The sequence below is a fragment of the Sphingopyxis sp. J-6 genome, from assembly GCF_046603995.1.
Lineage (GTDB): Bacteria > Pseudomonadota > Alphaproteobacteria > Sphingomonadales > Sphingomonadaceae > Sphingopyxis.
The window spans coordinates 1,067,799-1,298,484 of sequence record NZ_CP145810.1; the positions used below are offsets into that span (position 1 = coordinate 1,067,799).

At 64.8% G+C, this 230,686-nt stretch carries 205 protein-coding genes, 1 tRNA gene, 1 pseudogene and 2 riboswitches (2 of these 209 only partly in view); of the genes and pseudogenes, 105 read left to right on the top strand and 102 right to left on the bottom strand.

Annotated elements, in window-relative coordinates:
• Both V6U71_RS05225 and V6U71_RS05230 read left to right on the top strand, forming a co-directional pair.
• Positions 1-484: the 3' portion of an SDR family NAD(P)-dependent oxidoreductase gene (locus V6U71_RS05225; RefSeq protein ID WP_411341251.1), read on the top strand. It extends 398 nt beyond the left edge of the window; the window shows 484 of its 882 coding nt (coding positions 399-882); its start codon lies beyond the left edge, outside the window; its stop codon occupies positions 482-484.
• Between the two features lie 632 nt (positions 485-1,116).
• Complete coding sequence (locus V6U71_RS05230) at positions 1,117-1,893, top strand: GntR family transcriptional regulator (RefSeq protein WP_411341252.1); 777 nt, start codon at positions 1,117-1,119, stop codon at positions 1,891-1,893.
• Here the strand turns inward: V6U71_RS05230 and V6U71_RS05235 are convergent, their stop codons facing one another.
• The 8 genes from V6U71_RS05235 to V6U71_RS05270 form a co-directional block, all read right to left on the bottom strand.
• The gene (locus tag V6U71_RS05235; protein WP_411341253.1) at positions 1,894-3,849 is read right to left on the bottom strand and encodes a cellulase family glycosylhydrolase; all 1,956 of its coding nucleotides are present in this window, start codon (positions 3,847-3,849) and stop codon (positions 1,894-1,896) included.
• The gene (locus V6U71_RS05240; RefSeq protein WP_411341254.1) at positions 3,846-4,718 is read right to left on the bottom strand and encodes a phytanoyl-CoA dioxygenase family protein; all 873 of its coding nucleotides are present in this window, start codon (positions 4,716-4,718) and stop codon (positions 3,846-3,848) included. Before V6U71_RS05240 ends, V6U71_RS05235 begins: the two co-directional genes overlap by 4 nt.
• Positions 4,715-5,533, bottom strand: coding sequence for a phytanoyl-CoA dioxygenase family protein (locus V6U71_RS05245; protein WP_411341255.1), 819 nt, complete (start codon positions 5,531-5,533; stop codon positions 4,715-4,717). The genes V6U71_RS05240 and V6U71_RS05245 overlap by 4 nt, the downstream gene beginning before the upstream one ends.
• A complete protein-coding gene (locus V6U71_RS05250; protein ID WP_411341256.1) occupies positions 5,530-6,333 on the bottom strand; it encodes a phytanoyl-CoA dioxygenase family protein in 804 nt (267 codons plus the stop codon). The genes V6U71_RS05245 and V6U71_RS05250 overlap by 4 nt, the downstream gene beginning before the upstream one ends.
• A 96-nt stretch (positions 6,334-6,429) precedes the next feature.
• The gene (locus tag V6U71_RS05255) at positions 6,430-7,797 is read right to left on the bottom strand and encodes an MFS transporter (protein ID WP_411341257.1); all 1,368 of its coding nucleotides are present in this window, start codon (positions 7,795-7,797) and stop codon (positions 6,430-6,432) included.
• Positions 7,794-9,341 (bottom strand): carboxylesterase/lipase family protein, encoded by a 1,548-nt coding sequence (locus V6U71_RS05260; protein ID WP_411341258.1) that lies wholly within the window; start codon positions 9,339-9,341, stop codon positions 7,794-7,796. Before V6U71_RS05260 ends, V6U71_RS05255 begins: the two co-directional genes overlap by 4 nt.
• Positions 9,341-10,231 carry a hypothetical protein gene (locus V6U71_RS05265; protein ID WP_411341259.1) on the bottom strand — a complete coding sequence of 297 codons (891 nt, stop codon included), beginning with the start codon at positions 10,229-10,231 and terminating at the stop codon, positions 9,341-9,343. Before V6U71_RS05265 ends, V6U71_RS05260 begins: the two co-directional genes overlap by 1 nt.
• Positions 10,218-12,443, bottom strand: coding sequence for a TonB-dependent receptor (locus tag V6U71_RS05270; RefSeq protein ID WP_411341260.1), 2,226 nt, complete (start codon positions 12,441-12,443; stop codon positions 10,218-10,220). The genes V6U71_RS05265 and V6U71_RS05270 overlap by 14 nt, the downstream gene beginning before the upstream one ends.
• 146 nt (positions 12,444-12,589) lie before the next feature.
• On the opposite strand from V6U71_RS05270, the gene V6U71_RS05275 reads away from it, so the two are divergent.
• Entirely contained in the window at positions 12,590-13,300 is a 711-nt protein-coding gene (locus V6U71_RS05275; protein WP_411341261.1) for a phytanoyl-CoA dioxygenase family protein, read from the top strand.
• The gene (locus V6U71_RS05280) at positions 13,297-14,514 is read left to right on the top strand and encodes a glycoside hydrolase family 1 protein (protein WP_411341262.1); all 1,218 of its coding nucleotides are present in this window, start codon (positions 13,297-13,299) and stop codon (positions 14,512-14,514) included. The genes V6U71_RS05275 and V6U71_RS05280 overlap by 4 nt, the downstream gene beginning before the upstream one ends.
• A gap of 214 nt (positions 14,515-14,728) precedes the next feature.
• On the opposite strand, the gene V6U71_RS05285 is transcribed toward V6U71_RS05280, so the two are convergent.
• The 7 genes from V6U71_RS05285 to V6U71_RS05315 all read right to left on the bottom strand — a co-directional run bounded on the left by V6U71_RS05285 (position 14,729) and on the right by V6U71_RS05315 (position 21,378).
• Positions 14,729-15,112: an RcnB family protein gene (locus tag V6U71_RS05285; protein ID WP_411341263.1), complete on the bottom strand. Its 384-nt coding sequence runs from the start codon at positions 15,110-15,112 to the stop codon at positions 14,729-14,731.
• A 60-nt stretch (positions 15,113-15,172) separates the two neighbouring features.
• Positions 15,173-15,826, bottom strand: a complete 654-nt coding sequence (locus tag V6U71_RS05290) for an outer membrane protein (RefSeq protein WP_411341264.1) — start codon at positions 15,824-15,826, stop codon at positions 15,173-15,175.
• 69 nt (positions 15,827-15,895) lie between these two features.
• Positions 15,896-16,195 (bottom strand): hypothetical protein, encoded by a 300-nt coding sequence (locus V6U71_RS05295; RefSeq protein ID WP_054728964.1) that lies wholly within the window; start codon positions 16,193-16,195, stop codon positions 15,896-15,898.
• A 158-nt stretch (positions 16,196-16,353) separates the two neighbouring features.
• The gene (locus V6U71_RS05300) at positions 16,354-18,678 is read right to left on the bottom strand and encodes a TonB-dependent receptor domain-containing protein (RefSeq protein ID WP_411341265.1); all 2,325 of its coding nucleotides are present in this window, start codon (positions 18,676-18,678) and stop codon (positions 16,354-16,356) included.
• Between the two features lie 22 nt (positions 18,679-18,700).
• Entirely contained in the window at positions 18,701-19,654 is a 954-nt protein-coding gene (locus V6U71_RS05305) for a FecR family protein (protein ID WP_411341266.1), read from the bottom strand.
• Complete coding sequence (locus tag V6U71_RS05310) at positions 19,651-20,211, bottom strand: RNA polymerase sigma factor (RefSeq protein ID WP_411341267.1); 561 nt, start codon at positions 20,209-20,211, stop codon at positions 19,651-19,653. Before V6U71_RS05310 ends, V6U71_RS05305 begins: the two co-directional genes overlap by 4 nt.
• Before the next feature lie 168 nt (positions 20,212-20,379).
• Positions 20,380-21,378 carry an NAD(P)H-binding protein gene (locus V6U71_RS05315; RefSeq protein WP_411341268.1) on the bottom strand — a complete coding sequence of 333 codons (999 nt, stop codon included), beginning with the start codon at positions 21,376-21,378 and terminating at the stop codon, positions 20,380-20,382.
• Between the two features lie 44 nt (positions 21,379-21,422).
• On the opposite strand from V6U71_RS05315, the gene V6U71_RS05320 reads away from it, so the two are divergent.
• On the top strand, positions 21,423-22,394 hold the full coding sequence (locus V6U71_RS05320; protein ID WP_411341269.1) for a LysR family transcriptional regulator: 972 nt from the start codon (positions 21,423-21,425) through the stop codon (positions 22,392-22,394).
• Here V6U71_RS05320 and V6U71_RS05325 read toward each other — a convergent pair.
• A complete protein-coding gene (locus V6U71_RS05325; protein ID WP_411341270.1) occupies positions 22,367-23,263 on the bottom strand; it encodes a LysR substrate-binding domain-containing protein in 897 nt (298 codons plus the stop codon). The genes V6U71_RS05320 and V6U71_RS05325 overlap by 28 nt on opposite strands.
• A gap of 144 nt (positions 23,264-23,407) precedes the next feature.
• Here V6U71_RS05325 and V6U71_RS05330 point away from each other — a divergent pair, with 144 nt between their 5' ends.
• Both V6U71_RS05330 and V6U71_RS05335 read left to right on the top strand, forming a co-directional pair.
• Complete coding sequence (locus V6U71_RS05330; RefSeq protein ID WP_411341271.1) at positions 23,408-24,715, top strand: NAD(P)/FAD-dependent oxidoreductase; 1,308 nt, start codon at positions 23,408-23,410, stop codon at positions 24,713-24,715.
• 1 nt (position 24,716) lies between these two features.
• Positions 24,717-26,237, top strand: coding sequence for an aldehyde dehydrogenase family protein (locus tag V6U71_RS05335; RefSeq protein ID WP_411341272.1), 1,521 nt, complete (start codon positions 24,717-24,719; stop codon positions 26,235-26,237).
• Positions 26,238-26,258: 21 nt separating this feature from the next.
• Here V6U71_RS05335 and V6U71_RS05340 read toward each other — a convergent pair whose 3' ends face one another.
• The 3 genes from V6U71_RS05340 to V6U71_RS05350 all read right to left on the bottom strand — a co-directional run bounded on the left by V6U71_RS05340 (position 26,259) and on the right by V6U71_RS05350 (position 31,296).
• Positions 26,259-26,876, bottom strand: coding sequence for a TetR/AcrR family transcriptional regulator (locus tag V6U71_RS05340; RefSeq protein ID WP_411341273.1), 618 nt, complete (start codon positions 26,874-26,876; stop codon positions 26,259-26,261).
• Between the two features lie 165 nt (positions 26,877-27,041).
• Complete coding sequence (locus tag V6U71_RS05345; RefSeq protein ID WP_411341274.1) at positions 27,042-29,294, bottom strand: TonB-dependent receptor; 2,253 nt, start codon at positions 29,292-29,294, stop codon at positions 27,042-27,044.
• 280 nt (positions 29,295-29,574) lie between these two features.
• Positions 29,575-31,296 (bottom strand): DUF885 domain-containing protein, encoded by a 1,722-nt coding sequence (locus tag V6U71_RS05350; protein ID WP_411341275.1) that lies wholly within the window; start codon positions 31,294-31,296, stop codon positions 29,575-29,577.
• 302 nt (positions 31,297-31,598) lie between these two features.
• On the opposite strand from V6U71_RS05350, the gene V6U71_RS05355 reads away from it, so the two are divergent.
• The 3 genes from V6U71_RS05355 (at position 31,599) to V6U71_RS05365 (ending at position 37,706) form a co-directional block, all read left to right on the top strand.
• Positions 31,599-32,903: a spinster family MFS transporter gene (locus V6U71_RS05355; RefSeq protein WP_411341276.1), complete on the top strand. Its 1,305-nt coding sequence runs from the start codon at positions 31,599-31,601 to the stop codon at positions 32,901-32,903.
• Between the two features lie 15 nt (positions 32,904-32,918).
• The gene (locus V6U71_RS05360; protein ID WP_411341277.1) at positions 32,919-34,877 is read left to right on the top strand and encodes an alpha/beta hydrolase family protein; all 1,959 of its coding nucleotides are present in this window, start codon (positions 32,919-32,921) and stop codon (positions 34,875-34,877) included.
• 234 nt (positions 34,878-35,111) lie between these two features.
• Positions 35,112-37,706 (top strand): TonB-dependent receptor, encoded by a 2,595-nt coding sequence (locus V6U71_RS05365; protein WP_411341278.1) that lies wholly within the window; start codon positions 35,112-35,114, stop codon positions 37,704-37,706.
• Between the two features lie 106 nt (positions 37,707-37,812).
• Here the strand turns inward: V6U71_RS05365 and V6U71_RS05370 are convergent, their stop codons facing one another.
• Positions 37,813-40,836 (bottom strand): TonB-dependent receptor, encoded by a 3,024-nt coding sequence (locus V6U71_RS05370; RefSeq protein ID WP_411341279.1) that lies wholly within the window; start codon positions 40,834-40,836, stop codon positions 37,813-37,815.
• A 434-nt stretch (positions 40,837-41,270) separates the two neighbouring features.
• On the opposite strand from V6U71_RS05370, the gene folE reads away from it, so the two are divergent.
• Positions 41,271-41,867 (top strand): GTP cyclohydrolase I FolE, encoded by a 597-nt coding sequence (folE, locus tag V6U71_RS05375; RefSeq protein WP_411341280.1) that lies wholly within the window; start codon positions 41,271-41,273, stop codon positions 41,865-41,867.
• Between the two features lie 255 nt (positions 41,868-42,122).
• On the opposite strand, the gene V6U71_RS05380 is transcribed toward folE, so the two are convergent.
• Positions 42,123-42,278, bottom strand: coding sequence for a hypothetical protein (locus tag V6U71_RS05380; protein ID WP_411341281.1), 156 nt, complete (start codon positions 42,276-42,278; stop codon positions 42,123-42,125).
• 135 nt (positions 42,279-42,413) lie between these two features.
• Here V6U71_RS05380 and V6U71_RS05385 point away from each other — a divergent pair, with 135 nt between their 5' ends.
• A complete protein-coding gene (locus V6U71_RS05385) occupies positions 42,414-42,899 on the top strand; it encodes an Lrp/AsnC family transcriptional regulator (RefSeq protein ID WP_054588626.1) in 486 nt (161 codons plus the stop codon).
• A 4-nt stretch (positions 42,900-42,903) separates the two neighbouring features.
• On the opposite strand, the gene V6U71_RS05390 is transcribed toward V6U71_RS05385, so the two are convergent.
• From V6U71_RS05390 to V6U71_RS05410, 5 genes are all read right to left on the bottom strand, one after another.
• Positions 42,904-44,304 carry a pyridoxal phosphate-dependent decarboxylase family protein gene (locus V6U71_RS05390; protein WP_411341282.1) on the bottom strand — a complete coding sequence of 467 codons (1,401 nt, stop codon included), beginning with the start codon at positions 44,302-44,304 and terminating at the stop codon, positions 42,904-42,906.
• Positions 44,305-44,447: 143 nt separating this feature from the next.
• Positions 44,448-44,906 (bottom strand): outer membrane protein, encoded by a 459-nt coding sequence (locus V6U71_RS05395; RefSeq protein WP_054588624.1) that lies wholly within the window; start codon positions 44,904-44,906, stop codon positions 44,448-44,450.
• A 163-nt stretch (positions 44,907-45,069) separates the two neighbouring features.
• Positions 45,070-46,320, bottom strand: a complete 1,251-nt coding sequence (gene rlmN / locus V6U71_RS05400; RefSeq protein WP_411341283.1) for a 23S rRNA (adenine(2503)-C(2))-methyltransferase RlmN — start codon at positions 46,318-46,320, stop codon at positions 45,070-45,072.
• Positions 46,321-46,406: 86 nt separating this feature from the next.
• Positions 46,407-46,751, bottom strand: coding sequence for a hypothetical protein (locus V6U71_RS05405; protein ID WP_411341284.1), 345 nt, complete (start codon positions 46,749-46,751; stop codon positions 46,407-46,409).
• A gap of 177 nt (positions 46,752-46,928) precedes the next feature.
• Complete coding sequence (locus tag V6U71_RS05410; RefSeq protein WP_411341285.1) at positions 46,929-47,672, bottom strand: SDR family oxidoreductase; 744 nt, start codon at positions 47,670-47,672, stop codon at positions 46,929-46,931.
• A 113-nt stretch (positions 47,673-47,785) separates the two neighbouring features.
• Between V6U71_RS05410 and V6U71_RS05415 the strand changes: the two genes are divergently transcribed.
• Complete coding sequence (locus V6U71_RS05415) at positions 47,786-48,178, top strand: winged helix-turn-helix transcriptional regulator (RefSeq protein ID WP_411341286.1); 393 nt, start codon at positions 47,786-47,788, stop codon at positions 48,176-48,178.
• A 225-nt stretch (positions 48,179-48,403) separates the two neighbouring features.
• Here the strand turns inward: V6U71_RS05415 and rplI are convergent, their stop codons facing one another.
• The 4 genes from rplI to V6U71_RS05435 all read right to left on the bottom strand — a co-directional run bounded on the left by rplI (position 48,404) and on the right by V6U71_RS05435 (position 51,195).
• Positions 48,404-49,033 (bottom strand): 50S ribosomal protein L9, encoded by a 630-nt coding sequence (rplI, locus tag V6U71_RS05420; RefSeq protein WP_054728920.1) that lies wholly within the window; start codon positions 49,031-49,033, stop codon positions 48,404-48,406.
• 13 nt (positions 49,034-49,046) lie between these two features.
• Positions 49,047-49,271 (bottom strand): 30S ribosomal protein S18, encoded by a 225-nt coding sequence (rpsR, locus tag V6U71_RS05425; protein ID WP_054588470.1) that lies wholly within the window; start codon positions 49,269-49,271, stop codon positions 49,047-49,049.
• Between the two features lie 11 nt (positions 49,272-49,282).
• Positions 49,283-49,648, bottom strand: coding sequence for a 30S ribosomal protein S6 (gene rpsF / locus V6U71_RS05430; protein ID WP_054728917.1), 366 nt, complete (start codon positions 49,646-49,648; stop codon positions 49,283-49,285).
• A 158-nt stretch (positions 49,649-49,806) separates the two neighbouring features.
• A complete protein-coding gene (locus V6U71_RS05435) occupies positions 49,807-51,195 on the bottom strand; it encodes a Mur ligase family protein (protein WP_411341287.1) in 1,389 nt (462 codons plus the stop codon).
• A gap of 55 nt (positions 51,196-51,250) precedes the next feature.
• Here V6U71_RS05435 and V6U71_RS05440 point away from each other — a divergent pair, with 55 nt between their 5' ends.
• The 3 genes from V6U71_RS05440 to fabG all read left to right on the top strand — a co-directional run bounded on the left by V6U71_RS05440 (position 51,251) and on the right by fabG (position 53,890).
• On the top strand, positions 51,251-52,078 hold the full coding sequence (locus V6U71_RS05440) for an LD-carboxypeptidase (protein ID WP_411341288.1): 828 nt from the start codon (positions 51,251-51,253) through the stop codon (positions 52,076-52,078).
• 109 nt (positions 52,079-52,187) lie between these two features.
• Positions 52,188-53,126, top strand: a complete 939-nt coding sequence (fabD, locus tag V6U71_RS05445; RefSeq protein WP_411341289.1) for an ACP S-malonyltransferase — start codon at positions 52,188-52,190, stop codon at positions 53,124-53,126.
• Positions 53,127-53,149: 23 nt separating this feature from the next.
• Positions 53,150-53,890 (top strand): 3-oxoacyl-[acyl-carrier-protein] reductase, encoded by a 741-nt coding sequence (fabG, locus tag V6U71_RS05450; RefSeq protein WP_411341290.1) that lies wholly within the window; start codon positions 53,150-53,152, stop codon positions 53,888-53,890.
• Positions 53,891-53,959: 69 nt separating this feature from the next.
• On the opposite strand, the gene V6U71_RS05455 is transcribed toward fabG, so the two are convergent.
• Positions 53,960-56,092, bottom strand: coding sequence for a TonB-dependent receptor (locus tag V6U71_RS05455; RefSeq protein WP_411341291.1), 2,133 nt, complete (start codon positions 56,090-56,092; stop codon positions 53,960-53,962).
• 196 nt (positions 56,093-56,288) lie between these two features.
• On the opposite strand from V6U71_RS05455, the gene V6U71_RS05460 reads away from it, so the two are divergent.
• The 33 genes from V6U71_RS05460 to V6U71_RS05620 all read left to right on the top strand — a co-directional run bounded on the left by V6U71_RS05460 (position 56,289) and on the right by V6U71_RS05620 (position 93,070).
• Positions 56,289-57,275, top strand: a complete 987-nt coding sequence (locus tag V6U71_RS05460; RefSeq protein ID WP_411341292.1) for a cysteine synthase A — start codon at positions 56,289-56,291, stop codon at positions 57,273-57,275.
• Positions 57,272-57,655 (top strand): hypothetical protein, encoded by a 384-nt coding sequence (locus V6U71_RS05465; protein WP_411341293.1) that lies wholly within the window; start codon positions 57,272-57,274, stop codon positions 57,653-57,655. The genes V6U71_RS05460 and V6U71_RS05465 overlap by 4 nt, the downstream gene beginning before the upstream one ends.
• On the top strand, positions 57,652-58,821 hold the full coding sequence (locus V6U71_RS05470; RefSeq protein ID WP_411341294.1) for a Gldg family protein: 1,170 nt from the start codon (positions 57,652-57,654) through the stop codon (positions 58,819-58,821). Before V6U71_RS05465 ends, V6U71_RS05470 begins: the two co-directional genes overlap by 4 nt.
• A gap of 271 nt (positions 58,822-59,092) precedes the next feature.
• Complete coding sequence (locus V6U71_RS05475) at positions 59,093-59,599, top strand: division/cell wall cluster transcriptional repressor MraZ (RefSeq protein ID WP_234715552.1); 507 nt, start codon at positions 59,093-59,095, stop codon at positions 59,597-59,599.
• Positions 59,596-60,600, top strand: a complete 1,005-nt coding sequence (rsmH, locus tag V6U71_RS05480) for a 16S rRNA (cytosine(1402)-N(4))-methyltransferase RsmH (protein ID WP_411341295.1) — start codon at positions 59,596-59,598, stop codon at positions 60,598-60,600. The genes V6U71_RS05475 and rsmH overlap by 4 nt, the downstream gene beginning before the upstream one ends.
• The gene (locus V6U71_RS05485) at positions 60,594-61,202 is read left to right on the top strand and encodes a hypothetical protein (protein ID WP_411341296.1); all 609 of its coding nucleotides are present in this window, start codon (positions 60,594-60,596) and stop codon (positions 61,200-61,202) included. Before rsmH ends, V6U71_RS05485 begins: the two co-directional genes overlap by 7 nt.
• Positions 61,203-61,208: 6 nt before the next feature.
• Entirely contained in the window at positions 61,209-62,903 is a 1,695-nt protein-coding gene (locus V6U71_RS05490; protein ID WP_411341297.1) for a peptidoglycan D,D-transpeptidase FtsI family protein, read from the top strand.
• On the top strand, positions 62,903-64,342 hold the full coding sequence (locus tag V6U71_RS05495) for a UDP-N-acetylmuramoyl-L-alanyl-D-glutamate--2,6-diaminopimelate ligase (RefSeq protein WP_411341298.1): 1,440 nt from the start codon (positions 62,903-62,905) through the stop codon (positions 64,340-64,342). The genes V6U71_RS05490 and V6U71_RS05495 overlap by 1 nt, the downstream gene beginning before the upstream one ends.
• Positions 64,339-65,715: a UDP-N-acetylmuramoyl-tripeptide--D-alanyl-D-alanine ligase gene (locus tag V6U71_RS05500; protein ID WP_411341299.1), complete on the top strand. Its 1,377-nt coding sequence runs from the start codon at positions 64,339-64,341 to the stop codon at positions 65,713-65,715. Before V6U71_RS05495 ends, V6U71_RS05500 begins: the two co-directional genes overlap by 4 nt.
• Entirely contained in the window at positions 65,715-66,785 is a 1,071-nt protein-coding gene (gene mraY / locus V6U71_RS05505) for a phospho-N-acetylmuramoyl-pentapeptide-transferase (protein ID WP_411341300.1), read from the top strand. The genes V6U71_RS05500 and mraY overlap by 1 nt, the downstream gene beginning before the upstream one ends.
• Positions 66,782-68,086 carry a UDP-N-acetylmuramoyl-L-alanine--D-glutamate ligase gene (murD, locus tag V6U71_RS05510; protein ID WP_411341301.1) on the top strand — a complete coding sequence of 435 codons (1,305 nt, stop codon included), beginning with the start codon at positions 66,782-66,784 and terminating at the stop codon, positions 68,084-68,086. The genes mraY and murD overlap by 4 nt, the downstream gene beginning before the upstream one ends.
• A complete protein-coding gene (locus V6U71_RS05515) occupies positions 68,083-69,321 on the top strand; it encodes an FtsW/RodA/SpoVE family cell cycle protein (RefSeq protein WP_411341302.1) in 1,239 nt (412 codons plus the stop codon). The genes murD and V6U71_RS05515 overlap by 4 nt, the downstream gene beginning before the upstream one ends.
• Positions 69,322-69,331: 10 nt before the next feature.
• Positions 69,332-70,516: an undecaprenyldiphospho-muramoylpentapeptide beta-N-acetylglucosaminyltransferase gene (murG, locus tag V6U71_RS05520; protein ID WP_411341303.1), complete on the top strand. Its 1,185-nt coding sequence runs from the start codon at positions 69,332-69,334 to the stop codon at positions 70,514-70,516.
• The gene (gene murC / locus V6U71_RS05525; RefSeq protein ID WP_411341304.1) at positions 70,516-71,946 is read left to right on the top strand and encodes a UDP-N-acetylmuramate--L-alanine ligase; all 1,431 of its coding nucleotides are present in this window, start codon (positions 70,516-70,518) and stop codon (positions 71,944-71,946) included. The genes murG and murC overlap by 1 nt, the downstream gene beginning before the upstream one ends.
• Positions 71,943-72,842, top strand: a complete 900-nt coding sequence (murB, locus tag V6U71_RS05530; protein ID WP_411341305.1) for a UDP-N-acetylmuramate dehydrogenase — start codon at positions 71,943-71,945, stop codon at positions 72,840-72,842. Before murC ends, murB begins: the two co-directional genes overlap by 4 nt.
• The gene (locus tag V6U71_RS05535) at positions 72,839-73,765 is read left to right on the top strand and encodes a D-alanine--D-alanine ligase (protein ID WP_411341306.1); all 927 of its coding nucleotides are present in this window, start codon (positions 72,839-72,841) and stop codon (positions 73,763-73,765) included. Before murB ends, V6U71_RS05535 begins: the two co-directional genes overlap by 4 nt.
• A complete protein-coding gene (locus V6U71_RS05540) occupies positions 73,762-74,703 on the top strand; it encodes a cell division protein FtsQ/DivIB (protein ID WP_411341307.1) in 942 nt (313 codons plus the stop codon). The genes V6U71_RS05535 and V6U71_RS05540 overlap by 4 nt, the downstream gene beginning before the upstream one ends.
• A 4-nt stretch (positions 74,704-74,707) precedes the next feature.
• Positions 74,708-75,964, top strand: coding sequence for a cell division protein FtsA (gene ftsA / locus V6U71_RS05545; RefSeq protein WP_411341308.1), 1,257 nt, complete (start codon positions 74,708-74,710; stop codon positions 75,962-75,964).
• A gap of 152 nt (positions 75,965-76,116) precedes the next feature.
• A complete protein-coding gene (ftsZ, locus tag V6U71_RS05550; RefSeq protein WP_411341309.1) occupies positions 76,117-77,571 on the top strand; it encodes a cell division protein FtsZ in 1,455 nt (484 codons plus the stop codon).
• Between the two features lie 99 nt (positions 77,572-77,670).
• Positions 77,671-79,500 carry a tetratricopeptide repeat protein gene (locus tag V6U71_RS05555; protein WP_411341310.1) on the top strand — a complete coding sequence of 610 codons (1,830 nt, stop codon included), beginning with the start codon at positions 77,671-77,673 and terminating at the stop codon, positions 79,498-79,500.
• On the top strand, positions 79,497-80,669 hold the full coding sequence (locus V6U71_RS05560) for a deoxyguanosinetriphosphate triphosphohydrolase (protein WP_411341311.1): 1,173 nt from the start codon (positions 79,497-79,499) through the stop codon (positions 80,667-80,669). Before V6U71_RS05555 ends, V6U71_RS05560 begins: the two co-directional genes overlap by 4 nt.
• The gene (locus tag V6U71_RS05565; protein WP_411341312.1) at positions 80,662-81,309 is read left to right on the top strand and encodes an NAD-dependent epimerase/dehydratase family protein; all 648 of its coding nucleotides are present in this window, start codon (positions 80,662-80,664) and stop codon (positions 81,307-81,309) included. Before V6U71_RS05560 ends, V6U71_RS05565 begins: the two co-directional genes overlap by 8 nt.
• A gap of 57 nt (positions 81,310-81,366) precedes the next feature.
• Positions 81,367-81,465: riboswitch (glycine riboswitch) on the top strand.
• Positions 81,466-81,581: riboswitch (glycine riboswitch) on the top strand. It begins immediately after the preceding riboswitch.
• Between the two features lie 54 nt (positions 81,582-81,635).
• Positions 81,636-82,772, top strand: a complete 1,137-nt coding sequence (gene gcvT, locus V6U71_RS05570) for a glycine cleavage system aminomethyltransferase GcvT (protein ID WP_411341313.1) — start codon at positions 81,636-81,638, stop codon at positions 82,770-82,772.
• A gap of 3 nt (positions 82,773-82,775) precedes the next feature.
• Positions 82,776-83,147, top strand: coding sequence for a glycine cleavage system protein GcvH (gene gcvH, locus V6U71_RS05575; RefSeq protein ID WP_054588443.1), 372 nt, complete (start codon positions 82,776-82,778; stop codon positions 83,145-83,147).
• A gap of 42 nt (positions 83,148-83,189) precedes the next feature.
• On the top strand, positions 83,190-84,011 hold the full coding sequence (locus tag V6U71_RS05580) for a glycosyltransferase family 2 protein (protein ID WP_411341314.1): 822 nt from the start codon (positions 83,190-83,192) through the stop codon (positions 84,009-84,011).
• Positions 84,012-84,014: 3 nt separating this feature from the next.
• The gene (gene gcvPA, locus V6U71_RS05585; RefSeq protein WP_411341315.1) at positions 84,015-85,373 is read left to right on the top strand and encodes an aminomethyl-transferring glycine dehydrogenase subunit GcvPA; all 1,359 of its coding nucleotides are present in this window, start codon (positions 84,015-84,017) and stop codon (positions 85,371-85,373) included.
• Between the two features lie 32 nt (positions 85,374-85,405).
• On the top strand, positions 85,406-86,965 hold the full coding sequence (gene gcvPB / locus V6U71_RS05590; protein ID WP_411342317.1) for an aminomethyl-transferring glycine dehydrogenase subunit GcvPB: 1,560 nt from the start codon (positions 85,406-85,408) through the stop codon (positions 86,963-86,965).
• Positions 86,966-87,004: 39 nt separating this feature from the next.
• The gene (locus V6U71_RS05595; RefSeq protein WP_411341316.1) at positions 87,005-87,922 is read left to right on the top strand and encodes a hypothetical protein; all 918 of its coding nucleotides are present in this window, start codon (positions 87,005-87,007) and stop codon (positions 87,920-87,922) included.
• Positions 87,923-87,958: 36 nt separating this feature from the next.
• Entirely contained in the window at positions 87,959-88,309 is a 351-nt protein-coding gene (locus tag V6U71_RS05600) for a hypothetical protein (protein ID WP_411341317.1), read from the top strand.
• A gap of 15 nt (positions 88,310-88,324) precedes the next feature.
• Positions 88,325-88,774 carry an ABA4-like family protein gene (locus V6U71_RS05605; RefSeq protein ID WP_411341318.1) on the top strand — a complete coding sequence of 150 codons (450 nt, stop codon included), beginning with the start codon at positions 88,325-88,327 and terminating at the stop codon, positions 88,772-88,774.
• Positions 88,771-89,406, top strand: a complete 636-nt coding sequence (locus tag V6U71_RS05610; RefSeq protein WP_411341319.1) for a DUF938 domain-containing protein — start codon at positions 88,771-88,773, stop codon at positions 89,404-89,406. The genes V6U71_RS05605 and V6U71_RS05610 overlap by 4 nt, the downstream gene beginning before the upstream one ends.
• Positions 89,407-89,519: 113 nt before the next feature.
• Positions 89,520-90,806 (top strand): DUF2130 domain-containing protein, encoded by a 1,287-nt coding sequence (locus V6U71_RS05615; RefSeq protein ID WP_411341320.1) that lies wholly within the window; start codon positions 89,520-89,522, stop codon positions 90,804-90,806.
• Positions 90,803-93,070, top strand: a complete 2,268-nt coding sequence (locus V6U71_RS05620) for an AAA family ATPase (protein ID WP_411341321.1) — start codon at positions 90,803-90,805, stop codon at positions 93,068-93,070. Before V6U71_RS05615 ends, V6U71_RS05620 begins: the two co-directional genes overlap by 4 nt.
• Positions 93,071-93,118: 48 nt before the next feature.
• Here the strand turns inward: V6U71_RS05620 and V6U71_RS05625 are convergent, their stop codons facing one another.
• Positions 93,119-94,084 (bottom strand): hypothetical protein, encoded by a 966-nt coding sequence (locus tag V6U71_RS05625; protein ID WP_411341322.1) that lies wholly within the window; start codon positions 94,082-94,084, stop codon positions 93,119-93,121.
• A gap of 132 nt (positions 94,085-94,216) precedes the next feature.
• A complete protein-coding gene (locus tag V6U71_RS05630) occupies positions 94,217-94,390 on the bottom strand; it encodes a helix-turn-helix domain-containing protein (RefSeq protein ID WP_411341323.1) in 174 nt (57 codons plus the stop codon).
• 175 nt (positions 94,391-94,565) lie between these two features.
• Between V6U71_RS05630 and V6U71_RS05635 the strand changes: the two genes are divergently transcribed.
• The 5 genes from V6U71_RS05635 to V6U71_RS05655 all read left to right on the top strand — a co-directional run bounded on the left by V6U71_RS05635 (position 94,566) and on the right by V6U71_RS05655 (position 97,052).
• Complete coding sequence (locus tag V6U71_RS05635) at positions 94,566-95,105, top strand: hypothetical protein (RefSeq protein WP_411341324.1); 540 nt, start codon at positions 94,566-94,568, stop codon at positions 95,103-95,105.
• The gene (locus tag V6U71_RS05640) at positions 95,102-95,731 is read left to right on the top strand and encodes a DUF4230 domain-containing protein (RefSeq protein ID WP_411341325.1); all 630 of its coding nucleotides are present in this window, start codon (positions 95,102-95,104) and stop codon (positions 95,729-95,731) included. The genes V6U71_RS05635 and V6U71_RS05640 overlap by 4 nt, the downstream gene beginning before the upstream one ends.
• Before the next feature lie 91 nt (positions 95,732-95,822).
• The gene (locus V6U71_RS05645) at positions 95,823-96,101 is read left to right on the top strand and encodes a hypothetical protein (RefSeq protein WP_411341326.1); all 279 of its coding nucleotides are present in this window, start codon (positions 95,823-95,825) and stop codon (positions 96,099-96,101) included.
• A 101-nt stretch (positions 96,102-96,202) separates the two neighbouring features.
• Entirely contained in the window at positions 96,203-96,571 is a 369-nt protein-coding gene (locus tag V6U71_RS05650) for a hypothetical protein (RefSeq protein WP_411341327.1), read from the top strand.
• 79 nt (positions 96,572-96,650) lie between these two features.
• Positions 96,651-97,052 carry a hypothetical protein gene (locus V6U71_RS05655; protein ID WP_411341328.1) on the top strand — a complete coding sequence of 134 codons (402 nt, stop codon included), beginning with the start codon at positions 96,651-96,653 and terminating at the stop codon, positions 97,050-97,052.
• 64 nt (positions 97,053-97,116) lie between these two features.
• On the opposite strand, the gene V6U71_RS05660 is transcribed toward V6U71_RS05655, so the two are convergent.
• Positions 97,117-97,359 (bottom strand): hypothetical protein, encoded by a 243-nt coding sequence (locus tag V6U71_RS05660; protein WP_411341329.1) that lies wholly within the window; start codon positions 97,357-97,359, stop codon positions 97,117-97,119.
• A gap of 502 nt (positions 97,360-97,861) precedes the next feature.
• On the opposite strand from V6U71_RS05660, the gene V6U71_RS05665 reads away from it, so the two are divergent.
• The 6 genes and pseudogenes from V6U71_RS05665 (at position 97,862) to V6U71_RS05690 (ending at position 104,443) form a co-directional block, all read left to right on the top strand.
• Complete coding sequence (locus V6U71_RS05665) at positions 97,862-98,944, top strand: AAA family ATPase (RefSeq protein ID WP_411341330.1); 1,083 nt, start codon at positions 97,862-97,864, stop codon at positions 98,942-98,944.
• A gap of 398 nt (positions 98,945-99,342) precedes the next feature.
• A complete protein-coding gene (locus tag V6U71_RS05670; RefSeq protein ID WP_411341331.1) occupies positions 99,343-100,500 on the top strand; it encodes a tyrosine-type recombinase/integrase in 1,158 nt (385 codons plus the stop codon).
• A gap of 51 nt (positions 100,501-100,551) precedes the next feature.
• Positions 100,552-101,853: a hypothetical protein gene (locus tag V6U71_RS05675; RefSeq protein ID WP_411341332.1), complete on the top strand. Its 1,302-nt coding sequence runs from the start codon at positions 100,552-100,554 to the stop codon at positions 101,851-101,853.
• 224 nt (positions 101,854-102,077) lie between these two features.
• Positions 102,078-102,368 (top strand): annotated as a pseudogene (locus V6U71_RS05680) (DUF938 domain-containing protein); the annotation flags it as partial.
• A 102-nt stretch (positions 102,369-102,470) separates the two neighbouring features.
• Positions 102,471-104,030 carry a fatty acid--CoA ligase gene (locus tag V6U71_RS05685; protein ID WP_411341333.1) on the top strand — a complete coding sequence of 520 codons (1,560 nt, stop codon included), beginning with the start codon at positions 102,471-102,473 and terminating at the stop codon, positions 104,028-104,030.
• Complete coding sequence (locus V6U71_RS05690) at positions 104,027-104,443, top strand: GFA family protein (protein ID WP_411341334.1); 417 nt, start codon at positions 104,027-104,029, stop codon at positions 104,441-104,443. The genes V6U71_RS05685 and V6U71_RS05690 overlap by 4 nt, the downstream gene beginning before the upstream one ends.
• 18 nt (positions 104,444-104,461) lie before the next feature.
• On the opposite strand, the gene V6U71_RS05695 is transcribed toward V6U71_RS05690, so the two are convergent.
• From V6U71_RS05695 to hutI, 6 genes are all read right to left on the bottom strand, one after another.
• Entirely contained in the window at positions 104,462-106,264 is a 1,803-nt protein-coding gene (locus tag V6U71_RS05695; RefSeq protein WP_411341335.1) for a diguanylate cyclase, read from the bottom strand.
• A gap of 107 nt (positions 106,265-106,371) precedes the next feature.
• Positions 106,372-106,935: a HutD family protein gene (locus tag V6U71_RS05700; RefSeq protein ID WP_411341336.1), complete on the bottom strand. Its 564-nt coding sequence runs from the start codon at positions 106,933-106,935 to the stop codon at positions 106,372-106,374.
• Positions 106,932-108,602, bottom strand: a complete 1,671-nt coding sequence (gene hutU, locus V6U71_RS05705) for a urocanate hydratase (RefSeq protein ID WP_411341337.1) — start codon at positions 108,600-108,602, stop codon at positions 106,932-106,934. The genes V6U71_RS05700 and hutU overlap by 4 nt, the downstream gene beginning before the upstream one ends.
• Positions 108,599-109,405 carry an N-formylglutamate deformylase gene (hutG, locus tag V6U71_RS05710; protein ID WP_411341338.1) on the bottom strand — a complete coding sequence of 269 codons (807 nt, stop codon included), beginning with the start codon at positions 109,403-109,405 and terminating at the stop codon, positions 108,599-108,601. The genes hutU and hutG overlap by 4 nt, the downstream gene beginning before the upstream one ends.
• The gene (hutH, locus tag V6U71_RS05715; RefSeq protein ID WP_411341339.1) at positions 109,402-110,931 is read right to left on the bottom strand and encodes a histidine ammonia-lyase; all 1,530 of its coding nucleotides are present in this window, start codon (positions 110,929-110,931) and stop codon (positions 109,402-109,404) included. Before hutH ends, hutG begins: the two co-directional genes overlap by 4 nt.
• Entirely contained in the window at positions 110,928-112,127 is a 1,200-nt protein-coding gene (gene hutI / locus V6U71_RS05720; protein WP_411341340.1) for an imidazolonepropionase, read from the bottom strand. Before hutI ends, hutH begins: the two co-directional genes overlap by 4 nt.
• An 85-nt stretch (positions 112,128-112,212) precedes the next feature.
• On the opposite strand from hutI, the gene V6U71_RS05725 reads away from it, so the two are divergent.
• Both V6U71_RS05725 and hutC read left to right on the top strand, forming a co-directional pair.
• On the top strand, positions 112,213-113,592 hold the full coding sequence (locus tag V6U71_RS05725; protein ID WP_411341341.1) for a formimidoylglutamate deiminase: 1,380 nt from the start codon (positions 112,213-112,215) through the stop codon (positions 113,590-113,592).
• A complete protein-coding gene (gene hutC, locus V6U71_RS05730; RefSeq protein ID WP_411341342.1) occupies positions 113,589-114,299 on the top strand; it encodes a histidine utilization repressor in 711 nt (236 codons plus the stop codon). The genes V6U71_RS05725 and hutC overlap by 4 nt, the downstream gene beginning before the upstream one ends.
• A gap of 180 nt (positions 114,300-114,479) precedes the next feature.
• On the opposite strand, the gene fdhD is transcribed toward hutC, so the two are convergent.
• The 8 genes from fdhD to V6U71_RS05770 form a co-directional block, all read right to left on the bottom strand.
• The gene (gene fdhD, locus V6U71_RS05735; RefSeq protein WP_411341343.1) at positions 114,480-115,265 is read right to left on the bottom strand and encodes a formate dehydrogenase accessory sulfurtransferase FdhD; all 786 of its coding nucleotides are present in this window, start codon (positions 115,263-115,265) and stop codon (positions 114,480-114,482) included.
• Entirely contained in the window at positions 115,262-115,504 is a 243-nt protein-coding gene (locus V6U71_RS05740; RefSeq protein ID WP_411341344.1) for a formate dehydrogenase subunit delta, read from the bottom strand. Before V6U71_RS05740 ends, fdhD begins: the two co-directional genes overlap by 4 nt.
• Complete coding sequence (gene fdhF / locus V6U71_RS05745; protein ID WP_411341345.1) at positions 115,501-118,347, bottom strand: formate dehydrogenase subunit alpha; 2,847 nt, start codon at positions 118,345-118,347, stop codon at positions 115,501-115,503. Before fdhF ends, V6U71_RS05740 begins: the two co-directional genes overlap by 4 nt.
• A gap of 4 nt (positions 118,348-118,351) precedes the next feature.
• Entirely contained in the window at positions 118,352-119,941 is a 1,590-nt protein-coding gene (locus V6U71_RS05750) for an NADH-ubiquinone oxidoreductase-F iron-sulfur binding region domain-containing protein (RefSeq protein WP_411341346.1), read from the bottom strand.
• Positions 119,938-120,405 carry a formate dehydrogenase subunit gamma gene (locus tag V6U71_RS05755; RefSeq protein WP_411341347.1) on the bottom strand — a complete coding sequence of 156 codons (468 nt, stop codon included), beginning with the start codon at positions 120,403-120,405 and terminating at the stop codon, positions 119,938-119,940. Before V6U71_RS05755 ends, V6U71_RS05750 begins: the two co-directional genes overlap by 4 nt.
• A 215-nt stretch (positions 120,406-120,620) precedes the next feature.
• Positions 120,621-121,523 (bottom strand): LysR family transcriptional regulator, encoded by a 903-nt coding sequence (locus V6U71_RS05760; protein ID WP_411341348.1) that lies wholly within the window; start codon positions 121,521-121,523, stop codon positions 120,621-120,623.
• 18 nt (positions 121,524-121,541) lie between these two features.
• Positions 121,542-121,793 carry a hypothetical protein gene (locus tag V6U71_RS05765; RefSeq protein ID WP_411341349.1) on the bottom strand — a complete coding sequence of 84 codons (252 nt, stop codon included), beginning with the start codon at positions 121,791-121,793 and terminating at the stop codon, positions 121,542-121,544.
• Positions 121,793-122,845 carry a Glu/Leu/Phe/Val dehydrogenase family protein gene (locus tag V6U71_RS05770; RefSeq protein WP_411341350.1) on the bottom strand — a complete coding sequence of 351 codons (1,053 nt, stop codon included), beginning with the start codon at positions 122,843-122,845 and terminating at the stop codon, positions 121,793-121,795. The genes V6U71_RS05765 and V6U71_RS05770 overlap by 1 nt, the downstream gene beginning before the upstream one ends.
• 125 nt (positions 122,846-122,970) lie before the next feature.
• Here V6U71_RS05770 and V6U71_RS05775 point away from each other — a divergent pair, with 125 nt between their 5' ends.
• From V6U71_RS05775 to V6U71_RS05815, 9 genes are all read left to right on the top strand, one after another.
• The gene (locus tag V6U71_RS05775; protein WP_411341351.1) at positions 122,971-123,435 is read left to right on the top strand and encodes an Lrp/AsnC family transcriptional regulator; all 465 of its coding nucleotides are present in this window, start codon (positions 122,971-122,973) and stop codon (positions 123,433-123,435) included.
• 84 nt (positions 123,436-123,519) lie between these two features.
• On the top strand, positions 123,520-125,010 hold the full coding sequence (locus V6U71_RS05780; RefSeq protein ID WP_411341352.1) for a carboxylesterase/lipase family protein: 1,491 nt from the start codon (positions 123,520-123,522) through the stop codon (positions 125,008-125,010).
• 4 nt (positions 125,011-125,014) lie between these two features.
• Positions 125,015-125,788, top strand: a complete 774-nt coding sequence (locus tag V6U71_RS05785; RefSeq protein WP_411341353.1) for an SDR family NAD(P)-dependent oxidoreductase — start codon at positions 125,015-125,017, stop codon at positions 125,786-125,788.
• A 240-nt stretch (positions 125,789-126,028) separates the two neighbouring features.
• Positions 126,029-128,209 carry a TonB-dependent receptor gene (locus tag V6U71_RS05790; RefSeq protein ID WP_411341354.1) on the top strand — a complete coding sequence of 727 codons (2,181 nt, stop codon included), beginning with the start codon at positions 126,029-126,031 and terminating at the stop codon, positions 128,207-128,209.
• A 2-nt stretch (positions 128,210-128,211) separates the two neighbouring features.
• Positions 128,212-129,615 (top strand): FAD-binding oxidoreductase, encoded by a 1,404-nt coding sequence (locus V6U71_RS05795; protein ID WP_411341355.1) that lies wholly within the window; start codon positions 128,212-128,214, stop codon positions 129,613-129,615.
• The gene (locus V6U71_RS05800) at positions 129,615-130,937 is read left to right on the top strand and encodes an MFS transporter (RefSeq protein ID WP_411341356.1); all 1,323 of its coding nucleotides are present in this window, start codon (positions 129,615-129,617) and stop codon (positions 130,935-130,937) included. Before V6U71_RS05795 ends, V6U71_RS05800 begins: the two co-directional genes overlap by 1 nt.
• A gap of 50 nt (positions 130,938-130,987) precedes the next feature.
• Positions 130,988-131,743, top strand: coding sequence for a helix-turn-helix domain-containing protein (locus tag V6U71_RS05805; RefSeq protein ID WP_411341357.1), 756 nt, complete (start codon positions 130,988-130,990; stop codon positions 131,741-131,743).
• Positions 131,740-132,468 carry a FadR/GntR family transcriptional regulator gene (locus V6U71_RS05810; RefSeq protein ID WP_411341358.1) on the top strand — a complete coding sequence of 243 codons (729 nt, stop codon included), beginning with the start codon at positions 131,740-131,742 and terminating at the stop codon, positions 132,466-132,468. The genes V6U71_RS05805 and V6U71_RS05810 overlap by 4 nt, the downstream gene beginning before the upstream one ends.
• 48 nt (positions 132,469-132,516) lie before the next feature.
• Positions 132,517-133,119 carry a hypothetical protein gene (locus V6U71_RS05815; protein WP_411341359.1) on the top strand — a complete coding sequence of 201 codons (603 nt, stop codon included), beginning with the start codon at positions 132,517-132,519 and terminating at the stop codon, positions 133,117-133,119.
• Between the two features lie 4 nt (positions 133,120-133,123).
• Here the strand turns inward: V6U71_RS05815 and V6U71_RS05820 are convergent, their stop codons facing one another.
• Positions 133,124-134,839, bottom strand: coding sequence for a sulfatase-like hydrolase/transferase (locus V6U71_RS05820; RefSeq protein ID WP_411341360.1), 1,716 nt, complete (start codon positions 134,837-134,839; stop codon positions 133,124-133,126).
• 70 nt (positions 134,840-134,909) lie between these two features.
• The gene (locus V6U71_RS05825; RefSeq protein ID WP_411341361.1) at positions 134,910-137,138 is read right to left on the bottom strand and encodes a TonB-dependent receptor; all 2,229 of its coding nucleotides are present in this window, start codon (positions 137,136-137,138) and stop codon (positions 134,910-134,912) included.
• Between the two features lie 513 nt (positions 137,139-137,651).
• Here V6U71_RS05825 and leuC point away from each other — a divergent pair.
• Complete coding sequence (leuC, locus tag V6U71_RS05830; RefSeq protein ID WP_411341362.1) at positions 137,652-139,070, top strand: 3-isopropylmalate dehydratase large subunit; 1,419 nt, start codon at positions 137,652-137,654, stop codon at positions 139,068-139,070.
• Here leuC and leuD read toward each other — a convergent pair.
• On the bottom strand, positions 139,067-139,651 hold the full coding sequence (gene leuD / locus V6U71_RS05835) for a 3-isopropylmalate dehydratase small subunit (protein WP_411341363.1): 585 nt from the start codon (positions 139,649-139,651) through the stop codon (positions 139,067-139,069). The two genes, leuC and leuD, sit on opposite strands and share 4 nt — an antisense overlap.
• Positions 139,652-139,850: 199 nt before the next feature.
• Between leuD and V6U71_RS05840 the strand changes: the two genes are divergently transcribed.
• Entirely contained in the window at positions 139,851-140,357 is a 507-nt protein-coding gene (locus V6U71_RS05840; RefSeq protein WP_054588410.1) for a MarR family winged helix-turn-helix transcriptional regulator, read from the top strand.
• 152 nt (positions 140,358-140,509) lie between these two features.
• Here V6U71_RS05840 and V6U71_RS05845 read toward each other — a convergent pair whose 3' ends face one another.
• On the bottom strand, positions 140,510-142,876 hold the full coding sequence (locus V6U71_RS05845; RefSeq protein ID WP_411341364.1) for a TonB-dependent receptor: 2,367 nt from the start codon (positions 142,874-142,876) through the stop codon (positions 140,510-140,512).
• Between the two features lie 199 nt (positions 142,877-143,075).
• Here V6U71_RS05845 and V6U71_RS05850 point away from each other — a divergent pair, with 199 nt between their 5' ends.
• The 5 genes from V6U71_RS05850 (at position 143,076) to V6U71_RS05870 (ending at position 154,236) form a co-directional block, all read left to right on the top strand.
• Positions 143,076-143,702 (top strand): TetR/AcrR family transcriptional regulator, encoded by a 627-nt coding sequence (locus V6U71_RS05850; protein WP_411341365.1) that lies wholly within the window; start codon positions 143,076-143,078, stop codon positions 143,700-143,702.
• A 56-nt stretch (positions 143,703-143,758) separates the two neighbouring features.
• Positions 143,759-144,427 carry a DUF4197 domain-containing protein gene (locus V6U71_RS05855; RefSeq protein WP_411341366.1) on the top strand — a complete coding sequence of 223 codons (669 nt, stop codon included), beginning with the start codon at positions 143,759-143,761 and terminating at the stop codon, positions 144,425-144,427.
• Positions 144,428-144,656: 229 nt separating this feature from the next.
• A complete protein-coding gene (gene rpoB / locus V6U71_RS05860) occupies positions 144,657-148,835 on the top strand; it encodes a DNA-directed RNA polymerase subunit beta (protein ID WP_411341367.1) in 4,179 nt (1,392 codons plus the stop codon).
• A 51-nt stretch (positions 148,836-148,886) separates the two neighbouring features.
• Complete coding sequence (rpoC, locus tag V6U71_RS05865) at positions 148,887-153,167, top strand: DNA-directed RNA polymerase subunit beta' (RefSeq protein WP_411341368.1); 4,281 nt, start codon at positions 148,887-148,889, stop codon at positions 153,165-153,167.
• 250 nt (positions 153,168-153,417) lie between these two features.
• Positions 153,418-154,236 (top strand): hypothetical protein, encoded by an 819-nt coding sequence (locus V6U71_RS05870; RefSeq protein WP_411341369.1) that lies wholly within the window; start codon positions 153,418-153,420, stop codon positions 154,234-154,236.
• A gap of 92 nt (positions 154,237-154,328) precedes the next feature.
• Here the strand turns inward: V6U71_RS05870 and V6U71_RS05875 are convergent, their stop codons facing one another.
• Together V6U71_RS05875 and V6U71_RS05880 are read right to left on the bottom strand one after the other, a co-directional pair.
• Positions 154,329-154,508 carry a PspC domain-containing protein gene (locus V6U71_RS05875; protein ID WP_054588401.1) on the bottom strand — a complete coding sequence of 60 codons (180 nt, stop codon included), beginning with the start codon at positions 154,506-154,508 and terminating at the stop codon, positions 154,329-154,331.
• A 58-nt stretch (positions 154,509-154,566) separates the two neighbouring features.
• A complete protein-coding gene (locus tag V6U71_RS05880) occupies positions 154,567-154,695 on the bottom strand; it encodes a hypothetical protein (protein ID WP_257719779.1) in 129 nt (42 codons plus the stop codon).
• A 313-nt stretch (positions 154,696-155,008) separates the two neighbouring features.
• Between V6U71_RS05880 and recF the strand changes: the two genes are divergently transcribed.
• Both recF and V6U71_RS05890 read left to right on the top strand, forming a co-directional pair.
• Complete coding sequence (gene recF, locus V6U71_RS05885; protein WP_411341370.1) at positions 155,009-156,118, top strand: DNA replication/repair protein RecF; 1,110 nt, start codon at positions 155,009-155,011, stop codon at positions 156,116-156,118.
• A gap of 77 nt (positions 156,119-156,195) precedes the next feature.
• On the top strand, positions 156,196-157,491 hold the full coding sequence (locus V6U71_RS05890; protein ID WP_411341371.1) for an Hsp70 family protein: 1,296 nt from the start codon (positions 156,196-156,198) through the stop codon (positions 157,489-157,491).
• On the opposite strand, the gene V6U71_RS05895 is transcribed toward V6U71_RS05890, so the two are convergent.
• The gene (locus tag V6U71_RS05895; protein ID WP_411341372.1) at positions 157,492-158,109 is read right to left on the bottom strand and encodes a glutathione S-transferase family protein; all 618 of its coding nucleotides are present in this window, start codon (positions 158,107-158,109) and stop codon (positions 157,492-157,494) included.
• Positions 158,106-159,038: a DMT family transporter gene (locus tag V6U71_RS05900; RefSeq protein ID WP_411341373.1), complete on the bottom strand. Its 933-nt coding sequence runs from the start codon at positions 159,036-159,038 to the stop codon at positions 158,106-158,108. The genes V6U71_RS05895 and V6U71_RS05900 overlap by 4 nt, the downstream gene beginning before the upstream one ends.
• Positions 159,039-159,146: 108 nt before the next feature.
• Between V6U71_RS05900 and V6U71_RS05905 the strand changes: the two genes are divergently transcribed.
• Positions 159,147-159,222 (top strand) — tRNA-Trp (locus V6U71_RS05905).
• A 210-nt stretch (positions 159,223-159,432) separates the two neighbouring features.
• Here the strand turns inward: V6U71_RS05905 and V6U71_RS05910 are convergent.
• From V6U71_RS05910 to V6U71_RS05930, 5 genes are all read right to left on the bottom strand, one after another.
• A complete protein-coding gene (locus V6U71_RS05910) occupies positions 159,433-159,900 on the bottom strand; it encodes a hypothetical protein (RefSeq protein ID WP_411341374.1) in 468 nt (155 codons plus the stop codon).
• A 16-nt stretch (positions 159,901-159,916) separates the two neighbouring features.
• Entirely contained in the window at positions 159,917-160,390 is a 474-nt protein-coding gene (locus V6U71_RS05915) for a hypothetical protein (protein WP_411341375.1), read from the bottom strand.
• 182 nt (positions 160,391-160,572) lie between these two features.
• Positions 160,573-160,803, bottom strand: coding sequence for a hypothetical protein (locus V6U71_RS05920; RefSeq protein WP_411341376.1), 231 nt, complete (start codon positions 160,801-160,803; stop codon positions 160,573-160,575).
• A 390-nt stretch (positions 160,804-161,193) separates the two neighbouring features.
• Complete coding sequence (locus tag V6U71_RS05925; protein WP_411341377.1) at positions 161,194-161,550, bottom strand: hypothetical protein; 357 nt, start codon at positions 161,548-161,550, stop codon at positions 161,194-161,196.
• A 5-nt stretch (positions 161,551-161,555) separates the two neighbouring features.
• Positions 161,556-161,774: a helix-turn-helix domain-containing protein gene (locus V6U71_RS05930; protein ID WP_411341378.1), complete on the bottom strand. Its 219-nt coding sequence runs from the start codon at positions 161,772-161,774 to the stop codon at positions 161,556-161,558.
• Between the two features lie 154 nt (positions 161,775-161,928).
• On the opposite strand from V6U71_RS05930, the gene V6U71_RS05935 reads away from it, so the two are divergent.
• The 4 genes from V6U71_RS05935 (at position 161,929) to V6U71_RS05950 (ending at position 163,838) form a co-directional block, all read left to right on the top strand.
• Positions 161,929-162,642, top strand: coding sequence for a hypothetical protein (locus tag V6U71_RS05935; protein WP_411341379.1), 714 nt, complete (start codon positions 161,929-161,931; stop codon positions 162,640-162,642).
• Positions 162,639-163,013 (top strand): hypothetical protein, encoded by a 375-nt coding sequence (locus V6U71_RS05940; protein ID WP_411341380.1) that lies wholly within the window; start codon positions 162,639-162,641, stop codon positions 163,011-163,013. Before V6U71_RS05935 ends, V6U71_RS05940 begins: the two co-directional genes overlap by 4 nt.
• Positions 163,014-163,125: 112 nt before the next feature.
• Positions 163,126-163,473, top strand: a complete 348-nt coding sequence (locus V6U71_RS05945) for a hypothetical protein (RefSeq protein ID WP_411341381.1) — start codon at positions 163,126-163,128, stop codon at positions 163,471-163,473.
• A gap of 119 nt (positions 163,474-163,592) precedes the next feature.
• Positions 163,593-163,838, top strand: a complete 246-nt coding sequence (locus V6U71_RS05950; RefSeq protein WP_411341382.1) for a hypothetical protein — start codon at positions 163,593-163,595, stop codon at positions 163,836-163,838.
• 349 nt (positions 163,839-164,187) lie between these two features.
• On the opposite strand, the gene V6U71_RS05955 is transcribed toward V6U71_RS05950, so the two are convergent.
• Positions 164,188-164,730 carry a hypothetical protein gene (locus V6U71_RS05955; RefSeq protein ID WP_411341383.1) on the bottom strand — a complete coding sequence of 181 codons (543 nt, stop codon included), beginning with the start codon at positions 164,728-164,730 and terminating at the stop codon, positions 164,188-164,190.
• 333 nt (positions 164,731-165,063) lie between these two features.
• On the opposite strand from V6U71_RS05955, the gene V6U71_RS05960 reads away from it, so the two are divergent.
• The 6 genes from V6U71_RS05960 to V6U71_RS05985 all read left to right on the top strand — a co-directional run bounded on the left by V6U71_RS05960 (position 165,064) and on the right by V6U71_RS05985 (position 172,168).
• Positions 165,064-165,765 (top strand): hypothetical protein, encoded by a 702-nt coding sequence (locus tag V6U71_RS05960; protein ID WP_411341384.1) that lies wholly within the window; start codon positions 165,064-165,066, stop codon positions 165,763-165,765.
• Positions 165,766-166,191: 426 nt separating this feature from the next.
• Positions 166,192-166,773: a TetR/AcrR family transcriptional regulator gene (locus V6U71_RS05965; RefSeq protein WP_054587132.1), complete on the top strand. Its 582-nt coding sequence runs from the start codon at positions 166,192-166,194 to the stop codon at positions 166,771-166,773.
• Between the two features lie 33 nt (positions 166,774-166,806).
• The gene (locus tag V6U71_RS05970; RefSeq protein ID WP_149037589.1) at positions 166,807-167,940 is read left to right on the top strand and encodes a hypothetical protein; all 1,134 of its coding nucleotides are present in this window, start codon (positions 166,807-166,809) and stop codon (positions 167,938-167,940) included.
• Positions 167,941-168,660: 720 nt separating this feature from the next.
• Positions 168,661-170,175, top strand: coding sequence for an IS21 family transposase (gene istA, locus V6U71_RS05975; RefSeq protein ID WP_068878314.1), 1,515 nt, complete (start codon positions 168,661-168,663; stop codon positions 170,173-170,175).
• Entirely contained in the window at positions 170,162-170,890 is a 729-nt protein-coding gene (gene istB / locus V6U71_RS05980) for an IS21-like element helper ATPase IstB (RefSeq protein ID WP_031304487.1), read from the top strand. The genes istA and istB overlap by 14 nt, the downstream gene beginning before the upstream one ends.
• 252 nt (positions 170,891-171,142) lie before the next feature.
• Entirely contained in the window at positions 171,143-172,168 is a 1,026-nt protein-coding gene (locus V6U71_RS05985) for an IS110 family transposase (protein WP_058537102.1), read from the top strand.
• A gap of 216 nt (positions 172,169-172,384) precedes the next feature.
• On the opposite strand, the gene V6U71_RS05990 is transcribed toward V6U71_RS05985, so the two are convergent.
• From V6U71_RS05990 to V6U71_RS06080, 19 genes are all read right to left on the bottom strand, one after another.
• Positions 172,385-172,711 (bottom strand): HipA N-terminal domain-containing protein, encoded by a 327-nt coding sequence (locus V6U71_RS05990; RefSeq protein WP_411341385.1) that lies wholly within the window; start codon positions 172,709-172,711, stop codon positions 172,385-172,387.
• 1 nt (position 172,712) lies between these two features.
• Complete coding sequence (locus tag V6U71_RS05995; protein WP_411341386.1) at positions 172,713-172,961, bottom strand: helix-turn-helix domain-containing protein; 249 nt, start codon at positions 172,959-172,961, stop codon at positions 172,713-172,715.
• A 455-nt stretch (positions 172,962-173,416) separates the two neighbouring features.
• Entirely contained in the window at positions 173,417-173,587 is a 171-nt protein-coding gene (locus V6U71_RS06000) for a hypothetical protein (RefSeq protein WP_411341387.1), read from the bottom strand.
• Positions 173,580-174,365 carry a uroporphyrinogen-III C-methyltransferase gene (gene cobA / locus V6U71_RS06005; RefSeq protein WP_411341388.1) on the bottom strand — a complete coding sequence of 262 codons (786 nt, stop codon included), beginning with the start codon at positions 174,363-174,365 and terminating at the stop codon, positions 173,580-173,582. The genes V6U71_RS06000 and cobA overlap by 8 nt, the downstream gene beginning before the upstream one ends.
• On the bottom strand, positions 174,355-176,952 hold the full coding sequence (locus tag V6U71_RS06010; protein WP_411341389.1) for a molybdopterin-dependent oxidoreductase: 2,598 nt from the start codon (positions 176,950-176,952) through the stop codon (positions 174,355-174,357). Before V6U71_RS06010 ends, cobA begins: the two co-directional genes overlap by 11 nt.
• Positions 176,952-177,296, bottom strand: coding sequence for a nitrite reductase small subunit NirD (gene nirD / locus V6U71_RS06015; protein WP_411341390.1), 345 nt, complete (start codon positions 177,294-177,296; stop codon positions 176,952-176,954). Before nirD ends, V6U71_RS06010 begins: the two co-directional genes overlap by 1 nt.
• Positions 177,293-179,770 (bottom strand): nitrite reductase large subunit NirB, encoded by a 2,478-nt coding sequence (gene nirB / locus V6U71_RS06020; RefSeq protein WP_411341391.1) that lies wholly within the window; start codon positions 179,768-179,770, stop codon positions 177,293-177,295. The genes nirD and nirB overlap by 4 nt, the downstream gene beginning before the upstream one ends.
• Positions 179,770-180,972 carry a hypothetical protein gene (locus V6U71_RS06025; protein WP_411341392.1) on the bottom strand — a complete coding sequence of 401 codons (1,203 nt, stop codon included), beginning with the start codon at positions 180,970-180,972 and terminating at the stop codon, positions 179,770-179,772. The genes nirB and V6U71_RS06025 overlap by 1 nt, the downstream gene beginning before the upstream one ends.
• A gap of 2 nt (positions 180,973-180,974) precedes the next feature.
• A complete protein-coding gene (locus V6U71_RS06030) occupies positions 180,975-182,210 on the bottom strand; it encodes a nitrate/nitrite transporter (RefSeq protein ID WP_411341393.1) in 1,236 nt (411 codons plus the stop codon).
• Positions 182,211-182,469: 259 nt separating this feature from the next.
• On the bottom strand, positions 182,470-183,681 hold the full coding sequence (locus tag V6U71_RS06035; protein WP_411341394.1) for a CmpA/NrtA family ABC transporter substrate-binding protein: 1,212 nt from the start codon (positions 183,679-183,681) through the stop codon (positions 182,470-182,472).
• Positions 183,678-184,259: an ANTAR domain-containing response regulator gene (locus V6U71_RS06040; protein WP_411341395.1), complete on the bottom strand. Its 582-nt coding sequence runs from the start codon at positions 184,257-184,259 to the stop codon at positions 183,678-183,680. The genes V6U71_RS06035 and V6U71_RS06040 overlap by 4 nt, the downstream gene beginning before the upstream one ends.
• A gap of 167 nt (positions 184,260-184,426) precedes the next feature.
• Positions 184,427-186,793, bottom strand: a complete 2,367-nt coding sequence (locus V6U71_RS06045) for a TonB-dependent receptor (RefSeq protein ID WP_411341396.1) — start codon at positions 186,791-186,793, stop codon at positions 184,427-184,429.
• Positions 186,794-186,889: 96 nt separating this feature from the next.
• Positions 186,890-187,885 (bottom strand): YeiH family protein, encoded by a 996-nt coding sequence (locus V6U71_RS06050; RefSeq protein ID WP_411341397.1) that lies wholly within the window; start codon positions 187,883-187,885, stop codon positions 186,890-186,892.
• An 11-nt stretch (positions 187,886-187,896) separates the two neighbouring features.
• Positions 187,897-189,195 carry an MFS transporter gene (locus V6U71_RS06055; protein WP_411341398.1) on the bottom strand — a complete coding sequence of 433 codons (1,299 nt, stop codon included), beginning with the start codon at positions 189,193-189,195 and terminating at the stop codon, positions 187,897-187,899.
• Positions 189,196-189,240: 45 nt separating this feature from the next.
• A complete protein-coding gene (locus tag V6U71_RS06060; protein ID WP_411341399.1) occupies positions 189,241-189,624 on the bottom strand; it encodes a carboxymuconolactone decarboxylase family protein in 384 nt (127 codons plus the stop codon).
• A complete protein-coding gene (locus V6U71_RS06065; protein WP_411341400.1) occupies positions 189,621-190,205 on the bottom strand; it encodes an RBBP9/YdeN family alpha/beta hydrolase in 585 nt (194 codons plus the stop codon). Before V6U71_RS06065 ends, V6U71_RS06060 begins: the two co-directional genes overlap by 4 nt.
• Before the next feature lie 15 nt (positions 190,206-190,220).
• Positions 190,221-191,285, bottom strand: a complete 1,065-nt coding sequence (locus V6U71_RS06070; RefSeq protein ID WP_411341401.1) for a 3-keto-5-aminohexanoate cleavage protein — start codon at positions 191,283-191,285, stop codon at positions 190,221-190,223.
• A 22-nt stretch (positions 191,286-191,307) separates the two neighbouring features.
• A complete protein-coding gene (locus V6U71_RS06075) occupies positions 191,308-192,156 on the bottom strand; it encodes a TauD/TfdA dioxygenase family protein (protein WP_411341402.1) in 849 nt (282 codons plus the stop codon).
• A gap of 7 nt (positions 192,157-192,163) precedes the next feature.
• A complete protein-coding gene (locus V6U71_RS06080) occupies positions 192,164-193,141 on the bottom strand; it encodes a quinone oxidoreductase family protein (protein ID WP_411341403.1) in 978 nt (325 codons plus the stop codon).
• Positions 193,142-193,251: 110 nt separating this feature from the next.
• Here V6U71_RS06080 and V6U71_RS06085 point away from each other — a divergent pair, with 110 nt between their 5' ends.
• On the top strand, positions 193,252-194,271 hold the full coding sequence (locus tag V6U71_RS06085; RefSeq protein ID WP_411341404.1) for an AraC family transcriptional regulator: 1,020 nt from the start codon (positions 193,252-193,254) through the stop codon (positions 194,269-194,271).
• A gap of 118 nt (positions 194,272-194,389) precedes the next feature.
• On the opposite strand, the gene V6U71_RS06090 is transcribed toward V6U71_RS06085, so the two are convergent.
• Positions 194,390-195,289 (bottom strand): LysR family transcriptional regulator, encoded by a 900-nt coding sequence (locus tag V6U71_RS06090; protein WP_411341405.1) that lies wholly within the window; start codon positions 195,287-195,289, stop codon positions 194,390-194,392.
• A gap of 92 nt (positions 195,290-195,381) precedes the next feature.
• On the opposite strand from V6U71_RS06090, the gene V6U71_RS06095 reads away from it, so the two are divergent.
• The gene (locus tag V6U71_RS06095; RefSeq protein ID WP_411341406.1) at positions 195,382-196,257 is read left to right on the top strand and encodes an aldo/keto reductase family oxidoreductase; all 876 of its coding nucleotides are present in this window, start codon (positions 195,382-195,384) and stop codon (positions 196,255-196,257) included.
• 306 nt (positions 196,258-196,563) lie between these two features.
• Here the strand turns inward: V6U71_RS06095 and V6U71_RS06100 are convergent, their stop codons facing one another.
• From V6U71_RS06100 to V6U71_RS06125, 6 genes are all read right to left on the bottom strand, one after another.
• A complete protein-coding gene (locus V6U71_RS06100; protein ID WP_411341407.1) occupies positions 196,564-197,154 on the bottom strand; it encodes a discoidin domain-containing protein in 591 nt (196 codons plus the stop codon).
• Between the two features lie 33 nt (positions 197,155-197,187).
• The gene (locus V6U71_RS06105) at positions 197,188-198,456 is read right to left on the bottom strand and encodes a M24 family metallopeptidase (protein ID WP_411341408.1); all 1,269 of its coding nucleotides are present in this window, start codon (positions 198,454-198,456) and stop codon (positions 197,188-197,190) included.
• Positions 198,457-198,483: 27 nt separating this feature from the next.
• Positions 198,484-200,742 (bottom strand): TonB-dependent receptor, encoded by a 2,259-nt coding sequence (locus V6U71_RS06110; RefSeq protein ID WP_411341409.1) that lies wholly within the window; start codon positions 200,740-200,742, stop codon positions 198,484-198,486.
• A gap of 62 nt (positions 200,743-200,804) precedes the next feature.
• Positions 200,805-201,590 (bottom strand): 2OG-Fe(II) oxygenase, encoded by a 786-nt coding sequence (locus V6U71_RS06115; protein WP_054728709.1) that lies wholly within the window; start codon positions 201,588-201,590, stop codon positions 200,805-200,807.
• A gap of 113 nt (positions 201,591-201,703) precedes the next feature.
• Complete coding sequence (locus tag V6U71_RS06120) at positions 201,704-202,828, bottom strand: MFS transporter (RefSeq protein ID WP_411341410.1); 1,125 nt, start codon at positions 202,826-202,828, stop codon at positions 201,704-201,706.
• A gap of 29 nt (positions 202,829-202,857) precedes the next feature.
• The gene (locus V6U71_RS06125) at positions 202,858-204,087 is read right to left on the bottom strand and encodes a metal-dependent hydrolase family protein (protein ID WP_411341411.1); all 1,230 of its coding nucleotides are present in this window, start codon (positions 204,085-204,087) and stop codon (positions 202,858-202,860) included.
• Positions 204,088-204,203: 116 nt separating this feature from the next.
• Between V6U71_RS06125 and V6U71_RS06130 the strand changes: the two genes are divergently transcribed.
• Entirely contained in the window at positions 204,204-205,130 is a 927-nt protein-coding gene (locus tag V6U71_RS06130; protein ID WP_411341412.1) for a LysR substrate-binding domain-containing protein, read from the top strand.
• Here V6U71_RS06130 and V6U71_RS06135 read toward each other — a convergent pair.
• From V6U71_RS06135 to V6U71_RS06145, 3 genes are all read right to left on the bottom strand, one after another.
• Positions 205,120-206,025 (bottom strand): alpha/beta fold hydrolase, encoded by a 906-nt coding sequence (locus V6U71_RS06135; RefSeq protein ID WP_411341413.1) that lies wholly within the window; start codon positions 206,023-206,025, stop codon positions 205,120-205,122. The two genes, V6U71_RS06130 and V6U71_RS06135, sit on opposite strands and share 11 nt — an antisense overlap.
• A 111-nt stretch (positions 206,026-206,136) precedes the next feature.
• On the bottom strand, positions 206,137-206,649 hold the full coding sequence (locus V6U71_RS06140) for an Lrp/AsnC family transcriptional regulator (protein ID WP_411341414.1): 513 nt from the start codon (positions 206,647-206,649) through the stop codon (positions 206,137-206,139).
• A complete protein-coding gene (locus V6U71_RS06145) occupies positions 206,646-207,107 on the bottom strand; it encodes an Lrp/AsnC family transcriptional regulator (RefSeq protein WP_411341415.1) in 462 nt (153 codons plus the stop codon). The genes V6U71_RS06140 and V6U71_RS06145 overlap by 4 nt, the downstream gene beginning before the upstream one ends.
• A gap of 307 nt (positions 207,108-207,414) precedes the next feature.
• Between V6U71_RS06145 and V6U71_RS06150 the strand changes: the two genes are divergently transcribed.
• The 6 genes from V6U71_RS06150 (at position 207,415) to V6U71_RS06175 (ending at position 216,350) form a co-directional block, all read left to right on the top strand.
• Entirely contained in the window at positions 207,415-209,781 is a 2,367-nt protein-coding gene (locus V6U71_RS06150; RefSeq protein WP_411341416.1) for a TonB-dependent receptor, read from the top strand.
• A gap of 63 nt (positions 209,782-209,844) precedes the next feature.
• Complete coding sequence (locus tag V6U71_RS06155; protein WP_411341417.1) at positions 209,845-211,464, top strand: flavin-containing monooxygenase; 1,620 nt, start codon at positions 209,845-209,847, stop codon at positions 211,462-211,464.
• A gap of 18 nt (positions 211,465-211,482) precedes the next feature.
• A complete protein-coding gene (locus V6U71_RS06160; RefSeq protein WP_411341418.1) occupies positions 211,483-212,367 on the top strand; it encodes an alpha/beta hydrolase in 885 nt (294 codons plus the stop codon).
• Positions 212,368-212,406: 39 nt separating this feature from the next.
• The gene (locus tag V6U71_RS06165; protein ID WP_411341419.1) at positions 212,407-214,209 is read left to right on the top strand and encodes a flavin-containing monooxygenase; all 1,803 of its coding nucleotides are present in this window, start codon (positions 212,407-212,409) and stop codon (positions 214,207-214,209) included.
• Positions 214,210-214,240: 31 nt separating this feature from the next.
• Positions 214,241-215,461 carry a serine hydrolase domain-containing protein gene (locus V6U71_RS06170; RefSeq protein ID WP_411341420.1) on the top strand — a complete coding sequence of 407 codons (1,221 nt, stop codon included), beginning with the start codon at positions 214,241-214,243 and terminating at the stop codon, positions 215,459-215,461.
• A 106-nt stretch (positions 215,462-215,567) separates the two neighbouring features.
• Complete coding sequence (locus V6U71_RS06175) at positions 215,568-216,350, top strand: SDR family NAD(P)-dependent oxidoreductase (RefSeq protein WP_411341421.1); 783 nt, start codon at positions 215,568-215,570, stop codon at positions 216,348-216,350.
• Positions 216,351-216,378: 28 nt separating this feature from the next.
• Here V6U71_RS06175 and V6U71_RS06180 read toward each other — a convergent pair whose 3' ends face one another.
• The 6 genes from V6U71_RS06180 to arsC form a co-directional block, all read right to left on the bottom strand.
• Positions 216,379-217,452 carry a serine hydrolase domain-containing protein gene (locus V6U71_RS06180; protein ID WP_411341422.1) on the bottom strand — a complete coding sequence of 358 codons (1,074 nt, stop codon included), beginning with the start codon at positions 217,450-217,452 and terminating at the stop codon, positions 216,379-216,381.
• Between the two features lie 170 nt (positions 217,453-217,622).
• Positions 217,623-218,831 (bottom strand): ABC transporter permease, encoded by a 1,209-nt coding sequence (locus V6U71_RS06185; protein ID WP_411341423.1) that lies wholly within the window; start codon positions 218,829-218,831, stop codon positions 217,623-217,625.
• On the bottom strand, positions 218,828-219,550 hold the full coding sequence (locus V6U71_RS06190; RefSeq protein ID WP_411341424.1) for an ABC transporter ATP-binding protein: 723 nt from the start codon (positions 219,548-219,550) through the stop codon (positions 218,828-218,830). Before V6U71_RS06190 ends, V6U71_RS06185 begins: the two co-directional genes overlap by 4 nt.
• Before the next feature lie 4 nt (positions 219,551-219,554).
• On the bottom strand, positions 219,555-220,964 hold the full coding sequence (locus tag V6U71_RS06195) for an efflux RND transporter periplasmic adaptor subunit (protein WP_411341425.1): 1,410 nt from the start codon (positions 220,962-220,964) through the stop codon (positions 219,555-219,557).
• A complete protein-coding gene (locus V6U71_RS06200) occupies positions 220,961-222,367 on the bottom strand; it encodes an efflux transporter outer membrane subunit (RefSeq protein ID WP_411341426.1) in 1,407 nt (468 codons plus the stop codon). Before V6U71_RS06200 ends, V6U71_RS06195 begins: the two co-directional genes overlap by 4 nt.
• A gap of 111 nt (positions 222,368-222,478) precedes the next feature.
• The gene (arsC, locus tag V6U71_RS06205) at positions 222,479-222,823 is read right to left on the bottom strand and encodes an arsenate reductase (glutaredoxin) (RefSeq protein ID WP_411341427.1); all 345 of its coding nucleotides are present in this window, start codon (positions 222,821-222,823) and stop codon (positions 222,479-222,481) included.
• Between the two features lie 269 nt (positions 222,824-223,092).
• Between arsC and V6U71_RS06210 the strand changes: the two genes are divergently transcribed.
• Positions 223,093-223,776, top strand: coding sequence for a murein L,D-transpeptidase catalytic domain family protein (locus V6U71_RS06210; protein ID WP_411341428.1), 684 nt, complete (start codon positions 223,093-223,095; stop codon positions 223,774-223,776).
• A 40-nt stretch (positions 223,777-223,816) separates the two neighbouring features.
• Here V6U71_RS06210 and V6U71_RS06215 read toward each other — a convergent pair whose 3' ends face one another.
• The 4 genes from V6U71_RS06215 to V6U71_RS06230 form a co-directional block, all read right to left on the bottom strand.
• Complete coding sequence (locus V6U71_RS06215) at positions 223,817-225,172, bottom strand: L,D-transpeptidase family protein (RefSeq protein WP_411341429.1); 1,356 nt, start codon at positions 225,170-225,172, stop codon at positions 223,817-223,819.
• 162 nt (positions 225,173-225,334) lie between these two features.
• Positions 225,335-226,696, bottom strand: a complete 1,362-nt coding sequence (gene accC, locus V6U71_RS06220; protein ID WP_411341430.1) for an acetyl-CoA carboxylase biotin carboxylase subunit — start codon at positions 226,694-226,696, stop codon at positions 225,335-225,337.
• A 7-nt stretch (positions 226,697-226,703) separates the two neighbouring features.
• Complete coding sequence (gene accB / locus V6U71_RS06225) at positions 226,704-227,192, bottom strand: acetyl-CoA carboxylase biotin carboxyl carrier protein (protein ID WP_411341431.1); 489 nt, start codon at positions 227,190-227,192, stop codon at positions 226,704-226,706.
• 71 nt (positions 227,193-227,263) lie between these two features.
• Positions 227,264-227,716 carry a type II 3-dehydroquinate dehydratase gene (locus V6U71_RS06230; RefSeq protein WP_411341432.1) on the bottom strand — a complete coding sequence of 151 codons (453 nt, stop codon included), beginning with the start codon at positions 227,714-227,716 and terminating at the stop codon, positions 227,264-227,266.
• Between the two features lie 82 nt (positions 227,717-227,798).
• Here V6U71_RS06230 and thiS point away from each other — a divergent pair, with 82 nt between their 5' ends.
• From thiS to V6U71_RS06245, 3 genes are all read left to right on the top strand, one after another.
• Entirely contained in the window at positions 227,799-227,999 is a 201-nt protein-coding gene (gene thiS, locus V6U71_RS06235) for a sulfur carrier protein ThiS (protein WP_058804940.1), read from the top strand.
• Between the two features lies 1 nt (position 228,000).
• Positions 228,001-228,774, top strand: coding sequence for a bifunctional sulfur carrier protein/thiazole synthase protein (locus tag V6U71_RS06240; RefSeq protein WP_054588380.1), 774 nt, complete (start codon positions 228,001-228,003; stop codon positions 228,772-228,774).
• A gap of 234 nt (positions 228,775-229,008) precedes the next feature.
• Positions 229,009-229,584 (top strand): NADPH-dependent FMN reductase, encoded by a 576-nt coding sequence (locus tag V6U71_RS06245; protein WP_411341433.1) that lies wholly within the window; start codon positions 229,009-229,011, stop codon positions 229,582-229,584.
• On the opposite strand, the gene V6U71_RS06250 is transcribed toward V6U71_RS06245, so the two are convergent.
• Positions 229,581-230,015: a MarR family winged helix-turn-helix transcriptional regulator gene (locus V6U71_RS06250; RefSeq protein ID WP_054588378.1), complete on the bottom strand. Its 435-nt coding sequence runs from the start codon at positions 230,013-230,015 to the stop codon at positions 229,581-229,583. The two genes, V6U71_RS06245 and V6U71_RS06250, sit on opposite strands and share 4 nt — an antisense overlap.
• A gap of 132 nt (positions 230,016-230,147) precedes the next feature.
• Here V6U71_RS06250 and V6U71_RS06255 point away from each other — a divergent pair, with 132 nt between their 5' ends.
• A protein-coding gene (locus V6U71_RS06255) for a long-chain-fatty-acid--CoA ligase (RefSeq protein ID WP_411341434.1) crosses the window boundary here: on the top strand, positions 230,148-230,686 show its 5' portion. 1,117 nt of this gene lie beyond the right edge of the window; the window shows 539 of its 1,656 coding nt (coding positions 1-539); the start codon lies at positions 230,148-230,150; its stop codon lies off the right edge, out of view.

Below are 230,686 nucleotides of genomic sequence, written 5' to 3' on the forward strand. Positions count from 1 at the left end.
CGGCGGTTCAATCGTCAACACTGTATCGGGCGCTCAATCTGGCATGGTCGGCATGGCAGCCTATGGCGCGACCAAGGGGGCGGTGGCGTCCTTTACTTACGCGTTGGCGGCTGAAGTGGAGGGAAGTTCAGTCAGGGTGAATGCCGTGTCGCCTCGTGCGGGCACCCAGATGCGAGACATATCCAGTTCCTTCCGGTCTGCGCATGGTATGTCCGCAGGCGCAAGCCGTCCAGAATCGCCGTTCCTGAATACCCCGGTCTATGAATATCTGCTTTCCGACGCATCGAGGGAAGTGAATGGGCAAGTGGTGAGGATCAACGGACTCGAACTCTCGCTCTGCACACATCCCCAAGTCATGGCGCCGGTTCTGAACCAGCCGGTCTGGACAGCCGAACTGGTGGATGAGGCATTCCGCTCCGCTCTTCTTGCTGAACAGGCTCCGCTCGGGATAGGAGCGCCTGTGGAGGTTTTGCCTAAGCTTTGATCTCAGGCCGACATAGCACGCGGTCTATCACTTCCCGTGGACGGCCTGCTGGAGAGGCCGTTATGGCCTGCTGCCGGTTTGATAAAAAACCCGATAAGTTCATTCTCGACGCGTCGTCGTCGATTAAATCACACGAGGCAGCAAGGATCCCTACGCTCCTTCACCGCATTGTACCTATGTCTTAGGCAAGTTGATTGATCATTCTGGCCGTTCTCCCAAGCGTGGTAGCCGGACCGGGTACAATCTCTGCTTTCGCATCATCCGTCCGAAACCCGCCTGTCTCTTAACGGCCACAGTCATTCGTTGGGCCATTTTCGATTGTCCGGGAATAAGAAGGAAAAACCACGTGTCGTCGAATAGGCGTTACGGCCGCTGCGGACCTCCGCTACCAACCAATCCAAATGATTGAAATCCTAAGGGTGGCCTTGCCACTCGCTCACGAATCGCTGCACAATTCCTTTGCTCTGGGGTATCGCGGGTAACATTCAATTGGCCGCTTTGCGCCTCATAGCTGACATTCTGCGGATTCGTCCCATTGACCGAAGCTAGCGGTCGACGCGGCGCATCTTTGTCCGCAACCGGCCAAAAGACATCGGCTAGACACGCGACGGATTTGCCGTATGGAAACCGGTGTGACGACCGATATTCCATCTATTTCGACCTTTTCGGGGCAAGGCGTATCGGGTCCGTTCGATCCGGCACAGAATCCTTCGAAAGCGGCCGCCTTCTGGCTGCGCCGCGATATCGTGCGCGGGGTTTTCGAACCGCATGAGCGATTGAAGGTCGAGCACCTCGTCCAATTCTACAGCGTCGGCCATAGTCCGATCCGCGAGGCGATCTTGCTGATGTCCGAAAGCGGCCTGGTCGTGCACGAGCATCAGAAGGGCTATCGCGTCGCGCCGGTATCGCTCGACGATTATGACGATGTGCTGTCGGTGTATCAGCGGCTTTACAAGCTCTCGATCGAGATGGCGATCGACCTTGCCGACGATGAATGGGAAGAACGCGTCGTCGTCCAGCTCCATCGTGCGTCGAAGGCGAAGGTCGTCGACCCCGACGGTGAGGCAGAAGCACGCGAGCAGTGGCAGCGCGCCTATTGGGAGTTCCACGGCGCGCTCGTCTCGGGCTGCCGCTCGCCGCTGTTGATGCAGTTGCTCGGCGACATCGGCTTTCGCCTCGAACGCTATGTGAACCTGTTTGCCGAACCCAGCGAGGGGCGCAGAAGCGCCGATGGCGAGGTATCCGGCATGCACCGCGCCATCGTCGAGGCGCTGGTCGCGCGCGACAAGGCCCGCACGCTCGCATTGATCGACGACTATTTCGCGACCAGTCAGCCGGTGCGCAACACGATCAAGGAACGGCTGCGCAGCGGCGCGAAAGCCAAGCGCGGACGCAAGCGTGCTGCCTGATCAGGCGGATGGAAGTATCTCCACCGACATCGCGCCGCTGACCGCCGCGCGGATGCGCGCGCGCTGACGCGCCGGTTCCAGATCGACCTCCGCGGGCACGCCTTCGCAGCGCAGGACGAAACCGTCCGGATAATGAGCCAGCGGGACATAGATATCGGTCGCCCCGGCAATATCCGCGTCGGCATCGATCGCCGCCGTGAAGCGGCGCATTTCACGCTCAAAACGCACGCTGCGGATACGGCCCTGCGCGCGGCGCACCCACGGCCGGCTGAATCCCGGCACTGCGCGCCCGCCATCGCCCGGATCGCGGCCGCCGGTCTGCTGGTCGATAGACCAGATCGACAGATCCTCCTGGTTCCAGCCGTCGCCGATGCGCAGGTCGTTGCGGTTCGACGCGGTGTAATTCCACTGCGTCGAATGCAGGCCGAGCGCATCCATCGCGTCGTACATCAAGGTCAGAGCGGCTTCGTGCTGCTCCCACACATCGCATTCGCCATTCGCCCAACGCTCATAGGCTTCGCCTTCGTCGAGGTCGTAGGGAATGCCGAATTCGCCGATCAGCGTCGGCGCGCCGCCGCCGGGGAAGCCCTCGCTTTCTTCGGCGAAGCTGCCGAGCTGACGGCGATAGCGCGCGGCGATGGCATCGAGCGAGGTTTCCGCCCGCCCGGTCGCCGCGTCGCGGTGGTTCGCGGGGTCGAAGCGCTTCAGATACAGCATCCCCATGTCGTACCAGTGGCTCGCATTGACCGTGCGCTCGGGCAGGCGGGTGGGGAATTGCCGCCCCGCGATATGCGCGAACACGTCCATTTCCGCGAAGATCGACCAGTCGGGCCGATGCTGGCGGATCGTGTCGGCGACCTTCCGGAAAAAGGGGCGATAGACATCCTCGCTCGGGTCGATCGCGGCGAGCACATCGTCGCCGGCGGCAACGGCCACGCCGTCTTCGATGCGGTAGCGGCCGGCCGCCTCGAAGGGGCAGGCCGCGGCATCGCGCCAGATCGACACGCGGTCGGGATTGAAGATGCGCGTCGTCGTGGGGACCGCCGCACCGGCCTCGTCGCGCGTCAGCACCGGCACCTCGACCGACAGGCCCCGCGCCATCGCAATCGCATCGAGCGGCGCAAGCGCCGGGCCGATACGCGGCCGTTCGGGATTGGCGTCGGATGGCGCGAGGTGCCGGTAAGCGATGGGCTGGCCGGCCCAGCCGAGACTGGGTTCGTTGAGCGTATCGAAGCCGATCACGTGCGGCATGTCGGCCAGGCGCCGCGCGATCTCGTTCATCGCGCCCAGATAATGGCGCTGCAGATAATCCTGCACATTGACGCCGTCGATCAGACAGTCGGGCGTTATCCGTTGCCCCGCCCAGAAGAGCGTCCACATGATCCCGTTGGCGGGAAGGCGGTAATTCGACCCCCAACTCATCTGCGGATATGCATCCTGCCTTCGTTCGGGCGATGCATAGTCGTAGCGCGCCTGCATGACATGCGCCGCGCCCGCGGCGTCGAATTTCGTGAAGTCGAGACCGACCGCCTCGAAGGTCCAACCGGGGGCGCCGTCGCCGCCTGACATCCGGCTCCACACATCCTGATGGAAATCGACGAAGAGGGTGAGGCCATGCTCGCCCGCCTTGCGCGCGATCGCGGCGAAATAGTCGAGATAGGCCTCGTCATATTGGCCCGGCCCGGCATGCTCGACCGCCTCCCACGTCGTCAGCAGCCGCAGCGTGTTGAAGCCCCAATGCGCGATGCGTCCCAGATGCGCGTCGGCCTCTTCGATCGGGAAGGGTCGGCCGACGAAGGATATGCTGCGATGATCGCCAAAATCGCTGTAGACATCGGTGCCTTGCCCCGGCGGTACCTTGCAATCGCCGCCGAGATTGACGCCGCGCAGCATCACCTGCCCGCCGTCGGCGTCGAGGAAAAGCGGGCCGTGCTGGCGGATCGGCAGCGTCGTCATGCGCGCTTGGGAATGATGCCCAGCCGCTCGGCGCGTTCGCGCCATTCGAGGCCGGCCGCCTCGGGCCAGGGTTCGGGATCGGGAATGCGCCCGGCTTCGAGCGGCCAGGTGACAGGCGTCGCGCCGCCGTCGATCACCGCGCCGTCGGCGATCGCGTCGCGGTCGACCGAGGGGTGCGGCCGCGTCCCGCCACGGTGCGATCCGTCGGCGAAATAGATGGCGGTGTAGACGCGGCGTGTCTGGTCGGAGCGGTTCGCCTTGGCCATATGCGTCGTGTAGCCGTTGTGGAAGATCACGTCACCCGGCGCGCATTCGATGAACACCGGCGGCGTATCGGCATATTTGTCGACCAGCCTTTTGCCGTCGCCCGGCGTGCCGAAGATGTCGACATATTCGGCCTCGCCGCGGTGCGAGCCGGGGACATAGCCCATGCAGCCCATCGCGGCGTCGACCTTCATCAGCGGGATCCAGGCGGTTGCGGTGTCGCGTTCGACGATCGGCCAATAAGGCTGGTCCTGATGCGCCTCGGTCTCGCGCCCGCCCGCTTCCTTGTAGAGCGCCTGATCGTGCCACAATCGTACCTTGTCGGCGCCGAGCAGCGCCGCGGTCACTTCGCCGACATTGGGGTGAAAGGTGAGCGGCCGGACGCCGGGAAAATCTTCCCAGATATACTGGCACTGGAGGAAGCTTTGTTCGTAGGGCGATTTCTCGTCGAGCGTGCGCGTGTCGCCGGCCTTGCGCGTGGCGACCGCTTCGTCGACCGCGGCAGCATAGGCGGCGAGTTCGTCCGCGGGGATCACGCCGGGGACGTGGACGAAGCCGTCGCGGCGGAAGGCTTCGGCATAGGCGGCGAGCTGGCCCGGCGTCACGGTCTTTTCCCGCCCTTCAGGATCGGGAACTGCCGGTCGGGATCGGTCTGGGGTACGCGCTCGCCCTCTTTCGTCCACGCCTCCGCGCCGTCGGGGGCGTATTGGAGGATATAGGCCTTGCGCACGGTCCCCGCCTTAAGGTTCGGACCCGTACGATGCGGCGCAAGCGACGAGAAGATGATGATGTCGCCGCGTTTGCCGGGCGCTGGGACGGCGTCCTCGGCCTCCTCGAGGCATTTGAGGCCGATCGGGGTGATCCAATGCTCGAGGGTGCCGAGCTTGTGCAGCCCCGGTGCGATCCACGGACAGCCGTTCTCGACATCGACGTCGACGAGCGGGATCCAGAAGGTGAGATATTGCTGCGGCTCGATGAAGGTATAGCCATTGTCCTGGTGCCACGGAAATTCCTGCGGCTTGCCCGATTTCTTGTACACCGACTGATCCCAATAGAGGCGCACATCGGGGCCGATCAGGTCGTGGCACACGTCGGCGATCACTTCGTGGGCGGCGAAGGATTTCAGGATCGGCGATTGCTTGACGATATGGCCGGTGAAGGTGATCGCATCGACCGACGAAATGCCCTCGCGGCCCTCTTCCTTGGCGCGGATCGCCAGTTCGTGCCGATGCTCGAGCGGATCGATCGCCGCCTCGACCGTGTCGAGTTCGGCGTCGGTGAAGGCGCCGCGCAGGATGAAATAGCCCTGTTCGTCGAACTGCTTTTTCTGCTCCGGCGTGACGCGGCGCAGCCCGGTGTCGGGCGCGTCGGTCCAGGTGAAATCCTTGTTCTGCGGATGGATGCGATAGGGGGCGTTCATGCGGCCTCGGCCTCTTGACGGCGGATGGGGATCCAGCGGTTGACGGGAGCGAGCGACGCTGCTGCTTCGGCGTTCACCGGCTGGGTGCCGGCGCGGCCGTAGTGATAGACCATCGCCGCGCGGCGCTCGTCGGCGACATTGTCGGTCGACATGTGCATCAGGAAGCTGTGGAAGAAGAGCACGTCGCCGGGTTCCATCAGCGCCGGTTCGCGCGCGCTGTCGTCCTCGCTGACGATTTCGGTATAGGCGCGGTTCGCGGCCGGACGGCGGTCGGGCACATGCTCGTGGATCGGGCCCTTGTGCGAGCCGGGCAGCACCCAGAGGCAACCATTCTCCAGTGTCGCACGGCTCAGCGCCAGCCACACCCCGACCTGCGGCTGGCGGTCGAAGCGGAAATAATAGCTGTCCTGATGCCAGGGCTGGCCGATGACGCCGGGGTTCTTGAAGATGAACTGGCTCTGGAAACAGTCGATATCGGGGCCCAGCAGCCCTTCGACGATGTCGGCGACCGCCGCGCTCTCGGCGATCCGCCGCGTCATCCCCTCGCTGTGGCAGTTGAAGACCTTGGCGATGCGGTCCTCGGGGTTCACCGCGCTGGGGCTCGGCTCCTTCTCGGGAAAAATCGCATAGTCGGGGCCTGCCTGATAGAGGGTCTCGCCCGGATGATCCTCGGGAGGGTTGGCGCGGATGCGCGCGATAACCTCGTCCTCGACTGCCTTGGCATCGGCAGGATCGACAAGGCCGCGGATCACGAAAAACCCTTGTTCGTTCCACGCTTTCAGGCGCGCTGCATCGTCCACGACTCTCTCCTCTCGAGTCACAATAATATATCTATTTTATCATTTAAAGCCAATTTTAGATCTATTTTTGAGTGATGGCGGGTTGGCGTGGCGTTGTCAGACGCCCGGCGGCGGGACGCTGGCGCTCCGCGCCGCCAGTTCCTCGACAATCGCTTCGTGGGTGCCCTTGCGAATGGGGTAAAAGATCATCGCGATCCCCGCGATGATGAAGCCCGCGCCGGGCAGCCAGATCATGATGTCCTTGATTCCCGCAATGGTTTCCGCCGACTGCTGGGCGTTGGCGACATAGCCGACGCGTTCGAGCAGCCAGCCGAACAATCCGGCGCCGACGCCAAGGGCGACCTTCAGGAAGAATTGAAACAGGCCGAAGATGAAGCTTTCGGTGCGCTCGCCGGTCTTCCATTCGCCATATTCGACCGTGTCGGGCAGCATCGACCAGAAGGTCATCGACAGCCCCAGCGTCCCGAGGCTCCACAGCAGCAACCAGACGGTCATCACCAGCGGCGTACCGAAGTCGCTCACCGCGAAGACGGCAAGCAGGACGATGCCGATGATCGTGCCAGCGAACCACGCGTTGCGCTTGCCGATATATTTGGTGATCCACACCCACATGGGGATCGAGACGAGGCCGATCGCCGACATGCCGACGAGCGCGGTCCGCGATGCCGGTTCGTCGTTCAGCACATATTTGAAATAATAGAGCACCGACTTGCCGAGCGCGACCGAGCAGACAAAGCCCGCGACGGTCGCGGCGATCAGGACCCAGAAGGCACGGTTGGGGGCGAGCGCGCGCCAATAGCCCGCAAGACTGAGCCGCGGTTCATCGCCGGCCGCCTCCGGAGGCTCGCGGGTGATCCGGACGACGAGCGGATAGATCGCCGTCGCGACGATCGCGAACACCGCCGCCGCCCAGGTGAAACCCGTCGTCGCGCTGCTGCCGCCGAAGCGGGTGACGAGCGGAAAGGTCAGGTAGATGATCGTCATCGCCGCGAGCACCCCGAAGATCATCCGCCATCCCGCGATCGTCGACCGCTCGTCGCTGTTGTCGGTCAGCCGCGCGTTGAGCGAGGTGTAGGGGATCGTCACGACCGTATAGGCGGTGCGGAAGACGATGTGGGTAAACAGCATCCACAGGACCAGTGCGGTGCCCTCGAAGAAGGGGGGACGCCAGTAAAGCAGCACGAACGACAGGCCGAGCGGAACGCAGCCGAAGAGGATATAGGGGCGGTAACGGCCCCAGCGGCTGCGCGTACGATCGGCGATCGATCCCATGATCGGGTCCTGCAGCGCATCGACGATCGAGGCGATCATATAGATCAGCCCCGCAGTCGCCGCCGGAATGCCGACCGCGTCGGTGTAGAAGAAGAGCAGGAAGATCGAGACGCTCTGCCAATAGATGTTGCTGGCATAATCGCCGAGCGTGAAGCCGATCTTCTTTGCGGTGCTCAGCCGGTGCTGGGTCATGGAATGCTCTTCTCCTTGGCACGGCGGGCATTGGCATTGCGTTCGACGGCGTCGAGGCGCGCGGCATCGCTGTCCTGCTCGACCGCCGCCGATCCGGCGCGGATGCGCAACAGATTGTCCTTGCGCCCGGCCTGCGGCCAGTCGGGCAGGCCGCGCCCGCCCGGATGGCCACTGCGCGCCAAATTGACCCAATAATCGCCCATCAGGCGCGCCGTTTCGCGATCTGACGGTCCCGCTGCGGCGGGAAGGTTTCCGAACAGATAGGCGAGCTCGCTGGCATGGCCCGCGCCCTTGCGTTTCGCGCGGTCGGCCTCGGCGACATGGTCGAAGACATAGCGCCATGCCGGCGCGTCATGGTCGCGCATGATCCGTGCGTAGCCGCGCGCGGCTTCCCTGAAGAAATAATCGTCGATCAGCGCCGGCGCCGGCGGGTCGCCATAGGCACGGGTGAGATCGGCGAGGCTGGCCGGATCGAGCTGGCTTTTCAGATAGTCCATCATCGCGGGCGCAAAGACCTCTTCGCTGAGTTCGGCGCTCGTCGTGCCGACGATGAAGGGGATCCTGGGGACGTCGCCCGCGGCGAAGCGCTCGATCGGGTCGGCGAGCACGCTTTTGCCGTCGATGATCGGGCCGTTGAAGCGGTCGGCCTGCATGTCCCACATGGCGAGTTGGCCCTGCACGACATCGGCGGGCAGTGCACGGAGCGCGGCGGCATCCGGGTCGGCAAGACCCGCCTTGGCGGCGAAGGCGGCGCCTGCCTTCTCACCCGAAATACGCGTCGGGCGGTCGGTCCGCAGCCGCGCATAGGGTTCGCGATTGGCGCCCGACTGAACGATGGCCTTGTGGAACAGGCCCTGCGCGAGCGGCGAGGCCATCAGAAAGTCGACCGCCGCGCCGCCCGCCGATTCGCCGAAGATGGTTATGTTGCCGGGATCGCCGCCGAACGCCGCGGCGTTCGCCTGCACCCATTTGAGTGCGGCGATCATGTCGAGGAACGCGAAATTGGCGTCGGGCTGTCCGCCGGCCTCGGCGGACAGCGCCGGGTGGGCGAAGAAGCCGAAGCGGCCGAGGCGGTAGTTGAAATTCACGACCATCACGCCGCGCCGCGCCAGATTGGCCCCGTCGAGCGTCGGCGACGCCGCTGACCCCGCGACGAAAGCGCCGCCGTGGATATAGACCATCACCGGCAGCTTGCGCGCGCCTTTGGCCGGGCGCCAGAGGTTGAGGTAGAGGCAGTCCTCGCTCAACGGCTGTGTCGACGGCGTCGCGTCGCCGTCGAAGCGCACCTGCGGGCAGTCGTTGCCGAAGTCGGCGGCGGGCCGGACGTCCTGCCATGCGGGCGCGGGAGCCGGCGGGCGCCAGCGCAGGTCGCCAACCGGCGGCGCGGCATAGGGGATGCCCGCGAAGCCTTCGGCGCCGTCCTTCGCACGGCCTTCGAGCGTGCCTGCCGGCGCCTTGACCGTCGCGGGTTCGCCGTCGAGCGAGCGCGCATGGGCAGGCTGCGATATCAGCGCGGCAAACATCAGGACCAGCGCCGCACGCATCAGGCGGCGACCGAGGCCGCGGCTTCGGCGAAGCATTGCCGCGCGACATCGATCAGAAATGCGGATTCGGTCCAGCGGTCGCTCTCCTCGCGCCATTCGCCATCGGGGCCCCGCACCATCTTCGGATAGAAGGCGCGCGCGGGCAACAGTTCGGGATGCACCGCAAAATAGTCGCCCGGCTTCGCGTCGCGCAGAAACCCGTCGAAGCTCGCGGTCCACATGCGGCGGTAATAGTCGAGATGCCGCGCCTCGGCAGGGTCGCTCGCGGTAATCTGGCCGAAGGCGTTCGACGAGACGCGCAGGTGCATGAAGCGCGTGCGCTCGAACACCGGACGCATCGCCTCGAACTTCATGTCCATGTCGCCATAGGTCAGTTCGTGGCCGATGTACCAATGGCCGAAATCGCCGTTGAAGCGGAGTTCGGGCAGTTTCTCGATCAGGTCGAGCGTGCGGCGGATATCCTGCGTCATCGTCGCGCGGTGCGTTTCGAGATAAATGGGATGATCGATCGTGGTCGAAATATCGAGCATCGCCTCGGCAAGCCGGAGCATTTCGCTTTCGCTCTCGAGCCCGGTGCCGAGCTGGACGGTCGAGCAATCGCAGCCGGCGTCTTGCCATTTCATCGCGGCATCGGCCATCTGGTCGACGTCGTCGAAGATGCGCATCAGCCCGGTTGGGATCAGCCCGGCGTCGATTGCCGCCTGCGGCTCGAGCGTCTGGATCGCTTCGTACCCTGCCGCCTTGACCGCCGCGTAGATCGTCGCGCGGTCGCCACGCGGCCCGGCGGACCAGTCGGGCAGCTCGGCCGGCGTCAGGAAGCTGATGCCGGCGAGTAGCCGCGGCGCCGCCGCGCTGCCGTCACTCGTATTCGCCGGTTCAGAACGTAACATCGAGCGCCGCGCCGACGATCCGCCGCGATTCATAGACGCGATACTGGTTGAGCGTGCCGTTGGTATTGTTGAAGGCGAAGGTGCGGAAATTCTCGTCGGTCAAATTCTTACCGAAGACCGAGACTTTCCACGCGTCGTTTTCGGCCCCGATACCGATCGTCGCGGCAAGCAGGCCATAACCTGGCTCGTTCACGTCGACATAGTTGGGAAAGCCGATCACCTGCTTCGAGCGATAGTTGTAATTGACGCTGGTGCTGATCTTCAGCCCGCCGCCGACCGGCTGCGCATAGTCGAGCCCGAGGTTATAGGCCCATTTGGGGGCGAAGGGCAGCGGCTGGCCGGTGAGGTCCTGCACCCCGCCGATGCAGCCCTGCGCCGCGGTCTGGCCGCCGGCGCAGGGCGCCCCCGGAAAATCGCCCCATTCGGCGTTGGTGTAGGCGACGCCCGCGGTCAGGAACAGATCGGCTGTCCGCACCGGTCGCCAACTCAGTTCCGCCTCGAACCCGCGCGTTTTCGCATCGCCGTTGGTGAGCGGGAAGGTGAGCGCGATCGGATCGCGGCTGGCGGTCTGATAGCCCTTGATGTCGGCATAATAGCCGGTGATGTTGAAGGTCAGCCCGGCGTCGGGGAAGGCGGTGCGCAGTCCGGCCTCATAGCTCGTCGGCCGTTCGGGACCGACCGGCAGCAGCGCCTGCACCGCAATGTTGCTGTCGAAGCCGCCGCCCTTGTAGCCGCGCGTCACCGACGCAAAGGCCATGATGTCGGGGGTGAAATTATATTCGATCGCGGCGCGCCAGGTCAGCGCGTCGTCCTTGCCGCTGACGCTCGCGCTGTCGGTGGCGAGCGTGATCGTGTCGAGGCGCGACTTCGCAACGCGCTGCTTTTCGGTCAGCCAGCGCCCGCCGAGCGTCACGGTGAGCTGGTCCGTAATGTTGAAATTGGCCTGCCCGAACACCGCCATGTTCCGCGTCGCGACATCGACGTCGACCTCGCGATTAAAGAAGGGCAGGAAGAACAAGGTCGGGAAGAGCTGGTTCGTATAGCTGTCGACCGTCTGGCGGAAATAATAGAGGCCCGCGACATAGTCGACGAAACCGCCGGTCGGCGATGCGATGCGCAGTTCCTGCGACACCTGCCGCTGCTTGTGGTCGCCATAGTTGATGTCGAGGAAATTGTCGGTCGACGAGTCCGAATCGAGCCCGTCGACCGTCTCGAACCCGCGCCAGGCGCTGATCGAGGTCAGCGTGTGGCCGCCGCCGATATCCCAGTCGAGCTGGAGCGAGGCGCCATAGCTTTTGGCGTGGGTGAAGACGTCGCCGTTGATCGACTGTTTCTGGCTTTCGCGGCCCAGATCGTCGCCGATGATGCCGACCGTGGTGTTTTCCCAGGGATAGCGGAAGGCGGGATCGGGAAAGCGCTGAACCGTCCAGATGCAGCAGTTGGAATTGCTTTCCCAATAATCGCCGGTCAGCGTCGCGCGGAGCGCGCTCGACGGCTCGAATTCCAGCTTGCCGCGGAAACCATATTCGTCGCGGTCGTTGAGGCGGCGCCCGTCGGGCTCGTTACGGATATAGCCTTCGCGGTAGCTGCGCCGCGCCGAAACGGAAAAGCGGACCGTTTCCGCGAGCGGGCCCGACACATAGCCATAGGCATGAAGGTCGTTGTCCGGCGAGCCGAGGCTCACCCCGGCGCGGAAGGTCAGCGTGTCCGACGGCCGCCGCGTCGCGATGTTGATCACGCCCGCGCTCGCATTCTTGCCGAACAAGGTGCTCTGCGGGCCGCGCAAAACCTCGATGCGCTCGATGTCGGGAAGGTCGACGAGGGTCGCGCCGCTCTGACCCATGACGACGCCGTCGATGACATAGGCGGTGCTCGGTTCGATCGTTTCGGAGCTGAACGTGTTGGTGCCGACGCCGCGGATGAAGAAGCCGAAGTTGCGGGGCCCCGACTGGGCCGGCGACATCAGGCCCGGCACGACATATTGCAGGTCGGTCGATGCGTTGAGCTGGAGGTCGTTCAACCGGTCGCCGCCGACGACGGCGATCGACAGCGGCACGTCCTGCAGCCGTTCCTCGCGCTTCTGCGCCGTGACCACGATCGCCGTATCGTCGCGCGCCGCCGTTTCGGGCCGATCCTGCGCCATCGCAGGGGCGGCGGCAACGGCGATGGCGCACGCCGGAATCGCGGCTGCACAGGTAAAAAACGTCCGCATCTTCGGCATGTCTCCCACTCCCACAAATTTATCGTTATTTTTAATATGCCTCAAATTCGATCTAATATTGCATTTTGTCAATGGTTCAATTTAATCTGGCGATGCAGCCGTGGCATCGCGCCGCGGCATCGGATCGAGGATCAAAGATGCAGGCGATCGAGGTCGAGCGCTTCCGGCGCGACGGGTTCCTGGCTATCCCGCAGCTTGTCGGCGCGGACACGGTCGCGGAGCTGGCGGGGGTGTATGACGCGATGCTGCGCGGCGAAATCGACTGCAGCGCCACCGACAATCCGCTGGGCATGACGACGCGCCAGATCATGATCCCGTCCGCCTATCATCCGATCTTTCGCGACAATCCCGCGCTCGACGCCGCGCGCGATATCGCACGGGCATTGCTGGGTATCGACGATCCGAAGCCGGTGTTCGACATGCTGATCTACAAGGAGCCCGGCCAGCTTGCGACGACGCCCTGGCATCAGGATTACAGCTATGCCGAAATGCCTTTCACGCCGGCGGGGACGCCGGTGCCGTCGGACGAATATGTGCAATTCTGGGTCGCGCTCGACGATGTCGACGCGGAAAATGGCTGCATGCATTTCGTCCCCGGCGCGCATCGCGCGCCGTTGCTCGACCATTATATCGCCGGCGGAGATGCCGACTACAGCCAGCGCCTGCTGGCGATCCGCGATCCCGAGGCGGCGCTTGACCTCGACACCGCGGTCGCTTGCCCGCTGAAGGCCGGCGGCGCGACGGTCCACAACTACGGAACGCCGCATTTCACGTCGGGCAACCGAACGGCCGACCGGCCGCGCCGCGCCTATATCTTCAACTTTTCCAGCCGCGACCCGCGCGCATGACGGGCCGCCTGCCGCCCGGATTCCTGTGGGGCACCGCGACCGCCGCGCATCAGGTCGAGGGCAATAATGTCCATTCGGACTGCTGGGCGCTCGAACATGCGCAGCCGTCGCTCTTCCTCGAACCCTCGGGCGACGCCGCCGACCATTATCACCGCTATGCCGAAGATATCGGCATTGTTACCGCGCTGGGGTTCGATGCCTATCGCTTCTCGGTCGAATGGGCGCGGGTCGAGCCCGAGGCGGGCTTTGTGTCGCAAGCCGCTCTCGACCATTATCGCCGCGTCGCCGATGCCTGCCTTGCACGCGGGATCGCGCCTGTCGTCACGCTCCATCATTTCAGCCAGCCGCGCTGGATGGCGGCGCGCGGCGGGCTTGTTTCGCACGAGTTCCCGGAGCGCTTTGCCGAACAGGCGGCGCGGGTCGTTCGCGCGCTCGATGGCCTCGCGATCGTCTGCACGATCAACGAACTCAACCTGCCCGCGATCGCCGCGCCCTATTTCCGCGGCCGCGCCAGCGCCGCGCAGCGCGCGGCGGCCGAGCGCGCACTGGGGGCGCCGCTCGATGCCTTCTTCCTCCACAGCCCCGAAGAAGCGATCTTCGGCAACGGCCTCGCCGCGCATCGCGCGGCGCGCGCCGCGATCCGCGCCGAGCGGCCAAGCCTTGCGGTCGGCATGACGCTCGCGCTGTCCGAAGAACATGCCGAGCCCGGCGGCGAGGCCCATCGCGACGCGCGGCGCGAGACCTATTATGCCCCTTTCCTCGACGCGGCAGAGGAAGACGACTTTGTCGGCGTCCAGACCTATTCGCGCATGACGAGCCGCGCGGACGGCACCGTCGGCGTCGCCAAGGGCGGCGTACCGACGACGATGGGCTGGGAAGACCGGCCCGAGGCGATCGGCGCGGTGTGCGAATGGGTGGCGGGCCGCTGGAAGGTCCCGATCGTCGTTACCGAAAACGGCTATGTCGGCGACGACGACGATCGCCGCGCCGTCTTTATCGACGCCGCTATTGCCGGAGTGCGGCGGGCGATGGCGCGCGGGGCTGACGTGCGCGGCTATTTCTATTGGTCGCTGCTCGACAATTTCGAATGGATGCTGGGATATGGCCAGAAATTCGGGCTCGTCGCGGTAGAAGGCAGCGCCAAGGAGCGAAAAATCAAATCGTCCGCGAGAGTTATGGCGAGCCTTAAACCTCGGTTGCTGAAAGATCTCTAGTCTTCAGCGCTTCCTGATCAAGCGTCCGTGGTCACCACTTTTGCCCGCATTCAGTCATCGAGGCCGGTTGAAACACGGCAAGGTCGCCGGGAAAAAAGCCCGCGGAGCCGCGCACGGTATCGCGCGCGGCTCCGCAGGTCATCGGGTCAAGGCAGTATCGAAACAGGGCAGGGAGGGGGAGGGGGCGCCAGGTTCCGATACGCCTCTGCCCCGACTAACGGATGGCATCGGTAATGACCGCGGCCACGATCCCGGTCGCGATCGCGACCAGAATGGCGTCGTTGCCCGAGCGGGCATAATAATGACCGCGCGGGGGAGGCCGCAAACCGCGATAACGGCGATAGTCGATCACCCGATAGTCGCGGGCATATCGACGGTCGAAGCGTTCTCCGCGGTGCCATCTGCGCCATTCGACATATCTGGCGTGACGCCGACCGTCGAACCGCTCCCTATGGCGATGGCGATCGTCCCGATCGAAACGTTCGTCGCGTGAATCCCAGCGGCGATCGTCACGATCCCGGTGGTGGTCCCGCGCGCCGACGGCCGAAAGAGGCAGGATCGCCGCGAGGCACAGCGCAATGGTTGCTGCTTTTTTCATGGCAAGCTCCTCTGCGAGGGGGATGAGCGCGGCAGGGCGTGCCTGCCGCGCTGCTGGTGCCTAGAAGCGGAACCCCACGCCGGCGACGATCTGGTGCCGGTCGGTGTCGACCTCGAACCGGTCGGTGGTGTCCCCGTCGCGGAAGCGGAAATCCGCTTCGGTATAGTTGGAGTAACGATATTCGATCTTGGCGTAGCTGCGGCTTCCGATCGCATGTTCGACGCCGGCACCGATCCGCCAGCCGTCGAGCCGGAATCGTTCCTTGCGGTCGATGTCGCCGTTCGAGGCGACGACGTTCAGACGGGCGTTCGTATAGCCGCCTTTCGCATAGATCAGCGTATCGGGGCCGGCGGCAAAGCCGACGCGGGCGCCGACATACAGATCGCGGCCCGGCGCCACCTTGCCATAGCCGAAGAAATTGGGGTCGCTGCGATCGGTCTTGGTCTTGCCGGTCGAATCGCTCCACTCGCCCTCGATGCCCACGACCACCCGGCCAAGCGCGAGGTCGTAACCGGCGTCGACGCCATAGAGAAAGCCTTCGGTGCTCTGATCGTCGCCGGCGACGTCCGAATCCTCGGTGCTGCCGGGGCGGACGATATCGAGCCCGCCGATCACGCCGACCCGCAGGCCGCTCGGCGCGTCCTGAGCCATCGCCGGCGCCGCAAAAGCTGCTGCCGACACGGCGAAAAGCAGGGACGTCATTACGCTACGCATATCATACTCCATCATTTGTATCTTGCGGCCGCTGGGGGCCGCGCATCGTCATTCGGTTGTGAAAAAGGGTCAGCGCCGGTCCGACATGTGGCGGCGACGGCCACGGTCATCGACCCAGTAACGGCGCCCGTCGCGGTCGCGGTAGACTTTGCGCTGGCGGCCATCCTGCGTGATGACGCCGATCGCGGCGCCGCCGACCGCGCCGATCGCCGCGCCTTCCGCCAAATCGCCGCCGGTTGCGGCGCTGACCACGGCGCCGCCGGCCGCTCCGATCAGCGCCCCGCGAACCGCGGCCCGCTGGTCGGCGTTGCTGGCGCAGCCCGTGACCGCGATCGCGAGTACAGGCGCCAGAATCCAGGTATTTCTCATATGTCCTCCACTAGACATGAACGTCCGAACGAGGCGCGCCGACCGCTGCCGGTTCGCCGTCCTTCACGCTTAGGACACCGTGCCCCGGAGGAATCCCCACCATAAATCCGGCGGGAGCGCATTTTTGTGCAAAACAGGCCCTCCGCGCGCCCGGCGGTTCAGAAGGCGAAGTCGATCCCGAGCCGGAGCGAACGCGGGCGAAGCGGGGTCACCTGATCGCGGCGAACGACCGAGAACGGGTTGCCGAAGGCGAAGGTGTTGCCGCGCGCGTCGGCCACATTGTCGAGATTGAGCGACAGCGCGATCCGCCCGACGTCGATCCCGACGCCCATGTCGATGACCGCATAGCCGCCTTGCGGTATGTCGAGCACCGACCCGACGCCGAGGCGCGATTTTCCGACGTAGCGTATCGAGGCCCTCGCGGTCAGTGTCCTGTCCGCCGCGAGTTCGCGGCGCCAGTCCGCCGCCAGCCGGCCTCCGACGCCGGCGACGTTCGGCAGCGGCTGGCCCTTGCCGGCGGGGCCGACCGCTTCGGACGGCGTCAGGCGGCTATCGTTGACGAATGCCGACGCCGTGAGCAGCAGGTCGGGGGCCGGCCGCCAGCGCAGTTCGGCGTCGAGGCCGACAATCCGCCCGTTTCCGACATTGGCGGTATAGGGAAATCCCGTCACGTCGATGAGGTCGGCCTGCATATTGTGCCATTTGTTCAGGAAGAAGGCGGCGCGGAGCGAAAGCTCGTCGCGGTCGGATCGGCCGAGCCTGACCCCGAGCTCATACATATCCAGCGTGTCGGGGCGGAATGGCTGGGCAACGAGCCCGAGGGCCGTCGGGTAAGCGGTCAGGCCGCCGGCGCGAAATCCCTGATCGTGGCGGACGAACGCCGAGAAAAGGCCGCCGGGCTGCCAGTCGAGCGCCACCGTCCGCGAGAAGCGCGCGCCGTCGCGAAAACTTTCGGCGGTATTCGGCGGCTTGGGATCGCGGATGTAGCTTTCGGTCCTCGCGTAGGTCAGGCGCCCCCCGACCGTCACGGACAGCGACGGGCTCAGCGAACGCGTAACCCGGCCATAGAGCGCCGTGTCGAGGTTCCGGTCGACGACCTCGACCGCGATCCTCGGGAAGTCGGCGAGATCCAGAAACTGGGAAACGAGGCTGCGGCTATAGATCGCACTTGCCCCGATCACCCACGGTGTTCGGCGATCGCCCCCCGAGACCCGCGTCTCATGCGACAGGATAGAAATTTTGCTCGCTTCCCCGAACCGGGAGACGATTTCGAACAGCGGGCTGGCATCGAATTCGCTTTCGAGATCGTGCCGCACGACGGCGGTTGTCGATACCAGCGCGGCGTCGCCGAGCTGCTTTTCGGCCCGCAAATAGGCAAGGCGATAATCGCTGCGAAAAGGCTGTGCGATCGTCGGCTCACCGGGGCCATGCAGGACATATTGGCCCGAGGCGGTCTCGATATGTTGCCGGACATGGCCAAGGTCGAGGGTCCAGCCGCCGACATCTTCGCCGCGCAGCGCGATGCGATAGCCATAGCTTTGCGTCGGGTTGATATTCTTCGCACCCTGCGCGGGCGCATCGATATAGCCGGCGCGCTCGCCGGTCGAGGCGGTCACTCGCGCGGCCCAGCGCCCGTCCGAAATCGGGATGTTGAGCATGGCGTTGACTTCGCCGCCGAGACCTCCCCCCTTCGTATATTCGGTAAGGGCCGATGCGCTGCCCGATAGCCGGTGGAGGTCGGGCGTATTCGGCACGAACCTGATGATACCGCCGAGCGAGCCCGCGCCGTACAAGGGCGCCTGCGGGCCGACGAGCACCTCCACCCGCCGCATGTCGTAAAGGTTCAGCGATGGATCGGGCGCATTGAAGGTCAGGCGGACGTCGCCCAGATATTGCCCGGTCGCCGATTGCGTCGGGCCGTTGAAGCTGCTGTCGGCGACCCCGCGGATGAAGATTTTTTCCCGGCCCCTGCCGAGATTGGTGGTCGAAAGCGATGGCAGGAGCCGCGTGATCGCGGCGGTCCCGTCGGTGCCGTTGCGGGTGCTCCAACTGCCGGCGATATCGATGATGTTGGCCGTACCCGGATAGCTGTCGAGCGACGTTTGCGCCTTGCTGCCGGTGACGATGATCTCTTCCGGGGCTTCCGCCGCGGGTGGAGGGGCGACGGGCCGCACGGCGGGTTTCGGCCGCGACGGTTTCGGCGCTTTCGGTACCGTCGCGGTCCGGCGGACGATGCGAACCGTGCGTCCATCGAAGAAGCGCGCTTCGGCGCCGGTCCCGGCGAGGGCGCGGCGCAGCGCTTCGCGCAGGCCAAGGCGGCCGCGCACGCCCGGCGAGCGCCGCTTGGCGAGTTCGGGATCGGGAACCGTTACCGTCGTGCCCGACTGCGCGCCGATCCGCCCCGCGACATCGCCGAGGGGACCGGCCGGGACATCGAAGCTCTGGGCCCACACCGGGGCCGCGCTGCCAAGACTGATTGCCACGGCACCCGCGGCCGCGACCAGGTCAATCCGGCACACTTGTTGGCGGCCTCATGACCCAGATACGCCCTGCACGCTGGAGATGGACGTCGAGCGCGGCGGCGAGGCGGTGCAATTCGGCTTCGCTGGCGCCATCGATATGCAGGTTGCCGGAAAACGGCCGGTTGCCGAGCGCCGGATCGACGCGGATACCGACGCCGAGGCTACGCGACAGGTCGGCCGCGACGCGCGAGAGCGGGGCGCCCGCATACAGATATCGCTTGTGTTGCCACGACCCCACGGCCTCGATGGGCGTATCGGACACCGTGATTTTTCCGTCGCTTGCGGCAATCAGCGACTGCCCGGCGTCGAGCGGGACGGTCTTGCCCGCGGCGCGATATTCGACCTTGCCTTCCGACACCGCCACGCGAATCTCGCCGCCGTCGCGCACCACTTCGAATATCGTGCCGACATCGACGATCCGGACATCGCCAACCGCGACGACGAACGGCCGGTTGTCATCGTGCCGGACACGAAACAGGGCTTGGCCTTGGACCAACTCCGCCGAGCGTGTGTTCTCCCGGTCCAGAACCAGCTTCGTGTCGCCGTTGAGCGCGATATCGGTGCCCTGCTCGAGCTCGAGCTGGCGCCGCTCGCCGACGCTGGTTGCGATTTCGTACGATTGCGAGGACAGTTGCGGTATCAGAAGCAAGGTCGCCGCGACCGACGCCGCCAGCGCGCCGCCCGCCCAATAGAGGAAGCGGCGGCGGGGCTGAGGCTCGTCGTAAAGGTCATTGGCGGGTTGCCGGCGATCGATATCGTCCAGCAGCGGACCGATCCGGTCGTCGAGCGCCTCGATCCGCTCATAGGCGTCTGCGTGGCGCGGATCTTCTTCGAGCCAGGCGGCAAATGCTTCCCAGACGTCGTCGCCGCCGTCGCGCAGCCGGACGTGCCATTCGATGGCCCGCTCGATGATAGGATCCTGTTCCGCGATGCTCATGACACGCCCCCTGTGTTCCTGAGATGCCGCGGCAGGTCATCATCCCCATCCAGCAACAGCTTCGTGGCGGCGATTTCCCCATAAGCGCGCGTCAGATGCTTTTCCACGGCGCTGACGCTGATCTCCAGCGCATTGGCGATCTGTTTTTGCGGCAGGCCTTCGACCCGGAATTGCATGAATATCCACCGTGTCCGTTCGGGAAGCTTCGATAGCGCCGTCTGGAGAATGGCAAGCTCTTCGCGCTGGATCAGCCGGACCTCGGCCGAGGCGGCGGGGTCGATGTCCCGTTCGCCGGCGCTGTTCGCGTCCACCCAGTCTTCCTCGCGCCGCGCGCGGCGCTGCTCGGTACGGCGATGCAGTTGAAACTGGTTCGACGCCATTTTGTACAGATAGGCGCGGACCTCGGCCACCGGGCCGATATTGGCCGTCGAAAGCCGCAGCGAGATTTCCTGCAGCATATCTTCCGCTTCGGCGGGAGCCGCGCCGCGCACGACCAGAAACCGGTGCAGCACCGGCCTGATCTGCATGAACGTCTGTATCAACCCGCTGCTCGACATGTTCGAAAGAAATCTTCCCGGAAAAAATGCCGGCAATAATGAGAGGTGCTGTTCGCCTGTGCGCCGCGCCGTCGGCTGGCGATTTCGGCCGCGGGCCCCATAACGAGGCGCCAGGGGATTGTAAAAGCCTTTCCGGACGGGCTGCGCGATCCGTCGGATGGCGCGCCGTCACGCGGCTTGCGACAGGACGCTGCGTTGATCGAGGCAGCCAAGCGCTTCGAGCGTATGCCTGACAGCCGTGTCGAGCGGCGTGTGCGGCTCGTTACCGAGCAGGCGTTGAAGGCGCCCGTTGTCGAGCCGCATGGGGTGGCGCCAATAGGGCTCGACTTCGACCACTTCGCGCGGAAAACCGCCGAACGGGGCAAGGCACCGCATCAGCCACCAGGGAAAAGCCCGGACCGGAATATCCCGGCCGACGGCCGCGCGCACGGCCTCGATCATTTCCGTGCCGCTTGCATCGACATGACCCTCGAACTGGAGGCGCTCGAAAGCATCGAGCCGGTCGGGCATTTCGATCAAGCGGACGAAAGTCTCGGCGAGGTCGGGAAGATAAGCCCAACTGTGGCCCGCGCCGGTCGCCGGATTGAGGATCCGCCGAACCGGTGCGCCGGGCGTGACCATTGCTTGCGCGAACCAGCTTTGCCGGATTCCGGGGCCGAAAAAATCTCCGGCGCGCAGGATCAGGCTGGGCACGTCGGGCGCGGCATCTTCGAGCAGCCGCTCCATTTCTGCGCGAATGGCGCCTTTGCGCGATCGCGCCGATTGCGGCGTCGTGCTGTCCACGACGGCCGTGGTTCCGGCCTCGAAATTATAGACTGTGCCCGGGAGTATGATGCGGGCGCCGCCTGCCGCCCGCGCGGCGGCAAGGCTGTTTGTGATCATCGGCAGCACCAGACGGTCCCAGTTGCGATAGCCCGGCGGATTGACGGCATGGACGATCACCGACGTTCCGGCCGCAGCCGCTACGACGTCCTCCTCGTTCATCGCGTCGCCGGCGACCCACAGGGGCGACGGACCATTTTGCCATCCGGCTGCCGCCTTGGCCGGATCGCGCGCGAGCGCCTTGACGGTCCATCCCCGGCGCCGGAGCGCGGCGCCGATCGCGCCGCCAATGCCGCCCGTTGCGCCGAGTATCAATGCGGTGGCTGCCGTGCTCTCGTTTGTCATCTTCGATCTCCTGTAATCCGGAGCCAAGGATAGGGTTTGGGTAGATGAAAGAAATTGGCAAAACTTTGGAAACTGCTAATCAAAAAATGATGAGCGGTACCATTCCCTGGGAAAATCAGCAGGCATTCCTCGCGGCGTTCGAAGAAGGCAGCTTGTCGGGTGCGGCGCGGCGGCTCGGGCTGGCGCAGCCAACCGTCCGTTCGCGGATCGCGGCGCTTGAGCAGAGACTGGGTACGGTGCTGTTCACCCGGTCGGCGAACGGCCTTGCGGCGACCGAGCATGCGCGCTCGCTGGCCGACAGCGCCCGCGCGATGGACAGGGCATCCGAATTGTTCGCGCGCGCCGCATCTGCCCCGGCCGGCGAAATCGCCGGCACGGTCCGCTTGAGCGCGTCGGAGGTCGTGGGCATCGAAGTCCTGCCGCCCATATTGGCGAAGCTGCAGGCGGCGCATCCGGGAATCATGATCGAGCTTTCGTTGAGCAACGCGACGGCCGATCTGATCGAACAGGAGGTCGATATTGCCATCCGCATGCATCCGCCGCGCGAGGGCGCGCTTGTCGCCAAGAAGATCGGGGTGATCGAACTCGGTCTTTTCGCTCATGAAGATTATCTGGCGCGCAAGGGAATGCCGGACACTCCCGCCGATCTCGCCGCCCACGATATCATCGGATCCGACCGAGAGCCTGCGGATCTGAAGTTCACCGCGGCGCTATTGCCCGGCATCGCCCGCAACTGTTTCAAAATGCGGACCGACAGTCACCCGGCCCAGATCGCGCTCGCAAGGGCGGGAATGGGCATCGCAGTGATGCAGCGGAGAATAGGGCTTGCCGATCACCGATTGAAAGCGGTGCTTCCGGACCTGCTTCTGCCGGGCCTCGACACCTGGATCGTCACGCATGAAGATTTGCGGCGCCTGCCTCGCGTCAGCATCCTGTTCGATCATCTTGTGCGCGAGTTGGCGCGTTATTCGCGGCCGGAGCGATCGGGTCAGTTCGACAGCAAGCCTGCCTCGTAAATGATCCAGTCCGCGAACGCGTCGAGCGGGGTGTAGTTTTCATGCGTGTCGGGCCGGACGAGATAATAGCTCTCGGGACCCTGCCACGGCGCGTCGAACACTTTGACGAGTTCGCCGCGCGCGAGTTCCGAAGCGACGAGAAATTCGGGCAGCAACGCAACGCCGAGACCGGCGCGCGCCGCTTCGATACCCAACGCAAACTGGTCGACGAGCATCCCGTGGACTTCGCCGGGATCGACCTGCATCGCTGCGAACCAGCGTTCCCAGGCGTCGGGGCGCGAGACGAGGTGGAGCAGCGGTGCGTCGACGAGGTCGGCAGGCGCTGTGCAGCCAAGCTGATCAGCGACCGCGGGGCTGCAAAGCGGCACCACATTTTCGTTCATCAGGAAATCGAGGCGCGACCCCGGCCATTCGGGAAGGCCGAAATGGATCGCCGCATCGACCGGATCGAAACGAAAATCGAAGGGCGCGAGGCGCGTCGTCACATTGACCGACAGGTCCGGATGGGCGGCGAGGAAGCGCGGGAGGCGCGGCATCAGCCAGCGGGCGCCGAACAGCGGCAGCGCCGCGATATGCAGCGTCCCGCCACCCGGATTGGCCCGGAAGCCCAGCGTGGCGCCCGAAATCCGATTGAGCGCGTCGCGTATCTCGCGCGCGTAGGCGCTTCCCGCGAGCGTCAGGAAGACCTTCTGCTTCTCGCGGTGAAAGAGCGGCGCGCCCAATATATCCTCGAGCGCGCGGATCTGCCGGCTCACCGCGCTCTGGGTCAACGACAGTTCGCGCGCCGCCTGGGTGAAACTCTGGGTGCGCGCTGCTGCCTCGAACGCACAGAGCAGGGCGGTCGGCGGAAGGAAGCGGCGCGGCGTCATGTTCATTCCATTCGAGAACCGGTTACGTCCGAATAGTCGTTTGACGGGACAGTTTCAAAGCCGATAATTCCCATATCGCATGATACGCCTCTTTTTTGGCGGCAGGGGCAGGGGAGCGAGGGCCATGGTCGCCCCGGCAACGCTATGAACAACGACCCGCTGAGCCACGGCCTGTGGGAGGCAACGGCGCCGTCTCTGTCGCCGGGCAGGCCCCTTGCAAAAGAGATCGTCGCCGACGCCGTGATCGTCGGCGGCGGCTTCACCGGCTGTTCGGCCGCCTTTCATCTCGCTGCGGCGGGTCGGGCGCCGGTCGTCCTCGAGGCCGAAGACATCGGCTTCGGCGGCGCCGGCCGCAATGTCGGCCTCGTCAATGCCGGCATGTGGGTGATGCCGGACGACCTCGTCGCGTCGCTCGCGGCGCCCTATGGCCAACGGCTGGTGAGCCAGCTCGGCGAGGCGCCCCGGCTCGTCTTCGACCTCATCGAACGCCTCGGCATCGACTGCGAGGCCGTTCATCGCGGCACGCTCCACTGCGCGGTCGGACGAAAAGGCTATGGCGACATTGCCGAGCGCGCGCGGCAATGGCGGGCAAGGGGCGCCGATGTCCGGTTACTCGATGCCCGCCAGGCTGCGCATTTTACCGGAAGCCACGCCTATGCCGGCGCCCTCCTCGATCGCCGCGCCGGGACAATCCAGCCGCTTGCCTATGTCCGCGGGCTCGCGGACCATGCGGCGCGCAACGGCGCGCGCATCCATACGCGGTCGCCGGTCATCGCCTGCGAGGATCTGGGCTCGGGGTGGCGGATCTCGACCCCGGCGGGGCAGGTCGTTGCGCCGTGGGTGATTTTCGCCACCGACGCCTATTCGCGCGGCGCCTGCGTCGACATCCGGCGCGAGCAGGTGATGTTGCCTTATTTCCAGCTTGCGACGCGATCGCTGTCGCCCGAACTGGCCGCAACGATCCTGCCCGGGCGGCAGGGGGCGTGGGATACCAGGTCGATCCTCTCCTCCTTCCGGCTCGACGCGCAGGGCCGGCTCGTGTTCGGGAGCGTCGGCGCGCTGCGCGGGCTCGGCAAGTCGATCCACGCCGATTGGGGACAACGCGAGATCGCCCGCCTGTTCCCGCAACTTGCCAAGGTCGAGCTGGAACATCGCTGGTACGGCCGGATCGGCATGACCGGCGACGCGGTCCCCCGCCTCCACCTGCACGGGCGCAACATGGTGTCGGTCAGCGGCTATAACGGCCGGGGCATCGCGCCCGGCACGGCCTTTGGCCGCGACCTCGCCCGGCTCGCGCTCGGCGAAATCGGGCTCGAGGATTTTTCGCTGCCGCTGAGCGATTTGCGCGCTGCGCCCTTTGGCGGATGCCGTTCGGCCTTCTATGAAGCGGGTGCGCAGCTCGCCCATTTTACCGGTTCCCGTTTTCACCAGCCTGTTCATCGAGGATCATGACATGACCAATGCCGTTGCCGCCGAAACCCGCGACCTGATCGCCGCGCTGGGGGCCGATCCCGCCTTGCTGGCGGGCGGAACGCGCGTCGTCCGTTCGCCGATCACCGGCGATGTGATCGCCGAGGTGGCGGAGACGACGCCGGAGGAAGCGGCGGAGCGGATCGCTGCCGCCGAGGCGGCGTTCCGGGTCTGGCGCACGGTGCCCGCGCCGCGCCGCGGCGAATTCGTCCGCCAGCTCGGCGAGGAACTGCGCGGCGCGAAGGAGGCGCTCGGCCGCCTCGTCTCGCTCGAAGTCGGCAAGGCGCTGTCCGAGGGGCTTGGCGAGGTGCAGGAAATGATCGACATCTGCGACTTCGCGGTCGGGCTTTCGCGCCAGCTTTACGGCCTGTGCATGCCGTCCGAGCGCGGCGATCACCGGCTGACCGAGCAATGGCACCCGATCGGCCCGGTCGGGGTCATATCGGCATTCAACTTCCCGGTCGCGGTGTGGAGCTGGAACGCGGCGCTCGCCTTTGTCTGCGGCGACAGCGTCGTCTGGAAGCCGTCGGAAAAAGCACCGCTGACCGCGCTGGCCGTCCATGCGATCGTCGAGCGCGTGATCGGGAATTTCGGCCCCGACGCCCCCGCCGGGCTGGCCGGCCTGATCATCGGCGGCCGCGACCTCGGCGAGCTGCTCGTCGACGACAAGCGGCTTCCGGTCATCTCGGCGACCGGCTCGACGCGGATGGGCCGGACGGTCGGCGAGCGTGTGGCGCGCCGGTTCGGCAGGTCGATCCTCGAACTCGGCGGCAACAACGCATCGATCGTCACGCCGTCGGCCGACCTCGATCTGACGCTGCGCGCCGTCGCTTTCGGGGCAATGGGAACGGCGGGCCAGCGCTGCACGACGATGCGCCGCCTGTTCGTCCATGCCGATGTTTACGACCGGCTGGTTCCACGACTGATCGAGGTTTACCGCACGATCTCGATCGGCGACCCGCGCAATCCCGACACGCTGGTCGGGCCGCTGATCGACGGCGAGGCCTTTTCGGCGATGGAGCGCGCGCTGAACGCGGCCCGCGCGGCGGGCGGGCGGGTGCACGGCGGCGGCCGCGTCGACGTCAATGGCGAGGCGTCCTTCTATGCGCGCCCGGCGCTCGTCGAGATGGGTGCGCAAGCCGACTGCGTCCGCGAGGAAACTTTCGCCCCGATCCTCTATGTCCTCAAATACCGCACGCTCGACGAAGCGATCGCGTGGCAGAACGACGTGCCGCAGGGGCTTTCCTCGTCGATCTTTGCGACCGACATCCGCGAAGTGGAACAGTTCCTGTCGGCGGCGGGGTCGGATTGCGGCATCGCCAATGTGAATATGGGGACGTCCGGGGCCGAAATCGGCGGGGCTTTCGGCGGCGAAAAGGAAACCGGCGGCGGGCGCGAAAGCGGGTCCGATAGCTGGAAGGCCTATATGCGGCGGCAGACCAATGCGATCAACTATGGCCGCATATTGCCGCTAGCGCAGGGCGTGAAGTTCGACATCGAATAGGCGCGGATATCCCGCGCGGGCTCACACCGCGCGGGGCTTGCGCGCCTTTCGGGCGCTGGCGCGCGCCGCCGCTATCGCCTCCTCGCCGCACAGGATGTCGAGATAAAGCTGGGCGTTCTTCCGCCGCTCCGGAATGCTTTGCTGGACGCCGATCGCATAATAGCCGATCTGGTGATAATAAAAGACGCGCGCGCGGATCGCCGCATGCTCGCTGTCGTAATCGATCGCTTCGAAGAACTTCTGCAGCGTGTCGAGCCGTTCGCGGTCGGCGCGTTCGACCGCCCATTCGGCGCGCTTGTCCGAACGCGCCCATTCGCGGACGGCGAGGTCGAAATGATAATCATAGCCGTCGGCGTCGATCAGGCGCCGGATCACCCGGTCGAACCACGCGATCGCATCGGCGGGTCTGGCCGGCGGCGGGGCATCGGGCAGGAAGCGGCAGCTTTCTTCCCAGTGCTGGATGAGCTGGTCGAAGAAATCGTCGCGGTCCTTGAAATTATGGTAGAAACCGCCGCGGGTCACGCCAAGCCGGTTGGCCAGCCGGTCGATTTTCAGGCCCGAAATGCCCTCGTCGACCAAGGTCCGCTGCGCGGCCTCGATCCAGTCCTGAACCGTATTTTTCGGTGCCCGTCCAACCATGCCCGTTCAATATTCCTGTCCGTGAAGCGCGCCGGCCGCGCTGCCCGACGCGATCATGGCGTCATATCGCAGAACTGCAAGGATGGCATGCAATAGTGCATGATTAAGTCTGATACTCTCTGGCACGAAGACGGTCGCCCGGCACCGGGCGACCGTCGGACGCGATCAGAATTTCGTCGACAGGCCAAGCGACACCGTGCGCGGCCGGATCACGCTGGCGCCGTCGATCGTGACGTTGGTGAAGCCGAGCTTGTCGAAGAGATTGTCGACGCGCAGTTGCGCCGTGAAGCGCTCGTCGAACGTGACGCTGGCGCGCAGGTCGACGGTGGTGATGTCGGGCAGTTTCTGCTGCCGCGACGGATCGAGCGCCGGGTAGGTGGCGGGCATGTCCGACTGGAAGCGCAGCGTCGCGCCGACATTGCCCGTCATCGTGTCTCCGAGCGGCAAGGCATGATCGACGATCAGCGAGGTCGTCCAGCTCGGCGTCAGCGGCAATTTGTCGCCCGCTCGCGCGCCGGTGGCCGACGAGGCGAGCGGGTCGATCGCCTTGATCTTGCCGTCGGTGTGCCCGGCGCTGACGCTGACGGTCAGCAGGTCCGACGGGCGCGCCGTGAGCTGCATCTCGAAGCCGTCGACGGTGGCGCTCGCGGCGTTACCTTGCAGGATGATTCCGTTGACGAGCGAATTAAGCTGGATGTCCTTCCAGTCGATGTGGAAGGCCGAAACGTCGAAGGCGAGCGCGCCGTCGAGCACCGAGCCCTTGATGCCGGCTTCGTAATTCCACACCGTATCGGGCCGGACGAAGGTCTGCGCCCCCGGCGGCGGCGTGGGGTTGGTCTGCGGACCGCCCGGGCGATAGCCGCTGGCGGCGCGCAGATAGGCGCTGACATTCGGCGCGGGGCGCCAGCGCAGCGTCGCAAGGTAGCTCAGCGAATTGTCGCTGAAGTTGAACGTCCGCGGGGTGCGCGGCAGATAATAGGTGATGCCGCCCGGTCCGCCGGTGCCGGCAACCTGCTTGTTATGCGCGTAGCGCAGGCCGCCCGTGATATCGAGCGTATCGGTGAGGTAGAAGGTGAGGTTGCCGAAACCCGCGATCTCCTCGTAGCGCGAGGTCGTCGTTGCCTTGACGAGCTGGTCGAACGGCGCCGCGCGGAGCGTGCCGTCGGCGTTGTGGGCGAAGACCGTGGTGTAATAGATATTGTCTTCGTTGGTGTAGAAACCCCCGACCATGAATTCGACCGGCCCCAGACGGTCCGACGCGAAGCGGACTTCGCCGGTCCATTTCTTCATGTTCGGCGAGGCGAGGAAACGGGCGTTTGAGTTGGCGGGAAGCAGCGTGTCGATCGGCACGCCGAATACGGTATCCGCGATCGGGCCGAGAACGGCGCGGGCCACCGGAATATAGGTTGCCGTCGCGTCGGTTTCGGTGCGCGACTTGTAGCGTGCATAGCTGCCCGATGCGGTGAAGGTCCCGATGCCGACGCGATATTCGACATTGGCGTTGACGATGCGATATTTGATTTCCGATCCTAGGTCGGCGAAGCTGGTATAGGCATATTTGCCGAAGGCGGGATCGAAGGTGCCGGGGACAAGCTTCTGGGTCGCATAGCCCAGATTCTCGATATTCTGGTAGATGCCGCTAAGGTCGATCGTGAAGTCGCTGGTCGGCGCGTAGCGCAGCGCGAGGCGGCCGCCGTAGAGGTTCGACCGGTTCACATCTTCCGACCCTGTCACGACATTGTCGGTGAAACCGCCGGCGCGGCGATAGTAACCGGTCGCGGTCACCGCGAGCTGGTCCTTGACGACCGGGACATTGACCGAGCCGCGGACCATGAAGCCCATTTCGCCGTGCGCGACGGTCGAAATCTCGCCGCCTGCCGAGCCCGAAAATGTCGACGTGTCGGGCTTCTTCGTGATGATGCGAACCAGACCGCCGAGGTTGCTTGCGCCATAGAGCGTGCCCTGCGGACCCTTCAGCACCTCGATGCGCTCGACCTCGGCAAGCTCGGGCGACGGCGTCAGGAGCGCGCCTGCCGACAGGAAGCCGCTCGCGGTAAAGGGAACCTCGTCGATATAGACGGCGGTGGTGTTCGACACCTGCTGCGGGCCCGAGTTGAGGCCGCGAAGGATGATCGACCCCAGCCCGGGGGCGCCGTTGTCGCGCTGGCTGAGCCCGGGGACGAGCGTCGCATAGTCGCGGAAATCGCGGATACCGAGCGTCTCGATCTTCTCCGACGACACCGCGGTGATCGCCGCGGGAACGTCCTGGAGCTTTTCGGCGCGTTTGCTTGCGGTGACGATGATTTCGTTGCCGTCGGCATAGTCCGACGCCGGCGCCGCTTCTTGCGCGGCGGACAATTGCGGCCACGCAAGAGCAAGCGCCGCGCATGATGTGTGGATGACCCATTTCCGTTGCATCGTGAACCTCCCGTTGAAGTGCGCGTTCCTCTGCGACTTGAGTCGCTATTTTATGCAGAACTGTCATATATTGATGGGCGAAAATCAAGCCCGGTTCTTGGCGGGGCCTGCGCTCGTGCCGCCATTCTCCTTGGGTCTCTGTCAAAAATAATTATTAATTTACAGTATCTTGAATTGGCACAAACCCTCTCCCGAGGCTGCGCGCAATAAAATTCATAAATGCACAAAAAATCGGAAGAGGCGCCGGCCGGTCGCCCGGTCGCCCGGTCGGCGCGCCGGCTCAGCCCGCGGCGATCCGTTGGGTCTGTTCTTCGACATTCCGCTGGAGCAACGGCAGCGGCAATGCTCCGGGCCGCAGCACCGCGTCGTGGAAATCGCGGATGTCGAAACGGTTGCCGAGTGCGGCGCGCATTTTCTCGCGCGCTTCGTAGATGACGGTGTCGCCCAGCTTGTAGGCGAGCGCCTGCCCCGGAATGTCGCACGAATAGCGAACCGATTCCGAACGGATTTCCTGCTCGGGCATGAAGGCGTTCGCGCGCATATAGTCGCGCGCCTGCTCGAGCGACCAGCCGAGCGCGTTCATCCCGGTATCGACGACAAGGCGGCAGGTCAGGAAAGCGTCCATCATCAAGCGGCCGAAGCGTTCCTCGGGCTCGGGGTACATGCCCATTTCGCCCGCCAGCGTCGCGGCATATTCGGCCCAGCCCTCGTTGAACGCGTTGACGAATGCCTTGCGGCGCAGCGGGTGGAGCGTCTCGTTCTCGTCCTGCGTCGCAAGATGGAAATGGTGGCCGGGTACCAGCTCGTGATAGTTGAGCGCACCGATATTGTTGAGCGGCCCCTGCGACAGGTTCGGCGCGTTGAAGATATAGCGGCCCTTGTCGTCGGTCGGCGTCGGCGGCGTGTAATAGCCGAAGGTCATCGAACCGGTCAGCGCGTCGGGCAGCGGCGCGACGCCATGGCCGGCCTTGGGCTTGAAATTGAAGGTCGCGTCGATGTGCGGCGCGATGCGGTCGATATAGCGCTGGAACACCGCGCCGATCGCTTCGGCGCCCGAAGCGCGCCACGCCGGGTTGTTCCTGACCGCATCGAGATAGTCGATCGGGCTCCCCGTAAAGCCTGCTTCGTCGAGCAACGCCTGCATCTGCGATCCGATATCGGCCATCCGCGCGAGGCCGGTCGCGTGAACCTGTTCGGGCGTCAGGTCGAGCGTCGTGTGCAGGCGCACCAGCTCGGCATAAACTTCGCTGCCGCCCGGATATTGCGAAATGCCGACGCTTTCGGGAGCGTTTTCGGCATAGGCGGGGTTTTTCAGGAACGCCAGAAAGGCGTCGAAGGCCGGGATCACATCGTCGGCAATCGCCGAGCTTATCTGCGCGAGCACGGCCGCGGCATCGACCGCGGCGAGCCGCGACGCGTCGGGGGTCAGCATCGCCGTGATGCCGGCGCGGAAGCCTTCGATCAGCGGGATCGACTGTTCGAGTTGTAGGCGCGGCATAAAGATGCCCCGCTCGGCCTGGCCTGCGGTACGCTCGTGCATCTGCTGCACCAGCCGGCCATAATCGCGGATCAGTCCGACATAGCGATCGCCGTCGCCGCGCGTTGCAAAGCTGTACCCGCCGATCCGCGGGCCGAAGACGTTGAGGAGGAAGCCGCCGCAATAGGCGGTCGGGGCGAACATCGCATAGAAGCCGCCGCCGAGCGGGTCGAAGACGAGCCAGTACCAATCCGCTTCGCGCGACCACCGTTCGGCAATCTGCCGCGCCATCTCGAGCGTATAGGGCAGGTCGTGGGGCAGGGCGGCGCTGTCGATGGCGTCTATACGGTCGAGCAGCGCGCGGCCGCGCGCGGCGCGCTCGGTCGCTGCCGTAAATCCGATATCGGGAAATCGTATCGGTGCGTCCTTGTCGCCGCCGAGAAAGCCGTTGCCGTTCAGGGCCGACCAGACATCGTCGATCACGCGCAATGCCGAACCGAAATTTTCGAGGGGGCTCAAGGTCATCGATATTCCTTCCCGGTGTGCGCGGAACTCGCTGCGATAAGGCGCGGCAATTAAAATACGTTTCTGCATGTTTGATTGTCAACGGCCCCCGCGCCGGATTGTGCGCCTTGGGCCGGGCGTCATCGCCGGTTCGATCTCCTGTCCAGAGTTAATATGCTGAAATAAAAATGTAATTTCCGGAGAAATAAAAAATGCATTTATGCATTGAATGAACTTGGCCTTCGCGATAGTCCTTTGGCGATGGCCACTGCGTCCCAACGGCGGCGCAGCGGTTCCGGATTCACCTCCCGGGAAAGGCGATGATGAGCAACAAGGTCGAAGCGATCGATGTGGCGAAGGCCGCGAATCCCTGGGAGCTTTACGGGCCGGGGCAGCGGCGAACGCTGCTGTTCATTCTGTTCCTGACCGGCACGTCCAACTATGCCGACCGCAATGTGATCGGCGTCCTGCTCGAACCGATCAAGGCCGAATTCGGCGTTTCGGACACGATGCTCGGGCTGCTGACCGGTCTGGCCTTTGCGATCTTCTATGTCACGGTCGGGCTGCCCATCGCGTGGCTCGCCGATCGCGGTAACCGCAAGAAGATCATCGTCTGGTCGCTCACCGTGTGGAGCATCATGACCGCGCTGTGCGGCGTCGCGCAGAATTTCTGGCAACTGGCGCTGGCGCGGGTCGGCGTCGGGGCGGGGGAGGCGGGGGCGGTGCCCCCCGCGCAGAGCCTGATCGCCGATTATTACCCGCCCGAACAGCGCGCCGGCGCGCTCGGCGTCTATATGATGTCGTCGATGGCGGGTTATATCATCGGCATGACCGCCGGCGGCTGGGTCGCGCAGCATTATGGCTGGCGCGAGGCTTTCCTCGTCATCGGCCTGCCGGGTTTCCTGCTCGCGGTCGCGGCGCATTTCGTCCTGCGTGAGCCCCGGCTCCAGGCCGGCTTCGCCGTCGCTCCCGAAGCGACCGAGGATGCGCGGCAAAGCATCAAGCTGCTGCTCGCCAAGCCCGCCTATCGCAACATCGTCTATGCGCTCGTCGTCTATTTCCTGATGGCCTATGGCGCGCTGGTCTTCACCGCGTCGTTCATGATCCGCGTCCACGGGCTGACGGTCGCCGAGGCCGGGGGGCTGTTCGGCATCATGTCGGCGGTCGGCGCGGTCGTCGGCAATCTCGGCGGCGGCAAGCTCGGCGACTATCTGGCGAAACGCGATATCGCGTGGGTGGCGAAGTTTCCGGGGCTCGCGCTGATCGCGGCGCTGCCGCTTTATGTCGGTTCGTTCGCCATGGGTTCGGTGGCCCTGATGATCCCGCTGTCGCTGATTGGCGGCATATTGCTGACCGGCGCGGTCCCGACGATCTTCGCGGCGCTGCACGTCATTTGCGGCAGCAAGCGGCGGGCGATGGCGGTCGCGCTCGCCTTTTTCTTCGCCAATCTGATCGGGCTGGGACTGGGCCCGGTGCTGGCCGGCGCGATCAGCGATCATATGGCGGGCATTTACGGTCCCGCCGACGGGCTGCGCTATGCGCTGATGATCATGTCGCTGACCTTTCTGCCGGCCGGAATCTTCATGTTGCGTGCGGCGAAATATCTGAAATCCGACCTCGAAGAATGATCGCGGGAGCACGCCATGATTGAAAAAGACATGCGCGAAACCCGCGCCGCGCGTGAGGTGAATGCGTTTTACGGCGCGCTCTTTCGTCCCGGCACCGATCATCTGTGGACTGCCGCCGATCTCGACCTGACCCCCGACGGCGGCAGCGTGCATTTCGCGGGCCAATATTTCCCGGGGACGCTCGAGGATGGGCCCGCCAGCACAATATGCCGCCTCGACCTGCGCGACGGCATGGTCCATCGCATCGCCCCCGGCCGCCTCCACCGCAACGCGCCGGACGGACGCGCTGCCTATATCGCGACCGGCGACGGCGGGCGCGAGCGGCTCGTCATCCTGTCCGAGAGTGGCGAGCCGCTGGTTTCGATTCCGCTCGAAGCACGCGTCGAGGCCCTCGCCTGGTCGCCCGGCGGCAGCGGCCTGCTGGTCCTCGGCGCCGATCCCGGGGCGGATGTTTCGGGCGCCGAGGGCGGTTATGCCCTGCGCGGCGGGGCATCGGGGCCGAGCTGGCTGCCCGAGGTTGCGGCGTCCGACGCGCAGGATCTCTGGCGGCGGCTCTATCGCTGGTCGGACGGCAGGGCGGCGCTGCAGGCGGTGACCCGGCCGCCGGTCAATGTGTGGGAAGCAGCGTGGCTCGGCGAAGAGCGCTTCGCCGTGATCGCGAGCGATCATCACGGCGAGGGAAGCTGGTACGAAGCGACGCTGCGCGTCATCGATGCGAAGACCGGCGCCGAGGAGACGCGATACGCGCCCGTCGAGCAGATCGGCGTACCCGCCGGCTCGCCCGACGGGCGGTACTGGGCCGCGATCGAGGCTTTTTGCAGCGATCGCGGGATCGTCTGCGGTTCCGTCGTGCTGGGCGAAGGCGAAACGCGGCATGTCCTCGATACGGGCGGCGTCGAGGTCTCCGACATCCGCTGGCGGGACGAGCGCCGCCTGCTGTTCGCGGGCGTGCGCGAAGCCCAGACGGTGGTGGGCGAGATCGACGTCGCCACCGGTGAATGGCACGAGCATTGGGCATCGGACGAGCAGACGATCGGCGGCTGGTATCCCAAAGCGATTCCCGCGCCCGGCGGCGCCGCGCTGGCGGTGATCGAAGGCTATGCCCGCCCGCCGGTGATTGCGCGCCTTGCAAACGGAGCGGCGGACGGGCTCGCCGAGTTCGCGCCCTCGCCGGCGCCGGCGATCCCCGGGACGATGCGTTACCACCGCTGGACCGGGCGCGACGGGCTGGAGATCGGCGGCTGGCTGGTGCTGCCCGATGGCGATGCGTCGAACCTGCCGCTGTTCGTCGACATTCATGGCGGGCCGGTCTGGGCGCATCGCAACCGCTATGCGGCCGCGTTGCGGGCAGGCCCCGTGCTGGTCGGGAAGGGCTATGCGCTGCTGTTGCCGAACCCGCGCGGCTCGGGCGGGCGCGGGCAGGATTTCGCGCGCCGGGTTCACCGCGACATGGGCGGGGAGGATATGCACGACTATCTCGCCGGGATCGACAGCCTCGTCGCGGCGGGGATCGTCGACCCGGCGCGCGTCGCCGTGTCGGGCACCAGCTATGGCGGTTTCATGAGCGCCTGGCTCGTGACCCAGACCAAGCGTTTTGCCGCGGCAATCCCGATCTCGCCGGTCGCGAACTGGTACAGCCAGCATTATGCGTCGCAGATTCCGTGGTTCGACCAGGCGCTGCTCGAAGGCTCGCCGCGGCGGCCGGGCGCGCAATATTTCGACCGCAGCCCGGTCTTCTTTGCCGAAGGCGCGACGACGCCGACGCTCGTGCTCGCCGGAGGGCGCGACAAGAACACGCCGACCGGGCAGGCCGTCGAGTTCTTCGGCGCCCTTTCGGAGGCCGGCGCGAAGACGGCGCTCGCCATCTATCCCGAGGACGGCCACAGCTTGCGCGGCTATCCGGCCTATCCCGATTCAGCCGCGCGGATCGTCGACTGGTGCGAGCGCCATATCGCGACGGGAGGAAGCGACTGAGGCGGCGGCGCCAAACCTGCCGCTTTTGCGTGCGATAGCTCGCAATCGACATGGGTGTCGCCGCGCCGAGGGTAAACTGTTGCTTTTTAGCCACTAATCGCAGGTAAAATCGGCGCTCGCTGCGGGCCCGCGTTGACGCGCGGCGCTGCTCCATTACAGCGGCCGTTCACCGGCGGGCATCTCCCGTTCAGGCCTTGCGGCCGCGCTTCGCCGGTTTTGGAGAGAGGTATCGTCATGACTTTGCGCAACATCCTGTTGGGCGCCACCATGCTGTGCGCCGCGACCACCCCTGCCTTTGCCTATGCCCAGGACGTCGCGCCCGCCGATGATACGGCGACCGCGAACGACGCCGACTATGGCAATGAAATCATCGTGACCGCCAGCAAGCGCTCGCAGACGCTGCAGGATACGCCGATCGCCGTCTCGGTGACCTCGGCCGCCGACATCCAGAATGCGGCGATCCGCGATCTCATCGACCTGCAGTCGGCGGTGCCGAGCCTGCGCGTGTCGCAGCTCCAGTCGAGCGCGAACACCAACTTCATCATCCGCGGCTTCGGCAACGGTGCCAACAATGCCGGCATCGAACCGTCGGTCGGCGTGTTCATCGACGGCGTTTACCGTTCGCGTTCGGCCGCCCAGATCGGCGACCTTCCGAACCTCGAGCGCGTCGAAGTGCTGCGCGGTCCGCAGTCGACGCTGTTCGGCAAGAATGCCTCGGCGGGCGTCATCAGCATCATCACGCAAAAGCCGCAATATGAATTCGGCGGCGCGATCGAAGCGAGCTACGGCAATTACGATGCGATCACCGTCAAGGGCAACATCACCGGCCCGATCAGCGATACCGTCGCCTTCTCGCTTGCCGGCAATTACAACCGCCGCGACGGCTATGCCCGCGACCTGAACCTCGACACCGACGTCAATGACCGCAACCGCTGGGGCGTTCGCGGCCAGCTGTTGTTCGAACCGACCGACGCGCTGTCGATCCGCCTGATCGGCGATTATGACAAGATCGACGAAAATTGCTGCATCGCTGGCAATGTCATCGCCGGCCCGACCGTCGCGATCACCAACGCGCTCGCCGGCGGCCCCAGCGTCGATGCGAACAATCCCTTCTCGTACAACGTCTACAACAATTTCCTGTCGACGAACGAGATCGAGAATTACGGCGGCTCGGCGCAGATCGACTATGATCTCGGCAACCTCGCGCTGACCTCGATCACCGCCTATCGCGAAGTGCGCGCCAACACGAATCAGGATTCGGACTTCACCTCGGCCGACCTGATCGGGCAGAACAGCCAGCAGCTCGGCATCGACACCTGGACGCAGGAAGTCCGCCTGACCTCGGATTTCGACGGCCCGATCAACTTCCTGCTCGGCGGCTATTATTTCAACGAGAAGATCAAGCAGAAGAACGATATCCGCTTCGGCGAGGACTTCCGCCCCTATGGCAATGCGCTGATCCAGGCCGCAAGCGGCGGGGCGCTGAGCGTTCCCGCGCTCGAGGCCGCCCTCGGCGCCCCGTCGGGTAGCTTCTTCCGCGAAGGCGACGGGCTCGACGAAGCCTATCGCCTGAAGAACACCGCCTGGTCGATCTTCGGTACGGTCGATTTCGAGGTCACCGATCGCCTGACACTGTCGGCCGGTGCGAACTACACGCAGGATCGCAAGAAGTTTGCGACCAACGTCATCAGCACCGATACTTTCTCGGGTATCGACCTTAACGATCCCGACTTTGCCGGCTTCCGCAACCAGCTCCTGCTCGGTGGCGCGCTGCAGCAGGCGGGCGTCAATCCGAACGATCCGGCTGCGGTGTTCGCGTTCGCGACCAACCCCGCGACGGCGGCAACCTTCCAGGCGTTCCAGGCCTTCGCCAACGCCAACCAGAACAATCCGGCGGCGAACCCGCTCAACGGCTTGAAGCCGTTCCAGTTCCTGCCGCCGTTCCTCAACCTGCCGAACAGCGTCGAGCCCGGCAAGACGAGCGACAACGATCTCGCCTGGAGCGTCCGCGCATCGTATGAACTGACCGACACGGTCAATGTCTATGCGACCTATGCGACCGGCTTCAAGGCCAGCTCGGTCAACCTGTCGCGCGACAGCCGTCCGCTCGCGAGCGACCTGGCCGCGATCGGCGCGGCCGGCCTGACGACGCCGAACCTCGTTTCGGGTTCGCGCTTTGCGGCTCCGGAAGAATCCGAAGTCTATGAAGTCGGGCTGAAGGCGAACTGGTCGGTCGCGGCGCTGAACCTCGCGGCGTTCAAGCAGTCGATCAAGGGTTTCCAGTCGAACATCTTCACCGGCACGGGCTTCGCGCTCGCCAACGCCGGCAAGCAGTCGACCTGGGGCGTCGAGTTCGACGGCTCGGTGCGTCCGGTCGACGGGCTCAACCTGACGCTCGCGGTGACCTGGCTCGATCCGAAGTACGACAGCTTCGTCAATTCGGCGTTCGGCGACATCTCGGGCACCATGCCCGCGGGCATCCCCGAGCTGACGATGGCCGCCGGCGGGACCTACACGCATGAATTTGCGGGCGGGACCAAGGCGATCTTCCACGTCGACTATCATTATGAAAGCCCGGTCCAGATCGTCGAAGGCCTGACCGGCCTGCCGGCGAGCGTCGCGCAGAACCTGAAACGCGAAGTCAACCAGCTCAACGCATCGTTCACCGTCGCGCTGACCAACGGCTTCGAACTCGGCGTGTGGGGCCGTAACCTCACCAACGCGACCTACCTGACGACGATCTTCCCGGCCGTCGCCCAGGCGGGCAGCGTCTCGGGCTATCCGAACCAGCCGCGCACCTATGGCGTGACCGGCCGCTTTAAATTCTGATCGTGCTTGCCGGGGCGACCTGTCGTCCCGGCTTTTGACGGCGACAAAAAGAAGCCCCGGCCTCTCGATGGAGAGGCCGGGGCCTGTTTATACGTGTCTCTTCAGTTTAGAATTTCGCGCCGATCCCGATCCCGTAGCGACGGGGTTCGAGCGTGAAGATATTCGTGAACAGGCCCGATGACTGATCGGTCACATAAAGCCCCGTCGTCGAGTTGCTGTCGAACAGATTCTGGACGAAGCCGCGCACATACCAACGATCGTCCGCGCCGTTGAGCTGAATCTGCGCGTTGACCTGCGCATAGCCTTTGATCTTGTTGACGTTGCCGTTGAAGATCGTGCCGAAGCTTTCGCCGGTATAAGCAATGTCGACGCGCGGGACGAGGCTCATATCGTTCTCGAAGTTGATCTTGTACTGCGCACCGACCGAGAATTTCAGGTTCGGCGCCTGCGGCAATTCATTGCCCTTGATGTTGACGGGAATGCCGGCGGCGAAGATCTGGATCCCGTTGGGATCGAACGCCAGCGCCGTCGGCGTGGGATTGCCGTTGGCATCGACTGCCGCCGCCGCCAGAACACTACAAATGCTGTAGGCGCCGGTGGACGCGATGCCGCCGTCTGCCGGAAAGGCCGTCGGAGCCTGGAGGCCGAGCGATCCGTTCACCGCCGCGACAAAGGCATTGACCCCGGCGGCATTGCCCGCCGTTCCGGAAGCCACCGCGCAGTTCGCCGCATTGCTGATATCCTTGATGATGACCGCGTCGGAGCGGCCACCGCCAAAGTCGCGGGTGTCGGAGAAGAAGGAGTCACCGCTCACCTTGCTCTTCAAATAGCTGAAGCCGATATTGACGAGCATATTGGGATCGGGCCGGATGATCGCCTCAACTTCCGCGCCCCAGATATTGGCGTTGATATTATCGTTGACGGCTGTCCGCGACACGATGCGGCTGAGCTGCAGATCCTTATATTTATAGTAGAACGCCGTGAGGTTGAGCTGAAGCGCCCCGTCGCCGAAGGTGTTCTTCGATCCGATTTCGAACGCGTCGACCTGCTCGGGCCGGAAGCTTTCCTGAACGCCGGTGCTGGCCTGCAGCGGGGGATTGATGCCGCCCGATTTATAACCGCGCGAATAGGACGCGTAGAGGAGATTGTCCTCGCTGATCTTGAAATCGATGACGGCGCGGCCCGTCAGCTTGTTGAAGCTGACCGTCCGTTCCTGGAAGGCTTCGCAGCCCGGTGCCGAGCCGACGGCACCCACGGGCGATGCAGCCGTACAGGGCGTGAAGGGATCGGCATCGAAAAGGGCGCCGAACGGGCTGTCATAAATGCTCCCCGTCTGGCCGTAGGGCACCAGCAAATTCCCGTTCGAGCTCAACAGGATCGAGCGGGCCTGCACGAATTTCTTGTCGTTGTTGTACCGAAGGCCAAGGGTCAGCTTGAGCCGGTCGTTGAACTCGAAATAGGTTTCGCCGAACAGGCCATAGGATTTCAGCGAGAAATCCGAAGTGTTGTTGCGGAAGAAAGGCTGACCGAGCGACGAAGGCGGCAGGCCTGCCGCAAAGGTCGAGAATGAGCCCAGAATGCCCGACGCATAGTCGAGACCGAAGGCGTTGACGTAATAGCTGTTCTCCGTCGTGTTCGACCGCGCATAGATGCCGCCGACCAGGAAATTGAACATGCCGTCGAAGTCGCTGGTGAAAATCAGTTCGCCGGACCAGGCATCGCTGATCTGGTTCGAACGGTCATATTGCAGCGACTGGGCCGAACAAATGCTGTTGCCGCCGAACGAGCCAAGGCCCGTCGGATCGGTGTCCGAGGTGCAGAGCGGTCCATTGGGGCCATTCGGGATCAACGCGGCGGCAATCGGGGCGAAATAGGCGGATGAGCCCGGTACGAAGGCCGGGGCTGGGGCCGGCAGACCAGTGGGAATGCCGTTGGCCGCAAAGAAGGCCAGCGTGTTGAGCGCGCCAGCGTAGAGGGTACGGTCGCCGGTCGCGAGGAAATAGTCGTTCCGGGAATCGACCTTCACCTTTTGATACGAACCGGACAGCTGGGCGGAAATGGGCCCGAAATTATGCTGGATACGGCCTTCGAAGGTGAGCTCGCTGGTGAAATATTCGGGCGTGAAAGCTGTGCTGACGGTGCGTGAATCCTCGGGCACCACGGCGTCGTGGAAGAAGTCCGTCCCGTAAAGGCTGCCAAGCGCGAGCGCGGTGGGCAGCCCCTGGATCGCAAACAGTTCGCGCGACGAGAAGATCGACGCAAGCGTCGCATTGCCATTGGCGGCAGAGGCGTCGCGGCGGTTGTTGAGGCAGCCCAGCACACCGGTCGGATCCCGTTGGCAGCGCTGCTTCTGGATGCGCATACGGTCGTCTTTTTCGCGGAAGTAGGAACCCATCAGATCGACGACGGTGTCGTCGGTCGGCTCCCAGCGCAGCGATCCGCGCACCGAATAGAGGTCGCGCCCGTCGATGCGGCTATTGTCGAACAGATTCTTCGTATAGCCGTCGCGCTTGACATAGACGCCAGCTACGCGCGCAGCGAGCGTATCACCGATCGGAATGTTGACCATCCCTTTGACCTTGATCGCGTCATAATTGCCATATTCGGCGTCCGCCGCTGCCTCGAACACACCCGTCTTCGGCTTGGCGGTGATGACGTTGACCACGCCCGATGTGGCGCTGCGTCCGAACAGGGTGCCTTGCGGGCCGCGCAAGACTTCCACGCGCTCCAGATCGAAGAATTCGGTTTCGAACAACCGGGTCTGGAAAAGCGGCGATCCGTTGAGATGGATCGCCGTCGCCTGGTCGCAGGTGACGCCAACGCAAAGGTCTCCGATGCCGCGAATGGTAAAGCTCGATGAAGTGAAGTTCGTCTTCGTGAAGGTGATATTGGGCAAGGTCAGCTGCAGGTCGGAGCTGTTTTCAATCTGCTGCGCTTCCAGTGCCTCTGCCGAAAAGGCGCTGACCGCGATCGGCACGTCCTGCAGACGTTCCGACTGGCGCTGCGCGGTGACGACGATTTCGCCGCCGAACGCGTCCCGTTCGGTTTCGGCCGGTGCATCCTGCGCGAAGGCCGGCGTCGCCACCGTCATCGCAAGGATCGAGGTTCCGATCAGTGCCTTGAACTTCATCTATATCCTCCCTTTTTCGAACCCGCGGGTGCGGGGCCGCCCAAACTCAATTTGTGGTAAGGGGAGGGGGTGTGACCAGGCGTGGCGAAAGGCGCCCGGCCGAAACGGCCAGGTGCCCGCGTTTATCCCACCTGCCAGCTGCGCTGGTCATCGTCCTCTCCCACCGGCGTCGGGGAACACGCCGGCCTCTCCGGATTACGACCCGCTTGAGCGAGTTCTGTAATGCAATGAAGGTGCGCCGAGTTGACGAAAGCGTCAAGCCACTTGTTGGGGCAGAAAAACACCACGAAAAGACCCAAGTTCCGCGGGTTGAAAAGCTCCGATTCCGCAACGTAAACTTCGCCGCCGCGATGAAAATCTTCGCCTGCCGGGCTTGCGCGCGCGCGATTTCGCGTCGAAATGTGCGACATGATAGCAACAGTGAAAGCGGTGCGATGACGAAGGTGGAACTGGGACCGGACGGCAAGCCCGTCGTCCCCGAAGAGGTGCTGGGCGCGGTCCGCACGCTGATCGAATGGGCAGGCGACGATCCGTCGCGCGAGGGGCTGCTCGACACGCCGCGGCGCGTCGCGCGGGCGTGGCTCGAATATTGCCAGGGCTATGAGGACGACCCCGCGATCCACCTGTCGCGGACCTTCGAGGAGGTCGGCGGCTATGACGAGATCGTGATGCTTCGCGACATCCCGTTCCAGTCGCACTGCGAACATCATATGGCGCCGATCACCGGCAAGGCGTCGATCGCCTATCTGCCCAAGGATCGTGTCGTCGGCATTTCGAAGCTGGCGCGCGTGCTCAATGGCTATGCCCGCCGGCTGCAGGTGCAGGAACGCCTGACGGCCGAGGTTGCAAAATGCATCTGGGACAATCTCCAGCCGCATGGGGTTGCGGTGGTGATCGACGCGCAGCATGGGTGCATGACCGGGCGCGGCGTTCGCACGCCCGGCGTCGGCATGGTGACGAGCCGGCTGCTCGGCAGTTTCCTCGACGATGAACGCAGCCGCAAGGAAGTGCTCGCCTTGATGGGATATTGAGCGTCGGATTTCGGTCGATAGTTGCCATCAATGCTGTGTACCCCGGCGAAAGCCGGGGCCCAGAGCGCCATAGCGCAACCTTGGCTTTCCAACGCCCTGGGCCCCGGCTTTCGCCGGGGTACACTGTAAGTGGAATGGCGGCTCACCACCCAAAGCCGACAATCGCCGATGGCGATTTACTCCAAGATTACTGCCAACAAAAAAGGGCGGCAGCCATCGGCACCGCCCTTTTCCTTCGGGAAAGCCTCGCGGAACTCAGACGGCGCAGCCGCTCTGCTCGCGCGAGCGGCGCGGTGCGGCCGCGCTGCGCTTCCACGGTGCGGCGTACTGGATCGCCACCGCGGCGGCGGATGCTTCGGTAAAGGCGGTCCAGGCCCGGCCAAGCCAATTGCTTTCGTGATGATGGCTCATGTTTTTCTCCTGCCGTCCGGGCTGCAGGGGAGGGAGAGAGGCAGCCCGGACGCGGTCCTTTTACGCCGCCCGGAACGACGATTGGCGCCAAAATTCATCGTACGGGCGACCAAATTTAGTGCTAAACGCGAAATCATGCGAAAAATGATCGATCTCGACCGATTCGACCGGCGTTTGCTGGAAGAGGTGCGGCGCGACAATCTCCAACCTGCCCGCATTCTTGCCGACAAGGTTGGCCTGTCGGTTTCGGCGGTGCTTCGCCGGCTCCGGCGACTGCGCGAGGAAAAGGTGATCGTTGCCGACATCGCGGTGGTCAATCCGGCGCTGACCGGGTCGGCGCTGACCATGCACGTGCTCGTCCAGATGCAGCAGGCGGGGCCGCAGACGATGGACGGCTTCGCGCGCGAGATCGTCCATCATCCCGAAGTGACCGGCGCGTGGGACGTCACCGGCGACGATGATTTCCTGCTCCGGGTGCAGGTCGGGGCGATGGAGGAATATGACGCCTTCACCCGCCGCGCGCTCGGCGAGGACAAGGGCGTCCATTCGTTCACGACGCTCATCACGATCCGCAACATCATCGAAAACGACGTCGCACGCCGCCCGCTGCGCGACCGCTGAGGACTTAGGCCCGGATTGCTGCTGCGATCGCCTGCGCGCGCGTATCTAGTTCGGCGACCATCGCCCGGATGTCGCCGGCGGTCGCTTCCGGGCTGATCGTGCACGCGCGGAGGACGACGGCATCGTCGAGCCGCGTCGTCAGCGGCGCCGCGACATTGTCGTCGATCATGCGCCGCGCGATCGCCGTGTTGAGCGCGTCGAGTTCGCTGCCATCATGCCCCGGCGGCTCGTACCGGAAGGTGACGATGCCGAGCTGCGCAGGCGAAACGATCCGCCAGTGCGGGCGCTCCCCCAGCGCTTCCGCCAGCGTCTCCGCCAGCCTGAAACCATGGTCGATCGCCTCGCCGATGGCACGCTCGCCCATGACCTGCAGCGTGAACCACAGCTTCATCGCGCGTGCCGGACGAGTCAATTCGACGCCATAGTCCCAGAAGTTCGGCGTCTCGTCGCCCGCCGCCGCATCCTGCAGATATTCGGCGCTGGTGGCGAAGCTTTCGAGCAGATGGCGCCGGTCGCGGACGAGCACCATGCCGCAGCCATAGGTCTGGAACAGCCATTTGTGTGCGTCCCACGACAGGCTGTCGGCGCGGCCGAGCCCGTCGACCAGCGCCCGGTGGCGCCCCGACAATGCCACCGATGCGCCATAGGCGCCGTCGACATGCAGCCACAGCCGTTCGCGCGCCGCAAGGTCGGCGATGGCGTGCAGATCGTCGATGCTGCCGGTGTTCGTCGTGCCGCAGCTTGCAACGACCGCGAACGGCAGCCGGCCCGCTGAGCGATCCGCCGCGATCGCTGCGCCAAGCGCCGCGACGTCGAGCCGCCGGTCGGCATCAACCGCGACCTTGCGCACCTGTTCGGACAGGAAACCCAGCACGCCCAGCCCCTTGGCGACCGACGAGTGCGTCTGCGTCGAGACATAGGCGACGCCGCGATGGCGCTCTTCGGGCGGCAGCATGCGGTCACGCGCCAGCATCAGTCCGGTGAGGTTCGCCATCGATCCGCCCGAAACGAACAGTCCGCCCGCGCTTTCCGGCAACCCGGCGCGTTCGGCCAGCCACGCGATCAGGCCCTGTTCGATGGCGGCGGGCCCCGAGCTCTGCATCCAGCTTCCGGCATGGGCGTTGTAACCGCTGGCAAGGAGTTCGCCGACCAGCGACAGCGGCGAAGCGGGTGAGGGGATAAAGCCGTAGAAGCGCGGATGGTCCATGCGAACGCGGTGCGCAAAGATCCGTTCGGCGTCGCCCACCACTTCGGCAATTGCCCGTCCGGCCCCCGGCGCCGCCAGCGCGCGGAAGGCGGCAGCTTCTTCGGGCGAGGCGATCGACACGATCGTTTCGCGCCGCGTGCGATCGGCCGCGATCCGGTCCAGCGCTTCGCGCGCGGCGCCCCAAATATCGTCGTTCATCCTCGAAGACCTTACATCGTATCCATACACAAGTGTCTGTTACCTCGATATCGGGCTTTCGCGCCACCCCGAAATGAAGCAGGCGCAAAAAAAGGGGCGGCCCGCAGACCGCCCCTTCCGTTTCGTATCGCTGTTCCGAAAGATCAGAACGCGAAGCCGATGCCCGCGGCAAAGCTGTCGAAGTCGCTGAAGTTGCCGATGAACTGGTGGCGATATTCGACCTTGCCGTACAGGTTGGTGCCGAACTTGTGCTGGTAACCGGCGCCGATGTACGGATCGTCGATGTCGCTGAAGGTGTAACCGCCGGTGGCATAGAGCTTGCCGGCGTCGCCAAGCTTGGCGCCCAGACGGCCGCCAGCCGAGAACTGGACGTCGAAGCCGTCCTTCAGCACCTTGTCGCCAGCGACTTCCGCACCGGCGAAAGCGGTCGAACCGAGGTCGAAGTCATAACCGGCGGCAACGCCGAGCGTGGCGTCGTCGAGGCCGCTGCCGGTCACATAACCGCCGCGCACTTCGACGCGAGCTTCGCCGCCTTCGGCGGCCATGGCGGGAACGGAGACGGCGGCCGAGAGGAGAGCGGCTGCAACTGCGAATTTCTTCATTTTGTTTTCCTTTACTCTGGACTGGACCGCGCCTTTTGGCTCGCGGCCCGCGCCCTAAATGGCGCTGGCGGCTGTCTCGTCAATGAACAGCTCATTCAGAATATGACAATTTTCTTACCTGTGTTATTTTTACAACACGGTACAGAAAGATTGAGGCTGAGGCTTAGCCCAGCGCAGCCTGTTTTTCCTCGGCGATGCGGTCGAGTTCGGCGCGGGTCGGCTTGGTCGCGGCGCTCTTCAATTGTCCACACGCCGCCATGATGTCGCGTCCGCGCGGCGTGCGCACCGGCGCCGAAATCCCTGCCTTGAAGATGAGGTTGCTGAACGCCTTGACCCGTTCGGGCGTCGAGCATTCATAGGGCGCGCCGGGCCAGGGATTGAACGGGATCAGGTTCACCTTCGCGGGCAGCTTGTACTGCTTGATCAGCCGGACGAGTTCGCGCGCGTCGTCGTCGCTGTCGTTCTTGTCCTTCAGCATCACATATTCGAAGGTGATGCGCCGCGCATTGTTCGCGCCGGGATAGTCGGCGCACGCCTGCAGCAGTTCCTCGATGCCATATTTGCGGTTCAGCGGCACGATCTCGTCGCGCACTTCCTTGTTCACCGCGTGGAGCGAGACCGCGAGGTTGACGCCGATCTCGTCGCCGGCGCGCGCCATCATCGGGACGACGCCGCTCGTCGACAAAGTGATGCGGCGCTTCGACAGCGCCAGCCCGTCGCCGTCCATCACGATCTTGAGCGCGCCCTTGACCTCCTCGAAATTATAGAGCGGCTCGCCCATGCCCATCATCACGATATTGGTGAGCATGCGGCCGTCGGCGGTATAGTGGCCGGCGGCATCGTCGTCGGCATCGTCGTCCTCGGGGTCGGCGCCAAAGCCAGCCATCGTCCCCTTCGGCCATTCGCCGAGCGCGTCGCGCGCCAGCAGCACCTGCCCGACGATCTCGCCCGCGCCGAGATTGCGGACGAGGCGCATCGTCCCCGTGTGACAGAAACGGCAGTTGAGCGTGCAGCCGACCTGGCTCGACACGCACAGGGTTCCCCGGTCGGCGTCGGGGATGAACACCATTTCATATTCCTGGCCGTCGGCGGCGGCGAGCAGCCATTTGCGCGTGCCGTCGTTCGACACCTGCGCCTCGCGCACCGTCGGCCGGCCGATGATGAACCGGTCGGTCAGCCACGGGCGCATCGTCTTGGCGATGTCGGTCATCGCCTCGAAATCGGTGACGCCGCGGTGATAGATCCAGTGCCAGATCTGCTTGGCGCGCAGCTTCGCCGCCTTCGCATCGAGCCCGGCCTCGACCAGCACGCCGCCGATCGCGTCGCGGGTCAGCCCGACGAGGTCGATGCGGTTGCCGCCGCGCAGCGGGACGGTGCCCGTCGTGACGGGGTCGATATGGCCGGGAATCTGCATGATGGCGCGCGATATAGTCGCGATGGGCCGCGAGCGCAATCAGGCGCCGCTGCGGCCCGCCATGATGCGCCGGTCAGGCGCCCCGGTCAGGCGCCGTTATAGCCGACGAGCGAATCCTCGAACTGGTCGAGGGGCCCGACGGGCTCCTTGGGCGGCGCACCGTCGACCTGCGGAAAGATCGCGTCGAGCCGCCGCCGCAACGTGTCGTCGAACGTCGCCCGGTTGCCGACCCGGGCATTGCAGACGGTCAGTTCCGAACGGATCGCCCCCTTGATCCGTTCGAGCCCGTCGGGGGTCAAGATGCCGGCGTTCAGCAACTCCTCGCAGAGCTGGATCAGCCCGACGGTCGTCGCATGCGCGCGCAAGCCGATAAAATCGAGCGTCCGGTGCCGTTCGCGCGCCGCCGCATCGCACTGGGTCATGGCATTCATGCCGGCAAGTCTCCTCTCCCACCAAATATCGGACGAGGCGCCTCTGCGGGCACCCGATAGATCGTCCGAATCCGATCATGCGCCGACGGGCGCGCATGGGCAAGGGCCGATGTAATATTATGTCGGATTTGGTGGGCAGGAGGGATGCAACGTTGCCGAGTCCAGCGGCCGCGCGGCCTATAGCGTTTTCAGCATGGCGAGCACTTGCGGCACATTGCCGTTCGCTTCGGCATTGCGCAGCGGCAGGACATTCTGGACGAGGATTTCGGCCGGCGCCGGCTGCTGTGCGAACAGCGCCATCACCTCGTCGGCGAAGGCATCGAGCGGCATATAGGCCTCGCGTGTCGCCTGCCCGGGGGTCAGGTCGGTGCGCACCGCGGGTGGTGCCAGCTCGATCACTTCGACCTTGCCTTCGAGCTGGGCGCGCAGCGCGACCGAATAGCTGTGCATCGCCGCCTTGGTCGCCGAATAGGTCGGCGCCTTGGGCAGCGGCACAAAAGCAAGGCCCGAGGTGACGTTGACGATCGCCGCATCGTCCTGCGCTGCCAGATGGTCGACGAGCGCGTCGATCAGCCGGATCGGCCCGAGGATGTTGGTGACCACCGTCGTTTCGGCATCGGCGAGGTCGCGTTTCGCGGTCGCGGCTTCGTACATCATGACCCCCGCGTTGTTCACGACCACGTTGAGCGCCGGGAATTTCGCGGCGATTTCGGCGCCGAAAGCGGCAATCGCCGCCGGATCGGTCATGTCGAGCGCTATCGCGTGCATGCCGGGGCGTCCGGCGATCGCGGCTTCCAGCTTCGCGACATTGCGCCCGGTGACGATGACGCTGTTGCCGGCATCGTGCCAGCGCTGCGCCAGCGCCAGTCCGATGCCCGAACCGCCGCCGGTGACGAGGATGGTGTTGCCCGTGGTCTTCATCGCTTTTTCCTTTCGGGATGGTGATGCACCGGAGATAACGCTATACTCTCCAAAAGAAAGAAGGCACCTGAAAGTGCTATAGTTACCAGTAAGAGAGAAATGGGTTTTCAGCCATGTCAGCGCCGAAAAAAATCGCCTACGACCCCAATGCGCCGGTCGATCCGCGCGTCGAAACGCTCGTCAATGAACTGATCGGCCGGGTCGCCGACAAATGGACCCTCCTCGTCCTCGAGGAATTGGAGGATCACGGAACCTGCCGCTTCACCGAATTGTCGCGGCGCGTTCCCGGCATCAGCCAGAAGATGCTGACGCAGACGTTGCGCCAGATGGAACGCGACGGCCTGCTCGTGCGGACCGTCTATCCCGTCGTCCCGCCAAAAGTAGAATATTGCCTGACCGACCTCGGCCACAGCCTCGGCGAAGCCTTTTGCGGCGTCTGGGTCTGGGCGGAGGCGAATCTGGAACGGGTGGCAAGGGCGCGGATGGCGTTCGACGCGCGAGACTAGGGTGTGGAGCAAAATAACCGTCGCCCCCGCGCAGGCGGGGGCTGCTGTCGGTTTACGCAGCGGTGCAGGAACAGGCCTCCAGCGGCCCCCGCCTGCGCGGGGGCGACGGTTAAGGAACGTCCGCTCACCACCCCAATCCCGCCATCGGCCAGGCATCTGTCGCAAAGAAAAAGGCTCCGGAACAGGGTTCCGGAGCCTTTCCTGTCTGTTGCGGGGAGAATGGGCTTAGGCCTCTTCGTCCTCGTCCGCAGCGGGAGCTTCCTCGGCGGCGACTTCCGAAGGCGGCGTGGCCTCTTCGAATTCGTCTTCGCTGTCGGGTTCCAGCGCCGAAGCAACGGCTTCGGCCTGTTCTTCCTCGAACATCGCGGCGATGACGTCGATGCCCTGCTTCTGCATTTCGGCTTCGTCGGGCGAGCGTGCGACGTTGACGCCGACGGTCACTGCGACTTCCGGGTGCAGCTTCACCTTGACGTCGACGAGGCCGAGCGCCTTGATCGGACGTTCGAGTTCGACCATCGCCTTGGTGACGCCAGTGACGCCGTCTTCGATCAGCGCATCGACGATGTCGCGAACCGAAACCGAGCCGTAGAGCTGGCCGGTGTTCGATGCCTGACGGATCAGGACGACCTGCTTGCCGTCAATGTCCTTGGCGCGGCCTTCGGCGTCGGTGCGACGCTCGGCGTTGTCGGCCTCGATCTTCGAACGATTGGCTTCGAACAGCTTGCGGTTCGCGTCGTTCGCGCGCAACGCCTTGTTGTTCGGCAGCAGGAAGTTACGGGCAAAGCCGTTCTTGACGGTGACGACGTCGCCGATACCGCCCAGTTTCTCGATACGTTCGAGCAGGATGATTTCCATGACGCTGCTCTCCTTACTTCACAATGTAGGGAAGCAGGCCGATGTGGCGGGCGCGCTTGATCGCTTTCGCCAGCTCACGCTGCTTCTTGGTGGACACCGCGGTGATCCGCGACGGGACGATCTTGCCGCGCTCCGACAGGTAACCCTGGAGCAGGCGGACGTCCTTGTAATCGATGACCGGTGCGTCCTTCTGGCTGAAGGGGCAGGTCTTGCGGCGGCGGAAAAAGGGTCGTGCCATGATGCTGTTCCTTATTCTTCGCCGTCGCGGTCACGGCCACGGCCGCCGCGGCGTTCCTGCTTGCGCATCATCACCGACGGACCCTTTTCGAGTTCGTCGACCTTGATGGTCAGCCAGCGGATGATATCTTCGTTGATCGCGGCCTGGCGCTCAATTTCCGCGATGGCTTCGCCCGACACTTCGGCCGAGAGCATCACATAATGGCCCTTGCGGTTCTTCGCGATCTTGTAGGCGAGCTGCTTCAGGCCCCAGGTTTCGGTCTTGTGAACCTGGCCCTTATATTCGCCGATGACGTTGGTGACGGTTTCCGCCAGCGCATCGACCTGAGCCTGGCTCAGGTCCTGACGCGCGATAAAGACATGCTCGTAAAACGGCATGGTGCGCTTCCTTCGATTTGGCCGATCGCTGATTTCGCGCCGATCGCGAAACCCCTCCGGCTGTCGTCTAGCTTCACGAATTGGTGCAAAGCAAACGGGGCGAATGGCACAAGGCCTCGCCCCGAATGAGGGCGCCTATACAGATTCGCGGCGAGAAATCAAGCGCGCGCGACCAGCTTTTCCAGCAATTCCCGTCCGAATTCGGTCAGCGTGTCGTCGCGTGCGCCAAGGATGAGAATGCGGTCGCCCGCCTTTGCTTCGTCGAGCATCGCTGCGCCGCACGCCGCGCGGGTGGTCAGATGCGCCGCATCGCCGCCGCCCGCGACGATGTCGGCCACCAGCGCCTCGCTGCCGATGCTGCGGTCGACGGTGCCGCCGAAATAGACCGGATCGCAGACGAAAAGCCGATCGTCGGGGCGCATTCCCGCGGCGAAGCTGGCGGCGAGTTCCTTGCCCATCTGGCGGAGCGGGCCGTAACCGTGCGGCTGAAAGAAGAGCAGCGCGCGGCCGGGCAGTTCGGCGACGGCCGCCAGCGTCGCAGCGACCTTGTCGGGATTGTGCGCGAAATCGTCGATCACCGTGACGCAATTCGCCTGTCCCAGCACCTCGTATCGCCGCGCGAGGCCGGCGAAATCGGCGAGCGCAGCGACCGATTGGCCGACCGGGATATTGACCGCGCGCGCCGCCGCGATGGCAGCGAGGGCGTTGGCGGCATTGTGGCGGCCGGGCATGCGCAGGCGAACCTCGTGGCGATCACCGGCGAAGCTGACGGCAAAGCGGCAGCCGTCGGGCAGCGCCTCGAAATCGCTGCCCCGGATCGCGGCCGCGTCCGAAAAGCCGAAACGCATGACGTTGCCGCCCGCGAGCAAGGGGGCGGATTCGGGGTCATCGGCATTGATCACCGCGATCCGCGCCTTGACGGCGAAATCGCCGAACAGCCGGTGCAATTCGGCGAGGCTCTTGTGATCGAGGCTGATGTTGGTGACCACCGCGACATCGGGACGATAAAGCGCGATCGAGCCGTCGCTTTCGTCGACTTCGCTGACATAGGTCGCGGCATCGCCGACCAGCGCGCTGGCAAAGGGCATGGTGTCGTTCGCGAAATTGCGCATCACCGCGCCGTTCATCACGGTGGGCTTGCGGTTCGCGCGGTCGAGGATCCACCCGATCATGCCGGTAACGGTCGATTTGCCGCTGGTGCCGCCGACGCCGATCGCCTGTTCGGCCGCGTTGAACAGCGCGGCGTTGAGGTCGGCGCGCGTCATCCGCGGCAGGCCCAGCGCATTGGCGGCTGCGACATCGGGGACGCTGTCCTCGACCGCCGCCGAAGCGACGAGCGTCTGGCCTGCCTGCGGTCCGCTGCCGTCCTGCGTGAACAGCGCGATGCCGTGGCTTTCGATCCAGCCGAACTTGTCGGGGGAGCGGCCCTGATCGCGGCTGCGGTCCGACCCTGCGACGGCGCTGCCGCGCGCCGCGACGATCATCGCGAGCGGCAGCATGCCCGACCCGCCGATGCCGCAGAAGAAATAGGATTTGTTTTCGGCCATCGCGGCGCGATATGGGCTTGGCTCGGTTTTGGCAAGGCAGGGCAGGGGACAGGATTTGCGTATCGGGATCGTCGCCCCTTCGACACCTATTTTACCGGACGATGCGGAAGCGGTCCGGGCGATCGCGGCGCTTGGCTATCCCGATGTCGAGCTGGAATTCGATCCGCAATGCTTTGCCGTGCACGGCCATTTTGCGGGCGAAGACGGGCATCGTTTTGCGGCGCTCGTCGAGATGGCGAACCGTCCCGATATCGATGCGATCTGGTTCGCGCGGGGAGGTTATGGTGCGTGCCGGATCGCCGAGGATGCGGTGGCGGCGATGACCGATGTGGCAAGGCGGAAGGCGTTTCTCGGCTATTCGGATCAGGGCAATCTGCTCGGCGCGCTGTACCGCGACGGGTTCGACCATGTCGCGCACGGGCCGATGGTCGCCGATGTCCGGCGCGAAGGCGGCGACGGCGCGGTGATGCGCGCGCTCGACTGGCTCGTCGCGCGCGATCCGGCGGCGTGCGAGGCGGGACTGGCGCATGGCGCGCGGCACGCGGCGTTCAACCTGATGACGCTGTCGATGCTGCTCGGTACCCCGCTCGAACCCGATCTTTCAGGGCATGTGCTGCTGGTCGAGGAGGTCAGCGAATATCTCTACGCCTTCGATCGCGTCTTCTTTCATGTCGCCACTTATCTGGCGCCGCGCGGACTGGCCGGTATCCGGCTGGGGCGGGTGAGCGATGTTCCGGAAAACGACCGGCCCTTTGGCATGGAAGCCGAGGAAATCGCGCAGGGCTGGTGTCACCGTACGGGCATCTCCTGGCTCGGTCGCGCCGACATCGGCCACGATGCGGCGAACAAGGTCGTGCCCTTCGGCTTGCATCGCGCCGGGTGAAGGAATAGGCGCTGCCGATCCAATTCCGTCATCCCAGCGAAAGCTGGGATCGCTGGAGTGACAACGCAACCGATCCCAGCTTTCGCTGGGATGACGAGTAGGAAATTTCATGCGCGCATTCATCTTTTCGGGTCAGGGCAGCCAGGCGGTCGGCATGGGGAAGGCGCTTGCCGACGCATCGCCGGTCGCGCGCGAGGTCTTTCAGGAAGTCGATGACGCGCTCGGCCAGAAACTGTTCCAGCTGATGAGCGAAGGTCCCGAGGACCAGCTCACCCTCACTGAAAATGCCCAGCCCGCGATCATGGCGAACGCGATCGCGACCTTGCGCGTGCTCGAAAAGGAGGGCGGCGTCACGCTCGCTGCCAAGGCCGATTATGTCGCGGGCCACAGCCTCGGCGAATATAGCGCGCTCTGCGCTGCGGGTGCGTTCGACCTCGCGATCACCGCGCGGTTGCTCAAGACGCGCGGGCAGGCGATGCAGGCGGCGGTGCCGGTCGGCGTCGGCGCGATGGCGGCTTTGCTCGGCGCCGATATCGAGACGGCGCAGAAGCTCGCCGATGCGGCAGCCGAGGGTGAGGTCTGCACGGTCGCGAACGACAATGACCCGTCGCAGGTCGTGATCTCGGGCCACAAGGGCGCGGTCGAGCGCGCGGTGGCGCTGGTCAAGGATTTCGGGATCAAGCGCGGCGTGCTGCTGCCCGTGTCGGCGCCCTTCCACTGTCCGCTGATGCAGGCGGCGGCCGATGCGATGGCCGAGGCGCTGGGTACGAACCCGCCCGCCGCGCCGCTGGTGCCGGTGGTCGCGAATGTGACTGCCAGTCCGGTGAGCGACGCCGACACGATCCGCGATCTCCTCGTCCAACAGGTCACCGGCCGCGTCCGCTGGCGCGAGAGCGTTGGTGCGATGGAGGATATCGGCGTCGCGCAATTCGTCGAATTCGGCGGCAAGGTGCTGTCGCCGATGGTGAAGCGCAGTGCTGCCGGCGAGGTCGAGACGGTCAGCGTGATTTCGATGGACGACGTTGAGGCACTGCTCAAGTCGCTCTAATTCAAGAGATTCAGGAGACTAATATGTTCGATCTCACCGGCATGACCGCCCTTGTCACTGGCGCCTCGGGGGGCATTGGTTCGGCCATCGCGCAGGCGCTGGCGGCGCAGGGCGCGCGGCTCGCCGTCTCGGGCTCCAATGCCGAGAAGCTGGGCGCCTTCCGCGACAGCCTTGGCGGCGATCATGTCGCTCTGCCGTGCAACCTCGGCGATGCGGCGGCGGTCGATGCGCTCGTGCCCTCCGCAGTCGAGGCGTTGGGGCAGCTCGACATCCTCGTCAACAACGCCGGCGTCACGCGCGACAATCTGATCCTGCGGATGAAGGACGACGAATGGTCGGACGTCATCCGCATCAACCTCGAGGCCAATTTCCGCCTCGCGCGCGCGGCGGCCAAGCCGATGATGAAGGCGCGCTTCGGCCGCATCATCTCGATCACCAGCGTCGTTGGCGCGACCGGCAACCCGGGGCAGGCCAATTATGCGGCTTCGAAGGCCGGCGTCACCGGCATGACCAAGGCGCTGGCGCAGGAACTGGCGAGCCGCGGCGTCACGGTGAACTGCGTTGCACCGGGCTTCATCGCTACCGCGATGACCGACGACCTGCCCGACGCGCAGAAGGAAGCGCTCAACCAGCGCATCCCGGCCGGGCGGATGGGCGAGGGAAGCGATATCGCCGCCGCGGTTGTCTATCTCGCGTCGAAGGAGGCCGCCTATGTGACCGGCCAGACGCTGCATGTGAACGGCGGGATGGCGATGCTGTCCTGAACGCGATCGGGCCGGATCCGGTAGAAAACCGGACCCGGCCCTTCGGACGAACTCAGGGTCGGGGAGGGGTCAGAAGCTCGCCCGCGCGGTGAGGCGGAAATCGCGGCCGGACAGCGGCACATAATCCTTGGTGAAGCTCGCGTGGCGGCGCGCTTCGACGTCGAAGATATTGTTCGCCGACAGGCTCAATGTCAGGTTCTTCGTGTCGGGAAGCGGGCGCCAGCTCAGCGACGCGTTGACGAGCGTGAAGCCGTCGGTCGGCGTTTCGAACTGCGCGGTGCGCGTCTGGTCGTCGGTCCATTCGACCTCGACCCGCGCATCGACCCGTTCGCTCTGCGCTTCGATCCCGCCGAGGATGCGCAGCGGTGGAATGCGCGGCACGTTGCGGTCGAGGCCGGCATTCTTGATCTTCGCGCGGGTCATGTCGGCAGTCACGTCGCCGACGATGTTGAAGCCGCCGATCTGTGCCAGTCGCGCGCTCGCCTCGGCCTCGAAACCATAGACGCGGGCATCGCGCTGGAAATACTGGAACACGGGCAGTTCGTCCTCTTCGGCGCCCGTCGCGGCCGAATAGATGAAATTATCGAACCAGTTCGAATAGCCCGTCAGGCTGAGATTGAACGCGTCGGTCTTGATCTTGAACGAGGCTTCGGCGCCCCAGTTCGCTTCGCGCTTGAGGTTCGGATTGCCGACCTCATAGCTCTGCGTCGCGATGTGCGGACCGTTCGACAGCAGTTCCTCGGCCGACGGCGCGCGCACGGCACGCGACACCGAAATCCCGATCTTCGCGCCGTCGAACACATCGTAGGTTGCGCCGAGCGCGCCCGAGAAGCTGTCGAAATTGCGGTCGAAGCCGACCGTCTGCGCCCGCACGCTGGTCTTTTCGTACCGCGCCGCCGCTTCGAGCCCGAGCGGACCCGCCGTATATTCCTGCAGCGTGAACAGCGCGAACTGGTCGGTCAGGTTGCGCGGCACGAACGCCTCTTCGCCCACCGCGTCGAAATCGCGGTGGCTATACTGCACGCCGCTCGCCCCGCGCCAGCCGCCGCGGTCGCTCTGCGCCAGTTCGACCCGGCCTTCGACACCCTTGTTGGTAAAGATGGTGCCGACTTCTTCGCCCTCGAATTCCGTGTGCTTATAATCGGCAAAGCCGGCGCGGACGCGCAGCTTGTCGAAGAAGCCATCGCCCAGCTCGACCTCGCCGCGCAGGTCGGCGCGCCATTGCTTCATGCCGATCGTGACGGGCCCCTCGCCATGCTCGTGGCCGCCCTCTTCCTCTTCGCCGCCATGGTCATGCTCGGTGTTCGGGCGGTCGGGTACGCCGTAATTGGTGTCGAAATAGCCGATCGAAATGCCGAGCTGGCCGCCGTCGTTGATCAGCGAAATGCCGCCGCCGGCGGTCCAGGTCTCGCTTTGCGTATTGTCGATCTTGCCACGCTTGCCCGCCTGCGCGGTCAGTTCGGCTGCTTCGTCGAGATGGCCTTCCTCGACTTCATGTTCGGCAAGATGGAGCAGGTCGCCACGGATATCCGGAGCATAGACGAAGCCGCCAGTGCGGGCGTCGCCCGTCTTACGCCAGCTTCCGTCGAGATGCGCCACGATCTGCGAACTCAGCGCGACATCGATCGAACTGCCGATGTTACGGTCGTTCGCCGCGGTGGCATAGCCGCCGATCGCATCGACATGGACATGGTCGGCAGGAACTTTCCGGGGGATCCGGCGGTCGAACATATTCACCGCGCCGCCGATTGCCTGGCTGCCGAACAGCAACACCGCGGGGCCGCGGAGGATTTCGATGCGTTCGACGGTCAGCGGATCGATGGTGACCGCATGGTCGGCGGAGGTGTTCGAGGCGTCGATCGAGCCGATGCCGTCGGTCAGTACGCGGACGCGCTCGCCCGAAAAGCCGCGCAGCACGGGGCGCGAGGCGCCGGGGGAAAAGCTGGTCGCCGACACGCCCGGTTGCCGGGTGAGCGTGTCGCCGATCTGCCCGCGGATGTCGCGCGCCAGTTCGTCGCCTTCGAGCACCGAAACATTGCCGAGAATGTCGAGGCTGCGCACATAGGGAGCGGTGACCACGATCGGTTCGCCGGTGTGGACGTCGTCGTTGCTGGCGCCGCGCCGCTCTTGCGCGGTGGCTGGCGAAGCAAGGATCGCAAGGGCGACGGCGAGACTGGAACCGGCGGTGGAAAGCAAACGCATCGGTGAAAAATCCTGTTGCTTGGGAAGAGCTGTCGGGCGGTCCAGTAATGATATACTGTTACAATGACAACCCCTTCGATTGCTCACGACCGGGCGTTCGTCGGCGTCCGTGCTCCGTTGGTCGACAAAGGCGAAGATGAAGCGGGGCAAACGAAGCTGTCTTGCAGCCGCCTTGGCGGCGCCCTAGATCAGGCGCATGACCATTGCGCAAAACAGTCTGGACCTGATCGGCAATACCCCGCTCGTGCTGCTCAAAGGGCCGAGCGAAGCGACCGGCTGCGAAATCTGGGGCAAGTGCGAATATGCCAATCCGGGCGGATCGGTGAAGGATCGCGCGGCGCTCTATATCGTGCGCGATGCGGAAGCGAACGGCAGCCTGCGCCCCGGCGGCACGATTGTCGAGGGGACGGCGGGCAACACCGGCATCGGCCTTGCGCTCGTCGCCAATGCGCTCGGCTACAAGACGATCATCGTCATGCCCGACAACCAGAGCGCCGAGAAAATGGCGACGATCCGCGCGCTCGGTGCCGAACTCGTCCTCGTTCCGCCCGCACCGTTCGCCAACCCCGGCCATTTCGTCCACACCTCGCGCCGCATCGCCGAGGAAACCGACAATGCGATCTGGGCAAACCAGTTCGACAATATCGCCAACCGCAAATCGCATATTTTCGGCACCGCCGAGGAAATCTGGGCGCAGATGGACGGCCGCATCGACGGCTTCACCTGCGCGGCGGGGACCGGCGGCACGATCGCGGGAACAGGGCTGGGGCTGAAAGCAAAGGATGAGAAGATCACCATTGCGCTGACCGACCCGCACGGCGCCGGGCTGTATAATTATTACCAGTGCGGCGAATTGAAGCCCGAGGGAACGAGTGTCGCCGAAGGAATCGGCCAGAACCGCATCACGGCCAATCTCGAAGGCGCGCCGATCGACACCCAGTTCCGCATTTCCGACGCCGAAGGGCTCGCGGTCGTGCGCCAGTTGCTCGACGAGGAAGGGCTGTGCCTTGGCCTGTCGTCGGGGATCAATGTTGCGGGGGCGATGGCGCTCGCTCGGCAACTCGGCCCCGGCAAGCGCATTGCAACCATCCTTTGCGACAGTGGGTTTCGTTACCTGTCCACGCTCTACAACCCCGAATGGCTGGCGAGCAAAGGCTTGGCGGACGGGAAGGCGGCAGCATGAATCAGGGAAAAGTCGACACTGTCTCGGTCATTCCGGTCGCGCCCGTCAACGACTCGATGCGGCGGTTGCAGATCGGCATTGCCGGGGTGCTGACGGTGTTGCTGCTCGTCGGTATGGCGGGGCTGATCGGCGATCGCGCGCGTGAAAATGCGGCGCAGAGCGCGTCGAGCGACCCGACCGTGAAGATGCCGGGCGAGCAGACGAAAAGCGGCGGTAGCGCCCCGCTCGAGGAACTGGGCGTCCAGCCGGTTTCGAAGGATGAAAATGCGCTGACATCGGTCAAGGTGCCGCAGGCGGCACCCTCGGCGCCGGCAGCGACGACGGTTCCCGATCTCGAACCCGATCCCGCACTCGCCCGGGCGCGCCAATCGAAACAATGACGGCACGCACGCGCCGGCCGTTGCTGCGCGCGCTGGCCATCGCGCTGCTGGCACTCATGCTCGCGTGGATCGCGGGCGGCCAATATTGGCTTGGCCGCATCGACCCGGCGCTGGCTATTCCCTTGCTGGCACCGCCCATGCTCTTGCTCGCCTGGTGGCAACGTCGCGAGGCGGCGAGGGTGCGCTGGCGCACCATCCTGACGGCGCTGGCGATTCTATTGGCGGCGCAGGGGCTGCTGTCGCTGTCGCTCGCCGGTTCTGCGGGTTGGGCGCAATTGGCATCGGCACTGCTGGCGGGTGTCGCCGCAGCATGGGCGGCCGATGCCTTCGCGCAGTGGCGCGCGAGGGGAAGGGCGTTGGGGCTATTGGCGGCGCTGGCGTTGATGTTCGGCTGGTTTGCAGCGGGACATGCGCTGCTGTCATTTCTATATCGCCCGTTCGCCGCCGCCCCGGCAGCTCCTCCTGCGACAATGCTTACCGGACTGCCGCTGCGCTGGACCGGCGGCGGCGACATCGCCGCGATGATTGCGGAGGGAGCGCGCGACGATCCCGCGCTGGCACGGCTCGAGGCTTCCGGTCCGGTCAAGCTCGTCGATAGTCTCGTCGATAATGTTCCTCCGCGCGGCAGTACGCTGCTTGTCGCGCATCCGCGCGCGCTGGCGCCGCAGGAACTCGTCGCGATCGATGCCTTTGTCCGCGGAGGCGGCCGGGCGGTGGTGTTGGGGGATGCGCTGTCGGGATGGCCTATGGAGTATCCGCTGGGCGACCCGCGCAACCCGCCGGTGACCAGTCTGCTCACGCCGCTGCTCGATCATTGGGGCGTGACGCTCGGTGCTTCGCCGGTCGGCGAAAAGCAGGCCGTGGCGGTCGACGTCGATGGTGCCCGGCTCCGCCTCTTCAGTGCCGGGCGCTTCGACAGATTGCCACCGGGTTGCCGGGCCTATGGCGGCCGCCGTGTCGCCTTGTGCCGGATCGGCGCCGGCGAGGCGTGGCTCGTCGGCGACGCCGACCTGCTGTTCGCTCCGCTGTGGCAGCCGTTGGTCGCGGGTGCGCCGCACCTTCGCCGTGCGGACACGATGGACTGGCTGGCCGCCCGCCTGTGGGACGGAACGGCCGGTCAGGCCGTGGCGCTGCGTCCCCTGTGGATTCGCTCGAATGACGATTGATCCGGCATTCAGGGTGGCTTTTCCCCGACTGGCCCCGAACCGACCTGCCCGTTGCTCGACCACCGGGCCCCCATTTCGACGATCCGACCCCGATTTTGCGATGAATAGGGGGTAGATTCCCTATTTTGCCCTAAATTACCCCTTTCCACCCCGATCTATAGTTGATAGGCAGGGATCGGAGAGGGGCAATCTCCACCTGAGTCCTATTTTTCGGAATTTCGCGATTCCGGGGCCGGGGAAGTTTTGCCCGGTGGCGCGCAGGACAGGGGGCATGGCGATGGCGGTTGTGACGCCCGGTCAATATGCGGGCACCAACTTCGCCGCGATCGATGGCAAGGGACGCATCGCCGTCCCCTCTCAGTTCCGCAACAATGTGCCCCTCACCGCGGACGGCCAGCGCGTGCTCTGGGTCGGTTTTCACGAAAAGCTGCCCTGCCTCGTCGCTTATGGCCAGGATCAGTACGACCGCCTGAACGGCGAGATCGAACGCGACCGCGAAACCGCCCGCCTGCGCAACCTCGATTTCGACGAGGATGCCGAGTTCAAGAAGCGCTTCAGCTATACCGAGCCCTATACGCTCGACGACAGCGGCCGCTTCCTCCCTAGCTTCATCCACCGCGACCGCGTCGGCGATGCCGGCGCGACGGCTTTTGTGGGCTCGGGCCGCCGGCTCGAAATCTGGTGGCTGCCGACGCTGGCCGAATGTGCCGACGCCGATCCGGTGCTCCAGCGCCTCGCCGCCGCATGGGATGCGGCGAAAGGGAAGGGGCGGAAATGACCGGGCTTCCTTCCGAACTCCCGCGTGATCCGCGCCACGATCCGGTCCTCCGCGAAGAAGTCATCGCCGCGCTCGCCATCGCCCCGGGTGAGCGCCATGTCGATGCGACCTTCGGCGCCGGTGGCTACACGCGCGCGATGCTTGCGGCGGGGGCCGACGTTGTCGCCTGCGACCGCGACCCCGATGCGATTGCCGAAGGGCAGGCGCTCGTCGAAGAAGCGGGCGGCCGGCTGACGCTGGTCCACGGCCGCTTCGGCGAGATCGATCGGCTGCTTGCCGAGCGCGGTATCGATACGGTCGACGGCATCACCTTCGACATCGGCGTGTCGTCGATGCAGCTCGACCAGGGCGAGCGCGGCTTTTCGTTCCAGAAGGACGGTCCGCTCGACATGCGCATGGCGCAGGAGGGCGAAAGCGCCGCCGACTGGCTCAACCGCGCCGACGAAGCCGAGATCGCTGACGTGCTTTACCATTATGGCGACGAGCGCCAGTCGCGCCGCGTTGCGCGCGCAATCGTCGCGGCGCGGCCGCTGAGCCGCACCGGCGAACTCGCGACCGTGATCCGCAAGGCACTGCGCCACCCGCCGGGCGCGCCGAAAGACCCGTCGACGAAAAGCTTTCAGGCGATCCGCATCCATATCAACGGCGAACTCGACGAACTGACGGCGGGGTTGGCCGCCGCCGAGCGCGTGCTGCGGCCCGGCGGCCGGCTGGCCGTCGTCAGCTTTCACAGCACCGAGGACCGCATCGTGAAGAACTTCCTGCGCGAACGGAGCGGAGGCGATGCCGCCGGTTCGCGCCACCGGCCCGCGCCGACCACTGCGGCGCGGGCCGCAACTTTCGAGACCCCGGCGCGCAAGGTGCGGCCGGGCAAGGCCGAGGAAGCGCGCAACCCGCGCGCACGTTCGGCAACATTGCGTAGCGCGGTGCGGAGTGCGGCTCCGGCGTGGCCCGCTCGTTCCATGGGTGAATCGACGGACAAGGAGGCAATCTCATGCTGATGGCGGCTCGCAAGCTCCAGGGTATCGGTCTCGTGCTCCTCGTCCTCATCATCGCGATGATGCTGTATCCCGTGTCGCTGAAGGTCGCGGCGACGCGCAGCGAGCTGGCGAAGATCAACCGCCAGATCGAGCGGACGCGCGACAATATCCGTTACCTTGAATCCGAACTCGCGGTGCGCGCCTCGATGCGCCAGCTCGAACAGTGGAATGCCGACACCTTCGGCTATTCGGCGCCCTCCGCCGACCAGTATCTGTCGAACGAGCGCCAGCTTGCCTCGCTCGACCGTCTGCCGCGCGCGCGCGGCGCCAACGAGGTCGCACCGGTGCTGATGGCGATGGTCAGCCCCGTTGGCACGCCGGCAGTTGGCACACCGGCAAAGGTCGAAACGAAGCCTGAAGCGGTCAAGGCCCCGGCCGCGAAGCCGGTGCAGCTCGCGCAGGCCGATATTCGCGGTGACGACGTACGCAGCGACGCGGCGCCGCGCCTCGCACCGGCGCGCCGCCGCGAACAGCTCAAGATGATCGAGGACCAGCTCCTGGCCGAATCGACGCTTGCGGACCTCAAGCGCGCTGCGGCGCGCGAAGCGATGGGAGGGCAGTAAGCCGCAATGAACACGCTGGTCGTCCGTCCGGCCCGGGTACGTACCGCGGGGGTGCGGCAGCAGATATTGCTGACCGCGCAGCAGCGACTGATGATCCTGATGCTGCTGTTCATGGCGGCATTTTTTCTCGTGTCGATGCGGCTGCTCTATTTCGCGGTTTTCGATACTTCGACCGGCCGCGGATCCGGCTCGGCGGCGTTCGTGCCCGCGCGTGCCGATATCGTCGACCGCAACGGCGTGCCGCTCGCGCGCACCATCGATGGCTATTCGATCCGCGTCGTTCCGGAAAAGCTGCTCAACAACCGGCAATATCTGGCCGATGAACTGGTCAAGATCTTCCCCGACACGCCGCGCGAGGAGTTTCTCGCCAAGCTGAGCGGGCCGCGTCCGACCTATATCCGCCGCCGCGCGCTGCCCGACCAGGTCGCCGCGGTGAACGCGATCGGCGATGTCGGTTTCGACTTTCCGCGCGAAAAGGAACGCCTTTATCCGCAGCTCTCGCTGGCGGCGCATGTGCTCGGCTTCATCAACGCCGAGGGGCATGGTGTCACCGGGGTCGAAGGCGCGTTCGAAGACCGTCTCGTCAACAAGGCGACGCGCGCCGAGCCGATGGCGCTGTCGATCGACGCGCGCGTGCAGGGCGTGCTCGAAAGCGAACTCGGCAATGCGGTGACCAATCTCGAGGCGATCGGCGGCGCGGGTATCATTCTCGACGTGCATTCGGGCGAAGTGCTCGCCATGGCGTCGCTGCCGACGTTCAACCCGAACAAGCTGACCGGCAGCGATCCGACGACGCGGCGCAACGCCGTGACCTATAATCTCTACGAGCTCGGTTCGACCTTCAAGCCGCTGACCATCGGCGCCGCGATCGACAATGGCGTCGTGACCAGCATGGCGAAGCGCTATGACGCAACCAAGCCGCTCGCCATCGCCGGATTCAAGATCCGCGATTCGCACAGCATGGGCCGCTGGCTCAACGTGCCCGAAACGCTGATCCACAGCTCGAACATCGTCACCGCACAGATCGGCGACCAGCTTGGCCGCGAAAAGATGGAGCATCTGTTCCGCGATCTCGAATTCGACGGCCGCCCGCATATCGAACTCAATGAACGCGCCTTTCCGCTCTGGCCCAAGGACTGGGGCCGGGTGACGACGATGACGGCGAGCTATGGCCATGGCATCGCGGTCACGCCGCTGCACCTCGCCAGTGCCTATGCCGCACTCGTCAATGGCGGCATCTGGCGCCCGGCGACGCTGATGAAGCTCGGCGACAAGGCGCCGCCGCAGGGTCGCCGCGTCTTCAAGGCATCGACCAGCGCGCGGATGCGCCAGCTTCTTCGCCTGATCGTCTCCGACGGCACCGGACGCCAGGCCGACGCGCCGGGTTTCCGCGTCGGCGGCAAGACCGGCAGCGCCGAAAAGCCGGGCGTGGGCGGCTATAACCGCACCTCGGTCGTTGCGACCTTTGCGGCGGCCTTCCCGATGGACAATCCGCGTTACGTCGTGCTTGCGATGATCGACGAGCCCAAGGGCAATGCCTTCAGTTCGGGTCAGCGCACCGCAGGCTATACTGCGGCGCCGGTCGTCAAGAAGGTCGTCATGCGCGCAGGGCCGATGCTCGGGGTCTTCCCCGACGAGACGCGCGACGTCGACGTGTCCGAACTGACCCCCTTGCTGTGGAAAAACGGGGAAAAGGAGTAATGCGTCTGGCGGCGCTGCTCGACGATCAACGGCTGGCAGGCGCCGACCCGGTGGTGACCGGGCTTGCCATCGACCATCGCAAGGTCGCGCCGGGAACGGTCTTCGGCGCCTTCGTCGGCGAGAGGTTCAACGGCGAGGATTTCATAGCAGAGGCGATCGCGGCGGGGGCGATTGCGGTCGTCGCGCGGCCCGAGGCGAAGGTCGATGGCGCGGTGCATGTCGCCGATGCCAATCCGCGCCGGGCCTTTGCGCATATCGCCGCGCGCTTCTTCCATCGCTTTCCCGCGACCTGCGTCGCGGTGACGGGTACCAACGGCAAGACCTCGACCGTCGAGATGACGCGCCAGTTGTGGCGCATGGCCGGATTCAACGCCGCATCGATCGGCACGCTCGGTATCACGACGTCGCAGGACAGCGCCTCGACCGGGCTGACGACCCCCGACATCGTGACCTTCCTCGGCAATATGGCGGGCCTCGCGGCCGAGGGTGTGACGCACGCGGCGTTCGAGGCGTCGAGCCATGGCCTCGACCAGTATCGCACCGAGGGATTGAAGGTGAAGGCGGCGGCCTTCACCAACCTCAGTCACGACCATCTCGATTATCATGGCACGATGGACGCCTATCTCGCCGCCAAGCTGCGGCTGTTCGCCGAGGTCGTCGAGGCGGACGGAAGCGCGGTGGTGTGGGCCGACGACCAATATTCGCCGGCGGTAATCGATGCGGTGAAGGCGCGCGGCGTGCGGCTGGTGACCGTCGGAGCAGTGGGCACCGACCTGCGCCTCGTCTCGCGTGAGCCGACGCAACTGGGGCAATCGCTGGTGATTGCGGCGGGGGACGCGACCTGGAAGGTCGATCTACCGCTGATCGGCGCCTATCAGGTCGCCAATGCGCTCGTGTCGGCAGGGCTGGTGATCGCGACGGGCGGCGATGTCGGCCAGACGCTGGCCAACCTCGCGCGTCTCCAGCCGGTGCGCGGGCGTCTCGAACGCGCTGCGATCACGAAAGCCGGCGCGCCCGTGTATATCGACTATGCCCACACGCCGGATGCCATCGAGGCGGCGCTCGACGCGCTGCGCCCGCATGCGGCAGGGCGGCTGATCCTCGTTTTCGGCGCAGGCGGCGACCGCGATCAGGCCAAACGGCCGGAGATGGGGCGGGTTGCCGCCGCCAAGGCCGACCTTGCGATCGTCACCGACGACAATCCGCGCGGCGAGGACGCGGCGCTGATCCGCGCCGCGATTGCCGAGGGCGCCCCCGACGCGCGGAATATCGGCGACCGCCGCGCCGCGATTGCCGCGGCGATTGCCGAGGCGGGCGCCGACGATATCGTCTGCATCGCGGGCAAGGGGCACGAGCAGGGCCAGATTGTCGGTCGCGGCGACGCGATGCGCGTTATCCCGTTCGACGACGTTGCGGTCGCGCGCGAGGAGGCGGCATGAACCCGCTGTGGACCGCGCGCGCCATCGCTTCGGCCACCGGTGGGGGCGCCAGCGCCGATTTCACCGTGCAGGGCGTCGCCTTCGATTCGCGCGAAGTGACCAAGGGCGATCTGTTCATCGCGATGAAGGGCGAGTTCGCCGACGGGCACCAGTTCATCGACAAGGCAATCGCGGCGGGCGCGGCCGGCATCGTCTGCGAAACGGCGATCGACCATCCGCACGTCCGCGTCGCCGATAGCGCCGCCGCACTCGATGCGCTGGGCATTGCGTCGCGCGCGCGCAGCCACGGCCGGATCATCGGCGTTACCGGGTCGGCGGGCAAGACCGGGACGAAGGAAGCGTTGTTCGCCGCGCTCGACCGTTTCCGTCCGGGTAAGGCGCATCGCTCGGTCAAGAGCTACAACAACCATGTCGGCGTGCCGCTCAGCCTCGCGCGCATGCCTTCGACCGCCGATTATGGCGTGTTCGAAATGGGGATGAACCATGCCGGCGAGCTTGCTGCGCTGACGCGGATGGTGCGTCCGCACGTCGCCATCGTTACCACCATCGCCCCCGCGCACATGGAATTTTTCGGCAGCGAGGAAGCGATTGCCGACGCGAAGGGCGAGATTTTCGAGGGGCTCGAGCCCGGCGGCACGGCGATCGTGCCGTTCGACAGCCCGCATTATGCGCGGCTGCGCGCCAAGGCGGAGCGGCACGCGGCGCAAGTCGTGAGCTTCGGCCTCGGCGAAGGCGCCGACGTGCGCGCGGTCGACTGGCTGTCCGACGGGCAGGGCGGTTCGCTGGTGACGGCACAGGTGCAGGACGCATTGCTCTGTTTCACCATCGCGCAGGCGGGCGCGCACTGGGTATCGAACGCGCTTGCGGTGCTTGCCGCGGTGAAGTCGGTCGGCGGCGACCTGCCTGCTGCGGGACTGGCCTTCGCCGAGATGGCGGGGCTCGCCGGACGCGGGGCGCGGCATCGCGTCGCGGTGTCCGGCGGCGATATCCTCGTCATCGACGAAAGCTATAATGCCAACCCGGCTTCGATGGCGGCAACCATAGAACAGTTCGGCAGCGAATCCGCCGGGCGCCGCATCGCGATATTGGGTGCGATGCGCGAACTCGGCGCGGGCAGCGAAGCCTATCATGCGGCGCTCGCCGCTCCGCTCGTCGCGGCTGGTGTGCAGTTTGTCTTGCTCGTCGGCGAAGAGATGGCGCCGCTCGCCAAAGCGCTTGAGGGGCGCATCGATTTCGCGCATGTGGCCGACCACAAAGCCGCCAAGGAGCGGCTGGGCGAATTGATCCGTGCCGGCGACGCCGTGCTGGTCAAGGGGTCGAACAGCGTTGGCCTGTCGCATATCGTGACGGCGCTGACCAACGGGGATTATTGATGTTATACTGGCTGGCGGAATGGCTTGGCTTTCCGGGGGTGCTCAACCTCATTCGCTATCTGAGCTTCCGGTCGGGCGCTGCGGTTGCGACCGCGCTGATCATCGGCCTGTGGATCGGTCCGCGCTTCATCCTGATGCTGCGCATGCGGCAGGGGAAGGGACAGCCGATCCGCGACGACGGCCCGCAAAGCCATCTCGCGAAAAAGGGCACGCCGACGATGGGCGGGCTGATGATCCTGATTTCGCTGATGATCTCCGCGCTCTTGTGGATGGACCTGTCGAATCGCTTCGTCTGGGCGTGCCTGTTCGTGACCGGCGGTTTTGCGATCGTCGGTTTTCTCGACGATTATGACAAGGTGACCAAGTCGAGCCACCGCGGCATTCCGGGGCGCGTCCGCCTGCTGATCGAGTTCGTGATCGCCGGAGTAGCGGTTCTGCTGATCGTCTCGCGTACCGGTACCGACCTGTATCTGCCGTTTTTCAGCGACGCCTATATTCCGCTCGGGCCCTTCTATTACGTCTTTGCGATGGTGCTGATCGTCGGCTTTGGCAATGCGGTGAACCTGACCGACGGGCTCGACGGGCTCGCGACTTTCCCGGTGATCATCGCCAGCCTCGCTTTCCTCGTCATCGTCTATCTGTCGGGCAACGTGAAGTTCGCCGAATATCTGGGCATCCCGCATGTCCCCGGCGCGGGCGAGCTTGCGATCTTCGCGGCGGCGATCATCGGCGCGTGCCTCGCCTTTCTGTGGTTCAATGCACCCCCAGCGGCGGTGTTCATGGGCGACACCGGCAGCCTTGCGCTGGGCGGCGCGCTGGCGACGATTGCGGTGACCGCACAGCATGAACTCGTCCTCGTCATCATCGGCGGGCTGTTCGTGGTCGAGGCGCTGTCGGTGATCATCCAGGTCTTCTGGTACAAGCGCACCGGCAAGCGCGTGTTCCGCATGGCGCCGATCCATCACCATTTCGAACAGCTCGGCTGGCCCGAATCCACCGTCGTCATCCGCTTCTGGATCGTCTCGATCGTCCTCGCGCTCGCAGGGCTCGCGACCTTGAAGCTGCGGTGATCGTCTCGCGCGCCTTTGCCGGCCGCCGCTATGCGGTGCTGGGACTGGCGCGCTCGGGTCTGGCGACCGTCGAGGCGCTCGTCGCCAGCGGCGCGGGCGTTACCGCGTGGGACGACCGCGAGGCCGCGCGCGACGAGGCGATGGCGCTGAACGCCGACATCGGCGACCCGCTGGCGGTCGACCTGATCGGGTTCGCGGGCGTCGTCGTGTCGCCCGGCGTGCCGCTGAACCGTCATCCGATCGTCGCGCACGCGCGCGAGGCGCATGTCCCTGTGATCGGCGATATCGAACTGTTCGCCGAAGCGCGCGCCGACCTGCCGCCGCACAAGGTCGTCGGCATCACCGGCACCAACGGCAAGTCGACGGTCACCGCGCTCGTCACCCATATACTCGAAAGCGCGGGTATCCCCACATTGATGGGCGGTAATATCGGCCTGCCGATCCTCTCGCGCGATCCGCTGCCCGAAGGCGGGGTCTATGTGCTCGAACTGTCGAGCTACCAGATCGACCTGTCACACAGCCTCGTCTGCGACGTCGCGGTGCTGACCAATATCACTCCCGACCATCTCGACCGTTATGATGGTTTCGAGGGATATTCAGCATCGAAGGCGCGGCTGTTCGGGCTGCAGCATCGCGATCAGGTCGCGATCGTCGCGGTCGACGACGGGCCGTCGAAAGCGATCGCCAGCCGTATTAACCATCGTCTCCATCGCGTCTCGGCGAAGGATATCGATCCCGCCGACCAGATGCGCTGGCCCGCGTTGCAGGGGCCGCACAATGCCCAGAATGCGGTGTGCGCGATCGCGGTGTGCCGCGTGCTGGGGTTGAACGACGAACAGATCGAACGCGGCCTCGCGACATACAACGCGCTGCCGCATCGCATGGAATTGGTCGGCGAAGCCGCTGGCGCCCGCTGGTACAACGACAGCAAGGCGACCAATGCGGCTTCCGCTGCACCGGCGCTGGCGGCATTTCCGCCGGCGCCGGACCAGCGCTTGCACTGGATTGCCGGGGGGCAGGCCAAGGGCGACGGGCTGGAGGCCTGTCGTCCCTGGTTCGGGCATGTCAAACGCGCCTATCTGATCGGCGAGGCGATGGAGCCGTTCGCGGCCGAAATCGGCGATGCCATCCCGGTAGACCGGTCGGGCGACCTTGCGACCGCCGTCGCGCATGCCGCCGCGGCGGCTGGGCCCGGCGATATCGTCCTGCTGTCGCCCGCCTGCGCGTCGTTCGACCAGTTCAAGGATTATGAGCAGCGCGGCGATGTTTTTCGTGGGCTGGTGCAGGCGCTTGGGGCATGAGCGGGGGAATGGACAATATGGATGCGACGTCGGAACGGCCGGTCATCGCCACAACCCGCACGGTGAAGCGGCGCGGACCGCGGCTCAGCCGCGCCGACCGCACGCCGCTGGGGCTGTGGTTCTGGGAAATCGACCGCGTGCTGTTGTTGCTGGTGTCGATGCTGATCGCCGTCGGGCTGGTCGCGGTCGCTGCGGCATCGCCGGTCGCGGCACAGAAATTGTCGACCTCCACCGCGTCACTTGATCCACTCTATTATTTCTATCGCCAGTTGATGTGGGTCATGGTCGGTGTCCCCGTGATGCTTGCGGTGTCGATGCTGCCGAAACCGCAGGCGCGACGCTTCGCCATTTATGGCACGATAGCCTTTCTCTTCCTGCTGTTTCTCGTCCCGCTGGTCGGCACATCGGTGAACGGTGCGCAGCGCTGGATCGGCAGCGGGGCGTTCCGCCTGCAGCCATCGGAGTTCCTCAAGCCCTTCTTTGCGGTGTCGCTCGCATGGATATTGTCGCTGCGGCTGCACGACCAGAGCCTGCCTGTTGTCCCGCTCGCGCTCGTGTTGACCGGCGTCATCGCGCTGCTCCTGATGGGCCAGCCCGACCTTGGGCAGACGGTCATCTTCGTCGCGACCTGGCTTGTGCTGGTGATGGTCGCCGGGCTGTCGATGCGCATATTGGCCGGTCTTGCAGGGGCCGGGGTCGTCGGCCTCGTGCTCGCCTATTTCTTCTATCCGGTCGCGCAGCAGCGGATCAACATCTGGCTGTTCGCGGAGGGCGACAGCTTTCAGGTCGACAAGGCGCATGCGACGCTGACCGCCGGCGGACTGATCGGGACGGGTCCCGGCGCGGGCCTCGCCAAGTTCCAGCTTCCCGAGGCGCACACCGACTATATCTTCTCGGTCATCGGCGAGGAGTTCGGGATGATCGCCTGCATCGCGATTGCCGTCCTCTATCTTGCGATCATCGTGCGCGTGCTCGTCCGCCTGCTCGACGAGGAGGACAGCTTCCTCATCCTTGCGGTCGCGGGGCTGATCGCACAGTTCGGCGGGCAGGCGACGATTAACATGGCGGTGAACACCCAGCTCTTTCCGTCGAAAGGCATGACCCTGCCGTTCATCAGCTATGGCGGCTCTTCGTTCCTCGCGCTGTCGATGGGCATGGGTTTGCTCTTGTCGCTGACCCGGCGAAACCCCTATGCGGCGCGGATATCGATGACCCGCAACTGGAACAAAAGATGAGCGCCCAAACATGACAGCGACGCGCCACTTCCTGCTCGCCGCCGGCGGGACGGGGGGACATATGCTGCCTGCCTACGCCCTTGCCGGCGAATTGATCGCGCGCGGCCACCGCGTGGCGCTGGTCAGCGACGATCGCGGGCTGAAAATTCCGGGCGCTCCCGCCGAACTGGAAACGCATGTCCTTCCTGCCGGCCGGGTCTCCGGCGGCCCCGTCGGCTGGCTGAAGGCGGCGCTGGCGATCCGCAAGGGGCGCCGCATGGCCATCGACCTGATCGGTGAATTCGATCCGGCGGTCGTCGTCGGCTTCGGCGGCTATCCCTCGCTCCCCAGCCTGCTCGCTGCGGGTGCGACGCGGCGGCCGCGTGTCCTGCACGAACAAAATGCCGTGCTCGGCCGCGTCAACCGGATGATGGCGCCGCGCGTCGATGCGGTCGCGGTCGCCTATCGCAATATCCAGCGTTTCCCGGCGGGACATGAGGCCAAGCTGCACATCACCGGCAATCCGGTGCGCGACGAGATTATCGCGATCCGCGACGACGGCTTCCCGCCGCTGCCCGAGGACGGCATCTTCCGCCTGCTCGTCGTCGGCGGCAGCCTGGGCGCGACGGTGCTGAGCGAGGTCGTGCCTGCCGCGATCGCGATGCTGCCGCGTGCGCTGCTCGACCGGTTACAGGTCGTCCAGCAATGCCGCGAGGACGATCTGGAGGCGGTGCGCGCCAAATATGCCGAACTGGGCGTCGCCGCCGAATGCGCACCCTATATCGCCGACTTTCCCGAGCGATTGCGCTGGGCGCATCTGGTCATCGCGCGCGCGGGCGCGTCGACCGTTGCCGAGCTTGCCTGCGCCGGGCGGCCCGCAATCTTCGTTCCCTATCCGCACGCGATGGACGATCATCAGACGTATAATGTCGTCGACATGGTCGAGGCGGGTGGAGCGCTTGCCTTTGCACAGGACGATTTCAAGGCCGGCGAGGTCGCCAAGCATATCCAGCGCATGGCGCTTGAACCCGGCGCGCTCGAAGAGGCCGCCGAACGCGCCGCGCGCTGCGGTCTGCCGGACGCGACGCGCAACCTTGCCGATCTTGTTGAATCGCTCGCCGCGCCGCCGATGATGGACGTCATCCGCGTCGGCGCCTCGTCGCGCAGCGCCGCGGTCGCCGCCGGTGTCGCCGCGACCCGCGCCGGAGATCGCTGATGCGCGGCGTTGCGACCGACATCGGCACCATTCACTTCATCGGCATCGGCGGGATCGGCATGTCGGGGATTGCCGAGGTGATGCACAATCTGGGCTATCAGGTGCAGGGCAGCGATATCGCCGACAGTTATGTCGTCGAAGGACTTCGCAAACGCGGGATCAAGGTTGCGATCGGGCATGAGGCGTCGAACGTCGACGGCGTGGCGGTCGTCGTCACTTCGACGGCGGTCAAGCGCGGCAATCCCGAGGTCGAGGCGGCGCTGGCACACCGCATCCCGATCGTCCGCCGCGCCGAGATGCTCGCCGAGCTGATGCGGCTCAAATCGACGGTGGCGATTGCAGGCACGCACGGCAAGACGACGACGACCAGCCTCGTCGCGGCGCTGCTCGACGCGGGCGGGATCGACCCGACCGTGATCAACGGCGGCATCATCAACAATTACGGGTCGAACGCGCGACTGGGTGCGTCTGACTGGATGGTGGTCGAGGCCGATGAAAGCGACGGCAGCTTCCTGCGCCTCGACGGGACGATCGCGGTCGTCACCAACATCGATCCCGAACATCTCGATCATTATGGCAGCTTCGACGCGATCAAGGATGCTTTCGTCGAGTTCATCGAGAATGTGCCCTTCTATGGCGCGGCGATGCTCTGCCTCGACCATCCCGAGGTGCAGGCGATCATTCCGCGCATCCGCGACCGCCGCATCGTCACCTATGGTTTCTCGGCGCAGGCCGACGTGCGCGGCACCAATGTGACGCCGGGGCCCGACGGCAACCGTTTCGACGTCGTGGTGCGCGACCGCGATGGCAACAGCCGGACGATCGAGGGCATCCACCTGCCGATGTCGGGCCGCCACAATGTCCAGAATGCGCTCGCGGCGGTCGCGGTGGCGCTGCACATGGGCGTTTCCGACGACAGGATCGCTTCGGGATTCAACGGCTTTGCCGGGGTCAAGCGCCGCTTCACCAAGGTCGGCGAGATCGCGGCGGGGGAGGGCGTCGTCACCGTCATCGACGACTACGGACACCATCCGGTCGAGATCCGCGCCGTGCTGTCGGCGGCGCGCGAGGGCGCCGGGGCCGGGCGCGTCGTTGCCGTGGTCCAGCCGCACCGTTTCACGCGTCTGCGAGACCATATGGATGATTTCCAACAGGCGTTTAACGACGCCGACATGGTGCTGGCGCTGCCCGTCTATGCGGCAGGCGAAAGCGCGATCGACGGCGTATCGTCGGATGCGCTGGTGCAGGGGCTGCGCGATCGCGGGCACCGGCAGGCCAATGTCGTCGCCGACGCGGGTGCGCTGGCTGCGAGCATCGCGGCGAGCATCAAGGCCGGCGATCTGGGTGCGGGCGATATGGTTATTTGCCTCGGTGCGGGCGACATTACCAAGATGGCGGCGGGCCTCGCCGCTGCGGTCGAGGCGGCATGAGCGTCGCCGAGACCCTTCCCGCCGTGCGCGGCAAGCTGACGGCGAAGGCGCCGCTGGCGCCGCTGGTTTGGTTCAAGTCGGGCGGCTCTGCCGATTGGTTGTTCGAGCCGAAGGATGCCGAGGATCTTGCCGATTTCCTTCGCGATCTCGATCCAGCCATCCCGGTGATGGCGCTCGGCCTCGGCTCGAACCTGATCGTCCGCGACGGCGGCTTTCCGGGTGTTGTCGTCCGGCTGGGCAAGGCGTTCGCGAAGGTCGAGGCGATCGATGCGACGACCTTGCGCTGCGGCGGCGGCGCGTCGGGCATTCTCGTTTCGTCGACCGCGCGCGACGCGGGCATATCGGGGATGGAATTCCTGCGCTCGATCCCGGGCACCGTCGGCGGTTTTGTCCGCATGAACGGCGGCGCCTATGGCGGCGAGGTCAAGGATATCCTGATCGATTGCGACGTCGTGCTGCGCTCGGGCGAGCAGCGGACGCTGCCGCTCACCGACCTCGGCTACACCTATCGCCACAGCGAATTGCCCGAGGGCGCGGTTGTTATCCGCGCGACCTTCCGCGGCCGCCCCGGCGAGGCGCAAGCCATTCAGGCTGAGATGGACCGCATTTCGGCGAGCCGCGAGGCGTCGCAGCCGCTGCGCTCGAAGACCGGCGGCTCGACCTTCAAGAACCCCGACGGGCACAAGGCCTGGCAGCTCGTCGACGAGGCCGGCTGCCGCGGCTTCGCGGTCGGCGGGGCGCAGGTCAGCGAGAAGCACACCAATTTCCTCATCAACACGGGTGAGGCGACGAGCGCCGATATCGAGGCGCTCGGCGAGGAAGTCCGCCGCCGCGTCAAAGCGAAGAGCGGCATCGAACTGCAATGGGAGATTCAACGCGTGGGAGTGGCGAAGTGAGCCGGGGTCCGTGGCATGTGGCTGTCCTGATGGGCGGCTGGTCGGCAGAGCGCGAAGTGTCGCTGATGAGCGGCAAAGGCGTTGCCGATGCGCTGGAATCGCGCGGCCACAAGGTCACGCGGATCGACATGGACCGCGATGTCGCGCTGCGGCTCGCCGAAGCGAAGCCCGACGTCGTGTTCAATGCGCTCCACGGCGTTCCGGGCGAGGACGGGACGGTGCAGGGCATGCTCGACCTGATGGGGCTCAAATATACCCACAGCGGGCTGGTCACCTCGGTGATCGCGATCGACAAGGAATTGACGAAGCAGGCGCTCGTCCCGCATGGTATCCCGATGCCGACGGGGACGATGGTCGACAGCGAAAGCCTCTTTTCGATCGACCCGCTGCCGCGTCCCTATGTCCTGAAACCCGTCAACGAGGGCTCGTCGGTCGGCGTCGCGATCGTCAAGGACGACAGCAATTACGGTAACCCGATCGCGCGCGATGCGGTCGGGCCCTGGCAGGAGTTCGACCGCCTGCTCGCCGAACCCTTCATCAAGGGGCGCGAACTGACCGTCGCGGTGCTCGCCGATACCGCGCTGGCAGTGACCGAACTGCGCGTCAAGTCGGGCTTTTACGACTATGACGCCAAATATACCGACGGGCTGACTGAACATGTGTGTCCCGCCGACGTGCCCGAAGATGTCGCGCAGCGGATGAAGGATCTGGCGCTGCAGGCGCACCGCCTGCTCGGTTGCAAGGGCGCGTCGCGTTCGGATTTCCGCTGGGACGACGAACATGGCCTCGCGGGTATCTTCCTGCTCGAGGTCAACACCCAGCCCGGCATGACGCCGCTCAGTCTGGTGCCCGAACAGGGGCGCGCCGTCGGCATGGATTATGCCGAACTCGTCGAACGCATCGTGGGGGAAGCGTTGTCATGAGCAGTACGAAGATAAAGCGCGCCAAGGCGCCGCCGCGGCGGCCCGCGCGCGCGCCGAAGAAGCGCAAGACGATCAAGACCTCGCGCGTCAATGCGCTGATCAACGCGCTGCCGGTCAGCCCGCAGCGGCTGCAGAAGATCGCCAACTGGACGATCGGCCTCAGCCTCGCCGCAGTGCTGGGTCTCGCGGCGCATGCGACCGGGGTGACCGCGAAGGTCAATGAGGAATGGGCGCAGGCGGTCGGCCGCGCCGGTTTCCAGGTCAAGAAGGTCGAGGTCATCGGCGCCGACCGCATCGACCGGCTGAAGGTTTATGACATCGCGCTGGCGCAAAAGGACCGCTCGATGGCGGCGGTCGATATCGCCGAGGTCCGCCACGACCTGATGCGCTATGGCTGGATCAAGGATGCGCGCGTGTCGCGGCGGCTGCCCGATACGCTCGTCGTAGACATTGTCGAGCGGACCCCGGCGGCGATCTGGCAGCATAACAACCGCCTGTCGCTGATCGACGAGAAGGGGGTCGTGCTCGAACCCGTATCGGTCGCGACGATGCCCGACCTGCCGCTCGTCATCGGGCCGAAGGCGAACCAGCGTTCGCAGGATCTCGACCGGTTGCTGGCCGAAGCGAGCAGCCTCAAGGAATTGCTCGCGGGGGCAACCTGGGTCGGCAACCGCCGCTGGGACCTGCGCTTCCGCAGCGGCGAAACGCTGTCACTGCCCGAGGGCGAGACCGAAGCGAAGGCGGCGCTCGCGAAGTTCGCGCATATGGACGGCGCCAACCGCCTGCTCGGGCGCGGCATCTTGCGTTTCGACATGCGCGATCCCGAACGTTTCGTGCTACGCCTGCCGCACGAAGGTCAGGTGGCGCCCGCAAAGCTCGACGATGCGCGCGCCGCGGTCGATGCCGTCGCCACGGCAAGCGCGGCGGAGAAGGGATAAGGTCATGGCGCCCCCGCGGATCGAAAAGATCATTACCGCGCTCGATGTCGGGTCGTGGAAAGTCTGCGCGCTCATCGCCGGGCAGACCGCCGACGGCCAGCTCCATGTCCTCGGCACCGGCCAGCGCGAAAGCCGCGGCGTCCAGCGCGGCTATGTCGCCGACATGGAACAGACCGAACATATCGTGCGCGAGGCGATCGAGCAAGCGGAGCGGATCGCGGGGCTGAACATCGACGATGTCTGGGTCAGCTTTTCGGCGGGCAGCCTGCTCAGCGACGTCGCGCCGATCGAAAGCGAACTCGGCGGCCACCGCATCGAGCAGGAGGACGTCGACGACCTGCTCGCGGCGGGCCGCGCCGGCATCGATCCCGAAGGCCGGATGATCCTTCACGCCCAGCCGGCGCTCTACACCCTCGACGGCCTGACCGGCGTCAAGAACCCGATCGGCCTCCACGCCGACCGGCTGGGGGTCGATATCCATATCATCATGGCCGACGGGGCGCCGGTACGGAACCTCGAGGCGGCGGTCCGGCAGGCGCATCTCGACGTCCGTGCGGTCGTCGCGTCGCCGATCGCGGCGGGGTTGGCGTGCCTGTCCGACGAGGAACGCGACCTCGGCGTCGCGCTCGTCGAGCTTGGCGCCGCCGTGACGACGGTTTCGCTCTATGCCGGCGGCATGCTGGTCGAAATGGCGTCGCTGCCGTTCGGCGCCAGCGACATCACCGACGATATCGCCTCGGCCTTCGGCATCCGTCGCAGCCAGGCGCAGCGGCTCCAGAGCTTCTACGGGTCGGCGTCGGCGAGCCCGCGCGACAATAACGAGATCATCGAACTCGAACCCGGCGCCCCGGCCGGCAGCGATTCTCCCCGCATCACGCGTGCCCAGCTCGTCTCGGTGATCCGCCAGCGGCTCGACGCGATGATGGGAGAGATTGGCAGGACGCTGAAAGACCTGCATTTCGTCGGGCCGATCGGTCGCCAAGTCGTTTTGGTCGGCGGCGGTGCCGACCTGAAAGGCCTTGCCGACTATACCCAGAGCGCGCTCGGCCGCGCGGCGCGCGTCGGGCGACCGCGCGGCTTGCACGGCCTGCCCGATGCGCATTCGGGACCGGCTTTCGCAACGCTCGCGGGTCTGGTTCTCTATGCCGCGTCGGACCCCGTAGACCTCCGTGACCTGCCGATGATGGGTCAGGATGTGTACCGGCCGAAGGGTGCGGGCATCATTCACCGCTTGATGGCGGCACTCAAGAGCAGTTTCTGAATGCAGAGCGACGAAAAGGTTAATTTTTTGGGTGATTCCCGCGTAACAATAGTGCAATGCACGGAAAGAAAGCCGGACGGTCCGACCACCGACCGGCAGGGTCGCATGGTGAGGGAAGCGGCGCTGGTTCGCCGCTGCAGGGAGATCGATTGATGAGCATCAATATTGGCCCGCCGCAGGTCGATGAGCTGAAGCCGCGGATCGCGGTGATCGGCGTCGGTGGCGCAGGGGGCAATGCCATCGCCAACATGATTGCCGCGCGTGTCGAGGGCGTCGATTTCATCGTCGCCAACACCGATGCGCAGGCGCTCAACGCCTCGCCGGCCGAACGGCGCATCCAGCTGGGGACGCAGATCACCCAGGGTCTGGGTGCGGGTTCGCGGCCCGAGGTCGGCCGCGCGGCGGCCGAGGAAAGCATCGCGCAGGTCGAAGAGGCGCTGAACGGTGCGCACATGTGCTTCGTCGCTGCCGGCATGGGCGGCGGCACCGGTACCGGCGCCGCCCCGGTGATCGCCAAGGCCGCACGCGACCGCGGTATCCTGACCGTCGGCGTCGTGACCAAGCCTTTCACATTCGAAGGCCAGCGTCGCATGCGGTCCGCCGAGGCCGGCATTGCCGAGCTGCAGGACCATGTCGACACGCTGATCGTCATTCCGAACCAGAATCTCTTCCTCGTCGCCAATCCGAACACGACCTTCAAGGAAGCGTTCACGATGGCCGACGAAGTGCTCCAGCAGGGCGTTCGCGGCATTACCGACCTGATGGTCATGCCTGGCCTGATCAACCTCGACTTCGCCGACGTGCGCAGCGTGATGCGCGAAATGGGCAAGGCGATGATGGGCACCGGCGAGGCCGAAGGCGACGGCCGCGCGCTCGAAGCTGCCCAGAAAGCCATTGCCAATCCGCTGCTCGACGGCGTGTCCATGGCGGGCGCCAAGGGCGTCATCATCTCGATCACCGGCGGCGAGGATATGCGCCTGATGGAAGTCGACGAAGCTGCGAACCACATTCGCGAGCTGGTCGATCCCGACGCCAACATCATCTGGGGCAGCGCCTTCAACGACAGCCTCGACGGCAAGATCCGCGTTTCGGTCGTCGCGACCGGCATCGACAGCAATGGTGAAACGGCGGCGCAGGCTTCGCCCGCGACGCGCAGCTTCTCCTTCGCTCCGGCGCGCACGGTGGCGCCGACTCCGGTCGTCGAGGAAGCGATCGAGCCGGTTGTCGCGGAGGAGCCCGTCGCAGAAACCGCACCGGCAACCGACAACGATCCGGCGCCCGGTTTTTCGCTCAACGACGATGTCCAGCCCGAAGCTCCGGCGGCGGAAGCCGAAGAAGAGCCGATGGTCCTGTCGGAGGTCGCGGCAACATATGACGACACTGCCGACGAACTGGTGCTCGGCCAGCCCGAAGCGCCGGTCGCCGAATATCGCCCGTCGCCGGCTGCTCCGGCTGCCGAATCGCCGGCACGCGGGGGCGGCGGCGGGACGCTGTTCGAGCGGATGTCGCGGCTGTCGCGCGGATCGACGCAGGTCGATGGCGAAGAGGCAGAGAAGGAAGACGGGGTCGATATCCCGCGCTTTCTTGGGCGACAGAACAACCAGTAACGGGGCTCGCGCGGCCGTAGCGATTTGATGGGCAAGGCGGCCGGAACTCGGGATGATTTGCCCATGCGGCGAATAAACTGGACGGGCAGGCGGGGACGCGTGCGGCATCTCGCCCGCATGTTCTTCGCCCTGTCGCTCGGTACGGCGATCGTATCCCCGGCGCTGGCCATGCAGGTCACGCCGCCCGACGCTGCGACCAAGGCGGCGATGGACAAGCGTACCACGGCGCGGACGCTGCTGTCGTCGGCGCTCGCGCGCATTGCAGCGAACAATAGCGACCCCGCCGCGCTGCTCGACGCCGGCCGGGCTTCGATCGACCTCGAGGATTATCGCGCGGCGCTGGGATTTCTCGCTCGCGCCGAGCAGGCCAACCCGCGCGATGGGGCGGTCAAGGCGGCACTTGGATCGGCGGCGGTCCATATGGAAAATCCGACCCGGGCGCTCGACTATTTCGGCGAAGCTCAGCTTCTTGGGGCGCCGGAACGGCTGTTCCTCGCCGATCGGGGACTGGCGCGCGACCTGCTCGGGCAGCAGGACGCGGCGCAGCGCGACTATCAACTCGCGCTGTCGATTGCGCCCAATGACGAGTTGACGCGCCGCTTTGCGCTGTCGCTGGCGATCAGCGGGCAGGCGGATCGCGGTATCCAGTTGCTGACGCCGCAATTGCGCGCGCAGGATCGCGGTGCCTGGCGGCTGCGCGCGATGATGCTGGCGATTGCCGGACGCGAGGACGAGGCGACCGAGGTCGTCAACGCGACGATGCCGCCGCAACTTGCGCAGAATATCCTGCCTTATCTCACCAAGATGGACCGGCTCAATCCGGCACAACAGGCCGCCGCAGCACATTTCGGGCGCTTCCCTGCCGGCGAGTTGGGGCCGCGGCGCAAACCGGTGCAGGTCGCGGCGGCAACGCCCGCTCCGGCCCCCGCACCGGCATCGACATCCAGTAAGCGACGGCAGGGCAGCGATCGTGAGCGGGGGCGCGAAACGGTGCCGGCGGCTCCCGTCCGCCGCGTTGCCGAAGCGCCCGCTGCGGCGCCGCGAACCCCGATCCAGATGGCGCCGGCATCGACGCCCGCGCCGCGGCCGACCCCCGCACCGACACCGACACCGACACCGACACCGACGCGGGCCCCGGCCCCGACCGTCGTCGCAGCTCTTCCGGCCCCCGCACCAACACCGGCTCCGACACCGACATTCGCTCCTGCGCCGGCTCCGGCACCGGCTCCAACGACGCCGCCGATCGGTGTGGCGGTGAACCGCGATGCCGGGCCGGTCGGACCCGGCTTCTCGATTGCCGATATCCGGTCGTCGCCAACGCCAGCGCCCACTCCCGCCGTGGAGCCTGCGCCCCCGTCGGCGCAGCCTGCGGCCGTACCACCGCCTTCGACGCCCACGCCTGCCGCTGCAGCGCCTACGCCTGTCAGCGCTGCGCCGCTTGCCTCGCTCGCCGACATCGTCGGCTCGATCGAGATTCCCCCCGAGGAACTGGCGCGCCCCGCCGACGCGATCGGAGCCGATACCCTGGCGAAGCTGCAGGAAGATCGCCGCCGCGCCGAAGCCGCCGAGGCGGCGAAGCGCGAGAAGGACGCCGCTGCGGCGAAAGCGAAGGCCGAAGCCGAGGCCAAGGCGAAAGAAGAAGCGGCCGAGAAAAAGGCCAATCCCGCGCGCATCTGGGTGCAGGTTGCGACGGGCGCCAACGCAAGGGCGCTGGCGACCGATTTTGGCAAATTCGCCAAGAAGAGTCCCGATATTTTCAAGGGTAAGTCGGCCGCTACCGCCGAATGGGGGCGGACCCGCCGCCTGCTCGTCGGACCGTTCAAGGACCGTAAGGCAGCGCAAGACTGGCTGGCGAGCTACAAGAAGGCGGGCGGCGACGGCTTCCTGTTCAACAGCGAAGCCGGTCAGGAAGTCGACCCGGTCAAGTGAGTGTCGCGGAGTGCGCCAGCGATCCAGCGCAGAACCGCGGACGCCGTTATGAAGAGGTCGGCCGCGTCGTCCGCGGGCCGCGCGATGCCTTTCAGCGCGACCGCGACCGGATCATCCATTCGATCGCTTTCCGTCGTCTGCGTCACAAGACGCAGGTGTTCGTCGCGCCCGACGGCGACCATTATCGCGTCCGCCTGACCCACAGCATCGAGGTCGCGCAGATCGGCCGCGGCATCGCGCGCGCGCTGGGGCTCAACGAAGATCTGACCGAGGCGCTTTGCCTTGCCCACGATATCGGTCATCCGCCGTTCGGTCATGCGGGCGAGGATGCGCTGAAGGCCGCGATGGCCGCGCACGGCGGCTTCGACCACAATGGCCATACATTGCGCACGCTCGCGCGGCTCGAATGTCCCTATCCGCGCTTCGACGGGCTCAATCTGACGTGGGAAACGCTCGAAGGGCTCGCAAAGCATAATGGTCCGGTGACCCGGCCCGGCTGGGCGCTGTCCGAAATCGACGCCGACTTTCCGCTCGACCTGTCAAGCCATGCCAGCCTTGAGGCGCAGATCGCGGCCGTCGCCGACGACATCGCCTATGACAATCACGATATCGACGACGGCCTGCGCGCGGGGCTGCTCGATCTCGACCAGTTGATGGAGCAGCCGTTTGTCGCCGCCAATTTCCGCGCCGTCGAGGATCGCTTTCCCGGGGCACCGCGCGACCGGCTGCTGCGCGAACTCGTCCGCGACCAGATCGGCGTGATGGTCAACGATGTCATCGCGTCGACGCAGGCGAATGTCGCGGAGGCGGGCGTCGCGAGCGTCGAGGAGGTCCGCGCCGCCGGGCGGCCGCTCGGCGGGTTTTCGGCAGGCCTTGCCGCCGAAGAGCGCGAACTCAAGCGTTTCATGTACGCCAATCTTTATCACCATCCCGAACAGCTTGCCGCGGCGGCGGCGGCGAGCGAGGTGATCGGGCGGCTGTTCGCGGCTTATGCCGACGATCCCCGGTTGATGGGCGAAGACTGGTCGTCGCGCGTGCCCGGCGAAGAAGGCGCGACAGTGCGCCATATCGGTGATTATATTGCCGGCATGACCGACCGCTTTGCCATCGACCGCTATGCCGACATCTTTGGCCGCGATGCCGTGCCGGGGGCGTTGGCGCATGCCTGACGCGTTGATCGTCGGCGCGACCGGCATGGTCGGGCGATCGGTGGCCGAGCAGGCCACGGCACAGCCGCTGACGATCCTCGCGCGCCGCGATACGGGAGATTTTCCCCCGCAGCACCGGCTCCAGCGCGCCGCGCCCGATCGCTGGCCGGGCATCATTGCGGCCGAGCGGCCGGCCATCCTCATCTCGTGCCTCGGCACGACGATCCGTCAGGCGGGGTCGGAAGCGGCGTTTCGCGCCGTCGACCATGACCTGGTGCTGGCGGTCGCGGCGGCGGCGAAAGAAGCCGGAACGTCGCATATGATCGCGGTCAGCTCGGTCGGCGCGGCGGCGAAGAGCCGCAATTTCTATCTGCGCACCAAGGGCGAGGTCGAGGAGGCGCTGCGCGGGCTAGGTTTCGGCCGGCTCGATATCCTGCGGCCCGGCCTGCTGACGGGCGACAGGCAGGGGCCGCCGCGGCTGGGCGAGGGGATCGCGATGCTCGCGGCGCCGCTCACCGACGCATTGATGCACGGATCGCTGCGCCGCTATCGCTCGATTCCCGGCGCGACCGTGGCCGCGGCGATTGTCCGGCTGGCCGGAGCGGGCGGGTCAGGCTCCTATGTGCACGAAAACGACGCGATCCGCGCGCTCGCCGATTGACTCCTTTGCCGGGCGGCGCCAAGGCTCGGGCGTCTGTCGGGTTCCTTACGGGATTCGACCGGCCGCGCGGGAGAGCGTGGGGCAGGGCAACCGGCACCCACCACCGAAGGAGCAACCGCCCCGGAAACTCTCAGGTCAAAGGACCGCGCTGGCTGGAACGGACACTCTGGAAAGCGTTCCGGCCCGTTGCCGGAACCACCGAAGGGGTAACCCCGGCGCCATATTCGGCCCAAGGGGGAAAACTCTCAGGTTCCCGTGACAGAGGGGGCATGGCGGAAACCGCGGCAGAGGGCCGCGCGTTCGTCATGCAACCGCGGGAGACTGACATGACCGAAAATGAACAGACGGACGACGAGTTTGCGGTGCCGACCGCGACCCTGCCGCTCGACGCCTGGCACCGCGACCGCGGCGCGCGAATGGTCGAATTCGCCGGCTACTGGATGCCGATCCAGTATGAAGGCATCATGGCCGAACATATGTGGACGCGCGAGAATGCGGGCCTGTTCGACGTCAGCCATATGGGGCAGATCAGCCTGTCGGGCGACGGTGTTGCCGAAGCGCTCGAAACGCTCGTTCCCGGCGATATCTCGGCGCTGAAACCCGGCCGGATGCGCTATTCGCTGCTGCTCGGCGAGGACGGCGGCATTCTCGACGACCTGATGGTGACCAACGAAGGCGACCAGCTTGGTATCGTCGTCAACGGCGCGGTCAAATGGGACGATATCGGCTATCTGCGCGAAAATCTTCCCGACGACATCACGCTCAATCACAACGAGGATTACGGCCTGCTTGCGTTGCAGGGACCGAAAGCGGCGACGGCGCTCGCGCGGCTGGTCCCCGAGGCGGCCGACCTTGTCTTCATGCAGGCGGCGCGCGCGACATGGAGCGGCCATGCGATCGGCCTCAGCCGCTCGGGCTACACCGGCGAGGACGGTTACGAGATTTCGCTGCCGAACGAGGCACTCACCGCCTTTGCCGACGCGCTCTGCGCGATGGACGAGGTGAAGCCGATCGGCCTCGGCGCGCGCGACAGCCTGCGCCTTGAAGCCGGCCTGCCGCTTTACGGCCACGACCTCGACCCGACGACCGACCCCATCGAAGGCGATCTGGCGTTCGCGATCAGCAAGCGCCGCCGCGAAGAGGGCGGTTTCCCGGGCGCAGCCCGCATCCTCGGCCACCTTGCCGACGGCAGCCCGCGCAAGCGCGTCGGCCTGCTGGTCGATGGCAAGCTGCCGGTGCGCGAGGGTGCTAAGCTGTTCGACGGAAACACCGAAATTGGCGTCGTGACTTCGGGCGGCTTTGCGCCGAGCGTCGGCGCGCCGATCGCCATGGGCTATGTCCCGCGCGACCATGCGGCGCCCGGCACCGCGATCGCCGCCGAGGTGCGCGGCAAGCGGGTGCATTGCACTGTCGCGGCGATGCCCTTCGTTCCCCATAATTATGTCCGCAAACAGGGAGGCTGACCGATGCCGCGTTATTATACCGAAGAGCATGAGTGGATCGACGTCGATGGCGACATCGCGACCGTCGGCATCACCGACTTTGCGCAGGGCCAGCTTGGCGACATCGTCTTCGTCGAGGTTCCCGATACCGGCGCCGAACTGACCGCGGGCGGCGATGCCGCGGTGGTCGAATCGGTGAAGGCGGCGAGCGACGTCTATGCGCCGGTCGACGGCACCGTCACCGAAGGCAACGGCCAGCTCGAGGAAGATCCCGCGCTCGTCAACTCGGACCCCGAGGGCGAAGGCTGGTTTTTCCGCATGACGCTGGCCAACAAAGGCCAACTCGACGGCCTGATGAACGCGGCTGCGTACAAGGCCTTCTGCGACGACCTTTGACCCGGACCCCCTCCCGTATGCGGGAGGGAAAGGGGAGACGATGTGACCGACACCGGCCCGGCCCTTTCGCATTGCCGCCTGATGGTGGCGACGCCCATCTATGACGGGGCGCAGGGCACCTATGTCCGCGCCGCGCTCGACCTCGCGCTGAAGGCGCAAGCAGCGGGCGTGCCGGTGCGGTTCGAGTTCATCCTCTATCAACCGTCGATCACCCGCGCCCGCAACATGCTGACCGCGATGTTTCTCGCCAGCGATTGCACCCATATGCTGTTCGTCGATGCCGACATCGATTTCACGGCGGAAGACGTGTTTTCGATGGTGCGGGCGATGGACGGCCATCCGGACTGCGGCGTGCTGGGCGCCGCCTATCCGCGGCGGATGACGAACTGGCGGAACGTCGCCCGTGCAGTCGAAGCGGGGCTGGCAAAGGACAATCCGTCGGACCTGCAGCGCTTCGCAGGCGAGTTCGCTCTGCAGTTTCTTCACCCCGAACAGGGGTTTGCGCTCTCCGACCTCGTCGAACTGGCGCATGTCGGGACCGCGATGATGCTGATCCGCCGCGAGGTGCTGGAGGGAATGCGGACGCGCTATCCCGACACCGCCTTTCGCCCCGACCCGGCCGAGCGGCAGACGCACCGGCTGGGAGAGCAGGTTCATGCCTTCTTCTATCCGATGATCGACCCCGAAACCCGGTCGCTCCTGTCCGACGATTATGCCTTTTGCCGCCGCGTCCGCGACGCGGGTTTTCGCATCTGGCTCGCCCCGTGGGTCAAGGTCACCCACAGCGGCCCCGCGATCTTCCAGGGATCGCTTTCCGACGTTGCGCAGCTTCTGGCTGCAAATCCCGCTTCTTCTCCGGAGTAACATATGCGCTACCTCCCTCTCACTCCCGACGATCGCAGCGCGATGCTCGGCGTCATCGGCGCATCGTCGATCGACGACCTGTTCGCCGATGTCCCCGCCGAGGCCCGGCTGAACGGTCCGATCGAGGGGCTGCCGATGCAGGCCAGCGAGCTGGCGGTCGAACGTCATATGGGCGCGCTTTCGCGCCGCAACCGGGCAGCGGGCGACGGACCCTTCTTCCTCGGCGCGGGCGCCTATCGCCACCATGTGCCGGCGAGCGTCGACCATCTGATCCAGCGCGGTGAGTTCCTGACCGCCTATACGCCCTACCAGCCCGAAATCGCGCAGGGCACGCTGCAGATGCTGTTCGAATTCCAGTCGCAGGTCGCGCGGCTGCTCGGCACCGACGTCGCCAATGCGTCGATGTACGACGGCTCGACCGCCTGCTGGGAGGCGATCGTCATGGCGCGGCGCGTGACCCGGCGGAACAAGGCGCTGCTGTCGACCGGGCTCCACCCGCATTATCGCAGCGTCGCGCGGACGATGGCGAAATATACGGGCGATGTGCTGGTCGATGGCGACCCCGAGCTTGCGGCGGGGACCGACTGGGCGGCACTGGTGGCGGCGATCGACAAGGAAACGAGCTGCGTCGTCGTCCAGTATCCCGACATCCTTGGCCGCATCGACGACATGTCGGCGCTGGCCGCGGCGTGTCAGGCCGCAGGCGCGTTGCTGATCGCGGTGGTCACCGAACCGGTCGCGCTGGGGCTGATCAAGTCGCCCGGCGAGATGGGCGCCGACATCGTGGTCGGCGAGGGCCAGTCGCTCGGCGTCGGGCTGCAGTTCGGCGGGCCCTATGTGGGGCTGTTCGCCTGCAAGGCCAAATATGTCCGCCAGATGCCGGGGCGCCTGTGCGGCGAGACCGTCGATGCGAACGGCAAGCGCGGCTTCGTGCTAACGCTGTCGACCCGCGAACAGCATATCCGCCGCGAAAAGGCGACGAGCAATATCTGTACGAACTCAGGCCTTTGCGCACTGGCATTCAGCATTCACATGACCTTGCTCGGCGAGGCGGGGCTGCGCGGGCTGGCCGCGATCAACCATGGCCGCGCCAAGACGGCGGCGGCGGAGCTGGCAAAAATCCCGGGTGTTGCGGTGCTGAACGAGAGCTTCTTCAACGAGTTCACCCTACTGTTGCCGACAGCCGCGCGGCCGGTGATCCACCGGCTTGCCGAACAGGACATATTGGGCGGCGTCTCGCTCGGCCGCCTCTATCCCGGCAATGCGGGCCTCGAGAACGGCCTGGTCGTTGCGGTCACCGAAACCGTCACGGAGGCGGATATTGCCGCCTTTGCGACCGCCCTGAAGGAGGTGCTGGCATGACCGCGCTCAACCGCGCCGGCTGGCGCCCCGAAATGAATGCCGCTGGCGGTGCCGACGACAATGTCACTTTCACCGGCAACCGCGCGCTGATGCTGGAAGAGCCGCTGATCTTCGAGATCGGGTCGAACGAAACGACCGGCGTCGATTTCGACGAGGCGGCACCCGCGGCCGACCTCGGCGCGCTCGCGCGCACGGCGCCGATCGGCCTGCCGGGGCTCAGCGAGTCCGAAACCGTCCGCCATTACACGCGCCTGTCGCGGCAGAATTATGCGATCGACCTCGGGCTCTTCCCGCTCGGAAGCTGCACGATGAAGCACAATCCGCGCCTTAATGAAAAGGTCGCCCGGATGGCGGGGTTCGCCGATGCGCATCCGTTGCAGCCGCAGGAGACGGTGCAGGGCGCCTATGCGGTGATCCACGAGCTGGCCGAATGGCTGGTGACGCTGACCGGTATGCACAGCGTCGCGATGTCGCCCAAGGCCGGCGCGCATGGCGAACTGTGCGGCATCCTCTGCATCAAGGCGGCGCTGGAAGCGCGCGGCGAGGATCGGCGCGTGCTGCTCGTCCCCGAAAGCGCGCATGGCACCAACCCCGCGACCGCGGCCTTCGCGGGCTTCACGGTCGAGGATATTCCGGCGACCGCCGAGGGCCGGGTCGACCTGGCGGCGCTCAAGGCACGCCTCGGGCCCGACGTCGCGGGGGTGATGGTCACCAACCCGAACACCTGCGGGCTGTTCGAGCGCGACATGAAGGCGATCTCCGACGCGGTCCACGCGGCGGGTGGCTATGTCTATTGCGACGGCGCCAATTTCAACGCGATCGTCGGCCGCGTCCGCCCCGGCGACCTTGGCGTCGACGCGATGCACATCAACCTGCACAAGACCTTTTCGACCCCGCACGGCGGCGGCGGGCCGGGCTCGGGTCCGGTCGTGCTGTCCGAAGCGCTCGCACCATTCGCGCCGCTTCCCTTCGTCACGAAGCAGGCGGACGGCGGCTTCCGCCTGATCGAAGAGGAAAGCGTCGGCGAGGATCATCCGCAAACCTTCGGCCGGATGACCGCCTTCCACGGCCAGATGGGGATGTTCACCCGCGCGTTGACCTATATCCTCAGCCACGGCGCCGACGGGCTGAAGCAGGTCGCCGAGGATGCTGTGCTCAACGCCAATTATCTGCTGCGCAGCCTCGACGATGTGCTCGATGCGCCGTTCGGCGGCTCGGGGCCGTGCATGCACGAGGCGCTGTTCAGCGACCGCGGGCTTGCCGAGGGTTTCTCGACGCTCGACATCGCCAAGGGGCTGATCGACGAGGGCTATCACCCGATGACGGTCTATTTCCCGCTCGTCGTCCATGGCGCGATGTTGGTCGAACCGACCGAGACCGAAAGCAAGGCGGTGCTAGACCAGTTCGTCGGCGCGCTGCGCAGTATCGCGCTGCGCGCGAAAAACGGCGATCCGGTGCTCAAGTCGGCGCCGCATTTCGCGCCGCGCGCGCGGCTCGACGAAACGGCGGCGGCGCGCAAACCGGTGCTGGCGTGGAGCGAGCCCGAAGTGGCGCCGGGCGTGCCGGTGGCGAGCGAGATCGGCGGCGGCTGAAGGCATTTGACCCTTCGCCGGCAGGAAGCGGAGGGGACTATGGGGCAGTGGGCAACATATGTGGCGGCGCTCGCAGCGGCTCCGGTGACCGCGCAGGCGCCGGCGACGACCAGCGCCGTTGCGCCCGATCCCGCGGCGGCGCTTTCCGGGATGGTCGCCGCCGACCGTGCTTTCGCGGCGGCCGCGGAAGGCGCGCTTTTGCCCGACGCGATCGGTGCGATGCTCGCCGCCGATGCGATCATGCCGGCGCGTGGCGACAAGCCTTTTCTCCGCTCGCGCGATGAGATTATCGCCTATCTGCGGTCGAACCCTGCCGCCGGCCACGCGCGCATCGGCTGGTTCCCGGTGCGCGGCGGGATTGCGGCCGACGGGCGGCATGGCTTCACCGCGGGATATGTCATCGTCACCCAGCCCGACGGTGCGACGCAGCCCGGCAAATATCTGGCCTATTGGGGACGCACTGCCGGTGGCTGGCGCGCCCTGGCCTACAAGCGCGCGCCGCGGCCCGGAGGCGTGGTCGGCACCGAATTTCGCGCGCTCGGCATGCCGAAGGCCGATGCATGGCAGAGCGAGGGAGGGGCGGGCGCGCTTGCAAGCCTGCTCGCGGCCGAGCGCGCCTTTGCGGCGAAAGCGCAGGTCGTCGGGGTCGGGCCGGCCTTCGCCGAATATGGCCATGCCGATGCGATCAACATGGGCGCCGGTGCGGCCTTCACTGAAGGCGCGGCCGCGATTGCGGCGGGTTTCGATCCCGAAGCGCAGCCCGGGCAGGCGATCGACTGGGCTCCCGATTTCGGAATTGTCGCCGCGTCGGGCGACCTCGGTATCAGCTTCGGGCGCATCGTGCCGAAGCGGCGTCCGCCCGAATTGGCCGCCGACGCACCGCTTCCTGCATCGCCCTTTTTTACGATCTGGCATCGTGATACGCCTGCCGGTCCATGGCGATATATCGCCGAATAGGGGGTGAATGATGGCGGGGGCGGGGTTTTCGATTCGATGTCGACGCTGATCCCCGATCCCGCTCCCGACGATATCCGTCGCCGTGCCGGCGGTTGCCTGCTCGCCGGCACGCTGTTCGTGACGAGCTTCATCGTCGCCTGGCTCGCCGCGATCATGCTCTATGGTCTCGTCGTCGAACAGTGGGAGATGGTCCGCGTCCGGCGCGAGTTCAGCTATGACTGGGCCTTTCTCTACGCGCCGCTCTTTGCCTTCGGTTGCGGCACGGCCGCCGCTTTCTGGGCGACGCGGCGGCAGTCGGCGGTGCGGATCACTATGTTGATTATCGTCACCAGCCTGATCGCCCTGTTCGCGGGCATAATGTTGTTCGGCCTGGGCGGGCTGATCTAGAAATCGGGGGAATCCATGAGCTGGGATACGCTGTTCCTGTTGTTCAACTATTGGGCGTTCGTCGGCTGGGCGGCGCTGGCTTTTGCGCCGCGCGGGCCGAAGATCCTCGCGCTGATCCTTTATGCCGGGGTGTTCCTGCTCTGCCTCGCCTATACGGTCCTGATCGTCGGCTTCCTGACCGGCGGGATCGACCCGGGCGGCAGCGGCGGCGCCGATTTCACGACGTTGGCAGGGGTGATGAAACTGTTCGACACGCCGGGCGGGGCGACTTTGGGGTGGGTGCATTACCTCGCCTTCGACCTGTTTACCGGCATGTGGATCGCCCGCGACGCCGACCAGAAGGGCTTCAGTCGCATCGTGCAATTTCCCTTCCTGTTCCTGACCCTGATGGCCGGGCCGGTGGGCTTGTTCCTGTGGCTGATCGTCCGCGAACGCCGCGCCCGGGCCTCGAGCAAGGCGGCGTGACCGCGAAGCCGTGGACACCGGGCGAGGGCGGCGAGGCGGACAAGCGTCACGCCCCCGCCACCGCGCGCAACCGCGACGCGATCGCCGCGGTCCTCGCCGACTGGTTGCCCGCGCAGGGGACGGTGCTGGAGGTTGCGAGCGGTTCGGGCGAGCATGTCGTCCATTTCGCGGCCGCCTTTCCCGGGCTGCTCTGGCAGCCGAGCGACCCCGATCCTGCGGCGTTGACTTCGATCGCGGCGTGGAGTGCCGAGGGCGGGCTGGCCAATATCGCCCTGCCGCTGCCGCTCGATGCCGCAGCGCCCGACTGGCCGCTTGCGGCGGCCGATGCGGTGCTCTGCATCAACATGGTGCATATCAGTGAATGGGCCGCCACTGTCGGGCTTTTCACACAAAGCGCAAAGCTTCTCCAGAAGGGTGCGCCGCTAATCCTTTACGGACCTTACTTTCGTAAGGATCACCCAACTGCACCCAGCAATTCGGCCTTTGACGACAGTCTGCGGGCGCGGAATGCGGAATGGGGTGTCCGCTGGCTGGAAGATGTGACCGAACTGGCGGAAGCGAGAGGATTCGTGCTGGCGGAGGTCCGGGAAATGCCCGCGAACAATCTGATGCTGCTGTACCGGCGGAAATGAAGTTGTCGTGGGTGATCGCTGGGTGCCTTGACCCCTCGGAGTCCTCTTTATCGACTATGTTTTCGAGTTATTATGTTGGGTAGCTGATTTAGGGCGTTGCAGGAAAGCGAACCATGAACGAGATCATCTGTCCTCACTGTCACAAAGCATTCAAGATCGACGAAGCTGGTTATGCTGATATTTTGAAGCAGGTCCGGGACGGCGATTTCGAGCAACAACTACATGACCGGCTCGAAATAGCTGAGCGAGAAAAGGCTACTGCCATCGAGCTGGCGACAGCTAAGCTGAGTGTAGATTTGCAGCGTGCATCCGCAAACAAGGACGCGGAGATCACAGAATTGAAAGAGAAAATAAAAGCTGGCGAAGTCGCTCAAAAGCTAGCGGTGAGCGAAGCACTTTCTCCTAAGGATACTGAGATCGAGCGGCTTAAAGCCAAGCTTGCTACCGTTGAAATCGGCCAGAAATTGGCAATCGCGGAAGCTGTCGACGTCGTGCGTCAAGAGCGCGATGAAATCAAAAATAGCCTTGAGAAAGCTAATCTCGAAAAGCAGATTTCCGAAAAGGCCCTAAAGGACCGTTATGAAATTCAGATCAAGGATCGGGATGAAGCCATCGAGCGCTTGAGGGATATGAAGGCTCGCCTTTCCACAAAAATGGTCGGTGAAACTCTTGAGCAGCATTGTGACACGGAGTTCAACCGGATCAGAGCCACCGCGTTTCCGAAAGCTTATTTCGAGAAGGACAATGATGCGCGCGGAGGAAGCAAAGGCGACTTTATTTTTCGTGATTTCGACGAAAGCGGCCTAGAGTTCGTTTCGATCATGTTCGAGATGAAAAACGAAAATGATATCAGCTCTTCTAAAGGAAAGAATGAAGATTTTCTTGCCAAACTGGACAAGGATCGGAATGAAAAGGGTTGTGAATATGCTGTTCTAATTTCGCTCCTTGAACCAGAAAGTGAACTATACAATACAGGGATTGTTGATGTATTCCATCGCTTTCCAAAAATGTACGTCGTTCGGCCTCAATTTTTTATACCCATCATAACACTGGTTAGAAACGCGGCTCTAAACACCCTTGAATACAAGTCGGAGCTCGCGCTGGTTCGCGCCCAGAACATCGACATCACCAATTTCGAGGCTGAGCTTGAGCAGTTCAAATCCGGATTTGGCAAGAACTTCGATCTCGCGTCGCGGAGGTTTCAGACTGCCATCGAAGAAATCGATAAGTCTATTAGCCATCTCCAGAAAACAAAAGATGCGCTTTTAGGTTGCGATCGCAATTTGCGTCTCGCCAACGACAAGGCCCAGGACGTAACAATCAAAAAATTGACTCGGGGAAACCCGACGATGGCTGAAAAATTTGCTGAGCTAAACCAAAGCATTGAGGGGCAGCAGTGATTGAAGAACTGAAAATTGCGGGATGCGCTAGCTACAGCGCGGAGGGCCAGCTCCTTACCAAGCTCAGAAAGATCAACTTCATCTACGGCGCGAACGGTTCAGGCAAGACTAGTATCTCGCGCGTGATCGCCGCTCCCGCTGATCACCCCGCCTGCGCGATCCGCTGGGCAAACCAGCGGCCTCTTGAGCGCCTCGTTTACAACGCTGATTTCGTGGAGCGGAATTTTCGCTCCAGCCTCCCCGGCATTTTCACATTGGGCGAGCACGATGCTGCGGTGCTGGACCAAATCGAGCAGGCACGGAAGGCCGTTGCGGACCTTGAACGGGATATCACCGCGCGAGATATCGTGTTGAACGGGCAGGATGACGCTTCCGGCAAGCTGGGTGAGCGTGCTGCCCTGCGCGAGAATATCGAGAACGAATGTTGGAAACTCAAGAATCGCCATGACGCTGACTTTCAGTCCGCCTTCACAGGTGCGCGCGGCTCTAAGGCAAACTTCTGCGATAAAATTCTAAGCGAGTCGGCTTCCAACCAGGCCGCCATTCATCCGCTAGATGATCTAAAAAAGCGTGCGGCCGTCATCTTCGAAAAGGGCTTAACACGGGAAAGTGCGGTCCGGGTGCCAGACAGTGCCGAGTTGATACGGCTGGAAGCGTCACCCATCCTCGAAAAAAAGGTCGTAGGTCAAGGCGACGTCGATATTGCCGGTCTAATCGATCGGCTCGGCAACAGTGACTGGGTGAAGCAGGGAATCGGCTACTTCGCGCAGAGCACGCCGCAATGCCCGTTCTGCCAACAGGATGTCGAAGCTGATCTCGCCAAGCGCATCGGCGATTATTTCGATGAAGCCTATGATCGCGACATCGCGGATATCGCGCGTCTCGTCACCGGATACGAAGCGACGGGTGCAGCTTACCTTCAGTCCCTCGCCAGCATCTCCCAAGCCGGTTCACGTTATGTCGACGCAGACGAGTTGACTGGACTTATCGAGCGCGTGACTGCGCGTCTGGCGCTCAACGGACAACACATCGCGCGGAAGCAGAAGGAGCCGAGCGCTGTCGTTACGCTCGAGGACAACACCGAGCTGTTCGCTGAGGTGCGGGATTTCCTTACGGTTGCGAACACTGCGGTAGCCGAACATAACGGGGCTGTTGACGATATCGGCAATCAACGGGCGAACCTTACGGCCGAAATCTGGAAATGCCTGCTAGAAGAGGCCAAAGGCGTCCTCGATGCCTACCATGCCAGCAAGGCGGCAGTGGACGCCGCGATCAGCGGCATTGAGGCAGGCTTGGCGACAAAGCGGGGCGACCTCAGCACGGCGCAGCAGAAGTTGCGCGATCTTGAGAAGGGTATCACTAGCGTTCAGCCGACCGTGACCGAGATAAATGCGCTGCTCGCCTCATTTGGCTTTCGGGGCTTCAAGCTCGCAACGGCGGGAGATCAGGGCAATCTGTACGAGATCGTCCGCCTCGATGGGAGCAATGCTGTCAGGAGTTTGAGCGAGGGCGAGAAGACGTTCGTCACCTTCTTGTATTTCTACCACCTCATCCGTGGCAGCGTTTCTGAGTCCGGCATGACCAGCAACCGAGTAATCGTATTCGACGATCCAATTTCGAGCCTCGACAGCGATATCCTGTTCATCGTTTCCAGCCTGATCAAACGCGTGTTCGAGCAGAGCCACGCACAAAACAGCCTGATCCAGCAGGTGTTCGTGCTCACCCACAACATCTACTTCCATAAGGAAGTGTCATTCGACCCCGACAGGAAAAGAGAACTCCGCGCGCACGAGACGTTCTGGATTGTGAAGAAGATTGACGATATCTCGACGCTGGAATCCTTCGACCACAACCCTATCAAGACATCCTACGAATTGCTCTGGTCCGAGGTGCGGAACGATAACCGATCCAACCTCACCATCCAGAATACGTTGCGCCGGATTCTGGAGAACTACTTCAAGATCTTGGGAAATATGGACAGAGACAAGATTACCGAGAAATTTGAGGGCCGGGAGAAGGTGATCTGCGGTTCGCTCTTTTCATGGGTAAATGACGGCTCGCACAGCGCCCATGACGATCTTTACGTCTCCAGTGACGCGGCCACGGTGGACGCCTATCTCGGCGTCTTCAGGCGCATTTTCGAGGAAACTGGGCACAGCCAGCACTATCACATGATGATGGGCACCGAGGCTTTGCCCACTGTCGAGGCGGCTCCTGTCGAGATTGAATCTCCGATGCCGAATAATGGCCAAGATGCGGCGTGAACAAAACAGATGGTTTCTGAGAAATGCTAGGCAAGCTTAAATGTTGGGTCACAGCGCTCTTACGACATCGTCCCATTCGGCAGCATCGACCCGTTGTCCTTTCTGCAAGCATTCGTCTCGAAAATGCTCCGCATAAGCGCGTCGAATCCGATCAAAATGAACCTTGCCGACGTTTCTGAAATGCCCGAAAGCTGCGCCAATGACCCTCAGCGACAACTCATCCGGATCGAGTGATGGGACCGTCACTATGCACCAGCGGCGGATATCGGGCCTAATCGACTCAATATAGTCGACGCCGAGCGCTCGCGGGCTATCTACTGACCAGTCATGGCCGAGTGAGCGGAATTCAATTTCAAATAGTGGGACGCCATCCAACATCGTGCGAATACCGGGCTCCAAGCGAAGCCGGGCTTGTTGCTCGACAATGTAGGTATAATAGTCGAAATCAGTACGAAGAATTTTTTGCAGATCGTTTATGATCAGCTGAGACGCGATCACTACGTTTTGCTCTGTTACCCCGCCGTGCACCACGCCGGTCCCGATGGGGAAGGGCGCTTCAGAAGCAAAAAATTCCTTCGCATCCTCTTCTAGCTGTCCAATCCTATCGATTTCGGCTTTGCCATAGTCGAAAATACCATCCAAGCGATCAGCAAAAAGTGCAATCGATCCACGAAGATTTCGACGTTGAATTCCGTCTGTAGCTACAAGAAAATTCACAAAGACTTGATTGCAAGATGCCTCGATTTCGTCACCATCGTCTAAGGCGGCTATCGCGTTTTGGCCGATCATCCTCAAATAGCTTAGCTTCTTTTCGCCGTCGGTATTGTGATATTGGTCTAAGCTGCCAAAAATCTCTACGAATGCAGCAGAAATACCCCAGAGCGTCATGGCATATTTCGAACGAGCTGATCCTGACTGATCATAGCTGAGCAGGAATTCCTCGATCAGTCGAAGCGGCTTCGCGCTAGAAGAAGTTGAAATCGTCGAAGTATATTTCTTTCCGAACCATGCCATTTTATCGCCCTGCTCCCGGTAATACTTCTATCGGTGTCTGAAAAACGCATAAACTTGGCAATTATCCGCGCGCAAACCCCACCAACTTATAAGAAGCGCGGCTGTTTTCGATAATTTCGCGCTATGCTCCGATCAATCCAATAAATCACCCAAATCACATTTCAGGGCTGATGCAACCCGCTCAACAACGGTGATTGTCGGGTTTTTCACCCTGCGCTCTATTCCACTGATGTAAGTCCGATCAAGCCCCGCCTCATCGGCGAGCGCTTCCTGCGACCAACCGCGCTCCTTGCGCAGCCGCTTCATATTCACAGCCAATCGTTGCCTAACATCCATCCTCCAGGGTGGGCCAGAATGTTGCCGATTGGACCACGGACGATGAATCTCATTTTTTCTAGTCTTAGCCAACAACGTCGGTAATCTGAACCGTCGGTGATGGCCTCAACGCGCCCATGTTCGGGCATCACCGAAGGAGAGAAGAATGATTACACAATTGAACCGCGCCGCGTTTGCGCTTTTGCTGACCGCCGGTCTTACGGCCTGCGATGGCGGAACGGCGACTTCGTCAAAGGAGCAGCAAAAAAGGGCGGAACCCGCGTCCCTGCCGCTAGTGGCGCTTGGCCAAACCGGCAGTAAAGACGGCGTGGAATTGACGATCACAGATGTCGCTACACCGACACAAGTGGGCTCTACCGGACATGGCGAAAAGGCTGAGCTTGGCGAAACCTTCGTCGTGGTCAGATATACAATGAAAAATGTCGGATCGAAGCCGCTGACCTTTATGGATCGACCCGGCCTAACGTTGCTCGATGCAGGCGGTAATGGCTATGCCGTGGATAACGCCGCGAGCATTACCGCGACTTTCATGACGGAAGGTTTGAGCGGCGAGGCATCCGACCTCAATCCGAACGTTTCCGCTAAGGCCATCGAGGTGTGGAAAGTGGACAAAGCCGCTTTCGACAGGGCGACATGGAAAGTACGGCTGGACACGCCCTCGAAACCCCTGTTCGCGCTCCAGTGAACGGCGGTCGCACCATCGGCCTTCTTGCCGCCACCCATGTTGCTGCGTTGGGTGTCGGTTACATGGCCGCGCCTAAGCTGCCGGTCGACGCCGAAGCAAAGCACACCGGCCTGTTCACCCTCGACACCAACAAGGTGCTCGCCACGACCGTCGAAAGTCTGCGCGAGGAAAATAGGCTGTTGGTGTTCAGCTATAAGGGTACGGCCAAGGTGCAGGCCGGTCGCACGGTACTCTGGCTCTTTGGCGGGGAGCAGGAGCTAATCGTTCCCGCTGTCGTGACCTACCATCTTGACCTGTCCGATCTCAGTCTTGCCGACGTCCGGTACGACGAGAAGGCGAAGCTGGTGACGGTGAAACTGCCCAAGGTCACGCTCGGCGACATCGCGTTTCAGCCGGAGAATGCGACCACAATCAACGGCGGCGTTTTGACCTTTTCTGACGATCAGGTCGAGGCGCTTCGGAAAGCAAACTACGCGAATGCCCGCCGCGCGATAATCGCGCAAGCGCAACAACCGGGCTTGCTCAACGCGGCAAAGCGCCAGGCCCGGACCAACGTCGAAAACTACTTCGCCATCCCGCTGCGTATCGCCGGTCTGCCCGACGTGAAGGTGGCCGCGACATTTTGAAAGGAAGCTTATGAGAAGAAACTACGTCGTCGCGGCGATCATAGCTGCGACAATTGCCGTCCCTGCGATAGCAGCCGACGTTGCCGGGTTGATGAAAACGCAGCCGGTGTTTTCGACCCAGACGAGTAAGAATATGTACGATCTTGAGCGGTGCATGATCGAGGTCGATGCTCCCATCATGCCCCACGTCTATCGCCAACCCGATCGCCCCCAGCGCACGTTGTTCGTGTGGGACGGTGGTGGCGGCGTCGGCGGTGTTAGCGCTGCTGCTCAACTGGACGGTACCGAGAACACGAAGATTACGTTCTGGGGCCGAGAGAAAATCCTGCGGCGCATTCAACCCTGTATCGACCTTGCCTACAGCGGCTGAGTAACAGCCAAAAGCTCAACCCCAAGGGCCTCCGGAAGAAATTCCGGGGGCCTTTTCCGTTTGGAGAACTCATTATGATTTCTATCCGAAGTACGGCCGACATGGCCCACGCATTGGCGTCACCGATCGACGCCGATCTGAAACGGCTGTTGGCGCTCAGGCGCAATCAGCTGCTTGAGCATGACGGCTACGATCTGGGCGAACTGGTTCACATCGTTGTCGCGGAGCCCCGCGACACGCTGGCGACGATCGAGGGGGTGGTGGGGGTGCCACTATCCACAAACCTTATGGACGGGATCCACCATGGCGAACCCGGTTTCACCGCCAACTTCGAATATGTCGCGCGTCACGGCCGTTGGTTCGAGGCGGTGCTAATCCTCAGCGACGACGGCTTCGGCGTCGTGCTGTTCGTTCCCGATCACCCGAACGTTGACGCCAGCCTGCTTGCGCTCGTCCGCGACCACAACTGACCCCATCCATCGACCACAACCGCGAGCGTCCAGGGATGATCCCTCGGGCGCTTTTTCTTTGCCCGAAAGGAAAGCTACCATGTTGCATTTTTACGATCGTGCCGGGTTAGAGCGAGCGCTGACCCTCGATTTGGACGCCAACCTTCATCGCCTTCTAGCCGACCGGATCGGCGCGCTAACGGAGGATCTGATCGACTGCACCGAATATCTCGTCGTCCAGCCGGGCGATACCGAAGCCGACATCATACATCACATCGGCCTGTCTCCGTTGATCGAGCCGATGGATGGCATCCGGTACGGCGAACCGGGCTTCCGGCCGCACTGGGACTGGCTGGAGGTTCACTGCATGTGGTTTGAGCTGATTTACACGTTCGGCAGCACATTCGCTTACATCGTCTTTGTTGCAAACCGGGAGGGCGTTCCTCACGACCTTTTGACCTTGTGCCGAGCCTACGGCGACAAGCTCGCAGGGAACGCATAGGGGTCTGTCGGGACAGGGAGGTTGGGCACCCTTCTTTTGAGTGCCCAACCCTCTTTCCGCAAGATCAGCCAGCTATCCAATAGGTCTGATGGTTCTGAGACGTTACTGGTCCGATTTTGATACCGCGAAGGCGGCCGTCCCGAGCCGACTGTTTAAATCGTATCCCGTAGTCGTTCTTCTTTTTCATTCTGTTCCAATCGACGCCAAAGATGTCTCTCAACCTATGCATTCCCGAGGGCGATCTTGTTATTTTTTGCTGTGCAAAATCAATTTCTTCATCTTTGAGCGAAGGTAGTTCAAGTTTCATTATCGTGGTCCTTTTTCACAACTTTGTCCATGACGACGAAGATCGCGACGCGGGAACTGCATGTCAAGAGCGAAATATTTGACTTATATAGATTTTCTGATGTTCCGTTCTTTCGGTAGGGAAAGTTTTATTCTTAAGGTGAAGTGTCTTCTGCAAGGGAGGTCGCGCGCTTCCCTTGCGAAAGTCGATAAACATTGATGAGAACGTCGTGATAGGGTGTCAGAGAAAATCAGCGAGCCCGCAGGAAGCCACCGGAATGCAGCGGATCTCGTCGCGACTAGGAACTGCGCTCCCGCCGCTCATGCCTCAGCACTTGCGGCTGGGCGAGAACCTGAAAAACTGAAGACTGCCCGGCTGACTTGACAGCGGCGGGAGGGGTGCACATCTAAAAGCCATTCGCAGTGGCTTCGACCGAGCCCGGACTTTGCGAATTCGGACAGCTCTACGACATTTCTCCGCCGTGAAGGCGATCGGGTCAGACATAATTCTGATGGAGACATGTATGAGCGATCCCAGCGCAAAACCGGCGCCATCCCTCAAAAAGAAAAATCCCCTGCTCAAGTTCACGTTGCAGGGACAAGCGGCCAAGCTCGAAGAGATGGCCATCGAACAGAAGCCACTGCTCGGTTCATTCTGCCTGACGGGTCAAGGGACAGTGCTGTGCGCACCGCCTAACGCGGGCAAGACCTTAATCACACTGGCTATGTTGATCGAGGCGATCGAGGCCGGACGCATAGCAGGCAGCGATGTCTTCTACGTGGATGCCGACGACACGACCCAAGGCGTTGCGGACAAAGTGCGCGTCCTGGATGAGTACGGTGTCCATGTCGTCGCCGAAGGCTATCAAGGCTTCAAGGCTCGACTGCTGACACCTGCAATCGAAGAAATGATCCAGGACGGAGCCGCTCACGGGAAACTCATAATCCTCGACACGTTCAAGAAATTCACGCAGCCAATGAGCAAGAGCGAAACCAGCGGGTTCACTGAAGTCATCCGCCGCTTTGTGCTGGCGGGAGGATCGCTGCTCTCTCTGGCGCATACCAACAAGCATACCGACGCGAACGGCAAGAACGTCTTTGCTGGCGTCAGCGACATCATCGACGATCTAGACTGCGCCTATGTGATCGACGTCCAAGATGGCAGGGACGGAAATCGCATTGCTCAGCTGACTAATAAGAAGCGGCGCGGGAACGTCCCGGATAAGCTCGCTTACGCCTACTCACCCGATCCCGGGCTCAGCTATGTTGAACGCCTTACCTCTGTCCACGAAACCGACGGTTACGACGGCGGAGCGGACGACGTGCTGGACTACAAGACGCCGGATCACGAAATCCTTCAATCGCTGGCTCTGACCATCCATCATGGCGGCGAGAGCGGGAAGATGGAAATCGTCCGCAGCGTTGCGGCTCAGGATAAAGTCTCGAAGCGACGCGTCCTGAAGCTTTTGGAGCGATATGTCGGTGAGGATCCGGAAAAGCACTACTGGCGTTATGTCGTGCGCGCTCGCGGGATCCACGTATTCGAGCTGATCAGGCCGATCGACGCGCTGATCGAACTTCTGTCTTCACCGCAAGGGGCGGGGTGAGCGGCAGATCCCAGTTTTCAGCTTTCAGGGAGCAACGCGCGCACCGCTGGCTCCGGCCGACGGCGCTCGAATTGCTAACTCTTTCTTCGACTTAGACCACGAACAGCGTCCACAGCCGACCACCGGGAAGCCACCGGTTTAGCCTGTGTCGGAACCAACGCGAACCTGCGTCCCCGATACCGGCATCCCTGCGTCAACGATCATCATCCCGACGATCGGAGACACCTCGGCGGCGCGGAACCCGCTTCGCCTTCGGCACTTTCCAAACGGCCATTTTCCAAAGGCCACAGCGCAATCTCGGCCGTCCGGCTACCCCACCCTTCATCGACACCCCGCGCCTTCTGGCGACCTCAATCTATCGATCTTTCAAAAAGGAAATTCACATGCCTGTTGTTTCAATGGACGCCACGTTCGTCCTCACCGCGAGTTGCCCTCCCGGCAAGCGCAAGGTGGATTATTACTCGGACAAGCTTTCCGGCTTCATCCTCGAAGTCAGGGCCAATGGCGGCAAATCGTTCCACCTTCGATACAAAGACACCTACGGCCGCCTCCGCCAAATTCGGATCGGACCCTATCCCGACATCAGCTACGAAAAGGCGAAGCGTGAAGCATTGAAGCTGCGTTCGCGTGTGGTGATCGGCGAAAGCCCGCTGGAAGACAAGCAGGCGAAACGATCGGTGCCGACCGTTGCCGAACTGTCAGTCCGCTATCTCGATTATGTTCGGACCTACAAACGCAGCCACGACAATGACGCACGGGCGCTACGCCTTCACATCCTGCCCCGTTTCGGCAAGATGCGGCTGGATGAACTGGAACCCGAAGCGATCGCAGCGTGGTTTGGCAAGAAGGTCGAAGAGGGGCTTTCGCCTGCTTCGGTCAACTTCCTTCATGTCGTGCTGGGCTATATGTTCAAGCTCGCCCGGCAATGGAAGGTGCCCGGTGCTGACGTGAACCCCTTGGGCGCCATCCCGCACTTCAGGATCGACAATGCTCGCGAGCGTTACCTGACGGCGGCGGAAACGGAACGGGTAAAGGCAGCGATCGAAGCCAGCCCAAATAAGCAGCTCCGTTTCATCATCCCCCTGCTGTTGCTGACCGGCGCGCGAAAGCGGGAATTGCTTGATGCGCGTTGGGAGCATTTCGATCTCGATCAGCGGCGTTGGCGCATTCCGCACAGCAAGTCGGGAAAGGCGCGGCATGTGCCCTTGTCGCAGTCCGTTTTGGACGTACTGGCACAAGTGCCTCGCTGGGATGACTGTCCTTTCGTGGTGCCGAACCCGCAAACGAAGCGCCCTTACAAGGACATCTTCTATGTGTGGAACAAGGCCCGGATCGAAGCCGGTTTGCCCGATGTTCGCGTCCACGATCTCCGACACACCGCCGCGAGCAACATGGTGTCGAATGGGCAATCCTTGTACGTCGTTGGGCAAATCCTCGGGCACGCTCGCGTGACCACGAGCCAGCGATATTCGCATCTCAGTCAGGAAAGCTTGCTCGTCGCTGTTGATGCCGGTGCTGCCGCCACCGGGATCGACTGGGCGAAATCCGCAGTCTGACCGTTCCGCCGTTTCGTCCAGGCCCGTTGATCCGGGGGTCTGGGCGGACGGTTGGAGGTAGCCAACTCGGCAGAAGCCACGTTCTGGCGCCAGCGGGCAAACGCATATGATGTGGCCTACACCGTCACTTTTACGTGGATCATCGGCAGCTTACCGCATAACCGTCTGTTTGCGACATGGGGAATCGTTGGGGGTAGTCTCGTGAAAGTTAGCCTACTTATTTTTGCAATGATCAGCGGCTTGGCCTCGACTGCTGACGCATTGGCATCGGTCAAGCACCCTTGCGAAGAGCTCGCGACAAACTCGGCGCTGGGGGAAATCTGGCCGGACGAATTTCAGGAGTTAATGGCTGCAGAGCGGCCCAAGGGCAAAGGCGTGTTTCAGCGAACCGTCGATTATGAAGCCGCAGAACGAAATAGGTCTTCAAGTTTTGCTGCCCGATCACCAATGTTCGCGGTGGTTTCATTCGCAGCTTGGAGCGACTTTTCATACGATGCAGATGCGGAAACTCTGACACTGCGACCCCAAAGCCTCAATCAGCCGCGCGACTGTTCAGATGGGAAATTTTGCAATCGTTTGTTCGGTTATGAAATGAAGCCGACCGGGGCGATATCTTACGGCCAAACCCTTCCGTCACTGTCATTCAAAATTGCGCCGGAGGTGATCGAGCCCATTGCCAGAAAACAACATCCATTCTTCTACTATGTCGTTTCGCCCGAGTATCCTTATGCCTCAGCAGATGGCAGCACCATGCCCGTCAAGCTCCATTGCGCGGCCCTTGTCGCCGACGAAGACGGCAGTATCCGAGACGAGGATGATCGACTGCTCGCCACATGGTTTCGGTCTGACGATGGTCAGTCGGTTGACGCGTCGGCACAGTTTGCGCCGCGTGGTTGTGGCGTAAATGACTGCTCGAAATTAGGTAATATTGGTTGGGGCCTGCTCCGCGTGGGGGCAAGTTTCATATCCCTGCAGCAGCCGATGGGTTTGGATCCAATCGACCCTGAGAATGAGTTCTGGTGTGCGGTTGATGGTCATCAATGGCCTGACGGCTTGTCGGCGACCTTGGATTCTGATCGTCGCATTGACAGCATAAGCCTGACTCATGGCCGGTCGATATATGCGCCCCAAATCTCAACCGAAAAAGGCATTCGAATTGGGAGTTCGCTAAAGGAAGTGCTCAAAGCATATCCCTCGGCGCGCGCCGCTCGCGAGAATGATGGTCAGACTGATTACGTCACCCTTGCCTCTCAAGGGGTGAAACTCCTTTTCAGGATATCGGGGGACCGAGTTTCGATGATCAGCCTTGGAACGTCGCCGGGTGCAGAACTCGATGGCTGTCCAGAGCAATAATCCTGCACGCCGCCGTGCCGCCGCTTCGTCAGAGCCACCTGATTCAGGGTGTTTGGGCGGACGGTGGGCGCGATTTTTAAACCGACTTTGCCAAGGCGTATCCACATCGAAACGACCAATCTGGAAGTCAGGACAGGGTGGGTAGGCGCTGGGTTCTATTCCGGCCGGACCGCAAAAGCAGGGCGAGTGCCTTGGGTTTCCTCAGAATATCGAAATGACTGCCTCATCTGGTGCATATCAGCCCGTGGGAAGCGACGGCCGGGTTGTTGGCGGGCGCGGCGCGGCTGTTGCCTTCCGGCGCGCCGCTGATCCTTTATGGCCCCTATGTCGAGGCCGATGTGCCGACCGCTGAAAGCAATCTTGCCTTTGACGCGAGCCTGCGTGCTCGCAATCCTGCATGGGGGCTGCGCGATACGGCGGATGTGAAGGAAGCGGCGGTGGCGGCGGGGCTGGCCTTTGCCGAACGCCGCGCGATGCCTGCGAACAACCTGATGCTGCTGTTCCGCCGTACCTGACGGACCTGACAGGGCGGCGCATCGGCGCTTTACCTGCGGCGCACAGCCGCTAGCCTTACCTGTAATTGCGCGAAAACGACGCGATTCGAGGAGAGCGATACGATGGCCCGCGACGTTTCGGACCTTTTTACCTTCGACGAGTTCATCACCCACTGGGCCGAGGACCGGCCCGAACGGCTGGCGCTGCGCGAGGAGGGGCGGGTCTATAATTATGCCGAAGTCGAAGACCTTACCGCACGCGTCGCAAGCGCACTGCTCGCCGCCGGGCTGGAGAAGGGCGACCGGGTCGCGTGGATCGGCAAGAACAGCGATCTCTACTTCACGCTCTTCTTCGGTGCTGCCCGCGCCGGCATCGTGATGGCGCCGATCGGCTGGCGGCTGTCGCCTGCCGAATGGGCATTCATCGTCAACGACACGCGGGCGAAGATCGTCTTTACGGGCCCGGGGTTCGAGGCGGTTCCCGAGCAGCTTGCCGGCAAGCTGGCGCAGGATGCGCGGATCGTCGGCGCCGACGAAGCGCGCGCGATGATCGACGGTGCCGAGCGGATGTCCTTCGAGCCTTCGGGGCGCGACGACGCGGTGCTCCAGCTCTATACCTCGGGCACGACGGGCAACCCCAAGGGCGCGGTGCTGTCGAACCATAATCTGTTCGCGCTGCGCAAGCATTCGGCCGACAGCGATCTGGCCTATACCAAATGGGAGGATGACGAAGCGGTGCTTGTCGCGATGCCGTGCGCGCATATCGGCGGTACCGGGCTCGGGATCATGGCGCTGGTGTCGGGCCTGCCGGGAATCGTGCTCGCCGAATTCAACCCCGACGGCGTGTTCGACGCGGTCGAGCAGCATGGCGTGACGCGCTTCTTCATCGTTCCCGCGGCGCTGCAGATGCTGTTGCTCCACCCGCGCTGCGCCAGCGTCGATTACAGCCGGCTCAAATATATCCTCTATGGCGCGGCGCCGATCCCGCTCGAACTGCTGCGCCAGTGCATCAAGATGTTCGGCGCGCAGTTCATCCAGGCCTATGGCATGACCGAGACGACGGGCACCATCTGCATGCTGCCGCCCGAAGACCATGACCCGGAAGGCAATGCGCGCATGCGTTCTGCAGGCAAGCCGCTGCCCGGTGTCGAGGTGCGTATCCTCGGGCCGGACGGCGACGACGTGCCGCAGGGCGATGTGGGCGAGGTCGTCACGCGATCTTCGAACAACATGATCGGTTACTGGAACCTGCCCGACGCGACGGCGAAGACGATGACCGCCGACGGCTGGATCCACACCGGCGATGCCGGCTATCTCGACGAAGACGGCTATTTGTTCATCCATGACCGGATGAAGGACATGATCATTTCGGGCGGCGAGAATGTCTATCCGGCCGAGGTCGAAAGCGCCATCTTTGGGCACCCTGCGGTGCAGGAGGTCGCAGTGATCGGCATCCCCGACGCGAAATGGGGCGAAACGGTGAAGGCGGTGTGCGTCGCGAAACCCGGCATGACCGTCGAGGAGGCGGACATCATCGCGTGGGCGCGCGATCGTATTGCGGCCTTCAAAGCCCCGCGCAGCGTCGATGTGATCGACGCGCTGCCGCGCAACGCGAGCGGCAAGATTTTGCGCAAGGACCTGCGCGCGCCCTATTGGGAGGGCTATGAGCGGATGGTCAATTGAGTGACGCCGCCGTCCTGCAAGGGACCTGTGCGTGTGGCGATGCGGCGTGGACGCTGAAGGGCGATCCGGGATCGATCACGGCGTGTAACTGCACGCTTTGCCGGCGTTACGGAGCGCTCTGGGCCTATGATTATGAGAATGAACGGATCGCCCTGTCGGGGAGCACGCGGTCGTTCATGCGGCCCGGAAAAGCCGATCCGGCGCTCGAAATCCATTTCTGTCCGACCTGCGGCAGCGTGCTTTGCTGGCGCGGGCTGCGGCTCGAAGCGGACGGGCGCCGCCGGATGGCCGTCAATATCCGCCTCGCGCCGCCCGAGGCCGTGGCGGATTTGCCGATCGATCATTTCGACGGACTCGGCAGCTTCGACGACCTGCCCTCGGACGGCCGCCGCGTCCGCGATTTGTGGTTCTAGACGACGGGTTGCGGGCGTTCACGCGCTGGCTGCGTTGCGCAATTTCGCCATTTCGACCCGGTCGCGGCCGAGAGTCTTGGCGCGCAGCAAGGCGGCGTCGGCGGTCCGGACAAGGCGGTCGTAGGCGCAATGATCGGGCGCAACGGCGATGCCGACCGAAATCGTGACGGGCCCCAGATCGGCGTCGCCGTGCCCCAGCCGCAGCGCCGAGATGCGCGCGCGAATATCCTCGGCGCGTTCTTCGGCCTGGACGGCCGACAGTGTCGGCAGCAGGACCAGAAATTCCTCGCCGCCATAGCGGAAGGCCAGCCCGGTTTCGCGCGTCACATTGGCGAGCACCTGTCCGACGGCGCGGAGAACAGCGTCGCCGGTCTCGTGACCATGGACGTCGTTGAAGCGCTTGAAATGATCGACATCGATCATCAGGCAGCCGAGCGGCTCGCCGAGGCGTTCGGCTTGCGCGATCTGCGTTTCGAGCGCGGGGCCGAGCTGGCGGCGATTGGCGAGGCCGGTGAGCGAATCCGCCATTGCCATTTCGCGCAGCGTGTCGCGAAGCTGCAGATTGGCGATCGCCAGCCCGATATTTTCGGCGAGCATGTCGAAATAGATGAGCTGTGCAGCGCTTGCCGCGCCGCCGGCCGGCATTTCGAAATAGAGGAGGCCGAGAGTCTCGCGCTGCGCGGTGAGCGGCAGGCACAGCGTGTCGACCGGATTCGCCGCATCCCATGTTACATGGTCGCAGGGAACATCGACATTATCGCCCGCCGGCCGATGGCGAAGTCCGCGGCGGAGCGCCCAGCACGACAGCGCCGAAAATTGCGTGCCCGACTGCACCGGGCCCAGCCAGCTGCACGCCTCGACGACAAGGTTCCGCTGAGGGTCGAGCAGATAGAGACGCCCGGGCATGCCGGGCGCGATCTCGGGCACGAAGCGCTGGACGATTTCCTTGAGGTCGTGCAGCGTGTCGCACCCCTGCATCCGCTGGGTCATCCGCGACAGCAGGTCGCGCATCGTCCGGTCGGCGTCGCGTTCGGCCTCGAGCCGCTGGCGTTCGAGCCCGTTCTCGCGAAAGATACGGATTGCCTGCGCCATGTCGCCGATCTCGTCGATATGGCTGACTTCGGGGGGTTCGGCGGCGAAATCCTGCACCGCGAGCCGGTTGACGACGTCGCTGAGCTTGACCACCGGGTGGAGTACGCGCTGCTTGAAAACGAAATAGAGCACGCAGAGGACGAGGAGCGCAGTCAGCGCCAGCACGATCTCCGAGATGCGTTTCCAGAGCTGCGAAATTTCGGTGGCGTCGCGGACCTGTGCCTCGATGCGGCTGTCGAGCCGGTCCTGGAACCGCTGGACCTCAAGCTCGGCGCGGTCGAGCTGGCGTTCATATTCGGCGCCGAACAATATCTGGCGGGCGAGCGCGGCGTTGCCCCGTTCTTGTGCGGTCAGCGCCGTTTGCTGTTCGTCGTGGAGCGTATCGGCGAGCGCGACGGCTTTCTTCAGCGCGTCCAGTTCGCCCGTGGTGGCACCGGCGTCGCCGATATGGCGGATGCGATCTTCAACGGCTTCGAGCGCGGCGACTTCGCTGCGGTAAGCGGCCAAATAGGTCGGGTCGCCGGTGTTGACGAACTGGCGTGCCCGGTCGCTTAGCGCATAGATGTCGGTGCCGAGTTCGGCGGTCGCCTTGTCGAGCGCATAGCGTTGCTCGACTGCCGTACGCTCATGATCCTGTGCGTTCGATGCAAGGATCATCGTCGTGCTCGACACGATCGTCAGCAGGACCGTGGCGCCATAGGCCCAGTTGGTGATCGTCGCCAAACGCATGATGGCGTCCTAACTAACCAATCGTTGGAGCGAGGTTAACCCCCGCTGCAGGGATTTTGGTATTGCGGCGATCTTTTAATTAAATCTAATTTCTTGGACTGCGATATTCAGCAGATATCGAATAAAGATGCCGCAACCACGGGAGGCTCGATGTCGAGCTCGCCAAGGTGTCCGGCGTCGATCAGCAGCGCATCATAGGGTTCCAGATCGAAGGCTTTCGCAGCTTGGCGCACCGTGGTTCTTTCTGTCGCGAACAACAAGGTCGCGTTGGCGGTGCCCGGCGCTGCCAGCGTGCAACGATCCAGTTCGGCGCGCATGGCGGCGCGCCGAACCATGATGTTGAGGACGCGGACCGGTCCATCGCGCGGCGCAGCCATCACGGCGGTTTCGCCTGCGAAGGCGAGCGCAGGGTCGCCGGGCCGGAGGCGACGGTCGTCCGATCCGTCGATCGTCAGGTCCAGCGTGCCCTTGATCGGCAACAGGAGACGGTCGACGCCGGCGAAGGTCGAGAAAGGCCCGGCGGACTCGATCGTCGCGACGCTCGCCCTCCAGAGGAAGTCGTCATCGCCCGCGCCCTCCGGGTAAATGGCGACGTCGCATGTCGTGCCGCCGCGGTTCCGCCATGGGCGAGCCTTGCGTTCGCTCGCTCGTAACAGCCGGAAACCCGTCACCCGAGGATGCCGGGCAGGTCCAGTTCCTTCGCGCGCGCGTGGTCGAGCGCGATGTCATAGCCTGCGTCGGCGTGGCGCATGACGCCGGTCGCGGGGTCGTTCCACAGCACGCGTTCGAGCCGCGCCGCGGCCTCGGGGGTGCCGTCGGCGACGATCACCATGCCGCTGTGCTGCGAGAAGCCCATGCCGACGCCGCCGCCGTGGTGCAGCGAGACCCAGGTCGCGCCGCTGGCGGTGTTGAGGAGGGCGTTGAGCAAGGGCCAGTCGCTGACCGCATCGCTGCCGTCGCGCATCGCCTCGGTCTCGCGGTTCGGCGAGGCGACCGAGCCCGAATCGAGATGGTCGCGGCCGATGACGACGGGCGCCTTGAGTTCGCCCTTCGCCACCATCTCGTTGAAGGCGAGGCCGAGCCGGTGGCGGTCGCCGAGCCCGACCCAGCAGATGCGCGCGGGCAGGCCCTGAAAGTGGATCTTCTCGCGCGCCATGTCGAGCCAGCGGTGGAGATGCGCATTGTCGGGCAGCAGTTCCTTCACCTTGGCGTCGGTTTTGAAGATATCCTCGGGGTCCCCCGACAGCGCCGCCCAGCGGAACGGGCCGACGCCGCGGCAGAAGAGCGGGCGGATATAGGCGGGGACGAAGCCGGGGAAGTCGAAGGCATTTTCGACGCCCTCGTCCTTGGCGACCTGGCGGATATTGTTGCCGTAATCGGTCGTCGGCACGCCCGCCGCCTGAAAGTCGAGCATCGAACGGACATGCTTCGCCATCGACGCCTTGGCCGCCTTCGCGACCGCCTGCGGATCGCTCTCGCGCTTCTCGACCCATTCGGCGACGCTCCAGCCTTCGGGGAGATAGCCGTTGACCGGGTCGTGCGCACTCGTCTGGTCGGTCAAGAGGTCGGGGCGGATGCCGCGGGCGTAGAGTTCGGGGAGGAGCTCGGCGGCGTTGCCGAGCAGGCCGACCGAAACGGGCTTCCTGTCGGCGCAGCTCTTTTCGATGATCGCCATCGCTTCCTCGATCGTCGTCGCCGAGGCGTCGAGATAGCCGGTGCGCAGGCGCATTTCGATGCGGCTCGGCTGGCATTCGATCGCGAGGCACGAGGCGCCCGCCATCACTGCGGCGAGCGGCTGGGCGCCGCCCATGCCGCCGAGCCCGGCGGTGAGCAGCCATTTGCCCGCGAGGTCGCCGCCATAGTGCTGGCGGCCCATCTCGACGAAGGTTTCGTAGGTGCCCTGCACGATGCCCTGCGTGCCGATATAGATCCACGAACCCGCGGTCATCTGGCCGTACATGGCGAGCCCGCGCTTATCGAGTTCGTTGAAATGGTCCCAGTTCGCCCAGTGCGGGACGAGGTTGCTGTTCGCGATCAGCACGCGCGGGGCGTCGGCGTGGGTGCGAAAGACGCCGACGGGCTTGCCCGACTGGACGAGCAGCGTCTGGTCGTCTTCCAGCCGCTTCAGCGTCTCGACGATCCGGTCATAGCTTTCCCAGTCGCGCGCGGCGCGGCCGATGCCGCCATAGACGACCAGTTCCTCGGGGCGCTCGGCGACGTCGGGATGCAGGTTGTTCATCAACATGCGCAGCGGCGCTTCGGTGAGCCAGCTTTTCGCGTTGAGTTCGGTGCCGGTGGGCGCCTTGATGATCCGGCTGTTGTCGAGACGGGTGGTCATGCTTGTCCTTTCGCAAAGTCGAGGGTCGCGGCGATCACCTGTTCGAGCACGGGCCGGATCGCGGGGCGGGGGTCGAGGGAAGAGGGCCAGTTGGCGTCGGTGAGTTCGGCGGGCTCGGCCATGTAGCCGCGCTGCGCGAGTTCCATCTGGATGGCGTGGATGCCTTCGTCGGGACGGCCATAGTGGCGCGTCGTCCAGCCGCCCTTGAAGCGGCCGTTGACGATATGGCTGCGGCCGCTGGTCGCACAAATCGCCGCGACGGTGGTTTCGAGCGCGGGGTCGCAAGTGGCGCCGCCGTTGGTGCCGATGTTGAACTGCGGCAGTTCGCCGTCGAACAGCCGCGGCACATGGCTGCGGATCGAGTGGGCGTCGTAGAGGACGACGCGGTCATGCTGTGCGCGTAGCCGGGCGAGCTCTGCCTCGAGTGCCTCATGATAGGGGCGGTGGTAAAGGTTCAGACGCTGCATGATCTCCGCCTCGTCGGGCTCGCCGAAGCGATAGAGCGGATCACCATCGAAGGTCGTCGTCGGGCAAAGCTCGGTCGTCGCCTGCCCGGGATAGAGTGAGGCGCCCGACGGATCGCGGTTCATGTCGATGACGCTGCGCGAAATGTCCGTCGCGACCAGCGTCGCCCCCAGATCGGCGGCGAAGGCATAAAGATCGGCGATCCACCAGTCGGTATCGAGCTGCGCAAGCCAGGGCGAAACATATTGTTCGTCGAGCCCCGCGAGCCCGGTGCCGCCGTGCGGAAAGGCGACCACCAGCGGTGCGTCGCCGCGCCTTATGTCGAGCCAGCCGGTCACGCGATGCCGGGCAAGGCGCCATCGGCGGTCGCGGCGAGCGCGCCCGAGCGGATCAGCGCATTCGCCGCCTCGATATCGGGATGGAAATGGCGGTCGTCGGCGAGCGTCGGAACGGCATCGCGGAGCAGACGGTGCGCGCGTTCGAGCGCGGGGCTCGATTGCAGCGGCGCTTGGAAGTCGACGCCCTGCGCCGCGGCGAGCCATTCGATCGCGACGACGGCGATGGCATTGCGCGCCATGGCGTGCAGGCGGCGGGCGCCGTGCGCCGCCATCGAGACATGGTCTTCCTGATTGGCCGAGGTCGGGATCGAATCGACGCTGGCGGGGTAGGCCTGTTGCTTGTTTTCGCTGACCAGTGCGGCGGCGGTGACCTGCGGGATCATGAAGCCCGAATTGAGCCCCGGCTTTGGGGTCAGGAAGGCGGGGAGGCCCGACAGCGCGGGGTCGACGAGCATCGCGATGCGGCGTTCGGAAATCGAACCGATCTCGCAGATCGCCAGCGCGATCATATCGGCGGCGAAGGCGACGGGTTCGGCGTGGAAATTGCCGCCCGACAGCGCTTCGTCGGCGTCGGGGAAGATCAGCGGATTGTCCGAAACGCCGTTCGCCTCGATTTCCAGCGTTGTCGCTGCCTGACGCAGCACGTCGAGCGCGGCGCCCATCACTTGCGGCTGGCAGCGCAGGCAATAGGGGTCCTGCACGCGGGTGTCGTTTTCGAGATGGCTGGCGCGGATCGGCGATCCCGCCATCAGGCTGCGCAGCGCCGCTGCGACCTCGATTTGGCCGCGATGGCGGCGCAGGTCATGGATGCGCGGATCGAAGGGGGTGTCGGAGCCCTTGGCGGCCTCGGTTGACAGCGCGCCGGTGACCAGCGCCGACCGGAACAGCAATTCGGCCTCGAACAATCCCGCGAGCGCGTTGGCGGTCGAGAATTGCGTGCCGTTGAGCAGCGCGAGCCCTTCCTTCGCGGCCAGTTCGATCGGCGCGAGCCCGGCGCGGGCGAGCGCGTCGGCGGCGGGGAGTCGCTCGTCGTCGACGAAGATTTCGCCCATGCCGATCATCGTCACCGCCATGTGCGAGAGCGGCGCGAGGTCGCCGCTGGCGCCGACCGATCCCTGCGCGGGGATGACGGGGGTCAGGCCATGGACGAGCATCGCTTCGAGCAGGGCGACGGTTTCGGGGCGGACCCCCGATGCACCCTGCGCAAGGCTGGCGAGTTTCAGCGCCATCATCAGGCGGATCACCGGCACCGGCGACGGGTCGCCGACCCCTGCGGCATGGCTGAGGACGATGTTCCGCTGCAGCGTTGCGAGATCGGCGTCGTCGATGCGGACGCTGGCGAGTTTCCCGAAGCCGGTGTTGATCCCGTAGACGGGCTCGCCATGCGCGAGGATGCGGCCGACCGCGGCCGCGCTTTCGGCAATCAGGGGCGCGGAAGCGGGGTCGAGACGCGCGGCGGCGCCCCGATAGATGGCGCGCCAGTCGGCGAGTGACGCGGCGCCGGGAACAAGCAAGATATCGTTCATCGACCACTCCAGATGCGGGCATGGAGCGGGTTCAGCCCCATGCGATAGACGAGTTCGGCGGGACGTTCGATGTCCCAGATGGCGAGGTCGCAGCGCTTGCCGGCTTCGAGCGTGCCGATCCGGTCGGCGAGGCCCAGCGCGCGCGCTGCATTGCGGGTGACGCCGGCGAGGCATTCGGAAACGGTCAGGCGGAACAAGGTCGCGCCCATGTTCATCACAAGCAGCGGCGAAGTGAGCGGCGAGGTGCCCGGGTTGCAGTCGGTCGCGAGCGCGATCGGCACCCCCGCGGCGCGCAGCGCGTCGACCGGCGGCAGCTTCGTCTCGCGCATGAAATAATAGGCGCCGGGGAGCAACGTCGCGACGGTGCCGGCCTTTGCCATCGCGGCGACGCCCGCTTCGTCGAGATGTTCGAGGTGGTCGGCCGACAGCGCACCATATTGCGCCGCGAGCGCCGCGCCATGCTGGTTCGACAATTGCTCGGCGTGGAGTTTGACGGGCAGCCCCGCTTGCCTGGCGGCATCGAAGACACGCTGCGTCTGCGCGGCGGTAAAGCCGATGCCTTCGCAAAAGGCGTCGACGGCATCGGCAAGGCCGAGCCGTGCGACCTCCGGCAGCATCGTATCGACGATCGTCGCGATATAGGCATCGGGGTCGCCGGCATATTCGGGCGGCAGCGCGTGCGCGCCGAGAAAGGTCGTGGCGATCCGCACCCGCCGTTCCGCGCCGAGCCGCCGTGCGGCGCGGAGCATGCGAACTTCGCTGGCGGTATCGAGGCCATAGCCTGACTTGACCTCGACCGTCGTCACGCCCTCGGCGAGCAGCGCGTCGAGGCGGGGCAGGGCGGTCGCGACGAGTTCGTCCTCGCTCGCGTCGCGCGTTGCGCGCATCGTCGATACGATGCCGCCGCCGGCGCGGGCGATGTCTTCGTAGGACGCGCCGTCGAGCCGCATCTCGAATTCCTGCGCGCGGTTGCCGGCGTGGATGAGGTGGGTGTGGCAGTCGATCAGCCCCGGGGTGATCCAGCGCCCGTCGCAGCCGATGCTTTCGGCGGCGTCGAAGGTCGGCGCGTCGTTCGCCGGGCCGGCATAGACGATGGCGCCATCGCGCGCTGCGACGACGCCTTGCTCGACGACGCCCATGCCGCCGTCGGTCATCGTCGCGAGCCTTGCGTCTTGCCACAGCGTATCACAGCGCATCGGATTGCCTTCTCTCTTCCCGGTTCCAATGATTGCACAAATCGGGCAATAATGTATAGACATAATTTCACGACGGGAGACGATCATGAATTCGGCGCAGCGAACGGACGATCTTCGCCTGTTTTTCGACCACATGTTGCTGCCCGCCGGCTTTGCGCGCGGCGTCCGGCTGACGATCCGGGACGGGCTGATCGCGGCGGTCGAGTCGGGTGCCGCGCCCCGGCCGGGCGACGAGCGCCATGGCTGCGGAGTGCCGGGAATGCCCAATCTCCACAGCCATGCCTTCCAGCGCGGCATGGCGGGACTGGCCGAACGCCGCGGACCCTCGGGCGACAGCTTCTGGACGTGGCGCGAGGTGATGTACCGCTTTCTCGGCCGCATGACCCCCGACGACCTGCGCGCGGTCGCGGCGCTCGCCTATATGGAGATGCTCGAGGGCGGCTTCACGCGCGTCGGCGAGTTTCATTACCTCCACCATGATATCGGGGGAGCGGCGTTTGCCGATCCGGCGGAAATGAGCCGCGCGATCGTCGCGGCCGCCGATGAAAGCGGTATCGCGCTGACCTTGCTACCTGTCCTCTATTCCTATGCCGGTTTCGGCGCGCAGCCGCCGCAGCCCGCGCAGATGCGCTTCGTCATGGATATCGAAGATTATGCGCGACTGATCGACGGCGCCGATACCGCAGCGCGTGATTTGCCCGATGCGATCGTCGGCATTGCGCCGCACAGCCTGCGCGCCGTGTCGCCCGAACAGCTGGGCGCGCTCGCCGGGATCGGCGCCGGGCGTCCGGTCCATATCCACATCGCCGAGCAGGTGAAGGAGGTCGTCGACTGCCTCGACTGGAGTGGGCAGCGGCCGGTCGAATGGCTGCTGGATCACGCCGCGGTCGACAAGCGCTGGTGCCTCGTCCATGCGACGCACATGACGCCCGACGAAAGTGAAGCGCTGGCGAAAAGCGGCGCGATTGCCGGGCTCTGCCCGATCACCGAAGCCAATCTGGGCGACGGCCTGTTTCCCGCCGAGGTCTTTCTGGCGGCGGGCGGGCGTTTCGGGGTCGGGAGCGATTCAAATGTGCTGATCGATGCGAGCGAGGAATTGCGCTTGCTCGAATATGGCCAGCGCCTGCTGCACCGTGGCCGCAACATGCTGGCGCGCGGCGAAGGGCGGTCGACCGGGGCGGACATCTATGCCGCGGCGGTCGATGGCGGCGCGGCGGCGCTCGGCGTCACGGGCGGCCTGACGGTGGGGGCGCCCGCCGATATCGTCAGCCTCGACCTCGGTCACCCCTCGCTTGCCGGCAAAGCGGGCGACGCGTTGCTCGATGCCTATGTATTTGCTGCGGGGCGGAGCGCGATCGATAGTGTGTGGCGGCGCGGCGAGCGGCAGGTCGAGCGCGGACGGCACCGGCACCGCGCCGGGATCGTCCAGCGCTACGTGGCGACGCTGGACCGGCTGACCGCGTGAAGCGGCCGCTCCACGACCGCATCCGATCGGATTATGAGGCGCGTATCCTGTCGGGAGCGCTGCCGCCAGGCGAGCGGCTGCCGACCGAGCAGGAATTGATGCGCCATTATGATTGTTCGCGGATGACCGTGAACAAGGCGCTGTCGGCGCTGGCCGCGACGGGTCTGATCGACCGGCGCAAGCGCGCCGGTACGTTCGTCGCGCGGCCGCGCGTCCATTCGATGGTGCTCGACGTCCCCGATCTCGAACAGGAAGTCGTCCAGCGCGGGCAGCATTATCGCTACGCGCTGTTGCGGCGCCAGATCCGGGCGCCCGATCCCGACAGCTCCGAAGAGATGCTGCTGGCGGGCAAGGGCAGGCTGCTGGTGCTGGACGGCGTCCACCATGCCGATGGGGTGCCGCTCGCCTGCGAGCAGCGCTTGGTCAGCCTGTCGGCGGTGCCCGAGACTGAAGCGGTCGATTTCGAAGGCGCGTCGCCCGGCGCCTGGCTGCTGAAGCATGTGCCGTGGACGCAAGCCGAGACGCGCATCGCTGCGGTCGGCGCCGACCGCGACACCGCCGCGGCGCTCAACCTGCTGCCCGGCGCGCCCTGCTTGCTGATCGAGCGGCGCACATGGCGCGGCGACGACGGCATCACGCTGGTGCGGCAGCATTTCGTCGGATCGGCCTATGACCTGATCGCGACCTTCGGGCCGGCGAAGGGGTAGGTTCGTTTGGGGTGGGGAGGAGACGTTCCATACCCAACCTCGTCATTCCCGCGAAAGCGGGAACCCAGTGTGGGGCAGGCCGACGCACGCTCTGGGTTCCCGCTTTCGCGGGAATGACGAAGTAAGCGACGCCCGCTCTCGGCCGAAACTTGCCGTCTCGCTTCGTTGCTGCCGTCTCGCTCAGCGAGGGACCGCCAGCATCGCATCGGGCCGCGCCAGGACTCGCAGGTTCAGCCCGGCCGCGACCGCGCGCTCGACGGCGAGGCGAGTCGGCGCCGAGATGGTGACGAGCAGCGGGCAGTCAGTGAGGATCGCCTTTTCGACCAGGTCGAACGAGCAGCGCGAGGACAGCAGCGCGAAGCCGCCGTCCCACGCCGATCCGGCGCGGCGCATCGCGCCGATGAGCTTGTCGAAGGCATTGTGGCGCCCGACGTCCTCGCGGACCAGCCTGATCGTGCCGTCGGGGCCTGCCCATGCGGCGGCGTGGACGGCGCCGGTGCGCCGGTTGAGCGTCTGATGTTCGGCAAGGCCCGCAAGGGCACGAAACACCGCATCTTCGCTGGCCGAGGAGGTGGCGGTGACTTTGGGAAGCGGGCGGATCGCCTGTTCGAGATTTTCGATGCCGCAGAGCCCGCACGAGGAGTCGGTCGCGCGGTGGCGGACGCGATCAAGCAACGCGCCGGTGCGCTCGGCAGGCAGGTTGGCGCGCGCGACGACGCCGCGTTCGGTGCGGTGGAGCGCGACGTCGACTACCGCGTCGCCGGGCAGTTGCAGCCGCTCGGCGATCAGGAAGCCGGCGACGAGATCCTCGATATCGGCCGGGGTCGCCATCAGCACTGCATAGCCGATGCCGTTGAATTCGAGCGCGATCGGTGTCTCTTCGGCGAGTTCGCGCGTCAGGTCGTCGCGCTCGCCGTCAGGCGTCAAGCGGACGAAAGGTTGCCCGGCGGCCGGCGTATCGTTCAAGACGCGGCGATCCGTCCGACCGCGGCGGCGGCGATCGGCGACAGTGCTTCCGGGCGTTCGCCGGCGAGCCTGATGATGTTGCGGCGCATCGCGGGGTCCCAGAAGCTGCGAATATGGTCGGCCACCATGTCGGTCGCCCGCTCTTGGCCTTCGGCCGCAAGATTGCGGGCGATCTGGTTCGCCATATAGATCAGCCGGTCGGCCGTCGACATGACGCCCTCTTCGTGCGTGCCGCTCATTCGGCGGCCTCTACCGACATGATGCGGCGGCTCTGGCGGGCTTGCTCGGCATAATCCTCCTGCCAGTCGGACGGGCCGTTCGACAGGCCGACCTGTACGGCGGTGACCTTATACTCGGGGCAGTTGGTCGCCCAGTCCGAATAGTCGGTGGTGATGACGTTGGCCTGTGTGTCGGGGTGGTGGAAGGTCGTGTAGACGACCCCCGGCGCAACGCGTTCGGTGATCAGCGCGCGCAGTGTCGTTTCGCCGGCGCGGCTCTTCAGGCCGACCCAGTCGCCGTCCTTGATCCCGCGGTTCTCGGCGTCGAGCGGATGGATTTCCAGCCGGTCCTCGGGATGCCAGGCAGTGTTCGCGGTGCGCCGCGTCTGCGCGCCGACGTTGTAATGGCTGAGGATGCGGCCGGTGGTGAGGAGCAGCGGAAAGCGCGGCCCGGTCTTTTCGTCGGTCGGCACATAGTCGGTGACGACGAATTTGCCCTTGCCGCGCACGAAACCGTCGATGTGCATCGTCGGCGTGCCGTCCGGCGCCGCGTCGTTGGCGGGCCATTGCAGCGAGCCTTCGGCTTCGAGCCGGTCGTAATGGACGCCCGCGAAGGTCGGGGTGAGTGCCGCGATCTCGTCCATGATCTCCGACGGGTGCGTGTAGGTCCAGTCGAGCCCCATCGCATTGGCGACGTGCTGGACAACCTCCCAGTCGGCATAGCCGTTGAGCGGCGCCATCACCTTGCGCACGCGCTGGATGCGGCGTTCGGCGTTGGTGAAGGTGCCGTCCTTTTCGAGGAAGGTCGATCCCGGCAGGAAGACATGCGCGTAGTTCGCGGTCTCGTTGAGGAACAGGTCCTGCACGACGACGCATTCCATCGCGGCGAGACCCGCCGCGACATGGCGGGTATTGGGATCGGACTGGAGGATATCCTCGCCCTGAATGAACAGCCCCTTGAAGCTGCCGTCGGTTGCGGCGTCGAGCATGTTGGGGATGCGCAGCCCCGGCTCGCTGTCGAGTGCGACGCCCCACGCCGCTTCGAACATCTCGCGCGCTGCCGTGTCGGAGACATGGCGATAGCCCGAAAATTCGTGCGGGAAGCTGCCCATGTCGCACGCACCCTGAACATTGTTCTGGCCGCGCAGCGGATTCACGCCGACGCCTTCGCGCCCGATGTTGCCGGTTGCCATCGCGAGGTTGGCGATCGCCATCACCGTCGAGCTGCCTTGGCTGTGCTCTGTCACGCCTAGGCCGTAGTAGATCGCCGCATTGCCTCCGGTGGCATAGAGGCGCGCGGCGGCGCGCAGGTCGGCGGGGTTCACGCCGGTCAGCGGCTCGATCGCTTCGGGCGAGCGGTTCGCTTCCGACACGAAATCGGCCCAGTCCTGAAATTCGTCCCAGTCGCACCGTTCGCGGATGAAGGCTTCGTTGTAGAGCTTCTCGGTCACCACGACATGTGCCATCGCGGTCAGCAGCGCGACATTGGTGCCGGGGCGCAGCGGCAGGTGATGCGCAGCCTCGATATGCGGCGATTTGACGAGGTCGATACGGCGCGGATCGACGACGATGAGCTGCGCACCCTGCCGCAGCCGCTGTTTCATCCGGCTGCCGAAGACCGGATGGGCATCGGTCGGGTTGGCGCCGATGACGAGAATGACGTCGGCCTGCTCGACGCTGTCGAAATCCTGCGTTCCCGCCGAGGTGCCGAAGGTCGTCTTGAGGCCGTAGCCGGTCGGCGAGTGGCAGACGCGGGCGCAGGTATCGACATTGTTGTTGCCGAAGCCCTGCCGGATCAGCTTCTGGACGAGGAAGGTTTCCTCGTTGGTGCAGCGGCTCGAGGTGATGCCGCCGACGGCGAGGCGGCCATATTTTTCCTGAATGCGGCGGAATTCGCTCGCGGTGTGGGCGATCGCCTCGTCCCAGCTCACCTCGCGCCACGGTTCGCTGACGCTGGCGCGGATCATCGGGTTCAATATGCGTTCCTGATGCTGGGCATAGCCCCAGGCGAAGCGTCCCTTGACGCAGCTGTGGCCGTGGTTCGCCTTGCCGTCCTTCCACGGCACCATGCGCACCAGTTCCTCGCCGCGCATCTCGGCGCGAAAGGTGCAGCCGACGCCGCAATAGGCGCAGGTGGTGACGACGGCGCGGTCGGGGGTGCCGGTTTCGACGACCTTCTTTTCGATCAGGCTCGCGGTCGGGCACGCCTGCACGCAGGCGCCGCATGAGACGCAATCGGAAGCGAGGAAGCTGTCGTTCTGCGATGCGGCGACTTTCGAGTTGAAACCCATGCCCTCGATCGTCAGCGCGAAGGTGCCCTGCACCTCGTCGCAGGCGCGAACGCAGCGCGAACAGACGATGCATTTCGACGGGTCGAAATCGAAATAGGGGTTCGACTGGTCCTTTGGCTGGCCCATGTTGGTCGCGCCGTCATAGCCGTAACGCACGTCGCGCAGGCCGACCGCGCCCGCCTGATCCTGCAATTCGCAGTCGCCGTTTGCGGCGCAGGTCAGGCAGTCGAGCGGGTGGTCGGAGATGTAGAGTTCCATCACCCCGCGGCGGAGCTGCTTCAGCCGTTCGGTCTGGGTGCGCACGACCATACCCTCGGCGATCGGGGTGGTGCAGCTGGCGGGATAGCCATTCCGGCCCTCGACCTCGACGAGGCAGAGACGGCACGAGCCGAAGCTTTCGACATTGTCGGTCGCGCACAGCTTGGGGATCGCCCCGCCGCTCAATGAGGCGGCGCGCATGATCGAGGTGCCTTCGGGCAGCGTGACCTGCTCGCCGTCGATGGTCAGCGTGACGTTGCGGCCGGTTGCGAGCGCCGGGGGCGTGCCGTGGTCGGTTTCGCGGGTGAAACCCATCTTCTTACTCCGCCGCTGCGAGGGCCGGCGCGGGGGCGCCGAAATCCTCGGGGAAGTGATCGAGCGCGCTCAGCACCGGATAGGGGGTGAACCCGCCGAGCGCGCAGAGCGAGCCATATTTCATCGTGTCGCACAGGTCGCGGAGCAGCGTGGTCTGGGCGCCAAGGCTGACGTCGATGCGGTCGGGTGCGCGCGAATAGAGCGCCTTGCCGAGCGTGCCGTCCTGCGCTGTGGCGCGTGCCGGCTCTGTTTCGCGTGCCGCGATGATCCGGTCGACGATCTCGACCCCGCGGGTCGAGCCGATCCGGCACGGCGTGCATTTGCCGCAGCTTTCGGCAGCGCAGAATTCCATCGCGAAGCGCGCCATATGCGCCATGTCGACGCTGTCGTCGAAGACGGTGATTCCGGCATGGCCGATCAGCCCGCCGGCCTGCGTGAACGCCTCATAATCGAACGGCAGATCGAACATCGATGGCGGGAAATAGGCGCCGAGCGGACCGCCGACCTGTACCGCGCGCACCGGGCGGCCGCTGGCGGTGCCGCCGCCGATGTCATTGACCAGTTCGCCGAGCGTGATGCCGAAGCCGACCTCGAACAGGCCGCCATGTTTCACATTGCCGGCGAGTTGCACCGGCATCGTACCGCGTGAGCGGCCGAAGCCGACGTTCGCATAAGCCTCTGCGCCTTCGGACAGGATGAACGGCACCGCGGCGAGGCTCAGGACATTGTTGATCACCGTCGGCTTGCCGAACAGGCCGGCGAGCGCGGGGAGCGGCGGCTTGGCGCGGACCTGCCCGCGCTTGCCCTCGATGCTGTCGAGCAGCGCGGTTTCCTCGCCGCAGACATAGGCGCCGGCGCCGGCGCGCACTTCGAGCGTGAAGGGCGCGATGCGGCCCGCCGACAGGGCGATGGCTTCGCGCATCGTATCAATCGCGAACGGATATTCGCTGCGGATATAGATATAGCCGTGGCTTGCGCCCACGGCGTGCGCGGCGATTGCCATGCCCTCGATCAGACAGAAGGGATCGCCCTCCATCAGCATCCGGTCGGCAAAGGTGCCGCTGTCGCCTTCGTCGGCGTTGCAGACGATATATTTGGGGCCGCCCCCCTCTTTTTGGCCTGGCGCATCGAGCACCGTCTGCCATTTGATGCCGGTCGGGAAACCGGCGCCGCCGCGGCCGCGCAGGCCGCTGGCCTTGACGGCGTCGACCACCGCTTGCGGTTCGGCGGCGCGCGCGATGTCGAGGCCGATCCAGCCGCTGTGCGCGGCATAGTCGCTGAGGCTGAGCGGATCGACGATGCCGCAGCGCGAGAAGGTGAAGCGTTGCTGCTTCGCGAAAAAGGGCTGGGCGGCAATTTCGTCGAGGCGGTTCGGATGGCTGCCGTCGAGGACGGCCGCGACGTCGGCGGGCGTCACCGGACCATAGGCGATGCGGTGGTCCCCGGCTTCGACTTCGACCAGCGGCTCGATGTCGAACAGCCCGTGCGATCCGGTGCGCACGATCTCGCAGCCGGCATCGGCAAAGGCGCGCGCGATCTCGTCGGCGCCGAGCGCCACCGACGCCATATCGCGGCTGATGAAGACGCGCGTCATGCCGCGACCTCGGCGGCGATGCGGTCGAGTCTGGCGGCATCGATCCGCGCCACCGGGCGTCCGTCGACCAGCGCATTGGGGCCGATGGCGCACAGGCCAAGGCAATAGACAGGTTCGAGCGTCACCTGTCCGTCGCGCCGCGTCTCGCCCATCGCGACGCCCAGCCGTTCGGCAGCGGCGGCCTCGACCGCCGCACCGCCGCGCGCCTGGCAGCTTTCGGCGCGGCACAGCTTGACGACATGGCGCCCGGCCGGCTGGCGGCGATAGTCGTGATAGAAGGTCAGCACGCCGTGGACGTCGGCGCGGCTGAGGTTCAGCGCCGTAGCAATGGCCGGGACGAGCGCATCATCGATATATCCTATCTCGTCCTGCACCGCGTGCAGCAGCGGCAACAGCCGGTCGCGCCCGGCGCCTTCGCGCCGTGTCCAGTCGCCAACAAGCGCCTTCGCTTCTTCCAGTCCCATGCACGCCATCCTTTTCGGGGAAATTCAGTGGCGCAGAGACGCGCGCAGGTCAAATCGATCTGCGCCATGTTTGATAGGGTTTGTCTATCATGGAGTTTGTCATACCTCAATCGTCATCCCGGACTTGATCCGGGATCCACTGCGGCGTCGAAGCCATGGACCCCGGATCAAGTCCGGGGTGACGAGGGAGGGCGAAGCGAGTGTAGCGTTTCGTTCTAAGAAAGCTGGTAGCCTTGCGGCAGCCGCAACTCACGCGCCACCGCCAGCACGCTTTGCGCGAGCGGGCTCATCGGGGTGCGGTCGGAGACGATGACGCCGATCCGGTTCGCTTCTCCCGTCTCGGGCAGCGGCGTGATCTTCGCCCAGTCGAGACCCTGCAGCAGCAGCGCATGATTGTCGGGCATGATCGAGCAGAGATGGCCCTGCCGGACGATGGCAAGCAGCGCGATATAGCTGTCGGCGGTGACGATCGGCCGCAACGCAAGCCCCAGCGCGGCGAGATGGGCGTCAAGAATCCGCCGGTTCTGCATCCCCTGATGCAACAGGCATAGCGGCAGGCGCGCGAGGTCGTGCCAGTCGGGCCGGTCGGGAACCGCGATGCCATCCTTCGCGCTGACCAGCCGGCTGCGTTCGCTGTAGAGCGGGACCGCGAGGGCATGGGCGGGCGGCTCGAAATCGAGATAGGTGACGCCCGCGTCGAGCTCGAACGCCGCCAGCTCGCGCTCGATCTGGCGCGAGGTGAGCGCGCGCACCTGGACGTTGAGGTCGGGAAAGCGCGCCCGGATCGCCTCGACCAGAAAGCCGGTCGCAGGCATCGAGGCCGGGATCGCGCCGAGCCGCAATTCCCCCTTGAGCGGTCCGTGCGCCGTCCCTGCGACTTGTTCGAGCGCGTCGGCGGCGGCGATCAATTGCCGCGCCCACGGAAGGATGGCCTCGCCCTCGGGGGTCAGGCCGGCATATTTGCGGTCGCGGACGATCAGCCGCTTGCCGAGTTGCCCCTCAAGCGTCGCGATCCCCGCCGAGAGCGTCGGCTGCGACACGTTGCAGCTCGCCGCGGCACGGCCGAAATGCCGTTCGCGGTGGAGCGCGAGGAAATATTCGACGAGACGCGTCTGCATCGGCGGCTTGTGCCGGTCTCAGGCCGCCGCGACAAGCCTCTCGTGCCGGTAGACGCGCACCGCGAGGACAGTGAACCCCTCGCGCAGCTTGGCGGCGCAGCATTCGGCCTGATGGCGGTCCATCGTGTCGACCGCGATCTCGATCCGCATGCGATCGTCGTCGACCTGCGCCTTCAACTGTGCCGGGACGATCGAGCGCTGCGCGAAGAAGCCGGCGATCCGCGGCAGGACCTGCGGATCGACCACGGCATCGATTCCGAAATGCCACATCAGGCGGCCACCCGCTGGGCGCCGGCGATGACCTGTTCGGCCATTTCGTCGGCGACGGCCGCGGGCGAGCGGCCCTCGCGCGCCGCGCGTTCGAGGATCGCTGTCACGCGCGGGCCGATCTGGGCGACGCGCCGCGCCACATGCGCCTCGTCCTCGCCGAGATATTCGGCCGAGACGTTGATGATGCCGCCGGCGTTGACGACATAATCGGGCGCATAGGTGATACCGCGTTCGACGAGCAGGCCAGCTACTTCGGGCGTGGCGAGCTGGTTGTTCGCGCCGCCGCACACGAGCTTTGCCTTCAGCCGCGCGACGCTGTGCGGCGTCAGGGCGCCGCCGAGGGCGCAGGGCGCGAAGATATCGGCGTCGAATTCGGCGATTTCTTCGACATCGACGACCTTAGCGCCAAGGATATGCTGCAGCCGGTCGCGGCGCGCCGGGCTCGGGTCGGCGATCACCAGATGCGCACCGGCATCGGCAAGGCGGCGGCAGAGGTCGGCGCCGACATTGCCGGTGCCCTGTACCGCGACCGTCAGTCCATCGAGGTCGCTGTCGAGCGCGAAGCGGGCGGCGGCGCGCATCGAATCGAAAACGCCTTTGGCTGTCCACGGCGACGGATCGCCGCCCGCGAGACCTTCGAGCGGCTTCAGTCCTGCGACATGGCGCGACACGCTGGCGACTTCGTGCATATCGTCGACCGTCGTGCCGACGTCTTCGGCAGTGATGTAAGAACCGCCGAGATCCTCGACCGCGCGGCCGAAGGCGCGGAACAGCGCGGCGCGGTCGAACGGGCCGTCGGGTTTGCGCAGCACGGCCTTGGCACCGCCGAGCGGCAGGCCGGCGAGGGCGTTCTTGTAGCTCATGCCCTCGGCAAGGCGCAGCGCATCGGCAAGCGCGGCGTCGATGTCGGGATAGGTCCAGAAACGGCAGCCGCCGGCACCGGGGCCAAGCGTCGTCGAGTGAATCGCAATGACACCGTCGAGCCCCGTCTGCGCGTCGTGGAGGCGGACGCACTCCATCGGCGGGTTCAGGCGGCTGGGACGGGTAACCATGGATATTCTCCTTCTGACAGGCAGAGACTTATCGCCGCAAAAGCAGGGAAAAACTTGATCGCATTTCCGTCTTTCGGCCCCCATGAAGGATGGTATGATCTGAAAATTGAGGTTATGAGGATGGAATGACCGAACTTGATCCTTTCGAGATAAAGATCGTCCGCGAATTGCAGCGCGATGCGAATCAGACGACGGCGGAGATCGCCGAGCGTGTCGGTTTGTCGACATCGCCCTGCTGGCGGCGGATCGACCGGCTCGAGCGCGAAGGGGTGATCCGCAAGCGCGTGGCGGTGATCGACCGGCGCAAGGTCGGCCTCAACGCCCATATTTTCGCGCAGGTAAAGCTCAACGCGCACGGCCGCGCCAACCTCGACGAGTTCGGCGAGGCGATCCGTTCGTTTCCCGAGGTGCTCGACGCCTATGTCCTGATGGGGACGACCGATTTCATGCTGCGCATCGTCGCCAAGGATATCGATGCTTATGAGCGCTTCTTCTTCGACCGGCTGAGCAAGCTGCCGGGGGTGCAGGAAATCAATTCGACGGTCGCCCTGTCGGAGATCAAATCGACCAACGAGTTGCCGATCGGTTAGGCCTCGCCCGCGGAGCAAATATATTCCGACGCAGGGCATAGTCTTGCCCATGTTCCGCGTCTCCCGTTCGCGCTAGCCTGCGCCATGGACAGCAATACGGACTTCACATCGGGCATTGCCGTCGACGGCGGCATGGTCCGCGGCATCGTCGACGGCCCGATCGCCCGCTTTCTCGGCATTCCCTATGCCGCGCCGCCGGCGCGTTTCGCGCTGCCGCGGCCGCCCGTGCCCTGGCAGGGCGTGCGCGACGCGGTCGAACCCGGCCCCGCCGCGCCGTATCGCGTCAAGCCCTTTCCGGAGATCGATCCGACGCCGTTGATCGGGCATGGGTCCGATGGCGGCGATGGCGATTATCTGCGGCTCAACATCTGGGCGCCGCGGGATGCCCGGGCCGCGCCGGTGATGGTGTTTATCCACGGCGGCGGTTTCGTTGCCGGCAGCAAGGATGCGCCGGTGCACGACGGATCGGCGTTCGCGCGGTCGGGGGTGGTGTGCGTCGCGATCAACTACCGGATGGGGATCGACGGTTTCCTGCCGGTGCCGGGGGCGCCGACCAACCTCGGGCTGCGCGACATGATCTTCGCGCTCGAATGGGTGCAGCGGCATATCGCGGCGTTCGGCGGCGACCCGGGCAATGTGACCGTGTTCGGCGAGAGCGCCGGGGCGATGGCGATCGCCGACCTGGTGACGTCGCCGCTCGCCGAAGGGCTGTTCCGCCGCGCGATCATCCAGAGCGGGCACGGCGCGATGGTGCGCGAGATTGCGGTGGCGCAGCGGCTGGTGCGGAAGTTGGCGAAGGTGCTGCGTATCGTGCCCGATGCGGACGGATTTCTACCGGTGTCCAACGAAGCCGCGATGGACGCGATCGAGAAGCTCGCGAAGCCGACGGCGCGGCTCGACCTGCGCGGCGCCGACGGGATCGAGCCGGTGTTCGGGATCAGCCGCTTCATCCCCGTTTATGGCGACGATGTATTGCCCGAAAAGCCGATCGACGCGCTGCGCAAGGGGGCGGGGCGCGACGTCGAAATATTGATCGGCACCAATGCCGAGGAGATGAACCTCTATTTCGTGCCGACCGGCGTCAAACGGAAGATCGGCGGGCTGCTCGCGCGCTGGCTGCTCGGCAAGTCGCTGCCGAACGCCGGCAAGGCGTTGCGCGCTTATGGATACAAGACGAAGGGCGTGCGGCCGGGCGAAGCGATGACCGATGCGATGAACGACCTCGTCTTTCGCTGGCCGGCGCGCCAATATGCCGCGGCGCATCAGGGCAAGACGTGGATGTACGAGTTCGACTGGCGCTCGCCCGCCTGCGGCGGCGAACTGGGCGCGTGCCACGGGATCGAGATGCCGTTCGTGTTCGATACGCTCGCCTGCGCCACCGGGCCGCAGGGGCTGGCGGGCGAAGCGCCGCCACTGGAGCTCGCCGATCGCGTCCACGGCATCTGGGCGGGCTTCGCGCGCGATGGCGGGCTGCCCTGGCCCGAGTTCGGATCCTACCGGATGGTGTACCGCGTGACGCGCGGCGAAGCGTTTCACGAGCCGGTGATGCCCGCCGCCGCCTTCCTGCCGGAGTAGAGTGATGTACCTCGAAAAGCTGCGCCTCGACGGGCGCACCGCCTTCGTCACCGGCGGTGCGCAGGGGATCGGGCTGGCGACTGCCGAAGCGCTGGCCGAAGCCGGGGCGCGGGTGACGATCGCCGACCGGGATCTTGCGGCGCTGGAGGATGCGGTCGCGGGTCTTGCGGCAAAGGGCCGTGCGGTGTTTGCGCAGCCGCTCGACGTGACCGACAGCGCCGCCGTCGATGCCGCAGCGCAGGCGATGATCGAACGCGACGGCCGGATCGACATCCTCGTCAACAATGCCGGCATCGCGCGCAGCGAGACCGCCGCCGAGGATGTCGCCGACGAGCATTGGCTCAACGTCCTCGACGTCAACCTCAACGGCAGCTTCTGGTGCGCGCGCGCTTTCGGGCGGCACATGCTGGCCGCCGGATCGGGGAGCATCGTCAATGTCGGGTCGATGTCGGGCTTCATCGTCAACCGGCCGCAGCCGCAAAGCTATTATAATGCGTCGAAGGCGGCGGTGCACCAGCTGACGAAGAGCCTCGCCGCCGAATGGGCGGGCAGGGGCGTGCGGGTCAATGCGGTTGCGCCGACCTACATCGCGACCCCGCTCAACGCCTTCGCCGACAAGACGAGCGAGATGTACCGGCGCTGGATCGACGGCACCCCCCAGGCCCGGCTCGGCGAGCCCGAAGAGGTGGCTGCGGTGATCCTGTTTCTTGCTTCCGACATGGCGAGCCTGATGACCGGGAGCGTCGTGTTGGCCGATGGCGGTTATAGCTGCTGGTGAAGGCGCGTCCGGCGTTCAGCTTATTCCATTCGTCACCCCGGACTTGATCCGGGATCCATTTGCTCGACGTGGGTAGATGGATCCCGGATCAAGTCCGGGATGACGATGAAGGAAACATTTTCTTCACACGCGGCAAACCCGGTCTGCGGATCGGCACAATCGCAGACCTTTCATATAGGTCAAAAAGCTGTCAGATAGGTATCGACGGGCGGCCGAGACCGCCGTTTTTGGGGATGCCTGATGACAAAGTTCCGATTTGCCGCCGTTTCGACGCTCGTACTTGCCACGACGCTGGATGCAACGCCCGGTTTTGCGCAGGATAGCGCGGCGACGCCCGCCGCCGCCGAGAGCGAAGACGACGGCGTCATCGTGGTGACGGCGCGCAAGCGTGACGAGACCCTGTCCGACGTGCCGATCGCGGTCACCGCGATCGATGGCGACACGCTGACGGCGCGCGGGATCAATTCGGTGCGCGAAGCCGCGGTGCTGTCGCCCGGGCTCAACATTAACAGCGACGGATCGGGCCGGGCCTTCGTCGCGATCCGCGGCGTCGGGGTGACGCTGGTGCAGTCCGTGCAGCCGGGCGTCGGACTGTTCATCGACGGCATCTATCAGCCTAACACCGCCTATCTCAACAATCCGCTGCTCGACGTCGACCGGATCGAGGTGCTGCGCGGCCCGCAAGGAACACTGTACGGCAAGAACACGCTGGGCGGCGCGATCAACGTGATCACCCGCCAGCCGAGCAACGACTTCGAGGTGCGCGCCAACGGCAGCTATGCTGGTCCCGACAATAGCTGGCTGGTCTCGGGCGCGGTCAGCGGGCCGATCATCGACGATGTGCTGGGCTTCCGGATCGCCGCGTCGCACCGCCAGCAGGACGGTTTCCTGACCAACACGATCCTGAACAAGGACGCGAACCGCTTCAACACCGACTCGGTCAATGCCACCCTGCGGTTCACGCCGGCGGACGGCTTTTCGCTGACCGTGAAGGGCTATTACGATTGGGTCGACGGGGTGAATATCCCCTATTCGCGGGTTACCGGACCCAAGGATTACCGCCGCGACGTCACGTTCAATACACTCAACCAGATCTCGTATAAATATCGCGGGATCAACGCGCGCGCCGAGGCCGATCTCGGCGGCGGATCGAAGCTCAGCGTGATCGGCGCATATGATATGCGCAATTCGTTCGCCCCCGACAGCGACGGCGATTTCGGCCCCGACAACACCGTCCGTTCGGTCGGTCGCGACAGCCTGCGCACGATGACGATCGAAACGCGCCTCGACAGCGAATGGTCCGACCAGTTTTCGACCCTCGTCGGCCTGTTCACCAGCAACGAGCAAACGCGGGTCAACAACACCGACACGATCAACCTGATCCATCCGCTGCTGGGCCCGGTGAACATCGTGCGGAACACGACCGCCAAGAATGTCGCCGACACCTATGCGGCGTTCGGCACGCTGTTCTGGAAACCGACCGCCGACTGGGAAGTGGCGCTCGGCCTCCGTTACGATCGCGAAAACCGCGTCTCGCGCGGAACGGTGGATTCGGTCACCACCTCGATCCTCGGCGTGATGCCGGCGACCAGCCTGACCAGCGCGAAGCTGAAGTCGAGCGAATGGCAGCCGAAGTTGACCGTCTCGCGCAAATGGACTCCCGACCTGATGACCTATGTTTCGGTCGCGCGCGGTTATCGCGGCGGCGGCTTCAACGCGCCGACCGCGCCGGTGGCGGTGCGCACCTATGGCGGCGATTCGGCGTGGACGTACGAAGCCGGCGCCAAATATACGGGCGCAGGCCTGATGCTGTCGGGTGCGGTCTTTTATAACGACTACAAGAATTATATCGGGCTGAACTCGATCGCGCCGGCGGAAGGCGGCGGGCTGGTCACCGTCGACCTCAACACCGGCGACGTCGAAAGCTATGGCATCGAACTGGAAGCGATGGTCCGGCCGGTCCCTGCGTGGACGATCCGCAGCGGCTTCACCTACATGCACGCCCGGATCACCGATCCGACCGCCTATGAAACGACGACCGGCCGTACCTTGTCATCGGACCGGCTGACCTTCCAGCCCGACTGGCTGGCGAACATCTCGACCGACTACCGGATCGAGACGGGCGCCGACAGCGAGGTGGTGCTGGGTGCGGGGCTGTTCGGCAAGGGCAAGCGGCTGGCGGCGACGCTGAATGAAACCACGCCGACGATCCTCGACAGCTATTGGCTGACGAATGCGTCGATCGCGTATCGTACGGGCCCGGTCGAAGTCGCGCTGTTCGCGAACAACATCTTCAACACCGAATATTTCGAATCCTATATCGAGAAGACGACGCTGGCGCTCGCGGGGCTGCCGGCTTCCGACCTCGGCATCACGGGCGACCGCCGCCGTTATGGCGTGCGTGCCAGCCTGAAGTTCTGACCATGGCGGGGACGGTGCAATCGGGGGAACGCAAACCGCTCCCCGCCAGCCTGGTGGGGGCGCTGGAGGAACGGTTCGCGGACCGTTTCCAGCGGGGCGAAGCGGTGCTCGGGCAGCATGGGGCCAGCGAAACGCATTTCGCCACGGTGCTGCCCGACGCCGTCGTCTTTGCCTACTCGACCGAGGAGGTGGTGGCGCTGGTCAAGCTGTGCGCCGCCGCCGATATCCCGATCGTGCCGTTCGGCGCGGGTACGTCGATCGAGGGTAATGCGGCGCCGATCCGCGGCGGCATCTCGCTCGACATGAGTCAGATGGACCGGGTGCTTGCGGTCCATGCCGAGGATTTCGACTGCGTCGTCCAGCCGGGGGTGCGGCGCGAGGAGTTGAACGTCCATCTGCGCGATCAGGGGCTGTTCTTTCCGATCGACCCCGGCGCCAATGCGACGATCGGCGGCATGGCGTCGACGCGCGCATCGGGCACCAACGCGGTGCGCTATGGCACGATGAAGGATGCGGTGCTCAGCCTTGAGGTGGTGACGCCGCAGGGCGAGGTGATCCGCACCGCGCGCCGGGCGCGCAAGTCGGCGGCGGGTTACGACCTGACGCGGCTCTACGTCGGCTCCGAAGGTACGCTGGGCATCATCACGGAAGTGACGCTGCGCCTGCATCCCGTCCCCGATACGATTTCGGCGGCGGTGTGCAGCTTCGACACGCTGGGCGGCGCCGTCGATACGGTGGTCCAGTCGATCCAGTGCGCGGTGCCGCTGGCGCGCGTCGAGATCCTCGACGCCAAGCAAATGACGGCGGTCAACCGCTGGTCGAAGCTCGATTATCCCGAGGCGCCGACGCTGTTCTTCGAATTTCATGGCAGCGCATCGCATGTCGCCGAGCAGGTCGAGACGGTGAAGATGCTCGCCGAAGCCAATGGCGGCGGAAGCTTTGGCTGGTCGAACCTGCCCGAGGAGCGGACGAAGCTGTGGCGCGCGCGGCACGAGGCCTATTATGCTGCGGTCAACATGCGCGCGGGGGCGATCGGCTGGGCGACCGACGTGTGCGTGCCGATGAGCCGCCTCGCCGAATGCATCGCCGAAACGCACGCCGACCTGGAGGGTGCGAGCGTTCCGGCGACGATCCTCGGCCATGTCGGCGACGGCAATTTCCACGTCATCTTCTCGATCGACCCCGACGCGCCGGCCGAACTCGACGAGGTCGAGGCGATCAACGCCAAGCTGATCGAACGCGCGCTGGCGATGGACGGTACCTGTACCGGCGAACATGGCATCGGCATCGGCAAGCAGGAATGGCTGGTCGCCGAACTGGGTGGGGCGGTCGAGCAGATGCGGGTGATCAAGCGCGCGATGGATCCGCAGAATTTGCTCAACCCCGGCAAGATTTTCGTGCTGTGATGGCAAGTGTGGCCGAACCTCTCGCGGCGCGCGCCACGCGGCTGACTGCGCCCGCGACGCTCGTTCCCTTGCTGCTCCTCGCGCTCGTGACGACGATGGGCTTCACCGCGCTCGGCAGCTTCGGGACGATCCAGGAAAGCGCCAAGGCCGAACTGGGGCTCGGCGACGATGCGCTGGCGCTGATTCAGGGGCTCGGGGCCGCGGTGCCGATGGTGCTCTTTTCGGTGCCGATCGGCATCCTCGTCGATCGCCGCAACCGCGTACGGTTGACGATCGGGCTGGCGCTGCTCTGGACGCTGGGCACGCTGCTCACCGCCTTCGCGCCGAGCGCGGGGCTGCTGACCGCGGCCCGCATGCTCGTCGGCATCGGCTCGACCGGGTCGCTGACCGCCGCGCTGTCGCTCTGCGCCGATTTCTGCGCACCCGAACAGCGCGGCCGCGCGATGTTGATCGTCAATCTGGGCAAGGCGCTGGGGGTCGCGCTCGGTTTCGCGCTGACCGGCTGGCTGTTCGGCCTGCTTTCGGACGCCGCGATGCCCTCGTGGCTCGCGGGTCTGGCGCCCTGGCGGAGTGCGCATGTGGTGCTCGCCGCGATCAGCGCGCTGTGCCTGCTGCCGTTGTTGTTGCTGCGCGAGCCCGCGCGCCGCGAGGTGGAGGCGGGCCCCGATGCGCCGTTTCGCGTGGTCGCCGCCGAATTGTGGGCGCGGCGCGCTTTCCTTGGCCCATTGTTCGCGGGGCAGGTCGCGGTGGTGATGGCCGATGTGGCGGCGACCGTCTGGGTCGCGCCCGTGCTGTCGCGCGATTTCGGGCTGCAGCCACAGGAATTTGCCGGCTGGGTCGGCGCGCTGATGTTCGGCACCGGCGTGGCGGGTGCGGTGCTCGGCGGGATTTCGGCCGATTTGGGACAGCGGAGCCGCCGCCGCGGCGGACTCCTGCTGGGCGCGGTGATCGCGGCGGGACTGGGGGTGCCCGCCGCGCTGTTCCCGCTAATGCCCGATGTGATGAGCTTTGCGGTGGGGCTGGGGATATTGTCGACCTGCGGCGCGGTGACCGGGCTGGTGGTTTCGGTGGCGCTGACCGTTTTCATCCCGAACGAATTGCGCGGGCTGTGCATCGGCGCTTTCATCGCCGTCGCCGGGCTGATCGGCTTTGGCCTCGCGCCATGGTTCGTCACGCAAGTGAGCAGCCTGATGGGCGGCGAGGCGATGCTCGCCGAGGCGCTGGCGCTGGTCGGAGTGACGGTGAGCGCGCTGTCCTTCTTTGCCTTCCTGCTCGCGATGCGGCGGGCGCCGGCGTCGATTTTCGCAGAACCTATCAGATAGGTATTGCTAAAGCTGTCTGATAGGTCTAAGGCGAGACCGGGAGAAACAGCATGGCAACCAAGCATCCGGTTATCGTTTCGCATGAAATGACCACTTTCGTCGGCCGTGGCGCGTGCGACCGCCGGCTGTTGCCGCCCGATGCACTGCTGCTGGGCTTTCACGATATCGGTGAGCCCGCGGTGAGCCTGCTCGATTTTCGCGACCTTGACGGCGGCGTCGACGACCATCTGCTCGTCTTCGCGGTCACGCGCGGCGCCTGCCGCCGCCTGTTCGGCGACCTGCCCGGGGAGGGCGCGCGCTGGTATCTGCCGTCGGACCTGCGAGCGCTGGGGCAGTCGATCGTCGAGCCGGGAAGCGACGATGCCGCCGCCGACACGCTGCGGCTGGCGCGGAGCATCGAACTGCTCTGCCAGTTTTTCGCCGCGCTGGCCGAAGGGCGGCTGATCGCGATCGAGGGGGCGACCAGCCTCGCCGAGACCGATATCGCACGGATCGCCGCGGCGCGGCGCATGGTCGACGAGCGCTGGCACGAGAAGCTGACCCTCGACGATATCGCGCGCGGCTGCGGTATCAATCGCGACAAGCTGACGCGGGGGTTTCGCGAAATCTATCGGTGCACCGTCGCCGAAGCGCTGAGCGAGCGGCGGCTGAAACAGGCGCGGCGGTTGCTGGCGGCGAGCGACCTGCCGGTGGCGAGCATCGGCTATCGCTGCGGCTACCTCAATAATGCGAGTTTCACGCGTGCCTTTTCGCGCCGTTTCGGTATGGCACCGACCGAGATGCGCCGGGTGGGGATTGCGGCATGAACGAAGCGGTACAGACGATCGACGGCGCCCGCGGCTCGCTGGTCGAGCGGGCGATGGATTTCGTGCGCGACCATATCCGCGACCACGACCTGAAGGTCGGCGATACCCTGCCGGGCGAGGGGAGCTTTGCGGCCGAGATGGGGGTGAGCCGCCCGGTGATGCGCGAGGCGTTCGGTGCGCTCGCCGCGCTGCGGCTCGTCGATGTCGGCAACGGCCGGAAGCCGCGCGTCGGCGCGATGGACGGGTCGGTGATGGCGGCGTCGATGGGGCATGCGGTGAACACGGCGCAGGTCAGCCTCGCCGACGTCTGGGAGGTGCGCCGGACGCTCGAACTGCGCACCGCCGAGATGGCGGCGACAAACCGCAGCGAGGAGCAGGCGCGCGCGATCCTCGCCGCGGCGCACGGGCTGGCGATCGAGGGCGACGAGGCGGCGCGAACGGCGGCCGACACCGCATTCCACCAGACGATCGCCGCGGCGAGCGGCAACCCGCTTTTCTACCAGATCGTGCGCTCGTTCGAGGAACTGATGGAGCGCGCGATCCCGCGTGCCTGGCAGGGCCGGACGACCGAGGCCGAGCGCGAGGAAACGCTGGCGCTGCACCGCGAGGTCGCCGAAGCGATTGCGGCGCGCGAGCCGGCGCGGGCGCGGATCGCCATGGAGCGCCACTTCGCCAACTCGGTCGGCGAACTGCTCCGGCGCAATGCCGAATTCGGTTTGTCCTGATGTGATCGCGTGCATTGTGGCGATGCCGGCGATGCGCAAGAAGTGGGCATGATCAAAAGCAGGAAGGCGGCGCGGGGTACCCTCTATTCGATCGGAACGACGCCATCGCTGCGCCGCATGGGGATCGAGGGCCCGAATGCCTTCGTCGAAATCGCGGCAGGCGACACTCCGGCGGTGGCGGTCACGGGGACCGGCGGGGGGCGGATCGAAATCCCGCTGTCGGATATCCGCTGGCTGCGCGCCGGGGTCGAATATGGCCGCATCACCCATTATCGCTGCGTGATCGCGCGCGAGCGCGGCGCCGATATCGTGATCGACGGCGGCCTGGGCGATTATCGCGCCATGGTGCTCCACCTTGCGGAGGAGATGCGCGGGCTCGGGCTGGGCGGGCGCGTGCAGCGCGGGCTTCGCTGGTGGGAGAACATGATCCACCTTGTCATCTTCGGCGGGATATCGCTGACGCTCTGCTATGCGCCGTTCGACACCTATCGGCATTACGGGGCGGATTGGGAGCGCGGGGATTTGCTGCTCGCGGCCGTGCTCAGCCTCGTCGGACTGTCTTTCCTGCTGGGCGTCATCGGGCTCTGGCTCCGCTGCTATCGTCCGCGGGGCGTGCGGGGTGCGGACGATCTGGCGAAGGCGCTGCCCTGAACGATCAGCCCGGCCGGTTGTAAAGCTCGGTCGGCCCCGGATATTCGCGGCCGTCGTCGAGCCCGGCGCCGATCTCGCGTTCTGACAGCGCATTGACCATCTTGTTGAGGCGCATCACCTCCTTGCGATGCTTCGGATCGTTCGCGAGGTTGACGAGCTCGCCGGGGTCGGCGTGGGTGTCGTAGAGCTCGAGGTCGTTGCGCTCGCTCAGCGTCTTCCAGTCCTTCGGCATATGATGGTGCGCCGGAGCGAAATAGCGCGCGAACTTCCAGCGCCCGTCGTGGACGCCGCGGTGCAGGCGCCGCTTTTCGAGATCGTAGATGGCGCTGTAGTCGGGCACCTTCTCGCCCGGCGGGCGGGGCCCCACGACGCGCGCCGAATTGGGCTCCCACATATGCGCGACGGCATAGTTGAAGAAATGCCCGCGCCGGTCGCGCTCGGTCGGCGCCGCCGGCGACGACAGCAGCCCCGATACATCGACCCCCGGCAGGTTCGGGAAGCGGTTCTTTCCTTCGTCGGCCGACAGCCCCGCCATCGTCATCAGCGTCGGCGCGATGTCGATCGCGCCCATCAGGCCCTTGGTCGTCTGCCCGCCCTTCACATCGGGGTGCGCAATGATCATCGGGATATTGGTTTCCTCGCGGTACATCGTGCCCGCCTTCTGGCGCAGCCCGTGCGCCCCGGCACGCTCGCCATGGTCGCTCGTATAGACGATGATGGTGTTGTCGATCTGGCCGCTTTCCTTGAGCGCCCACAGCAATTGCCCCAGCCGCCGGTCGACGTCGCGCAGGCAGTTGTAATAATAATTGTTGAAGCGGTGCCAGCTTTCGAGGTCGCCGAGCGGCATCGGCCCGTAGAAGAGATCGTTCAGCCGCTGGATGCCCTTGTGCGCCTCGGGCTTGGTGCTGAGGTCGTCCTTGTAGAAGCTTTCGGGGAGGTCGAACTTGTTGTCGACTTCATAGATCGGGTCGCCGGGTTCGCGGCGTAGCGGTGCAAGGATGTCGGGGTGGGTGCGATGCTTCGCCTGCTCGCCCGTCGCGTCGTAGAACATGATGTCGTGCGGGTTGATCAGGCCGACGACCATGAACCACGGCCTGCCGCCCGCCTTGTCGCGGCGGACGAAGTCGAAGATGCTGCGCGCGGCATCGCCCGCGACATACATGTCGGCGCGATAGCCGTCCCAGGTCAGCCCCAGTTCCTCGCCGTCGAAGCCGTAGTCGTGGAAACCGTATTTCTCCATCGCACGCTCGGTGCTGGGGTAGATGCCGCCCGGCACGCGCGGCCAGTTGCGTTCGAAATTCATCCGGCTGAGGTGCCATTTGCCCTTGTAGCTGGTGTAATAGCCCGCGGCCTGCATCATGTGGCCGAGCGTCGGCATATCCTCTGCCGCGACCGGATTGGGGGCGTTGTCGCTGTTGAGGAACAGCCCGGTCTGCTGCGTATGGTGACCCTGGAAGATCGTCGAGCGCGACGGCGTGCAGGGGGTCGTGTGGACATGATAGTTTTCGACCAGCATCCCGCGCTCCATCAGTTCGCGGTGATGCGGCAGTTTTTCGAGCAGGCCCTTGGGATAGCTGGCGACGCTCTGTTCCTGATCGGTGACGATCATCAGGACGTTGAGCTTTTTGCCGTTCTTCGCATAGGTCGGCAACGCGAGCCCTGCTGCGGCGAGCGCGCCCATGCCGCCGACGAAGGTCCGCCGATTCACATCCCAACCCATGTCACTCTCCCAGGTTCTGTCTTGAAAACGGGGACCGCGGCACGGCAGGGCCGTGCCGCGGCTCAGTTCGTCAGAATTTGATCGCAAAGTCGACGCCGAACTCGCGCGGCGGCTGGTAGAACTGCGTGATCGGCGTGGCACCGGCGTTGGTCGCGCCCGAAATCACGTCCTGATCGGTCAGGTTGCTGCCGTAAAGCGTGACCTTCCAGCGGTCGTCCTGACCCGCGACCGCGATGCTCGCATTGAGCAGCACGACTTCGTCGCGGTAATAGCCGGGCAGGTTGCTGCGGCCCCAGGTGTTGAAGCGGGCCGAATAACGCGCATCGCTGTGCAGCTTGATCTCGCCGAAGCCGGTCGGGATCGCATAGTCGAGCGACAGGCTGCCGCTCCACTTCGGCGCGTTGGCGAGGTCGAGACCGGAGGAATCGGTCGGGACCGCGAAGGTGCCGTTGGGGACGCCGTTGATCAGGATCGGCACCGCAGGACCGCACTGGCCGACTTCGGGCGCGCCATTGGTGAAGACGCCGTTGGTATCGGCGCAGAAGTCGGTGTAGCGCGCATGAAGATAGGCGACGTTGGCGCCGATGGTGAAGTTGTCCATCGGGCGCAGCAGGCTCTCCACCTCGAAGCCGTAGATTTTGGCCGCGGCGACGTTCGTCGTGATATTCTCGGCCCGCACGGCGCCCATCTTGGTCACCGAGCTTTGCAGGTCGCGGTAATTGTTGACGAAGCCCGCGACGTTGAAGCGCAGCAGCCGGTCGAACAGGTCGGTCTTTGCCCCGACCTCGAAGGCGTTGACGCGTTCGGGATTATAAGGGCCGACATTTTCGGGGATCGTGCCGCGCGAGTTGAACCCGCCCGCCTTATAACCCTGCGAATAGTTGGCGTAGACCATGACGTCGGGCGTGACTTCGTAATTGACCGTCAGACGCGGGGTGAATTCGGCCCATGATGCCTTCAGGCTGCTCGCGAAGGACGATGCCTGGTTGCCGTTCACGAACACCTGGTTCGCGATGTCGTATTTCTTGCGGTCATGGCTGTAGCGGCCGCCGAGCGAGAGCGTCAGTCCGTCCGCGGGGTGCGCGTTGACGAGCGCGAAGATCGCATAGCTTTCGGTGTCCTGGCGGAGCTGGGCGCGCGTCGTCGTGGTCGGCGTTGCCAGCACGGTGTTGAACTGGCGCCACTTGTCGGTCTGGTAATAGAGGCCGACGACGAAATCGACCGGCTCGCCGGCCGGCGACACATAACGCAGTTCGGCACTCTTTGAATTGCCGGAGAAGTCGCGGGTCACGTCGAGCTGCGGCGCGGGGGTGATAAGGCCGTCGAAGTCGCCGCGGGTCAGATAGGTAAGGTGGCGATAGCCGAGCACCGAGGTGATCGTGCCCCAGCCCACGTCGAGGTTCGAGGTGAGCGAGCCGCCATAGGTTTCGGTGTTGGCGATCGGATCGAACAGCACCGCCGACTTGCGGATGTCGGTCTTCACGATGTCGGGCAGCAGATCCCAGTTGGGATCGCCGTTGTCGAGCACATGCGGCGCCGGACCGGTCGTCTTCTGCTTCAGCCAGTCTACGACGAGCGCCGAATCGAACGCGCCGCCCGGATCGAAGTCGAGCGCGCCGCGCACCGACTTGACGTTGCTGCCGTTGAGGCGGTTGCCGGTGATCACGTTGCGGCTGTAGCCGTTATAGTCGCGGAAATTGACCGCGACCTTCGCCGCCAGCATGTCGTTGGCGAAGCGGCCGCTGTTCACCTTGCCGCGGAACTGCTTGAGCCCGAACGAGCCCAGCGTGAAGCGCGCCTCGGCCCCGAAATCGTCGGTCGGGCGCGCGGTGATGACGTTGAGCGTGCCGGCAAGGTTGTTCTTGCCGAACAGCACGCCCTGCGGGCCCTTCAGCACCTCGACGCGTTCGATGTCGAACAGGTCGAGCATCGTGCTCGAAACGAAGGGGATATAGACGCCGTCGATGATCGTGCTGACCTTGGGATCGGCATTGGGATCGGGATCGGCGGTGCTCATGCCGCGGATCGAGATCATCGGCACGTTGGCGACCAGGCCCTGCGTCTGCAGCACGACGTTGGGGGCGAGGCCGTTGAGGCTGGTGATATTGGTGCTGCCGCTGCTTTCGACCATCTCGCTGTTGAAGGCCGAGATGGCAATCGGCACGTCCTGCACGCTTTCGGAGCGGCGCTGTGCGGTCACCAGGATTTCGCCATAGGTATCGTCGGTGCCGGTTGCCGTGTCGGCAGTGGCATCGCTGGCGGCGCCGGCGGTTTGGGCCTGCGCGGGTATGGCGGCCAAGGCGACGGCAGCCGTCGAAAGCAGAAGAAAAGCGGTCCTCATAACATCCTCCCGTTTGCGGCCGTGGCACGACGCGCTCCGCACGCGCCATCGCGTCGGAAATGCGGCGTACGCATCCGGCCTTCGTCATGTCTCTGGAACAGGAGTTGCTGCTGGCTTGGGCCAGTCTTTCGTATCGGCGCAGGACATCTTCGGCGTCCTCGACTCGTGCCGTCAGTGCGTCGTCATCCTCCGTTCCCGCATCGGCTTTTAGCAAGCCGGGAAAATACTTCAAGTACTAAGTATTTCATATTTGTGAAAAGAGGATTTGGCGGAAAAGCGCTTGCCCGAAGCGGGGTCTGTGCCATATAAGTTAGGTTTCTAAGTATTTTTAGCCGTCGTCCGGCAGGAGATAGAGCATGGGGACGGGAGCGTCGGGGTGAAGAATCGGGCAGCTTTTGGATTATGCGGCCATCGCGTCGGCACGGCGAATCGCCCGTGCGGGCAGAGTCGCGGACAGCAGGGCAGGGCCTGATGGCGCGCCCGGGCTCCCGCACGCTCTACGACAAGATCTGGGATGCGCATGTCGTAGCCGAGGATGACGGCGAGACATTGCTTTATATCGACCTCCACCTGTTGCACGAGGTGACGTCGCCGCAGGCGTTCGCCGGGCTCGCGGCGGCGGGGCGGGCGGTGCGCCGCCCCGATCGGGTGCTGGCGCTGTCCGACCATAATGTGCCGACCGAGGGGCAGGCGGCGGGGCCTGCCGGGGTCGCCGACGTCGAGGCGCGCGCGCAGCTCGAGGCGCTGGTGGCGAATACGGCGCGGGCGGGGATCGAGAATTTCCCGATGGGCGACCCGCGCGGCGGCATCGTCCATGTCGTCGGACCCGAACAGGGGCGCTCGCAGCCCGGCATGACGATCGTCTGCGGCGACAGCCACACCTCGACGCATGGCGCGTTCGGCGCGCTCGCTTTCGGGATCGGTACGTCGGAGGTCGAGCATGTGCTGGCGACGCAGACAATCCGCCAGCGCCGGTCGCGCAACATGCGGGTGACGGTTGACGGGACGCTGGCACCGCACGTTCATGCAAAGGACCTTGCGCTGCACCTGCTCGGCGCGATCGGGGTCGATGGCGCGGGCGGGCATGTGATCGAATATGCGGGCGAAGCGATCCGGGCGCTGTCGATGGAGGGGCGGATGACGCTGTGCAACCTCAGCATCGAAATGGGCGCGCGCGCCGGGCTGGTGGCGCCCGACGCGGTGACCTTCGCTTATCTGGCGGGACGACCCGCGGCGCCTGCGGGTGCGGCGTGGGACGCCGCGGTCGTCCGCTGGCGGGCGCTGGCGAGCGACGACGGTGCGAGGTTCGACCGCGAGGTGCGGATCGACGCGCGCGACGTGCGGCCGATGGTGAGCTGGGGGACGAATCCGTCGCAGGTCGTCGCGGTCGACGGGGTTGTTCCGGACCCGGCGACGCTGGGGGGCGAGGAGGAACGGGCGGCGGCGGAGCGGGCGCTCGCCTATATGGACCTTTCGTCCGGCGCGCCTATCGCCGGGATGCGGCTCGACCGCGTGTTCATCGGGAGCTGTACCAACAGCCGGATCGAGGATTTGCGCATCGTTGCCGATGTCGTGCGCGGGCGCCGGGTGGCGCCGCATGTCCGCGCGATGGTCGTGCCGGGGTCGGGGCTGGTCAAGCAACAGGCCGAGGCGGAAGGGATCGACGCGGTGCTGCGCGACGCGGGTTTCGACTGGCGCGAACCCGGCTGCTCGATGTGCGTCGGCATGAACGCCGACCGGCTGCTCCCCGGCGAGCGCTGCGCCGCGACGTCGAACCGCAATTTCGAGAACCGGCAGGGGCGCGGCGGGCGGACGCATCTGATGAGCCCTGCGCTCGCGGCGGCGAGCGCGATCGCCGGCCACATCGCGGCGCCGGACAGTCTCGGCTAGGTCGCTGCCTCGAACCGCGCGATCGCGTCGGCGTGGCGCAGGGTGCGGGCGATGTCGTCGAGCCCTTCGATGAGGATGCGGCGGTCGCCGGGATCGATGTCGAAATCGATCGCCTCGCCCGAAGCGAGGCGGATCTGCTGCGCCGCAAGATCGACCTCGATGGGAGCATATTGGGCGAATTCGATCTCGCGGCGCAGCCGGCCGCACAGCGCCTCGGGCAGGCGGATGAGCAACAGGCCGTTCTTGCGCGCATTGCCCGCGAAGATGTCGCCGAAGCTCGGTGCGATCACACAGCGGATACCGAAATCGCTGAGCGCCCACACCGCATGCTCGCGCGATGAGCCGCAGCCGAAATTGCGGTCGGCGATCAGGATCTGCGCCTCGCGGCATGCCGGCCGGTTGAGAATGAACTCCGGACGCTCGCGGGCGGCTTCGTCGAAGCGCAGCTCCCGGAACAGATGCCGGCCGAGCCCGAGGCGGGTCAGCGCCTTCATATAGTGCGCGGGAATGATCATGTCGGTGTCGACATTGGCGAGCGGCAGCGGTGCCGCGACGCCCTTGATCCGGACAAATTTCTCCACATCGCCTCCAGTAACTTAGTATTCTAAGTAATGGAGCGCCGCGCGCTTGTCCAACGATATCGATGGGTTGGTGCGGAGGCGCCGGTTGCCAGCGCGACGAAGAGGTTGCGGGGCGAATCTTCGCGTTCTAAGGTTTGCGCCAGGCTTCGGCGGGACGCGGGCAAATGCCCGATGCCGGGCCATCGCAGGGGAGCAGGTTTTGGCCAGGAACACGAAGACTTACCGGCATACGGCGGAATATTACACTGACCCGGAGAACAGCATCGGCTATCTGGCGCGCGTCGTTTTCCGGTCCTTTTCGCGCCTCCTCGAACGCCGTACGCTGACACACGACGTGTCGGCGGGGCAATGGCGTTTCCTCCGCCAGTTGTGGCGCGAGGACGGGATCACCCAGCGCGAACTCAGCGAACGCGTCGGGATGCGCGAGCCGACGACCGTCGTCGCGCTGAAGGGGCTGGAAAAAGCCGGGCTGATCACGCGCAAGAAGACCGAGGACGACCGGCGCAAGACCTTCATCCATTTGACCCCGCATGCGAAAAAGCTTGAGCTCGTGCTCGCGCCGATGAACGCCGAGATCCATGAGATCGCGACCCGCGGGATGAGCGACGAAGAGGTCGAGATGCTGCAGGCGCTGATGCGCCGCGTGATCGACAATCTCGCCGACGAGACCCGCAAGCTGTCGGTGCTTTCCGACGTCAAGGCTTGACGGGTTTCGGCCGGTAGCGGACCTCTCGTCATCGTCACCCCGGACTTGATCCGGGGTCCATGACTTCGCCGCCGCAGTGGATCCCGGATCAAGTCCGGGATGACGAAGGTGGGTGAAGCAATATCCGCTCTCCATCCTGAACCGGACGGGCCTTAGCCCCCGCCGAAGCGTGTCGTGAGTTGCAGGCCGATCACCCGCGGCTCGCCGGCGTAGAGCGTGTTGAACCCCAGGCTGTTGTCGAACTGGACGCCCGAAACCGCGTAATGGCGGTTGGTGAGGTTGGTGCCGAACACCGCGATCTCGCTGTTTATGCTGTCGATGTCGAGCGCGATGCGCGCGCCGAGCAGGCCATAGGCGGGCTGGCGCAGGCTGTCCCGATAGATCGCCGAACCGACGAGCTGCGTCGCGCTGCGCCAGTTCCAGTCGACGCTGAGCCGGAGGTCGCCGGCACCCGTCGGAGTGCTGTAGGTGGCGCCGAGGCGATAGCTGTATTTGGGGAACTGGAACGGCTCGTTCGAGCGGTCGCCGGTGACGTCGGTGAAGTCGAGATATTTGGCGTCGTTGACCCCGAAGCCGCCCGACAGCGTCAGCCCATCGACCGGCACCGCGGTAATTTCGGCCTCGGCCCCGCGGATGCGCGCGCGCGCCGCGTTGGTGACGAGGCTGACGATTGCGCCGCCGGGCGACGCCTGAACGATCGTGCGCTGGATGTCGCTGTAGTTGGCCTGGAACAGCGCGACGTTGATGCGCAGGCGCCGGTCGAGGAAATCGGCCTTGGCCCCGACCTCGTAATCGGTGACGACCTCGGGCGCGAAAGCGGCGAAGCTGTCGGCGGTGCCGGTGCCGCGCAGATTCTGGCCGCCGCCCTTGAAGCCGCGCGCGGTGCGGGCATAGACGAGGATGCCGGGCTGGATCGTCCAGTCGAGGCTGGCGAGGTAGGAGTAATCCGAGAAGCTGTCCTTGAAGCGTGCCTGGCAGGTGCCGCCGAGCTGCAGCGCCGGCGGGATGTTGCAAACCGCGCCGCCCGACGAGCGGTTGAACGAGCGCAGTTCCTTGCTTTCCTTGGTCCAGCGCAGCCCGCCGGTGAAGCGGACGCTGTCGGTGAGGTCGACGATGAGCTGGCCGAAGGCGGCCCAACTGCTGTTCTTGACGAAGCCGTCGGTGATGTTCGGGTTCGTCGCGTTGATCGTGCCGAGCGCCGTGGCGCGCGAGAAGTCGCGGCCGGTTTCCTCGTTGAAATAGACCCCCGTGATCCAGTCGACGCGGTCGCCGATTTCGCCGCTAAACTGGAATTCCTGGCTGAGGTTCTTCGCGCGGCTCGCGAGTTCGGCCTCGAGCAGGGTGAAGGGCGAGCTGTCGAGGTCGACGTCGAGCCAGCGCTTCAGCCAGCGCGCCGCCGTGATCGAACGGAAGGACAAGGTTGGCGTCAGCTCGACCGCCAGGTTCGAGCTGACGCCATAGGTGCGCGCATAACTGCCCTGCGCGCCCGTTGCATCGTTGTCGTAAAAGCCGCGCCGCCCGACAAGGCCGGTGAACAGCGCGTGCGCCTGCCCGAGAGCAGCACCGATCGCGGCGGCATTGCCCTCCGGATCGGCGAGCAGCGCGGGGTCGAGGATGCCCTGGCTGATCGCGATGTCGATCAGCGCCGGGGCGGGATTCGGCGTGCCCGGCGCCGGGCTGGGGAAGGGGCTGACGAAGGCGAGCTTGCTGACCGGCGCATCGCCGCGGGTGCGGGTATAGTCGGCCGAGATTGCCCAGGTGACGCTGTCGTTCGGCTTGAACAGCCAGTTGGTCCGGAAAGCGGTCTGCTTCTTGCCGCCGATCCCGTCGCCGAGGCCGTTGACGCCGAGCGAGCCGTCCTCGATCCGTTGCGCGAGGATGCGCACGCCGAGCACATCGTCGATGAGCGGCAGGTTGAGGACGCCGGTCGCGCCATAACGGTCGTGCGTCGCGGCGCTGAGCTTCACATAGCCGCCGATCGCGTCGAGATCGGGCTGGCGCGTCGTGATGTTGATCGCGCCGCCGGTGGTGTTCTTGCCGAACAGCGTCCCCTGCGGTCCACGCAGCACCTCGACGCGTTCGACGTCGGTCAGCGCGGTTTCGAGGTTCGACGAGCGGATATAGTTGATGCCGTCGACATAGACGCCGATCGGCGACTCAATGGTCAGGATCGAGTCCTGCTGCGACTGGCCGCGAATGGTGAGGAGGACGCCCGTCGGGTCGGCGCTCGACGTCTGGACGAAGAAGTTCGGCGTCTGCTGCGCGATATTCTCGATACCCTGGACGTTGGTGTCGGCGAGTTGCTGGCCGCCGAAGACGCTGATCGCGAGCGGGATCGTCTGCGCGGCTTCGCTGGTGCGGCGCGCGGTGACGACGATGTCGGCAATGCCCGAGCTCTGGGCGTCGCTGTCATCGGCGGGGGCGGGGGCATCGGCCGCCGTGGTTGCGGGGGCCGTCTGGGCCTGCGCGGTGGCGGCGATGCTGGCGCTTGCGAGGAGCAGCAATAGGCGTCGTGTCATTTCTCTCTCCCTCCCGTCCCGGACCGGCTGAAACCGGTCTCTCCTTCATGAGACGTTGAAGTCCACTTATCACACTAAGTGAGACAATAACAAGAGTTTGCCTCATCAAGTGCGACATGATAGGCGAGGCGGCTCATCAAGGGAGGCCGGGATCGCAACAATCGACGCAAATCCGCGGGGTAGCGGGGCGGGCAGCGCCTTGGGCGGACGCGAGGCGGCGCTCGATGCCTCCGCGATCGTGGTCGAACGCATCGGCTTTCGCGATGTCACGATCGACCATGTCGTGCGCGAATCCGGCGTGTCGCGCGCGACGCTCTATCGCTGGTTCGGCAATCGCGAGGGGTTGCTGCTCGCGCTTCTCCAGCATCTGGCCGGACCGTATCTCGAACGCAGCGGGCAGATCGCGGTCGGTCTCGGTCCGCTCGAGGAGCGGCTCGAACAGGTGATCGCGGGCGGGATCGAGAGCATCTGCAACACGCCGTGGATCCACAAGGTGGCGCAGGAAGGCCTGCTCCACGACGATTTCTCGATCTTCCTTGCCGCGCACAAGTCGATCACCGGGGCGCTGGTGCGTTCGATGCTCGAAGGCGCGGCCGCCTCCGGGCAATGGACGCCGCCCGACGATCTCGAGCGCCTGCTCGAATGGCTGCTCCACCAGATGCTCGTGCTCGGTGCCGACGATTATGCGGCGTTCGAGGAGGTGCGGCAGCGCGTGGCGATCTATATCATGCCGGTGCTCGCCTTGCCCGGCGGGGCGCAGGGCGAGGTTGCCGAACGATTGGAGCGGATCGAGCGCAAGCTCGACGGGCTTGCCGATCGGTCATAGGGCGCGCCGGCTTTTGCTGATAGGCTCGCGGCCCGGACTGGTGGGAGAGAGTCGCGATGGACGATGGCACAGAAAAGATCGCACGCAGGAAGCTGATCGCGGGCGCGGCGGGGATGCTGGCGGTGGCGAACGCGCCCTGGGCGATGGCGAAGCTGCCGAAGAGTGGGGTGAAGGGACTGATCGCAGGCGCCTCCGACGGCGCGCTCGACAAGCTCGCGGAGCCGGGCGCCTTCTATCGCGACACCGCGGTGCGTATTTTGTTGCCGGGCGCGGGCGGGAAGCTGGCGTCGAAGCTGTTCGGCATGGGCGACCAACTCGGGCTCACCACCAATTTGACCAAAAGCCTGAACGACGCGGGCGGCAAGGCGGCCGGCGAAGCGAAGCCGATCTTTCGCACCGCGATCGACGATTTGCGCTGGACCGATGCGCCCGGACTGGTGGCGAAGAATGATGGCGCGACACGTTATCTCCAGCAGAACGCGGGCAGCGTGCTGTTCACCAGGGTGTCGCCGCTGATCGGATCGGCGCTGGACGATGTCGGCGCCTGGCGCCAGCTCGATCAACTATCGCAGGGCAGTCCGCTGCTGGCATCGGCCGGCCTGACGCGCGACGGGCTGACGCGATCGGTGACCGAACAGGCGCTGAAAGGCATCTTCCACTATATGGCGGGCGAAGAGGCCGCGTTGCGGCGAAACCCGGCGGCGCTGCTCAAGGACATTTTCTAGCCTTGGCCCGCGGGGGCTCCCGTTGACAGAATGGGACCCCGATCCTATATCGCCGTCACACCCCACCGTCCGAGATAGAGCCTGACTTTGCGCAGCGGGCTGTACGGATAGGGCGGCAGGGATTTCGACAGGCGTTGGAAAGCTGCGGTAAACCGGCAACGGTTGCCTGCGGCTTTTTTCGCGTCGATGCGCTCGCGAACTGATTTTTGTGAAGGCGAGACAATCACTTATGGCGACCAAGGCGAAGTCGGTGGGCAAGGCCCTCGAAGCAACCGCGACCAAGCGAATCCGCAAGCTGTTCGGCAACATCCACGAAGCGGTGGAGATGCCCAACCTCATCGAGGTGCAGCGCGAATCCTATGAGCAGTTCCTGCGGTCCGACCCCTCGGTCGGTTATGTTTCGGGCCTCGAAAAGACGCTGCGCAGCGTTTTCCCGATCCGCGATTTCGCCGGCACCGCCGAGCTCGACTTCGTCCATTACGAACTCGAAGCGCCGAAGTATGACGTCGAGGAATGCCGTCAGCGCGGCATCACTTATGCGGCGCCGATGAAGGTCACGCTGCGCCTGATCGTCTTCGAAGTCGACAGCGAAACCGACACCCGTTCGGTCCTCGATATCAAGGAGCAGGACGTTTACATGGGCGACATGCCGCTCATGACCGAGAACGGCACCTTCTTCGTCAACGGCACCGAGCGCGTCATCGTGTCGCAGATGCACCGTTCGCCGGGTGTGCTCTTCGACCATGACCGCGGCAAGACCCACTCGTCGGGCAAGTTCCTGTTCGCCGCGCGCGTCATTCCATATCGCGGCTCGTGGCTCGACTTCGAATTCGACGCCAAGGACATCGTCAACGTCCGTATCGACCGCAAGCGCAAGCTGCCGGTCACCAGCCTGCTCTATGCGCTGGGCATGTCGGGCGAGGAAATCCTCAACCATTTCTATGACCGTCTCGTCTTCGAGCGCGCCGAAAACGGCTGGAAGGTTCCTTTCGTCGTCGAAAACTGGCGCGGTTCGAAGCCCGCGTTCGATGTCGTCGACGCCAAGACCGGCGAAGTCGTGTTCGCCGCCGGCCACAAGATCAGCCCGCGCCTTGCCAACAAGGCTGCGAAGGACGGTCTCGACACGCTGCTGATCCCGACCGAGGAAATCTTCGGCCGTTACAGCGCCTATGACCTTGTCAACGAAGCGACCGGTGAGATCTACATCGAAGCCGGCGACGAAGTGTCGGCCGACAATCTCGAAAAGATCGACGCGGCGGGCATCGACAAGCTGGTCCTGCTCGACATCGACCACAACAACACCGGCCCGTGGATCCGCAACACGCTGAAGGCCGACAAGGCCGAGGACCGCGATCAGGCGCTGAGCGACATCTACCGCGTCATGCGTCCCGGCGAACCGCCGACGCGCGAAACCGCCGAAGCGCTGTTCGGCGGCCTGTTCTTCGACCCCGAGCGCTACGACCTGTCGGCCGTGGGCCGCGTCAAGCTCAACATGCGGCTCAGCCTCGATGCCGAGGACACGGTCACCACGCTGCGCAGCGAGGATATCCTCGCCGTGGTCAAGGAACTGGTGAACCTGAAGGACGGCAAGGGCGAAATCGACGACATCGACAACCTCGGTAACCGTCGTGTCCGTTCGGTCGGCGAACTGCTCGAAAACCAGTATCGCGTCGGCCTGCTCCGCATGGAGCGCGCCGTTAAGGAGCGCATGAGCTCGGTCGACGTGTCGACGGTGATGCCGAACGACCTGATCAACGCGAAGCCTGCGGTCGCCGCGGTGCGCGAGTTCTTCGGTTCGTCGCAGCTCTCGCAGTTCATGGACCAGACCAACCCGCTGTCCGAAGTCACCCACAAGCGCCGCGTGTCGGCGCTCGGGCCGGGCGGTCTGACCCGCGAACGTGCGGGCTTCGAAGTCCGCGACGTTCACCCGACCCACTATGGCCGTATCTGCCCGATCGAAACGCCGGAAGGCCCGAACATCGGTCTGATCAACAGCCTCGCGACCTTCGCGCGCGTCAACAAATACGGCTTCATCGAAACCCCGTACCGCCGCATCGTCGACGGCAAGGTGACCAACGACGTCGTCTATCTGTCGGCGATGGAAGAGCAGAAGCACACCGTCGCGCAGGCGAACGCCGACCTCAACGCCGACGGCAGCTTCATCGACGAGCTGATCTCGGCGCGCGAAGCCGGTGAATTCCTGATGGCCCCGCGCGACCAGATCACGCTGATGGACGTGTCGCCGAAGCAGCTCGTTTCGGTCGCGGCTTCGCTGATCCCGTTCCTCGAAAACGATGACGCCAACCGCGCGCTCATGGGTTCGAACATGCAGCGTCAGGCTGTGCCGCTGCTTCGTGCAGAGGCTCCGGTCGTCGGCACCGGCATGGAAGAAACCGTTGCGCGCGATTCCGGCGCGGCGATCGCGGCGCGCCGCGGCGGCGTGATCGATCAGGTCGACGCGACGCGTATCGTTATCCGTGCGACCGATATGGTCGAACCCGGCAAGTCGGGCGTCGACATCTATCGCCTGCAGAAGTTCCAGCGTTCGAACCAGAACACCTGCATCAACCAGCGTCCGCTGGTGAAGGTGGGCGACGTGGTCAAGAGCGGCGACATCATCGCCGACGGCCCCTCGACCGAACTGGGCGAACTGGCGCTTGGCAAGAATGTGCTCGTCGCGTTCATGCCGTGGAACGGCTATAACTATGAGGACTCGATCCTCATCAGCGAACGCATCGTGAAGGACGACGTCTTTACCTCGATCCACATCGAGGAATTCGAAGTCACCGCGCGCGACACGCGCCTTGGCCCCGAAGATATCACGCGCGACATCCCGAACGTCGGCGAGGAAGCCCTCCGCAACCTCGACGAAGCGGGCATCGTGTACATCGGCGCCGAAGTCGGTCCGGGCGACATTCTGGCCGGCAAGATCACCCCCAAGGGTGAATCGCCGATGACGCCGGAAGAAAAGCTGCTGCGCGCGATCTTCGGTGAAAAGGCCAGCGACGTGCGCGACACCTCGCTCCGCCTGCCGCCGGGCGTGTCAGGCACGGTCGTCGAGGTCCGCGTCTTCAACCGTCACGGTATCGACAAGGACGAACGCGCGATCGCGATCGAACGCGAAGAGATCGAACGTCTGAAGCAGGACGCCGACGACGAACGCGCGATCCTCAATCGCGCGACCTTCTCGAGCCTCAAGGACCTGCTGATCGGTCAGACGACCAGCGCGGTGCCGAAGGGCCTGAAGAAGGGCGACGTCGTCACCGAAGAAATGCTGGTCGAACTCGACCGCGCCGACTGGTGGAAGCTGGCCGTCGTCGAAGACAATGCGCAGACCGCATTGGAAGCGATCAAGGCGCAGTATGACGACGCGATCAAGCGGATCAACGCGAAGTATGAAGATCGCGTCGAGAAGCTGCAGCGCGGCGACGAACTCGCTCCCGGCGTGCTCAAGATGGTCAAGGTCTTCGTCGCGGTGAAGCGCAAGCTGCAGCCGGGCGACAAGATGGCCGGCCGTCACGGCAACAAGGGCGTCATCAGCCGCATCCTGCCGAACGAGGACATGCCGTTCCTCGAAGACGGGACGCATGTCGACATCGTGCTCAACCCGCTGGGCGTGCCGTCGCGCATGAACGTCGGGCAGATCCTCGAAACCCACCTCGGCTGGGCGTCGCGGGGTCTGGGCCGCCAGGTCACGCAGGCGCTCGACGAATGGCGCGATGCCAATCCCGACGCGGTCGGCGGGCAGATGCCCGAAGCCGTGCGTGATGCACTCGAACATGTCTATGGCGCTGAATATGCCGATGACATCAAGTCGCGCGATGCCGACAGCATCGTCGAACTGGCCGACAACCTTCGCGTTGGCGTGCCGTTCGCGACCCCGGTGTTCGACGGCGCCAAGGAAGCCGACGTGTCGAACATGCTGACCCTCGCGGGCCTGCATGACTCGGGTCAGTCGGACCTGTACGACGGCCGCACCGGCGACAAGTTCGACCGCAAGGTGACCGTGGGCTACATCTATATGCTGAAACTCCACCACTTGGTCGACGACAAGATCCACGCGCGTTCGATCGGGCCGTACAGCCTCGTCACCCAGCAGCCGCTGGGCGGTAAGGCACAGTTCGGTGGCCAGCGCTTCGGTGAAATGGAGGTCTGGGCGCTCCAGGCCTATGGCGCGGCATATACGCTCCAGGAAATGCTGACGGTGAAGTCCGACGACGTGATCGGCCGCACCAAGGTTTACGAAGCGATCGTCAAGGGCGACGACACCTTCGAGGCCGGCATTCCCGAAAGCTTCAACGTGCTCGTCAAGGAAATGCGCTCGCTGGGCCTCAACGTCGAGCTTTCGTCCTATGCGGACGAAGACCCCGACGAAGGTCCGGAAGCCCTTCCCGAAGCCGCCGAATAAGATTTTTCCTCACCCCTCTCGCGGCGCGACAGGGGAAGATGGAGCAGACATATGAACCAGCTTACCAACTTCATGAACCCGGTCGCGAAGCCCGAAACCTTCGACATGATCAAGATCGGCATAGCGAGCCCCGAGCGTATCCGCTCGTGGTCGTTCGGCGAGATCAAGAAGCCCGAAACGATCAACTACCGCACGTTCAAGCCCGAGCGTGACGGCCTGTTCTGCGCGCGCATCTTCGGTCCGATCAAGGATTACGAGTGCCTGTGCGGCAAGTACAAGCGCATGAAATACAAGGGCATCGTCTGCGAGAAGTGCGGTGTCGAAGTCACGGTGACCAAGGTCCGCCGCGAACGCATGGGCCATATCGAGCTCGCCGCGCCGGTCGCGCACATCTGGTTCCTGAAGTCGCTGCCGTCGCGCATCGGCCTGCTGCTCGACATGCAGCTCAAGCAGCTCGAGCGCGTGCTGTATTTCGAAGCCTATATCGTTCTTGAGCCCGGCCTGACCCCGCTCGAGAAGTTCCAGCTGCTGACCGAAGACGAACTGCTCGACGCGCAGGACGAATATGGCGAAGACGCTTTCTCGGCCGGCATCGGCGCCGAGGCGATCCGTGTGCTGCTCGAGAATCTCGATCTCGAACAGGAACGCGTCGACCTGATGGAAGATCTGGCGACGACCAAGTCGGAGCTGAAGCCCAAGAAGATCATCAAGCGGTTGAAAGTCGTGGAATCGTTCATCGAATCGGGCAACCGTCCCGAATGGATGATCCTCGAAGTCGTGCCGGTCATTCCGCCCGAACTGCGCCCGCTGGTGCCGCTCGATGGTGGCCGCTTTGCGACGTCGGATCTGAACGACCTCTATCGCCGCGTGATCAACCGTAACAACCGCCTGAAGCGCCTGATGGAGCTGCGTGCGCCGGACATCATCGTCCGCAACGAAAAGCGCATGCTGCAGGAAGCCGTCGACGCATTGTTCGATAACGGTCGCCGCGGTCGCACGATCACCGGTGCCAACAAGCGTCCGCTGAAGTCGCTGTCCGACATGCTGAAGGGCAAGCAGGGCCGCTTCCGTCAGAACCTGCTCGGCAAGCGCGTCGACTATTCGGGCCGTTCGGTCATCGTGACCGGTCCCGAACTCAAGCTGCACCAGTGCGGCCTGCCGAAGAAGATGGCGCTCGAACTGTTCAAGCCCTTCATCTACGCGCGCCTCGACGCCAAGGGTCTGTCGATGACCCTGAAGCAGGCGAAGAAGTGGGTCGAAAAGGAACGCAAGGAAGTCTGGGACATCCTCGACGAAGTCATTCGCGAGCACCCGGTCCTGCTGAACCGCGCCCCGACGCTTCACCGCCTCGGCATCCAGGCGTTCGAGCCCGTGCTGATCGAAGGCAAGGCGATCCAGCTTCACCCGCTGGTCTGCGCCGCGTTCAACGCCGACTTCGACGGTGACCAGATGGCGGTCCACGTGCCGCTGTCGCTGGAAGCCCAGCTCGAAGCGCGCGTGCTGATGATGTCGACCAACAACATCCTCAGCCCCGCGAACGGCAAGCCGATCATCGTGCCGTCGCAGGACATGGTCCTCGGTCTCTATTATCTCAGCCTCGAGCGCGAAGGCGAGCCGGGCGAGGGCATGCTGCTCGCCGACATGGCCGAAGTGCATCAGGCGCTGTTCACCGGCGCCGTCACCCTGCACACCAAGGTCATCAGCCGCGTTCCGCAGACCGACGAACAGGGCAACGAATATCAGAAGCGGTTCGAGACTACTCCGGGCCGCATGCTGATCGGCGAATGCCTGCCGAAGTCGCACACCGTGCCCTTCGACGTCGTCAACCGCCTTCTGACCAAGAAGGAAATCGGCGACGTGATCGACCAGGTCTATCGCCACACCGGCCAGAAAGAGACCGTGCTGTTCGCCGACGCCATCATGGCGCTGGGCTTCCGCAACGCCTTCAAGGCGGGCATCTCGTTCGGCAAGGATGACATGATCATCCCGGCGTCGAAGGAAGGGATGGTCGACGAAACCCGCGCGCTGGTGAAGGATTTCGAGCAGCAGTATCAGGACGGCCTGATCACGCAGCAGGAAAAGTACAACAAGGCGATCGACGCCTGGTCGCAGTGCGGCGACAAGGTCGCGAACGCGATGATGGACGAAATCCGCGCGACGCCGAAGCTGCCCGACGGCCGCATGGCCCCGATCAACTCCATTTATATGATGGCGCATTCGGGTGCCCGTGGTTCGCAGGCGCAGATGAAGCAGCTTGCCGGCATGCGCGGCCTGATGGCCAAGCCGTCGGGCGAGATCATCGAAACGCCGATCATCTCGAACTTCAAGGAAGGCCTGACTGTTCTCGAGTATTTCAACTCGACCCACGGTGCGCGCAAGGGTCTGGCCGATACGGCGCTCAAGACGGCAAACTCGGGTTACCTGACCCGCCGCCTCGTCGACGTGTCGCAGGACTGCGTTGTGATCGAGGAAGATTGCGGCACCGAACGCGGCATGGAAATGCGTGCGATCATCCAGGGCGGTTCGACGATCGCCTCGCTGGGCGAACGTATCCTCGGCCGCACGACGCTCGAAGATGTGACCGACAAGGACGGCAACATCATCGCGCCCGTCGGCACGCTGCTCGACGAAGCGACGACGCAGCGGATCGAGGACGCCGAAGTCCAGTCGGTCAAGATCCGGTCGCCGCTGGTCTGCGAAGCCACGCTGGGTGTTTGCGGCAAATGCTATGGCCGTGACCTCGCTCGCGGTACGCCGGTCAACATCGGCGAAGCGGTCGGCGTCATCGCCGCCCAGTCGATCGGTGAACCCGGCACGCAGCTGACGATGCGGACGTTCCACATCGGTGGCGCGGCGCAGGTCAACGAGCAGTCGAACGCCGAAGCGATTTCGGACGGCACGATCGAATATCGCGACATGCCGACGATCGTCGACCAGCGTGGCCGCCGTCTGGCACTGGCACGCTCGGGCGAAATCGCGATCATCGACAGCGAAGGGCGCGAACGCGCGTCGCACAAGCTGCCTTATGGCGCGCAGATCCTGCACAAGGATGGCGAGAAGGTGAAGAAGGGCGACCGGATTGCTGAATGGGATCCGTTCACCATGCCGTTGATCACCGAAAAGCAGGGTATTGTGAAGTATCAGGATCTTGCCGACGGCAAGACGCTGGTCGAACAGGTCGACGAAGCGACGGGCATCGCCCAGCGCGTCGTGATCGAATATCGTTCGGCGGGCCGCGCCAAGAAGGAAGACCTGCAGCCGCGCCTGACCTTGCTCGACGACGCGTCGGGCGAAGCCGCGCGCTACCTGCTCGCGGTCGGCACGATGCTGTCGGTCGAGGATGGTCAGGAAGTGCAGGCGGGCGACGTGCTGGCGCGTGTCAGCCGCGAAGCGTCGAAGACGCGCGACATCACCGGCGGTCTGCCGCGCGTTGCCGAGCTGTTCGAAGCGCGCATTCCGAAGGACAACAGCGTCATCGCGAAGATCAGCGGTCGCATTGAATTCGTCAAGGATTACAAGGCGAAGCGCAAGATTGCGATCGTTCCGGAAGAAGGCGATCCGATCGAGTACCTCATTCCCAAGTCGAAGGTGCTGGAAGTGCAGGAAGGCGACCAGGTCAAGCGCGGCGACGCGCTGATTTCGGGCTCGCCGAACCCGCACGACATCCTCGACGTGATGGGCGTCGAGGCGCTGGCCGAATATCTCGTCGCGGAAATCCAGGAAGTCTATCGACTGCAGGGCGTGAAGATCAACGACAAGCACATCGAGGTGATCGTTCGCCAGATGCTGCAGAAGGTCGAGATCACGGCCGGCGGCGACACCACGTTGCTGCCGGGCGAACAGCTCGATTATCTGGAGATGATGGAATATAACGCCAAGCTGCCGAAGAACGGCGTGCCCGCAGAAGGCCGTCCGGTCCTCCTCGGCATCACCAAGGCGAGCCTGCAGACGCGCAGCTTCGTTTCGGCCGCGTCCTTCCAGGAAACGACCCGCGTTCTCACCGAAGCGTCGGTGCAGGGCAAGATCGACTCGCTGCAGGGCCTCAAGGAAAATGTCATCGTCGGCCGCCTCATCCCGGCGGGTACCGGCGCTGCCATGAACCGCGTCCGCGTCACCGCCTCGTCGAAGGACGCGGCGCTGCGTGCCGCGATGCGCGCCGCGAACCCCGACCTGATCGCGCCGCAGTCGGCCGCCGACGAGCATGCCGCCGAACTGGCGCAGGGCCCCGAAGCGGCGATCGGCGACGATCCGCTGGGCAAGGTGCAGGGCGAGGACTTCACGACCGACGACGTGATGGTCGAAGAACGTCCCGAAGGCGAAGGCGAGGAATAAGCTTCCTTAAGGCCTGTGGCTGACCGAATAGAGCCCCGCCGGAGCGATCCGGCGGGGCTTTTTCTTTGCTCGGACCTGAGGTGGATTTTGGCGGGCGAGAACGGGGCGTTCTCATACGGTCCCTAAAGCTTCACTGTGTTGTTCAATATGTGACCGAAGGTGCCCGGCCGGGCCGCCGGCGGGGTGTCGTCTTTGCGCTTTCTCTTGCTGTGATTCTGTGCTCCAAAACTCACTAATGGGGGCGCACAGAATGACGCTTATGTTGGGATTGATGGCCGCGGCATCAGGTGTGGCGGCGCCTGCGGTCGAGGAAGCGATGCTGCCCGTCGCTTATGGGGTGGTCCAGCAGGCGGATATCCGCGTCCCGATCAGCGATTCGGTCCGTGCCGCAACATGGGACGAACTGGGGGTCACGCTGGATAGACCGGTTCCCGTTCGTTTGGCCTGCATCATATTGGTGCCATCGGGAGGGCCGGGCAATTGCGTACCGGCCTCGCTCGTACCGCCAGACCAAGAGCGTGTGGACTGGGACAAGATATTGGAGGCGAGTCACAAGGCAGGGCGTTCGGCCAGCCGGGTCGATGCGGCGCTCTTCAAGGCGGCGGCGCGGCGCGTGAAGACGCTTCGCCTTTTTCCCGGCGATCAAAACATGCTGTTTTCCATCCGCTTCTTCGAGGAGGTGGTCGCACCCTCCGATGCACGTCCTCCCTTTGCAGCCGCGTCGGAACCGGCGCTGACCACGCGCAATGCTACGTTCGCCGAGCCGCTCGACGGCCAACTGCTTCAGATGCTCTATCCTGCGATTGCCATGCGTTATTCGGTCAATGCCCAAGTTCGGCTGACGTGCGACGTCGGGAGCGACCTTAAACTATTGTGTCGTGATCATGGCACGGTGATGTCTGATCCCGCCGAGGTTCCAGGCTATACCGCGCAATTGATGGAGGATCTACGTTTTGCAACCTACCAGCTTGCCTCGACGGTCAAGTTGCAGCCGGAAACTACCGATGGCCAAGACGTGGTGGGACGGCAGTTCCGATTCATCGTGCGCTGGGCGCTCCCCCAAAATTGAAAAAGGCCCGCCGGTCAGACCGGCGGGCCCCTGATCGTGGGAATATGCGGGCCGGTTCGGTGCGCCGTTGTGGCGGCCGGCCCGGTGCTGGCCTAAGGCGCGAGGATCGCGACGGTCAGATACACCAGCAATGGCAGGCCGAAGCCAAGCAGCGTCAGCGCCACAAAGGCGATGCGCGTCCACAAGACGTCGATGCCGAACTGGTCGGCCATGCCGGCGCAAACGCCGAAGACCATGCCATCGCGACGATTCTTGCGAAAACCCTGTTTCATTTCTTTCCTTTCTGTCCCGGCCTCCGCGGCCGGCGTTCTAGCGGGGACGGGCGGCCGGTCAGATGACCAGCCGGCCGAGTTCCGCACCGTTCGGGCCGACGGCGGCGAGGAACATGATCGAGCAGTAGAGCGAGGCAACCGCGGCGATTGCGTAGCTTTTGAGCGAGTCGACATTGAAATGGGCCATGATGTGTTTCCTTTCTTACCTCCCTCCGGACCATCCCGGTGGATGCCGACACCAATGCAGGGGGCGTGCCAATTTCATTCATTGGCGGTTAAGCGCGGTTTTTGCGCTTTTGTAATATTATTGTTGTGGAAATTTTGCGGTGAAATGGTAAAAATTACCGATCATTGAAAAATATATCCTGTCATTTCGGGTGTGCCCTAAGCTCCGCCTTCACCGTCGTCGGGCGGCACCCCGGATCAAGTTGGAGGTGATAGGGAGGGAGAATGCGAGGTGGGCTGGCATCACCTCCGACAGTCGGGTAGCGCAGTCCTCAATGACGCTGATCCGCCTTTCGCTGACCGATTTTCGCAATCACGCCGGCGCGGATCTGGCGGCCGAGGCGGGACTGGTCGTGCTGCACGGCGAAAATGGCGCGGGCAAGACCAATATATTGGAGGCGATCTCGCTGCTCGCGCCGGGGCGCGGGCTGCGGCGGGCGCCTTTGTCCGACATGGTGCGCGACGGGGCGGGCGGGGGCTTTGCGATCTTTGCTGAGGTTCAGGCGGGAGGCGATCTGCCGCCGGTCGCGTTGGGGACGGGGATCGAGCCCGCGCATCCCGGGCGCCGGCTGGTGCGGATCAACGGCGCCGCTGCCGCCGCCGCCTCGCTCGGCGAATGGATCGCGGTGCTGTGGCTGACCCCGGCGATGGACCGGCTGTTCGTCGAGACCGCGGGAAACCGGCGGCGCTTCCTTGACCGGCTGGTGCTCGCGCTCGACCCGCGCCACGCGCAGCACAGCAACCGCTATGATGCGGCGTTGCGCGCGCGCGGCAAATTGCTCGCCGACCTGGCCACGGCCGACCAGCAATGGCTGACCAGCCTGGAGGCGCAGCTCGCCGAGCATGGCGCGGCGATGGATGCGGCGCGGCAGCATATGCTCGCCGCGCTCGCGGCCGAACTGGCCGGGCAGCCCGATGCGCCCTTCGCGCGGCCGCTGCTGACGCTCACCGACAGCGACGGCGCCGCACGGGCGGCGCCTCACGACCCCGAAGCACTCAAGGCGCTGTTCGCCTCGCGTCGCCGGATCGACGCCGCGGCGGGCCGCGCGACCGCGGGGCCGCACCGCGACGACCTGTCTGCCGTTCATGCCGCGACAGGGCGCGCCGCTGCGCGCTGTTCGACCGGCGAGCAGAAGGCGATGCTGCTGTCGCTCATTCTGGCGCACAGCGATTGCGTCGCGCGGTTGCGTGGGGCGCGGCCGGTGCTGTTACTCGACGAAGTCGCGGCGCACCTCGATCCTCTCCGTCGCGCCGCGCTGTACGATCGGTTGGCCGGGCAGGGCGGGCAGGCGTGGCTGACCGGGACCGAAGCGGCGCTCTTCGCCGACATGCCGGGACCGGTGACGCGCTTTCGTATCGCCGGCGGACGGATCGCCGCGGGCTGACCGCGACTTGCTCCGCGCGCTGCGCCGTGCAATAGGCGCCGGCCCCGCGCAGCGCCCGACCGGCACAGGAGCATCCCATGATCAGCGACGCCACCGCGCTCGGCCTCGATTTCGGGACCACCAACACCGTCGTCGCGCTCGCCGACAGGCAGGGCGGATCGGAGCTTGTCGAATATGCCGGGGACGAGGCGACGGGCGCAGTGTTCCGTTCGGCGCTCTGCTTCTGGGAAGAAGAGCGCGCCTGGCAGGGCGTTGCGCACGAGGCGGGGCCGTGGGCGATTGCCGAATATCTCCAGTCGCCGCTCGACAGCCGCTTCGTCCAGTCGTTCAAGAGCGTCGCGGCGAGCCCGTCGTTCGAGCGCGCGATGATCTGGGGCAAACCCTATCGCTTCGAGGATATGGGCCGCCTGTTCCTCCAGCGGCTGGTCGCGCACGCCGGCGGGCGGCTCGACACGCGGCCGCGCCGCGTCGTCGTCGGGCGCCCCGTCGAATATGCCGGCGCGCGGCCCGACGCCGCGCTCGCGCGGCAGCGCTACGACCTGATGCTCGCCGCCTTCGGGGTGGAAATCTATTATGTCCACGAGCCGCTCGGCGCCGCGCACAGCTATGCGGCGCGGCTGACCGAACCGGCGACGATCCTCGTCGCCGATTTCGGCGGCGGCACCACCGACTTTTCGATCGTCCGCGTCGCTGCGCCGGGCAGCCCGCGCCGCTGCGTACCGCTCGCCTCTTCGGGGATCGGGATCGCCGGCGACCGTTTCGACTACCGGATCGTCGATCGCCTGATCCTCCCGCTGCTTGGCAAGGGCGGCAATTACCGCTCGTTCGACAAATTGCTCGAGATACCGGGCGGCTATTTCGCCGAGTTTGCTGACTGGTCGCGGCTGGCGCTGATGCGCAATCGCCGGACGCTCGACGAACTCAGGCGGTTGCAGCGCGACGCCACCGATCCTGCACCGATCGGCCGGATGATCGCGCTGATCGAGCATGAGCAGGGCTTTCCGCTGTACGACGCGGTCGGGCGGCTCAAGCGGGCGCTGTCGGATGTCGAGGCGGCCGAGTTCCGTTTTAGTGGCGACGGCGTCGACATTGCCGCCGAGGTGCGCCGCAGCGATTTCGAAGGCTGGATCGCCGACGACCTCCGCCGCATCGAAGCCGCGATGGACGCGGCGCTGGCGAAGGCAAGCGTCGACGCCGCAGGCATCGACCGCATCTTCCTGACCGGCGGCTCGTCGCTGATCCCGGCGATCCGGGCGCTTTTCGACCGCCGTTTCGGTGGCGAGCGGATCGCAACGGGCGGCGAACTGACCTCGATCGCGCACGGGCTGGCGTTGATCGGTGCCGAGCCCGATCCGTCCGAATGGACGGCCTGACTAGAGCTTTTGCCGTTCGCGTGCGCGCCGGAATCCTTCGCGGGCCGTGCAGCGATCGAGCCAAACCTTCGTCGCGTCGCCCAGCACATCGCCGGCGTCGAGCGTCGTCGCGAGGAAGGCGGCATAGCCGATCACGATATCGGCCGCTGTGAAACGCCCCGCGACGAGCCATTCGCGCCCGTCGCCGAGCGCGGCCTCGATGCTCCGCGCGCGGCCGCCGAAAAAGGCCTTATAGTCCGCGACCGCCTGTGCGAGCCGCCGCTCCTCGGGTTCGACGCGCGTGTAACGGAGCATGATCGCGAGCGGAAAGGTCAGCGTCGCATCGCTGCGGTGCAGCCAGTTGCGCCATTCCCAATGGTCGGGCTCGTCGCGGCGAACCGCGAGATCGGTCCCTTCGGCGATGCGTTCGCAGATCGCCGCCGATTCGGTCATCAGCCGCCCGTCCTCGACCCAGCCAGGCACGGTCATCAGCGGGTTTACCGCGCGATAATCGGGCTCGAACGCGCGCGGCGGGAAGCGGAGCAGGCGCAGGTCGACGTCGATGCCGGCTTCCTCGACCGCCCACAGGCAGCGGAGCGAGCGCGCGTCGGCGCAATGATAGAGGATCGGGAGTGTCATGCGGTGATATCCTTCATCCGCTCGATATGCAGGCGATGCTCGCGCCACGCGATGAACAGCCCGCTTGCGATGATCAAGGGCGCGCCGATCCACGTCGTGTCGGCAGGCAAGGTGCCGAAGAACCACCAGCCGCAGGCGATCGACCACAGGAGGCTCGAATAATCCATCGGCGTCACGACCGAAACGGGCGCAAGCCGGAGCGCGCCGGTGAGCGACAATTGCACCACCGCGCCCAGCAGGCCCAATCCGATGAGCAATCCCCATTCGCCCGTGCTGTGCGGCGTCATCACGAAGGGGAGGGCGATACCGAGGGGAACCAGCGAGAGGAGGCTGAACCAGAAGACGATCGTTATCGCATTTTCGGTGCGGCCGAGATCGCGGACCTGGATGGTGATCAGCGCCGTCATCACCGCACCGCCGAGCGCGATCAACGTACCGAGCCCGTGGTCGCCCTCGAAACCTTCGTACAGCAGCGTCGTCGGGTTGAGCACGACGAGCACGCCGACGAAGCCGACGATCACCGCGCTCCACCGCGCCGCGCCGACCCGTTCGCCGAGCAATGCCGCAGCGAGGAAGACGCAGATGATCGGTACCGACAGGTTGATCGTCGTCGCCTCCGCCATCGGCAGGAAGATCATGCCGCCGAAATTGAGCGCCATGCCGGTCAGCCCCATCGCGGCGCGGCGGGCGTGCACGCCGATGCGCTGCGTCGCAAAGCTGCCGAGGCCGCCGTGCGTCAGCGCCCAGAGCATCAGCAGCGGCAACACGACCGCCTGCCGCCAGAACAGGCTTTCGACGATGTGGATGCCGGCTTCGGCGATATATTTGACCAGCACGAACATGACCGACAGGCTGAGCATCGCGAGCAGCCGGAGCGCGATTCCGCCCAGATAATGCTGCGGCGGATGGGAGGCGGTTGCGGCGGTCATGGGCAGCCCCGCGCATATCAGCCCCGCGATGCTTTGCAAGCTATGCAATTTCGCTGCGCATAACCCTTGCTCCGCTCCGCCAATCGGGCTACGGGCGCACTCCGGCCTAGGGGTATAGCTCAGTTGGTAGAGCATCGGTCTCCAAAACCGAGGGTCGCGGGTTCGAGTCCTGCTGCCCCTGCCATTATTTCAATGGTTTAGCCGAGAAGGGTTGAGGTTGAGCAGTGTGCTCCCTCTCTGGATAATCACCAGATAAGCGCCAGAATAATATGCGGGCCGAAAGCGCGCGGTCTGAAATAATTTCTCAAAAGCGCCCCCGGCACTAACCATCAAAACCTACGAAACCCCTTTGCCGCCGCCGTGCCAAGAGCGCCGTTAGTGCCAATAGGTCACGCTACCGATCCAGCACGAACCCCGCAGGCGGCGGATCGAGGACAAAGCCATCAGGGAGGCCCGAGGGCTTGGCGCTGCGACGCTTCCGCTCGGGCCGCACGTCGTCCAGCGGCTCCCCGCCGAGGACGTGCGCTTTCGCTTCCTTGCGGGCCGCCGTGACGGCCGTGCGGATTTCTTCGGCCTGATCCTCTTTCGCCATCTCCCGATATTCCGGCGTAGCCATCAGCTCGCCGATCCACTTGCGGGCGAGGCTTCCGGCAATGGGCTGGAGCTTGTCGTATTGCTCCGGCGTCATGTCGCCCTTGTTGGGTTTCGAGATGGTCGCCCCGACGCGCAGCGCCTCATTCGTGATCGGGTCTTTCTTGTCGGTGCTGGTCCAGATCGGGGAGATGATGTCGGGGCCGACGCCGCCCTCGCTGCTCATCGGCCGTCCCCAAACATCACGTTTCGGCAAAAGGCCGTCAGACATGCCTGGCATCCTTGTTTCAGGCGAATGCGGCGGCGCCGAACGCCGGGGCGAACGCCGCGCGGTAGAATTTGGCGAGGGCCATAATTTCGGGGGTCGCCATGTCGGCAGCGGTGTTGAGCGTCTGCATCAGCTCGGCAGCGTTCGACGACGGCAGCAGCTCGGTCGCGATTTCCAGAAGGCCAATCGACTGCGCCGCCCAATCATTGGCGCAATCGTCAGCGTCACAGTCGGCATAGACTTTGGCGAGGTGGCTACAGTGATCGGCGGCCAGCAGCAGCGCATCGGGAACGCCCTGCGAGGCTGCTAGGCGGGCATAGGTCAGGCCCTCAAGGGATGCGACGATCTCGTCAGCCTCTTCATTGATGACCATTTGGCGGGCGGCGTAGGAAAGCCGGAACTGCGCCTGAGCATCGCCAGCAGCGGCAAGGCGTAGGTCCGCAACATGCTGGCGCGTGTCGTCGCCGACGGAATCGTCGTGGGCTGTGAGCATTGAACTCTCCGCGATGTAGGGGACGGCTGCGACCGGCAGCGGAATAGCTGGCGGGGTCTCGGCGACAGTGACGGCTAACCAGCCGCAGCCTCGCGAATTATAATGGGGCAACTAATCGAAAATGTCAATCATTCAGGCGAATTCAATCGTCACCTTCGATTTGTCGGCTAAGGCTGAACCGGTCAGACGAACTGCGATGCCAGAAACGCCAATCCTGCTGTCCCGAGGGCGATCCCCGTCGCATTCGCGGCCGGAGAGAACCATTCCAGAGTTGGGGTCTTGCCAGCGCTTTCAGCCTTGCGCTTTGCCTCATCGGCTCGGAACCAGAACACCGCCGCGCTTATGGAGGCCAGCGCTGCGAGCACGTAGGCCATGTTTACCATTGCTTGCGCGAGGTTGGGGCTGCCATCCATAGGATCGGTTTGTCGCCGATCAGCGCGAGCGCGTCAATAATCGGCCTGGCACTGTGCTAGAACGGGATCGAGCCTCAGGACAGGCGCGGTTCCACGCCGCAACGATGGCGTTCGCCTGCGAGAGGATTACGTCGTGATCGCTTCGGACAGGCTTTGGTTGGACCGGGGGCGGGTTTACCGCTCGCGCCACGGTGTCACGGCTGAGTCCAGTCGCCTCCGCAACCTCAGTGATGATGCTCTTCGGACGCCCGACAGGACGTTGCGGCAATTGTTCCGCATTTTGCGTGACAATTATTTTGGCGGCTTCGCGTCGCGCTTCAAGCAATTCCGCGTACCTGCGAATGTGCTGGTCCCGCTGTTCCTTCGTCAGGTCGAGCCGGTGAGAAGGGCTTAGAACTTTCTGGCGGGGAATCCTGTGAACGCCGCCTTCTCGCAGTTGCCTTGAGCGAGGATAATCCAATTTATCGCGAATGACCTTTTCCGATCAAGGAAATCACCGGTTTCCCGGTCAACATAGAAAAGATCGTCTCCCTGATCATCCTCCGACATGCGGAAGATGATCTTAGTTTCGCGAACGTCTTGAATCTCGGAAGTGGTGCTGCAATCGCCAGAGCACCACCGGTTCTTTTCCAGATCAATCCTCAGAACGAGCTGCACTGCGCTGCGGGGCTTATCAAGATCAAGAATTGCCCCCGCCGTTGAAGTCCCGCTGCAAATCAAATTGAATGCGGCAATGGCCGCGAGCATTTGCGTCATTCCGGCACCGTTACCCCGACGCGACCAGCGCGGCGCGTGAAGTCGGCGCCAGCGTCGGTAAGCGCCTTTTGCATCTTATCGATGGAATCGCCATCGACGGGGTTGCCACCCTCAAAGCGGGCAATGGTCACGCGGGATATGCCGCATCTTTCGGCAAGATCGGCAGCGCGCCAGTTAAGGCCCGCACGGGCCATTTTGCATTGGTTCGGTGTCATGGCTTTACACCATATAAAGATATGGGCTTGACGGCAAGGGGGTTAACCATTTACACCATGTAAAGCCAAGGCCAGAAGCCAAGGCGCGCCGAGGTCGGGATTGCAGTCCCAACCCCGGCGCTAATCGAAACCCTTATTGCGAAGGGATACGACTATGAAAGCTGATAGCACCCGTGCGCCCGATGGCGCCACCACCTTAACTACGAAAGAGGCATGGGAAACCGCTTTTGCGGCATGGGAAGCGGCGAAGGTCGCGGCCGACGATGCCCACGCGGCCCACGCCACCGGTTGCGATGAAGCGGGCGCCCTTAGCGCGTCCGATCCCGATGCACCCGCCGCGATTAAAAGGCTGGCCGCGCTGGCGGAATCGACGGGAAGCGCACAAGCCGAGACTTTCAAAGCGGCGATCCTGACCCCCGCTCCAGACTTCGCCGCCGTGCTTTGGAAAATGACGGCGCTCTATGGTGAAGGCGACACCGGCCCCGATGACGAGCATTCGGCGGCGTGGCGGATGGAATATCCCGGCGCGGTGATTGCGGACCTTGAGCGCCTGCAATCCGACTTCGCCGCGGCATGGCTGAAAAGCTGGGTCAAGGATGGCGGCAGCGTCGTGATCGACACGGACGGCAAGGCGCAGGTCGGCTGGGTCGTTTATGACCTCTCCCCCGCCTTCGTCGAGCCGCACCCGACGTGGCCTAACGAAGTCCGCGAGACGAACGCGCTGTTCAACACGGCGCACCACGATGCGACGATGAAAGCCCGCTACGAGGCGCTGCACATGGTTCCGGGCGGCGCCAACATGGTGAAGGCCCATATGCGGGCCGAGGGCATCCGCGTGGCGGTTTACAACCGGGAGCAGGACCAGTGAGCGCGGTCGTCGTGAAGCTGCCCACGGCAGCGCCGCGCAAGGTCTGCAATGGCCGTTGGAAAGAACAGCGGGCCGCAGCGAGGGCCTTGAAGGATCAAGCCGCCCACCGTTTTAGCCACCGCCACCCCTACGAACGGGAGAAAATGCGGGAGGTTGAGGTGATGGCCGATTACCTCGCAACGCACTCGCTAACCGAGGAACGGCTCGCGATTTATGCCATCGTCAAAGCGCTCGGGGACGATATTGCCCTTAGGGCGCTCGCTGCCAGCAATCGCGACCGTGGCGCATCCAGCCTGATCAGATTGGCGATGGCGAACGGCGAGCAACGCTATTGGCTCAACCAGTTGCTCGAAGATCGGGGGCTTGTATGAGCGCCCGCCATGAACCGGGCAGCGCCGCAATGACGGCATGGGGCTGGGCCGTTTGTCTCGGCACGTCATGGCTCGCGATCCAGACCGTGGGCCTTGCCTTTGCGGTGCTGAAATGAGCGCGCTTCTATGGCACAAGCGGGGGGCTTCACGGCTCCCCGCCGACATCGCCCTGGCACTCATCCCGTCGCTGCCCCGTCAGCATCTTGAGCGCCTTGTTCAGCAGCTTATCGACCGCATGGACGAAGCGGACGGCGATCCCGATCTTGAGGAAGCCGACGAGGACGAGAGCGGCAGCGAAGATGATTGCTCGCGGACTGTCCACGACGGCCCCGGCTGCCCGATCGCTGATTGCGATATGGGCATTGACGACGGCCCGCACGACGGCGAGGCGGACCTAGCCCCGGCATTCGACTACGGAGAGGACCAGACGGTAATCCCGCTCTGGCAGATGAACCCGTGAGCGGCGCGGTTGTGAGGCTGCCCACGGCAGCACGTCGCCAAGTCGCCCAGCGGTGCAACAAAGAGGCGCGCGCGGCGAAGTAGGCCCTTCGGGACCAGCATAGCCACCGCTTTTCGTACATGCTGCCCCGAGAGCGGGACGTAGCGCACCTTGCCGACTTCATAGAGGCCAACCCGCTGTCGGCTGATCGCCGCATCCCTATGGCGCTCATCAGGGCGCTTGATCTGGACGATGACGCCCGTCTGAAAGTCGCGATTGATGTTGTCGGCAACGAGACGGCGGCTCACGTCGTGGAGCTGGCTTTCGCGGATGCGAGCAAAGTGCTGCATATCTCCAGCATCCTGCGGCGCCGGGGGCTTTTGTGAGCGCCCCGGCTCCCGGCCTGTGCGCGGGGCTTGTCGAGCGCATAGACGCCTTTCTTCGGGAAGCGGATATGCCCGTCAGCGTCTTTGGTATTGCGGTGGCGCGCGACCCCCGGCTGGTTAGCGATCTTCGGAACGGTCGCGAGGCGGGTGCTACGCTGGTCAGGCGCGCTGACTGCTTCATGCACCAGTGGCACAGGGACTACGAGGCAGGCCGCGTGCAGCGCGTCGGTGATCGCCGATTTCAGCGAGCGAAGCGTTGAGCGTTCTTCGATATAGGTAAGCGGCAGTTACCTATTCGGGCGGCGGGTTTCGGCTCGCCGCCCGTTCCACTTAACGAAGTCGTCGAAGCCTAAAAACCGAGCAGTGGGATATTCCACTCGCCTGCTTTGAGGACGCGGACCTCCACTTCCACCACGAGATGAACCTCTTGGGGGTGGTCCGTCTGAGGTTGTAACAATCTCCCAGTCTTAACGTCTAAGGCTGCCACGAGGCTGTCGCTCTCCATCACGCAATATAGCGGGGTGTGGTCGTGCAGATATTTCACATCTACCGCCTTGTCGGGCATCTTCAGCGCATCGCACAGCATCTTGATTCGCCCATCAAGGTCTCCTCCATTTAAAAGCAGAGACCCGGGATCCTCCTGCCGAAGAAAAAGCACTTTAAGTGAGCAATTTAAGTCCAGCGCCTTGGCGACGAGCGGCATGTAGTGTCGGCCGTCGCGCTCGATTGGCTCGCACAAATCCACAAACCCCTCCTGAATAGGATACGAAGGATCGCGATCGGTGCTAAATGGACTCCTGGGTGTACCGAGAAACCGCTCAGGATGTCGCGCCACAATTGCAGTGGAACGCAGGCGACGCAGAGCTGTGTGGGTTTCCCAGAGGAGCTTCAATTGCGGATGGAATGCCTCTCGGATTTTGCACACCCAATCCGGTCGCGGCTTGTTAGCGCTCGGAGGCAACTGTCCATGATAAACAAGGTGAAACCTCATACTTGCCGCCTCAAAAACGAGTGGTTGCGAAGGATGCTCTGTCATCCCACCACGTTATCGAGATACGAAGCATAAAAAACGCGATGGTGCCAATATGGAAAAGTTGGCGCTGCCAACGTCTGTCTACAGGACTGGTCTACGGATGATCGCAAACAAGCCTGAATCTCAGATGTGACCCGCCGGTTTCATCCTAAGAAAATTGGCCCAATGCCGGATGCGAGTTGGTACGCCCAAATGCGCGGAAGCGCCTTCATACTTATCGAGCAAGGTTATTCGCGGCTCAGTTTACAAGAGCGTCTCGGGCTAGGTAAGGCCGCAGCGAAATATTATATTCAGGCGTTTCGCGACAAGCTTAGGTTACAGAGTATCCCGCTGCCGCCGTGCCGATGCGGCGGACCTCACAACCATTTGGGTTACTGCATAGAGAAGAGGCACGGGTGCCCGACCGGCATAAGGCCGATGCCAACTGATTTCGTGATGATAGCGCCAACGCTGACTCGCGCCGGGATCATGCGTCATTACCAAACCAGTCGGCCAACGAGAGATCGTTGGCTGAGGGAAGCGCCAGACATCAAGCCGCGCAGGATATTCACTCGCTCTCTCAAGCCGGGAAGCCAATCATCCTCGCGTCTGCGCGATAATCTCTATCGCGAAATTGATCGCCTCATTCCCCTCGGATTGGCGGAAGACATTAGAGCGGATGCGATTTCGGACATCTATCTCGCCGTCCTTGACGGTACCCTATCGCGTGATCAAATCGCCGAGGGTGGGCGTAAAATTTTGAACCGTGTTGTCGATTTTTGTGGGTTAGGGCGCCATAGCCCTGTCAGTTTAGACATCAAGTACCTTGACGACGGCACAACGTACGTGGACTCCCTTGAAGATGAGGAAGCGTTAGCCGCTTTTGAGCGCATTTTCGACGACGAAGATTGGTAATGGCAGTTCAGGCCCGGCAGAAGCCCCACGATTGGGTGATCGATCGCCTGCCCATCTGCGTACATTAGAATGATTGGCCAGCGGAACCACGGTGGCGGCAAGCAAAAGAGCGATAATCATTCGTGGCCGTTAGCCTGATCGATTGACGTTCGCAGCCCTTCCGGCGTGACCCGCCACAGACGCTTGGCTGAACTGCCCGGCCGAGGATGCAATTGCGCTGGTGCGGAAATACCCAGCGAGCAGACTTGTTGTCGATCGGACGGATGAGCCATGGTTCAAGAGGAAGAGCGTTGACGGACCGACACTGCTCTAATGTCCGAAATGGGGTGGAAAGCGGACGGTTGCGGTCGGAATGATGTGGTTAGGATGTAAAGATGCAGGGGAAACAATTTCCCATCTCCTAGTTGTCTGGCTATTCTGGCCTCCATGCTGGTGGATGAAAAGGACGCAGGGGGACGAAGGCTGTCTACTGCCGACGCAACACGCGCTCGCATTTTGACCTCCGCTCAGCACGCGTTTTCCTCGCGGGGTTATGGGGACGTGGGCCTGAGAGCGATTGCCGCGATGGCCGGTTGCGACACGACCCTCATTCAACGCTACTTTGGACCCAAGGAGCGTCTATTCGAGCGTGCGCTGGCAGAGACACTCAACGTGGGGCCACTTCTCGACGGACCGCGCGAGACCTTCGGAGCACGAGCCGCCGCCTTTTTTGGGCGTGAACGCGGCACCGACGTTCAACCCGTCCAAATGCTGATCTTTGCAACGTCCGACCCCACTTCGCGCGCCATCGCACTTCGTCTCATGGAACAGCAGGTTGTGCAGCCAATCGCCGATTGGTTGGGCGGTTCTGCTGCGAGGAAACTGGCGGTTCGCATATCAATGATCTGTAGCGGATATTTTTTGTACAGCCGCATACTCAACCTAGAGCCCGAAACCGCTGATGCTGGTGACATGACAGATCAATGGTTAGCCGAACAACTGCAGATGGTTGTCGAAAGCTCCCACTAGCCACGCTCCCCACATGCGCTTATGTCCACACCTGTGGACACGATTCGTGTGGCGAACAAAGTTGGGGAGAATGCGAAAATGAGAGCCATCGAATTTAACATCGATGTGACGCCCGCTGTCGAACTTGGGGAGGACGCGCACATAGCCGTCACCGTGACGCTGCCCGATCCCTCAACCATGCCGTCCCCACCTATCGTTTGCTTTGCCAAACCCGGCGGTGGTTATTCCCGCGGTTATTACACGGTTGATCTACCCGGTCCCGCTCGCGGCGCGCAGGCGGATTGGCACGCACAGCGCGGCTGGATTTTCGTCTCTGTCGATCATCTCGGCGTCGGTGACTCCAGCATCCACGACGCCGCAAAACTCGACTATACGACGACGGCCGCCGCCAATATGGCGGCAGAGACGGAAATATTGCGTCTTCTGGCCGAGGGCGCATTAGTCGAGGAATTTCCAAAGATTATCGATCCGGTCAAAATCGGTATCGGCCAATCGATGGGAGGCTGTCTGACTATCATCCAGCAGGGACGCTACCACTGCTACGACGGCATTGCAGTGCTCGGCTATTCAGCGGTGCATACTCATCCACCCGTGCGCCCTGGGACAGAACCGATTGTCGCGCCATGGCTGCCACGCGACACGCTGCTTCACGGCGCTGTTCCCGTTGTGGTGAACGCGGGGGCCGTCCAGCGCTTCAAAAGCAAGATGGCAATAGGGGGGGATGCCGCTTCAGCGGTAGCCGAGCATCCGATGCTATGGGGATTTCATTTCGCCGACGATTATGATGCCGAAATGAAATCAATCGCGCTGGTCGACCTTGCGCGGTTCTTTCACATCCATGACCCAGCCAGACAAGTGGGCGTCGTCTGCCAACCGTGGGGATCATTAACGACGCCAGGAGCGGTAGCTCAGAGTTGCCTAACGCCAGGAGCGGTTGCGCCTGAGGCTGCTGCAGTCACCGTGCCGGTGCTCGTCGGGATGGGTGAACGAGACACGACAGCGGATGTGCCAGGTGAGCCTCGCGCTTATCGATCATCACCCTCTGTCGACATCTTTGTCTGCCCACGGATGAGTCACATGCATAACTTTGCAGCCACGCGCGGCTTGTTTTGGGAGCGTATCGCTCGATTTGCCGATTGGGCCGCTTTCTACAAGATGAGCAGATAAGGCGCGTCCCAATGAGTGCCGGATATGATGAAGCGCCGCTTACGGTCCGCAATTGGTCGTTTCCTGCCATGAGGCTAATTTCCGCTTAGGTGCTGCCCAACCTCTCCGCTAGTTTCAACTTAATGACCGCACTTTATGGGCGCGGCTTCTTTTGTCCGGTTGACTCAATTCTCGCGAAGCATATCATTCTACAAAAGAGCTTCCTCTTGCGTAGCCATACCTAGAGGACGGAAAGGCCTCGCTCCACCGGCGGGGCCTTTTTGCTCTCCTTGATCGGCAACCGATCCCGCATTCCAGCGTTACCCGACCGCGCCCGTCCTCCTGTCTTCTGATGGGCGCTGGGCTAAACTGATCCCCGCCGGGCAAACGTCTCTCCGGCGGGGATTTTTAAAGCAACCGAACCCGACATCACGCGTTCCCCCATCGCTCCTCCAAAGCACCGAGCCGGATCGCTGTTAGCAGTCTTCTCGACGATCCGCTCCGACCCCGCCCGGCCTCGTGTCTGGCGGGGTCTTTGGTGTGCGCGAACGATAATACTCTCAATTTGAGGATTGTTTCGCTTGCCAACCGTCCGATGATAACCGACGCTTGCTCTGGCTGGTCGGTGAGGATCAGCGTGCAATAGGCACCCCCTTCGTGGGGTGATCGGCGTGCAAAAAGGACCCCTTCATCCCGGGGATTTAGTCGGCCGACTGGTTTTGATCAGTTGGCGAGAACGGGATGTTGATCGTGGAGACAGTGGTTCGGATTCGGCGTGAGCATGCAGCGGGTAAGGCGATCAAGGCGATCGCTCGTGACCTTCGTTTGTCGCGGAAGGTCGTCCGCAAAGCGATCCGGTCGCCGGAGGCGGCGTTCAACTATCAGCGCAAAGTCCAGCCTTTACCGCGGATTGGCCCCTATCAGGAACGGCTCGATGTGCTTCTCGAGGAGAACGAGGCGCGAGGTCGCCGCGACCGGCTGCGGATGACGCGTATCCATGATCTGCTTGCGCGTGAAGGGTTCGAAGGTTCCTATGACGCGGTGCGCCGCTATGCGGCGCGCTGGCGTGCTGCGCGTCGGAAGGATGCCGGCGAAGGTGCACCGGCGTTCATCCCGATGACCTTCCAGCCCGGCGAGGCCTACCAGTTCGACTGGAGCCATGAGGATGTGGAGATCGCCGGCAAGCCGATGCGGATAAAGGTTGCGCACGCTCGTCTCTGCGCATCGCGCACGCCTTATGTCCGGGCCTATCCGCGTGAGAGCCAGGAGATGCTGTTCGATGCCCATGCTCGGGCGTTCGCTTTCTTCGGCGGCGTGCCCCGGCGCGGTATCTACGATAATATGAAGACGGCGGTGACGAGCGTGTTCACCGGCAAGGAGCGCGTGTTCAACCGCCGCTTCCTGATCATGACCGATCATTACATGGTCGAGCCGACGGCCTGCTCACCAGCAGCGGGATGGGAGAAGGGCCAGGTTGAGCAGCAAGTCCAGACGATCCGGGGCCGCTTCTTCCAGCCGCGGCTTCGGTTCGCCAGCCTGGCCGAGCTCAACGGGTGGCTGGAGGCGGAGTGCCGACGCTGGGCCGAGCATCACGCCCACCCCGAGCGCAGCGACATCACCGTCGCCGAGGCGCTGGAGATGGAACGACCGGCCCTGCAGCCGATCCTGGCACCGTTCGACGGCTTCCATGAGAGCGAGCATGCCGTCACCGGCACCTGCCTCATCAGCTTCGATCGGAACCGCTACTCGGTCATGTCGACGGCCGCGCGCCGGACCGTGCAGGTGCGTGCCTATGCCGATCGTATCGTCATCCGTTGCGGCGAAGAGATCGTCGGGGAGCATGAGCGCCACTTCGGTCGGAACCGCACCATCTACGATCCTTGGCATTATCTGCCGGTCCTCGCGCACAAGCCCGGCGCGCTCCGTAACGGGGCGCCGTTCCAGGACTGGGATCTGCCGCCCGCGTTGCATCGATTACGGCGAAGGCTCGGCACCGGGGACGAGGCGGATCGCAGGTTCGTGCGGGTCCTCTCGGCGGTGCTCACCGATGGCCTGGAGCCGGTAGAGGCTGCCGTGCGCGAAGCGTTGGCGAACGGAACGGCCAGCGACGAGCTGATCCTCAACATCCTCTCCCGGCGCCGCGAGCCGGCGACACCCCACAGCATCGTCACTTCGGAAGACCGGATGCTGCAGCATCCTCCGCTCGCCGACTGTGCCCGCTATGATCTGCTGCGAGGCTATGATGCAGCGGCATGATATGATCGACACGATGCGCGGCCTCGGACTCAAGGGCATGGCGGCGGCGTTCGACGAGGCGGTCACCACCGGCCTCCAGCGCAAGCGCACCACCATGGAGATACTGACCGACCTGCTCCGTGCTGAGGCGACCCACCGGGATGCAGCCTCCATCCGCTATCGGATGACGGCTGCGAGGCTGCCCGTGGTGAAGGACCTGGAGCGGTTCAGCTTCGAGGGCACACCGATCAATGAGGAGATGATCCGCTCCCTTCACGATGGCTCCTTCCTCCCGCCTCGCCGCAATATCGTGCTGGTCGGCGGCACGGGGACAGGCAAGACCCACCTCGCCATCGCGATCACCGCCAATGTCGTGCGAAGGGGCGCTCGCGCCCGCTACTTCAACACCGTCGATCTGGTGACACGCCTCGAAGAGGAGACCCGGATCGGCAAAGGCGGGACCCTGGCGGCGCAGCTGTCGCGGCTCGACCTGATCGTGCTCGACGAGCTCGGTTATCTGCCGTTCGCCCGCTCGGGAGGGCAGTTGCTGTTCCACCTCATCAGCAAGCTTTATGAGCGGACCAGCGTCATCATCACCACGAACCTCGCCTTCGGCGAATGGCCGACCGTGTTCGGCGATCCCAAGATGACCACGGCGCTGCTCGACCGCGTCACCCACCACTGCGATATCGTCGAGACGGGCAACGACAGCTGGCGCTTCAAAAACCGCAGCTGACAGCCACCTTCGGCGCCTTCAAAAATCTATCTTGCGCTGCGCGCGCCTCCGGTCGGGCTACGCCCGCCCTCCGCCGCACGCAGCGCAAGGCCATCTTCAACAAACCAGCATCATATTATCCGAAAAGGGGGTCCCTCTTCGACGCCGATCGGGGGTCCCTTTTGAACACGATGACGTAATTGCTGCCGTTGTTCCCATTGGGGCGCGACAGCTGCAGGGTACGAGAAATCATCGTAACGGAGGAGCATCGCCATGAAGCACTATGTCGGACTGGACGTGTCGCAAAAGGAAACGTCGATTTGCATCGTCGATGAGGCAGGACGGCCCATTCACCAGGGCCGGGTGAAATCCGATCCGGGCGTGCTGGCGGCGGTCATCTCCAGGAAAGCTCCCAATGCCGAACGCGTCGGTCTTGAAACTGGCGCCATGTCGAGCTGGCTCTGGCATGAACTCAAGCGCACCGGTTTGCCCGTGGTCTGCATCGATGCGCGTCACGCCCATGCGGCCCTGTCCGTTCGCATGAACAAGAGCGACGAGAATGATGCTCGAGGCCTGGCGGAACTCGTCCGAGTCGGCTGGTATCGAGAGGTTGCCGTCAAGAGCGAGGAAAGCCAGACTGCGCGATCCATCCTCGTGTGTCGATCCCGATTGGTGCGAGTCCGACGCGATCTGGAAAATCAGATGCGCTCTATGCTTAAGGAATGCGGCTTGCTCTTTCCACGCGCAGCCGGCGGGCAGTTCCAACGGCGGGTCAACGACCTCATCGCCGATGGCCATGCTCTCGGCTCCATTCTTCGCCCGCTGCTATCCGTGCACAAGCAAACCTGCGGCGAGCTGGAAAGGATCGATCGAACCATTCGCCAGCTTGCGCGTGAGGATGAAACGACGCGGCGGCTGATGACCGTGCCAGGCATTGGCGTCGTCACGGCCCTGACATATCGTCACACGATCGACGACCCGACGCGCTTCCAGAATGCGGCAAAGGTCGGCGCTTATCTCGGGCTCACGCCCCGCCGAAAGCAATCGGGTGAAATGGACGTAACGGGAAAAGTCTCGCGCTGGGGCGACCGGCTGTTGCGCACCTATTTGTTCGAGGCGGCCAGCGTGCTGCTTCATCGAACCAAGCGGTGGTGCTCGCTTAAGGCGTGGGGGCTGCGGCTTGCAAAGCGAAGTGGCATGAAGAAAGCGCAGGTCGCCGTTGCCCGAAAACTCGCTATCATCCTTCATTGCATCTGGGTGGATGGAACCGAGTTCGAATGGGGGAAACGGCCTGCCTGACCGTCATACCTACCCTGAAATTGCAGGACTGACGCCAGACCTGTGATGATCCACCGGGACGGTGGTTGCGGTGACCTCGTTCAAACGGCTGCGGACTTCCAGGACCGCGTTGCGCACGTTGAGGCACCCGACCCGGACATCATCATGAGGCCATGACCTCGAAAAGGACCATGACCCCGGTTCGGATCAATACACAGGCTTGACAGAAACCCGCAATTAAAGGGCCGTTTGACAACAGTCGCGACCAATCTGTTCGAGTAGGCTGTAGGCGTCGGTCCCTGCAGCGCCGGTGCGCTCGGCAACACGCCTCCGGATATTGCTGTTATCGGGAAGGAGATTGTCGAACACGGCGATGACAGGTGCGCCGCGGTAAATAATGCTTCGCAACGGGAGCGAGAGCGAAATCGCAAAACGATGTTCCCAGGCGAGCCAGCTTTCATCGTAGCGGAAGCTGATCGCGCCGCTCGTCTCTTTTTCCAGCTGGCCCGCAAGGCGCCCGTTTATCAGGACGTCGAGCGGGACATGCGTCTTCGTGCGCGCCATATCAGAAGATGTCACCGATGTTTTGCGCTGCCTTGGTGCGGACACTTATCTGCATGTTGAGTTCGAGCGCGGCGAGGACGAGGAGAAGCGTTTCGAGCTTCGTGCCGTCGCTGCCCTGCTCAATACTCGATATAGTCTTTTGGTGCTTTCCGATCATCTCGGCAAGCTGCTGCTGCGAGATGCCCTTGCGGACGCGGGCGTCCTGAATATAGGCGCCCAGCTGCTTAGCGGTTCGTACCATCTGGTTCATGCCGTGTCTCCGGGCTTCTATATACCCTCTAAGGTATAAATACGCAATATACCTCGCAGGGTATAATTTCCTGATATACCCTGTAGGGTATAGTCTGCACGAGGAAGCGAAAATTGAAGCTGGAACGGAAGGGTGTCGCTAGGAGAATATGCTGAGGATAGATTTGTCCCACGAGATCCCAAGGCGTTTGCTATTGAACCACAATGTCCGGTGAAGTGCCACGGCAGCCCAAGGTTCGATTTCTGAAAACTCGAATACCAATTTCCATTTTATTGATATAAAATAATATCTTACTGATAAAACTCGAATCCTGCTGCCCCTGCCAGGCCACCGTCCCAAGGGGACCCAGAGACGCCCAGCGCGTCCCACCAAAAAACAAGGAAATCAGCGGGTTACAGCATGGGCCAGTCCCAGCGCGTCCCGGCTGCCCCCCTTGCAGCCCAAGCCTGTTTTTGTCATTTTGTTGGTAGGAAATCGGGCCCTACCAACAGATTTCGCGCGCCGATCCCGGTTCGAATCCCGGCGCGCGAGAAAGGCAAAATCATGCTCAGCATCGCCAGCGCACCGTCGAAATCGATCGACGCGGCGCAGGGGCCTGTTGCCGGGAGTGCTTCATGCTTACTCATGTATCTGTCTTGCGTCGGTGGCCGAGGCAATGTGTGCAGCGCCGCCTTGCTCGATGGCATCGCCGACGAGGATCAGCGTTGGGGCATCCGCGGCAAACGATCCGGTCGCGAGTTCGAGAAGATCAAGACGCGTCGCCAGCCGGCGCTCGTCTGGTCCGCTGACATTGCAGGAGATCATCACGGGCATGGTTCCGGACATTCCCGCCCGCATCAGACCACGCATGATGTCACCGGCGGCGTCGCGACCCATATAGAAGGCAAGGGTCGATCCTCCGAACGCGAGCGAGCTCCAGTCGATGTCGAGCGCCGCACCGCGCTTGCTGTGTGCGGTGACGAAACGAACGTCACGTGCCACGCCGCGCAGCGAGAGCGATATCCCCGCCGATGCGGCAGCCGCGCAGGCTGCGGTGATACCGGGGCAGATGTGGGCCGCATAGCCTGCATTTTTCAGCGCGCTCACCTCTTCGGCGGAGCGGCCGAAGATCGACGGGTCGCCGCCCTTCAGGCGCACTACGCGCCTGCCGGCTGCGGCGGCGTCGACCAGCATCGCGTCGATCGCGCGCTGGTCCTTCGAATGGCGGGCCGACCGTTTGCCGACGCTGATCGCCTCGGTCCCGGCCGGGATCAGTGCGAGCACGCCGTCGCCGACAAGCGCGTCGTAAAAGACGATGTCGGCGCGCTCGATCAATCGCACCGCCTTCATCGTCAGAAGCTCGGGGTCGCCGGGGCCGGCGCCGACAAGCCATACCATTCCGGGTGCGAAATCGTCAGGCTGCATTGCTGGTCTCCTCGGTCAGGATGCGCGCGAGCGCGGGACGGCAAGAGCCGCAATTGGTTCCGGCGCCGAGCGCGCCGCCGATGGCTGCGACGTCGGCGAGTTTCTGGTCGCGGATCGCCGCGACGATCGTCTTCAGCCCGACGTCGAAGCAGACGCAGATCACCGGGCCGCGATCGACCTGTACGCCCGGCGCGCGGCCGGCGAGCAGAGTGGAGGCGACTTGTGGCGCGGATAGCTGCGCGATCAGCCAGTCGCGGGGGGGCAGTTCGCCGGTTTCGGTGACGAAGAGCGCGCCGGCGAGGCGGCCGTTCGCGACGATGGCGACGCGCCGCGTGCCGCGCGCGGCGTCCTGTGCCTCGATGCGCTCGCCCTTGGGGAGCAGCGCCTCGATGGTCTTGAGGTCGCCATTGCCTGCGACCTCCCACATGACCCCCGCCGGCACCGCGACGCGCGTCGCCCACAGGCAGCGCGGGGTGTCGGCAAGTTCGCGGGCGAGGAGCAGGAAACCGCGCCATTTGGGGGTGACGGCGGCAATTGACGCGGGGGTGCGCTTGAACCCCGGCTGGCCTGACACCGGGTCGACGAGCGGACGCGGCAGCAGCCCGGTGCGGCCGCCGCTCGCCGTGCGGTCGGTCCAGTGGATGGGGACGAAGAGTTCGCCGGGACGCTGGCCGTCGCCGAACCGGACGCGGTAGAGGCTGTCGCCCTGCGGCGTGCCGACCCGCGCGAGCCCGCCGTCGGTCAGGCCGAGCCGAGCCCCGTCGGCGGGATGGACCTCGACCAGCGGTTCCTCGCGATGCCGCGCGAGCTTGGGGGCGAGGCCGGTGCGGGTCATGCTGTGCCATTGATCGCGGTAGCGGCCGGTGTTGAGGGTCAGCGGCCATTTGGCGAGCGGTTCGGGCAGCGGCTTCTGCGCGACGGGAATGAGCCGGGCGCGCCCGTCCGCGGTCGAAAAACGGCCATCCGCGAAGGGATGGTCGCCGCCCCAGCGAAAGGGCTCCATCGCGTCATAGGCGGCATTGCCGCCCTGCGCCTTGCCGGGGAGCGCGAACAGGCGCGCGCCGTCATTGTCATAGGTCGACAGGCGGCAATGCTCGCGCCAGATGTCGGCGGGGCGGTCATAGGCGAAGGCGGTCTTCCACCCCATCCGCCGCGCGACCTCCTTGACGATCCACCAGTCGGGCTTCGCTTCGCCGGGGAGCGGGAAAAGGGCGCGCTGGCGGCTGATCGTGCGGTCGCTGTTCGTGACCGTGCCGTCCTTTTCGCCCCATGCGGCGGCGGGCAGGCGGACGTGCGCAAAGGCGCCGGTATCGGTCTTTTCGGTCACGTCGCTGACGACGACGAAGGGGCAGGCGGCCAAGGCGTCGCGCACCCGGTTCGCGTCGGGCATCGACACCGCGGGGTTGGTCGCCATCACCCACAGCGCCTTGATCCGTCCCTCGCCGATCGCGCGGAACATATCGACGGCTTTCAGCCCCGGTTTTTCCGCCATCGTTGGTGCGGCCCAGAAGCGCTGGACGCGGTCGCGGTTTTCGGGCGCGAAATCCATATGCGCGGCGAGCGTCGAGGCGAGCCCGCCGACCTCGCGCCCGCCCATCGCATTGGGCTGGCCGGTGATCGAGAAGGGCGCCGCGCCGGGCTTGCCGATGCGGCCCGTGGCGAGATGGAGGTTGGTGATCGCATTGACCTGATCGGTGCCCGCGGTCGACTGGTTGACCCCCTGGCTGAACAGCGTGACGGTGCGCGGGGTCGCGGCGAACAGTTCATAGAAATGCCTGAGGTCGGCAGCGGGGACATCGCAGCTGCGCGCCACCGACCACAGGTCATTCCCCTCGCCAAGCTCGCCCCAGAAATCCTCGGGAACCGCGACATGCGCGGCGAGATAATCCGCGTCGACCAAGCCGGCCTCGCGGCAATGCTGGAGCAGGCCGTTCATCAGCGCGACGTCGCTGCCGGGGCGGATCGCGAGGTGCAGGTCGGCCTCTTCGGCGGTCTCGGTGCGGCGTGGGTCGATGACGACGAGCTTGGCGCCCGCCTCGCAGCGCGCCCGGATGCGCTGGTAGACGATCGGGTGGCACCAGGCGGTGTTCGATCCGACGAGGACGAACAGGTCGGCGGCGTCGAGATCGTCATAGGTCGCTGGCACGACGTCCTCGCCGAACGCGCGCATATGGCCGGCGACCGCGCTCGACATGCAGAGCCGCGAATTGGTGTCGATGTTCGCGGTGCCGATGAAGCCCTTCATCAGCTTGTTCGCGATATAATAATCCTCGGTGAGGAGCTGACCCGAGACATAGAAGGCGACGCTGTTCGGGCCGTGGCGGGCGATCGTCTCGCGGAATTTTTTCGCGACGAGATCGAGCGCCTTGTCCCAGCTTGTGCGCTTGGTGCCGATCATGGGCACAAGCAGGCGCCCTTCCAGCCCCACCGTTTCACCCAGATGGGTGCCTTTCGAGCAGAGGCGGCCACGGTTGGCGGGGTGATCGGGGTCGCCGGCGATCCCGACCGTCCGCTCGCCGGTCACCGCCGCGCGAATGCCGCAGCCGACGCCGCAATAGGCGCAGGTCGTGCGGACCGCCTCCGCCATTACGCCGCCGCCTTCAGCGTGCTCGCGCGGCAGATGAGGACGCGGCCGCCGTCGATCTTGACTGGGACCGTCGGAGTGCAGCCCTTGTCCTCGCCGAGCGCCTCGCCGGTCGACAGGCTGATCCGCCAGTTATGCAAGGGGCAGGCGACCGCGCCGCCATGGACGATGCCCTGAGACAGCCGCCCGTGCTTGTGCGGGCAGCGGTCGAGGAGGGCAAAGACCTTGCCCTCGGCGGTGCGGAAGAGCGCGATGTCGTCGCCGCCCTCGACCTGCACGGTGCGGCTGCCGCGCACGGGGATCTGGTCGACCCAGCCGATGTCGAGCCATGCTGCGGTGGTCGTCATGCCGGTTCCTCCTGCGGGGTGAAGCGCGCCATCGGCGCATGATGTTCGGCCTCGGCGCCCTCGGCGCGCTGCGCCCAGGGATCGTCCTGGCTGAAGCTTTGCGAATAGAGGAAGCGGGCGCGCAGCGCCTCGCGGCCCGGTTCGTCGTCGACGATGCGCGCGACGATATGCGCGAGCCCGACGCGCTCGATCCACGGCGCGGTGCGCTCGAGATAGCGCGCTTCTTCGCGGTAGAGCTGGATGAAGGCGGCGCAATAATCCATTGCCTCCTGCTCGGTCGCGACCTTGCAGAGCAGATCGGTGGCGCGGACGTGGATGCCGCCGTTGCCGCCGACATGGAGCTCGTAGCCGCTGTCGACGCAGACGACGCCGAAATCCTTGATCGTCGCCTCGGCGCAGTTGCGCGGGCAGCCCGACACCGCGATCTTGAATTTGTGCGGCATCCAGCTGCCCCAGCTCATCCGTTCGAGCTTGACGCCGAGCCCGGTCGAATCCTGCGTGCCGAAGCGGCACCATTCGGACCCGACGCAGGTCTTCACCGTGCGCAGCGCCTTGCCATAGGCGTGGCCCGAAACCATGCCTGCGGCATTGAGATCGGCCCACACCGCGGGCAGATCCTCCTTCCTGATCCCGAAGATGTCGAGCCGCTGGCCGCCGGTCACCTTGACCATCGGCGCGTTGTACTTTTCGACGACGTCGGCGATCGCGCGCAGCTCTTTGGGGTTGGTGAGCCCGCCCCACATCCGCGGGACGACCGAATAAGTGCCGTCCTTCTGGATATTGGCGTGGAGGCGCTCGTTGACGAAACGGCTCTGCTGGTCGTCGAGATAGTCGCCGGGCAGCGCGCAGAGCAGATAGTAATTGAGCGCCGGGCGGCACGAGGAGCAGCCATCGGGGGTCGTCCAGTGCAGCTTCTGCATCACCTCGGGGATCGAGCGCATATTCTGCGCGACGATCTCGCGCCGCACGTCGTCGTGGCCGAAGCTGGTGCATTTGCACATCGTCTTGGGCCCGCTCTGGACATCGTCGCCGAGGGTCAGCGCGAGCAGATTGTCGACGAGGCCGGTGCAGCTGCCGCAGCTCGCCGACGCCTTGCAGGTGCCGCGCACGGCGTCGAGACTGTGCGCGCCCTTGGCGATGCACGAGACGACCTGGCCCTTGGTAACGCCGTTGCAGCCGCAGATTTCCGCGTCGTCGGAAAGCGCCGCAACGACCGCCTTAGGGTCCGCCGCGCCGCCTCCCGCGGCGAAGGCCTGGCCGAAGATGAGCAGGTCGCGGAGGTCGGAGACGTCCTCCTGCTTCTTGAGCAGGTCGAAATACCAATTGCCGTCGACGGTATCGCCGTAGAGGACGGCGCCGACGATGCGGTCGTCCTTGACGATGACGCGTTTGTAGACGCCGCGGCTGGCGTCACGCAGCACGATATCCTCGCACCCGTCGCCGCCCGAAAAATCGCCCGCCGAAAAGACGTCGATGCCCGACACTTTGAGCTTGGTCGAGGTCACCGATCCGCGATAGCCGGTCGGCTGTTCGACGAGGCCGTCGGCGAGGCTGCGGCACATGTCCCACAGCGGCGCGACGAGGCCATAGACCTGCCCGTCATGTTCGACGCATTCGCCGACCGCGAGCACCGCGGGGTCGCTGGTGACCATATGGTCGTCGACCTGTATGCCGCGCCCGATCGCGAGGCCCGCGTCGCGGGCGAGTTGGGTCGACGGGCGGATACCGACCGCCATGACGACCAGGCTGGCGGGGATCAGCGTCCCGTCCTTGAGTTTCACGCCCTCGACCTTGCCGGTGCCAATGATCGCAGCGGTGTCGGCGCCGGTCAGGATCGTCTGGCCGCGCGCTTCGAGCGCCTGTTTGAGCAGCCAGCCGGCGGCCTCGTCGAGCTGGCGCTCCATCAAGGTCGGCATCAGGTGGATGACGGTGACCTTCATGCCGCGCAAGCTGAGGCCGTGCGCCGCCTCGAGCCCGAGCAGGCCGCCGCCGATCACGACGGCATCGCCGCCGGCATCCGCGGCGGCGAGCATCGTATCGACGTCGTCCATGTCGCGGAAGGCGATGACGCCGGGCAGATCCTTGCCGGGAACCGGGATGATGAAGGGATCGGAGCCGGTGGCGATCAGCAGCCGGTCATAGCTTTCGACGAGCCCGCTGCGCGTCGTCACCGTCCTGGCGGCGCGGTCGATCGCCGCGACGGGGTCGCCCGCGATCAGCGCGATGCCGTTGTCGGCGTACCAGCCCGCATCGTTGATCACGATGTCGTCGAAGCATTTCTCGCCCGCGAGGACGGGGGAGAGCATGATGCGGTTGTAATTGACCCGCGGTTCGGCGCCAAAGATCGTCACGCGGTAGCGGTTCGGATCGCGCGCGAGCAGTTCCTCGACCGCGCGGCAGCCGGCCATGCCGTTGCCGATCACGACCAGATGCTCGCGCGTGTCGGCGTCGGGTTTGAGGGGGCGGTGTTCCATCAGAGCATCCAGTCCAGTTGCAGCCAGAATTTGTCGGTATCGGTGGCGAAAGTGTCGGCGTCGTAGTGGGCGTAGCGGGCGGAGGCGGTGAATTTACCGAGCTTGGCGCTGGCGAGGAGGTCGATCTCGTCGCCGTAGGCGCGGCTGGCGCGGTCGCTGCGATAGTCGTGGTAGACCGCTTGCAGCATCACGGCCTTGAGCGGGCCGACCGCCTTCCAGCCCCAGCCGGCACTCGCATAAAGATCGCGCACGCCGTCGGGCGGGGTGGTGAGGAATTTGTCGGCCCAGCCTTGGAATTTGAACCCGGTGGCGAGCGGGGTCTGGAAGCTGGTGAGGGCGGTGCCGTCGCTCGCGCCCAGCACCTCATACCCCGCGCCAAGCCTCGGCCCGCCAAAGTCGATCGCGACATCGGCGAGATAATAGTCCGCCGCATAATCATTGGGATTGCGGTGCCAGTCGGATTGGCGGGCGTAGCTGAGCTGATACGCGATTTTCGCCTTGCCGAGCGGCTGGCTGCCATCGAGCCGGACGCCATAGCTCTGGCTCGACAGGCGGAAACCCTGCACCGCCGCTTCGTCCTGATCGACCAGATAGGCGAAGGCTGCGAGTTTTCCGGCCGGTGTCGCCACGCTGAGGTTGGCGAAGACATTGTCTCCCGACACCGCCTGCTGCCGCGCCCCCGTGCCGTCGATGCCCCAGATGGTGCGGACGCTCCAAGCGTAAGCGATGTCGGCCTTGACGCCCTTGATAGGCGTCACTTCGGCGCGCACCGCGTCGAAGCTTTGGCCGTTCTGGCGAAAGCCGACGCCGCCGACGAAGCGCTCGTCGTCATAGGCGAGGCGCTGACGCCCCGCAGTCACCGCGAAGGTCGGCGAGGCGTAGCGGAGCTGGGCGCGGGCGAGGGCGATATTGTCGGGATCGGCAACCAGCGGCCGGCTCGCGTTGCCGCGTAATCCGTCGAAATAATCGTCGATGAGTCCGAGATTACCCTGCCCTTCGACAAGCGCCGACCAGCGCCCGGCCTTCGCCTCGACCCCGGCGCGAACGCGCAGGGTCAGGGCGTTGGCGTCGGCGGCGAGGCCGTCCTGATCGACGCTTTCATAACGGAGCCGGGCTTCGCCGAGCGGCTTGAGGGTGACGTCCTGGGCGTGCGCCACCCCGGCCGGCGCCAGCGCCAGCAAGAGGATGAGGGTGCGGGTCATGGTTAGATCCGCACGCCTTCGGCCGCGCCCCAGGTCGCGCGCCACTGGCCCTTGACGAACATCAGCCCGATCAGCGCGACGACCGCCAGTCCCGCAAAGATGTAGAAGCCGGGGCCGAAGCTGCCGCTCCACTGCTTGGCGAAGCCGAGCGACGAGGCGAGGTAGAAGCCGCCGACGCCGCCCGCCATGCCGACGAGCCCGGTCATCACCCCGATCTCGGCCGCGAAGCGCTGCGGGACGAGCTGGAACACCGAACCGTTACCGGTGCCGAGCGCGAGCATCGCGATCACGAACAGGCCGAGTGCGGCGGGCAGATTTGCCGCTTGCGGCACTCCGGCGAGCGCCAGCGCCGCGACGACGAACACCATCATCAGCGCCTTGACCCCGCCGATGCGGTCGGCGAGCGCGCCGCCCATCGGGCGCACCAGCGACCCGGCAAAGACGCAGGCGGCGGTGCAATAGCCCGCCATCACCGGGGTCAGGTGGAACTGGTCGGTGAAATAGATGGGGAGCGAAGCGGCGAGCCCGACGAAGCCGCCGAAGGTCACCGAATAGAAGGCCATCAGCCACCAGGCGTCGGCACTCTTGAGCGGTTCGAAATAGTCGATCAGCTTCTTGGGCGCCGGCGCATTGGGCGCGTCCTTCGCCATCGCAAGATAGACGAAGAAGACGATCGTCAGCGGGATGCACGCGAGGCCGAGCACCGCGTTCCAGCCGAAGAGCTTGGCGAGCCCGGGCGCGAAGAGCGCGGCGAGTACGGTGCCCGAATTGCCCATCCCGGCCAGCCCCATCGCCTTGCCCTGATGTTCGGGCGGATACCAGCGGCTGGCGAGCGGCAGCGCGATCGCGAAGCTCGCCCCGGCAAAGCCGAGGATCACGCCGAGCGCGAGCGTGCCGGCAAAGCTGTGCACGCCCATCAGCCACGCGCTGAACAGTCCAGCGATGACGATAAGCTGGCTGATCGCGCCTGACCGCTTTGGTCCGATGCGATCGACAAGCAGGCCGTTGACGACGCGCAGCACCGCTCCTGCGAGCGTCGGCACCGCGACCATCAATCCTTTTTGCGCCGGAGTCAGGCCAAGGTCTTCCGAAATCGCGGGCGCCAACGGCCCGAGGATCACCCACACCATGAAAGCGAGGTCGAAATAGAGAAAGGCCGCCACCAGCGTCGGCCAATGCCCGCTGTTCCAGAAACCCGATCCGGGCGCCGTTCCGGCTGCTCCGCTTGCTGTCGTCATCGTCCGTCCCCTTGTGCGACGGGCAATAAAAAAGCCGCCAGGACGGCGGCCATGCGGGCGCATCCTGACGGCTTCATTGCCATGTCGGAATGTGGGAAAAGGCTTCCCACCCGCCTCGCGGACCGGCCCCCTCGTTGGAGCCGTCGCCGCTTTATCCTGCCCCGGCAGCCTTGCCGAGTGGTCTTAACCTGCCCGATTCGCCCCTTCGCCGCAAGGTGTTATTTCGCAGGTGCAGCATAAATTGGCGCGGCTCGGAAAATCATTCGAGTCCAGCCAGATAGCCTTGAATGTCGTCGGGATCGAAGGCGCGGCCGTCGAAAAAGCGGTCGCTGCCGAGGACAAGGCGGCCCTGTGTCGAACCCGCGCCGATCGGTTCGTCGAGCCCGCCTTCGAGCTTCGAGCTGGCGCCGGGCAGGGGAGCGCCGGAGCCGGCAAGCGCGGCGCGGTAGACATCCGGACGGAAGACATTGCTGGCCGCAGCGGCTGCGGCGTCGTCGAACGCCACATAGTCCCAGCGGACCATCTGCGAGTAGAGCCACGCGGCCTGGCTGCGCCACGGAAAATTGGCGGCCTCGCGATACTGGAACATGAAGTCGGGATAGTGGATCGGTTCGCCGCCGGGGACAAGCCGGATGCGGTCGGTGATTGCGCGCAGCACCGCATCGCGTGGCGCATCGAGATACTCGGGCCGCGCCAATATGTCGGCGCTTTCCTCGGCCACGCCGGGTTCGACAAAATGTGCGGCTGCGGCATGCAGCGAGCGCACCAACGCTTCGACCTCGCCACGGCGCTCTTCGAGTGCGGTCGCCCGCATCGTGAGCACCTTCTCGACGCCGCGGCGCCAGATTTGGGCGGTCGCAAGAGCGATGTGGCCGACGCCGTTATCGACCGCGATCGAGTTCCACGGCTCGCCGACGCAAATGCCATCGACCTCGCCTGCGGCGAGCGCATCGGCGGCGAAGGGGGGGCTGGTGACGACGATTTCGATATCCTGATCGGGACGAATGCCGACGCCCGCCAGCCAATAGCGCAGCATGTAATTGTGGCTGGAGTAACGATGGACGACACCGAAACGCAGCCGCTTGCCAACGGCCAGCCGGGCGTCGGCGATGAGCTTCATTGCAGTGCCGATCTTGACAGGATCGCCCAGCCCGTCGGCAAGACCGGTCTCCGCCGCAAGTTTCGCCGAGAAGGTGACGGCATTGCCGTTAAGCCCGAGCACAAAGGGAACCGCCAGCGGAACGGCCGGACGGTCGCGTCCGAGCGTGGTTGCGATGGCCAGCGGCGCGATCATGTGCGCGGCATCGGTATGGCCATAGAGCAGCCGGTCGCGGACCGTCGCCCAGGTCATGTCACGGACGAGTTCGAGTTTGATGCCCTCTGCTTCGGCGAAACCCAGTTCGTGCGCGAGGATCGGCAGCGCCGCGTCGACGAGCGGCAGGAAGCCGATGCGGAAGCTCTCGGCGGTCATTCCATGTCTCCCATCAGCGCTTCGCTGGTCACGATCGCCTCGGCAATTTCCGAAATCCGGCGGTTCGTGCGCATCGCCTGCCCGCGAAGCAGGGCATAAGCCCCCGGCTCGTCGATCTGGCGGCGTTTCATCAGGATCGCCTTCGCCTTGTCGATGACCGCGCGTTCGGCGAGCGCGGTCTTGGCGTCGTCGAGTTCGCGCTGGAGGCGTGAGAAGGCCTGAAAACGGCGGACGGCGAGTTCGATCACCGGTTTGATCCGCTGCTTTGACAGGCCATCGACGACGTACGCCGATACGCCGGCGTCGATCGCTGCGCCGGTGGCCTCGGCATCGCTCTGATCGACGAACATCGCGATCGGCCGCGCGAGCGCGCGTGACATCGCGAAGAAGTCTTCGAGCAGGTCGCGGCTCGGGTTTTCAAGGTTTATGAGTACGACTTCGGGGGCTGCTGCTTCGATCTGCGCGGCGAGCGGTCCGACGGGATCGATGATCACGAGATCGTCGAGGCCCGCTTCGCGCAAACCGTCGGATATGACGGCCGCTCGCCCGGCGCTGGTGTCGATGATCGCGATCCTCATGGTCGCGCCTTTACGCTGCAGCGCACAAATCTGCCAGAGACTTTGTCTGTGGCGACATAATCAGCGTCTCGCGTGCTCGCTTGGCGAAACAGGCTGACAAAAGCGAACAGCCTCTAACGGGCCAGACGGCGACGGGCTTCGGAAGAAGCCGCGTCGCCATGCTATGATCAGAACCGGATTGTTCCGCTGATTCCGTAGGTCCTCGGCTCGTTGGCCTGAATACGGTTCGCCGTGCTCCCCGGGAAGGCGCCGTTGTTCAGGCCGAGAGCGGCACCAAGCGGCTGATAGACAGCCAACGGGCGATAATGGGTGTTGGTGAGGTTACGCGCGAAGACGGCGAGCGACCAGCGATCGTCCCGGCCGCTCAGAGACAGTCGAGCTCCGAGAACGGCATAGCCGTCGGCAATCGACTGCGGATTGGCGTCGTTGACGGTGCCGACATATTGGTCGGAGACGAAGGCGACGTTCGCATTGGCGGCCCAGGTGAGGTCGCTCGATCCGATATCGCCGTTCCAGTCGACCGCGAGGCTGCCCGACCAAGCGGGTGAGAAGCTGTTGGGCTTGCCGGTCAGATCCTGCGTGCCGCCGATGCCGGGCAGGCCCGAGGCGTTGGCAAAATCGGTGAATTTGGAGTCGAGATAGGCGAGCGAGCCCGAGACCGAGAAACGATCGCTCGGCGCGAGGACGAGATCGAGCTCGAAACCCTGCTGGCGGAGGTTGCCGGCGTTGCGGACGACGAAGCTGACCCCGTCGAAGGCGCGATCCTGGAAGCCCGCAATGTCCATGCGATAGAGGGTGAGGTTGGCGGTCAGAGCGCGGTCGAGCCAACTCGACTTGATGCCGAGTTCGTAATTCTTCACCGTCTCGCGGTCGAACACGCGGCGTGTCGAGATCAGGTTGCTCTGCGGGTCGAAGGTCGAGAGCGACGGCACGCCGCCGCCCGAATTATAGCCGCCCGACTTGTAGCCGGTCGAATGGGTAGCGAAGAGCATCACGTCATCGGCTGGCTTGTAGTTCAGGCTGACGCGATAGGTGAAGCGGCTTTCCGAAAGACCCGGATAGGTCAGTACCTCGGGCGCGCGGATCGTCTGGGTGAAGGGGCTCGAAACCTGCGAATAGCTGCCGCGCTTGCGGTCGTTGGTCCAGCGGCCGCCGAGCGTCAGCGTCAGCGCGTCGGAGATATAGACATTGCCCTGCGCATAGGCGGCGATGCTCCGCACCTTCTGATACACGTCCTGATCGGTTGCCGCGATCCCGCCGGTGCTCGCATAGTAGGCGGCGCAGGCGGCGCGGCCGGGGCCGGCGGGGACGAGGACGTTGCAATATTGCGTGTCCATGTTGAGCTGTTCACCAAGGGCAAATTTCTCTTCAAAATAATAGAGCCCCGCGACCATATCGAAATGGCCGCCCAGCCATTCGCGTTCGGGCGAAATGAATTGCAGTTCGTGGTTCTGGCTGCCTGAATCGAATAGGCTACGCCGTGTCGCGAGCGGGACGGGCAAGAAGACAATATCGCCATCGAGCTGGTCGTTGGTCCATTTGCGATAGCTGTTGATCAGCCGCAGCGTCGATCCGCCGGCGATGTCGAGCGAGGCGGTGCTCGACACGCCCCAATTCTTGTCCACCAGCCCCGACGCAACCGACTGGTTCATCACGCGGTCGCCCAGGTTGGTGTCGGGTCCGCCGCTGAAGGCGGCCTGCAGGAAGGCGAGGCGCGCGGGCGTCACCGAAGCTGGGTCGAAGTCGAAATTGACGACGCCGTCGCCGTCTAGGCGCGTGAAGTCGCCGCGGACGATCCATTCGACATTGCCGAACTCGGCCTTCACCGTCCCGCGCACCGCGACATCGTCCGATCCGCCATAGGTCTTGCCGTCGAAGACGTTCTTCCACGGACCGTCATACCATTGACCCATCGCCGCAACGCGCGCCGACATATTCTCGCCGAGCGGGACGTTGATATGGCCCGACAGCTTGTAGCGGTCGAACGAGCCGGCTTCGGCCGACACTTCGCCGGAAAATTCGTTGCGGGGAAGGGCGCTGCGGATCGACAGCGCGCCGACGCTGGCGTTGCGGCCGAACAGCGTTCCCTGCGGCCCGCGCAGCACCTCGACCCCGTCGATGTCGAGGAAGGCGCCGAGGATTGCGCCCGAGCGCGGGACATAGACACCGTCCATGAACACCGCGACGCTGGGTTCGATCAGCGTGTTGGCGAGGCTGCCGACGCCACGGATGCCGATGCGCGTCGAACCGGTGTTCGATGAGCGCACCGTCTGGAAATTGGTCGCGACCCGGCCGAGGTCCATGACGGTCAGGATATTCGCGGTTTCCATCGTCTCGCCGCTGACCGCAGCGATCGAGATGGGCACGTCCTGGATATTCTCGGCACGCTTCTGTGCCGTGACGACAATGACGTTCCCCGAATCCTCGGTAGCGGTATCGTCGACGGGAGCTTCCTGCGCCGCGACGGGTGATGCCGCGAGCGCGGTTGCGAGGGCAAAGGGCGTGGCCCAGAGGTACGGACGGATGTTGGTCATTTTCGGCTTCCTCCCAATTGTATTTTGAGGAGGTGCTAAAGGCGCTCAGCGCCCGATATTTCACATTTCACGACAGGTTTTTTGCAATGCGCGCCATCATGCAGCGATTGTGAGCCAGCCGAGCACCATCGCGGCGAGCAGGATGGTTTCGCCGATCATCAGCGCGACCGGCTTCCAGCCGACCTGCACCAGATCGCCGAGGCGCGTCTTCATGCCGATCGCTGCGATCGCGGTGACGAGGCACCAGCGCGATAGGGTGTTTCCTGCATCGGTGAGCGTTGTTGGCAAGGTGACGAGGCTGTTTAGCGCGACCAGTGCGACGAAGGCGACGACGAACCAAGGCAATAACGGCGGGCGCTCGCCGCCCGCAGCACCGGCTGCACGCCGACTGATCTGCCCGGCGACGAGGATGACGGGTAGCAGCATCGCGACGCGCAACAATTTGACAATCGTCGCGGTATCTCCCGCGTCGGGCGAGATGGCGTAGCCGGCGCCGACGACCTGCGCGACGTCGTGGATCGTCGCGCCGATGAAGATGCCGGCGGCATGGTCGCCGAGCCCCAGCGCGCGCGTGATCAGCGGATAGATCACCATGGCTGTCGTCGACAGCGCCGATACTCCGATGACGGTGAACAGGGTTGCCTGTTCCTTCCGATCGTTCGGGGGGAGCGCCGCCGATAACGCCATGGCCGCCGAGGCGCCGCAGATTGCGGTCGCCCCGCCCGACAGGAAGCCGAACAACGGGTTGAACCCCATCGCCCGCGCTGCGAATGTCGAGATCAGGATCGTCGCCGCGACGAGCGTCACGACCATGACCACCGGGCCCCAGCCGAGCGCCGATACCTGATCCCACCCGATCCGGAAGCCGAGGAGCGCAACGCCGATCCGCATCAGCCCCTTCGCTGCGAAATCGATCCCGGCCTTGCCGCGCGGCGCTTCGGTGACGAAGTTGAGCGCCATGCCGAGCAGCAGCGCATAGAGCATGACCGGCGCGTCATAGTGTTCGGAGAGGAAGGTCGCGGTCGCAGCGACGACGAGCGCGACGGCAAGGCCCGGCGCCGGATCGGCGACGCGCGCAACGATTGAACGCATATGATGGGTTCCTAAGGTTGTGAGGCGACCACTTGCAGGTCGGCGAGATAGCTGCGCCGCGCGGCGAGGAAGATCAGCGCGGCGATGACGGCCGCGACCGGCAGGAAGCGGAGCGCATCGAGCAGGCCGATCGCATCGGCGATCCGTCCGGTCGCGATCGGGCCCGGTGCGAGCCCTAGAAGGTTGTGCGCAAGCGTCAGCGTGGCGAACGCTGAGCCGTGGAGCGCGGCGGGGGTCAGGTTCGCGACCATTGCTCCGGCGGGTCCGGTCGTCCCGGCGACGAGGAACATGGCGATGCCGAGCAAAACCAGTTGCGGCAGTCCGGGCGGCAGCATCAACGCGAGACAGAGCGCGACCGCGCTACCGAAGCCATAACCCGATGCGAGGAGGATCTTGCGGTCGGGATGGCCCTGCGCGGCACGATCGCTCACCATGCCGCAAAATATCATGCCGCAACCGCAGATGAGCAGGAACAGCGCTGCCATGCGTCCGGCGGCATCGACGGGCATTGCATAATAGCGGTTGAAATAGCTCGGGAGCCATGCGGGAAGCGCGCCGGCGGCGAAAAGCTGAACGCCGCTTGCGCAATAGGCGAGCCGTACGCTGCGATTGGCGAAGAGCGCGCGCAGCGAAGTGCGCGGCGCGGCGCCGGGTCCATGGGCTTTCGGCGCGGTCGATCCGGCGATTTCCGCGATCCGCTTTTCGCGAACTACCAGCGGATAGAGGATTGCGAGCGCGAGACCGCCAACCCCGATCACGGCGAAGGCCGCCCGCCAGCCGTGGCTCGCGGCGATCTCGCCGCCGATCGCGACGCCGAGCACCTGGCCAAACAACCCGCCCGCCATGAAGGCGGCCGACAGCGTCGCGCGCAGCCGCTGGGGGAAGACGCTGATCACAACCGCGATGCCCACGCTGCCATAGGCCGCCTCTCCGACACCGACCATCACCCGGCCGACGAGCATCTGCGAATAGCTGGTTGCGACCGCGCAAAAGAGCGTCGCAAAGCTCCACAGTGCCGCCATCAGCGCGAGGCTGCGCACGCGCCCCCAGCGGTCGGCGGCCAGCGAGAGCGGGAAGGTCAGGAGCCCGACCATCAGCGCGACGACCCCCGACAGCAGCCCGAGCTCGGCGTCGCTCAGCGCCCATTCGGCCTTGAGCAGGGGAAAGACGGCATTGAGTACCTGCCGCGCCATATAGTCGGAGATGAGCAATCCGAAGCTCAGCGCGAAGACGATCCAGCCATAGAACGTCGTATCGCGTGGGCCGGCCGGCGCGACGGCCGGATTCGTCGCGGGTGCCATTACCGCCATGACCGCCTCCTGTGCTTCGTTCGAGGATGGGCGGGCGGTCGCATGTCAGTCCGCCCCGCTGTCGGTCATCGTCAGTCCGCGCGCTTTCATTTCCTCGACCAGCATCGGCGCGCCGAGCGCCACCGAATGCAATCCGAGGACGGCGACGGCCTCAAGCACCGCCATCACCTCCTCGGGGGTCGCGCCCTTGTCGAGCGCGGCGGCGATATGGCGGCGCGTGCCGGGCGCATACATATGGGTGCACGAGGCATCGACCGCGATCGCCAGAAATTCGTAGATTTTGGGGTCGAGGATGCCGCGCCGCAACGGCAGCGTTCCCGCAGCGAGGAAGGTTTCGAGCCATTCGGGATCGAGCGACGCCATCTCGTCCCATGCGGCGTTCCATTGACCGCCTGCACGCATGGCATCGCTGACCGGGGTCGCGCTCATTGGATGGTGCTCCGCGCATGATCGTCGAGGCGGTCGAGTAGCCTGGATAGTTCGGACCACGGACCGTAGCCCGCCGCCGGGTTGAGGTGCCCCACATCCTCCGCGTCGTACAGCGCCGCGCCCCAGGCGTCGGCAAAGCCAGCCACGCGGTCGAACGCCGCGAGCGGATCATTGCGGCTCGCGACGACGATGGCGGGGAAGGGCAGCGCCTTGCGTGGAATCGGGAACCAGCCGCCCGCCTTCAGCGCCTCGGGTTCGGGATAGCCCGCGGGCAGCGGATTCTCGATATCCGCGGGGGTGACGAGCAGCGCCGCGCGAATTGCTCGCGTCGGCGCGAGCGCCCAATGCACGGTCGTCAGGCATCCGGCGCTATGCGCGACGATCACCACGTTGCCGGGGATGGCGCGGAGAGCGGCGTCGAGCGCCGCGACTTGTCCGGCGCGGCTCAGTCTGTCGCCGGCGAGCGGCGCGACCGTGACCGCGCCCGGAATATCCCGGGCAGCGTGGGTCTGCCAATGATCCTCGACATGATCCCGCAGGCCGGGAACGAAAAGGATCGTCGTGTCGCCGCCGAAAGCCATCGCCGCTCTCCCGCCTCAGGCCGCGTAGCGCAGCGGCAGCGCGCGCTGGCCGGGCTGGCGGTTGGGCGCCATGCCGTTCCGGGCGAGCGTTTCCTCGACCGAATTAAATTGCACGCCAATCTTGTAGATTTCGCGCGCTTCCTTCGCGGTCGCGACCTCGCGGCCGAGTTCCTTCGCGATGCGGACGATCTGCTCGATCCCCTGCACCGAGGTCATCTTGTTGCCGTGCTGGTCATAGAGCGTGTCCTCGATGCCGCAGCGGACATGCTGGCCGAGACACATCGCCATGACATTGACCGGCAGCACATGGCGCATCAGCGTTTCGAGCGTCACGGTCGAGCCGTCGGGGGCGCGGCGGATGAACTCCATGAAGTTGTTCGGGTTCGGGCCGTCGAAACCGCCGCCGATGCCGACCCACGTCAGGTTGAGCGGCCCCTTGTAGAACCCGCGGCGCACGAGCCGCTCGACGGTTTCGAGGTCGGGCATGCAAGTGAGCTGGAAATGCGGCTGGATGCCCGCTGCGGTCAGGTGACGCAGATGGTCTTCGACCCACTGCGGCCCCGCCGGCACGACCATCTCGCGATAGGCCTGATACAGTGCGGGATTGGCGAGCGACGTCTGGCGATATTCCTCGTCGGTCATCAGATCCATGATGTTCATCTGGGTCGTGTTGACCGCGATGGTGACCTGATCAGGCGCGGGCTTCAGTTCGGCGAGCATATGGCGGACTTCGTCCGACAGCCATTTCGCCTCGGCGCCGTCTTCTTCGCTTTCGGGCGCGAACGAGATCGAGCCACCGACCTGGATGATCATGTCGGGAACGCGCGCGCGGACCCCGGCGATAAGCTCGTTGAATTTCGACAGGCGTTTCGAACCCGTGCCATCCTCTTCGCGAACATGCATGTGCAGCACGGTCGCGCCGGCGTTGTAGCAATCGACCGCCTTCTGGATATGCTCCTCCATGGTGAGCGGGATATCTTCGGGGAAATCGTCGGGATGCCATTCGGGGCCATAGGGTGCCACGGTGATCACCAGCTTGTCCTGCGTTTCGGGAAGCAGGCTGTCGTCGAGAAATTGCATCGTCTCTCTCCTTGTTCGATTGTTAAAAGGGGCGGTCGCCGACTATCCCCGCGCGCTCCATGCGGCGGATCGTCGGCGGATAATCCATGACGGCATAATGCTGGGTCGACCGGTTATCCCAGATCGCGATGCTGTTCGGCTGCCAGCGCCAGCGCACCTGATATTCGGGAATCGCCGCGCGGCCGATCAGATAGGCGAGCAGCTGGCTCGCGCCCGGCGCATAATCCTGCCCATAGCGGACGTTTTCGGCGGTGTGGTAATTGGTGAAATGCGTCGTGAAGCCGTTGACGAACAATATCTTCTCGCCCGTTTCGGGGTGGGTGCGCACGACCGGATGTTCGGCATCGGGGAAGCGTGCCTTCAGCGCATGGCGCTGATCCTCGGTCATGCGTGCGCCGAAGCTTGCCTCGATCGAATGGCGGGCCTTCAAAGGCGCGATGATCGCCTTCACATGCTCGGGCAGGTCGGCATAGGCTTTCGCCATATTGGCCCACATCGTATCTCCGCCGACCGGCGGACAGGCGACGCAGCGCAGCACCGCGCCCATCGGCGGCGCGTCGCGCCAGGTCGCATCGCAGTGCCAGCTATTCTCATAATAGTCGGGCGGTGAGGTCTCGTCCTTGTAGATCTGGACGAGGCCCGGATGCTCGGGGTCGCTACCGATCACCGGATGATCCTCGAGCGCGCCGAAGCGGCTGGCGAAGGCGACATGGTCGGCGCGGGCGATGTCCTGATCGCGCAGGAACAGGACCTTGTGGTCGAGCAGCGCGGCGCGGATTTCGGCGAACAGATCGTCGCTTCGCGCTGCGTCGGCTAGGTCGAGCCCTCTGACCTCGGCGCCGATATGGGTGGTGAGCTTCTCGATCTTCATGACCGCCTCAGAGCAGGAAGATCGACGAGCCGATCGTCCGGCCCGATTCGAGCGCCTGATGTGCCGCGACGCACTCATCGAGCGTGTAGCGCTGGCCGATCTCGACCTTGATCCGCCCGGCGGCGAGATGGTCGAACCAATATTTCGACAACTCGGCACGTTCGACGGGATCGGCATAATAGTCCGCGAAGCCCGGGCGGGTGAAATAGACCGAACCCTGCATCAGCAACTGAAAGGCATCGACGGGCGGGAAGGGACCCGACGCGGTACCGCAAGCGACGAGCACGCCGCGGCGCTTCAGCGATTTGAGCGAGCCCTCGAACGTGTCCTTGCCGACGCTGTCGAACACCGTCGTCACACCTGCGCCGTCGGTGAGTTCCTTGACGCGCGCCGCGACATCCTCGCGGCGATAGAAGATGATTTCGTCGCAGCCGACGGTGCGTGCCCGTTCGGCTTTCTCTTCGGTCGAGACGGTGCCGATGACGCGTAAGCCCATCAATTTAGCGATTTGTACTGCGAGAAGGCCTACGCCGCCGGCCGCCGCATGGAGCAGGATCGTGTCGCCCGCCTTCATCGCCGGATTGGTCTTTGCGAGCCAATAGGTTGCCGAGAGGCCGCGCATGGTCGACGCCGCGGCATCTTCGAACGAGATCGCGTCGGGCAGCTTGAACAACGGCGCGGCCGGCATGACGCGCGCCTCGCTATAGGCACCAAGCGGGCTGCCATTATAGGCGACGCGGTCTCCGGGTGCGAAAGCCGTGACGCCCTCGCCAACGGCCTCGATCACCCCGGCGCCTTCGACACCGATGCCCGCAGGCAGTTGGGCCGGATAATAGCCCGAACGAAAATAGGTGTCAGCGAAGTTGCAGCCGACCGCTTCGTGCCGGACGCGGACCTCGCCCGCACCCGGATCGCCGACAGCAACCTCTTCGACCCGAAGCACGTCGGGCCCACCGGTTTCGTGAAAGCGAACAGCCTTCGCCATGATCCTCTCCTCTTTTGTCCGATCTAGGCGACGAGGCTCTTGCCTTTTTCACATTTCACGACATTATTTTTGCAATCGACGTCAAAAGCGCGTGGTTCGGGAGACAGGAGATGGCGGAACTCGTCCGCGCGGCGTCGCTGACCGGATATTTCCCGGTAATGCGGGTGCTCGGCGTCGATCCCCGGCCGCTGCTGCGCGAAACCGGCCTGTCGCGTGAGCTGCTGGAAAGTCCGCATCAGCTCATTTCCGCTTATGCTGTCATCCGCCTGCTTGAGCGCAGTGCCGAGGAGACTGGGTGTATCACCTTCGGCCTGCGGATGGCCGAGGAAAGGTCGACGGCCAATCTGGGAGTGACGAGCCTAGTTATCGCGCACCAGCCGACCTTGGGCGACGTGCTGCAGGCGCTGCGCGAATATCGCAACCGGATCAATTCGACGCTCGTGCTGCATCTCGAAGACATAGATGGCGAGGTCGTGTTGCGCGAGGATTTCGCGCTCGCCGCGCCAATCACCGCGCGTCAGTCGATCGATCTCGCTCTGGGCGTGACCGCCCGGCTGTGCGCCAGCGTGGTTGGCGATAGTTGGGCGCCCCTCTCGATCTGCTTCTCGCACGAGGCTCCGCCGGCGGCCGACATGGCGATCTTCGGCCGCCTCTTCAAATGCCGGCCGCAGTTCGATTGCGAGTTCAACGGGCTGGTGATGCGTGAGGACGATTTGACGCGTCCCAATCTGCGCGCGGACTCCGCGATGGCGCTTCATGCGCGCGACCTCATCGAGAGCGCGATGGAGCCTGCATTGCGCACGACAGCGCAGGACGTCGAGCAGGCCATCATGCTCTTCCTGCCGTCCGGGCGGGCGACCATCCAGCATTGCGCGGCGTCGATGGGGCTGACGGTTCGCACGCTGCAGCGGATGCTCGATGCCGACGGTGCCCGATTCAGTGATCTTCTGGGCCGCGCGCGGATGCAGCTGTCGGCGCAATATCTCGCCAACCCCCGAACGCGGGTGACCGACGTAGCGGAGATGCTGGGCTATGCCTCGATCGGCGCATTCACGCGCTGGCACGCCCAGACCTTCGGCCTGTCGCCTCGCCAGTGGCGCGCACAAAATATCGGGAAGCGAGCGAGGTAAGCGGCTGCGCTGAGCGATCGGCAAAGACCAACTTTTTCGACGTCCGATTTTTTTGTTTCCCTATGCTAACAGCAGCCTGCTCCTTACCGGCCATTTCCGACCGCAAAGCAGAGCCGGACTAAGGCTGCTGTTTCAAGAAATCGACGAAGGCGCGCAGCGGGGCAGGTAGGTAACGGCGGCCGGCATAATAGAGGAAGGGTCCCGCGAAGGGCGGGCACCAATCCTCCAGCACCGGTTCCAGTGCGCCGCTGTTCAGTTCGGCGCGCATCCAGTCCTCGAAAATTCCCATGAGGCCAAGCCCGCCGACTGCGGCCTGGATCAGCAGGTCGGACGCGCTGCCCGGCTGGCTGATCAGCGGGCCGTCGGGGTCGACGCGGATAATCTCGCCATCCTTCTCGAACTCCCACACCGCGATGCGTCCGCCGGCGAAGCGGCCACGCAGGCAGCGGTGCTGGAGCAGGTCGCTCGGGTGCTTCGGCCGGCCGTACTCGGCGAAATAGGCGGGGGCGCCGACGATCAGGATGCGCTGCGTCCGTGGGCCGATCGGCAGCGCGATCATGTCCTGCTCGAGCCGTTCGTCGTAGCGAATTCCCGCGTCGTAGCCGCCGCCGACCATGTCGATGAAACTGTCCTCGGCGGTGATTTCGAGACGGATCTCGGGATATTCCTTCAGGAAGGGCACGATGATCGGGGCGAGGACGGTGCGCGCGACATTGGCGGGAACGTTGAGGCGCAGCGTGCCCGCGGGACGGTCGCGAAAATTGTTCACCGCGTCGAGCGCTTGTCCCACCTCTCCGAGGGCCGGCCGAAGGCGCTCGTAAAGCTGGCGCCCGGCGTCGGTCGGGGTGACGCTGCGCGTGGTGCGGTGGAGCAGGCGGACGCCGAGCCGGGTGTCGAGGCGGCGTATCGCTTCGCTCAGTCCCGACGCTGACGAACCCGAGACGCGCGCGGCGTCGCGAAAGCCGCCCGCGTCGACCACAGCAACGAAGGTCGCAAGATCGTCGAGTTGTCCAATCATTGTACGAAATATCGTACAGGTCATTCGATATTGCACGGCTTATCGTGCAATCGTCGCGGGTGCATATGGCGATCATCCGAAGGAGATCAGCGATGACTATCATGACCTTTCCGCTCGCCGGCCGCACCGTGAACCGCATGGGCTATGGCGCGATGCAGCTTGCCGGACCGGGCGTGTTCGGCCCGCCGAAGGACAGGGAGGCCGCACTTGCGGTGCTGCGCGAAGCCGTCGCGAGCGGCGTCAACCACATCGACACGAGCGATTTCTATGGCCCGCATGTCACCAATCAGATCATTCGCGAGGCGCTGCGTCCCTATCCCGACGACTTGCTGATCGTCACGAAGGTGGGCGCCGTGCGCGGCGACGATGCGTCGTGGATCCCGGCGTTCGCGCCAGAGCAGTTGGAACGCGCGGTCGAGGACAATCTCCGCAACCTGGGGCTGGAGGCGCTCGATATCGTCAACCTACGCGTGATGATCCCCGGCACCGCCGATCATAGCAAGCCGGGCGAAGGCTCGATCGGAAAGGCTTTCTCGGTGCTGGCGGGGTTGCAGCAGCGCGGACTGATCCGGCACCTGGGGCTCAGCAATGTTACCTCGACACAGGTCGCGGAGGCGCGGACGATCGCGCCCGTCGTATGCGTCCAGAACCAGTATAATCTCGTCCAGCGCGGCGACGATGCGCTGGTCGACGAGCTGGCCGCCGCGGGTATAGCCTATGTGCCATTCTTTCCGCTCGGCGGATTCAGCCCGATCCAGTCGAGCGGCTTGTCGTCGCTCGCTTCGGAAGTCGGTGCGACGCCCATGCAGCTGGCGCTCGCCTGGCTGCTCCACCGCTCGCCCAACATATTGTTGATCCCGGGCACCTCGTCAGTCGCGCATCTGCGCCAGAACCTTGCGGCCGAGACGCTCTCGCTGGATCAAGAAATTCTCTGCAGGCTCGATGCGATCAGCCAAGCAGGCGCTTGAAATCTTCGCCTGTCAAAAGATGTGTGATTTGCGCTCTCCGGTCACGGGATTCCAGGTCTGGCCTCGGGCTAAAGATTGAGCTTTTCGCCGCGGTAAGTGATTAGGGCAGGTCGAGTCCCGCTGCCTCTGCCAAGCCGTTGCACGACGTTCGCAGATATCCTGTTTCCCCGATTAAAGGTTCCTGTCAGGCTCTCTCACGGGTTCCGGGCGTCGCGCGGGATTTGCCGGAAAGCGGCTGTTCTGTGGCGACCGACATCGCCAATACTGGCAGATCGCAGCTCGTACCGGTCTTGCCGGCCTTATAGTCTACAGCAAACTGCCCGTTTTCAGGCCGCGGCGGCAGTTGGCTTCGCGTCGCCGCACGGCGATGGGCAGGACGTCGGCGCCCGACAGGATTTCTATCGTCGCCAGTCCAGACGCCAATCCCGAGCCGCCAAAGGGGATTTCCGCCGTCGCGCTCACCCGGATATAGCGGGCGTTCACCGCCGTCAGCGGAAAGCGGGCAAGGAAGTTCGCCGGGTCGCCATGGTCCTCGGCGTGCCAGTCGACGAGCGGCCGGGTTTCTTCAAAGGCCGGGTCATCCGACCCTTCGATGCGAAAATGGATCTGGGACCGCTGCTGCGGCAACATCCCGATCTCTGCGGGGTGCAGCCGGACCGCATCGATCGGCCGGGTGACACCGAGATCGATCTGGATCCACCCAAATTCTTCCCGGCGCACCCCGTCCGCGGGCGACAGCCGGTAATAGCGCGCCGTCGAAGCGACAATCGGTGGTGCGGCGTCTTGCCGGGCCGGCGTGGCCGCACGGGCAAATTCCGCTTGCATCAGAGGCGCGGCGACAAGGCCGAGCCCGCTGATCGCGGATCGTGCGATGAATTGTCGCCGGTTCGCCTGCATGTCCCGATCCTTTGAAATCCGATCACGCCATCTTCAAAGATAGAATGGCGTGTTCGTTATCTGCTCGCAGCCATCTTTGGTGACCAGCACATGGTCTTCAAGACCGCTCATGCCCACGCCCGCATGCTTCATGAAGGCCTCGACCGCAATCAGCATTCCCGGCTCATAGGGCTCGTCGATCTTCTCATATTCCCTGACCATGATTTCATTCGCCGATGCGCCCTGTTTCCCTCCGATGTCCTCCAGCACGCCGGGGTCGCCCGCCGGGATGATGTGCGGTCCATAAAAGGTGCCCATCTGATGCCCGAAAATCCCCAAATTCAGGTCGATTCCGTCGCCTGCATAGCGCGACGCCGCCTTTTCGCCGATCACGCCGAGCTGCCTGGCGGTGACGCCAGGACGGATCGCCTTGATGATCGTCCGGCACACCTCGGTGGCACCTTCCAGGATATGCCGCTGTTCCTTCGTCGGGCGTCCTCCGCAAACGGCGGTCCGGCCGGGATCGAGCCAATAGCCCTGAAAAATCGGGCCCTGAATCCAGCCGCGTACCATGTCGCCCTTTTGCGGCGCGCTGGTGTCATAGCCGTACAGCATATCGCCGAGCAGGAAGCGCTCCGCGTGCGCGCCGTGATGCATGTCGATGCGTGAAAAGCACCCGCCGCGCCGCATGATTTCCATCGCCGTCCGCGCCGCTGCTTCTGCCGAGCTTTCGCCGGCGATCAGCGCATCCATCCCCGCGGCTAGTGCGTGGGTGGTGATGTCGCCGGCGGTCCGGAACGCCTCCTGTTCGCGTTTCGACTTCACGCGCTGCGGCTCGAGCAGGAACCATTCGTCCGTCACCCATTCGATCTGCGGGGTCAGGCTGCGCAGGCGCCGGTCGTAAAGCCCGGGGAGCACGTCGTCGCCGACCACCGCGACGCGCCCCTCGATGCCATGTTTGCGGAAATATTCGGGCAGCCCCGTGATCAGACTCGGTTCGTGCACGATCAGCTCGCCGCAGACGACCTTGGCATATTCGGTTTCCTGCGGAGGTTGCGCGCTATGCAGTTCGGGTGCGCGGCCGTCCCTGAACAGCACCGCGGAAAAGGTCCAGGCACCCATCTGGACGTCGTCCGCCCAATCCTGGCCGGTGCCGTTATTGGCGAAGTTCGTGAGCCAGAGACCATTGCCGAGCCGGTCGTAGGATCCGGCCCCCCGCGACCAGACCAGAAGATGGTCATAACCCTTGGCGCGCATCGCGTCCCACACCCGCTTCCAGCGCCCCTCATATTCCTCGCGGGGGAAATAATTGCTGCTGGTCACGCCTCGCCTCCTCGCAAAATTGGCCGGTCAGCCCTTGATCCGGACGCTGAGGCCGACGGTGCGCGGCGCGGCGTAAGTGACATTCTCATACGCCCCCACGATCGTGCTCACCGCGCCCGATCCGATCGCGAGGATACCCCGCTTGTCGAACGCATTGCGAATGAACAGGCTGACCTCGACGCCGCCGTTCTCGGCCCCGATGTCGAAGTTCGCGATGTCGTAGGCCGGCCGGAACCGCCCCGAACTGACGACGCCGTCGATGGCGAAAGGCGTTCGGCCGACATGTTGCCAGCTTCCGCGCGCATAAACTTCCCATGCATCGCTCACCGGATAGCGCAGTTCCGACGATAGCGCGAATTTCCAGCGGGGGGTTTCGGGGGTGCGATCGCCTTCGGTGTAGCCTGCCGCCGAGCCGAATGTATCCGGGACGGCGGTAAAGCGGGCGTCGGCGTAGCTGAGCTGCCCGCTGACCGTCACGTGGCGCGACGGACGCAGGCTGACTTCCAGTTCCGCGCCGTCGATGCGCGCGTCGCCGGCGTTGGCGAAGAAGGTCGAGCCGCACGGGTCGGGGATCGCGAGCTGAACGCCCTTTTGTTCGATGCGATAGGCGGCGCCGTTGACGGTCAGCACCCGGTCGGGCGTTTCGAGCTTTGCCCCGGCCTCATAGTTCCACACCGAATCGGGGCTGAAAATCGCGCCGACCGATTCGGCGAGCGAGCAGCCGAGCGCAGGGGGCACCGTTGCATTGGCGCCGCCCGCCCGGAAGCCGCGCGAGACCGTCGCATAGAGGGTGGTGTGGTCATTGGGACGGAAATTGACCGTGAAGCGCGGGCTGGCGCTCGTCTTCGTCGCGGTGATCCGCGGCGTATCGGGACCGCAAAGGATGCCGGGCACGACTTCGGTGCAGCTTGCCTCGAGGGTATTCTTCAGCCGGTAGACGCGGAGTCCGGCGATCAGTTCGACCGTTTCGCTGACATCGAAATTGACTTCGGCAAAGCCGGCGAGCTGCTGGTCCGATGTTCGCTGGATATAGTCGTAGGAAACCGGGCCCGCCGGACCCGTCGCAGGGCCAAAGGTCGCATCGATCAGGTCGGTGAAGGCCTGACCGACGAAAATCTGGCCCAGTTCCTGGTCGGTATGGCTGAAATAGACCCCGGCGATCCAGTTGAACGGGCCGTCGTTCGACGACGTCAGCCGGAGTTCCTGGACATAGGTGTCGGCCTTGGCCGGGGTCAGGCTGGCGAAGGGGGCGAACTCGCCGAGAATATTATAGCCGAGCGCGGTGTAATCGAGCGTCGCGTTGGATTCCTTGTGGAGATAGGAACTCGACGAAACCAGCTCGACATTGCCGAAGCTCTTTTCGATCGTCAGGTTCGCGACGAGCAGGTCGGTGCGCGACGGTTCGGGACCGATCGCGCTCGCGCGGCCGAACCCCGGCAGGTTGCTTTGCGTCGCGATCGGGTTGTCGGCATCGATGCGCTGGAAGAACAGGCTCGGCGTGATCGTCAAATCGTCCCCCGCTTCGAGCCGGAGGGCGCCGCGCAGGCTGAAGATCGTCGCGTCATTGGCGTTTTTTTCGACGACTTCGTCATCCGATTGCGGCGATGTCAGCCCGGCGAGCGTGGCATCGTAGCGGTCGATATAGCCCGCGATCTTCTCATAGGTGCCGGTCAGCCGCAGGGCGGCGTTGGCGGACAGCGGCACATTGACCGCGGCCTTGGCGCCATAGCCCTCGCCGCCGCCCCGGACGCTGTTGACGAAGGCTTCGCCATGTGCGTCGAATCCCGAGGAATCGGGCTGGTTGGTGATGTAGCGGATGGTGCCGCCGGTCGAACTCGACCCGAACAGCGTGCCCTGCGGCCCGCGCAGCACTTCGACGCGCTGCATGTCGAACAGGTCGATGTTGGGCGTGCCGCTATAGGCATCGGTCCTGAAATCGAACGGCGTGTCGTTGATATAGACCGCGACCGCCGGCGCGAGCCCGAGGTCGGTCGTCAGCCCGCGAAGCCCGACGTTGGATTCGCCCGGACCCACCGGGGTGAAGGTCAGGCTGGGGGTGTTGCGGACAAGGCTTTCGGTATCGCGGATCGCCAGCCGCTCCAGCGTTTCGCTGCCAAACGCGGTCACCGCCTGCGGCACGTCCTGCAGGCGGCTTTCGCGCCGCTGGGCGGTGACGACGATATCGCCGCCCGATCCGTCTTCGACGCCGGCTTCGCTCTGTGCATGGGCCGCCGGCGCGAACGCGCAGCCCGACAGCAAGGAAATCAGCAAGGTCCGCTTAAGCATATTGTCCCCTTTCGGTATTTTCTTGTTTTATGGTCGATGCGCCATCGGGCGCGATGCCGCGCCTATTGCGCGGCCAATACTTCGGTGCGGCCGAGCCCGTTTTGCTTGACGCTATCGGCATAGATGAACCCGGGTTCGCGATGGTAGCTGAGCAAGGCGATGATCCGCTGCGTGCCCCCCGCAACCTCGGTCACCCGGTGCAACGCCCGGCGGCCGCGGAACAGCAGCAGCGTGCCTGCCCCGACCTTCTGGAGGCGGGTCCGCGGCGATGCGCCGTCGAGAATGGCGTGAATGTCCTCCGGCGGTGCATCGTCGACGCCGGGGGCATATTCGAATGCGCCGCCCGTCTCGGCTTCCTGCAACAGCAGCGAGACGACGAAGTCATTGTCGTCGAAATGCCAGCCCTGCTGGTCGCCGACGCCCATATAGGTGAGGTTGATGTTGATCAGCGGATCGGCGATCGTATGGAGACTGTCGATATCGAGCGCATCGCGGACGAGCGACATCAGCTCCTCCGATTCATAGAAACGGCGCAGCGCGCCCGCCGGATCGAGCAGGTCCGATCCCAATATCCACATCGAATAGGGCGAGGTGCGGCTGCGCAATTCCTCGTCGGCCATGTCGGCGATCGGTCCCTGCGGGTTGAAGCCGAGCCGCTGGTCGCGGCGATAGGCGAGGGGGAATTTCGCTGCCGCCTCGGCCACCATTTCGGCCAGTGCGGCGGGCGCAATGAAATCGGGAAAGGCGGCGGCGCCATCCTCCCCCAGCTGGCCGGCCGCCCGGTCGACGATCGCGGCGCGGCGATCGGGATCGGAAAGGGGGTATAGCGTGGCGTTTACGATCGACATGAAGGCTCCTGACAAAGACGGCCGGAAAGATCGGGTTCCATGCAATAATCGCATGCGCGATCTCATTCGCCAGCAGAGTATTTCGGGGTTAGGATATCAAAATGTGATGCAGCTCATGCCGGGCGCGCACGCAGCCTGATCGTCCCGCCGACCGCCGCGACCACGCACAGGAGGCAAAAGGCGGTGACCGCGCCCAGCGACAGATTCTCGAGCAACAGCCCGCCGATCGCCGGCCCGACCGCGAGGCCGCCGCCGGTCATCGCGGGGGTCAGCGCGATCAGCCGTCCGTCGCGGTCGACCGACGCCAGCAGGCCGAACTGAAAGGCATATTGGAAAGGCCAGGCAAAGGCGAACAGGCTGACCGAAAGGACGAAGGCCGCCGTGCCGGGCAGGAACAGGAGCCCCCCCACCGCGCCGGCGAGCAGCCCGAGCCCGGACAGCAGGCCAGTCGTCCGCGACAGGCGATCGGCGACCACGCCCGCAACGAGCGAACCCGCCAGCCCGCCGAAAGCCGAAGCGGAGAGCGCAAAGGCAACGATGCCGGGCGAGAGTCCCTTGCTGATGCCGATGCGTTCGAGAAACGGCCATAGCGAGGCCATGCCGATGAAATAGAGCAGGATGCACGCCAGCGCGCCGATGACGAGCGGGTTGCCCGGCGATCGGGCCGCGCGCGGCCCCGCGGCGGCCGGCTGCGCCCGGCCGATGACCGCGGCCAGCCAGAAGCCGGGGACCGCGATCGCCGAGAGTATCAGAAAAAGCCACGGCCATCCGAGGCTGGCGGCGATCCAGCCGAAACTGCCCATGCCGATCATGCCGACGACCGACTGGCCCGCGAAATAGATGCTGATGCTGCGTTCGGGGCGTGCCGACCGGCCCATCGCCGCATAGCAGATCCCGCCGACGACGCCCTCGCCGAGCCCGGAGAGAAGGCGCGTCGCGGCGACATAGCCATAATGGTCGTCGAGCATGGTGAGCAGGTTGCCGGCGATCATCACCGCAAGGCTGGCGCGAACAACCGCCGCCCAGCCAAAGCGTGCGGTGATGAGCGGGCATAGCAGGCTGCCGACAAGGATGCCCGCCATGTTGAGCGCGGCGACGGTGCCGGCGCCCGCCACGCCATAGCCGAAGCGATCGGCGAAAACGCCGACCATTACCGGGAGGACCGCCGGCAGCGTTGCCGCCGCGACGCCGAGATAGATCGCCGCCCATGTCGAGGCGCGCGGGGTCGGCGCTGGCATCGACGAGGGGGCGGACGACGGGTCGGCCGTCATGCGGGGAGCGGTTCGCGCTTGTGGAGGTTCCCCGCCTTCATGATCACGCGCAGGCGCCGGCCGTCCTCGGCAAGCAGCGCAATATCGTCCAGCGGGTCGCCGTCGACGACGAGCAGGTCCGCCGTCGCACCCGGAACGATGCGGCCGAGGTCGGGGCGTCCCAATATCTCGGCGCCGGTGACGGTAGCCGATCGCAAGATCGCCGCGGCGGGCTGAACCTCGCGGCGATAAAGAAATTCGCGCGCCTGCATGTCGAACACATCGCCGGGCAGGTCGGTACCGAAACCGAGCGGCAGGTCGGCGCGCCACGCATTTTCGAAACCCTCCATCGCGAGGTGGGCAATTTCCTTCGCCTTCGCCGCCGCCGCCGGCGGCAGGCCGAGCGCGTCGCCCCGCTCGGTCAGCGCCATCACGACCGACAGGGTGGGCACCGCGAATCCGCCGGCATCGCGCAGCGCTGCCGCGGCTTCCGGTGAAATCAGCGTCGCATGCTCGACCGTCCGCACACCCAGTTGCGCCGCGCGCATCACCGCCTCGGCGGTGTGGGCATGCGCCGCGACATAGCGGCGCCACCGTGCCGCCTCCTCGACCGCTGCCTGTACCTCGTCATCGGTGAACTGCTGCATCCAGATGGGATCGGTGGGCGAAAGCACACCGCCCGACAGCATGATCTTGATGCAATGCGCGCCCATGCGCAATTCCTCGCGCGCGGCGCGGCGCACTTCGTCGGCGCCGTCGACGACATGCGCGATCATGTTCATCCGGCTGCATCCGCACGGTTCGACATCCTCGTGGCCGGGCCGCAGGTCGCCATGACCGCCGGTCATCGACAGGGTGCGGCCGGCGTAGAAGAAACGCGGCCCGGGGATGAGGCCGTCGTCGATCGCCTGCGCAAGCCCTTGGTCGCCGCCGCCGACGTCGCGCAGGCTGGTAAAGCCGCAATCGAGCGCGTGGCGCAGCATCCGCGCGGCATGGGCCGAAGAATAGGTCGCGGGATGATCGAGAAGCTGGACCACATTGGCGCTGGAAAGCCGCGCGTGGATATGGACATCGATCAGGCCGGGGAGCAGTGCGCCGCCGCGCACGTCGATGACCTCGGCATTGGCGAGGCGCGCGGGGCCGGTGTCGACCGCCACGATCCGGCCGTCTTCCACCACGACATGACAGTCCTCGCGATAGCCGTCCGCGGCCTCGTTCAGCACGCGCGCATTTTCGAACACGATCATCGTCAATTCGTTTCCCCCGGCCGGTCGGCATCAATGCGCTCAACCTAGGCGGGGTGCGATCGTCCCGTAACAAGAGAAATGTGGACACTCGATGCCTTTTCGATATGAAGGCGGCGATGAGGAGCCTGCGCCAGTCCCTGCCACCGCTCAACGCGCTCGCGGTATTCGAGGCGGCGGCACGGCACCACAGCTTTACCCGCGCGGCGGCCGAGCTCAATATCGCCCAGTCGGCGGTCAGCCGCCACGTCGCCAATCTGGAAGCGGACCTTGGCGTCACGCTGTTCATGCGCAGCGGCAACCGGCTTGCCCTCACGAACCCGGGGGAGCGGCTGGCGGAGGCGATCCAGTCGGGCCTCGGGCGCATTCGCGACAGCGTGGAGGCGATCCGGCGGCGGCGCGGCGAGGCGGAAAGTTTCACCATCGCCTGTACCTATGCGATGGCGCACGACTGGCTGATGCCGCGCTTCGGCAGGTTGCGCGCGGTGCTACCCAAGGCGCAGCTTCGGCTGATCACGTCGGACAGCTATCTGAACTTCGACGCCGACGATGTCGATTTATCGATCCGCTACGGCGAACCGTCCGACTGGCCGGGCCTGCGGTCGCGCAAGCTGCTTGCGGAGGAAGTGTTTCCCGTCTGCGCGCCTTCGATGCTCGCCGAATTACCCGGACTGGCCGAGGACGATCGCGCGGCTTGGCAGCAAGCGCCTTTGCTGCATCTGGCGCCCGATGCGCAGGGCCGGGTCGACTGGCTGGACTGGTTCGGCGACCTCGGCATCGCGCCGTCGCAGCATGGCCCGATGTTCAGCGCCTATACGCCGATGCTGCAGGAGGCGCTGGCCGGGCGCGGCGTCGCGCTGGGGTGGCGCGGCATCGTCGATCCCTATCTGGAAACGGGCCAGCTCGTGCGGCTTGCGAACCGCTCGCTGACGTCGGGCCACGGCTTCCATGTCGTTCACCGCGCCGACGCCCGCGAGGCGCTCGTCGAGGCGGTGATCGATGTGCTCGTCGACGTCCGGCCGCCGGCCGAACCGCCTATTTTTTGACGCCGCCGTCGAGGAAGCGTTCGACTTCGAGCGCGAATTTCTCGGGCTCCTCGACCTGCGGCGAATGCCCGCTCCGCTCGAAATAGACCAGCCGCGCGCCCGGGATGGTCTTGCTGATCTTGTACGCGACGGTCGGCGAGACATTCGCGTCGAAGCGGCCGTTGATGACCAGCGTCGGCACATCGAGCCTGGCGAGGGCGGGATAAAGGTCGAGCTTCATCGCATCGAGCATGACCTCGGTGCAGACCTCCTGCGAGAAGGTGCCGGCATCGCCGCTTTCGAGGGCACGATTGCGCTGGTCGTAATAGGACATCCGGTCATAGGCGTCGATCGCGATGCATCCCATCTGCCCGGCCGGACTGGAATCGGGCGGGATGGCGGCGACAATCTCCGGATACAGCTTGTCGAAGAGAAACTCATGTTCGGCGGGCTTGGCCGCGCCCGATCCGACGAGGACGAGATGCGCGACATGGCGGGGGTAGCGGGCGGCATAGGCCATCGAGATGATGCCGCCGAAGGAATGACCGAGCAGGTCGATCCGCTCGACCTTCAACTGTTGCCGCAGCGCTTCGAGATCGCGGACCATGCGATCGACGGTCATATCCTCCGGGCCTCGCGCCGGGGGCGATTTGCCGGTGCCGCGCTGGTCGTAGAAGATGATCTGGCGGCGGGCCGACATTTCCTTCCACGCTGGCGCATTGACGAGATAGCTGTGATCGAAGCCGGGGCCGCCGTTGACGGCGACGAGCGGAACCTCGCCTGGTGTGCCGATCGCGACATGATAGAGCGTCTCGCCCCCCGGATCCGGTGCCGATTGCTGCGCGGAAGCAAGGCCGGGAGCCGCGAGGCCAAGGCACAGCGCGAGGACGAGAAGGCGAGGCTTGCGGAAGGTCATGGGCGTCTCTCCGGGAAATCGGTCGTCACAGCGATTAGGAAGGAAGCCGCGCGATGGCGACCGCAAAGATCAGATGCATGCATGACGACAGGCTATGCAATCGGCGCCGGTCTATCCTTGATCGGCGTGGACCACATTGCCGTGCCAGCTGCGGAATTCATGCTCGCTGGTATCGACGATGAACTCGTGCCGGTGGGCCGGATATTTGTTGACCTGCCGGAAGGTGACGCGCGCGACGCCCGCGATCCGGTAGATGTCCTCGATGGTCGCGGTCATCGCGCGCTGGTCCTTCGCGTACATATGCGCGATGAGATTATAGGCGCCCGTCTTCATCGCGCAGCCCGAACAGCGATCCATGCCGGCGATGGCCTTGTAGGCAGTGCCGAGGTGGGCGGGATGGACCTCGACATACATCCAGCCGAACACCTGCATGTTGGTCGCCGACACGTCGATCAGCAGGCCATAGGTGATCAGGCCATGATCGGTCAGCCGCTTCAGCCGCTTGCGGATCGCGGCTTCGGACAGGTCGAGTTGCCGTCCGATCGCGCGATTGCTCGCGCGTCCGTCGTCGTGGAGCAGGTCGATGATCTGCCGGTCGATGGCATCGGGGACGTAGCTGGTCATAGCGATGCGATCCCCTGTTTGATGCACGCCTCGCCGATCGACACATCGGCGGCGACCGCGTCGACCCCGGCGATGGCGCCGATCCGGTTCTCGACGAGATCGCGGATGTCTGCGGTGCCTTGCGCGAAGACCATGACCTGCAGGAACGGGTTTTCGAAGAACAACGAGACGGAAAAGACCGTCTCGATCTTGCCGATTTCCGCGGCGATCCGTTCGGCATCCGCAAAGGCGCAGCTCACGTCGATCCAGCCGAGCACGCCATAGCCGGCCTTGACGATATTCTGCTGGACCGAGAGTTTGATCACCTTGTCGCGGACCAGCGCGTCGACGCGCACCGAGATGGTGCTTTCGGCGACGCCCAGTTCGGCGGCGATGTCGCGATTCGACGTCTGCGGCGCCCGCGCGAGCATCGCAATGATCTGGCGATCGATCGAATCCAGCCGTCTCTTCGAACCCATGACTCTCTTTCCGGCGTCATGCCGCGATGTGCAGCGCCCGCCAAAGCCATGCTGCCAACCCTGTCTCAACTCAAGCATTTTCGTGCAATCATCGCATATTGCACTGCAATATCGAAATATGCGTCCTAAAAATGCATTGACAGGTTCGCAAACATCGACAACCATGACTTCCGACAAAAGCTCAAAACGAGCAGCGGCCGCAATGGGAGCGGCCAACGAAGCCGCCGGAGCGCGGCGATCGATGGGAGAGGGACCGGTTATGAATCGGATTATATCGCGTCGCGTCCAATATTTACTCGCTGCCAGCGTGCTGCCATTGGCGCTGGCCGTTCCTGCCGCCGCGAACGCGCAAGAGGCCGATGCGGACGCTGCGGCACAGACGGAGGCCGGAGGCTCGTCGATCAACGCCGCCGAGGGCGATATCGTCGTCACCGCCCGCCGCCGCGAGGAAAGCCTGAGCCGGACGCCGGTCGCGGTCTCGGTGCTGACCAGCGACGCGTTGCAGTCGCGCAGCATCAATTCCGAAGCCGACCTGCAGACCGCGACGCCGGGGCTGATCGTCCGCTCGACGCAGGGCAGCAGCCAGTTCAACTATGCGATCCGCGGCCAGTCGATCGACGCCTTTAGCGTCTCGCAGCCGGGCGTGCTGACCTATGTCAACGAGTTCCAGACCAATGCGCTGAGTGCCGGGTCGCTCTATGACCTTGGGTCGGTGCAGGTGCTGAAGGGACCGCAGGGGACGCTGTTCGGCCGCAACACGACGGGCGGCGCGGTGCTGTTTTCGACCGCGGCGCCCGAGTTCGACGCGTTCAAGGGCTTTGCGCGCGGTCGGGTCGGCAACCTTGGCGCCTGGCAGGGCGAAGGGATGATCAACGTGCCGCTCGGCGACAGCGCGGGCCTTCGCGTTGCGGGGCAGGTCGATCAGCGCAAGGGCTTCGTGCGCAATCTCGTCAACGGCGAGCGGCTGGCGAATGTCGATCGTTGGTCGATCCGTGCGTCGCTCAGCTTCGAGATCGGCGACTCGATTGAGTCGAAATTCGTCGCCGAATATGGCCGTTCTAAGGGCAATGGCGATCCGATCCTTGCCTATTCGGCCAATGCGCCGGGTTCGGTCGGCCCGAACGGGCAGGCGCTCGCGGCGACGGTGCCGACCTTCTATAGCCCGATCCTCGATACGCTCGCCGGGCCGGGAGCCTATGCCGCGCTGATGGCCGCCTATCCGGGCACGTCGGCCGGCGGCTACCTCGATTATATCGATCTCCAGCGCTCGCTGGGTACGCGCGCTACGTATCTGGATGGCGAGACGGGGCTGGACGCGAAGAGCGGCTATATCATCAACACGACGTCGATCGATATTTCGGACAGCGCGCAGATCAAGAATATCGTCGGCTATTCGTACAATCGCAATTTCTCGCTGTTCGACCAGGACGGCAGCCCGTTCCCCTTTTACGAATATGTGCAGACGCGGAACCGGGTGAAATCCATCTCGGAAGAACTGCAACTGTCGGGCGAGGCGGTCGACAATCGCCTGACCTATATCCTTGGCGTCTATTATTCGAACGAGAAGCGAACGAGCGGTCAGACCTTCCGCTATTTCAACCTCGGCCCGGTCGCCAATCCGGTCCTCGGTCCGGTGTTCGGCGGCAGCTTGCCGCTCGGCAACCGGCTCGAGGGGGATTTCGATATCTCGAGCATCGGTGCCTTTGCACAGGCCTCGTTCAAGTTCACCGACACGCTGAGCATGACCGGCGGTTTTCGTTACACGCAGGAAAAGAACAAGTTCACCGAAGTTTCGGGCTTCGCACCCTTTTATCCGGCGGGGATCGTCGAGAAGCGCAAGGACAGCGAGCCGAGCTGGACGATCGGCCTCGAGTATCAGGCGACGCCGTCGCTGTTCTTCTATGGCACCTATCGCGGTAGCTGGCGTGGCGGCGGTTTCAACTATAATGCGCCGCCGGTGAATGCCCCGGCCGAACTCGGCGGCAATAGCTTCGATCCCGAAACGATCGAGGACATCGAATTCGGCGCCAAGTTCAACGGCTACCTCGGCAGCGTGCACACGCGCGCGAACCTTGCGGTCTACAAGAGCTGGGTCGATGGCATCCAGCGGATCGCCTATCTGACCTTTCCCGACGTCGGGCCGGGCGGGGCGACGGTCAACGCCGACGGGGCGACGTTTCAGGGTGTCGAGCTCGATGCCGAATTCACCGTCGCGCCGGGGGTCGTGATCGGCGGATCGTTCAACCACACCGATCCGAAATATCGCGGCGACACGCAGCAGACCCTGTTCGGCACGTTCATCGACTTCACGACCTTTGCCGATGTGACGAAATATTCGGGCAGCGGTTATATCGACGTGACCGCGCCGCTGGCGGGCGACACCGGCGAATTGCGGGCGCGGCTGGACGTCTATGCGCAGTCGTCGCTCTATTTCTCCAACTATGGCCAGAGCGGCGCGCCGGGGACGAAGCTGCCATCGTACGAACTGGTGAACGCGCGCGTCGGGCTCGACAATATCGGCGGGTCGGGCGTCTCGGCGGCTTTCTTTGCGAAGAACATCTTCGACAAGGAATATTATGTCGGCGGCATCGGGCTCGGCACGGCCGGGGGCTACAACCTCGCGGTGCCCGGCGAGCCGCGCACCTACGGCATCGATATCAGCTTTCGTTTCTAGAACCTCCACTGTCCCGGCCGCGGGCGCGGCCGGGGCATTTTTGGGGTGCCGGAGTCACCATATATGACCGAAGTGGACGCCATCGTCATCGGCGCCGGCATGTCCGGCATGTACCAACTCCATCTGCTCCGCCAGCTCGGCCTCAGCGTGCAGGTGATCGAGGCGGGCAGCGAGGTCGGCGGCACCTGGTACTGGAATCGCTATCCCGGCTGCCGTTTCGATTCCGAAAGCTATTCCTATTGCTTCTCCTTCGACGAGGAGATGTTGCAGGAATGGGACTGGAGCGAGCATTTCGCGCCGCAGCCCGAAACCTTCGCCTATCTCCGCCGCGTCGCCGACAAGCTCGACCTGCGCCGCGACATCCGCTTCGATACGCGCGTCGCTTCCGCGCATTGGCAGGAGAGCGAGGGGCACTGGCTCGTGCGCTGCGAGGACGGATATGAGGCGCGCGCGCGCTACCTGGTAACTGCGGTCGGCATCCTGTCGATCCCCGTCATCCCGAATTTTCCGGGGCGCGACAGTTTTGCGGGTGCCGCTTTTCACACGTCCGACTGGCCGCGCGGCGGCATCGATCTGGCGGGCAAGCGCGTCGCGGTCGTCGGCACCGGCGCCACCGGGGTACAGGTCATTCAGGAAATGGCGAAGGTCGCGGGACATCTTACCGTCGTCCAGAAGGAGCCCAACTGGTGCAAGCCGCTGTGCAACGCGCCGATCGGGCCCGAAGAGATGGCCGACATCAAGGCGCGCTATGCCGATATTTTCCGGTCGTGCCGCGAGAGCGATGCGGGCTTCGTCCACAACTGGGACCCGCGCACGACCTTCGAGGTCGGCGATGAAGAGCGCGAGGCCTTTTACGAACGGAAATATGGCGAACGCGGTTTCGCTTTCTGGCTGAGCAATTTCAGCGACCTGGCGGTCGACGAGAAAGCCGCGCGGCTGGCGAGCGACTTTCTGGCCCGCAAGATCCGCTCGCGCGTCACCGATCCCGAAACGGCCGAAAAACTGATCCCGAAGGACCATCTGTTCGGCACGCGGCGGGTGCCGATGGAGACGCGCTATTATGAGGTGTTCAACCAGCCGAACGTCGGCCTGATCGACGTCAACGCCGATCCGCTCGTCGAGATCACGCCCGAGGGGATGCGCTTCGACAGCGGTTTCGTTCCGCTCGACGCGATCATCTATGCCACCGGCTTCGACGCGGTGCGCGGCGCTTTCGACAAGATCGACATCGTCGGCAAGGGCGGTTTGACGCTTCGGGAGAAGTGGGACGACGGCCCGGTCACCTTCCTCGGCCTGCAGAGCCACGGCTTTCCGAACTTCTTCATGATCGTCGGCCCGCACAGCGGCGCGACCTTCTGTAACGTCCCGCGCTGCGCCGAGCAGAATGTCGAATTCATCGCCGAGCTCATCGGGCATATGGAGGGCAGGGGGCTTGCGCGCTGCGAGGCGACCCAAGCGGCCGAGGACGACTGGACGGGTCAGGTGCTCGACCAGGCCGACCAGTTGCTCGCTGGGCGGACCAATAGCTGGTTCACCGGGATCAACCACAACATCGAAGGGCGGGGACGGCGCAAGATGCTGCTCTACACGCTCGGCCAGCAATATTTCCTCCAGACCTGCCGCGAGATCGTCGCGCAGGATTATCGCGGCTTCGACATGGCGCCGCAGCGCCCGGCCGCATGACTTCCGAAGGAGAAGACGATGCCGAGTGAAGCCTATCGGGCGCTGGTCGACCAGTTGTTCGCGTCGCCGATGCCCACCGACATCGGCGAGATGCGCGAAGCCTATCGCGCGATGGGCGACGCCTTCCCGCTGCCGGCGGACGTCGCGGTCAAGACAGCGACGCTCGGCGGGCGACCGGCCGAGTGGCTGACGGTCGCCGACGCGCCGCGTCATATCGTCCTGCTGGTCCATGGCGGCGGCTATTGTATCGGCGGGCTGGATTCGCACCGCCACTTCGGCGGCGAGATCGCGCGCCAGACGAGGAGCCGGGTCGCGGTGATCGACTATCGGCTGGCGCCCGAGCATCCCTATCCGGCTGGGCTCGACGATCTGAAGCTGGCCTATCGCGAATTGCTGGCGATGGCGGGTGACGAGAAGATCGCGCTCGTCGGCGACAGCGCGGGGGCAGGGCTGGTGATGGCGCTGCTTGCGGAGTTGCTGCGCGAAGCACAGCCGCTGCCCGCCAGCATCTATTGCATGTCGCCCTGGGCCGATCTGTCGGACACGGCAACCTCGCGCAAGCTCAAGCGCGAGGTCGACCCGCTCGCCAGCATCGACCAGCTTGCGAAAATGGCGGGTCATTATGCCGGGGATATCCCGGTCAGCGACCCGCGCATCTCGCCCGCCTTTGCCGATTTTCGCGGCAGTCCGCCGGTCTTCATCCAGGCGGGCACCGCCGAGGTGCTAATGGACGATGCGCTGAACCTCGCCAAATCGCTCGCCGATGCCGACGTCGATGTCGATGTCGAACTGCGCGCCGGCATGATCCACGTCTGGCCGTGGTTCTTCCCCGCGATTCCCGAGGGCGCCGAAGCGCTGTCACGCGCCTGCGCTTTCCTGTCGCGCCATTTCGCCGACGCCTGACCGGCCGTCCGCCTCCGTTTCCCCGAAAGGCCCCTCCCGATGCTCGACGATCCGCAGACCAGCCCCGAGCCCGATCTCGATCGGGCGCGCGCCAAATATGCCGCCGAACGCGACCGGCGCAGCGGCCGCCGCAGCCGGACGGCGTATCAAACCCCGGGCAGCGGGATCGCGATCGATCTTCGCGACACCTATATCCCGCGCATCGAGCGCGAGGCGCGGAACGAAGCGGTCGATGCCGTCGTCATCGGTGCGGGCTTTGCCGGGCTGATCGTCGCGATCGAGATGAAGAAATGCGGTATCGGCCCGATCCGCATCGTCGACACGGCGGGCGACTTCGGCGGGGTCTGGTACTGGAACCGCTACCCGGGCGCGCAGTGCGACGTCGAATCCTACATCTACCTGCCGTTCCTCGAGGAGACGGGGTACATCCCGAAGGAGAAATATTCGCACCAGCCCGAGATTCTGAAACATGCGCAGCGGCTGGGGCGGCATTTCGACCTGTATGAGGATGCGCTGTTCCACACCGGCGTCACCGACGTGCGCTGGTCGGACGGCGACCGCTGGACGGTGACGACCGACCGCGGCGACACAATCCGATCGAACTTCGTCGTCATGGCGGGCGGCGGGCAGGACCAGCCGCGGCTCCCCGACCTGCCGGGGCTCGACGAATTTTCGGGGCATGTCTTTCATAGCTGCCGCTGGGACTATGACTATACCGGGGGCAGCCATGCGGGCGACTGCGCGAAGCTGGAAGGCAAGCGCGTCGCGGTCGTCGGGACCGGGGCGTCGGCGGTGCAGCTTGTCCCCTATATCGCGCCCTCGACCGAGCATCTCTATGTCCTCCAGCGCACGCCGGTGGTGGTTGGCGAGCGGCTGAACCGGCCGACCGATCCCGACTGGGCGGCGTCGCTCGAACCCGGCTGGCAGGACCGGCGGATGCTCAACTATTCGACATTGGTTCTCGGCGGACAGCAGGACGAAGATCTGGTCGACGACGGCTGGACGCACGCGACCGCCGAACTGGCGAGCGTCTATGGCGGCGAGAAGGGCGGGAGCGATGTGTCGGCGGAAGCGGCGGCGGAGGCGGCCGAACGTGCCGATCTTCGTTACATGGAGAAGATCCGCGCGCGCGTCGACCGCACGGTGGGCAAGGCGAGCGCGGCCGAATTGCTGAAGCCATGGTACCGCTATTTCTGCAAGCGGCCGACCTTCAATGATCTGTACCTGCCGGCGTTCAACCGCGACAATGTCGAACTGATCGACGTCAGCGGCCCGGCGGGGCTCGAACGCCTGACCGCGACGGGCTTTGTCGTCGACGGCACCGAATATCCCGCCGATGCGATCATCTTCGCTTCGGGTTTCGCGAGCGATCTGTCCGAACGCAAGGGGTACGAGCTTGCGGGGCGCGGCGGGATCACGCTGCGCGATCATTGGCGGGACGGCGCGCGCTCGCTACACGGTGTGCTCGTCCACAATTTCCCGAACCTGTTCCTGATGGGAACGGTGCATGTCGGACTGACGATCAACTATACCGAGATGATGCTGCGGCAGGGGCGCCACATCGCCCGCACGATCGAACAGCTCCGCGCGCGCGGCTTCGACGAGATCGAGGCGACCGCAGAGGCGGAGGATGCCTATGTCGAGGATATCGTCGCGGCGCGCGAGGCCGACGTCGCGTTCCACGCTTCCTGCACGCCCGGCTATTTCAACAATGAGGGCATGCCGGTGCAGCGCGGCAAGGGGCTCACCGACACCGTCTATGCCGGCGGTCTTTTCGCCTGGCTCGACATGGTGACCGACTGGCGCGAGGCGCGGGACTTTGCCGGGGCAGAGCTTCGCTGAGGCGTGCCGCCCCCTCCAACCGGAGATTCACATGACGATGAACGCGATCAGCAGGAATATAGCCGCAGGAACGGTGCAGGGGCAGGTCGATCCCGCCTTTGCCGAGCTCGCCGATCTCTTTGCCGCCAACTTCGACGAACGCGGCGAGGTGGGCGCAAGTCTCGCGGTCTTCCACGAAGGCCGGCCGGTCGTCGATATGTGGGGCGGGCGCAAGACGGCCGACGGCGAGGCATGGGATGCCGAGACTATCTCGATCGTCTGGTCGAGCACCAAGGGGATCGCCGCGGTCGCGGCGCATCATGCGGTCGAGAAGGGGCATATCGATCTCGACGCCCCGGTCGCGAAATACTGGCCCGAATTCGCCCGCGAAGGAAAAGAAGAGGCGACTGTGGCGATGATCCTCGACCATTCGGTCGGGGTCCCCGCGCTGCGTGATCCGGTGCGGCCCGGCGGCTTCGCCGACTTCGACTATATGTGCGAGCGGATCGCGCGCGAGCGGCCCTTCTGGGTGCCGGGGACGCGTCACGGCTATCATGGCCACACCTATGCGTGGACCGTGGGCGGGCTGTTCCGCCGCGCGGTCGGCGTGCCGCTCGGCGACTATATCCGCAGCGAGATTGCCGGGCCGCTCGGCGCCGATTTCTGGCTGGGGCTCCCGGCCGGCGAGCATCGCCGCGTTGCACCGATGATCTATCCGACCGATCCGCTGTTCGGGGGCAAGTCGCGCGCCAATCATGCGATCGAGACCGACCCCGCCGCGCCCTTCCCGCTGATGATGACCAATGACGGCGGTTATGACTGCAACGACCCCGCCTATTGGGGCGTCGAGATCGGCTCGCTCAACGGCATAACCAATGGACGTGGGCTCGCGACCATCTATTCGGCGCTTGCCAATGGCGAGCTGCTCGGCGCCGATACGGTGGCGCGGATGGGCCGCACCGCAAGCGCCAGCCATCTCGACGCGACATTGCTGATGCCGATGCGTTTCGGGTCGGGATTCATGAAGACGACCGATAATCGCAGCCGGCCCGAACTGGTGGACTGCACGCTGCTGATGTCCGAGGAGGCGTTCGGCCATGTCGGCTTCGGCGGTTCGGTCGGTTTCGCCGATCCCGGCGTGCGCATGGGTTTCGGCTATACGATGAACCGAATGGGCGCCGGCGTCATGGTCGGGCCGCGTGCGCAACTGCTGATCGACGCCGCCTATCGCGCGCTCGGCTATGCCTCGAACGCCAGCGGTGCGTGGGTGTGAGCGGCAAGGCCGGGTAACTTCTTGAAACCCGGGCTCGGCGAGCCCTATGAAACGGGCGAGCGTACGGCAAAGACCGGCCGCCGATGGTGATACCAGGAGAATGAGCATGAGTTTGGGGCTTTTCGACCTGACGGACAAGGTCGCGCTGGTGACCGGCGGCAACGGGGGCATCGGCCTCGGCATGGCGAAAGGGCTCGCGATGCACGGCGCGACGGTCGTGATTTGGGGCAACAAGCCCGACAAGAATGCGCATGCCGTCGCCGAACTCGAAGCCCTTGGCGGCACCGTCCGCTGCGCGCAGGTCGACGTGGCCGACGAGGCGGCAGTGAAAGCGGGGATAGCGGCGATCCTCGACGAATTAGGCCGTCTCGATCAGGCGATTGCGAACGCCGGCATCGGCATCGCACGCCGCGACATGTTCGAGATCAGCCAGGCCGATTTTGACAAGCTGCAGTCGATCAACGTCTATGGCGTCTTCTACACCTTGCGCGAGGCGGCGGCGCACATGATCGAGCGCGGCAAGGCGGGCGACCGCGGCGGCTCGCTCGTCTCGATCGCCTCCACCGCCGCGGTTCATGGTGCCGCGCGCAACGAGCATTATGGTGCGACCAAGGGTGCGGTGCTGTCGCTCACGCGCGCGATGGCGGTCGAACTCGCCCCGCACGGCATCCGCGTCAACAGCATCCTGCCGGGCTGGACGCGGTCGGACATGACCGAGCGGCTGCAGGGGTGGGACAAGTTCAACGACAATGTCATCAGCCGTGCGCCCGTCGGCCGCTGGGGTGACGGCGACGATTTTTCGGCCATCGCTGTCTATCTCGCCAGCCATCACTCGAGTTTTCATCTGGGCGATGCGATCGTGATCGACGGCGGCTATACCATCTATTGAGGGTTTCTCGCTCAGGCCTTGGCGTCGATCAGATCAGCGATTTCAACCGGTCGATCCCCGTTGCCTCCCGGACGATCCGCGACGCGAGCGCTTGCCCGTTCGCGCCGTTGGTAAAGACGACGATCGCGCGTCCATTTCCGGTATCGCCGACGCCCAGCGTTCTGAATATCCCGTAATTGCTGCCGCTGTGCTGAAATAGCTGGCCTGCAGGGGATCGTTCGAGTTCCCAGCCCAGTCCCCGCGAAATATCGCGCCCGCGCACGTCGGTCCGCGGGGTGAGCATCGCTTGCCGCGCCGCCTCGCCGATCTCCCAGTCCGCCCGCGCTCGCCCGTCCATCATCAGCAGCATGAACCTTGCATAATCGGACGCGGTGGTCAGGAGACCGCCCGCCGAATTGACCAGCAGGTCGTGCGTCGACGGCGGTGTCTTCGGGTCCGCCTCGCGCATCGCCGCGACCGAATCTTCGTAGGTCCAGAACGCGATCGGCTTGCGCCATTTCGCCGCGATCGGCAGCAGCCGGTCGCCGAGCTCGCGTGTCGGCTGGGGAGGGAGTATTTGCTCGCCTTCGGGCGGTTCGGCATGGCCGAAGACCGCCGCCCTCGCGATATCCTCGTCCCAGCCGAAGCTGCTGCGGGGCATGCCGGCCGGACCGAACAGCTTCGCCTGCATCACGCTGCCGAGGCCCATACCCGTGATCTTCTCGACGACGAGCTGGAGCCAGATGAAGGCTTCGCCCGAATAGCTGTAGCCCGATCCGGGCGCGCTGTTCGTGACCAGCGGACCCGAAGCCCAGTTGGGCAAGCCGGTCGAATGCGCCAGCACATGCCGGGCCGTGATCTGTTCGAGGTTGGGGTCATCGCCCAAATGGGCCGGCCGGCGGTAGGCGACGAGCGGCCGGTCGAGGTCGAGGCGCTTTTCGTCGGCGAGCCGCATCGCGACATAGGCAAAGACCGGCTTGGTCATCGACGCCGCCTCGAACAACGTATCCTCCTGCACCGGGTCGCGGGTGAGGGCGTTTTTGACCCCGAAGCCCTCGCTCCAGACGAGCGCCCCGCGGTCGACGACCGCGATGGCGATGCCGGGCACCCCGGCGATCTGCATGAGCCGCGGAATTTCGCGAACCAGTTCCGTAGACGGTACCCAGGCCGTGTTGCTGTCCGGGCATCCGGGCGCTGGCCGCGCACGGGCAGGCGCCGAGCCGCCGGCGATCAGCGCTGCGGATCCGGCCAGCACAGCCCGTCGCCCGGGCCTATTTCCGGAAGTGCTCATCCCTATTCGTGCCGCAGCGCGTCGATCGGATTGAGGCTGGCCGCGCGGCGCGCCGGGAAATAGCCGAAGACGACGCCGATCAGCGCCGAAATCGCAAAGGCAATGACGTTGATCTGGGCATCGAACATCCAACTCACCTGCATCAGAGGCGAGAGCATCGCAATCGCAAGCTGCGCGATGACCAGACCGGCGAGCCCGCCGAGGCATGAGAGGACGATCGCTTCGACCAGAAACTGCATCAGTACCTCGCGCGCGACGGCGCCGATTGCGAGCCTTATGCCGATCTCGCGCGTGCGTTCGGTGACCGATACCAGCATGATGTTCATGATGCCGATGCCGCCGACGACGAGCGAGATTGCGGCGACCGCCGCGACAATCCGCGTCAGCAGGGTGGTCGTGCCGGTCAGCGTTTCCGAAATCTGCTTGGTGTCGAAGATGTTGAAATTATCTTCCTTGCCGCCATCGATCTTGCGGCGTTCGCGCAGCAGGTCGGCGATCGAGGCCTGCACCTGTTCGCTCGAATAGCTTTGATCGACGCCGACGAGCATCACCGAGATGTCCTGATTGCCCGTGAAACGGCGCTGCACCGCCTTGACCGGCATGATCACGATATCGTCCTGATCGCCGCCGAAGCCCGCCTGACCGCGCGTCGACAGCACCCCGATGACATCGCAGCTCACGCCCTTGATGCGAAAGCGCTGGCCGACGGCGCTGCCGCCGCGAAACAGGTTCTGGCGGATTGTGTTGCCGATGATGCAGACGCTTTTGCCGGCCTGTTCCTCGGCGGGGGTGAAGGTGCGGCCCTCGGCAAGCGGCCAGGGCTGGACGGTGAAATAGGCATCGGTGGTGCCGTTCACCGTCGTCGACCAGTTGGCGCCTTCGTAGATGGCGGTGCCGCTGGTCTGCGCCTGCGGCGCGACCGCGGTGACGCCGCCGATCTGCCGCGCGATCGCCTCGAGGTCGGCCATTTCGAAATCGGGCGGGCGCGGGCCGCCGCCGCCGCGGCCGAAGCCCTGACCCGGACGGATCTGGAGGATGTTGGTGCCGAGCGCCGAAATCTGGCTTTGCACCGCGGCGGTCGTCGCATTGCCGAGCGTGACCATCGTCACCACCGCGGCGACGCCGATGACGATGCCGAGCACAGTCAGGAAGGAGCGCAGAACATGGCGGCGGATCGAACGCAGCGCGAGGAAGAAGGTCGTGCCGATCATGCGCCGGGCTCGGCAAGGCCACGTGCGCTTGCGTTGGTTTCGATCCGTTCGACCAGTCCGTCCTTGAAATGGACGAGGGTGCGCGCGAATTCGGCCATGTCGGGTTCGTGCGTCACCATCAGCACGGTGATGCCGCTGTTGCGGTTGAGGTCGGACAGCAATTCCATGATCTCGACCGAGCGTTCGGAATCGAGATTGCCCGTCGGTTCGTCGGCGAGCAGCACCTGCGGCCGGGTCACGATCGCGCGGGCGATGGCGACGCGCTGCTGCTGCCCGCCCGATAATTCGGCCGGGGTATGGTCCCACCAGTCCTTGAGCCCGACCTTGTCGAGCGCGGCCAACGCCGCCTCGTGCCGCTCGGCCTTCGCGTCGCCGCGATAGACGAGCGGCAGTTCGACATTTTCGAGCGCGCTGGTGCGCGACAGCAGGTTGAAGCCCTGAAAGACGAAACCGAAATATTTGCGGCGCAGCAAGGCGCGCTCGTCGCGCGTCAGCGCCTCGACATGGTGGCCGCGAAACAGATATTCGCCGCGCGTCGGCACATCGAGGCAGCCGAGAATGTTCATCGTCGTCGACTTGCCCGATCCTGATGCCCCCATCACCGCGACGAAATCGCCCGCGCCGATGTCGAGGTCGATGCCCTTCAGCGCCTGAAAGGCGGTCGGCCCCTCGCCATAGGTTTTGACGATCCCGCGCAGGCGAATGATGGGGTCGGCCATCGCGTCAGCGGCCGCCACCGCCGCGTCGTCCGCCGCCCGATCCGCCGGACCCGCCGCCCGATCCGCCCGACGATCCGTCCGAAAGCTGGCCGGTGATGACCTTCGTGCCGGTGCGCAGGCTGCCCGATGTCACCTCGGTAAGGCTGCCGTTGGTGTCGCCGGTGGTGATCTGCATCGGCTGCGGCTGCCCTTCGGCGTCGAGGATATAGACCGTCTGCTGCGCCCCCCGGTCGGCGGTGACCGTGCGTGCCGGCCGGTCGCCGCCGCGCCGCGGGCGGCGGGGGACGAGCGCGCCGGTGATCCCGCCGCTCGACGCGCCGGCGCCGTCCGCCTGCGCGGGACGAAAGCGCAGCGCGGCGTTGGCGATCAGAAGCACGTTCTGCTTGTGCATGGTCACGATATCGGCGGTCGCGGTCATCCCGGGGCGCAATTCCTGCTTGGCATTGTCGACCGACAGGATCGCCGTATAGGCGACGACATTGCCCGAACTCGCGCTGCTCGCCGACGAACCCGACGACGAGGAAGACGACGAACTGCCGCTGTTGTTCGATCCGACGTTGACGCGGGTGATCTTCGCCGGGAAACGCTGGCCGGGAAAGGCATCGACGGTGAAGGTCGCGTCCTGGCCTTCCTTCACCTGGCCGACGTCGGCCTCGTCGATCGACACTTCGAGTTCCATCTGGCTCAGATCCTCGGCGATCGTGAACAGCACGGGCGCGTTGAGCGAGGCGGCGACGGTCTGGCCGGGTTCGATATCGCGCGAGAGCACGACGCCGGTGACCGGCGAATAGATGCGCGCCTTCGACAAATTGGTCTGCGCGGTGCCGAGCGCGGCGCGTTGCTGCGCCACCTGCGCGCGCGACGCGGCGAGCGACGCGACGGCGCGTTTCTGGTCGGCGCGCGCCGCGTCGAGCTCGGTTTTCGACGGCACGCGGCCGGCCGACAGGCGAAACACCTCTTCCTGCCGGGCGAGGTTCGCGCCTGCCTGCGCCAGCGTCGCCTGCGCCTCGCCGACATTGGCGTTGGCGGCGGCAAGGCTCGCTTCGGCCTGGACGACCGAATCCTGCAGGCGCGCGGTGTCGAGCGACGCGAGCAACTGGCCCTTCGTCACACGGTCGTTCACATCGACATAGACATTGGTAATCAGCCCCGACTGTTCCGAACCGACATCGACCTGGTTGATCGGCTTGATGTTACCGGTCGCGGAGACGGTGACGGTCAGCGGGCCCTTGCGCACTTCCTCGGTCGAATAACGCACCGCATCGTCGGGGCCGAAGCAGCGATAGAGGACGAACAGGAAGAGGAGCGCCAGCAGCGCGACGCCGATCCACTTGCCCCGCCGCACCCACGGGCTGGCGGGCTTGACGCCGAGGAAGTCGTCGAGGGTCTCATCGCGCTTGCTGTCGTCGGTCATCCGCCGGTTCCGTTCGTTTCCATGGACTGCCACCCGCCGCCCAGCGCATTATAGAGCTGGACGATGGCCAGCGCCTGCGCCGCGCGCGAGCTCGCCAGACTGTTGCTCGACGACAGGAGCGAGGTTTCGACGCTGGACAGCGTCTGAAAGTCGGTCAGCCCCGATTGATATTGCAGCCGGGCAAGGATGGCGCTGTTGTTCGCGGCTTCGCGGGCGATCGCCAGTTGGGCGCTGCGTTCGTCGGCGGAGCTTGCCGCGACCAGCGCATTTTCGACGTCTTCGAGCGAGACGAGGATCGTCTGGCGATAGGCGGCGAAGGCGCCGTCCGCCGCCGCGCGCTGGGCGCGGACCTGCGACGCGCGCGCGCCGCCGTCGAACAGGATTTGCGACAGGCCGGCGAACAGCGATCCGGTGATGGTATCGAACAGGCCGCGGGTGGTCAGCGCGCTGGTGCCGAGCGAGCCGGTCAGGCCCAGCGAGGGGAGCAATTGGGCCTGGGCGACGCCGATGCGCGCGGTGGCGGCGGCGAGACTGCGCTCGGCCGCGCGGACGTCGGGGCGCTGGCGCAGCGTGTCGGCGGGAAAGCCCGCGGCGATACCGGTCGGCGGGGCGGGGATGGGGGCGGCCGGCTCAAGCGCGGCGGTCGCCGCTCCCGGCGCTTCGGCGGTCAGCACCGCGATGCGGTTGAGCGCGCCGCGGATGCTGGTCCGGAACTCGGGAATGCTCGCTTCGGTCTGTGCCAATTGCGTGCGCGCCTGTTGCTCGTCGAGCGAGGAGGCGAGGCCGGCCTGCACCCGCCAGCGCGCGATGTCGTAATTGTCGCGCTGATAGCGGACCGTCTCTTCGGCAATCGCCAGTTGCTGCTGCGCAAGGCGGAGCTGGACATAGTTGGTGACCAGTTCGGCGATGATCGCGATCCGCACCCCGGCGAGGTCGTAGCGGGTCGCCGCTTCGTCGGCGCGTGCCGCCTCGAGCGCGCGCCGGCCGCCGCCGAACAGGTCGACCTGCCAGTCGGCATCGAGCCCGAGCGAGTAGCTGCTGCTGTCCCGTCCGTCGATCACGACATTGCGGCCGGCGCGGCCGCTGGCGCTCACCGTCGGCAGCAGGTCGGCGCCAGCCTGCACCGACGCTTCGCGCGCCTGCCGCAGCCGCGCCTCGGCCTGCGCCACGTCGAGATTGACCGCAATCGCGCGTTCGACGAGGCGGTCGAGCATCGGATCGTCGAACCGGGTCCACCATGAAGCGAGCCCCGCTTCGTCGAGCGCCACATTGCGGCCGTCGCTGTAACCGGATGGCAGCGCCAGTTCACTCGCGGTGGCGGGGCGGTAGTCGGGGCCGACGCTACACCCGGCGAGCGATGCGGATGCCAGAAGGACGATCGGATAGCGGTATCGCGCGCTCATTTTCGGCACCTGCAGGGAGGCATGCGCCGGTTGTAGCGACTTGCAAAACCGTGTCAAAATTTCCGTTGGCCGAATAATTCTGAGTCTGATCGCCGGGCGGCCGGCCCTGCGTCAGAGGATTTCGTGCACCCGGTCCTGCGGGCGGCACAGCCGGACCCCCTTGTCGGTTTCGACGATCGGGCGTTCGACATAGGCGGGATTGGCGGCCATCGCGGTGACGATTTCGTCTTCGCCGGCGCCGTCCAGCCCGCGTTCGGCCGCATCGGTGCCGCGCAGGCGCAGCGCGTCTCGCGCCGCGATCCCGGCATCGGCGAAGAGCTGGCGCAGCTTCGCTTCGCTATAGGGGGTTTTCAGATATTCGACGACGGTGACGTCGACGCCGGGCGTCTCCTCGAGAATCGCGAGGGTCTTGCGCGAGGTGCCGCAGGAGGGGTTGTGCCAGATCGTCGCTTTCATTCGGCCGCTCCTATCGCCGCGCCGCGCCGCCGACAATCCTGTCGTCGACAAGGCGCCCTGAAAACTTCGGGCGCGTAAACCCGCTATTCATGGCGAATATGCCACATCTGCCCGCATGACAGGCATGGTAATATTGCCTTCGACCACCATCTTGGGGCTTATGATAAGCCGAGGGACCGCCAAAGGCGGCCAACGCGGGGTTGGGTTGCTAAGTGAATGAACTGATTGATCGCAGAGCGATATTGGCGGGGCTTGCAGGCGCAGGCGCCATGGCGGCGTTTCCGACGCGCGCTCAGACGCCGAACTGGATTCAGCAACCGATCGCGCCGGTATCGCCGCCGGTCGACTATCTGGCTGTCGCGCGTCGGCAATTGGCGATGCAGAATCGCAATATCCCGCAGGCTGACCGCGTCGGCATCGTCGATTTCGGGCTGCCGTCGTCGCGCCCGCGCTTCGCGCTCGTCGATATGGTCGCGGGCAAGATCGACATGTTCCCGGTCACCCATGGCCGCGGGTCGGATCCGCAGCACGACGGCTGGCTCAAAAGCTTTTCGAACCGTGTCGGCAGCCTTGCGACCTCGCGGGGCGCCTATCGCACCAGCGATTATTATTATGGCAGCAACGGCTCGTCGATGCGGCTCGCGGGGCTGGAACCCGACAATTACAGCGCCGACGCGCGCGCGATCGTCGTCCATGGCGCCTGGTATGCCGACCCGTCGCTGATCGCGACACAGGGCAAGTTGGGACGCAGCGAAGGCTGCTTCGTCTTCGGCGAGGCGCTGCTGCCGATGATCCTCTACAAGCTTGGCCCGGGCCGATTGCTGTTCGCCGACAAGCTGAGCGTGCCGCCGCCGGCACCGAAGTTCGAGATGCCGGGCGAGCCGCTGCCGGGTACGGAGAATATGATCCGCACCGGCGCGACCAACGGGGCTATCCCGAAGACCGCGGATTGACAGTCGGCCGTCGCCCCCGCTTTCGCAGGGGCGACATGTTTCAATAAATCCCGCTTGTCCCCGGCGTCGTCGCGCGCGCGGTGGTCTGGACGGTCGGAACGACCTCGGGCGGCGGCGGCGCGATGAGCGCACCGGCCGGGCGGCCTTGCTTTGCGAAGCTCGCCACGACGGGCGCGTCGCGGCCGTAGATGTCGGCGAGCTTCTTCACGCCGCCCTTGCCGTCGGGAACGACGGTCCAATAGGCGACATAGACGGGGAAAGGCTGTTCGAAGCCGAAGCGCGTCGTTTTGCCGCTGGCGATCGCTTCGCCGAACTCCTCGGGGCTCTTGCCGGCGAAATAAACCGCCATCAGCCCCGAAAAGTGCAAAGCGCGCTCGGTGCGGATACAGCCGTGGCTGAACGCCCGCGCCGCCGCGCCGAACGCGCCCTTCGACGGCGTATCGTGCAAATAGATGGCGTGCGGGTTGAGCATTTCCATCTTCATCACGCCGAGCGCGTTGTTCGCGCCGGGCTGCTGCACCACCGACAGCGTCTTGCCGCTCCCGGTCCACGTATAGCCCTGCCGCCGCGCCGACGCCGGATTGTTGGCGATCGTCGCGCCGATGCCTTCGTTGATGATGCTGCGCGGCAGCGTCCAGGTCGGGTTGACGATGACGCCGGTCGCCATCGGGTTGAGCTGCGGCGTCGGCGTCGACGCCTTGCCGACGACGGCCTTGTGCGTCGCGATCGTCGTGCCGCCGTGAATGACGCGGGTCAGATATTCGGGGACGTTGCTGACGACATAGCGTTCGCCGAGATCGCGCGGCATCCAGCGCCAGCGTTCGATGTTCACCCGGATTCCATTGGTTTCGGCGGGGGTCTTGGCCTTCTTCAGCGACGCTTTCAGCACCGCGAAATCGGGATGGACCGGATCGAGCCCGGCGAGCGCCTGCGCGACGTTGTTCGTCGCCAGCGCATTGGTGAGCAACGGCAGCAGCGGCTCGTCGGTGTCGTCGCTGTCGACCATGAACCATTGCTTGCGCGCCGCATTCGGCGTCCGCCCGTCGCGCAGGTGCGTCGCGAACAGGAGGAAGGCATCGGTCGCGACCTTGTCGAGCCGTGCCTGATCCTTCGACATGATCGCCGCAGCGAGGTCGTCGGGATTGTAATCCTTGGCGAAAAGTCCTTCGTCGCCGGCGCCTTCGATGGCGCCGAGCAGCGCGGTTGCGTTCGCTTCGGACCAGGCGGGAAGCGCGACCGGCGCGACGACGACGGGTGCATCGTCGGTGACCTTGTCGGGCTGGAGGACGACCGAATCCTCCTTCACTTCCTGCGCAAGGACGGATGGCGCGGCGAGCGCCAGCGAAAGGATTAGCGCCGCAGCGGGGCGCATCGACGGGAGAGTATTTTTGACCATGCGGGTGCCATAGCCAAAAAGATCACATAGTTAAAGTGAGCGGCCGCACAGTCCGGCGCATCCTATATCGCGTCACCCCGGGTTCGATCCGGGGCCCATGCGGGGCGTCGGGAATGGATGCCGGATCAAGTCCGGCATGACGAAAGAAAAAGCGTGCGGCGTTCAGGCCGCGCCTTCCGCTTCCTCCCGCGCCAGCCATTCCTCGAGCCATTTGATCGTATAGTCGCCATGGATGACGTCGGGGGCGGCGAGCAGCGCCTGATGCAGCGGGATGTTCGTCTTGACCCCGCCGATCACCATCTCCTCGAGCGCGCGGCGCATCCGCATCATGCAGCTTTCGCGCGTGCGGCCATAGACGATCAGCTTGGCGATCATGCTGTCGTAATAGGGCGGGATCGAATAGCCCGCGTAAAGCCCGCTATCGACGCGCACATGCATGCCGCCCGCGGCATGATAATTGGTGACCTTGCCCGGCGAGGGCATGAAGGTGCGCGGGTCTTCGGCGTTGATGCGGCACTCCATCGCGTGGCCGCGGAACTCCAGATCCTCCTGCGTCACCGACAGGCCGCGCCCGTCGGCGATGCGGATCTGTTCGCGGACGAGGTCGAAGCCGGTGATCATCTCGGTCACCGGATGCTCGACCTGGATGCGCGTGTTCATCTCGATGAAGAAAAACTCGCCATTTTCCCACAGAAACTCGATCGTGCCGGCGCCGCGATAACCCATCGCCGCCATCGCGTCGGCGCAGACCTTGCCCATGCGCGCGCGCTCCTCGGCCGAGATGATCGGCGAGGGGGCTTCCTCGAGCACTTTCTGGTGGCGCCGCTGGAGCGAGCAGTCGCGTTCGCCCAAATGGATGGCATTGCCCTGACCATCGCCGAATATCTGAAATTCGATGTGGCGCGGGTTGCCGAGATATTTTTCCATATAGACGGTCGGGTCGCCGAACGCCGCCGCCGCTTCGCTCGACGCCTGACCCATCAGGCTTTCGAGGCTCGCTTCGTCGGGAACGACCTTCATGCCGCGGCCGCCGCCGCCTGAGGCTGCCTTGATCAGCACCGGATAGCCGGCTTCGGCCGCGATCCGTTTCGCCTCGTCGCCATAGGTGACTGCGCCCGGCGAGCCCGGAACGACCGGCAGGCCGAGCTCGACCGCGGTGCGCTTCGCTTCGACCTTGTCGCCCATCGTGCGGATATGCTCGGGCTTCGGGCCGACGAAGCAGATATTATGCGCTTCGATGATCTCGGCGAAACGCGCATTCTCGGACAGGAAGCCATAGCCCGGATGGATCGCGTTGGCGCCCGTCACCTCGGCCGCCGAAATGATCGCCGGGATGTTGAGATAGCTGTCCTTGGCGCTCGGCGGGCCGATACACACGGCCTCGTCGGCAAGGCGGACGTGCATCGCGTCGGCATCGGCGGTCGAATGAACCGCGACGGTCTTGATGCCCATTTCGTGGCAGGCGCGGTGGATGCGTAGCGCGATCTCGCCGCGGTTGGCGATGAGCAGTTTCTCGATCGTCATGCGAAACTCAGGCGATGGTGAACAGCGGCTGGTCGAACTCGACCGGCTGGCTGTTCTCGACATGCACCGCTTTCAAAGTGCCCGATGTCGGCGCGACGATCGGGTTCATCACCTTCATCGCCTCGATGATAAGCACCGTGTCGCCCTCTTTCACGGCCGAACCGACCGCCGCGAAATTCGGCGCGCTGGGTTCGGGGGCGAGATAGACGGTGCCGACCATCGGCGACTTTACGGCATCGGCGAAATTGTCGGCGGCCGGAGCTGCCGCAGCAGGAGCGGCCGCTGCGGCGAGGGGTGCTGCCGCTGCGGGTGCTGCGACAGGTGCGGGAGCGGCAGCATAGGCGACGGGTGCGGCGGTCAGCGTCCGCGCCACGCGAACCTTGCGGTCGCCATCCTCGACCTCGATTTCGGAGAGTTGCGTATCGTCGAGCAGCTCGGCGAGCGCGCGCACATAGGCCGGATCGATGTTGATGCCATTGTCTTTATGGTCACCCATGAGAATTTTTTCCTGTTGTTGCGGCGTCGCGGTTCCGACGCTCTGACCCCGTTTTTTGATGCGCCCTATTGTCAGAGACGGGCGGCGGCGTCCAGCGCCAGCGTATAGCTGTTCGCGCCGTGACCTGCAAAATGGTCTACCGCCGCCATGCCGACATAGCTCAAATGGCGGAACTCTTCGCGCTTCATCGGGTCCGACAGATGGACCTCGATCACCGGCACCTTGATCGACTTGATCGCGTCGTGGATCGCGATCGACGTATGGGTATAGCCGCCGGCGTTGAGCAGCACGGCCTTGGCGCCCGCGACATAAGCCTCGTGCAGCCAGTCGATCAGCACGCCTTCATGGTTCGTCTGGCGGCATTCGAGCCGCAGGCCGAGGTCGACCGCCTGCGCCTCCAGCCGCGCGTGAATGTCGTTGAGCGTGTCGTGGCCGTAAATCTCGGGCTCGCGGGTGCCGAGCAGGTTGAGATTGGGGCCGGAGAGGACATAGACGGTCGGCTTGTCGGAACGATCGCTGGTCAAGGGCAAGGTCTTTCGGTTGCGGCGACGGGCGCTCCCCCTATATGGGCTGCTCGGCAAAAGGCAAAGCGAGGCGGATTTCCCGGTGATATCGGTCATTCTCAACGGCGAACCGCGGCAGGTGCGCGAAGGCAGCATCGCCGACCTCGTCGCGTCGCTCGGCCTCGACGTCAAGAAGGTCGCGGTCGAGCGCAATCGCGCGATCGTCCCGCGCTCGACGCTCGCCGACGTCGCGCTCGCCGAGGGCGACGCGCTGGAAATCGTTCATTTCGTGGGAGGCGGTTGAGGTGTCAGCGGATCAATGGAGTGTGGCCGGGCGGACGTTTACGTCGCGGCTGATTGTCGGCACCGGCAAATACAAGGATTTCGAACAGAATGCCGCGGCGGTCGAAGCGTCGGGGGCCGAGATCGTCACCGTCGCGGTGCGCCGCGTCAATGTCTCGGACCCGACGGCGCCGATGCTGACCGACTATATCGATCCCAAGAAGATCACCTACCTGCCGAACACCGCGGGCTGCTTCAACGCCGACGATGCGATCCGTACGCTGCGGCTGGCGCGCGAGGCGGGGGGCTGGGATCTCGTCAAGCTGGAAGTGCTCGGCGAGGCGAAGACGCTGTATCCAAACATGCGCGAGACGCTGGAAGCGACCGAGGTGCTCGCGAAAGAGGGCTTCTTGCCGATGGTCTATTGCGTCGACGATCCGATCGCGGCGAAGCAGCTCGAGGATGCGGGCGCGGTCGCGGTGATGCCCTTGGGCGCGCCGATCGGATCGGGGCTCGGCATCCAGAACCGCGTCACGATCCGCCTGATCGTCGAGGGCGCGTCGGTGCCGGTGCTCGTCGATGCCGGGGTCGGCACGGCCAGCGACGCTGCGGTTGCGATGGAACTGGGCTGCGACGGGGTGCTGATGAACACCGCGATCGCCGAGGCGAAAGATCCCATCCGTATGGCGCGCGCGATGAAGCTGGCGGTCGAGGCCGGGCGCGATGCCTATCTGTCGGGGCGGATGGGGCTGCGCAAATATGCCGATCCGTCGAGCCCGCTGGCGGGGTTGATTTAGCGGTTGCTGTCGGCCGGAAATGGACCTTTTCCATTCGTCATCCCGGACTTGATCCGGGATCCATAGCTGCGCCGTCGTCATGGATCCCGGATCAAGTCCGGGATGACGAAAGCGGGGGAGGCAGCGACAGCTCCCCACCCCAAAGCGGCCCTCGTGGTGATGAAACCATACAAAGCCGGTTGCCCCTTCATTGCAAAATAGGTTAGTATTCTAATTATTTTATCGGGAGGGAAAATGACCAGCATTGCGGTAATCGTCGGCAGCACCCGCGAGGGATCGTTCAACCGTGCGCTCGGCGACCTCGCCGCCACGAGCCTCGCGGCGCTGGGCGCCGCCGTGACGCGTGTCGATCTGGCGGCGTTCAACCTGCCGCTCTATTCGGCGGCGCTCGAGGCGAATGATTTTCCGCCCGATGCACAGCGGCTGAAGGACATCTTCGCGGCGCAGGACGGGCTGCTGTTCGTGTCGCCCGAATATAACGGGTCGCTGCCGCCGCTGCTCAAGAATGCGATCGACTGGGCATCGCGGCCGACCGGCGGCGAGGGGCTCGTCGCGCTGACCGCCTATCGCGGCAAGGCGGCGGCGATCATGTCGGCGTCGATCAGTCCCTTCGGCGGGCTGCGCGGGCTGATGCATTTGCGCCAGATCCTGTCGACGATCCAGATGCTGGTCATCCCCGAACAGGTGGTGGTGCCGAATGCCCACGCGGCGTTCGCCGAGGATGGCAGCCTGAAGGAGGCGCTGCCGGCGTCGCTGGTCGAGATGACGGCCGGGCGGCTGGTCGCGGTCGCGAAGGCGCTGTCCGCCTAGCGCGTCCGCTCGATATTGTCGCCCCAGTCGGCTTCGAGCGTCGCGAGCAGCGCGTCGAAGCGTTCGTGGCCCAGCCTTTCGGCGAGCTGGTCGGACAGCGCGTCCATCGCGCGTTGCGCATCATGCCGCATCTTCGCGCCGGTTTCGGTCAGCGACACGATCATGTGGCGCCGGTCGCCGGGATCGGGCGCGAGTTCGACGATACCGAGCTTGACCATCTGGCCGATCGTGCTGTGGATCGCCTGCCGCGACACGCCGAGGTTGCGCGCAATGTCCGACGGGCGCACGATGCCGCTGACGATGTTGGTCATCACCATCGATTGCGGGCGGCTGACATCGGGCCAGCCGCGATCGTGCAGCCGTGCCTGCAGGCCCTCGTCGAGCCAGCAGAAACGCTGGAAAAGAGCGATAATAAGCTGATTGGTGCGCATGAAGAGCCGCGATTTCCCCCGTTTGCCGGCCGAGCGCCAACGCTTTCACGCTAGAAGAAGGGCGGAGGCGAGGCAAGGCGGAGCGGCATTGCAAAAGCAAAATACTTAGCATACTATGCTTTTAACGAATGAATGAGGGAGAGTCGTGCCGACATGGACGGATTGATGCAGAATGTGCCGCTGACGGTCGACCGGATCATCGATCATGCGGCGAACTGGCACGGCGACCGCGAGATCGTCTCGCGCGATGCCGGGGGGCGCGTCACCCGTTCGACCTATGCCGACATCCACGCCGATGCGAAGCGCGTGTCGAATGCGCTCGCCGGCGAGGGGATCAAGCCGGGCGACCGCGTCGCGACGATGGGCTGGAACGGCGCGCGCCATCTTGCGGCATGGTATGGCGCGGCGGGGATGGGGGCGGTGCTTCACACGCTCAATCCCAGGCTGTTCCCCGAACAGATCGCCTATATCGCGGACCATGCCGGCGACCGGCTGCTGATCGCCGATCCGGCGGTTGCCGATCTGGTCGCGGAACTGCTGCCGCAGGTGCCGTCGATCGAAAAGGTAATCTTCTTTTGCGACGCGGCGTCGCTGCCGGAAACCGATTTCGAGGCGATCGCCTTCGACGACTGGATCGCGGGGCAGCCGGCGGAATATGACTGGGGCGGCTT

Bases quoted from the DNA above. Each gene is read 5' to 3' on its own strand.
- V6U71_RS05265 (WP_411341259.1), bottom strand. From the start codon at position 10,231: ATGTTACGTTCTGAACCGGCGAATACGAGTGACGGCAGCGCGGCGGCG.
- V6U71_RS06075 (WP_411341402.1), bottom strand. From the start codon at position 192,156: ATGAAGATCGAGAAGCTCACCACCCATATCGGCGCCGAGGTCAGAGGG.
- V6U71_RS05270 (WP_411341260.1), bottom strand. From the start codon at position 12,443: ATGCGGACGTTTTTTACCTGTGCAGCCGCGATTCCGGCGTGCGCCATC.
- V6U71_RS05635 (WP_411341324.1), top strand. From the start codon at position 94,566: ATGATTACACAATTGAACCGCGCCGCGTTTGCGCTTTTGCTGACCGCC.
- V6U71_RS05775 (WP_411341351.1), top strand. From the start codon at position 122,971: ATGACCGAACTTGATCCTTTCGAGATAAAGATCGTCCGCGAATTGCAG.
- gcvPB (WP_411342317.1), top strand. From the start codon at position 85,406: ATGAATGCCGCTGGCGGTGCCGACGACAATGTCACTTTCACCGGCAAC.
- V6U71_RS05875 (WP_054588401.1), bottom strand. From the start codon at position 154,508: ATGAAACAGGGTTTTCGCAAGAATCGTCGCGATGGCATGGTCTTCGGC.
- V6U71_RS05615 (WP_411341320.1), top strand. From the start codon at position 89,520: ATGAACGAGATCATCTGTCCTCACTGTCACAAAGCATTCAAGATCGAC.
- V6U71_RS05455 (WP_411341291.1), bottom strand. From the start codon at position 56,092: ATGCGTTTGCTTTCCACCGCCGGTTCCAGTCTCGCCGTCGCCCTTGCG.
- V6U71_RS05515 (WP_411341302.1), top strand. From the start codon at position 68,083: ATGAGCGGGGGAATGGACAATATGGATGCGACGTCGGAACGGCCGGTC.
- V6U71_RS05335 (WP_411341272.1), top strand. From the start codon at position 24,717: ATGACCAATGCCGTTGCCGCCGAAACCCGCGACCTGATCGCCGCGCTG.
- ftsA (WP_411341308.1), top strand. From the start codon at position 74,708: ATGGCGCCCCCGCGGATCGAAAAGATCATTACCGCGCTCGATGTCGGG.
- V6U71_RS06165 (WP_411341419.1), top strand. From the start codon at position 212,407: ATGCTCGACGATCCGCAGACCAGCCCCGAGCCCGATCTCGATCGGGCG.
- V6U71_RS05780 (WP_411341352.1), top strand. From the start codon at position 123,520: ATGGACAGCAATACGGACTTCACATCGGGCATTGCCGTCGACGGCGGC.
- V6U71_RS06030 (WP_411341393.1), bottom strand. From the start codon at position 182,210: ATGACGACAGCAAGCGGAGCAGCCGGAACGGCGCCCGGATCGGGTTTC.
- V6U71_RS05990 (WP_411341385.1), bottom strand. From the start codon at position 172,711: ATGGCGCGCACGAAGACGCATGTCCCGCTCGACGTCCTGATAAACGGG.
- nirB (WP_411341391.1), bottom strand. From the start codon at position 179,770: ATGGAACACCGCCCCCTCAAACCCGACGCCGACACGCGCGAGCATCTG.
- rpoC (WP_411341368.1), top strand. From the start codon at position 148,887: ATGAACCAGCTTACCAACTTCATGAACCCGGTCGCGAAGCCCGAAACC.
- V6U71_RS05965 (WP_054587132.1), top strand. From the start codon at position 166,192: ATGCTGGTGGATGAAAAGGACGCAGGGGGACGAAGGCTGTCTACTGCC.
- arsC (WP_411341427.1), bottom strand. From the start codon at position 222,823: ATGAAAGCGACGATCTGGCACAACCCCTCCTGCGGCACCTCGCGCAAG.
- V6U71_RS05645 (WP_411341326.1), top strand. From the start codon at position 95,823: ATGAAAACGCAGCCGGTGTTTTCGACCCAGACGAGTAAGAATATGTAC.
- V6U71_RS05490 (WP_411341297.1), top strand. From the start codon at position 61,209: ATGAACACGCTGGTCGTCCGTCCGGCCCGGGTACGTACCGCGGGGGTG.
- V6U71_RS05330 (WP_411341271.1), top strand. From the start codon at position 23,408: ATGAACAACGACCCGCTGAGCCACGGCCTGTGGGAGGCAACGGCGCCG.
- V6U71_RS06215 (WP_411341429.1), bottom strand. From the start codon at position 225,172: ATGGTCAAAAATACTCTCCCGTCGATGCGCCCCGCTGCGGCGCTAATC.
- V6U71_RS06065 (WP_411341400.1), bottom strand. From the start codon at position 190,205: ATGGCTTTCGGCGGCGACACGACGATCCTTTTCGTTCCCGGCCTGCGG.
- V6U71_RS05380 (WP_411341281.1), bottom strand. From the start codon at position 42,278: ATGAGCCATCATCACGAAAGCAATTGGCTTGGCCGGGCCTGGACCGCC.
- V6U71_RS05630 (WP_411341323.1), bottom strand. From the start codon at position 94,390: ATGAAGCGGCTGCGCAAGGAGCGCGGTTGGTCGCAGGAAGCGCTCGCC.
- V6U71_RS05790 (WP_411341354.1), top strand. From the start codon at position 126,029: ATGACAAAGTTCCGATTTGCCGCCGTTTCGACGCTCGTACTTGCCACG.
- V6U71_RS05785 (WP_411341353.1), top strand. From the start codon at position 125,015: ATGTACCTCGAAAAGCTGCGCCTCGACGGGCGCACCGCCTTCGTCACC.
- V6U71_RS05750 (WP_411341346.1), bottom strand. From the start codon at position 119,941: ATGACGCGCGTCTTCATCAGCCGCGATATGGCGTCGGTGGCGCTCGGC.
- V6U71_RS05665 (WP_411341330.1), top strand. From the start codon at position 97,862: ATGAGCGATCCCAGCGCAAAACCGGCGCCATCCCTCAAAAAGAAAAAT.
- V6U71_RS05695 (WP_411341335.1), bottom strand. From the start codon at position 106,264: ATGCGTTTGGCGACGATCACCAACTGGGCCTATGGCGCCACGGTCCTG.
- V6U71_RS06055 (WP_411341398.1), bottom strand. From the start codon at position 189,195: ATGGCGGTAATGGCACCCGCGACGAATCCGGCCGTCGCGCCGGCCGGC.
- V6U71_RS05255 (WP_411341257.1), bottom strand. From the start codon at position 7,797: ATGACCCAGCACCGGCTGAGCACCGCAAAGAAGATCGGCTTCACGCTC.
- V6U71_RS06090 (WP_411341405.1), bottom strand. From the start codon at position 195,289: ATGATTGGACAACTCGACGATCTTGCGACCTTCGTTGCTGTGGTCGAC.
- gcvPA (WP_411341315.1), top strand. From the start codon at position 84,015: ATGCGCTACCTCCCTCTCACTCCCGACGATCGCAGCGCGATGCTCGGC.
- accB (WP_411341431.1), bottom strand. From the start codon at position 227,192: ATGGGTGACCATAAAGACAATGGCATCAACATCGATCCGGCCTATGTG.
- V6U71_RS06200 (WP_411341426.1), bottom strand. From the start codon at position 222,367: ATGAGCGCGCGATACCGCTATCCGATCGTCCTTCTGGCATCCGCATCG.
- V6U71_RS05465 (WP_411341293.1), top strand. From the start codon at position 57,272: ATGAATCAGGGAAAAGTCGACACTGTCTCGGTCATTCCGGTCGCGCCC.
- V6U71_RS05495 (WP_411341298.1), top strand. From the start codon at position 62,903: ATGCGTCTGGCGGCGCTGCTCGACGATCAACGGCTGGCAGGCGCCGAC.
- V6U71_RS05410 (WP_411341285.1), bottom strand. From the start codon at position 47,672: ATGAAGACCACGGGCAACACCATCCTCGTCACCGGCGGCGGTTCGGGC.
- V6U71_RS05275 (WP_411341261.1), top strand. From the start codon at position 12,590: ATGCAGGCGATCGAGGTCGAGCGCTTCCGGCGCGACGGGTTCCTGGCT.
- V6U71_RS05325 (WP_411341270.1), bottom strand. From the start codon at position 23,263: ATGACGCCGCGCCGCTTCCTTCCGCCGACCGCCCTGCTCTGTGCGTTC.
- V6U71_RS05345 (WP_411341274.1), bottom strand. From the start codon at position 29,294: ATGCAACGGAAATGGGTCATCCACACATCATGCGCGGCGCTTGCTCTT.
- V6U71_RS05350 (WP_411341275.1), bottom strand. From the start codon at position 31,296: ATGACCTTGAGCCCCCTCGAAAATTTCGGTTCGGCATTGCGCGTGATC.
- V6U71_RS05855 (WP_411341366.1), top strand. From the start codon at position 143,759: ATGGACGATGGCACAGAAAAGATCGCACGCAGGAAGCTGATCGCGGGC.
- V6U71_RS06210 (WP_411341428.1), top strand. From the start codon at position 223,093: ATGGCGGCGTTTCCGACGCGCGCTCAGACGCCGAACTGGATTCAGCAA.
- gcvH (WP_054588443.1), top strand. From the start codon at position 82,776: ATGCCGCGTTATTATACCGAAGAGCATGAGTGGATCGACGTCGATGGC.
- V6U71_RS06185 (WP_411341423.1), bottom strand. From the start codon at position 218,831: ATGATCGGCACGACCTTCTTCCTCGCGCTGCGTTCGATCCGCCGCCAT.
- folE (WP_411341280.1), top strand. From the start codon at position 41,271: ATGACGAAGGTGGAACTGGGACCGGACGGCAAGCCCGTCGTCCCCGAA.
- V6U71_RS06145 (WP_411341415.1), bottom strand. From the start codon at position 207,107: ATGGGTTCGAAGAGACGGCTGGATTCGATCGATCGCCAGATCATTGCG.
- V6U71_RS05470 (WP_411341294.1), top strand. From the start codon at position 57,652: ATGACGGCACGCACGCGCCGGCCGTTGCTGCGCGCGCTGGCCATCGCG.
- V6U71_RS05930 (WP_411341378.1), bottom strand. From the start codon at position 161,774: ATGACACCGAACCAATGCAAAATGGCCCGTGCGGGCCTTAACTGGCGC.
- accC (WP_411341430.1), bottom strand. From the start codon at position 226,696: ATGACGATCGAGAAACTGCTCATCGCCAACCGCGGCGAGATCGCGCTA.
- V6U71_RS05595 (WP_411341316.1), top strand. From the start codon at position 87,005: ATGGGGCAGTGGGCAACATATGTGGCGGCGCTCGCAGCGGCTCCGGTG.
- V6U71_RS06010 (WP_411341389.1), bottom strand. From the start codon at position 176,952: ATGGCGGAGGCGGTCCGCACGACCTGCGCCTATTGCGGCGTCGGCTGC.
- V6U71_RS05540 (WP_411341307.1), top strand. From the start codon at position 73,762: ATGAGCAGTACGAAGATAAAGCGCGCCAAGGCGCCGCCGCGGCGGCCC.
- rplI (WP_054728920.1), bottom strand. From the start codon at position 49,033: ATGGAAATCATCCTGCTCGAACGTATCGAGAAACTGGGCGGTATCGGC.
- V6U71_RS05370 (WP_411341279.1), bottom strand. From the start codon at position 40,836: ATGAAGTTCAAGGCACTGATCGGAACCTCGATCCTTGCGATGACGGTG.
- rlmN (WP_411341283.1), bottom strand. From the start codon at position 46,320: ATGCAGATTCCCGGCCATATCGACCCCGTCACGACGGGCACCGTCCCG.
- istA (WP_068878314.1), top strand. From the start codon at position 168,661: ATGTTGATCGTGGAGACAGTGGTTCGGATTCGGCGTGAGCATGCAGCG.
- hutH (WP_411341339.1), bottom strand. From the start codon at position 110,931: ATGAACGATATCTTGCTTGTTCCCGGCGCCGCGTCACTCGCCGACTGG.
- rpoB (WP_411341367.1), top strand. From the start codon at position 144,657: ATGGCGACCAAGGCGAAGTCGGTGGGCAAGGCCCTCGAAGCAACCGCG.
- V6U71_RS05395 (WP_054588624.1), bottom strand. From the start codon at position 44,906: ATGAAGAAATTCGCAGTTGCAGCCGCTCTCCTCTCGGCCGCCGTCTCC.
- V6U71_RS05870 (WP_411341369.1), top strand. From the start codon at position 153,418: ATGACGCTTATGTTGGGATTGATGGCCGCGGCATCAGGTGTGGCGGCG.
- V6U71_RS06025 (WP_411341392.1), bottom strand. From the start codon at position 180,972: ATGACCCGCACCCTCATCCTCTTGCTGGCGCTGGCGCCGGCCGGGGTG.
- V6U71_RS05890 (WP_411341371.1), top strand. From the start codon at position 156,196: ATGATCAGCGACGCCACCGCGCTCGGCCTCGATTTCGGGACCACCAAC.
- V6U71_RS05995 (WP_411341386.1), bottom strand. From the start codon at position 172,961: ATGAACCAGATGGTACGAACCGCTAAGCAGCTGGGCGCCTATATTCAG.
- V6U71_RS05625 (WP_411341322.1), bottom strand. From the start codon at position 94,084: ATGGCATGGTTCGGAAAGAAATATACTTCGACGATTTCAACTTCTTCT.
- V6U71_RS05405 (WP_411341284.1), bottom strand. From the start codon at position 46,751: ATGAATGCCATGACCCAGTGCGATGCGGCGGCGCGCGAACGGCACCGG.
- V6U71_RS05285 (WP_411341263.1), bottom strand. From the start codon at position 15,112: ATGAAAAAAGCAGCAACCATTGCGCTGTGCCTCGCGGCGATCCTGCCT.
- V6U71_RS06060 (WP_411341399.1), bottom strand. From the start codon at position 189,624: ATGAGCGCGACCCCGGTCAGCGATGCCATGCGTGCAGGCGGTCAATGG.
- V6U71_RS05725 (WP_411341341.1), top strand. From the start codon at position 112,213: ATGAATTCGGCGCAGCGAACGGACGATCTTCGCCTGTTTTTCGACCAC.
- V6U71_RS05290 (WP_411341264.1), bottom strand. From the start codon at position 15,826: ATGCGTAGCGTAATGACGTCCCTGCTTTTCGCCGTGTCGGCAGCAGCT.
- V6U71_RS06250 (WP_054588378.1), bottom strand. From the start codon at position 230,015: ATGCGCACCAATCAGCTTATTATCGCTCTTTTCCAGCGTTTCTGCTGG.
- V6U71_RS06130 (WP_411341412.1), top strand. From the start codon at position 204,204: ATGAGGAGCCTGCGCCAGTCCCTGCCACCGCTCAACGCGCTCGCGGTA.
- V6U71_RS06085 (WP_411341404.1), top strand. From the start codon at position 193,252: ATGGCGGAACTCGTCCGCGCGGCGTCGCTGACCGGATATTTCCCGGTA.
- V6U71_RS06160 (WP_411341418.1), top strand. From the start codon at position 211,483: ATGCCGAGTGAAGCCTATCGGGCGCTGGTCGACCAGTTGTTCGCGTCG.
- V6U71_RS06095 (WP_411341406.1), top strand. From the start codon at position 195,382: ATGACTATCATGACCTTTCCGCTCGCCGGCCGCACCGTGAACCGCATG.
- murC (WP_411341304.1), top strand. From the start codon at position 70,516: ATGCGCGGCGTTGCGACCGACATCGGCACCATTCACTTCATCGGCATC.
- rsmH (WP_411341295.1), top strand. From the start codon at position 59,596: ATGACCGGGCTTCCTTCCGAACTCCCGCGTGATCCGCGCCACGATCCG.
- istB (WP_031304487.1), top strand. From the start codon at position 170,162: ATGCAGCGGCATGATATGATCGACACGATGCGCGGCCTCGGACTCAAG.
- V6U71_RS05945 (WP_411341381.1), top strand. From the start codon at position 163,126: ATGAGCGCGCTTCTATGGCACAAGCGGGGGGCTTCACGGCTCCCCGCC.
- V6U71_RS05295 (WP_054728964.1), bottom strand. From the start codon at position 16,195: ATGAGAAATACCTGGATTCTGGCGCCTGTACTCGCGATCGCGGTCACG.
- V6U71_RS05485 (WP_411341296.1), top strand. From the start codon at position 60,594: ATGCTGATGGCGGCTCGCAAGCTCCAGGGTATCGGTCTCGTGCTCCTC.
- V6U71_RS05935 (WP_411341379.1), top strand. From the start codon at position 161,929: ATGAAAGCTGATAGCACCCGTGCGCCCGATGGCGCCACCACCTTAACT.
- V6U71_RS05235 (WP_411341253.1), bottom strand. From the start codon at position 3,849: ATGACGACGCTGCCGATCCGCCAGCACGGCCCGCTTTTCCTCGACGCC.
- V6U71_RS05365 (WP_411341278.1), top strand. From the start codon at position 35,112: ATGACTTTGCGCAACATCCTGTTGGGCGCCACCATGCTGTGCGCCGCG.
- V6U71_RS06120 (WP_411341410.1), bottom strand. From the start codon at position 202,828: ATGCCAGCGCCGACCCCGCGCGCCTCGACATGGGCGGCGATCTATCTC.
- V6U71_RS05985 (WP_058537102.1), top strand. From the start codon at position 171,143: ATGAAGCACTATGTCGGACTGGACGTGTCGCAAAAGGAAACGTCGATT.
- V6U71_RS06245 (WP_411341433.1), top strand. From the start codon at position 229,009: ATGACCAGCATTGCGGTAATCGTCGGCAGCACCCGCGAGGGATCGTTC.
- ftsZ (WP_411341309.1), top strand. From the start codon at position 76,117: ATGAGCATCAATATTGGCCCGCCGCAGGTCGATGAGCTGAAGCCGCGG.
- mraY (WP_411341300.1), top strand. From the start codon at position 65,715: ATGTTATACTGGCTGGCGGAATGGCTTGGCTTTCCGGGGGTGCTCAAC.
- V6U71_RS06180 (WP_411341422.1), bottom strand. From the start codon at position 217,452: ATGCAGATCGCCGGGGTGCCCGGCATCGCCATCGCGGTCGTCGACCGC.
- V6U71_RS05315 (WP_411341268.1), bottom strand. From the start codon at position 21,378: ATGACAAACGAGAGCACGGCAGCCACCGCATTGATACTCGGCGCAACG.
- V6U71_RS06170 (WP_411341420.1), top strand. From the start codon at position 214,241: ATGACGATGAACGCGATCAGCAGGAATATAGCCGCAGGAACGGTGCAG.
- V6U71_RS06070 (WP_411341401.1), bottom strand. From the start codon at position 191,285: ATGCAATTTCTCGACGACAGCCTGCTTCCCGAAACGCAGGACAAGCTG.
- V6U71_RS06195 (WP_411341425.1), bottom strand. From the start codon at position 220,964: ATGACCGACGACAGCAAGCGCGATGAGACCCTCGACGACTTCCTCGGC.
- V6U71_RS05650 (WP_411341327.1), top strand. From the start codon at position 96,203: ATGGCCCACGCATTGGCGTCACCGATCGACGCCGATCTGAAACGGCTG.
- V6U71_RS06110 (WP_411341409.1), bottom strand. From the start codon at position 200,742: ATGCTTAAGCGGACCTTGCTGATTTCCTTGCTGTCGGGCTGCGCGTTC.
- V6U71_RS05915 (WP_411341375.1), bottom strand. From the start codon at position 160,390: ATGCTCACAGCCCACGACGATTCCGTCGGCGACGACACGCGCCAGCAT.
- V6U71_RS05910 (WP_411341374.1), bottom strand. From the start codon at position 159,900: ATGTCTGACGGCCTTTTGCCGAAACGTGATGTTTGGGGACGGCCGATG.
- V6U71_RS05950 (WP_411341382.1), top strand. From the start codon at position 163,593: ATGCTGCCCCGAGAGCGGGACGTAGCGCACCTTGCCGACTTCATAGAG.
- V6U71_RS05765 (WP_411341349.1), bottom strand. From the start codon at position 121,793: ATGTGGCATTTCGGAATCGATGCCGTGGTCGATCCGCAGGTCCTGCCG.
- V6U71_RS05360 (WP_411341277.1), top strand. From the start codon at position 32,919: ATGATTGAAAAAGACATGCGCGAAACCCGCGCCGCGCGTGAGGTGAAT.
- V6U71_RS05810 (WP_411341358.1), top strand. From the start codon at position 131,740: ATGAACGAAGCGGTACAGACGATCGACGGCGCCCGCGGCTCGCTGGTC.
- V6U71_RS06050 (WP_411341397.1), bottom strand. From the start codon at position 187,885: ATGCGTTCAATCGTTGCGCGCGTCGCCGATCCGGCGCCGGGCCTTGCC.
- V6U71_RS05845 (WP_411341364.1), bottom strand. From the start codon at position 142,876: ATGACACGACGCCTATTGCTGCTCCTCGCAAGCGCCAGCATCGCCGCC.
- V6U71_RS05795 (WP_411341355.1), top strand. From the start codon at position 128,212: ATGGCGGGGACGGTGCAATCGGGGGAACGCAAACCGCTCCCCGCCAGC.
- V6U71_RS06135 (WP_411341413.1), bottom strand. From the start codon at position 206,025: ATGACCTTCCGCAAGCCTCGCCTTCTCGTCCTCGCGCTGTGCCTTGGC.
- V6U71_RS06000 (WP_411341387.1), bottom strand. From the start codon at position 173,587: ATGAGTAAGCATGAAGCACTCCCGGCAACAGGCCCCTGCGCCGCGTCG.
- V6U71_RS05460 (WP_411341292.1), top strand. From the start codon at position 56,289: ATGACCATTGCGCAAAACAGTCTGGACCTGATCGGCAATACCCCGCTC.
- V6U71_RS05320 (WP_411341269.1), top strand. From the start codon at position 21,423: ATGAAAGAAATTGGCAAAACTTTGGAAACTGCTAATCAAAAAATGATG.
- V6U71_RS05805 (WP_411341357.1), top strand. From the start codon at position 130,988: ATGGCAACCAAGCATCCGGTTATCGTTTCGCATGAAATGACCACTTTC.
- fabG (WP_411341290.1), top strand. From the start codon at position 53,150: ATGTTCGATCTCACCGGCATGACCGCCCTTGTCACTGGCGCCTCGGGG.
- V6U71_RS05415 (WP_411341286.1), top strand. From the start codon at position 47,786: ATGTCAGCGCCGAAAAAAATCGCCTACGACCCCAATGCGCCGGTCGAT.
- V6U71_RS06100 (WP_411341407.1), bottom strand. From the start codon at position 197,154: ATGCAGGCGAACCGGCGACAATTCATCGCACGATCCGCGATCAGCGGG.
- V6U71_RS05960 (WP_411341384.1), top strand. From the start codon at position 165,064: ATGCGCGGAAGCGCCTTCATACTTATCGAGCAAGGTTATTCGCGGCTC.
- V6U71_RS05755 (WP_411341347.1), bottom strand. From the start codon at position 120,405: ATGGGACTGGAAGAAGCGAAGGCGCTTGTTGGCGACTGGACACGGCGC.
- rpsF (WP_054728917.1), bottom strand. From the start codon at position 49,648: ATGCCGTTTTACGAGCATGTCTTTATCGCGCGTCAGGACCTGAGCCAG.
- murB (WP_411341305.1), top strand. From the start codon at position 71,943: ATGAGCGTCGCCGAGACCCTTCCCGCCGTGCGCGGCAAGCTGACGGCG.
- rpsR (WP_054588470.1), bottom strand. From the start codon at position 49,271: ATGGCACGACCCTTTTTCCGCCGCCGCAAGACCTGCCCCTTCAGCCAG.
- leuC (WP_411341362.1), top strand. From the start codon at position 137,652: ATGGCGCGCCCGGGCTCCCGCACGCTCTACGACAAGATCTGGGATGCG.
- V6U71_RS05655 (WP_411341328.1), top strand. From the start codon at position 96,651: ATGTTGCATTTTTACGATCGTGCCGGGTTAGAGCGAGCGCTGACCCTC.
- V6U71_RS05565 (WP_411341312.1), top strand. From the start codon at position 80,662: ATGCCTGACGCGTTGATCGTCGGCGCGACCGGCATGGTCGGGCGATCG.
- V6U71_RS05895 (WP_411341372.1), bottom strand. From the start codon at position 158,109: ATGACACTCCCGATCCTCTATCATTGCGCCGACGCGCGCTCGCTCCGC.
- V6U71_RS06035 (WP_411341394.1), bottom strand. From the start codon at position 183,681: ATGACCGCCGAGAGCTTCCGCATCGGCTTCCTGCCGCTCGTCGACGCG.
- V6U71_RS05435 (WP_411341287.1), bottom strand. From the start codon at position 51,195: ATGGCCGAAAACAAATCCTATTTCTTCTGCGGCATCGGCGGGTCGGGC.
- V6U71_RS05600 (WP_411341317.1), top strand. From the start codon at position 87,959: ATGTCGACGCTGATCCCCGATCCCGCTCCCGACGATATCCGTCGCCGT.
- V6U71_RS05355 (WP_411341276.1), top strand. From the start codon at position 31,599: ATGAGCAACAAGGTCGAAGCGATCGATGTGGCGAAGGCCGCGAATCCC.
- V6U71_RS05280 (WP_411341262.1), top strand. From the start codon at position 13,297: ATGACGGGCCGCCTGCCGCCCGGATTCCTGTGGGGCACCGCGACCGCC.
- V6U71_RS05800 (WP_411341356.1), top strand. From the start codon at position 129,615: ATGGCAAGTGTGGCCGAACCTCTCGCGGCGCGCGCCACGCGGCTGACT.
- V6U71_RS06175 (WP_411341421.1), top strand. From the start codon at position 215,568: ATGAGTTTGGGGCTTTTCGACCTGACGGACAAGGTCGCGCTGGTGACC.
- V6U71_RS06190 (WP_411341424.1), bottom strand. From the start codon at position 219,550: ATGGCCGACCCCATCATTCGCCTGCGCGGGATCGTCAAAACCTATGGC.
- V6U71_RS06140 (WP_411341414.1), bottom strand. From the start codon at position 206,649: ATGACCAGCTACGTCCCCGATGCCATCGACCGGCAGATCATCGACCTG.
- nirD (WP_411341390.1), bottom strand. From the start codon at position 177,296: ATGACGACCACCGCAGCATGGCTCGACATCGGCTGGGTCGACCAGATC.
- fabD (WP_411341289.1), top strand. From the start codon at position 52,188: ATGCGCGCATTCATCTTTTCGGGTCAGGGCAGCCAGGCGGTCGGCATG.
- V6U71_RS05605 (WP_411341318.1), top strand. From the start codon at position 88,325: ATGAGCTGGGATACGCTGTTCCTGTTGTTCAACTATTGGGCGTTCGTC.
- V6U71_RS05500 (WP_411341299.1), top strand. From the start codon at position 64,339: ATGAACCCGCTGTGGACCGCGCGCGCCATCGCTTCGGCCACCGGTGGG.
- V6U71_RS06125 (WP_411341411.1), bottom strand. From the start codon at position 204,087: ATGATCGTGTTCGAAAATGCGCGCGTGCTGAACGAGGCCGCGGACGGC.
- V6U71_RS06115 (WP_054728709.1), bottom strand. From the start codon at position 201,590: ATGTCGATCGTAAACGCCACGCTATACCCCCTTTCCGATCCCGATCGC.
- V6U71_RS05900 (WP_411341373.1), bottom strand. From the start codon at position 159,038: ATGACCGCCGCAACCGCCTCCCATCCGCCGCAGCATTATCTGGGCGGA.
- V6U71_RS05685 (WP_411341333.1), top strand. From the start codon at position 102,471: ATGGCCCGCGACGTTTCGGACCTTTTTACCTTCGACGAGTTCATCACC.
- gcvT (WP_411341313.1), top strand. From the start codon at position 81,636: ATGACCGAAAATGAACAGACGGACGACGAGTTTGCGGTGCCGACCGCG.
- V6U71_RS05920 (WP_411341376.1), bottom strand. From the start codon at position 160,803: ATGGATGGCAGCCCCAACCTCGCGCAAGCAATGGTAAACATGGCCTAC.
- V6U71_RS06045 (WP_411341396.1), bottom strand. From the start codon at position 186,793: ATGACCAACATCCGTCCGTACCTCTGGGCCACGCCCTTTGCCCTCGCA.
- V6U71_RS05880 (WP_257719779.1), bottom strand. From the start codon at position 154,695: ATGGCCCATTTCAATGTCGACTCGCTCAAAAGCTACGCAATCGCCGCG.
- V6U71_RS05310 (WP_411341267.1), bottom strand. From the start codon at position 20,211: ATGTCGAGCAGCGGGTTGATACAGACGTTCATGCAGATCAGGCCGGTG.
- cobA (WP_411341388.1), bottom strand. From the start codon at position 174,365: ATGCAGCCTGACGATTTCGCACCCGGAATGGTATGGCTTGTCGGCGCC.
- V6U71_RS05670 (WP_411341331.1), top strand. From the start codon at position 99,343: ATGGACGCCACGTTCGTCCTCACCGCGAGTTGCCCTCCCGGCAAGCGC.
- V6U71_RS05385 (WP_054588626.1), top strand. From the start codon at position 42,414: ATGCGAAAAATGATCGATCTCGACCGATTCGACCGGCGTTTGCTGGAA.
- V6U71_RS06155 (WP_411341417.1), top strand. From the start codon at position 209,845: ATGACCGAAGTGGACGCCATCGTCATCGGCGCCGGCATGTCCGGCATG.
- V6U71_RS05475 (WP_234715552.1), top strand. From the start codon at position 59,093: ATGGCGATGGCGGTTGTGACGCCCGGTCAATATGCGGGCACCAACTTC.
- V6U71_RS05815 (WP_411341359.1), top strand. From the start codon at position 132,517: ATGATCAAAAGCAGGAAGGCGGCGCGGGGTACCCTCTATTCGATCGGA.
- V6U71_RS05925 (WP_411341377.1), bottom strand. From the start codon at position 161,550: ATGCTCGCGGCCATTGCCGCATTCAATTTGATTTGCAGCGGGACTTCA.
- V6U71_RS05660 (WP_411341329.1), bottom strand. From the start codon at position 97,359: ATGAAACTTGAACTACCTTCGCTCAAAGATGAAGAAATTGATTTTGCA.
- V6U71_RS06080 (WP_411341403.1), bottom strand. From the start codon at position 193,141: ATGGCGAAGGCTGTTCGCTTTCACGAAACCGGTGGGCCCGACGTGCTT.
- V6U71_RS05340 (WP_411341273.1), bottom strand. From the start codon at position 26,876: ATGGTTGGACGGGCACCGAAAAATACGGTTCAGGACTGGATCGAGGCC.
- V6U71_RS05760 (WP_411341348.1), bottom strand. From the start codon at position 121,523: ATGCAGACGCGTCTCGTCGAATATTTCCTCGCGCTCCACCGCGAACGG.
- hutU (WP_411341337.1), bottom strand. From the start codon at position 108,602: ATGACCACCCGTCTCGACAACAGCCGGATCATCAAGGCGCCCACCGGC.
- V6U71_RS05305 (WP_411341266.1), bottom strand. From the start codon at position 19,654: ATGAGCATCGCGGAACAGGATCCTATCATCGAGCGGGCCATCGAATGG.
- recF (WP_411341370.1), top strand. From the start codon at position 155,009: ATGACGCTGATCCGCCTTTCGCTGACCGATTTTCGCAATCACGCCGGC.
- V6U71_RS05390 (WP_411341282.1), bottom strand. From the start codon at position 44,304: ATGAACGACGATATTTGGGGCGCCGCGCGCGAAGCGCTGGACCGGATC.
- V6U71_RS05245 (WP_411341255.1), bottom strand. From the start codon at position 5,533: ATGAACGCCCCCTATCGCATCCATCCGCAGAACAAGGATTTCACCTGG.
- V6U71_RS05740 (WP_411341344.1), bottom strand. From the start codon at position 115,504: ATGAGCGGCACGCACGAAGAGGGCGTCATGTCGACGGCCGACCGGCTG.
- V6U71_RS06040 (WP_411341395.1), bottom strand. From the start codon at position 184,259: ATGAGGATCGCGATCATCGACACCAGCGCCGGGCGAGCGGCCGTCATA.
- V6U71_RS05260 (WP_411341258.1), bottom strand. From the start codon at position 9,341: ATGCGTGCGGCGCTGGTCCTGATGTTTGCCGCGCTGATATCGCAGCCT.
- V6U71_RS05820 (WP_411341360.1), bottom strand. From the start codon at position 134,839: ATGGGTTGGGATGTGAATCGGCGGACCTTCGTCGGCGGCATGGGCGCG.
- murG (WP_411341303.1), top strand. From the start codon at position 69,332: ATGACAGCGACGCGCCACTTCCTGCTCGCCGCCGGCGGGACGGGGGGA.
- V6U71_RS05770 (WP_411341350.1), bottom strand. From the start codon at position 122,845: ATGGTTACCCGTCCCAGCCGCCTGAACCCGCCGATGGAGTGCGTCCGC.
- fdhF (WP_411341345.1), bottom strand. From the start codon at position 118,347: ATGGGTTTCACCCGCGAAACCGACCACGGCACGCCCCCGGCGCTCGCA.
- hutI (WP_411341340.1), bottom strand. From the start codon at position 112,127: ATGCGCTGTGATACGCTGTGGCAAGACGCAAGGCTCGCGACGATGACC.